Source organism: Xanthomonas cissicola, assembly GCF_008801575.1.
GTDB lineage: Bacteria > Pseudomonadota > Gammaproteobacteria > Xanthomonadales > Xanthomonadaceae > Xanthomonas > Xanthomonas cissicola.
The window spans coordinates 1-198,223 of the sequence record NZ_VZPL01000001.1 but is presented as its reverse complement, the minus strand read 5'-3'; the positions used below and the strand labels follow the sequence as shown (position 1 = coordinate 198,223).

The following is a 198,223-nucleotide window of genomic DNA, read 5'->3' as shown; positions in this document are numbered from 1 at the left end:
TTACTTGATGATCTTGGCAACCACGCCGGCGCCGACGGTACGACCGCCTTCACGGATGGCGAAGCGCAGACCTTCGTCCATCGCGACCGGGTTGATCAGGGTCACGACCATCTTCACGTTGTCGCCCGGCATCACCATTTCCACGCCTTCCGGCAACTGGCAAGCGCCAGTGATGTCGGTGGTGCGGAAGTAGAACTGCGGACGGTAGCCCTTGAAGAACGGGGTATGACGGCCACCCTCATCCTTGGACAGCACGTAGACTTCGGCTTCGAACTCGGTGTGCGGCTTGATCGAACCCGGCTTGCACAGCACCTGGCCGCGCTCGACGTCGTCACGCTTGGTGCCGCGCAGCAGCAGACCGGCGTTGTCGCCTGCCTGGCCCTGGTCCAGCAGCTTGCGGAACATTTCCACGCCGGTGACGGTGGTCTTCTGCGTATCGCGGATACCGACGATTTCGATTTCGTCGCCCACCTTGATGATGCCGCGCTCGATACGACCGGTCACCACGGTGCCGCGGCCGGAGATAGAGAACACGTCTTCGACCGGCATCAGGAACGGACGGTCGACGTCGCGGGTCGGCTCGGGAATGAACGAATCCAGCGCTTCGACCAGCTTCAGGATCGCCGGCACACCGATGTCGCTCTGATCGCCGTCCAGCGCCAGACGCGCCGAACCGTGGATGATCGGGGTGTCGTCGCCCGGGAAGTCGTACTTGCTCAGCAGCTCGCGCACTTCCATTTCGACCAGCTCGAGCAGCTCGGCGTCGTCGACCATGTCGGCCTTGTTCAGGAACACCACGATGTGCGGCACACCGACCTGACGCGAGAGCAGGATGTGCTCACGGGTCTGCGGCATCGGGCCGTCGGCGGCCGAGCACACCAGGATCGCGCCATCCATCTGCGCCGCACCGGTGATCATGTTCTTGACATAGTCGGCGTGGCCGGGGCAGTCGACGTGCGCGTAGTGGCGGGTCGGGGATTCGTATTCGACGTGTGCGGTCGAAATCGTGATGCCGCGCGCCTTCTCTTCCGGCGCCGCGTCGATCGCGTCGTACGCCTTGAACTCACCACCGAAACGCTCGGCACCGATCTTGGTCAGCGCAGCGGTCAACGTGGTCTTGCCATGGTCAACGTGACCGATGGTGCCGACGTTCACGTGCGGCTTGGTGCGCTCGAATTTAGCTTTTGCCATGACTAACTACCTCTAATTGAAAATTTGTGAGAAGCGGCTGAGCGAACTCAGCCCTTCTTGGTGACAGCGTCGGCGATGTTGGCCGGTGCCTCTTCGTAGTGGTCGAATTCCATCGAGAACGTCGCACGGCCCTGGCTCATCGAGCGCAGCGAAGTGGCGTAACCGAACATTTCACCCAGCGGTATCATCGCGTTGATGATCTTGCCCGACGGGCTGTCGTCCTGACCCTGCAACACGCCACGACGGCGGCTCACGTCGCCCATCACGTCACCCAGGTAATCCTCCGGGCTGACGATTTCGACTTTCATGATCGGCTCCAGCAACACCGGGCTGGCCTTCGCGAAGCCCTGCTTGAACGCCATCGATGCAGCCAGCTTGAACGCCATTTCCGAGGAGTCGACGTCATGGTACGAGCCGAACACCAGCTTGACCTTCACGCCCACCACCGGGAAGCCGGCGATCGGACCACTGGTGATCGTCTCGCGCAGACCCTTTTCGACCGAAGGGATGAACTCCTTCGGAATGATGCCGCCGGTGATGTCGTTGACGAACAAGAAATCGTCTTTGACGTTGTCGCTCTTGCGCTCTTCCTCGGTCATCGGCGACAGCTCGATCACCACGTGACCGTACTGACCCTTACCACCGGACTGCTTGGCGTGCTTGTAATCAGACTTGACGTCAGACTTGCGGATCGTTTCGCGGTAGGCCACCTGCGGCTTGCCGACGTTGGCCTCGACATTGAACTCGCGACGCATGCGGTCGACGATGATGTCCAGGTGCAACTCGCCCATACCCGAGATGATGGTCTGGCCGGATTCTTCGTCGGTCTTGACGCGGAACGAGGGATCTTCCTGCGCCAGACGACCCAGGGCCATGCCCATCTTTTCCTGGTCCGACTTGGTCTTCGGCTCCACCGCCATCGAGATCACCGGCTCCGGGAACACCATGCGCTCCAGGGTGATGATCTTGTCCTGCGCACACAGCGTGTCACCGGTGGTGACGTCCTTCAGACCCACGGCAGCGGCGATGTCGCCCGCGCGCACTTCCTTGATCTCTTCGCGATTGTTGGAGTGCATCTGCAGGATGCGGCCCACGCGCTCTTTCTTCGACTTGACCGGGTTGTAGACCTGGTCGCCGGAGTTCAGCGTGCCCGAGTAGACACGGAAGAACGTCAGCGAGCCCACGAACGGATCGGTCATGATCTTGAACGCCAGCGCCGAGAACGGCGCGGTATCGGTCGCGGCGCGTGTGTCTTCCTTCTCGTCTTCGTCGATACCCTGCACCGGCGGACGGTCCGCCGGCGACGGCAGCAAATGCACCACGCCGTCGAGCATGGCCTGCACGCCCTTGTTCTTGAAGGCCGAGCCGCAGAACACCGGCACGATCTCCACCTTCAAGGTGCGCTCGCGCAGACCCGACAGGATCTCCTGCTCGCTCAGGTCGCCCTCGTTGAGGTACTTGTCCATCAGGTCTTCACTAGCTTCTGCAGCCGCTTCGACCATGAACGAACGCGCCTCGGTCGCGACATCGACCAGGTCGGCCGGAATGTCGCGGTATTCGAAAGTGGTGCCCTGCGATGCGGTATCCCAATGGATCGCCTTCATCTTCAGCAGGTCGACCACGCCCTCAAAGCCGTCTTCGGCGCCGATCGGCACCTGCATCGGCACGGCGTAGGCACCCAGACGGGCCTTCAGCTGCTCAACGACCTTGTCGAAGTTGGCACCGGTACGGTCCATCTTGTTGACGAATGCCATGCGCGGCACGGAATACTTATTGGCCTGGCGCCACACGGTCTCGGACTGCGGCTGCACGCCACCCACGGCGCACAGCACGAACACCGCACCGTCGAGCACGCGCAAGGAGCGCTCCACTTCGATGGTGAAGTCGACGTGCCCGGGGGTGTCGATGATGTTGAAGCGGTGCTGCGGCATGGACTTGTCCATACCCGACCAGAACGCGGTGGTCGCAGCGGAGGTGATGGTGATACCACGCTCCTGCTCCTGCTCCATCCAGTCCATCACTGCAGCGCCGTCATGGACTTCGCCGATCTTGTGACTCACACCGGTGTAGAACAGGATGCGTTCGGACGTGGTGGTCTTGCCGGCATCGATGTGGGCCATGATGCCGAAGTTGCGGTAACGCTCGATAGGGGTGGTGCGGGCCACGGGGAGCCTCTCAATTTCTTGGATTTCGGATGGCCGAACGCCGCCTTTCGGCGGCCTTCGGATTGGATGCGACGCAAGATGCGTCGCAAACAGCACTCATATGGTGCTGAAGGGCCCCGTTACCAAGGCCCCCGAGGTCACCAGCGGTAATGTGCGAACGCCTTGTTCGCCTCCGCCATGCGGTGGGTCTCTTCGCGCTTCTTGATCGCGCCGCCGCGGCTTTCCGAGGCGTCCAACAGTTCTGCAGCCAGCTTACGCGGCATGGTGTTCTCGCCACGCTTGCGCGCGGAATCGATCAACCAGCGCATCGCCAGCGCCATGCGACGGGAGGATCGCACTTCGACGGGCACCTGATAGGTAGCACCACCGACGCGACGCGATTTAACTTCGACAGCCGGGGCCACGTTGTCCAGTGCTTTCTGCACCAGTTCGATGGCATTCGGATTCTTTTCGCCAATGACGTCCATTGCGCCATAGACAATTTTCTCAGCAACCGACTTCTTGCCACTCTGCATCACCATATTGATGAAGCGGGCAATGGTTTCGCTGCCATGCTTTGGATCTGGCAGGACGGTGCGCTGCGGAGTAGAACCTTTACGGGACATTTGAGTATTTCCTTAGCTCTTCGGGCGCTTGGCGCCGTACTTGGAACGGCCTTGACGACGCTTGGCGACGCCGGCGGCGTCCAGCGAACCACGGACGGTGTGATAACGCACACCGGGAAGATCCTTGACGCGGCCACCGCGGATCAGGACCACGGAGTGCTCCTGCAGGTTGTGGCCTTCACCACCGATGTAGCTGATGACCTCTTCCTGATTGGTCAGGCGCACCTTGGCGACTTTACGCAGGGCCGAGTTCGGCTTCTTCGGGGTAGTGGTATAGACGCGTGTGCAGACGCCACGGCGCTGCGGACACTTGTCCAGTGCCGGAGAGGCACTCTTGTAGGTGGTCGCTTGCCGAGGCTTGCGGACCAGCTGATTGATCGTCGTCATCAGTTGATTCTTCTGATTGATAGGCCGAGACGGCCTGCACGAAAACAAAGGCAGGCCGAAACCGGCCCACCGAGACAGAGAAGTATAGCTGGCAGGACGAAACTCCGTCAACTTCACGAAATCTGAACCTGCTGGCCCATCCAAGGCCGGAAAACGGAGGGCGTCCTGCCCTCCTTTTCGCTTGGCTTACGGCGACCTTGCGACCGCCGTCGGAGCGCTTACTCCTCGTCCGCGCCAGCGTCGGCCACTGCGGCGACCGGTTCGGCGACTGCCGGCTTGCCCGACAGCGTTTCCATTTCCGAGTCGGTCAGACCCGAGGCCTTGCGACGTCCGGCGTGGTACGCCAGACCCGTACCGGCCGGGATCAGGCGACCCACGATCACGTTTTCCTTCAGACCGCGCAGGTTGTCGCGGGTGCCGCGCACGGCTGCCTCGGTCAACACGCGGGTGGTCTCCTGGAACGATGCCGCCGAGATGAACGACTCGGTGGCCAGCGATGCCTTGGTGATACCCAGCAACACCGGATCGTACTTGGCCGGCAGTTCGTTGCGCTTGACCAGGCGGGCATTTTCCTCGATGACGCGCTGCCGCTCGACCTGCTCGCCGTTGAGGAACTTGCTGTTGCCCTGATCAACGATCTCGACCTTACGCAGCATCTGGCGAGTGATCACCTCGATGTGCTTGTCGTTGATCTTCACGCCCTGCAGGCGATACACGTCCTGGATTTCCTTGACCAGATAAGCGGCCAGCGGTTCGACACCCAGCAGACGCAGGATGTCCTGCGGGCTCGGCTCGCCGTCCACCACGGTCTCGCCCTTGGTCACGTGTTCGCCTTCGAACACGATGATCTGGCGGTACTTGGGAATCAGCTCTTCGTGTTCCGAACCATCGGTATCCTTGATGATCAGGCGCTGCTTGCCCTTGGTGTCCTTACCGAAGCTGATGATGCCCGAGCGTTCTGCCAGGATCGCCGGATCCTTCGGCTTGCGTGCTTCGAACAAGTCGGCAACGCGCGGCAGACCACCGGTGATGTCGCGGGTCTTGGACGCTTCCTGCGGGATCTTGGCAACCACGTCGCCCACGCCGACGGCAGCGCCGTCCTGCAAGTTGACGATGGAGCGCGGCGGCAGCAGGTACTGGGCCGGCAGATCCGTATTGGGAATCGTCAGGTCGTTACCCTTGGCATCGACGATGCGCACGATCGGACGCAGCTCCTTGGCCTGTGCACCGCGACGCTTCGGGTCGGTGATTTCGCGCGACGCCAGACCGGTCAGCTCGTCGGTCTTCTCGATGACGGTGACGCCGTCGACGAAGTCGATGAAGCGGATGAAACCGGCCACTTCCGACACGATCGGGTGGTTATGCGGATCCCAGTTGGCAACGCTCTGCCCGGCCTTGACCGCATCGCCGTCTTTGGCGGTGATGGTCGCGCCGTACGGCAGCTTGTAACGCTCGCGCTCGCGGCCATGGCCATCGAGCACGGACAGTTCGCCAGAACGCGAGACCGCAACCAGCGAACCGCTGGCATGCGCCACCGACTTGAGGTTGTTGAACTTCACCGAACCGGTGGTCTTGACGGTGATGTTGTCCACCGCAGCCGCACGCGACGCCGCACCACCGATGTGGAACGTACGCATGGTCAGCTGGGTGCCCGGCTCACCGATCGACTGCGCGGCGATGACGCCGACCGCTTCGCCGATGTTGACCTGGTGACCACGTGCGAGATCGCGGCCGTAGCAGCGTGCGCACACGCCGAACGAGGATTCGCAGCTGATGGTCGAACGCACCTTCACCGACTGCACGCTGGCGTCTTCGAGCTTGGCCACCCAGGCTTCGTCGAGCAGCGTGTTGCGGGTGACGATCGGCTCTTCGTCGTTGCCCGGCAGGTACACGTCCTCGGCCACCACGCGGCCCAGCACGCGCTCGCGCAACGGCTCGACCACGTCGCCGCCTTCCACGATCGGGGTCATGATCAACCCCTCGGTGGTGCCGCAATCGATTTCGGTGATCACCACGTCCTGCGCCACGTCGACCAGGCGGCGGGTCAGGTAACCGGAGTTCGCCGTCTTCAGCGCGGTATCGGCCAGACCCTTACGGGCGCCGTGGGTGGAGTTGAAGTACTCCTGCACGTTCAAGCCTTCGCGGAAGTTCGCCTTGATGGGCGTCTCGATGATCGAGCCGTCCGGACGCGCCATCAGGCCGCGCATACCGGCCAGCTGACGGATCTGCGCCTGGCTACCACGGGCACCGGAGTCGGCCATGATGTACAGCGAGTTCATCGACTTCTGGTCGATGGTCTCGCCCTTGGCGTTCTCGACCTTTTCGGTACCGATGGTGTCCATCATCGCCTTGGCGATGCGCTCGCTGGTCCGCGACCAGATGTCCACGACCTTGTTGTAGCGCTCGCCGGCGGTGACCAGGCCCGACTGGTACTGCTCCTGGATTTCCAGCACTTCGGCTTCGGCCTCGGTGAGGATGCCCTTCTTCTCGTCGGGGATCAGCATGTCGTCGATACCGATCGACACGCCGGCGCGGGTTGCGTAGGCATAGCCGGTGTACATCAGCTTGTCGGCGAACACGACGGTGTCCTTCAAGCCCAGCAGACGGTAGCTGGAGTTGATCAGGCGCGAGATGTTCTTCTTGGTCATCTCGGTGTTGGCCAGCTGGAACGGCAGGCCTTCAGGCAGGATCTCGCTCAGCAGCGCACGACCGACCGTGGTATCCACGATCGAGGTGCCGCTACTGCGCTTGCCGCCGGCTTCCACGTCCACCTGGGTGATGCGTACCTTGACCTTGGCGTGCAGTTCGACCACGCGGTTGTCGTAGGCGCGCTTCACTTCGCTGGTGTTGGCGAACACCATGCCTTCGCCCTTCTTGTTCTCCAGGGCGCGGCTCATGTAGTACAGACCCAACACCACATCCTGCGACGGCACGATGATCGGCTCGCCGTTGGCCGGCGACAGGATGTTGTTGGTGGACATCATCAACGCACGCGCTTCCAGCTGGGCTTCCAGCGAGAGCGGAACGTGGACAGCCATCTGGTCGCCGTCGAAGTCGGCGTTGAAGGCAGTACAGACCAGCGGATGCAGCTGGATGGCCTTGCCTTCGATCAACACCGGCTCGAACGCCTGGATGCCCAGGCGGTGCAGGGTCGGCGCGCGGTTCAACAGCACCGGATGCTCGCGAATCACTTCTTCCAGGATGTCCCAGACTTCGGCTTCTTCGCGCTCGACCAGCTTCTTGGCGGCCTTGATGGTGGTGGCCAGGCCACGACGCTGCAGCTTGGCGAACACGAACGGCTTGAACAGCTCGAGCGCCATCTTTTTCGGCAGGCCGCACTGGTGCAGCTTGAGGTACGGACCGACGGTGATGACCGAACGGCCGGAATAGTCCACGCGCTTGCCGAGCAGGTTCTGACGGAACCGGCCCTGCTTGCCCTTGATCATGTCGGCCAGCGACTTCAGCGGACGCTTGTTGGTGCCGGTGATGGCACGACCGCGACGGCCGTTGTCCAGCAGCGCATCGACCGATTCCTGCAGCATGCGCTTTTCGTTGCGCACGATGATGTCCGGAGCATTGAGCTCCAGCAGGCGACGCAGACGGTTGTTGCGGTTGATCACGCGGCGGTACAGATCGTTCAGATCCGAGGTCGCGAAGCGGCCGCCATCCAGCGGCACCAGCGGACGCAGATCCGGCGGCAGCACCGGCAGCACGGTCATGACCATCCACTCCGGACGGTTACCCGATTCCAGGAAGGCTTCGATCAGCTTGATGCGCTTGGTCAAACGCTTGAGCTTGGTTTCCGAACCGGTGCTGGCGATTTCCTCGCGCAGACGAGTCATTTCCGATTGCAGGTCGATCGTGCGCAGCAACTCATACACAGCCTCGGCGCCCATGGCGGCGTCGAAGTCGTCGTTGTACTCCTGACGCGCGGTCAGATACTGCTCTTCGGTCAGCAGCTGGCGGCGCTCGAGCGGGGTCAGGCCCGGCTCGGTGACGACATAGGCTTCGAAGTACAGCACGCGCTCGATGTCACGCAGGGTCATGTCCAGCATCAAGCCAATGCGCGACGGCAGCGACTTGAGGAACCAGATGTGCGCAACAGGCGAGGCCAGGTCGATGTGACCCATGCGCTCGCGGCGCACCTTGGCCAGGGTGACTTCGGTACCGCACTTTTCGCAGACCACGCCACGGTGCTTCATGCGCTTGTACTTGCCGCACAGGCATTCGTAGTCCTTGATCGGTCCGAAGATGGCGGCGCAGAACAGGCCGTCACGCTCGGGCTTGAAGGTCCGGTAGTTGATGGTTTCGGGCTTCTTCACTTCGCCGTAGGACCACGAACGGATCAGGTCCGGCGACGCCAGCGCGATCTTGATCGCATCGAAATCCAGCGTCTGGCGCTGCTGATTGAAGAGGTTGAGCAGGTCTTTCATTTGATATCTCCGGGTCGGAGGAATTTCGTATCTGAGATGAAACGCGAACAGCTTCAAACGGGACTGCGATCAGGACACCGTAGCCGGGAAGAGCGAACGCGCTGAGCGCTCGCCACTTCCGGATTGCAGGCCGCTGACCGGGCCCGGCTCTTACTCTTCCAGTTCCATGTTGATCGCCAGCGAGCGGATTTCCTTCACCAACACGTTGAAGGATTCCGGCATGCCCGCGACCATCTCGTGCTCACCATCGACGATGTTCTTGTACATCTGGTTGCGGCCCTGCACGTCGTCGGACTTCACCGTCAGCATTTCCTGCAGGGTGTAGGCCGCGCCGTAGGCTTCCAGCGCCCAGACTTCCATTTCGCCGAAGCGCTGACCACCAAACTGCGCCTTGCCGCCCAGCGGCTGCTGGGTCACCAGCGAGTACGGGCCAGTCGAGCGCGCATGCATCTTGTCGTCGACCAAGTGGTTCAACTTCAGGTAATGCATGTAGCCGACCGTGGTCTTGCGATCGAACGCTTCGCCAGTGCGACCGTCGTACAGCTGGGTCTGACCGCTCTGCGGCAGATCGGCCAGCTCCAGCATGCGCTTGATTTCCGCTTCGCTGGCGCCGTCGAACACCGGGGTCGCCATCGGCACGCCGTCGATCAGGTTCTTGCCCAGGTTGAGCAATTCCTCATCGCTGAACTGCGACAGGTCCACGCGCTGTGCATTGATCGCGTTGTCGTGGTTGTAGATGTCGTTGAGGAACTTGCGCAGTTCGCTGACGGCGGCCTGGGCTTCCAGCATGCGCTGGATCTTGCGACCCAGACCCTTGGCGGCCCAACCCAGATGCACTTCCAGAATCTGGCCGATGTTCATACGCGACGGCACGCCGAGCGGGTTCAACACGATGTCGACCGACTCGCCGGTGGCCATGTACGGCATGTCTTCCACGGGCACCACGTTGGAGACCACACCCTTGTTGCCGTGGCGGCCCGCCATCTTGTCGCCCGGCTGGATGCGGCGCTTCACGGCCAGGAACACCTTGACCATCTTCAGCACGCCCGGTGCGAGGTCGTCGCCCTGGGTGATCTTGCCGCGCTTGTCGGCAAAACGTGCTTCGAATTCCTTCTCGTGCGCCTGGATCTGCTTCTGCGCACGCTCGATGGCGTCGGCAGCGTCTTCATCCTTCATGCGCAGCTGGAACCAATCGGACTTCTTCAGCCCGTCCAGGTACGCGTCGGTGACGGTGTCGCCCTTCTTCAGGTTGGCGCCGCCGTTGGCGACCTTACCCACGATCTGCGAGCGCAGACGCGCGTAGATGGCCGCTTCCAGGATGCGGAACTGGTCGTCGAAGTCCTTCTTGACGCGCTTGATTTCAGACTCTTCGATCTGACGCGCACGCTTGTCCTTCTCGATGCCGTCACGGGTGAAGACCTGCACGTCGATGACGGTGCCGTCCATGCCCGGGGGCACGCGCAGCGAGCTGTCCTTCACGTCGGACGCCTTCTCGCCGAAGATCGCACGCAGCAGCTTTTCTTCCGGAGTCAGCTGGCTTTCGCCCTTCGGCGTGACCTTGCCGACCATGATGTCGCCGGCACGCACTTCCGCACCGATGTACACCACGCCGCTTTCATCCAGACGGTTCAAGGCCTGCTCGGACACGTTCGGGATGTCGGCGGAAATTTCCTCCGGCCCCAACTTGGTGTCGCGCGCAACGCAGGTCAGCTCTTCGATGTGGATCGTGGTGTAACGATCTTCTTCCACCACGCGCTCGGAGAGAAGGATGGAGTCTTCGAAGTTGTAGCCGTTCCACGGCATGAACGCGATCAGCATGTTCTGGCCCAGCGCCAGTTCGCCGATGTCGGTGGACGGGCCGTCTGCCAGCACGTCGCCGCGCGCGATCACGTCGCCCACATTCACCAGCGGACGCTGGTTGATGCAGGTGTTCTGGTTGGAGCGGGTGTACTTGATCAGGTTGTAGATATCCACGCCGGCATCGGTGTCGCCGCCGATTTCTGCCTCATTGACCTTGACCACGATGCGGGCTGCGTCGATCTGCTCGATCACGCCACCACGCAGCGCATTGACGGTCACGCCCGAGTCGCGCGCAACCGCACGCTCGATGCCGGTACCGACCAGCGGCTTCTGCGAACGCAGTGTCGGCACGGCCTGGCGCTGCATGTTAGCGCCCATCAGTGCGCGGTTGGCGTCGTCGTGCTCGAGGAACGGCACCAGCGCCGCTGCGACCGACACGGTCTGCATCGGCGAGACGTCCATGAAGTGCACTTCGGACGGCGGCTTCAACAGCGATTCGCCCTGGAACCGGCACGGCACGAACTGCTCGGTGAGCATGTTCTTGGCATCGGTCAGCGCGTTCGCCTGGGCGATCACGTACTCGTTTTCCTCGATCGCCGACAGGTATTCGACGTCGTCGGAGACCTTGCCGTCCAGCACCTTACGGTACGGCGTCTCGAGGAAGCCGTACTGGTTGGTGCGGGCGAACACGGCCAGCGAGTTGATCAGGCCGATGTTCGGGCCTTCCGGCGTTTCGATGGTGCAGACGCGGCCGTAATGGGTCGGGTGCACGTCGCGCACTTCGAAGCCGGCGCGTTCGCGGGTCAGACCGCCCGGACCCAGCGCGGAGACGCGACGCTTGTGCGTCACTTCCGACAGCGGGTTGTTCTGATCCATGAACTGCGACAGCTGCGAGGAGCCGAAGAATTCCTTGATCGCGGCAGCCACCGGCTTGGCGTTGATCAGCTCCTGCGGGGTCAGGCCTTCGGACTCGGCCATCGACAGACGCTCCTTGACCGCGCGCTCGACGCGGACCAGGCCCACGCGGAACACGTTCTCGGCCATTTCGCCGACCGAACGCACGCGACGGTTACCCAGGTGATCGATGTCATCGACCACGCCGCGACCGTTGCGGATTTCGGTGAGCACCTTGATCACTTCCAGGATGTCGGAGGTGTCGGCGTGCTCGGCAACCAAGCGCTTGGATTCTTCGTCGTTACGCTCGGCAAAGTACTTCTTGTCGTAAAGCACCGACTCGCCCAGCACGTCCTTGCGGCCGACGCGACGGTTGAACTTCATGCGGCCGACCGTGGACAGGTCGTAGCGCTCGAAGGTGAAGAACAGGTTGTGGAAGAGGTTCTGCGCCGTTTCCTTGGTCGGCGGCTCGCCCGGACGCATCATGCGGTAGATTTCGACCAGCGCTTCCAGCTGCGTCTTGGTCGGATCGATGCGCAAGGTGTTGGACAGGTACGGACCACGATCCAGATCGTTCACCCACAGGGTGCCGACCGCATCGACGCCCGCCTTGCGGAAGGCAGCCAGCTGGTCTTCGTTGATTTCGTCGTTGGCATTGGCCAGCAGTTCGCCGGTGGAGCCATCGACCACGTCGTGCGACAGGATACGACCGACCAGGTAGTCGTCCGGCACGGCCAGCGCGGCAACGCCGGCGGCTTCCAGTTGCTTGACGTGACGCGCAGTGATGCGCTTGCCCGCTTCCACGATGACCTTGTCGCCGTCGGCCAGGTCGAAGTTCAGCGTTTCACCACGCAGACGCTCCGGCACCAGCTCCAGCTGCACGCCTTCGTCCGGGTTGATGTGGAAGGTGTTGATCTCAAAGAACTCGGCCAGCATCTCTTCGTTGCTGTAGCCAAGCGCGCGCAGCAGGATCGACACCGGCAGCTTGCGGCGACGGTCGATACGGGTGAACAGCGCATCCTTCGGGTCGAACTCGAAGTCCAACCACGAGCCGCGGTACGGAATGATGCGGGCGCTGTAGAGCAGCTTGCCCGAGCTGTGGGTCTTGCCACGGTCGTGATCGAAGAACACGCCCGGCGAGCGGTGCAGCTGCGAGACGATCACGCGCTCGGTGCCGTTGACGATGAAGGTACCGTTGCCGGTCATCAACGGAATTTCGCCGAGATAGACCTCCTGCTCCTTCACGTACTTGATCGCCTTGGTCGACGACTCGCGGTCGTAGATCACCAGACGCACGGTCACGCGCAACGGCGCGCCATAGCTCATGCCGCGCTGACGGCATTCACGCTCGTCAAACACCGGCTCACCCAACTTGTAACCGACGTACTCCAGCGCAGCGTTGCCGCTGTAGCTGGAAATCGGGAACACCGACTTCAATGCCGCGTGCAGACCGAGGTCCTTACGCTTGTTCGGCTCCACGTCTTCCTGCAGGAATTCGCGATAGGAATCCACCTGGATGGCAAGCAGGAACGGCACTTCGAGGATCGAGCGCTGCTTACCGAAGTCCTTGCGGATACGCTTTTTTTCGGTGAACGAATAAGACGTCATGAGGTCTTCACCCTAGGCTGCGGGGGCCACATCGCGGCGGCCCTGAAATAACAAAATTGTCAGTTGGAAGTCGCTGGTATTGCCGGCACCAGCACGCCTTCTCCCGCTACTTCCAACTACCAACTCGGTGAGGCCGGGAATCGGGAATTGAGAATCGGATGATCGCGCCATGCTGCATGTACGATTCTCCAATCCCACTTCCCGTCCGAAACGGCCAAAGGCCGGGAGCTCTACGCTCCCAGCCTTCAGTGCATCACCATGAAACGCTGGCGATGCAAGGTATTGCTTACTTGATTTCGACAGTCGCGCCAGCTTCGGTCAGTTCCTTCTTGATCTTCTCGGCTTCGTCCTTCGAAGCGCCTTCCTTCAGCATGCCACCGGCTTCTGTCAGATCCTTGGCTTCCTTCAGACCCAGGCCGGTCACGGCGCGGACGGCCTTAATGACGCCGACCTTGTTGGTGCCACAGTTGGTCAGCACCACGTTGAACTCGGTCTGCTCTTCAACCACGGCGGCCGGGCCAGCTGCAGCAGCAGCGACCGGGGCAGCGGCGGAGACGCCGAACTTTTCTTCGATGGCCTTGACCAGCTCCATCACTTCCATCAGGGACTTCTCGGCGATGGCGTCGACGATCTGTTCGTTGGTAAGGGACATTGTGATTACCTTTAAATGATTTTCTGGATTGGGGTTCTAGCGAACGCTAGGACATCAAGCTTCGGCAGTCTCGGCGACCGGCGCGGCGGCTTCGTCGCCACCACCCTGCTTGTCGCCAACGGCCTTGACGGCACGGGCGAACATGGCAGCCGGTTCGGACAGCACGCGGGCCAGCATGGCAAGGGCCTGGTCACGGGTCGGCAGCGAGGCCAATACGTCGACGTGTCCAGCCGGGAACAGTTCCCCGCCGATGGACACGACCTTGGCCTGCAGCTTGTCGTTGCTCTTGGCAAATTCCTTGATCAGGCGACCGGCTGCGCCAGGCTCCTCCATCGAAAACGCATACAGCAAAGGACCGACCAGCTTGTCAGCAGCGACAGCGAAATCAGTACCTTCAACGGCACGCGCAGCCAGGGTGTTCTTGACAACTTTCAAGAACACGCCGGTTTCGCGGGCCTGCTTGCGCATCGCGGTCATCTGGGAGACCGTGGTGCCAGCGTATTCGGCAGCGACCAGGGAGTGGGCCTTGGCGGCGATGTCTGCCAGCTCGGCGACTACTTCTTGCTTCTGGGACAGATTGAGAGCCATTGCACTCCTCCGTTAAAGCCGGTATTCGGGATTGGTGATTCGGGATTCGCCAGAGCCGTGAAGCAGCCTGCAAATCCCCAATGCCGAATCCCTAATCCCCGCTTCAAACTACTCCGCTCGCGGCTCCTGCCGGTCGCGGTCCAGGGCAGCCTCCTTCCTGGAAGCCGGGAACATCGACCGATGTTCCTTTGGTGGCCGTTCTAGACCTGGAGTGGACTCGATCCGGGATGTCCCAGACGCGCGTAAACCAGAAAGCTCCAGAAGGGCGACACCATCTACGCCGGCCGGTTCGAAACGAACCAATTAAGCGATCCCGCTGCATCGACGGCGACTCCTTGCCAGTGCGAGCATCCCTGCCCGTCGTCGATCCGCGCTGACCGCGCCTGCGGTCTTTGACGGCTACCGCCGGACGTGCCGGCGATCGCCTTCAAAATGTCCGTTACCCCAAAGGAGGGAACGGACTCCCAGCACACGGTGACCCGGGCCGGAAAAACAATGCTGTACTGCCAAATACGTCAGGCGCATGACGCCGGACGCATTCGCTTACTTCAACGACAGGCTCGACTGGTCCACCGTCACGCCCGGACCCATGGTCGAACTGACCGACACCTTCTGCAGGTAGGTACCCTTGGAGGTGGCCGGCTTGGCCTTGACCAGATCCAGCAACAGCGCCTGCAGGTTCGACTTCAGCGCTTCGTCGTCGAAGCTGGCCTTGCCGATGGTGCAGTGGATGATGCCGGCCTTGTCGGTGCGGTAGCGCACCTGGCCCGACTTGGCATTCTTGACCGCTTCGCCCGGATTGGCCGACACGGTGCCGACCTTCGGGTTCGGCATCAAGCCGCGCGGACCCAGCAGGGTGCCCAGCTTACCGACGACGCGCATAGCGTCCGGGGTCGCGATGACCACGTCATAGTTCAGGTCGCCGGCCTGCATCTTCTCGGCCAGGTCGTCCATGCCCACCGCCTCGGCGCCAGCGGCCAGGGCTTCGTCAGCCTTGGCGCCTGCCGGTGCGAACACTGCAACGCGCACGCTCTTGCCGGTACCGGCCGGCAGCACGGTGGAACCGCGCACCTGCTGGTCGGACTTCTTGGCGTCCACGCCCAGGCGCACGGCAACGTCGATCGACTCGACGAACTTGGCCTTGGTGGCGGTCTTCAGGATCTTGATTGCGTCTTCGAAGGCATAGGTCTTGCCCGGAACGACAGCGGCCGTAATGGCCTTAACGCGCTTGCTCTGTGCCATGTCTTAGCCCTCCACCGTCAAACCCATGCTGCGGGCAGAACCCGCAATCGTGCGCACCGCCGCTTCCAGCTCGGCTGCCGTCAAATCGGCTTCCTTGACCTTGGCGATCTCTTCCAGCTGCTTGCGCGTCACCTTGCCCACCTTGTCGGTGTTGGGACGCTTCGAGCCGGAGCTCACGCCTGCGGCCTTCTTGAGCAGCACGCTGGCCGGAGTGCTCTTGGTGACGAACGTGAAGGTACGGTCGGAATACGCGGTGATGATCACCGGCGTCGGCAGACCCGGCTCCAGCTTCGACGTTGCCGCGTTGAATGCCTTGCAGAACTCCATGATGTTCAGACCGCGCTGACCCAGTGCAGGGCCAACCGGCGGCGCAGGGTTGGCCTGACCGGCCTTGACCTGCAACTTGATGAAAGCAGTAATCTTCTTAGCCATTTCAATACTCTCCGGGTGCTAGCGCCTGACCTGCAGGCTCCCCATCGGACCGGGATTCACGTGTCCCGGCTTCACGTTTGTTGACCACACGCAGATGGCCGCCATGCGGCAGCCATTGGTTCCAGGCGGTTCGCCAGGACAGCGAGCCGCGCACTATAGCAGCATTTGGGGCGAGCGCCTAGCCGGCGCCCACAGGGTCAGCCTTTCTCGACCTGACCGAATTCGAGCTCGACCGGCGTGGAGCGACCGAAGATGAGCACGGCAACACGCAGCCTGCTCTTTTCGTAATTGACTTCCTCGACGACGCCGTTGAAGTCGTTGAATGGACCCTCGGTGACGCGCACCATCTGGCCCGGCTCGAACAACACCTTCGGACGCGGCTTCTCGACGCCGTCTTGCACCCGCTGCAGAATCGCATCCGCCTCTTCGTCGCGAATCGGCAGAGGACGGTCGGCGGTGCCGCCAATGAAACCCATCACCTTGGAAGTTTCCTTCACCAGGTGCCAGCTTTCGTTGTCGATGCGCGGAATGCCGGCTTCTTCATGCGTTTCGATCTGCACCAGCACGTAGCCGGGGAAGAACTTGCGCTCCGACCGACGCTTCTGGCCGGCGCGCATTTCGATGACCTCTTCGGTCGGCACCAGCACGTCGCCGAAACGATCTTCCATCTCGGCACGCGCGATACGGTCGCGCAATGCCTGCGCAACGGATTTTTCGAAGCCTGAATAGGCGTGAACGACGTACCAACGCTTCACTGCTTGATTCTCCTCAACGAGCCAGGAACCACTGCGTGAGCTTCTGGATGACAAAGTCGAAGCCGCCCAACAGCAAACTCAGAATGATTACAACAACAATGACGACCCAGGTGGTGCGGATAGCTTCCTGGCGCGTCGGCCAGACAACCTTACGCAACTCGAACCTGGATTCGGACAGGAATTCGCGGGTCTCCCGGCCCTTGCCGGTACCCAAAAACACAAATGCACCCGCCACCAACCCGACGATGACAGCCAATGCACGCAGCTGCGGCGTCCACGCGCCCAGCTGGGTCGCGCGCTCGGGAGCGGAGAACCAGAACCACACAAAAAGCCCCGCAACCACCAGGGCAGCGGAGACAACGTACTTAACGACATCAGCGCTAGAGGACGCGCTCTTGGAAGGCTCGATTTTGCTATTCATCCGGCTCTAGTTACCGATCTGACCCGAGTCGCTGGGCCGGAAAGAGGAGTGGCACGCCAGGAGGGACTCGAACCCCCAACCTGCGGTTTTGGAGACCGCTGCTCTGCCAATTGAGCTACTGGCGTATGTACTCGTTTACCGCAAACCCCAAGACAACGAAGGCGGACCGCGGTTCAGCCGGCCCGCCATTCGTTTGAATCCAGCCGCCAACAGGCGGCTGGATACAGGCACTTACTTGATGATCTTGGCAACCACGCCGGCGCCGACGGTACGACCGCCTTCACGGATGGCGAAGCGCAGACCTTCGTCCATCGCGACCGGGTTGATCAGGGTCACGACCATCTTCACGTTGTCGCCCGGCATCACCATTTCCACGCCTTCCGGCAACTGGCAAGCGCCAGTGATGTCGGTGGTGCGGAAGTAGAACTGCGGACGGTAGCCCTTGAAGAACGGGGTATGACGGCCACCCTCATCCTTGGACAGCACGTAGACTTCGGCTTCGAACTCGGTGTGCGGCTTGATCGAACCCGGCTTGCACAGCACCTGGCCGCGCTCGACGTCGTCACGCTTGGTGCCGCGCAGCAGCAGACCGGCGTTGTCGCCTGCCTGGCCCTGGTCCAGCAGCTTGCGGAACATTTCCACGCCGGTGACGGTGGTCTTCTGCGTATCGCGGATACCGACGATTTCGATTTCGTCGCCCACCTTGATGATGCCGCGCTCGATACGACCGGTCACCACGGTGCCGCGGCCGGAGATCGAGAACACGTCTTCGACCGGCATCAGGAACGGACGGTCGACGTCGCGGGTCGGCTCGGGAATGAACGAATCCAGCGCTTCGACCAGCTTCAGGATCGCCGGCACACCGATGTCGCTCTGATCGCCGTCCAGCGCCAGACGCGCCGAACCGTGGATGATCGGGGTGTCGTCGCCCGGGAAGTCGTACTTGCTCAGCAGCTCGCGCACTTCCATTTCGACCAGCTCGAGCAGCTCGGCGTCGTCGACCATGTCGGCCTTGTTCAGGAACACCACGATGTGCGGCACACCGACCTGACGCGAGAGCAGGATGTGCTCACGGGTCTGCGGCATCGGGCCGTCGGCGGCCGAGCACACCAGGATCGCGCCATCCATCTGCGCCGCACCGGTGATCATGTTCTTGACATAGTCGGCGTGGCCGGGGCAGTCGACGTGCGCGTAGTGGCGGGTCGGGGATTCGTATTCGACGTGTGCGGTCGAAATCGTGATGCCGCGCGCCTTCTCTTCCGGCGCCGCGTCGATCGCGTCGTACGCCTTGAACTCACCACCGAAACGCTCGGCACCGATCTTGGTCAGCGCAGCGGTCAACGTGGTCTTGCCATGGTCAACGTGACCGATGGTGCCGACGTTCACGTGCGGCTTGGTGCGCTCGAATTTAGCTTTTGCCATGGGTGCGTGTCTCGGTAATCGTTTGGAGTTGAAGACGATTGAGTAATGGTGCTCACGAAAGGAATCGAACCTTCGACCTCCTCCTTACCAAGGAGGTGCTCTACCGACTGAGCTACGTGAGCGAGTTTTGCATTATGCCATGCATTTGCGTTCAATGGAGCGGGAGACGGGAATCGAACCCGCACCATCAGCTTGGAAGGCTGAGGTTCTACCGTTGAACTACTCCCGCGCCGGGAACTGCATGCCACAACGTGAAACTGGTGGAGGGAGGTGGATTCGAACCACCGAAGGCGTAAGCCAGCAGATTTACAGTCTGCCCCCGTTGGCCGCTTGGGTATCCCTCCAGCTTTTACTACCGGACCTGTGCGCCGCGAGGCGAATTCGGTTCGGGGTGAAGCAGCCCGTTATTTTGTTGTGGGACGCATGCAGTGTCAACAAAAATTTTGAGCAATCCTTCACTCTCAACGACACGCGGCGCCAGGCGCCACGCACAGCCGATCACACGTTGAAGCGGAAGTGCAGCACATCGCCTTCCTGGACACGGTATTCCTTGCCTTCCAGGCGCAGGCGCCCGGCATCGCGAGCACCGGTTTCGCCGCGGTATTTGATGAAGTCGTCGAAACCAATCGTTTCGGCGCGGATGAAGCCCTTCTCGAAATCGGTATGGATCACGGCAGCAGCCTGCGGCGCCGTCGAACCGGCCTTGACCGTCCAGGCGCGCACTTCCTTGACCCCTGCAGTGAAATACGTCTGCAGGCCCAACAGCGTGTAGGCCGCACGGATGACGCGATTCAAGCCCGGCTCTTCCAGGCCGAGATCGGCCAGGAAGCTGTCGCGATCGGTATCGTCCAGCTGCGACAGCTCTTCTTCGATGGCCGCCGAGACCGGCACCACTTCGGCACCTTCGGCAGCCGCATGCGCGCGCACCGCATCCAGGTGCGGATTGTTCTCGAAGCCGTCTTCCAGCACGTTGGCGATGTAAAGCACCGGCTTGAGCGTCAGCAGGAACAGATCGCGCACCAGCGCCTTTTCTTCCTCGTCCAGACCGGCGGCACGACCCGCCTTGCCATCCGCCAACGCGGCCTGCAGTTTGGCCAGCACCGGCTTGCGCGCCGCTGCATCCTTGTCGCCGCCCTTGGCGCTGCGTTCGGCACGGTTGAGGGCCTTTTCCACGCTATCCAGATCGGCCAGCGCCAGCTCGGTATCGATGGTTTCGATATCGGCGATCGGGTCGACCTTGTTGTTGACGTGGATGACGTCGTCGTTCTCGAAGCAACGCACCACGTGGGTGATCGCATCGACTTCGCGGATGTGCGCCAGGAACTTGTTGCCCAGGCCTTCGCCGCTCGCCGCGCCGGCCACCAGGCCGGCGATATCGACGAACTCGACCGCGGTAGGAATCAGCTTCTGCGGCTTGACGATGTCAGCCAGCTGATTGAGACGCGGATCCGGCACCGGCACGATGCCGACGTTCGGCTCGATGGTGCAGAACGGGAAGTTGGCCGCAGCGATGCCGGCCTTGGTCAGCGCATTGAACAGGGTCGACTTGCCGACATTGGGCAGGCCGACGATGCCGCATTTGATACCCATGGGTTTTCCAGTGAATGGAGAATCGGGAATGGAGAATGGCAGGAGCAGCGCCCTGTCCATTCCCTATTCCCCATTCTCTATTTTTTTTCGGTGTGCAGGCGTTTCATCGCCTCGTTGAAATTGCCTTCCATCGCCAGCGGCAGCACATCGATGGCGGCGTCCACCGCAGCGCCGATCGCCGCATCGTCCTCGCGCCCTGCCCGCCCCAGCACCCAGGGCACCACGCGGTCCTTATGGCCGGGATGACCGATGCCAACGCGTAGACGGTGAAATTTGCCGTGCCCGAGCAGGCGAATGGTGTCGCGCAAGCCGTTTTGCCCGCCGTGACCGCCGTCGAACTTGAGCCGCGCGGTACCGGGCGCCAGATCCAGTTCGTCGTGGGCGACCAGCAGGTGTTCGTGCTCGATCTTCCAGAACCGCAATGCGGCGGTGATCGACTTGCCGCTGAGATTCATGAAGGTAGCCGGCTTGAGCAGCCAGACCGGTTGTCCCGCGACCTCGACCTTGGCGGTCTCGCCGAACAACTTGCTGTCCAATGCCCAGCGGGCGCCACTGCGCTCGATGAGGGCATCGACGAAACGAAACCCGGCGTTATGCCGGGTTTGCGCGTGTTCCGGACCCGGATTGCCGAGCCCGACGATCAGGCGGAGTGCAGTCATGCCAGTGACCGCAGCCGATCCCGCGCGCAATGCAGGGGATCGGCCGACGGATTACTTGGTCTCGGCGCCTTCGCTGCCTTCTTCGCCGGCAGCGTCGTCTTCTTCGATCCGCACGTGCTTGGCAGCCACCACTGCCACGTCGTGCTCCTTGCCCAGCTTCAGCTCCGGAATTTCAACACCGGCCGGCAGCTTGATTTCGGACAGGTGGATCACGTTGCCCACTTCCAGTGCACCGAGGTCCACCTCGATGAACTCCGGCAGATCCTTCGGCAGGCAGACCACCTGGACTTCGTTGAGTTCGTGGGTGACGACCACCTCGCTCGACTTGCCGGCCGGCGAGGATGCTTCGTTGATGAAGTGCAGCGGCACGGCAGCACTGAGCTTCTCGTTGGCGCTGACGCGCTGGAAGTCGATGTGCATGATCAGCTGCTTGAACGGATGGCGCTGCATGTCGCGCAGCAGCACCTGCTGCACGTCGCCGTTGAGGTTCAGGTCCAGGATGGACGAGTAGAACCACTCGTTCTGCTGGGCGAGCCAGATCTGCTCGTGGTTGAGCTGGATGCTGACCGGCTCGAGTTCGCCACCGTACACGATGGCCGGAATGACGCCAGCGTGACGCAGGCGGCGGCTCGCACCCTTCCCCTCGTCAGCGCGGCGCTCGACCTTGATTTCATGAGTCTTTGCCATTGGATTTCACTACCTGGTTGGAACACCGCCTCGCGGCGATGAAGCGTCTCACCCGCGACCAGGTGAGACGTGTGGCGGCACCCGGGAATCCGGGCACCGAATGGGGCATCAGTCGACGTAAAGCGAGCTGACCGATTCGCCGAAGGCGATACGGCGGATGGTCTCGGCCAGCAGTTCGGCCACGCTCAGCTGACGAATCTTGGCGCAGGTGCGCGCCCCTTCGCTCAGCGGAATCGTGTCGGTGACCACCAGCTCGTCGAGCTGCGAATTGTTGATGTTGTCCACCGCCGGGCCCGAGAGTACCGGGTGGGTGATGTAGGCCACGACCTTGAGCGCGCCGCGCTGCTTCAGCGCTGCGGCAGCGGCGCACAAGGTACCGGCGGTGTCGACCAGGTCGTCGACCAGCACGCAGGTCTTGCCCTGCACGTCGCCGATGATGTTCATCACGGTGGCCACATTGGCGCGCGGACGGCGCTTGTCGATGATGGCCAGATCGGCGTCATCCAGGCGCTTGGCGACGGCGCGTGCGCGCACCACGCCACCCACGTCGGGCGACACCACGATCAGGTTGTCGGTGCCGTAGGCGCGCCAGATGTCGGCCAGCAACAGCGGCGAGGCATAGACGTTGTCGACCGGCACATCGAAGAAACCCTGGATCTGGTCGGCGTGCAGGTCGACCGTCAGCACGCGGTCCGCCTCCATGGCGCAGATCATCTTGGCAGCCACCTTGGCAGTGATCGGCACGCGCGAGGAGCGCATGCGACGGTCCTGGCGCGAATAACCGAAATACGGGATCACCGCGGTAACGGACTGGGCGCTGGCGCGCTTGAGCGCGTCGATCAGCACCAGCAGTTCCATCAGGTTTTCGGCGCTGGGCGCGCAGGTAGGCTGGATGACGAACACTTCCTGCCGACGCACGCTCTCTTCGATCTCCACCTGCACTTCGCCGTCGGAAAAGCGCGTGACCAACGCCTTGCCCATGCGAACGCCCAGTTCCTTGCAGATGCTCTGGGCAAGCGGCTTGTTGGCATTGCCGGAGAACACCAGCAGATTACGTTGGTCTTGCATGAGATCTCTCGGGCGGCGGCGAAGAGCGTGCGGATCGATGGTGGAGCAGGACAAAGCCGAACCAATGCCGGGCTTTCGTTCGAGTCCCGCGCAAGGATGCGCGAGGTGTTGCAGACGGATCTGCAGTGAAACCTGGTGCAGGCGGACCTGCCTTTCTCGACAAACTGGCAGGGGCGGTAGGATTCGAACCTACGAATGCCAGGATCAAAACCTGGTGCCTTGGGCCTCTTGGCGACGCCCCTGCATCAAACTTGTCTCGCGTCCCGTGCGTCGAGCAACGGCGAGTGCGATGCACCCTCCGCCACCCACGCCCGCAGGCCGCCCGGCAACTGCGCCAGCGCCTGCTCTGCAGCAGCGCGCGTGGCGAATTCGACGAAACAGCCACTTCCCGACCCGGTCAAACGCGGTGTACCGACCCTGGAAAGCGCCTGGAACACGGCCTCGACGGCGGGTTCGCGGCGCCGCAGGACCGGCTCGAACGCATTGTCGAGCAGGGAACCGGAAGCGAAGTCCGCTATTTTCGCGGGCGCAGCATCCCGCGTCAATTCCTGTGATCGAAATAACGCTGGTGTCGGCACGTGAACGCCGGGATCGACCAGCAGATAGGCCGCTTCCGGCAGGGAAATCGGGGTCAGTTGTTCGCCCACACCTTCGGCCCAGGCATTGTGGCCGCGCACGAAGACTGGCACGTCTGCGCCCAGCTGCAAGCCCAGCTCGGCCAGCGCATCGGCCGCCAGACCCAGGCCCCACAAGGCATTGAGCGCCACCAGCACGGTGGCCGCGTCCGAGGAACCGCCGCCGAAACCTCCCCCTGCCGGGATGCGTTTGTCGACCCGAATCTCCGCGCCCGCCTGGGCGCCGGTTGCCGACTGCAGCAGGCGCGCGGCGCGAATCACCAGATCATCGTCTTCGGCCACGCCGGGCAAACTCTCGCCCACGCGGCGGATCTGGCCGCCGCTGCGCACGCGAAGATGAACGGTGTCCCCCCAGTCCAGTAGCCGGAACACGGTCTGCAGCAGGTGGTAGCCGTCGGCCCGGCGCCCGGTGATTTGCAGAAACAAATTCAGCTTGGCCGGCGCAGGCCACGCCGACCAGTCCGTGCCCGGCGCGTGCATCAGGGCGATACGGTCCATTGGTCGACCAGCAGGCGCACCTTGGCCTCGCCGCTACGGGCTTCGATCCGCTGCGGCAGCTCCGGCTGCTCGGCGCTGGCTGGCGTCCAGGCCAGAAAGTCGATCGTCCAGCCGTCCTGCTGCACGGTGCGCGGGCGCCCGGCGGCATCCAGGTCGACGCGTGCGGCACCCGCACCGGCGATGCGCAGCGCGCGCACCCAGTCCGGCATCTGGTTGACCGGGATGGTCCAGCCGGTTGCTTCCAGCAGCACCTGCTCGGCATCGGGGCCACTGCGCGGACCGCCCTCCAGCCCTTCCAGCCGGCCGGCGCCACTGGTGGTGTCGCCGGTGAGCACCCAGCTTTGCCGGGTGACCGGCGCACTGAGTTGCACGCGGTAGCGCGGGCCGTCCTGCTGCCAGTCGATGCGGCCGCTGCCGCCGTTGCGGTCCTTGCTGATCGCCACCCGGCCCTGGAAGGACCAGTGGGGATGCGCCTGCAGCCAGGCCTGGCGAGCGGCTTCGGCCTGGCGCGCACTGTCGGAGACGTGATCGACCACCGCCGCACCGCTGCCCTGCCCGCGCGGCACGCTGACGCAGGCCGACAGCCCGGTCAGCACCAGCCCGCCCAGGGCCAGCGTTCGGACCGTCTTGCTCATAGCCCGAACTTCTCCACCGCACGCTGCAGCGCACGGTTGTCGGGGTCGAGACGGCGCGCTTCATCGAAGTAGCGACGTGCTTCGTCCTGCTTGCCGCTAACCCACAGCACTTCGCCGACGTGGGCCGCGATTTCCGGGTCCTTGACCAGCGCCCAGGCGCGGCGCAGCTGCACCAGCGCCTCCTTGGTACGGCCCATCCGGTAGAGCACCCAGCCATAACTATCGACGATGGCCGGGTTGTCCGGGTCGGCGGTGCGGGCGCGGTCGATCAGCGCCAACGCTTCCTTGTAGCGGGTGGTGCGGTCGGCCAGGGTGTAGCCCAGCGCGTTCAGGGCTGCGACGTTTTCCGGTTCGGTCACCAGGATCTTGCGCAGATCGGCCTCGGCACGCGGGACATCGTCGCGCCGCTCCCAGGCCAGGCCGCGGGCGTACAGCAACGCGCTATCGTCCGGGTAGGCGGCCAGGCCACGTTCGAACGCGTCCAGTTCGCCCGGTGCATCGTCGGCCCGCTGATGCAGCTCGGCTTCGAGCACGTAGGCGTCGCGGCGCGCGTCATCGTCGGCACTGGCGTCGCCCTGCAGGGCGCGGGCTTCGGCAAGCGCTTCGGGCTTGCGGCCCAGTTCGTACAAGGCGCTGGCGGCGCGCAGACGCGCCTCGCTGAGTTGCGGACCACCCGGCACGCCGCGATACCACTCCACCGCCTCGTCGTAGCGTTTGAGGAATTCGGCGATCTTGCCCAGCAGCAGACGGCGGTCCGGATCGGGCTTGGTGGCGTTGCTCTTGAGCTCGGCGTACAGCGCCTCCAGCGAGCTGCGGTCTTTTTCCTTGGCCAGCATCGAGGCACGCAAGCCATAGGTCTGCGTGTCCTGCGGCCCGGTCGAGAGCACGCGTGCAGCAGCTTCGGTCTGGCCCATGGCGTCGTAGGCGAACGCCAGCGCGCCGCGCAGCTCGGAGTCCTTGACCGCTTGCGGTTCGATGTTCTTCAGCAGCGCCAGCGCTTCGTCGTTCTTGCCTTCCTGCTGCAACTGGGTGGCGTGTAGCAAGGCCACGCGCGGCTCTTCGGGGAAGCGGCGCACCACCTCGTCGACGATGCGCTTGGCCAGCGCCGGGCGCTCCATGCGCAGCGCAAGCCGGCCGAATTCCTGCCAGGCTTCGATCTGATTCGGAATGGCGCCGGCCTTGACCAGGTCTTCGAGCACGTCGGCCGAGGCTTCCGGCTCGCGGCCGCCGTTGGCCAGGGCGATCAGCGCAAAGCGCCAGCCACGCGGGTCGGGCTCCTTGAGCAGGCCGAGCAGGTCGCGGCGTGCGGTGCGCAGGTCGTTGCGGCGCAGGGCCAGCGAGGCCTCGGTGCTGCGCATGGACATCGACGACGGTGCGCGGGCGCGCCACAACGCCAGCGCTTCGATCGCGCGCGGGTCGTCGTTGGCCAGCATGGAGATGCGGGCGGCGCGCTCGGCCAGCCCGGCATCGCCGGCTTCGGCCTTGGCGGCGTCCAGGTAGGCGCGCGCGGCATCGTCCAGTTGCCCGGCCTGCAGGGCGAATTCGCCGGCAAGCACGGGTTCCAGCGACGAGGCGCCGGCACTGCTTGGCGGCGAAGCGGGCGGTGCTTTCTTGGGTGCTGCGGTGGCACTGGCGGACATTGCGACCAGCAAAAGAACACTCAGGATGCGAATCGGTACAGGCATCGGGGGCAACCGGGCCGTAAAATGGGGCCCTGAATGGCCGCCAGCTTATCGCAAGCAACTGAACAATGACGTTGTGGGTGCTCGGACTGAATCACCAGACCGCACCTGTGGACCTGCGCGAACGCGCGGCGTTCGCAGGTGATGCGCTACCGCGCGCGCTCGAATCGCTGCGTGCGCTGCCCCAGGTGAGCGAGGCCGCGCTGCTGTCCACCTGCAACCGTACCGAGTTGTATGCGATGGCCGAGGAGGCGCACAGCCTGGTCAACTGGCTGGAAACCCACGCGCCCGGCCTGAGCGGTTATCTGTACCAGCACCAGGAAGCCGAGGCGGTGCGTCACCTGTTTCGTGTCGCCACCGGGCTGGATTCGATGGTGTTGGGAGAACCCCAGATTTTGGGCCAGGTGAAGGACGCCTGGGCAGTGGCGCGGGCGCACGGCGCGCTGGGCAGCGGGTTGGACCGGCTGTTCCAACAGACCTTTTCGGTGGCCAAGCGTGCGCGTACCGACACTCGTGTCGGCGCAAATCCAGTGTCGGTCGCATCCACGGCGGTGCGACTGGCACAGGACTCGTTTGCCCGGCTCAACGAATCCACGGTGCTGTTGATCGGTGCCGGCGAAACCATCGAACTGGCGGCCAAGCATCTGAGCGAAGGCCGCGTGCGCCGCCTGCTGATCGCCAACCGCACCCTGGCCCATGCACAGACACTGGCCAGCCAGCACGGCGGCTTCGCTTTGCCGCTGACCGATCTGGAACGCCACCTGGCCGAGGCCGACGTGGTGTTTTCGGCCACCGCTGCGCGTGAGCCGCTGGTGACCCGCGCACAGGTGGAACAGGCCTTACGCGCCCGCAAGCGCAAACCGATGCTGCTGTTCGACCTGGCGGTGCCGCGCGATATCGAGGCCTCGGTGGGCGAGTTGAGCGACGCCTACCTGTACACGGTGGACGACCTGGAACGTGCGGTCGAAGACAATCGCCGCGGGCGCCGCGAAGCGGCCGACCAGGCCGAAGCCATCATCGACCTGCAAGTGGCGCGCTATGTCGAAACGCTGCAGGCCACTGCGCATCAGGCACCACTCAAGCGGCTGCGCGCGTTTGGCGATAGCACCCGCGACGAACTGCTGGCCAAGGCACGCCAGCAGTTGCACAACGGAAAACCGGCCGACGAAGTGCTGGAACAGTTGGCGCATGCGCTGACCAACCGCTTGCTGCATCCGCCCACCGCCGCACTGCGCGATGCGGCGCTCAACAACGACCTGGAATTGACCGCTGCGGCCGACCGGCTGTTTCCGGAAAAGCCGGGTTACCAACATCCCCCCATAGCTACCCCGATCGTGAGGACCGATGACGCCGACCCTGCGCCGTAAGCTCCAAGCGCTGGCCGAGCGCCGCGAAGAACTGCAGCACCTGCTCTCCGACCCCGATGTGGTGGGCAACAACGACACGTTCCGTACGCTCTCGCGCGAACTGTCGCAACTGGAGCCGGTGGCGGTGGCGCTGGAAGAGGAGGCGCGCGCCAAGGCCGACCTGGCCACGGCCGAAGCCCTGCGCAACGACCCGGAGATGCGCGAGCTGGCCGAAGAGGAAATTGCCGCTGCACAGGCGCGCCTGGAACAACTCGATGCACAGCTGGCATCGCTGCTGGTACCGCGCGACCCGCGCGACGACGGCAACCTGTTTCTGGAAGTGCGCGCGGGCACTGGCGGTGACGAAGCGGCGATCTTTGCCGGCGACCTGTTCCGCATGTACGCACGCTACGCCGAGCGCCAGGGCTGGAAGGTGGAAATCGAATCCGACAGTCCCGGCGAGCACGGCGGCTACAAGGAAGTGGTGGCGCGGGTGGTCGGGCGCGGTGCGTATTCGCGGCTGAAATTCGAATCCGGCACCCATCGCGTGCAACGCGTGCCGGCAACCGAATCGCAAGGCCGTATCCACACCTCGGCCGCAACGGTGGCGATCATTCCCGAAGCCGACGACGTGGAAGAGATCGCGATCAATCCAGCCGATCTGAAGGTGGACACGTTTCGCTCGTCCGGTGCGGGCGGCCAGCACGTCAACAAGACCGAATCGGCGATCCGCATCACCCACGTGCCCAGCGGGGTGGTGGTGGAATGCCAGACCGAGCGCAGCCAGCATGCCAATCGCGACAAGGCGATGAAGCGGTTGAAGGCGCAGTTGCTGGACACCGAACGCAGCAAGGCGGCAGCGGCCGAAGCGCAGACGCGCAAGTTGCAGGTGGGCAGCGGCGACCGCAGCCAGCGCATTCGTACCTATAGCTTTCCGCAGGGTCGCATTACCGACCATCGCGTCGAAGGGCTGACCTTGTACGACCTGCCCAACATCATCGAAGGCGATCTGGATGCATTGATCGGGCGGCTGCTGCACGAACATCAAGCCGACGAACTGGCACGGTTGAGCGATAGCCCGTGAGTGCGCAAGTCCCGCGCGAGCTGCTGCAGCTGCGCGAGCAAGTGCGACGCCAGCCTGGCGATTTCGTCGCCTGGTTGATGCTGGCCGATGCCGAGCTGGGCATGGGCGTCACCGCTGCCGGCGAAACGGCCGTGCAGCGCGCGCTGGCGCTGCACCCGGGCCATCCGGAAGCGGTGGCGCGGCTGGGACAGGTACGCTGGGCGCAGCAGCGCCATGCAGAAGCGGCCACGCTGCTCCAACAGGCCTCGGACCTGGTACCCCAGCATCCGGGGATCGCCCTGTGGCTTGGGCACGCGCTCGAAGATGCAGGCCAACCGGAACAGGCCGCGGCCGCCTATACGCGCGCCCACAAGCTGCTGCCCGACGAGCCCTACATCACCGCACAACTGCTCAACTGGCGACGCCGCCTGTGCGATTGGTGCGAGCTGGACTCCCTGGCTGCACAGGTGCGCACCGCAGTAACGCAAGGCGAGGCGGCCGTGGAGCCTTTCGCGTTCCTGAGCGAGGACGCCAGCGCTGCAGAGCAGCTGGCGTGCGCCCGCACCCGCGCGCAGGCGATTGCCTCCTCCGTGCACCCACTGCCAGCGGCCACGCTGCGCAGCCGCGGCACGCTGCAACTCGGATTCGTGTCCAACGGCTTTGGCGCCCACCCGACGGGCTTACTCACGGTGGCCTTGTTCGAAGCATTGCAGCGACGCCAACCGGACCTGCAGGTGCAATTGTTTGCAACCAGCCCGGACGATGGCAGCGACATTCGCGCGCGCCTGGCGCAGGCAACGCGCATGCACGATGTCACTGCGCTGGGGCATCTGGCAACCGCGCAACATATCCGCGACCAGGGCATCGATCTGCTGTTCGACCTGCGCGGCTGGGGCGGTGGGGGACGACCGGAAGTCTTCGCATTGCGGCCGGCACCGGTGCAACTCAACTGGCTGGCGTATCCGGGCACCTCGGGCGCGCCGTGGATGGATTATGTGCTTGGCGACGCCATCGCATTGCCGACGTGGCTGGAGCCGTTCTACAGCGAACAGGTGCTGCGCCTGCCGCGCGCATTTCAACCATCGGACACCTCGCGCACGGTGGCCGAAGCGCCATCGCGCGCGCAGTGCGGGCTGCCGGATCACGCTGTGGTGCTGTGCTGCTTCAACAACAGTTACAAGCTCAATCCACGCAGCATGGCGCGCATGCTGGCGGTATTGCGCGCGGTGCCCGGCAGCGTGCTGTGGCTGCTGTCCGGCCCGGGTGAAGCGGATGCGCGATTGCGTGCAGCAGCGCAGGCACAGGGCGTGCACGCGCAGCGTTTGGTCTTCATGCCCAAACTGCCGCACCCGCACTATCTGGCGCGCTATCGACATGCGGACTTGTTTTTGGATACACATCCGTACAACGCGCACACCACCGCCTCCGATGCGTTATGGGCAGGCTGCCCGGTCTTAACCACACCTGGTCAGACATTTGCCGCGCGCGTGGCCGGCAGCCTGAATCATCATCTGGGGCTGGATGAAATGAATGTGGCCGATGACGCTACGTTCGTGGCCAAAGCGATTGAGCTTGCGAGCGATGCGGAGGCCTTGCGTGGCGTGCGTGCGCAGCTGGCGGAGCAACGCCTGCGCAGTGGCCTGTTCGATATGGATGGATTTGCGGATGACCTGGCCGCGCTGCTGCGTTGCATTGCTCAGCGCAGTGGATGGCGGGGGGTTTAGTCGTGGTGCCCGACTTGGCTCATTGGATGCTGTGAGCTGGCCTCGCTGCTGTGTTGGCCTGAGATGGCATGGCTGAAAACGCTGCCCAAAGCGGCGGATACGCATCGACGCTGCATTCCCTCCTTGCGTCGGGACATTGTTCCCCTTCGTGGAGGAAAGGTGGTGCGTAGCGCGGGATGAGGCGACGTCTGCGGCAATCACACTGGTCAACCGTACCCTCACCCCAGCCCCTCTCCCGCAGGAGAGGAGCTAACGGCAGTGCATCAGTCCGTGCCAGGTGCTCCGTGCAACTTCACACCGCGGCGCTGTACCCGGCCGTCCAGGCTCGCTAGGCTGCGCGCATGCCTTCCAATCTCGATTTCATTCCCTTGCGCCTGTGCGTACTGACCGTGTCCGACAGCCGCACCCTGGCCGACGACCGCTCCGGCGATTACCTGGCCAATGTCCTCACCCATGAAGGCCACGTCCTGCACGAACGTGCGCTGTGCCCGGACGACCGTTACCGGATGCGGGCGATCGTCTCCGGCTGGATCGCAGATGCGCAGGTGGATGGGATCCTGATCACCGGTGGCACCGGCTTTACGGGTCGCGACAGCACCCCGGAAGCGATCACCCCGTTGCTGGACAAGGTCATGCCTGGCTTCGGCGAGATGTTCCGCGCGATCAGCGTGGAAGAAATCGGCACCTCCTCGCTGCAGTCGCGCGCCTTTGCCGGGCTGGCCAATCACAGCTTCGTGTTCTGTCTGCCCGGCTCCACCTCGGCCTGCCGCACGGCCTGGGAAAAGATCGTGCGCGCGCAGCTGGATGCGCGCACCAAACCCTGCAATCTGGCGACATTGCGTCCACGCTTAGGCGAATAGTCTGCGCGCTTTCCACCGCTGCTGGAACGCGCATGTCGCACTTGAAACGCAAGGCTTATAAAAAGTTGCTGGCGCCAATGCAGTTGGAACTGGTGGACATGGCGCGCTGGTTGCGCCACACCAACCAGCGCGCCCTGGTCCTGGTGGAAGGCCGCGACACCGCCGGCAAGGGCGGCGTCATCCAGACCATCGCCAGCCACCTCAACCCACGGCAGTGTCGCGTGGTGGCGCTGCCCAAGCCCAACGACCGCGAAAGCACCCAGTGGTATTTCCAGCGCTATGTCACGCACCTGCCGGCGGCCGGCGAACTGGTGCTGATGGATCGCAGCTGGTACAACCGCGCCGGCGTCGAGAAGGTGATGGGCTATTGCACCGACGCGCAATACGACCTGTTCCTGGAGCAGGCGCCACGCTTCGAACAGATGCTGGTCGACGACGGCATCCTGCTGTTCAAGTACTGGTTGTGCGTGGACCAGGCCGAGCAGGAAAAGCGCTTTGCCGAACGCCGCGAAGACCCACTCAAGGGCTGGAAGCTGTCGCCGGTGGACCTGCAGTCACGCACCAAATACGACGACTACACCGCCGCGCGCGAACGCATGCTGGAGGCGACGCATACGCCCGATGCACCGTGGACGCTGGTGGATTTCAACGACCAGAAGCGTGGCCGCCTGAGCCTGATCCGCGATCTGCTGGACCGGCTACCGGACACCGCTGTGCCCGATGCGCTGGTGCAGCTGCCGCCATTGTCCGGCAAGCTGCACAAGGAACGCTATGGCGTGCTGGAACCGATCGACGATTACGCCGCCCAGTCCTGAGAGACTTCGTCGCTGGCGGCCGTGGCACGCGGCAGCGGGTGCAGGCCGGCCTGACGTTCGGCCTGCTCGGCCTGCAGCACCAGCTGGCTCAGACGCTGACTGAACAATTGCATGAAACCGCGATGCAGCGGGCGCATCGCTTCCATGTAGTCCACATCGTCGGCCTGCGCACCGAGTGGGCTGCAGGACGACAGCAGCACTTCGTCCAGGCGCAACGCGCTGTCGGGAAGGCGCACCAGTGCGGCGCGGCGGAGCCAGTCGCGCATGCCTTCGCGGTATTCGGCGGCCAGGATGTAGGCCACTTCGACCTGGTCCAGGTCCACATCCGGGTTCCATGCCAGCACCTGGATCACCTGCGAACGCTCGTCGAGCATGCGCCCTTCGGCGACCAGTGCCTGCAATTGCTGCAGCAGGCGCCATTGCACGCCGGCGGCCTCGCGTTGGGCGGTCGGCATGGTCTCGATGGCCAGTGCCAGACGCCGCGCAAACAACGCCGGCACCTCGGACAGCACGATCGGGCCGGCATCGGCGCCGATCAGAAAACGTTCGGTACGCAGGGCCGCGGTGTCGGGCAGGTAGCCGTCCTGCAGCGGGCGCATCACGCCGTGGTCTAGCAGCGACAGCACCACATCCAGCCAGTAGCGGCGTTCCTGCTGCAGCGTGCGGTTGGCGGCGGCGTTGTGCCAGGCCTGACGCACATCGTCCAGGCGCAGGATGCAGGACTGCGCATCCAGCCCGTCCCACGGTGCGCGGGTGGCGTCGTTGGGATCGAAGGTTTCCGCGCTGAGCATGCCGCCGCCGAAGCGGTGCCAGGCTGCGCCACGCTGGGCGCCGGCCGGGTCCGGCCGGGCCGCGGCCACCGGAGCTGCCGTGGCCGGGCGCAGGAGTGCGGCGTAGGCATCGGCCCACGAATCGGGCAAGCGCGCCGAGAGCGGGTAGCTTGCCGAGGGCTGACCCAGCCCCTGGCGTGCCAGACGCAGGCTCCACACCACCGCGCCGATCACGATGCCGCCAAAGATCCAGGCCAGCAGACAGCTGGTTGCCGCCTGTCCGGTTGATAGCACGCGGGTTGGCGGGTGCAGAAACAACAACCAGCCGCTGCCCAGCAGGACACCGAGATACAGCCACGGCGCCAGCTGCGCCATCTGGCGGTGGCGGCGATGCGCGGGCAGGTCGTGCCCGTCGTTGCGGTCTTGAGATGGAGCGGCCATTACATTCCCCGTGCACGCCTGATCGCGTTGACAAGGTTATCGGCGAGGCAACCCAACTCTGTTGCCCCGCTTCAGTGGCGCACGCTCACCCAGTTACAAAGTCTTCAGTCGGCGGAACCGCGCAGGCCGTGCGCGTGACCGCCGCGACCGTGGCGGCCGGCGGGCCCTGCCATAGCCATGTTTCCAAGGCGTCCAGCGCCGCCGCGCTACCGGCGGCGACCACGTCCACGCTGCCGTCGGCCTGGTTGCGAGCATGCCCGACCAGGCCGAGTGCCACTGCGCGTTGACGGGTGCACGCGCGGTAACACACGCCCTGCACCACCCCGCTCACCACAAAACGCGCCGCCTGCATCAACCCGCCTTGCCGGTGATGCCGACGGCCGCTTCGATATCGCGTGCGGTCACGGGACCAAGGAATTGTTTGGCGACCTTGCCGTCCGGGCCGATCAGGTAGGTCATCGGCAGGCCGCGCGGGGTGGCGAAGTCCTGTGGCGGTTGGTACGGGTCGAGGATGGCGATCGGGTAGGACACCGGGTGGTCCTTCAAGAATGCCTGCATGTCGGCGCTGGTGATGTCCTCGTAGGCCAGACCCACCACCTCGACGGTGTCGCGCATGGTGTGCAGCGCCGACAGTTCGGGCATTTCCTTCAGGCACGGCGCGCACCAGGTAGCCCAGAAATTCACCACCACCCATTTGCCGCGGTGCGCGGCCAGGTCGTAGGTCTCGCCGGTCACGGTCGGCAGCGAGAGCCTGGGCATCTGGGCGGTCTGCTGCACCACCGAGCTGTTGGGCGGTGCGGCCGGCGTGGCCGGCGTGGCTGGCGTGGCTGGCGCCTGGGGCGTGGCGGCAGGCGCAGCGCCGTTGCCGGCAGCGGGAGTGGCCTCGCTGGCGGGCTTGCAGGCGGTCAGCAACAGCAGTGGCAACAGCAGCGCGCAGGCGCTGCGGACAAGACGCACGGTCATGGAGGATCTCCGGGAAGGTGGGTGTAAAGGTCGCCGACCGGCTGCGCCAGCACGCTGCGCAAGGGTTGGCGCAGCTGTTCCAGCGCCGCGGCGGCGGCCTGGCCGAATGCATCGTCGCGGCACGGCAACGGGCGGTCTTCGATCGGCACGCGCAGCTGGCAGTTTTCGTAGAGTTCGGCCAGCGGCACCACATCCAGATCGCGCGCCAGCAGCCACTGCCCGCGCTCGTCGCGACGCAGCAGGCGAATACGCTTGAGCTCGCACAGCAGCTCCTGCATCAGCGTGTCGGTGAGCATCGGCTCCAGCGCCAGGATGCGGTCTTCGTCCAGGCCATCGCCGTGGACGCGCGCCTGGCTGAAGCGGCCGAGCAGACGCAGCAGGCCGTAGATCTCGAAGCCCGGCGGCAGCCGCATGGCCTCTGGCTGGTAGCGGAACGCGGACATCGACGAGGCCAGCGAGGCACCCAACAGCACCGACACCCAGCTCAGGTAGATCCACAACAATAGGATCGGCAATGCCGACAGCGCGCCATAGATGCGCTGATAGGTCTGGAAATTACCGAGGTAAAAGCCAAAGCCCCACTTGACGATCTCCATCAGGATCACCGCCAGCAGCGCGCCCGGCAGCGCATGCCGCAGCCGTACCACGTGCTGCGGCACCACGCGGTAGATCAGCACGATGCACACGAACTCCACCGCCATCGGCGCCAGCCGCCAGGCGAATTCGGCCAGCCACTGGCCTTCGGTGGTGCGGAACAGCGGCAGCGCGAACACGTAGGCCGCCATCGCCATCGAGGCGGCGGCCAGCATCGTGCCCAGCGTCAGCACTGTCCAGTAGATCAGAAAGCGCGTCACCTTGGGGCGCGCAGCGGCGACCCGCCAGATGCTGTTGAAGGTTTGTTCGATGCTGTGCAGGGTGATCAGCAGCGAGGCCACCAGCGCGACCATACCGGCCACGGTGAACTTACCCAGGTCTTCCAGCGAGCGGTTGAGATAGTTCTGCACCGAACGCGCCGCGCCAGGCACGAAATTGTTGAAGATGAAGTCGGTGAGCGCGTCCTTCCACTCGTTGAAGGCCGGAAATGCCGACAGCACGCCGAATACCACGATCGCCAGCGGCACCAGTGCGAACACGGTGGTGTATGCAAGCGAGGCGGCCGCCTGGAACAACCGGTCGTCCAGGAAGCGGCGCCACAGAAAGCGTCCGAAGCTCACCGTCCGCGCGCGGTCGCGCAGACGTTCTTTCCATTGGTGGAGTTTGTTCACACGCGACATCGCGCAAGGGTACCCGATGCGCCGTCATCGCGGCCTTGCCGCAGCTGCGGCGTGCAGCAACAGGCTGGCTTGGCCGATACTGCGGCAACTCACACAGGCGGCAACGACACGATGGCGGAGATTCTGGTGCTGTATTACAGCCGGGGCGGTTCGGTGGCGCGGCTGGCGCGGCAGATCGCACGCGGCATCGGCGAAGTGCCCGGCATGAGCGCGCGGCTGCGCACCGTCCCACCGGTGGCCGCGGTCACCCAGACCAGCGCCCCGCCGGTGCCGGACGAAGGCGCGCCCTATGTAGACCGCGCCGATCTGGCCGAATGCAGCGGCCTGCTGCTTGGCAGCCCCACCCGCTTCGGCAACATGGCCGCACCGATGAAGCATTTCCTCGACAGCCTGGGCGCCGAATGGGCCAGCGGCACCCTGGCCGGCAAGCCGGCCGGCGTGTTCACCTCCACCGCCTCGATGCATGGCGGCCAGGAATCCACCTTGCTGTCGATGCACCTGCCGCTGCTGCATCACGGTTGCCTGATCGTGGGGATTCCGTTTACCGAAGCCGCGCTCAGCCACACCACCAGCGGCGGCACGCCCTATGGCGCCAGCCATGTCTCCGGCGCTGGCGGCGATCCGCAACCGAGCGAGGACGAAGCGCTGCTGGCGCGTGCGCTGGGCCGCCGGGTGGCCGACATCGCGCGGCGGCTGGCAAGCCCGTGAGCGTGCGCGCCATGCAGTGGCTGCTGAGCGCCGCGCTGCTGGCGCTGGCGGCGTTGTTTGCGGTGTGGTTCCACGACGACCCGCGCCCACTGGCCGCGTTCATCGTGTTCGTGCTGCCGGCCGCGCTGACCGGCGTGCTGGCAGTGCGCAGTGCGCGTGCCCGCTTCTGGGCCGGCGTGTTCGCACTGGGCTGGTTCAGCCACGGCGTCATGGCCGCCTGGAGCCAGCCGCAGGCACGTGGAATGGCGTGGCTGGAACTGCTGCTCGCCCTGGCCGTGGTGGGCCTGGTCGGCGGCCCCGGCATGGCGGCGCGCTTGGGCAGGACGCGCCCGCCACGTTGATCGGCGAGTCGAACAAAGCGCATGCGCAACTGCGCGATGCAGCTGCGCATGCGTCCGGCCGAGGTGGTCAGCCGCGACCACCCCAACGCAGCCACTCAACCAAGTTCGATCATCGTCAGGCGGGCGCAGCCGGGGCTCAGGGTGGCGTGCACACGCCTCCACTCCGATCCCTGCGCGCCGTCCACGCCACCTGACGACGACTTGCGACGTTTCGTTCGGCGCTCAGTTTCCGACCAGCGTGGCCACGCTCTGCGGGTCGACATACAGCGAGGTCTTGCCGTTGACCACGCTGTAGTTGCCGCCGAACCCGACATTGAGCGTGCTCGAGGTGCTGTATTTGGCGAACTGCGTGGCAGTGCCGGACGGTAGCGTCAGGTCCAGCCGCTGGTGGCCGGTGCCGGTGTTGACCGCCACCACCACTAGCTTGTTGTCCGGCGTGCGGTAGGCCGTCACCGAGACATCGCTATACGGGTGCTCGGTGGCGCCGATGCGCACCGACCCTGGCCGCACGAAGCGCGCGAACTGCGACATCGCATAGCCGCGCTTGCTCACTGCGCCGTTTTCGCTGATCAGCCCGTAGCTGCGCCGGATGTACCACCAGATGTAGGCGTTGAAATTGGCCGCCATGCTCGCATGCAGTTCGCTGGCCACACCCAATGCCGACGGCCACGCGTTGCCATCGGTGTTGTCGGTGTAATGCTCGGTCATCCAGATCTGTTTGCCCTTACTGCGCGCCAAGGCATAGTCGCGCGGCACCGCGCCATACAGATGGCCGGCCACGATGGAGGTGGCCTGATTGGCAGTGGCGTTGTTGAGGACCGGGTCGGTGATGGAGAAGTTGAACCCCACCGACTCGCCGACGATGACCTTGAGGCTGCCGAACTTGCTGCCTTGGCTCACAAGATAGTTGACGAAGTCGCTGCCGCTCCAGTCGGCCGATTCGTAATCCGGGTGCCAATCCGGCTCGTTTTGCAGGGAAATCGCGTACAGCGGTGCGCCCTTGCCCGACATGTAATGGCGAAATCCAGCAGGTGCTGGGTGTAGGCGCCGTAATAGTTCGTCAGCAGCTTGCCGCCATTGACCAGGCTGTTGTTGGACTTCATGTAAGCCGGTGGCGTCCAGGGGGTTGCGAACACCAGCCCGCCCAGCGCATGCACGCGCGTTGCGGTCGGCACCTGGGTCGCCCAGCCTGAGCTGGAGGGGTCGATGCGCATGCGCAGGATCGACAACCCGATCTGCCCGTTGCCGCTGCCGTAAGCCAGATCCACCTGCGCGGGTGTCAGGTCGTTGATCCAGCCGGCGCCGTTCATGCCGCCGAACCCGCGCACCGTCTGGTAGGTCTGCGTGGGCGTGATCGTCACCGTCTGCGCGGCGGCTTGGCCCGCCACCAGCACGACCATCGCGCAGGTGAGAGAGCGCAACATCGACAAAGGCTTCTTCATGGGTTTCTCCGGAAAGGGATGGCGACGGCATCGCGGTACCGACGGCCCGCCGACTATCGACTGCGGAGATGGCAGTTCAATTTCTGTGGCGTCTCATTGTTGGTTTCGTGATGCAGGACACGCGCGTAGTGCGTTGGAGCTTTGCATGAATCACGCAGCGTTTTGCACTGCGGCATAGGCAGTGATGCGGAGGCAACTTTGAAGCAACGCCTCCGATTCGGACCTAACGCCGCATCCAGAGTCTGCGCGTGCGCTGCATGTGCGAAGGCTGCTCGCAGCGTGCGTCATGATCCCTACGCGTTGAACCGAGCGTCACGCTCCGCTGGTCGACGCATGCCTGCACCGGATCAACCCAAGCACATGTAGCACCGCCACATCCGGCACAGCGAGCGCAGATTCAGCGCACCCGTTGGTCAAGGCCGTTGTTCTACTGCCACTCTCCTGGCCGGGCGGTATCATGGCGGCCCGCGCGCGGCCTGCGCCGTGTTAGCCCTACAGGATCCGCAGCAATGGAAGACCTCCTGATCGTCACCACCGGTGGCACGATCGACAAGATCTACTTCGACGACAAATCGGACTACCAGATCGGCGACCCGCAGATCGGTCAGATTTTGAAAGAACTGGGCGTGACGTTTCGCTTTTCGGTGATTCCGATCATCCGCAAGGATTCGCTGCACATCACCGATGCCGACCGCGAACTGATCCGCGCCACCATCGCCGTCCAGCCCACCCGCCACGTGCTGATCACCCACGGCACCGATTCGATGGTGGAAACCGGCAAGGTGCTGCAGACCATCGCCGACAAGACCATCGTGATGACCGGCGCATTGAATCCGGCGCGCTTTCGCGGCTCTGATGCCGAATTCAATATCGGTTGCGCTGTCGGTGCGGTGCAATCGCTGCCGGCAGGCGTTTATATCGCCATGAACGGCCGCATCTGGAATCCGCAAAAGGTGCGCAAGAACGTGGCTGCCAACCGCTTCGAATCGGTCTGAGCGCATGAGCAAGGCCACACGCGCCACCAAGGCCCTGGACGCGGCCGGCGTAGGTTATGTGTTGCATCCTTACGACTACCGGGCCGATGCCGATGCGAAGGGACTGCAAGCCGCAGATGCGTTGGGCCTGCAGCCGCATACCGTGTTGAAGACGCTGATGGCATGGGTCGACGACAAGGCGGTGTGCGTGGTGATTCCATGCGACCGCCGGGTGTCGTTGAAGAAACTGGCCAGCGCCTACGGCGGCAAGTCGGCACGCATGATGGACGTGGCCGATGCCGAGCGGCGCACCGGTTACAAGGTCGGCGGTATCGGCCCGCTCGGCCAGCAACGGCAGGCGCCGGTGCTGGTCGAAGTCACGGCGTTGGACGTACCGGCGCTGTGGATCAACGCCGGCCAGCGGGGGCTGCTGCTGGAATTGCCCGGCACCCAGCTGGTGCATGCACTCGCCGCACGCGCTTGCGCGCTGTGCGAGTGAACGCGTAAACGCGATGCCGCGCGTATCGGCCGGTATGCGCGCTACGCGTTTGGGACCCGACTCACGCGATGCTCTCGGCGGATCACCTGCATTGATTTCGATCTTCCACCGATGTCTCCGCATTGCACGCATGCAGCACTGCCGCACTAGAGCAGGCAGCAGCGCCTCTGGGCACGGCAGCACCACCGCGCCGGAACCACTCAATACGCCGCAGTGACGCTGACTCCGGAAAAGCCCAGCGTCGCCTTCAAGCGCACGTAATAGACGCCCGCAGCCGGCGCGGCCAGCGTGCAGCTGTCGCCATTGCCCGGCAACATGCTGCGGCAGCTGTACGCGGCGTCGGTCGGTAACGCTCCGGCCCGTACCGAAAGGTCGGCGTTGCCGCTGCCACCGGCGAGCGTGACCTTGAGCGAACGGGTGCCGGCCGGCACATTGACCTGGTAATACAGCGAATCGGAAAGCGCTGCGCTCAGCCCGGTGCGTGCCACATTCCTGCTCAAGGTGGTCGACTCGATCACCGCCGCCACCGCGCCATCGGCATTCACCAGCCCGGCCCCGCACCCCTGCGTGCAGGCCACCGGCATGGGCCGCGCGCTGGCCTTGAGCAGGGCTTTCACTGTTGCCGGCGTCAGCGGATTCAGGGCCACCGACTGCATCAGCGCCACCACGCCAGCCACGTGCGGCGCAGCCATCGAGGTGCCGCTATACACCGCATATGCCGGATTGCCCGGTGCCGTGGTTCCGGTATTGAGCGTGGACACGATCGATTGCCCGGGCGCGGCGATATCCACGCCCTTGCCGAAGTTGGAGAAGCTGGCCTTGGCGCCGGCCGAGGTGGTGGCCGCCACGGCGATCACGTTGGCGCAATTGGCCGGCACGCTGGTGGAGACGTCCATATTGCTGTTGCCGGCGGCCACGACCACCGCGCTGCCGCGCGTGACGGCTGCGGTGATGGCGTTGTTCAACGTCGCCGAGCAGGTGCCCGCTCCGCCCAACGACAGATTGATCACCGTGGCCGGATTCGGGTTGGCCGGCACGCCGGTGACCTTGCCGCCGGACGCCCACACGATCGCATCGGCGATATCGGACATGTAGCCGCCGCAGCGGCCCAGCACCCGCAACGGCAGGATCTTGGCGTTGAACGCGGTACCGACTACGCCCACCGCGTTGTTGCCCACCGCCGCCACGATGCCGGCCACGTGCGTGCCATGCCAACTGGAATTGGACGCCGACGCTCCGGCCCCGCATTCGTTGGCCGCGGCCCAGTCGCCTTGGTCGGCCGCGTTCGCATCGCGCGCAGTGCCATCGCGCGCAGTGGCCGGATCAACGATGAAGTCGTAGCCGGGCAGCACATTGGCTGCCAGGTCCGGATGATTGGTGATGCCAGTGTCGATCACCGCCACCACGATGCCCTTGCCGGTGGAACGGTCCCAGGCCGGACGGATGTTGAGGCTGGCGGCGGTCGCGCCCATCGCCCACTGCTGCGGCACGCCCGGGTCGTTGGGAACCAGCAATGGCCGCATCAGGATGTCCACTTCCACGCGTTTGACCGCCGGGTCGGCGGCAAGGCGCCGCATCAGGCTTTCCGAATCCACGCGGTCCAGCTTGCGGTCTGCCACCAGCAACATCGGCCCGCCACTGAGCCGGCGCGTGGCCGACAGGCCCAGCGCCTTCCCGCGCGCTTGCGGCACGGCACGCGCGATGTCGCCCCATGGCGCAGACAACCCGGTCGCCCGGCTGCTGCCGACGCTGTTCTTGTAGCTGACGATGAAGCGCTGATGGGTGTTGCTGGAATTCAATCCTTGCAGATTGACCTCGCCAGCAGCGACATGAAACGTGCATGACAACGCACAGACGAATGCAACGCGGCGCAGTACGCCTACTGAGTGATACGGCATGACTCCATCCCTCCCCAAGGATCTGGCAACCCGGTTGGCAACGCGCTGACGCCAGTGCGCTGCGCCGTGCCCGATGCGCGTGCATGCAGATGTTGCATGCCTCACGTGGGGTGGCTATCGGCGTGCCGCCGATGCGCTGAAGCGGCCATGCCGTGCTGGCGCGCGTTTCATTCAGCCATCGCTGCCGGCCCTGGCTGGCGCAGCGGCAATTGCCGCTGCCCGAACGCACAGGGCCCCGCATAGAGCGGGGCAGTGCAGGTTTCAAACCACCGACACGGGCGTCGGGAAAGGCCCGACGCGATGCCGGCTGCGCGCCGGCATCGCGGTCGTCGGCGCAGGTTTACGGGGTCTGGCTGACCGCGCCGGCCGCGTTGACGATGCCCGCGCCGCAGCCGCCCGAGCAGGCGCCCGGCAGCGGACGTGCAGTGTTCTTCAGCAGCGTTTCCACCGCCGCAGGCGTCAGCGGACGGCTGGCGACCGACTGCACCAGCGCCACCACGCCGGCCACGTGCGGGGCCGCCATCGAGGTGCCGTTGTAGCTGGCGTAGCTGGCCGAACCCGGCGTGGTGGTGCCGCTGTTCAAGGTCGACAGGATCGCCGAACCCGGCGCGGAGATGTCGATGCCGGTGCCGTAGTTGGAGAAGCTCGAACGCGCCCCGGCCGAGGTGATCGACGCCACCGAAATCACGTTGGCGCAGCTGGCCGGGGTGAAGTTGGCAACGTTGGCATTGCTGTTGCCGGCCGCCACCACCACGGTGGTGCCGCGCGACACCGCGCTGTTGATCGCATTCTGGTAACTGCTCGAGCAGCTGCCGCTGCCGCCCAGCGACATGTTGATCACTTCGGCCGGGTTGGCATTGGCCGGCACGCCGGACACGGTGCCGCCGGAGGCCCACACGATCGCATCGACGATATCGGACGTGGCGCCGCCGCAGGCGCCCAGCGCACGGATCGGCACGATGCGCGCGTTGAACGCGGTACCGGCCACGCCGGTGCTGTTGTTGGTCACCGCCGCGATGGTGCCGGCCACATGCGTGCCGTGCCAGCTGGAATTGGCGGCCGAGGTGCCGCTGCCGCACTGGCCGGCCGTGGTCCAGTCGCCCTGGTCGGCCGGATTGCTGTCACGCCCGTTGTTGTCGCGTGCACGCGTGGCATCGCTGATGAAGTCGTAACCCGGCAGCACGTTGGCGTTGAGGTCAGGATGGCTGGTGATGCCGGTGTCGATCACCGCCACCACCACGCCGGTGCCGGTGGCGGTGTCCCAGGCCGGGCGCACGTTGATGCTGGAGGAGAGGTGCCGAAGCCCCACTGTTCGGACAGGCGCGTGTCGTTCGGGGTCAGCACCGGGTACATGATCTGGTCGACTTCCACATAGTCCACGCTGGGGTCGGCAGCAATGCGGCGCATCAGCGTTTCGGCGTCGGCGCGGTCCAGGCCACGGTCGGCCTTGAGCACTTCCGAACCCAGCGCCGTGCGGCGCACGTGGTTCAGGCCCAGCGCACGGCCGGCGCGTGCCGGCATCGCACCGGCGACGGAATTGAGCGATGCGCGCATCGAGGTCGGGCTGACCGCCGCACTGGAACCGTCTTTGTATTTGACGATGAAGCGGTCCAGGGTGGGCTGCGCATCCAACCCGGACAGATTGACCTGACCGGCGAATGCCGGCACGGCCAGCAGCGAGGTCAACGCGGAAACACCCAGGACTACCAGCGCGCGCGTGGGCGCACGACGTTGCGACACATTGGACATCGATCGTTCCTTATTGGAGAGGTGCCGCAGCTGCGGCGAGAGGGCCTGCCCTTTGCCGCAGGCTGCGGTTCGGGGCCGGAAACTGCACGGGCGCCAGGCCCGTCGGAGCGACTGACCGGCGTCCATTCCGGCCAAGTGGCAACACATCGCCTGCGCCTGCCGAAACGGCAGACCTGGGCGAGGTATCGCAATGGGGTTGAAGCGATGGTGGCAGCGTTCCAGCGTTTAGTAGCTGGCGGTCAGGGTCACGCCGGAGAACGTGCTGTAAGCCTTGATCCGCACGTAATAGGTTCCCGACGGCGAGGCGATGTTGCAGGTTTCGGCATTGCCATCCAGATACGGGCGGCAGGTGTAGACGCTGTCGGTCGGCGCGCTACCGGCCCGCACGTACAGGTCTGCATCGCCGCTGCCGCCGCTGGTGGAGACCGTCAGCGTGCCGCTGCCGGCCGGCACCGAGATGGTGTAGTTCAACTCCGCGCCCGTGGCCGCGCCGAGGCCGGTCACCGGCGTGCCGTTGGTCAAGGTGTTGCCGGTTCCGCCACCACCACCGCCACTGCTGCCGGCGATGGCCGCCGTCACTGCCGCATCGGCATCGACGATGCCCGCACTGCAACCGCCCGAACAGGCACCCGGCAAGGCGCGTGCGGTGTTCTTCAGCAGTGTTTCCACTGCGGCAGGCGTCAACGTGGTGGGCGCAACCGACTGCACGAGGGCAACAACGCCGGCCACATGCGGCGCCGCCATCGAGGTGCCGTTGTACGAAGCGTAGCTGGCGTTGCCCGGCGTGGTGGTCCCGCTGTTGAGCGTGGACAGGATCCCCGACCCTGGCGCGGAGACGTCGATCCCGCTGCCGTAGTTGGAATAGCTGGCCTTGGCACCGGCCGAGGTCGTGGCCGCCACTGCGATCACATTGGCGCAGTTGGCCGGCAACGAACCGGACACGTTGGCGGCACTGTTGCCGGCCGCCACCACCACCGTGGTACCGCGCGAGACTGCGCCGTTGATTGCGCTCTGCATCGTGGACGAACAGGTGCCACCGCCGCCCAGCGACATGTTGATGACTTCAGCCGCGTTGGGATTGGCCGGCACACCGCTCACGGTGCCGCCGGAGGCCCAAATGATGGCATCGGCAATGTCCGACAGCGAACCACCGCACCGGCCCAGCACGCGGACCGGCACCACCTTGGCGTTGAACGCAGTGCCGGCCACGCCGGTGGTGTTGTTGGTCAGCGCCGCCACCGTGCCGGCGACATGGGTCCCGTGCCAGCTGGAATTGGACGTGGCGCACCCGCTGGTCGAGTTCCAGTCGCCTTCGTCGGCAGGATTGTTGTCGCGCCCATTGCCGTCGCGCGCGGCGGTGGCATCGCTGATGAAGTCGTAGCCGGGCAGGATGTTGGCGTCCAGGTCGGGATGGCTGACGATGCCGGTGTCGATCACCGCAACCACGACGTTGGCACCGGTGGCCTTGTCCCAGGCCGGGCGGATGTTGAGCCCGGCGTTGGTGGTGCCGAAGGCCCACTGCTCGGACAGGCGGCTGTCGTTGGGGGTCAGCGTGGGGTACAGCATCTGGTCCACTTCCACGCTCTGCACGTTGGGGTCGGCGGCCAGCTGGCGCATCAGGGTTTCGGCTTCGGCGCGATCCAGCGCGCGGTCGGCCTGAACCAGCTCCGGTCCCACTGCCAGACGACGCACGCTGTTCAGGCCCAGCGACTTGCCGGCCTTGGCCGGCAACGCACGTGCAGCGGTGCGCAACGAGGTCGTCAACACGCTGGGGCTGCTCAGGGCGCTACTGCCGTCCTTGTAGGTCACGATGAACTTCTGGTGGGTCTGCGCGGTGGCCAGGCCACCCAGGTAGACATCGCCGGCAAACGCCGGCGTTGCCAGCAGCAGCGAGGTAAGGGCCGAAGCACCCAGGATGCCGAGCGCTCGGTGGCGCGGACGAAGCGACGCGTTTTACATCGAATTCCCTTCCAGTCAAGAGAACCGCCGAAGCGGTAGTTCCGAAACCGTCGCGATGGCGACTGCCCCAGTGCCCCGGACCGCCCCCGTTATCGATCCGTTCAGCGAACCTATCGCAAAGAAACCGGGCTGGACAATACGGAGTTGGTAATTTTCGAAACCAAAATGTAATTACGTAACTTAAGTCACGCCTTGCCCATGCTGAATTCGACTTGTTCTTGGTCGAAAAATGGTCTTTTTGCTGTTGCGCAAACAAAAAGGCCCCCGTGCTGACACACGGAGGCCCTTGTTTGGCGAAGTATGTCCGCTTACGACAAACGCACCAACCAACCGTGGCGGTCCGGCACGCGGCCGTACTGGATATCGGTCAGTTCCTGGCGCAGCGACATGGTCACCCGGCCCGCTGGCGCGGACAGATCGCCCACCGCGAACCCCTCGCCCTTCAGCTCGCCGATGGGGGTCACCACCGCCGCCGTACCGCAGGCGAACACCTCGGTGATCTCGCCGGAGGCCACGCCCTGCTTCCATTCGTCGATCGCGACCTTGCGCTCGATCACCTGCATGCCACGGTCGCGGGCCAGTTGCAGGATGCTGTCGCGGGTGATGCCTTCCAGGATGCTGCCGGACAGTTCCGGGGTCACCAACGTGCCGTCCTTGTAGACCAGGAACACGTTCATGCCGCCGAGTTCTTCGATGTACTTGCCTTCCACCGGGTCCAGGAACAACACCTGCGAGCAGCCCTGGGCATAGGCCTTCTGCTGCGGCAGCAGCGACGCGGCGTAATTGCCGCCGCATTTGGCCGCGCCGGTCCCGCCCTTGGCCGCACGTGCGTATTCGGTGGACAGCCAGATCGACACCGGCGCCACGCCCTTGGCGAAGTACGGGCCGGCCGGGCTGGCGATCACGTAATACGAGGCCTTGTGCGCCGCGCGCACGCCCAGGAAGGCCTCATCGGCAATCATGAACGGGCGGAAATACAGGCTGGTCTCCGGCGCTGACGGCACCCAGCCGCCATCCACGGCCACCAGCTGGCGCAGCGATTCCACGAACAGGTCCACCGGCAATTCCGGCAGCGCCAGACGGCGCGCCGACCGCTGCAGGCGCTCGCCGTTGGCTTGCGGACGGAAGGTCCAGATCGAGCCGTCGGCGTGCCGGTAGGCCTTGATGCCTTCGAAGATCTCCTGCCCGTAATGCAGCACCGACGCGGCCGGATCCAGCTGCAGCGGGCCGTACGCGCGCACTTGCGCGTCGTGCCAGCCCTGCTCGTTGTTCCAGGAGATGGCGACCATGTGGTCGGTGAAATGCAACCCGAAACCGGGCGCAGCCAGGATCACGGACAATTCGTCGGCGCTGCGCGGCGACGGAGAACGGGTGGAAGCGAAGGACACGGACACCGGGAGATTCCTGTATGGCGGGCGAAAGGACGCAGCGCCACATCGTGGACATGGCGCGTGACGATCAGAGCATGCCGGTCTCGAGACGGGCCGCTTCGGACATCATATGCCGGCCCCACGGCGGGTCGAACACCAGCTCGACGTCGGCCTCGGCGATGGTCGGGATCATTTCGACCTTGCTGCGCACATCGTCGACCAGGATTTCGCCCATGCCGCAACCGGGCGCGGTCAGCGTCATCTTGACGTCGACCCGGCGCTGATCGTCTTCTTCGCGATGGCTGACCACTGCCTCGTAGACCAGGCCCAGATCGACGATATTGAACGGAATTTCCGGATCGAAACAGGTGCGCAGCTGCTGCCACACCAGCGCTTCCACTTCTTCGTCGCTGGCATTGGCGGGCAATTCCAGCCCCGGCGGCGGCTCCTTGCCGATCGCATCGCCATCCTTGCCGGCAATGCGGAACAGATTGCCTTCGACGAAGACGGTATAGCTGCCACCCAGCGCCTGGGTGATATAGCCGTAACTGCCTGCGGGCAGGGTCACCGAATCGCCCTGCGGCACCATGACGGCATCGCAATCGCGTTCGAACTGGACGGGTTCGCTGCTACGGGAATACATGGGCTGGATATGGGGCCGCGCCGGACGCGCGCAAGTCGGCCATTCTAGCCGACCACGACGCTACCGCCGCCGGCCAGCGTGCCAGCCGGGGACGACGCTGCATTCCATCGGCCGCACTGCCGTGGCGTGGCGTGCGTCGCAGAGGCCGGCGCGCGTCTATCATGTGCGCACTGTCAGGAGCTCCAATGCCGCCCACCACCGCGTCCGCCAGAACTGCCCACTGGCTCTGGCCCCCGCTCCTGCTGCTGGGATGCGTCACCGCCCTCATCGCCTGGCTGCTCATCGCCCTGGCCCTGGGCAACCAGGCCGGCTGGATGGCCGTGGTCGTGGCGCTGGAGATCGTCTGGATGCTGCGCCTGGGCACCCTGCGCGCCGGCCGGCTGCGCATCGGCGTGGCCGTCGTGGCGACCGCGCTGATCATCGCAGGCGCCAACTGGGGCATCGCCTCGGCTCAACTGGGCGGACCGCTGGGCCTGGACTCGTGGACCTCGGCCCAGAAGATGGGCACCGGCCTGGCCTGGACGCTGCTGCAACTGGCCAACAACGGCTTCGACCTGCTGTGCTACGTCGCGGCACTGCTCGTGGCCTGGTGGGCGGCGCGCTGAGGCAGGCGCGATTGTTTCAGTAGCCAACGTCGGACGTCGTTGCAGCTGATGCGTTAGCTGCACAGATTCGGGCACCGCGGCTCGTCAAACGCCATCGCTCTCATCAGAGATACATGGAAAAGCGCTGCGCGTTTGCCGCAGGGCCCCTTTCCTGCCCACCATCGCCAGACACGCTGCAAGTACGTCCTTGTAAGCTCCGTGGCGGCATGGATACCGCCATCGAGACTCCAGGGACGGATTTACGGCGCGTCCCGCAAACCGTGAGGGCGCCGCGCCTTCGACTCACCCGGCTTTGATCCGCGCGTGTAAGCGCCTCCGGTAACGCAACAGGACACGACCGACCCTGCGTTGCCTCAAGCGTCTGAGCGCGCCTGGCGACACACCAACACTCAATGCCCGCCGCCATCCAGCGCTTTCAATTCACTCACCAGCGCACCAGCGGCTTCTGCCCCATCGCCGTACAACATGCGCGTGTTGTCGGCGTAGAACAGCGCATTCTCGATGCCGGCAAAGCCGGTTCCCTTGCCGCGCTTGATCACCACCGTGTTGCGCGAATTGACCACGTCCAGAATCGGCATGCCGTAGATCGGGCTGGCCGGATCGGTTTTGGCGACCGGATTGACCACGTCGTTGGCACCGATCACCAACGACACGTCGGTGCTGGCAAATTCCGGATTGATGTCGTCCATGTCGGCGATCAGATCGTAGGGCACACCGGCCTCGGCCAGCAGCACGTTCATGTGCCCCGGCATGCGCCCAGCGACCGGATGGATCGCGAACTTCACCTTGACACCGCGCGCCATCAAACGCTGCGCCAGCTCCCAAATCTTGTGCTGTGCCTGCGCCACTGCCATGCCATAGCCGGGCACGATCACCACCCGCTCGGCAAAGGCCATCATCGCCGCCACATCGCCGGCCTCGATCGGCTTCTGCACACCGCTGATTTCCTGCGCCTGCCCGCCACCGCCGAAGTTGGAAAACAGCACCCCGCTGATCGGACGATTCATCGCCTTGGCCATCAACCGCGTCAGCAAGATGCCGGCCGCGCCGACCATCATGCCGGCGATGATCAGTGCCTCGTTGCCGAGTACATACCCCTCGAACGCCACCGCCAACCCGGTAAACGCGTTGTAGAGCGAAATCACCACCGGCATGTCGGCACCGCCGATCGGTAGCGTCATCAGCACGCCCAGGGCCAACGCCACCACGAAGAACGCGATGATCGCCAACGGCTGCAGGCTGCCCGCCGCCCAGATGGCCAGGGCCAGCACCGCCACTGCCACCGCCAGATTGAAGGCTTGCTGCCCCGGGAAGGTCATCCGCCGGTCCAGCCGGCCATCGAGCTTGGCCCACGCGATGATCGACCCCGACAACGACACCGCCCCGATCGCCGAACCGATCACCGCCAGCACCACCATGGTGGTGTCCGGCTGCCGCGCCGCCAGCTCCGCAACCGCCTGGGCGCTCCAATGCGCCGTGTCGCGATTGGCGAAGAACGAAAACCGCAGCAGTTCCACCGCGCCGATCGCCGCCGCCGAGCCGCCGCCCATGCCGTTGTACAGCGCCACCATCTGCGGCATGTCGGTGATGGCGACCTTCTTGGCCGACCACCACGCCACGCCGGTGCCGATCGCCAACGCCGCCAGAATCAGCGGCACGTTGTGCAACTCGGGCAGGAAAAACGTGGCCACCGTGGCGATCAACATGCCCAGCCCGGCCCAACGGATGCCGCTGCGCGCGCTCAATGGAGACGCCATCCGCTGCAGACCGAGCAGGAACAAGGTGGCTGCAACCAGGTAACTGGACTTGACCACCCACGACAGCAACTCGGCAGTGGAGACGTTCATGACCTATCCCCGCCAGGCGACTTCTTGCTGGACTTGAACATCTCCAGCATTCGCTCGGTGACCACGTAGCCCCCCGCCGCGTTTCCCGCACCTAATGCCACTGCGACAAATCCCAGCGCTTTTTCCAACGTGGTGTCGGCATGTCCCAGCACCACCATCGCCCCGATCAGCACGATGCCGTGGATGAAGTTGGAACCGGACATCAGCGGCGTATGCAGGATCACCGGCACCCGCGAGATGATCACGTGGCCGGCAATGGCCGCCAGCATGAAGATGTACAGAGCTACGAATCCGTCGCTCATCGTCTCTGGCTCCACTGGTCGGTGCGGCCCGCCGATCATACCCACGCCACGCCCGTGCGGGCGCCTGTCAACCGAATCCGCGCTCGCCCGTTGATGTCGTATCGTCTCCGCGGAAGCTACGCTGTGCTGGTGGGAACTCCTTTCGATCCGCAAGCTACCGCACCGGCCGCCACCGCGCCGGTGTCGCTGGACGCCTTTCTGGCCGGCATCGGGCCGCGTGCGTTCCGTTTTGCCGAGGCCGGCCTGCGGCACCGCGAAGATGCGCTGGACGCCGTGCAAGACGCCATGGTGAAGCTGCTGGGCTATCGCGAACGGCCAGCCGAGGAATGGACGCCGCTGTTCTGGAGAATCCTGCGCAGCCGCATCATCGACCTGCAGCGGCGACGCAGCTTCCGCCTGAAGTTCTGGGCACCGGCCGAGCGCGCCGACGACGAAGGCCCGATCGACTGGGCCGACCCCGGCACCGGACCGGTCGACGAACAACAGCATCAACAGGCCTACCAACGGCTGGTCGATGCATTGCGCACACTGCCGGCGCGCCAGCGCGAAGCCTTCACCCTGCGCGTGCTCGAAGACCTGGACGTGGCCACCACCGCCAAGGCGATGGGCTGCTCCGAAGGCTCGGTCAAAACCCACCTGTCGCGCGCGCGCGACGCGTTGCAAAAACAGTTCGAGGATTTCCTGTGAACCGCTCCCACGACACCGCCCGGCTGGATGCGCAGCTGCGCCGGCTGCATGCCACCGCGCTGACCAGCCTGCCGCCGCAGACACTGGCGCGCCTGCGCCAGGCCCGCCACGCCCCGGCATCCACGCGCGGCCGGCGCGGCTACTGGTTGCTGGCCACCGCGTGCTCGGGCCTGCTGGCGATCGGCATCGGCCTGCAGCTGCACCCCAGCCAAAGCGTCTCATCTGGCGCCGCGCCGACCTCGTCGGTTGCCAGCGCCAGCACCAGCGCCACCACCGAGACAGACGACCTGCTGGCCCAGAACCCGGACCTGTATGTCTGGCTCGGCTCCGACACCGCCCTGGCCATGGAATAAGCACGATGACCCACACCACCCGCCTGCTGTTGACCCTGTTGCTGAGCGCCGGGCCATGCGCCTCCACGCTGGCTCAGGACGGCCCGCCCGGACCTCCTCCACCGGGTCCGCCCATGGACGCGCCTGGCCCACGCGGCCAGGGGCCGCGTGACGAGACGCCCATGCCCGAGTGGGACCAGCTGACCAAGCAGCAACGCCAGGTCCTGATCGATGCGCTGCGCGAGCGCTGGGACGACGTGCCCGAAGAACGCCCCAGGATGTACCGGCACGCCCGCCGCTGGCTGGACATGACGCCCGAGCAGCGCAAGCAGGCCAAGGCCGGCATGGACCGCTTCCGCAACATGAGTCCGGAGCAACGCCGCGAGGCCAAGGCCTTGTTCGACCGCATGCGCACGCTCAACCCGCAACAGCGCAACGAACTGCAGCAACGCTGGCAGAAGATGAGCCCGGCCGAGCGCAGCGCTTGGTTGCGCGAGCATCCGCCGGTCGAGGACTGATGTTTGGCAGGAATTGCGCCGCGGACGCGGCGGATGATGTCGCCTGTTCAAGCGCCGCGCAGGGTTGCGATGAGCGTGGCCATTGATCAGCCGTCGCGCCTGGCATCTTGCAGCGCGCGACGGCCACCCACTGCAGCGACGCGCACCCCGCGTACCCGCGCACGAGGTGGCGTAACGTTGGTAGCGCACGCAGCTGCAACACGTCGCAGCAACCGCCTCGCACGCCAACACCCGTGTTGCATCGATGGCTTCGCTACGTCGTCGGTTGCAACGACAACGACGAAATCACTGACCGCGCCACGCCTCAACCTGCCTGGCGCATCGCACGTCAGTGACGGGCTGACGACGGCTCGCGATGCGCTAGCGCGCTGTCCTTGTCGGATTGCGCGCACCGAACTTTCTGCGACGCCTAGGCGGTGGTTGCGGCCGGCGCCGACCGCCGCGTCTTCGCCAGCAACTCATCGTCCCAGTCGAGCATCAACGCACCGTCCTGGATCAACAGGGCGACGAAGGCGTACACGTTGCGCGCGAACATCTCGCTGGCATGCACTGCGCCCTGGCTGGCCAGATTGAGCGGGCCAGCGATGACCACGCCGTCGAGGTCATACGTCTCCCCCGGGCGGGTGGCCGCGCAATTGCCGCCGGTTTCCGCCGCCAGGTCCACGATCACGCTGCCGGCGCGCATGCCGCGTGCCATCTCGGTGGTCACGATCTTCGGTGCCGGCCGGCCCGGAACCGCTGCAGTGCACACCACCACATCCACACCGGTGAGGTGTTCGGCCAGACGGCGCTGCTGTTCGGCGCGTTCGTCGTCGCTGAGCTGACGCGCGTAGCCGCCTTCGCCGGCAGCGCTCACGCCCAGGTCCAGAAATCGCGCACCCAGCGAGGCGATCTGCTCACGCGTTTCCGGCCGCACATCGAAGCCTTCCACCTGCGCGCCCAGCCGCTTGGCGGTGGCGATCGCCTGCAGGCCGGCCACGCCCGCGCCGATCACCAACACCTTGCACGGGCGCATGGTGCCGGCCGCGGTGGTCAGCATCGGAAAAAAGCGCGGCGCCAGCTGCGCGGCAATCAGCACCGCCTTGTAGCCGGCCATGCCGGCCTGCGAGCTCAACACATCCATCGACTGCGCGCGCGTGGTGCGCGGCAGGCGCTCCAGTGGAAACGCAATCAATTGCCGCGCGGCAAATGCCTGCGCACGCGCAGGGTCTGCATCCGGCGCCAGCATGCCGATCACCACCGCGTGCGGCTTGCACCGGAGCAACGTGTCGGTAGAAGGCGCCTGCACGCACAGCACCATCTCGGCCTGCGCCACGGCGTCGGCGCCGGCAGGCTGCGCACCGGCCTGCAGATAGGCGTCATCGTCCATGCTGCTGGCCCGGCCGGCCCCCGGTTCGATCCACACGCCGGCACCGAGCGCGACCAGTTTCTTGACCGTTTCCGGCGTCGCGGCCACACGGCGTTCGCCGGCGGCCTGCTCTTTCAGTACCAGCACCTGCACAGCCATGGGTTGCTCCGGTCTTGCGCCCAGTCGCGGCGATGCTAGCAGAGCGCGGTGCGCGCGCAGGTAGCGAAGCTTGGATCATTCTCTCGGCGAGAGCGTCAGTGGCTGAGGGTGAGCTGCCGCTGACGCATCGGTCCAGCGCGCATTTGGCTTGGCGGCACCCGTGAGCTGGATGACGAGTTTCGGGGAGTTACCCGAGACAAATCGCAGAATCGTTCTGGACGACGGCGCTGCAGCTGTACTGCGCGATACGCGCCGGCACACCAGCAGGACGATACGCAAATCATGGATGTTGCCTGCGGCACAGCGCTGATTCCGGCGTCAACACGCACGCGTGATCGCCCTGCCCTGCAAATCAACGACCGCGTGGCCGCAGCTCTCGCTGGGAAACGGGGGCCGGCTGCCGCATACAAGAGCGCAATCGGCACGTATTCCGCGTCGAATGCGCATTCCGCTTCAAACACGTCATGCCGGCGTCAGATCGTATTCGAGACCCTTGCGGCTGTGCAGGTGCAGGCAATGCCGACGTTGAACGTATGCCTCATCGCGCTCCAGCCCATCTCCTAGCGCCTTGCAGTCCCGGCATGACCGTCGAGGCTCCGAAAATCGTCGAAGAGGGTGCACTAAGGCTCAAACAACCCTTTCAGCAGCGGCGCAAACACCAGCTCGGGGGCAACGCCCAGCAACGCCTCATGCTTCCCGTCGATGGCAAGAGAGGCGTAACCATGTACGGCGCTCCAAGCGAGCACGGTACGCTGCTCGAGCAACGCGGCGCCCGGGTCGCTAGCGTGCCTGGCAATCCATTGCGCACGCACCGTCTCGCGCAGGTACGCCATCGCCGCAGCGCTGGCTTCGGTCAAGCGTGGCCAGCGCAACGCACGCACATCCAGGCCCAGCATCAGCCGGAAATGCTGCGGAAACTCCAGCGCAAACCGGATATAGCCCAGCCCGCAGCCCATCAACGGGTCGTCCACCTCACGCTGCGTGGCGAGGATGCGCGCGAGCATGCGCTCGTAACCGTCAGCCGCCACGTCCGCCAAAAGCCCGTCCAGCGAGCCGAAGTGGTGCGCGGGGGCGGCGTGCGACACACCGGCGCGGCGCGCGCAGGCGCGCAAGGTGAGCCCGCGCAAACCGGACTCGCCCAGCAAGTCCCAGCCTGCCCGCCGCAGCGCGGCCGGCAGATCGCCGTGGTGGTAGGCAGCAGTGGCGGACGAGGGCGGCATGGGCAGCTTCGCTTATGGAAACAACAGTGGATCAAACCATCTTGACGTTGACAAGATACGCGCACCAGACTGATGGCACATCTTGTCATCGACTAGATGCCGCCTCTCCTTGCAGGACATGCCTCATGAGCTCATCCATCGCCACGCTGCGCACGCGCCTGTTACGCGGCTCCCTGGCCGGCGCCAGTCGGTTGGCTCCTGGACCCACCGGCCGCTATCTGGCACGTCGCTTCGTCACCCCGGCAGCGCTTGGGCGCCGGCAGGCGGCCACGATCGTGGCCACATTGACCGACATGCAGCGTCACACGCTGCGGATCGATGACATCGACATCGCCATGTACCAGTGGGGCGATCCGGCGCAGCAGCGGTATGTGCTGCTGTCGCATGGCTGGGCCAGTTATGCGCTGCGCTTTGCGGCCTGGGTGCCGCAGTTGCGCGCACTCGGCTATGCGGTCGTGGCGTTCGACCAGGCGGCGCACGGCTTGAGCGGCGGACGAATCAGCTACATGCCGCATTTCGTGAAAATGTTGCGTGTCATCGGCAGCCGCTTCGGCCGCCCGGCCGCATTTATCGGCCACTCGCTCGGCGCGGCCTCGGTGGTATTTGCCGACGACCCGGTGTGGCGCCCTGCGCGCTATGTGCTGATCGCACCGTTGCTGGCGCCGGCCGCCAGTGCGCAGCGCCAGTTTCGCGCATTCGGCATTGCGCCTGCCGCGTTCGCACCATTCGAAAACTGGCTGGCAGACCTGACGGGCAAGCGCTTTTCCGATTTCGATGCGACGCCGCGCTTGCCGCAGTTCGATCGCCCGGCGCTGATCATCCACGACCGTCGCGACCGCGAAACGCCGTGGGACGAAGGCGCGCGTTTCGCCAGCCTGTGGCCGGGCGCGCAGCTGTTCACCACCGAAGGGCTAGGCCATAACCGCATGGTCGACCACACCTCGGTGATCGAGCGGGCGATGCAATTTATCGGGCCGGCATGATCTGAAGAAATACGAGAAACTCTGCCATTGTGGCCGCAGCCCGAGGCAGCAGTCATCGCAGCGCGCATCGATGAGGTCTTGGGCAAACAAGCGACGCAGCTCATTTATTTAATTGCAGTGTCTGTCCTGCGCGTGAGCTGCCTCCGAGCGCAGCACCTCAGCAGCATGGACTCAGTGGCAAGGCCTCGCACCGCAGAACGCGCTTTCCCTATTCCACCGCGCCGCTCGGCAAATGCACACACGCCGGATCGCTCAAGGCACTGCATCGCCAAGTAATCGGGCCGGCAGGTCGGTCACAGCCTGCATCGCGCTGTGGGAAGCGAGCAGCCTGGCGGCCGCACACGCGCTTTGAATCGCTCAACGCACCGCACCGCGGTTGTGCAATGGGTCCAGCCACTTGCGCCCTGCACCGCAGCGTCGAAAGCGCACGGCCGTTAATCACATACTCACGTGGGACCGCTCAGTGCACCGTGCTGTTGTTCTGCAACGGATCCAGTCGATCGATCACACCCTGCATCGCGCTGTCGAAGGCGCCGTCGTTGATGTGCTCACGCAGGCGGCCCAGGCGCACCATCACCGCCAGTTCTTCTGGCGAGGCGACGCAGAAACGCACGCCGCGTCGATTGACGAATAGCAGACGCTGCGAAATCGGGCTCACCCACGACAGCTTGCCGGCCTGCACCTTGCCGTCCTTGTCGACAAAATCCAGCCACGTGCCGATATCCATCGCGCGGAAACGTTCGGCATCGGCGCTGTCGATGCTCTGCGCGACCGCTTCGGCACCCAGCACCACGCTGACGCTTTCGGTAGCCGGTGGGGGAAGATTGACCTGCGGCAGTTCCGGCAGGGCTTTTTCCAGTTCCGGGCGCGCTTCGGCGATCGCCTGCAAGGTGTCGTGCAAGGCGGTGATCGCCACCACCACCGCATCCCCGTGCAGGCCTACGCTTGCGAACACGCGGTGCAACGCCGGCTGCCAGACCTGCAGCCATGGCTTGCCGACGATATGACGGCGCGCTTCGGCCAGTTCTTCCAGTACGCCGTCGGCCACCGCCAGGGCCTCGATGGTGCCGGGACCTTCCTCGCCGTCGCGCAGGATCGCCATGGTCAGGTGATGCAGCCACGGCTGGCGCAGAAAGTCGTCCACCGCCTTGGGCAAGCCCGCGCCTTCGGGCGCACGCTGCTCCAGTTCCGACAGCGCGCGGCTGCGCGCCAGTTCGAGCTTTTCCTGCCCGCGCTGGGTTTCGGTGGCACGACGCTCGGCAATTTCCACCCGGCGCCGGTGCTGCGACAGGAAGTCGCGGAATTCTTCTTCCAGGGTGAGGAAGATCGCCAGACTTTCGTTGAATTCGGCCACCAGGCGGTCGACGATTTCTTCGACCTTGCCCATCAGCACGCGCTCGGCAGCGCTGTCGCCGTTGTTGCCTTCGCAGGCCTCGGCCAGCGAGTTGAGCAGGCGCCGCGCGGGGTGGGTCTTCTGCACGAACATCTTGCGGTCCAGCAGTGCGACCTTGACGAACGGCACCACCAGGCGGCCGATCATTTCGCGCGAACGATTTTCCAGATCGCGCTCGTCCAGCATTACATCGAACAGCATGCCGACCAGGTCGATGGCATCTTCGTCCATCGGGTCGAGTTTTGCGGTGGCCGGGTCCACGCCCAGTCGCGTGGCGCTGGAAAGCACCTCGTTCTTCAACCGCTGCGCAAGCGATTCGGTGTCGTCGCCGATGGCCGCCTGCAGCGTCGCGCTGGGCGTGGCCTGCAGCAGCGACAGTACCGACATCATTTCGCGCTGGCTCAACGGGCGTTGCTGCCCTACCGCGACGGTGGCGGCAGACGCGGCGGTGTCGCGCACGCTGCGGGTCTGTTGCAGCAATTCGTGCAGCGCCTCAAGCAGCATGCCCTGGCTGCCGCCGGGATGGTCGGCCTCGCCGTCCATGCCGCCATCCCCGCCGCCATCGGCATGGCCGCGTTGCGTCGCGGCCTGCATGCGGCCGCGGCTATGTGCCCAGCGGTCAAGAAAACGGTTGGCCCAGGCCGGTGCGTACTGATCACCCTGGTTGTCGCCGCCCATCTCGGCGTGACCGCCCTGCGGCTCGGCCTGGACGCGCTCTTCCGGCATCTCGCCACGCGACTGCATGCGCGGCGGTGCGCGCTTGGCCTGCGAAATTTCCGGCATCACCCCGGCCTTGGCCAGGGTTTCGTCCAGGCGTGCGTACAACTTGCCGATCGGCTCGGCCAGATCGCGCTCGCACAGCTTGATCAACACCAGTCGCACTTCCGGCGCCAGGTCGCAGGTGGCGAAAGCTTCGTGGATCGCCACGCCCAGATGTTCGGGGCCAATCGGGTTGGTGTCGGCCATCAACTCCAGCCCGCCGGCGATCCAGCCCAGGCGGCGGTCCACCCGTGCCAGCACCTGTTTGAAATCGCGCAACAGCACCGTGGCCAGATTGCGCACTGCCAGCCGCGATTCGAGCACGTGCTCGGGCACCAGACTCAGCGGGCCGGTGCCCATGTCGCCGGCCAGCACCACTTCGGCCGACAACGGCGTGCCGAGCACCAACGCCTGCCAGCCATCTTCCAGCTGTTGGCGGAACTGGCGGGCGACGTCTTCGCGCTTGCGGCGCAATTCGCGCATGCCATCGAGAAACAGCAACTGCGAGGCGCCAGCGGATTCGGCACGGTCGAACAGCACATCGTCGAAATGCGCAACTGCAGCAGCAAAAACCTGCGCGAGCGCCGGCACGAAAACGTCGTGCGCCTGCTCGAGCAAGCGTTGGTCACGGCCCGGATGTCCCGACGGACTGGGCTGAAAAGTCATGCGCAAAGGCTCCCCGCCTCTGCAGGCGTGAAAATTTTCGAACGAGAAAAAACAGACGCGGCCCCAAATTCCGCCTGTGCATGGTAGGCGGTTCGCGCATCCGTTAAGTGTGACATCTTACTCACTTTACTCGTGACCGCCCAGGGTTTGCGTGTCAAGCGGCCATCCTAGCTCGCAACATCGCGGTGGAGCTTGCCGATCATCATTCTGCGCCTGCGGGTGTTAAGCCTTCAGCTTCGGGGGCGCTTCCAGCCCGTCCACCACGTCCTGCATCGCGCTATAGAAGGCGTCGTCGTCGCGGTGCAGGCGCAGGCGGTCCAGCCACACCATCATCGCGAGCTCTTCCGGCGATGAAACGCACAGCCGCCCACCGCGCCGGTTGACGAACATCAGGCGCCCGGAAATCGGACTGATCCACGACAGTTTGCCAGGCTGCACGCGGCCCTCGCGGTCGATGAAGTCCAGGCTGGTGCCGATTGCCATGACGCGGAAGAAATCTGCAGTGATGCGGTCGAATTCCACCTGTGCGGTGGCATCCAGCATCGGCGTCAGCGGCTCTGCCACCGGGTCGGCTGGGCTGGGCGCGAGCGTCAGCGCGGTCAGGGTCGGCGCGAGTGCTTCCGGAGCGGGCGCAGGTTGGGTCGGCAGCAGCGCGCGCTGCAGTTCCTGCAGGGCCTGTTCGGCCTCGCGCTGCCCCAGCCCGGCCAGGGTGAAGGCCTGCAGCAGCTGGGGACGATGCGCTTCCAGTGCGGCATCGCCGTGCACGCGGCCAAGTTGCAGCAGCACCGCGTCGCCGAGCGCTAGCGCGGCGTCCAGGGCCGGGCCGGCGCCGTCGGAGCGCAACGCGGCCTGTTGCACGCACGGGTGCCACACACGGCTCAAAAAGTGTTCCACCACCGGCGGCAACGGCCCGCGCGCCAAGCGCTCGGCCAGCGCCTGCGCGGCGATGCTGCGCGCACGCTCGCGGCGTTCTTCGGCACGCTGCAATTCGTTGGCGCGCCGCTCGGCGATTTCGACCCGGCGCCGGTACTGCTCGTAATGCGCACCGAATTCGGCTTCCAGCGCCAGGAACACCGATGGATGCTCGTCGAAGTCGCGCACCACGGTGTCCACCGCTGCCGCAACCTGGGCGAGCAGGGCCTGTTCGGCAGTGGTTTCGCCGCCATTGCCGTCGCAGGCGTCCACCAGCAGGTTGAGCAGGCGCCGGGCCGGATGCCCATCGCGCACGAACAGGTGGCCGTCGAGCATCGCCATCTTGGCCACCGGCACCAGCAACTGGCCGAGCATGTCGCGTTGCTGCCGCGACAGATGGCTCTGCAGCAGGATTGCCTCGAACAGCAGCGCAATCAGATCCAGTGCATCTTCGTCGCTGGGGTTGAGCTGGGTGGTGGCCGGATCCACGCCGAGCGAGGCGGCAGCGCGCATCAACTGCTGGCGCAAACCGCGCGCCAGGCCCAGATGGGTGCCGTCGATGACCTCGAAACTGGCGCCGGGCATGGTCTGCAGCAGCGACAGCGCCGACACCACCTCACGCGGCGACAGCAGCCGCTGCTGCCCCGGCGCCAACGTGGCGGCATCCGGCTCGCGCTGGCGGCGTGCGTGCTGCAGCAACTGGTGCAGGCCCGCCGGCAGCACCTCGCGGTCGCTGCGCAGATGCACATCGATCACCTGTGCGCCGACCAGTGCGCCCTGCCCGCCCGACCAGTCTGCAAAGAAGCGTGCGATCCAGTCCGGCGCCTCGGTGCTCTCGTCGCTGGCGGCGGCGTCCTGGCGCGGAATACCGCGTTGACGCTGGCGTGCCTGCGGCAGCTCGCGCAGCCGCGCGACCTGGGCCAGCGCCTGTTCCAGCTCGCCATAGCGCTGGCCGACGCGCGCCATCAGCTGCTGCTCGCAGATTTTGATCACCGCCAGATGCACCTTGGGGGCCAGGGTCACGCCCTGGAACGCCTCGTACAGCGCAACGCCCAGATGCTCCGGCCCGAACGGATTGCTGTCGCCATCGATGCGCAGCCCACCGGCGATGAAACCCAGATACCGATTGAGCCGCATCAACTCCGGCCGCCACTGGTGCTGCAGCGCGCCGGCAAGGTTGCGTACCGCCAGGCGCACGTCTAGGTCCTGCTCCGGCAGCAGGGTCAGGCCGGCGGCGCCCCGTGCGAGGGTGCGCTCGGCCGACAGCGGACGTCCGGATTCCAACCCCTGCCACGCCTTGGCCAGATGGCCGCGAAAGCGTGCGGTGATCGGTTCGCGTTGCTGGCGCAGGGCCTGGATTGCTTCCATGAAATCGTTCTGCGCCGCGCCCGCGTCGGCCGCCAGCCGGAACAACGCCTCGGCCAGCGCGTCCTGCACATTCACAAACGCGTCGGCCAACGGCACCAGCACCACCTCGCGGACCTGATCGAGCAGGTCCGGATTGCGGCTGGGCAGCGGTTCGGTAGCAACAAACTGGGTCATTGGACAACGCACTGGATGGGCACGGGAGGTTGAATCGCAGAGGGGCCACTGGCCCCCGCCGACATGATGCGGCGGGCGTTGGGAAGAGGCCGTCTATAATTCAATGCCTCGTTGCCCCGACCCGGATTTATGCACGCACCGTATTCGCTCCAGGCGCTGGACGCGCGCCGTTCGGTTCCCTCCAAACAACTCGGCGCCCCCGGGCCGGATGAAGACAGCTTGCTGCGCATGCTCACCTCGGCGGTGCGCGTGCCCGATCACGGCAAGCTGGTGCCGTTCCGCTTTCTGCGCATCAGCGGCGAGGCGCGGGCTGCGCTGGGGGATTTTCTTGCCGAGCGCACCCTGGCCGCCGACCCGCTGGCATCGCCGGCCACCCTTGCCAAGGAACGCGGACGCTTCAGCGACGCGCCGGTGGTGATCGTGGTGATCGCCTCGCTGCGCCCGGAGCACAAGGTGCCCGTGCAGGAGCAATTGCTCACCGCCGGCTGTGTCTGTTTTGCATTGCTGCAGGCCGCCCAGGCGCACGGCTTCGGTGCGCAGTGGTTGAGCGCGTGGATGGCCTACGACCCGGCGGTGACGGGCTACCTGGGCCTGGAAGACAACGAACGCATCGCCGGCTTCATCCACATCGGCACGCCGCGCATGCAGGTGCCCGAACGCGAGCGCCCGGACCCGCGTGCGCTGCTGCGCGACTGGACCCCGTGACCACGCCGACCAACCCGCTCGACGCTGCGCCACTGGCAATCCAGCGCCCGACCCCGCTGTATCTGGTGGATGCCAGCCTGTACGTGTTCCGTGCCTGGCACTCCATCCCGGACGAATTTCAGGATGCGCAGGGCTGGCCGACCAATGCGGTGCACGGCTTTGCGCGGTTTCTGCTGGACCTGCTCGAACGCGAGGATCCGCAGCACATCACCATTGCCTTTGACGAAGCCCTGGACAGCTGCTTCCGGCATGCGATCTACCCGGCCTACAAAGGCAACCGCACGCCTGCGCCGGATGCGCTGCGCCGCCAGTTCGCGCATTGCAAGGCGCTGTGCGCAGCGCTCGGGCTGAGCGTGCTGGCCCACCGCGATTACGAGGCCGACGACCTGATCGGTAGCGCGCTGCACAGCGTGCGGGCGCACGGCTTGCGCGGGGTGATCGTGTCGGCCGACAAGGACCTGTCGCAGTTATTGCTCGAGCATGACGAGCAGTGGGACTACGCGCGCAACCAGCGCTGGGGCATGGACGGGGTCAAGGCGCGCCATGGCGTGCATGCGCACCAGATCGCCGACTATCTGGCGTTATGCGGCGATGCCATCGACAACATTCCCGGCGTGACCGGCATCGGCGCCAAATCGGCAGCAGTGCTGCTGGCGCACTTCGGCAGCCTGGATGCGCTGCTGGAGCGCATCGACGAAATCCCCTTCCTGCGCCTGCGCGGCGCGGCGCAAATGGCGGTGCGGCTGCGCGAACAGCGCGAACACGCATTGCTGTGGCGGCAGCTCACCACCATCGCGCTCGACGCGCCGCTGGCGCTCACCCAGACCGGCTTCACGCGTGCGCACGCCGATGCGGACATGCTGACCGGGTTGTGCGAGAGCCTGCGCTTCGGCCCGCTCACCCGGCGCCGTCTGCTGGCCGCCAGCACCGGCGTCCCCGCACCGTTTCCTCCCGTTTCCCTGGCACAAGGTCCCCGCCCATGAACCGACACGACACCCCGCCCACCGTGGTCTACGAAGGCAAGTACCAGCGCATGGTCGTGCGTGGCACCTGGGAATACTCCGAACGTGTGCATGCCGGCGGCCTGGCGGCGATCATCGTGGCGGTGACGCCGGACGATGCGATGTTGTTCGTCGAGCAGTTCCGCGTGCCGCTGCAGGCGCGCACCATCGAAATGCCGGCCGGGCTGGTGGGCGACGTGCATGCCGATGAATCGATCGAACTGTCGGCCATTCGCGAACTGGAAGAAGAAACCGGCTGGACCGCCGAGCATGCCGAAGTGCTGATGATCGGCCCCACCTCGGCCGGTGCCAGCAGCGAGAAGATCGCCTTCGTGCGTGCCACCGGTCTGCGCAAGGTTGGCGATGGCGGCGGCGATGCCAGCGAAGACATCACCGTGCATGCAATCCCGCGCGCGCAGGTCGGCGCCTGGCTGGTGCAGAAGATGGCCGAGGGCTATCAGATGGACCCCAAGCTGTGGGCCGGCCTGTATCTGGTCGATCATGCATTGGATGGCACCCCGCGTGGCTGACGCAGCCATCGAACCATTGCTCAGTACCGACGATCCGGCGCCGTTCGCCGTGCACAACGCGCAGGCCGCATCGCCGTGGCTGTTGATCGCCGACCACGCCGGCCAGCGCGTGCCGGCCCGGCTGGCCGACCTGGGCCTGCCGCAATACGAACTGGACCGTCATATCGGCTGGGATATCGGCATTGCGCAGGTCACGCGGCTGCTGGCCGAGGCGCTGGATGCGTTCGCCATCGCGCAGACGTATTCGCGCCTGGTGATCGACTGCAACCGTCCGCACGACGCACCTAGCCTGATGCCTGCGGTCAGCGACGGCACCTTGGTTCCGGGCAACCAGCACCTGACCGACAGCGACCGGCAGCAGCGCATCGATGCGATCTTCGCGCCGTATCACGCACGTATCGCGGCCGAACTGGAGGCGCGTGCACAGCGCAATCAGCCGACAGTATTGGTGTCGATGCACAGCTTTACCCCGGTCATGGCCGGCAACGCGCGGCCCTGGCATGCCGGCGTGCTCTACCACCGCGATACGCGGCTGGCGCATCGCCTGTTGCAGGCGCTGCGTGAGGAACCGGACCTGGTGGTGGGCGACAACCAGCCGTATGCGGTCAGCGACGCCACCGATTACGCCATCCCGGTGTATGGCGAAGGCCGCGGCCTGCTGCATGTGGAACTGGAAATCCGCCAGGACCTGATTGCCGACGCGGCCGGGCAACAGGCCTGGGCAGCGCGCCTGGCGCGCATTCTGCCGCCGCTGGCGGATGCCTTGCTGGTGCGTTGAGCAGCAGCAGCGTTTGGCGGCTGCATCGCAGCCGCGTTGAACATCTGCAATCAGTAGGAGCGCGCTTGCGCGCGATGGAGCGTTACCGGTAACGCCGCGTCGCGCGCAAGCGCGCTCCGACACGTCATGCGTATGTCATCGCACCTCAGCGCGTCCGGCAGAGTGATCATGCCGATCGACCAAAGCGAACTCTGAGCCATGCGCATGCACTCGCTTACGCAAACCCGTCGGTGGCACGCACCAAGGCATCGACGTTTTCCGGTTCGAACGCTGAGTGCCCCGATGCCGGGCTGATCTGCAACTGCGCCTTCGGCCACGCCTTGTGCAGGTCCCACGCGCTTTGCAGCGGGCACACCACATCGTAGCGGCCGTGCACGATCACGCCGGGAATGTCGGCAATGCGATGCGCGTCGCGCAGCAACTGGTCTTCGACCTCGAAGAAACCGCCGTTGACGAAGTAATGGTTTTCGATGCGTGCGAACGCCAGGGCAAAGTGCGCGTCTTCATGCCCGGTGACGAAGTCCTCGTCGACATGCAGGAAGCTGGTGGCGCCTTCCCACACGCTCCAGGCTTTGGCCGCAGCCAGACGCGTGGCCTCGTCATCGCTGGTGAGACGGCGATGGAATGCAGACATCAAGTCGGCGCGTTCCACCGGCGGAATCGCGTTGAGGTAATGCTCCCACGCATCCGGGAACAGGCGACTGGCACCTTCCTGGTAGAACCATTCGAATTCGAAGCGACGCAGCAGGAAAATACCGCGCAGCACCAGCTCGGTGACCTGCTGCGGGTGGGTCTGCGCGTAGGCCAGCGCCAGCGTGGATCCCCAGCTGCCCCCGAACACCTGCCAGCGATCGACCCCCAGATGCGTGCGCAGCCGTTCGATATCGGCCACCAGATCCCAGGTGGTGTTGTCCACCAGATCGGCATGCGGCGTAGAGCGGCCGGAACCGCGCTGATCGAACAGCACGATGCGGTACTTGGCCGGGTCGTGGAAGCGCCGCATCTTGTCGTTGCATCCGCCGCCGGGGCCGCCATGCAACATCACCACCGGCTTGCCGTGCGGATTGCCGCACTGCTCGAAGTACAGCGTATGGCGATCGTCGACCTTCAGGCTGCCCTGCTGGTAGGGCTTGATCTCGGGATAGAGCGTGCGCATGCGTCGGTCCTGCGGGAAACCGCTAGTGTATCGGCAGCTGCGCACGCACACGGGCAACGCCATGCGATTCGAAGAGAAGAGTTCGCCGTGATGGGCCAAGCCCTGAAGAGCGCACCCAACCTTCTGCGCTTACCGGCGGGCGAGCGCACTCGATGCGCGCAACAGCTCTATCGAACGCACGTACTCCGCTTCGGAACGCGCGGCCCTCGTCTCCCGACAATAGCGCGCCGGCAGTTGCTCAGCCGCCCTGGCCCGCAGCTGGCAACCAGCGCCCCAAGGTCACCCGATCGCGCTGCTCCAGATCCTGATGCGTGGCCACCGCAGCGAAACCGCGCGCAACCAGCAGTTCGGCCACCGCCGCCCCCTGGTCCCAGCCATGTTCGAGCAGCAACCAGCCGCCCGGCAGCAGATGCGCAGGCGCATCGGCCACGATCAGGCGGATATCGTCCAGCCCGTCGCTGCCGGAGGCCAGCGCACTGGCCGGTTCGTAGCGAAGATCGCCCTGCTGCAGGTGCGAGTCGTGCGCGGCGATATACGGCGGGTTGCTGGCGATCAGGTCAAAGGTCTCGCCAGCCAAGGGCGCGAACCAGCTGCCCAGGCGGCACTCGACATTGCGCAAGCTGTGGCTGTCGGCGTTGCGTTGGGCCATGGCCAACGCCGCAGCGCTTGCGTCGGTGGCGATCATCTGCGCCTGCGGACGTTCGCTGGCGATGGCCAGCGCAATCGCGCCACTGCCGGTCCCCAGATCGGCGACACGACGGCCTGGCAGGGTGTCCAGGCGCTCCAGCGCAAGCTCGACCAGCGCTTCGGTATCGGCGCGCGGGATCAGCGTGGCCGGCGAGACCGCCAGGTCCAGCGTCCAGAATCCGCGTGAGCCGGTCAGATAGGCCACCGGCTCGCCGGCCTCACGGCGCTGCACCAAGGCATCGAAGGCCTGCGCGATCGATAGAGGCACCGCATCGCGCCCGTGCATGAACAACCAGGCGCGATCGCGGCCCAGCGCGTGCAGCAGCAGTGCCTCGGCATCGCAGCGTTCGATCCGCCCGCCGGCGCGGCGAAGCAGCTGATCGGCGGGAATGGCGGCGAGATCGTCGGACATACGGGCTGTTCACCTACACGCAACATCGGCTGACCATTATCGACGATGGCGTGCACCGCGATTGCGCCAGATGCCATCTGACGAGTCGATAGCCAAAGACTATCTATGTAATTCCATCAATCGATTTGAGGAATCTATCGATCCTGCCTACCATGGCGCCTGTTCCATCCCCCGCCCCCTTTTACCGCACGAGGAAACTCAATGTCTCTCATCAACACCCAGGTCCAGCCGTTCAAGGCGAATGCGTACCACAATGGCAACTTCATCGAAGTCACCGAGGCCAGCCTGAAGGGCAAGTGGTCGGTGCTGATCTTCATGCCGGCCGCATTCACCTTCAACTGCCCGACCGAAGTGGAAGACGCCGCCGACAACTATGCCGCCTTCCAGAAGGCTGGCGCCGAGGTCTATATCGTCACCACCGACACGCATTTCTCGCACAAGGTGTGGCACGAAACCTCGCCGGCCGTGGGCAAGGCGCAGTTCCCGTTGATCGGCGACCCGACCCACAAGCTGACCCGCGCGTTCGGCGTGCATATTGAAGAAGAAGGCCTGGCCCTGCGTGGCACCTTCATCATCAATCCGGAAGGCGTGATCAAGACGCTGGAAATCCACGACAACTCCATCGCCCGCGACGTCACCGAGACGCTGCGCAAGCTGACCGCTGCACAGTTCGTGGCCAACAATCCTGGCCAGGTCTGCCCGGCCAAGTGGAAGGAAGGCGCCAAGACCCTGGCTCCGTCGCTGGACCTGGTCGGCAAGATCTAAGCCGGCTGTCATCTCCGGCCCAGTCGGGCCGGGGGTGAACCGGAGCCGGTGCCGGGCTACCCGCCAGCTGCCGCCAGCACGCACCCCGACCTCGCGCCGGCTGCGGTTCACTCCCTTCCTCCCCGGCGACCTGCCTCAGCGCAGCGACGCCATGCCCTCCCCTTGCCCATTCCCAGGAGTTCTCCATGTTGGATGCCAATCTCAAGACCCAGCTGACCGCCTACCTGGAACGGGTGACGCGGCCGATTCAAATCAACGCCTCGATCGACGACAGTGCCGGCTCGCGCGAAATGCTCGACCTGCTGGAAGAGTTGGTGCTGTTGTCGGACAAGATCAGCCTGGACATCCACCGCGACGACAACCAGCGCAAGCCCTCGTTCGCGCTGACCACGCCCGGCCAGGACATCTCGCTGCGCTTTGCCGGGCTGCCGATGGGCCATGAGTTCACCTCACTGGTGCTGGCGCTGCTGCAGGTGGGCGGCCACCCGTCCAAGGCCGCCGCCGAGCTGATCGAGCAGGTGCAGCACCTGGATGGCGATTACCAGTTCGAAACCTATTTCTCGCTGTCGTGCCAGAACTGCCCGGACGTGGTGCAGGCGCTGAACCTGGCGGCCGTGCTCAACCCGCGCATCAAGCACGTGGCCATCGACGGTGCCTGGTTCCAGGACGAAGTAGAGGCCCGCCAGATCATGTCGGTGCCCACCGTGTACTTGAACGGCGAGCTGTTCGACCAGGGCCGCATGACGCTGGAGCAGATCGTCGCCAAGCTGGATACCAATGCCGCCAAGCGCGACGCTGCGAAAATCGCTGCAAAAGAAGCGTTCGACGTGCTGGTGGTCGGCGGTGGCCCGGCCGGTTCGGCAGCAGCGGTGTATGCCGCACGCAAGGGCATCCGCACCGGCGTGGCCGCCGAGCGTTTTGGTGGGCAGGTGCTGGACACCATGTCGATCGAGAACTTCATTTCCGTGCCGGAGACCGAAGGCCCGAAGATGGCCGCCGCGCTCGAGCAACACGTGCGCCAGTACGACGTGGACATCATGAATCTGCAGCGTGCCGAGCAGCTGATCCCGGCCGGTGCCGATGGCCTGATCGAAATCAAGCTGGCCAATGGCGCCTCGCTCAAGAGCAAGACCGTGATCCTGTCCACCGGTGCGCGCTGGAGGCAGATGAACGTGCCTGGCGAAGATCAGTACAAGAACAAGGGCGTGGCGTATTGCCCGCACTGCGACGGCCCGCTGTTCAAGGGCAAGCGCGTGGCGGTGATCGGCGGCGGCAACTCGGGCGTGGAAGCGGCGATCGATCTGGCCGGCATCGTGGCGCATGTCACGCTGGTGGAATTCGACGACAAGCTGCGCGCCGACGAAGTGCTCCAACGCAAGCTGCGCAGCCTGCACAACGTACGCATCATCACCAGCGCGCAGACCACTGAAGTACTCGGCGACGGACAGAAGGTCACCGGTCTGGTCTACAAGGACCGCACCGGCGGCGATATCCAGCACATCGAGCTGGAAGGCGTGTTCGTGCAGATCGGCCTGCTCCCCAACACCGAGTTCCTGCGCGGCACGGTGGCGCTGTCGCCGCGCGGCGAAGTCATCGTCGACGACCGTGGCCAGACCGATGTACCCGGCGTGTTCGCCGCTGGCGACGCCACCACGGTGCCGTACAAGCAGATCGTGATCGCAATGGGCGAAGGTTCCAAGGCGGCGCTGAGTGCATTCGACCATCTGATCCGCACCAGCGCACCGGCCACTGCCGACAGTGTGGCCCAGGCCGCATAAGCAAGCGCCCGCTTAGCGCCCGGCCAACCCGGGCGCTAAGCTTGCAACACGCGCCAGTGGTTCCCCGTCACCGCAATGAAGGCTGCTGTATATGAATCTGCGTGACCTGAAATATCTGGTAGCCCTGGCCGACCACAAGCATTTCGGCCGCGCGGCGTCCGCCTGCTTTGTCAGCCAGCCAACGCTGTCCACCCAGATCAAGAAACTCGAAGACGAGCTCGGCGTGTCGCTGGTGGAACGTGCACCGCGCAAGGTCATGCTGACCCCGGCCGGCCGCGAAGCCGCCGTGCGTGCACGCAGCATCGTGGCCGAGGTGGAACAGATGAAGGAAGCCGCACGCCGCAGCCAGGACCTGGAAGCGGGCACGGTGCGTCTGGGCATCTTTCCCACCCTGGCCCCGTATTTGTTGCCGCATGTGGTACCGCGCATCCGCGAGCGTTTTCCGCGTCTGGAACTGCTGCTGATCGAAGAGAAGAGCGATCAGCTGATGCACCAGTTGCGCGAAGGTCGCCTGGATGCCGCCTTGCTTGCATTGCCATTGCAGGACGACCAGCTGCATGCCGAATTCCTGTTCGAAGAGCCCTTCGTGCTGGCAGTGCCGGAAAGCCACCCGCTGTCGCGCCACGACAGCATGACCCTGGACGACTTGTCCGAGCAGCGCCTGTTGCTGCTGGAAGATGGCCACTGCCTGCGCGACCAGGCGCTGGATGTCTGCCATCTGGCCGGCGCGCTGGAAAAATCCGAATTTCAGGCCACAAGTCTGGAAACCCTGCGTCAGATGGTCGCGGCCAATGTCGGGGTGACCTTGCTGCCGCTGCTGGCGGTCAAGCCTCCTGTTGCGCGCTCGGAAAACATCCGCCTGATCCGCTTCCGTGAAGACAAGCAGCCTAGCCGCCGCATTGCGATGGCGTGGCGGCGCAGTTCGGCAATGACCGCGTTTTTGGAGCAGCTGTCGCAGCTGTTCAAGGAATTGCCCGAGAGCCTGTTCACGCTGGATCAGCCTGCGCCAGGACCGAAGGCGGTGGCGGCTTAGCGAATCGGGAATCGGGAATCGGGAATCGGAAAAGCGCATCGCGGTTGCGGTCGCTTCGAGTGCCGGTTGGAGGTTTGGAATTGGGCGGCGCGCGAGCGTCGCTTTTTGTTTGTTTGTGCGCAACGCTCTTGCCCGCAGGTTTGCTGCGCATCAATCTGCCGCTGTGTGTTGGACGCGGCTGGCGGCAGCACGCTGCCCACGCGACCATGCGATTTGCGAGCAGCGTTTTGGTTCGCTTGCTCGAGACTGATAGTGCGATGTTTGCGGCATGCGGTGGAAGCGGGCTCGTTTGCAGCGGCCGTGATGCCCTCACCCTCCGATTGCCTCAACCGCAGCGCTTGCTCGCTGCACCAGGCCTGCAGCGCCTGCGTGGCAGCCCTTGCCAGTGCCTTGGGTCCGCAACATCCATGCATTGCGATCAGCCGCCGGCGCCCTCACCTTGTCAGAGACGCTTGCCATGTCGGCAAGCCGTATTCGTCAGGAGACTGCCATGACTTCGCAACACCACAGCGGCTTGCCGCCATCCATTCTGGTATCCAGCCGCGACCTTGCCCGGCTTGAGGCATTGCTCGATTCGCCAAGCTTCAACAAGCATCCCGCCGCCACTGCGCTGAGCGACGAACTGGGCCGCGCCCGTGTGCTGCCGCCCGACCAAATTCCCGGCGATGTCGTCACCATGCACTCACGCATCGAATGCGAAGACCAGCTGCATGGCGAACGGCATACGCTCACCCTCGTGTATCCGCATGAAGCCGATGTGCAGCACGGACGCATCTCGGTGCTTGCGCCGGTCGGCAGCGCGCTGCTCGGCCTGTCGGTTGGCCAGCGCATCGATTGGCGCACGCCCGACGGACGCGACCTGCGCCTGCGCGTGACTGCCGTGCACGAGCAACCCGCAGCGGCGGGCGACTTCCGGCGCGCAGCGCGCTAACGTAGCGCGCTGCGTCCTATCCCCGACCCGTTCCACGATTCGAGAGAACCCGCATGACTGCATCCCCCTCAAAGCTTGCCCAACTGCGTGAGCTGTCCGTCGTTGTCGCCGACACCGGCGATTACGACGCCATCAAGCGCCTGAAGCCGGTCGATTGCACCACCAACCCCACCCTGGTCAAGAAGGCGTTGGACCTGCCGGTCTATGCCGACCTGATCGAACGCGAGCTGGCCTGGGGCCGCGAGCACGGCGGCGACGATCGCACCGCCACCGTCAACGAAGTCGCCGACCGCCTGACCATCGGCGTGGGCGTCAAGCTGGCCGAACTAGTGCCGGGGCGCGTATCCACCGAAGTCGACGCCGATCTGGCGCACGACACCCAGGCCACCATCGCCAAGGCGCGCAAGTTCATTGCGATGTACGCCGAGCGCGGCGTGTCCAAGGACAAGATCCTGATCAAGATCGCCGCGACCTGGGAAGGCATCGAAGCCGCCCGGCAGCTGCAGAAAGAAGGCATCGACTGCAACCTGACGCTGATCTTCAACCGCTCGCAGGCGCTGGCCTGTGCCGAAGCCGGCGTGTTCCTGATTTCGCCGTTCGTGGGCCGGATCCTGGACTACTACGTGGCGCAGGGGCAGACCCCGGCCAGCATAGATGAAGATCCGGGCGTGGTGTTCGTGCGCACCGTCTACAACGAGTTCAAGCAGCGCGGCTCGTCCACGGTGGTCATGGGCGCCTCGTTCCGCTCGACCGCGCAGATCGAAGCGTTGGCCGGTTGCGACCGCCTGACCATTTCGCCGGACCTGCTGGAAAAGCTCGACGCCGAGCACGGCGAGCTGCCGCGCAAGCTCTCCCCGGCCCAGGCAGACAATGCTCAGTTCACCCCGATCGACAGCGATAGCTTCGCTTCGGGCCTGGCCGCCGACCCGATGGCCACCGAGAAGCTGGCCAGCGGCATCGACACGTTCGCCAAGGACTTGCACGCACTGCGCAAGACCATTGCCGACAAACTCGCTGGCTGATCACGCAGCGAGCCTGTTCTGCACATAACACCTGCAGCTGCTCGGCTGCGGGCGTTGTTGTTTTTGGAGCTTGGTTTAGATGGGGATGTGCGGCCAAGCGGGTCTGCGTCGCGATAACGGGTACGGATGCGGGCAGCTCGTGAATGGGGGATTGTCGCTTCCGCAGCCGGCTGTACCGGGATCAACGGCAGCCGCATATCAGCGCGTCTGTACGACAGACAGAAGACCGCGGCCCAGCAAAGCCACACCTGCGCCGTGTGCCGCTTGGACCAAACGCCCTGCTCTCCACATATAGCTTACACCCGCGGCGCGCGCACTGCCTAGAATCCGGATTCCCTCAACTGGCGTAACGGACAATGGCAAACATTGCAGTGGTGATGGTCGACGGCGTGGCCGATTGGGAAATCGGCGTGGTGCTGCCGGCAGCACGCGAATGGTTCGGCGACCAGGTCGCCATTGCCAGTATCGACGGGCAACCGCTGCAGTCCATCGGTGGCCTGCGCATCACGCCGGAATTCGCCCTCTCCGATCTGGCGCCACTCGAAGCTGATCTATGGCTCCTGCCCGGCAGCGAACGCTGGCAGGCCGGCGAAATTCCCGGGCTGAGCGGTTTGCTTGTCGAGCGCGTGCAGCAGCAGCGCCCGGTCGCGGCGATTTGCGGCGCCACCCTCGCCTTCGCCTATGCCGGCCTGCTCGATGAGCGCGCGCACACCAGCAACGCGCTGGCCTTCTTGCAGGAGCACGTGGTGCCGTACGCAGGCGCTGCGCACTATCGCCACGAAAAGGTCGTCAGCGCCGACGGCGTCATCACCGCACCCGGCACCAGCCCGGTGGGGTTCGCATTGGCGTGCATGCGGCAATTGCATCCGGAGCGCACCGACACGCTTGCCCAGTTGCGCGGCATGTTTGCCGGAGAATTCGTTTGATCCAACCGATTCAAGCCGGTACAGCTGATGCCCTGTCCTGGCTCACCGTGCTGATTGCTTGTATCGAGTCTCCATACCGTTCGCGGCGAATCATCAGGAGTAATTGCCCGCGCTGAGCAGCCTCCGATGATTTGCTGCCCCGGTCTTCTGCGGCGCTCGCCGCAACAACTCACACCACTGATTCGCTGTACAGCGTCGCCGAGCCGATTCACCTTACAAAAACGTATCGCCCCATCACCAGCGTGTGTTGCGACCTCCGCTCAAAAAAGATGGCCGCGCCGTCTCCGACGCAGCCATTCAAGTTGCCTAGCACGCACTCCCATGCGGTGCCTGATCGTGATAACGCTGCCGGTCACTGTCGGCCATCGGCACGCTGCCACGATCTTGTGGATGACAGCGTTTCAATCCGGCCCGCCTTTCCGTCAGGCATCCAGCCCGATCGGGCAGCTCACTCCTGTGCCGCCAAGCCCGCAATACCCGTTGGGGTGCTTGGCGAGATATTGCTGGTGATCGTCTTCGGCGTAGTAGAACGTGGGCGCCGGGAAACGGATCTCCGTGGTGATTTCGCCATAACCGGCTGCGGTCAGTTGTTGCTGATACGCATCGCGGCTGGCAAGCGCGGCGTCGTACTGCGCCTGCGTGGTGCAGTAAATCGCCGAACGGTATTGCGTCCCCATATCGTTACCTTGCTGCATGCCCTGGGTGGGGTCGTGGCTTTCCCAGAACGTACGCAGCAATTGTGCGAACGACACCGCATGGTCGTCGAACACCACCAGCACCGCTTCGGTGTGGCCGGTCTGCCCGGAACACACTTCCGAATAGGTCGCGTTCGGCGTCTGCCCGCCGGCGTAACCCACTGCTGTGGTGTAGACCCCTGGCACGTTCCAGAACTTGCGTTCCGCGCCCCAGAAACAGCCGAGCCCGAATTGCACCTGGGCCAGACCAGTGAATTCCCCGCGCAACGGATGGCCGTTGACCAGGTGCGTGTTATGCAGCGGCAGCGCTTGCTCGCGCCCGGGTAGTGCTTCGCCCGGGCGTGGCAGACGTTGTTTGAAGGCGCCGATTCCCAGCATGGTGCAGCTCCGCAATCGTCAGGATTGCCTGCTGGATGGCGCCGGCCAGAGCCACTTTCAAGCCTGCCCGGCCAGCGCCTGTCGTCCGCGCCGCATTACTTGGCCTTGGCAACCGCCGCGCGCGTGTCCACTTCCGGCATCGCCGAGCTGTGGTGGTTGATGATCAGCCACTTGCCGTCGCGCTTTTCGTACACGAAGGTGTAGCGGGCCTGCACGTTGCTCTTGTTGCCGGCCTTGTCGGTCAGCGTGAAGGTATACACGCCGGCATCCACGGCGCTGTCGTCATCGAGCACGCGCACGGTGCGGTAATTGACCACGCCCTGCGGCTTCTTGGTCAGGAACATCTCGAAGTAGTTTTCGATCTGTTCGCGCGAGGCGCGCACTTCGTTGGAGACCGTCGGCAGCAACACGCCGTCCGGTGCGTACAGGTCGGCCACCTTGTGCGGGTTGCCGGTGGCCAGCGCCGCGTTCCAGGTGTCGAACAGCGCAGCGACTTCGCGCTCTTCGCCGCCGGCCGGCAGCTTGGCCTTGTCGGTGTAATGCATCACGCCGCCAGCCAGCGCCGGGGTGGCAGCCAGAGCCAGAACCAGAGAGAAGAGTGTGCGACGCATGGGGAATCTCCGTGTGATAGATGGGGGTGCCTCATCGGGCAAGCTCAGTATCGAAATCAAGCAGCCCCAACAATTCTGCCGAGTGGCATATACTCAAATATGCTGATCGGCCTAGAGCGAAACTATGGAGACCCCCACCAATGCTGGCGATTGGCGCCTGACCTTGCGCCGCGAGGCCTCCGATAGCGCGCGTTGGCAGGCGCTTTGGGAAGCTGCCGTTGCACTGCGCCAGGTGCAGAGTCCCGAGCAGGCCTGCGATGCGGTCCTCGGGCGGGTGCTGCTGCTACTGGGCCTGGAACACGGCGCAGTTCTGGCGCAGCGCGGCCCGCGCGCGCAAGTGTTGGCCAGCCGCGGCCGTACATTGCCGCCCGGGGCCAGCGCCGCCGGCGACGGCCATGAGGCGGCCTGGTTGATGCCACCGCGCCCGTCCGATATCCGCGAAGCCAGGGTGCCGATCCACGCGCTGGGCACCACGCACGGCATGCTTTGCGTGGCCTGGAGCGAAGGCCGCCCGGCCCCCGGCAATGACGACGTGCAGGCGCTGCAGGCGTTCGCGCTGCTGCTGCCGGCGATGGTGGCGGAACCGGCCAAACCGGTTGCCACACGGCGGCGCAAACCGCTGCAGGACGACCGTCTGGGCGCGCTGAGCAAGCGCGAAAAACAGGTGTTGTCGTTGCTCCCGCGCGGACTCACTAACGCGACCCTCGCAGCTGAACTGGGGATTTCTCCCGGCACGGTCAAAGTGCACGTGGAGCGAATCCTGCAGAAACTTGAGGTAAAAGATCGCACCCAGGCCGCGGTGTACGCGGTCCAATCCGGACTTGCGCTATGAATGCATTGGCGGTGCGTTGGAACGATTGGCCGATTACCCGCAAAAGCCTGGCGGTCGTCACCCTGCCATTGCTGTTGCTGGCCGTTGCATTGATGGCGATCTACAGCGTGGAACGGCAGAACATCGCCGCCGAAAACGACGTGCGGCAGACCCTGGAAGTGCTCAGCGATCTGTACGAAGCGCACGCACTCTTAGCCGAAACCGCGGCCGGCGTGCGCGGCTATCGGTTGGTGCGGCGCGATGAATTTCTGACCCCGTATCGCGATGCCGAGCCGCGGCTGCAGCGCGTAGCCGACCGTCTTTCGCAACGTATTACCGACCCCAGCCAAGCGCAGCGCTTTGCGCGCATCAAGCCACTTTTTGCGGAAAAAATGCAGGGTTGGCGCCGATTGCTGGCCCCGGATCTGAGCCGCGAAGAAGAGATTCGGCAACTGTGGGATGGCAAGTACAAACTCGACATCCTGCGTGCGGAGCTGCGCGAATTGCGCAATTACGAAACCGCGCAGTTGCAGGTGCGTACCGCCAAGGCGCAGGGGCTGCGCCAGCGCAACCTCATCATCACCTTGAGCGCGGCGATGCTGGGCGGGCTGGGCGCGGTATTTGCCGTGGCATGGTTCGCCTCGGCATTGTCCGGGCGCCTGCGCACCCTGGCCGCCAACGCCGACCGGCTGGGCGAGGGCCTGCCGCTGGCACCGCAACCGCGTGCCGGCGACGAACTGGGCCAGGTCGGGCAGCGCCTGGCGCAAGCCAGCGAACTGTTGGCCGCACGCGCAGCCGAAGCGCAGCTGGCGCGGCGCGAGGCCGAAACCGCCAACCGCGCAAAAACCGAATTTCTCTCGCGCAGCAGCCATGAACTGCGGACTCCGCTCAATGCGATCCTGGGCTATGCGCAGGTGCTGGAAATGGATCTGCCCGAGCCGGGTCATCGACGGCATCTGCGGCACATTCTGGGTGCCGGCAGGCACTTGCTCGGGTTGATCACCGAGCTGCTGGACATCGCGCGTATCGAAGCCGATCAACTTGATCTGAGCCCGGAGCCGATCTCGGTGCGCGCGGCCGTGCATGAAGCCTTGGGACTGATCGCACCGGATGCCGACAAGCATGGCATTGCGCTGCAACCGGCATCCATCGACGGACCGTGGACGGTGCGCGCCGATGCGCAGCGGCTGCGCCAGGTGCTGCTCAATCTGCTGTCGAACGCGGTCAAGTTCAATCGTACTGGCGGGCAGGTCCAGGTGAGCGCGCAGGCCGATGGCGAGCAGGTGCGTATCACCGTGGCCGACCAGGGCGCGGGGCTGACCCCGGCCCAGATCGAACGCCTGTTTACCCCGTTCGAGCGGTTGGGCGCCGAGCGCTCTGCGGTGGAAGGCACCGGGTTGGGGTTGGCGCTGAGCAAGCGTTTGATCGAGGCGATGGGTGGACAGATCGGCGTGGACAGCAGCAGCGATGGCGCGCGGTTCTGGATTTCGCTGCCGCAGGGCGAGCATCAGCACAGCGAACCGGCGCGGCCGCTGGTGCCGCCGAGCAGTGCCGGCAGCAGCGTGTGCCGGCTGTTGAGCATCGAAGACAATCCATCCAATCAGGCGTTGATCCGCACGCTCACAGAGCGTCGCCCGCAGTGGCAGCTGCTCGAAGCGGCCAGCCTGGCGCAGGCGCGTGCGCTATTGCAGCACGGCGCGCCGGATCTGATTCTGCTGGACCTGCACCTGACCGATGGCAACGGCGAAGAGCTGTTGCGCGAATTGCAGGCGCAGCCGGCCCTGGCGGCCATCCCGGTGGTGGTGATCAGTGCCGACGCCACCACCGCCACACTGGCGCGCGTAGGCAATCAAGGCGTGCGCGCGTATCTGACCAAGCCGCTCGATGTGGCGGAATTCTTCACCGTGATCGACGGGTTGCTGGCATGACACGCGACGAAATCCTCGGTTCCCGCATCCTCATCGTCGACGACGAGCCGGCCAACGTGCGATTGCTCGAAGACCTGCTGCAACGCGAAGGCTTCCAGCAAGTGATCGCCACCACTGATCCGTTGCGGGTCATGGGCCTGGTCTCGGCATTCGCGCCGGACCTGATCCTGCTGGATCTGAAGATGCCCGAGTTGGACGGCTACGCGCTGCTGGAACAGCTGGCGCGGCTGTCAGACCCGGGCCAGTTCCTGCCCGTGATCGTGCTGACCGCCGACCCCAGCCGCAGCGCGCGCCACCGCGCCCTGGGCCTGGGCGCCAAGGACTTTTTGACCAAGCCGCTGGATACTTTCGAAGTCGCACTGCGGGTCTGGAACGTGGCCGAAACCACGGTGTTGTTCAAGCGCCTGCGCGCATTGGCCGCGCCGGATGCAGCGCCGCCGGGGTGGCGTCAGCAGGAATGACGCGCATACATCGTAGGAGCGCACCTGGGTGCGACGTGGCGTTTATCGGCAGAGCCTCGTCGCGCCCGGGTGCGCTCCTACGATTGGCGCTGCGTTACAGCGCGCGGGTGACCTGCCCGCACAAGCCGATCTCTGCCAGCACCGCCTGGGCCTGGCTGAGATGCACGTCGGCCACGCAGACCTGCAGCACGCCGAAGGCGGGCAGCTCGCCGGCACCGCCCAGCAGCGATTCACCGAAGACGAACGCGGTGATGCCGGCATCTTCCAGCGCGTGCTTGGCCAGATGCGCATCGATGAGGTGACTGGCGCGGTAGGCGATCTGCATCTCAGCCGCGCGCTGCGCGTTCGCGCTGCGCGCCGTTGCGCCAGTCGCGTAGCGCCGGCAACGCGTCCAGCGCCGCCAGATAATCGCCGGCCGCTTCGAACAGCGGCACACCGTAGCTGAAAAAGCGCAGCGCCACCGGCGCGAACATCGTATCGACGATGCCGAAGTCGCCACACAGGAATTGCCCGGCGTGACCGTGTTCGGCACGCAGGCTGGCCCACAGCGCCTGGACGCGGGCGATGTCGCGCTCGGCGGCCGCGTCCCATTGCGCCGGGCCTGGCGTGCGGGCCAGATTCATCGGCAGTTGGCTGCGCAGGGCTGCAAAACCGGAATGCATTTCCGCCGCGGCAGCGCGTGCCTGCGCGCGTACGGCCAGGTCGGCCGGCCAGCCGCGGCCGGCCAGCCAACGCTCGTTGATGTACTCGCAGATCGCCAGCGAATCCCACACATGCAAGGCGTCATCCCAGAGCACCGGCACCTGGCGGGTCGGCGAATACCCGGCTATGCGCGCCTGGAATTCGGGCGTCGCAAGCGGCAGCGCGACTTCCTCGAACGGCACCTTGAAGTGTCGCAACAGCAGCCACGGCCGCAACGACCAGGAAGACAAGGTCTTGTCGCCGATCACCAGACGGGGCAGTGGCATCGCAGGAGCGCTCCAACGGGGTCGGCGCAGCGTACGCGTCGCGGCCGATGCCCGCCAGCCATGCCCGGCCGCAAGGCACGCCTTGTCCTGCAGCGCGCGCGCAAGGCAGCGCTTGCGGACCAAGCGCGTGAATGAGGCCAAGCCTGACCTGAAAGAGGGCCTTGTACCGTGGTTGCTGCGCACTGGGCGCCGACCGCCTGCTCGCCAGGCCCGCCTGCGCCGCCTGGCGCGCCCGGGTTGCATCGTGACGGCTGGCAGCGACCGAACCATGCATCGCCGGCGCAGCCTGCAGAGGCTATCCGGCACCCAGGCCACGCCGAAACCACTGCCCCCACGCCGCCCCTCCGCACCCCGCGCCTACCCCTAACCGGTGCCACCGCCTAAACTTGCGGTTTACCTATTGCTGATGCGCGCATGTCCGAGACCCTAGCCACCGACGCCACCGCCCCGGCGGAGAAGAAAGACTTCATCCGCCAGATCGTCCGCGAGGATCTGGCCAGCGGCAAGCACACGGTCATCCGCACCCGCTTCCCGCCCGAACCCAACGGCTACCTGCATATTGGCCATGCCAAGGCGATCTGCCTGGACTTCGGCCTGGCCGCCGAGTTCGGCGGGCTGTGCAACCTGCGCCTGGACGATACCAACCCGGCCAAGGAAGACCCCGAGTTCGTGGTGGCCATCCAGGACGACGTGCGCTGGCTGGGCTATGACTGGGCGCAGCTGCGCCACGCCTCGGATTATTTCCAGGTGTATTACCTGGCCGCGCAGAAGCTGATCCGCGATGGTCATGCCTTCGTGTGCGATCTCTCCGCAGAACAGGTGCGCCAATACCGTGGCACGCTGACCGAGCCCGGCCGCAATTCGCCGTTCCGCGAACGCAGCGTCGAAGAAAACCTGGACCTGTTCGCGCGCATGCGTGCCGGCGAATTCCCCGACGGCGCGCGTACGCTGCGCGCCAAGATCGACATGGCCAGCGGCAATATCAACCTGCGCGACCCGGCGCTGTACCGCATCAAGCATGTGGAGCATCAGAACACCGGCAACGCCTGGCCGATCTACCCGATGTACGACTTCGCGCATTCGCTCGGCGATGCGGTGGAAGGCATCACCCACTCGCTGTGCACGCTGGAATTTGAAGACCATCGCCCGCTGTACGACTGGTGCGTGGACAAGGTGGACCTGGTCGGCCATCCGGAACTGCTGCAGCCGCTGCTGGACAAGGGCTTGCCGCGCGAAGCCGCCAAGCCGCGTCAGATCGAGTTTTCGCGCCTCAACATCAACTACACGGTGATGAGCAAGCGCAAGCTCACCGCGCTGGTGGAAGAGCAGCTGGTGGACGGTTGGGACGACCCGCGCATGTACACGCTGCAGGGCCTGCGCCGGCGTGGCTATACGCCGGCGGCGATGCGCCTGTTCGTGGACCGCGTGGGCATCAGCAAGCAGAACTCGCTGATCGATTTCTCGGTGCTGGAAGGTTGCCTGCGCGAGGATCTGGACGCAGCGGCGCCGCGCCGTATGGCCGTGATCGACCCGCTCAAGCTGGTGCTGACCAACCTGCCGGAAGGCCACACCGAAACGCTGCAGTTTTCCAACCACCCCAAGGACGACAGCTTCGGCACACGCGAGGTGCCGTTTGCGCGCGAGCTGTGGATCGAGCGCGAGGATTTTGCCGAGGTTCCGCCAAAGGGCTGGAAGCGCCTGGTGCCGGGCGGCGAAATCCGCTTGCGCGGTGCAGGCATTGCGCGCGTGGACGAGGTGATCAAGAACGCTGACGGCGAGATCGTCGAACTGCGCGGCTGGCTGGATCCGGAATCGCGCCCGGGCATGGAAGGCGCCAACCGCAAGGTCAAGGGCACCATCCACTGGGTCAGCGCGGCACACGCGGTGGAAGCGGAAATCCGCCTGTACGACCGCCTGTTTTCGGTGGAGAAGCCTGACGACGAGTCCGAGGGCAAGACCTACCGCGATTACCTGAACCCCGAGTCCAAGCGCAACGTGCGCGGGTACGTAGAGCCGAGCGCTGCGATGGCAGCGCCCGAGCAGGCGTTCCAGTTCGAACGCACCGGTTACTTCGTTGCCGACCGTCGCGACCATAGCGCAGCCACACCGGTTTTCAATCGCAGCGTGACCTTGCGCGACACCTGGGCCAAGTAACCGCGCAGGACAGCGGCGCCCTTGCAAGGCGGGCGTCGCTGCTACCGAGATCGGGCGGCGGGTGCGCGGCTGCAGAGGCGGCATCTGCGTCATCACGCCCCTACTCCGCCGCAGCGCCGATGCGTCGCACACTGCCAGCCACGCCGTGGATCGCTCCAGACCATCACGGTTTTGGCGGTCGTGCACGCACTGCGAAGACATCCCACTGCATTGCACCGTGCCATCGTTTCCACGCGGCGCTGTGCGCGTGGCCGACGACATCACAGCCGCTGGAACAGCGCACCGCTGCGGCGTGCCGGTGTTGCATACATCTGCAGCGCTCGTCTTGATCAACTCCCTGCCGCACGGCACGCTGCAATGCACGCCCTGAGGAACAGCACGATGCGTGAACGCTTGATGGTGGGTGTCGCCTGCGGAATCGGTGCGGGTGCGCTGTGGGGGCTGGTGTTTCTGGCACCGCAATTGCTGGGCGCTTTTACGCCGCTGCAATTGGCGGTGGCACGGTATCTCTCGTATGGCGTGGTGGCGGCCTTGCTGCTGGCGCCACGCGCGCGGCAGACCGCTGGCCGGCTGGGCGCTGCCGAATGGTGGGCACTGGTGCGTTTGAGCCTGATGGGGAATCTGGTTTATTACGTGCTGCTTGGCAGCGCCGTGCAGTGGGCGGGCAGCGCGGCAACTGCGTTGATCATCGGGCTGTTGCCGGTGGTGGTCACCGTGATCGGGACGCGTGCCGCCGGTGCGGTGCAATTGCGACGTCTGGCCGCGCCCTGCGTGCTGTGCGTGATCGGCGTGACATTGGTGGCACTGGACACCGTGCAGGACGACTCCGGCCAGCAGGCGAACGATCGCCTGACGCGGATCGCCGGCCTGCTGTGCGCGGCGGGTGCGCTGGTGTCGTGGTCGGCCTATTCGATTGCCAACGCACGCTGGTTGCGGCGGCGCCCGGATCTGTCCGGGGGCGACTGGTCGCTGCTGACCGGCGTGGTGACCGGCGCACTGGCGTTGTTGCTGGCGCCGGCGGCCCTCATCGGCAGTGCAGCGCATGCACCGCTCGAGTGGGCCAGTTTCTGGGGCGTGTCGCTGTTGCTGGGCATCCTGGCCTCGATCATCGGCAACGCGCTGTGGAATCGTGCCAGCCGCGTGCTGCCGCTGACCCTGGTCGGACAGATGATCGTGTTCGAGACGGTGTTTGCGCTGCTGTACGGCTTCGCCTGGGAAATGCGCCTGCCTACGCCACTGGAGCTGGCCGCCATCGCCTGCCTGCTGGTCGGCGTGCTGTGGTGCGCAGCACTGCATGCGGAAGCGAAATGACCTCGGCACCTGATGCGCGCATCGGCCTAGATTGCAGGCTGTGTCAGCCAGCGATGCCGCCATGTGCCTCCCACCGCCATGCTTACGCCCACCTGCAAACACATGGCGCAGCGCGGTGTTTTCGCTGTCGATCGGCCTGACGGCCTGCTCGCCGCAGCTGCCCGTCTCGAACGCGGCGACCCCGGCCGAGGTGTTCTGTACGCTTCTTCCGGGTCGGCCAGATGACGATCTGCCCAGCGATCGCCGCGACGAAAGCATGCAGCAACTGGATGTTGCCACGCGCTGCCACCGGGCACTGCGCAGACGGCGTTGACTACACCAAGAGCGGCTAACAAAACCTCGCGAGCAGCCGTCAGCTGGGCGTGGACGGCGCGGAGCAACCGGAGTGTACGGGTGGCGCATGCCGACCCGAGCAGCGGACGCGCCCGCCTGGCGGCTGCACAGTAGTCTTGTTAGCTGCTCCAAGGCTGCAGGTGTTTCGGCCACACGCCACGCCGTCGCTAGCGTCATCAGCCGCAACGCGCGCAAGACCTGGATCGCGTGATGGTCGTAACTGATCCAGCGCGCGCCACATCCGCGCATCCGGGGCTTACCATGGCCGCTCACCTATTCTGATCGGAGCGGCCGCATGTCGCGTCTTTTGTCCCGGTGTCTGAACATGCTATTGCTGCTGGCCTGTCTTGGGTCGACTGGCTGCGTGGCCGCACCACCGGCCGATACCGCCGCGCCGCCTCCGGCAACCGGCTCGACAAGCGGCCCGGCAGCCGGCAAAGCGGTCATCGTCACCACCACCTGCCGCACCGATGCCGATTGCACGGTGAAGAACGTCGGCAACTGTTGCGGTGCGTTTCCAGCCTGCGTCAACGTCAACAGCGCCACCGACCCCAAAGGCGTACTGGCGCAATGCCAGGCTGGCGGCATGATGAGCGTGTGCGGCTTCCGCGAGATCAGCGCCTGCCAGTGCGTCGCCGGCCAATGTGCCGCAAAGGACGCGCAGGCCGATACACTGCGCCCCGCCACTCCCCCTACAGAAACGGTCCACTGATGCTTCACGCGCACGTCCACCTCACCCTGCCCGACTGGATCCACGCGCATGTCGACGACAGCCGCGCCTATCCCGGCGATGAGGACAAGGTGGCCCTGGCGATCGAGCTGTCACGGATGAATGTGCGCGAAAGCAGCGGCGGCCCGTTCGGCGCGGTGGTGTTCGGCCCAGACCACCGCATCATTGCCGCCGCAGTGAACCGTGTGGTGCCGCAGACCACCTCGCTGGCGCATGCCGAAAACATGGCTTACATGCTCGCGCAACAGCGCCTGCAGACACCGCGTTTGAACGATGTGCTGTCGCCGGTGACGCTGGCTACCTCCGCGCAGCCGTGCTGCCAGTGCTACGGCGCCACCGTGTGGGCCGGCATCGACCGCCTGCTGATCGGCGCGCGCGCCGACGACGTGATGGCGCTGACGCAATTCGACGAAGGCCCATTGCCGGCCGACTGGGTGGGTGAACTGAGCCGCCGCGGCATCGAGGTGGTGCGCGACGTACTGCGCGACCAGGCGTGTGCAGTGCTGCGCAACTACGGCGAGGGCGGCGGTGACCATTACTGATGTCGCGGGCGCAGCGGGCGCCCTGCAGGTGCAGCGATGAGCGGCCTGCTGTGTTACTGCCGGCAGGGTTTCGAACCTGAGCTGGCCGCAGAACTGAATGTGCGCGCCGCATTCGTCGGCATTGCCGGCTATGCGCGCGCCCAACGCAACGACGGCTATGTATTGTTCGTCTGCGACGAAGCCGCGCAACTTGCAGCAAAACTGCAGTGGCGCGAGTTGATCTTCGCCCGGCAGAAGCTGGTGGTGATTGCCGAGCTGAAAGGTATCGACCCCAAGGACCGCATCACGCCGATCCTGGCCGCGTTGGACGGGCAGCAGCGCTTTGGCGATCTGTGGGTGGAACACCCGGATTCGGACGCGGGCAAGCCGCTGGCGGGCCTGGCGCGCAGCTTCGGCAATGCGCTGCGCCCGGCTCTGCGCAAGGCCGGCCTGCTCACCGACAAGCCGCAGTCGCGCCCGCCGCGGTTGCACGTCTGTTTTCTCGACGGCGACCACGCCTTGCTTGCGGTGGCCGACAGCGCCGACAGCGCCCCGTGGCCACTGGGCATTCCACGGCTGAAATTGCTGCCGGAAGCGCCCTCGCGCTCTGCCCTCAAGCTCGACGAAGCCTTGCTGACGCTGCTCACGCCCGAAGAACGCGATGCACTGGTCAAGCCGGGCATGCGTGCGGCCGATCTGGGCGCTGCGCCCGGCGGCTGGACCTGGGTACTGACGCGGCAGCACGTGCACGTCACCAGCGTGGACAACGGCCCGCTGCGCGAGCATGTGCTGGAGACCGGGCTGGTGGAACACCTGCGTGCCGACGGCTTTCACTGGAAGCCCGCGCAACCGCTGGACTGGATGGTCTGCGACATGGTCGAGCAACCGCGCCGCGTGGCCGAACGCATGGCGACCTGGGTGCGCGAAGGTTGGTGCCGCAACACCATCTTCAACCTCAAGCTACCGATGAAAAAGCGCTGGGACGAGACCCGTCTGTGCCTGGACCTGTTCGAGCAACAGGCCGAGAGATCATTGAGCGTGCGCGCCAAGCAGCTGTATCACGATCGCGAGGAGATCACGGTGCTGGCGATGCGGGATTGAGCTGAATCGGGAATCGGGAATCGGAAAAGCGTGGGGCTGGGACGGAGAGTCATCAAGAGTGCTTCGATCATGCGATCGATCGGCGATGCAGTCCGCCGTGCGCTGGGCACCTGTTCTCGAATAAGAGCGGCTAACGAAACGTAGCGAGCAGCTGTCAGGTGGGCGCGGACGGCGCGCTCAGAACCGGAGTGTACGGGTGGTACATGCCGATTCCGAGCACCGGCCGCGCCCGCCTGGCGGCTGCGCGGTCGTTTTGTTAGCCGCTCTAAGCCTGACTGAAGCATTTCACTCGCATAGCCAGCGCTCGTGGTCAGCCACGAGCGCGCAGCAGCGCTCACCAAGCAATACAACGCGTCCGCACTGCATCGTGCAGCCTACGCTGAGCCAGCCCACTGCTCAGCGCATGCAGCGCCCGCACTCCGCCAATCGGCGGAGCCGGCCACCCTTACAGCACGATGCGCTTGCTGCCCTCGCGCGCCGAGCGATAGATCGCATCGACGATACGGATGTCGCGCAGGCCTTCTTCGCCCGGCGCACGTAATGGTGTGCCGTTCATGATCGCCAGCGCGTCTTCGTCCATCTGCAGCGCCTGCTGATGCGGCACCTTGGCGTCGAACACGCGTCCATCGCTGGCCTTGCCGGTCACGCCCTGATAGCTCTGGAACGGCGACAATTCGTACCAACCGCGCTCGCATTCGGCACGCAGCACATTCATGTTCTTGCCGAAGCTGGTCTTGCACTCGGCCCGGACCGCATTGGGAAACTCCAGGGTGAAGTCCATGTGCTCGTCGACTTCATCGAACAGATCGGGTCGGTCGGTCCAGCGTTTGGCGGTCACCGCCAGCGGCTCGGCACCCACGGTGTAGCGCGCGGCATTGAGCGGATACACGCCCATGTCGTACATCGCGCCACCACCGAACTGCGAACGCAACCGCCATGGGCGGTCGGCCTTGGCAGTGCCTTGATAACCGTTGTACCCGGCCTCGGCACGCACGCGTTGCATCGCACCGAACGGTTTTTCGCTGGCCATCGCAATCACGCGCCGCGTGTTTGGCTCATGCTGCATGCGGTAGCCGATCGTCAGCGCCACCTTGTTGCGTTTGCAGGCAGCAATCATCGCCTCGCATTCACCGGCATGCATCGCCATCGGCTTTTCGCACCACACGTGCTTGCCTGCGGCAGCCGCACGCAGGGTCAGTGGCGCATGCAGATGCGTGGGCGTGACGATGTACACCACATCGATGTCGTCGTTGTCGGCGATGCGATCGAAGTTCTCGTAGCTGTAGACATTGCGGTCGGCGATGCCGTACTTGGACTGCCACTGCGGAATCTTCGACGGCGTGCCGGTGACGATACCGGCGAGCTTGCAATGCTTGGTCAGCGCCAGACCGGGCGCGAGCTGTTCGCTGGCATAACTACCCAACCCGACCAACGCGACATTGAGCGGTTTTCCGGGCTTTTTCTTCGGCACTGCCCACGTCGGTGCAGCGAGCAGGATGCCTGCACCGCCAAAGGCGGCAAGCAAGCGGCGACGTGTGATCGATTCCACGGACATGCAAACCTCCTTCGCGAGTGTGGGCATACTGCTCGCGCACCTTACTTGATCGGGTGTGATCACCGCCATGGTGGCGCTGCACGTTCTGGCACACTGCTGGCGATCACTCAGGAGCATTGCGCATGACCGTCGTTGCCCATCTTGGCCGTTTGCCGCTGGCGCTGCTGTTGTCCAGTTCGCTCGCCATCGCTGCCGACAAACCGTTCGTTGCGCGCGATCTGATCGGCGATGGCGCATTCACGCACAATGCCGAAGGCCCGGCGACTGGTCCGGATGGCGCGCTGTACGCGGTGAACCTGGGCAAGGACGGCACCATCGCGCGCATTGCGCTGCAGGCGGACGGCAGCGCACGTGCCGAGGTGTTCGTCACCTTGCCCGAGGGAAGCACCGGCAATGGCATCCGCTTTCGCGACGGCACCATGTATGTCGCCGATTACACCGGCCACAAGATCCTGCAGGTCAACATGCAGACGCGCGCGGTGAGTACGTTCGCGGCGTTGCCCGAGGCAGATGGCCCCAACGATCTGGCGCTGGCGCCCGATGGCAGCTTCTACGCCAGCGATCCGAACTGGAAGGACAATAGCGGGCGCTTGTGGCACATCGGTCGCAACGGCGAGGTGCGGCTGCTGGAAGCAGGGATGACCACACCCAACGGCCTGGACGTCAGCCCCGACGGCAAACAGCTGTATGTCAACGAAAGTATGTCGCGCAAGGTGTGGGTCTACGACCGCGGCAGCGACGGCGGCCTGCGCAACAAACGGCTGCTGATCAGCTTTCCCGATTTCGGCATGGACGGCATGCGCTGCGATGCCGACGGCAATCTGTACATCGCCCGTTACGATGCCGGGAAAATTGCAGTGGTGTCGCCGCAGGGCAAGCTGCTGCGCACGGTTGCATTGAAGGGGCGCAAGGCCAGCAACGTGGCCTTCGGCGGCGCAGACGGAAAGCAGGTGTTCGTCACCTTGCAGGACCGTGGCGCAGTTGAAACGTTCAGGTCCGATCGTCGCGGGCGCGAAACCGGACACTGAAACTGGCGTGTGCGTCGCATTGGTTCTCAGGCCGCGCAACAGCGTGATGGCATCCTGCAGGTCACCTGTGGAGGACTCCCCATGCAACCGATCGAATTGAAGGACGCGGCCGCCTTCGGCAGCGAATTTCTGCGCCTAACCCTGTTGCAGGGGTTTCAGTCGCTGACCAAGCGTGACCTGGAATTGCTGATCTTCGTGCTGCTCGAACGCGATGGCGCCATCTCGCGCAACAGCTCCAACGCAGCGGTCGCTTTGCAGTTGCGGGTGACTTCGGCCAAGGTCAAGGCATTGCGGCGCGATGGCTATGCGCGTTGGCGCTCGCTGGTGCCCGAAGAGGGCGACGCCGCGATGCAGCGGATCGTTGCCAACGTGCTCACCGAAGACAATCTGCGCTCCGGCGCAAAACACGTCAGCGAACGCAGCCGCAAGGAAGGCTTTTTGGCGGTGCGCATCGAACATCCCGACGACGCGCAACAGTTCGAACAAGCCATTCTCGATGTCGGTGCGCTGCCGGTGTACGAACGCAATCGCGAAGTGGTCGCGGTGCGCTTCGACACGCTGCTGAAAATCGCCGAGCGCTGGGGCTACCTGCAACCGGATCCGCAAGCCACCGTGCGCGCATTGCAGAAGCTCACGCCCACCGCAGAAGAGGTGTCGGATCTGCTCAAGAAGGACATCGCGCAGCTGCGCTGGGACGACGTGCGTCGCGCACTCAACAGCCTGGGTGCCAAGGCGGTGACGAGCACGGCGGAGGGCGGCCTGAAGGGGCTGCTGAAGATCGTGTTCCCCTTCATCCCCGGCTGAGTGGCGCTCACCAGAGCACTGCGCGATGCGCTGCGCAGTGCTCGCTCAGGGCCACGACGCAACATCGCGACAAGGCATGTTCGCCCGCTGTGACCTTCGAAAAACGCATCCCGTCGCCAAGCGCCGCGCCATCGTCACGCACAGCGCGAGGCCGCCAGGCTCTATGCTTGTGGACTGTTCCGCATCAGGGGGATCTGATGACCACTCGCCGTATTGCCACACTCGTCTCCACGCTGTCGCTATTGCTCTGCACTGCCGCACAGGCGCAACAGGCGCCCACGCCTGCCAGCAGCATGCCGCTGATCGACGTGCCCAGTGCCATCCGCACCCAGCCGCTCTCCAGTGGCGAGGTCACCCATCAAACCGAACTGGAGCGCCCGCGCGGCCAATCCAGCGTGATCGTGCGTTCGATCCAGCCCAGCAGCGTAGTCGGCAGCTATCGCATCGATTTTGAGGCCATGGATACCGATGGCGATGGGCGCATCAGCCGTGCAGAGGCGCAGGCCAACCCTGCCCTGGCCGATGAATTCGACGCGCTCGACACCCGTCACAGCGGTTACCTGACCCGCGAACAGCTCGCCGGCTGGCTGATTCGCTGATCGTCGTATGGCAGGCGCGGCTGCACTACGCAACCGCGCACTGCGCTTCGCGTCATGCCATCGCCCCCTCTTGCAGGGCCCGCTTGGGTCGGCTAGATTGTATTTAACGGATACAATCTGGACGGACCGATGACTGCTCGCCTTTCACTTGCCGCCGAGACTGCTCGCCTTTCACTTGCCGCCGACCTTGGCTACCAGCTGCAACTGGCCGCCCTGGCCTCCAGCCACGCCGCGCGCCAGGAATTGGCCGAGCTACAGCTCACCCCGGCGCGTGTGACCGCGTTGATCCACATCCGCGACCAACCCGGCTGCGACCAGACCGAGCTAGGCAACCGTCTGCTGGTCAACCGCGCCGCCGGCATGAAGATCGCCAATGCGCTAGCCGAGCAAGGCCTGATCGAACGCCTGGCCGGCCGCGACCGTCGCAGCAAGGGCCTGTACCTGACCGACTCGGGCGAGCGCACGCTGCTGGTTGCACAGGGCTGCCTGGCGCGCGCAGGCGAACGCACCTGCACCGGCCTGCAGGCCAGCGAACAACAGACCCTGCTGCGCCTGCTCTGCAAGTTGAACGCCAGCGCTGCACTGGAGCGCGCCGCCGCGCCAGATAGCGCGTTGGCCGAAGCTTTCTGAGCCCATCGACACATCAGCACTCTCACGACTCGAAGGAGACGCCGCTTGAACGAGCATGACGTGGTATCGGTTCGCATCGAAAACCGCATCGCCTGGGTGAAGTTCGCTCGCCCCGACAAGCGCAATGCGATGAGCCCGGCGCTCAACCGCCGCATGATGGACGTGCTGGACGAACTGGAATTCGACGACAACGTCGGCGTGCTGGTGCTCGGCGGCGAAGGCACCGCCTGGTCGGCGGGCATGGACCTGAAGGAATATTTCCGCGAAACCGAAGCGCAGGGCCTGCGCGGCGTGCGGCGCTCGCAGCGTGAATCGTATGGCTGGTTCCGTCGTCTGCGCTGGTATCAGAAGCCGACCATCGCCATGGTCAACGGGTGGTGCTTCGGTGGCGGCTTCGGCCCGCTGTTTGCCTGCGACCTGGCGATTGCCGCCGATGAGGCGCAGTTCGGCCTGTCGGAAATCAACTGGGGCATCCTGCCCGGTGGTGGCGTCACCAAGGTCGCGGTGGAACTGCTGTCGATGCGCGATGCGATGTGGATGACGCTGACCGGCGAAATGGTGGATGGCAAGAAGGCGGCCGAGTGGCGCCTGGTCAACGAAAGCGTGCCCCTGGAACGCCTGGAAGCCCGCACCCGCGAGGTGGCCGAACTGCTGCTGCGCAAGAACCCGGTCGCGCTCAAGTACGCCAAGGATGCGGTGCGCCGCGTCGGCACCATGACTTACGACGAAGCCGAAGATTACCTGGTACGCATGCAGGAAGCGGCCAACTCGTTCGACAACAACGCCCGCAAGGAAGGCATTCGTCAGTTCATCGACGAGAAGAGCTACAAGCCCGGCCTGGGCGAGTACGACCTCAGCAAACACAGCGCGTAAGCGCGTCCTACGGCGTCCGAAGCGGTGCGCGTGTGCGTGCATCGCTGGCGCTGCCAGTGGTTTTCTGCACCGAGGAGGGAGTATGGAAGCCTTGTCCGAAACGCTGCGCGGGATCGCCGCAAGGGGTCCACTGGGCCTGTTTATCGATGGGCAATGGCGCGCAAGCACCGGCGATCGCACCGTCGATGTGATCGCGCCGCACACCGAAGAACGGCTGCTGCGCTACACCGAACCCTCGCCCTCAGATACCGAAGCGGCCATCGCCGCTGCACGCAGCGCATTCGACAACGGCCCCTGGCCGCAGCTCTCCCCGCAAGAGCGTAGCGTAGTGCTCAAGCGGGTGGCCGACCACTTGCGCGCACGCATGCCGGAGTTGGCCGAAGCATGGACGGGCCAGGTGGGCGCCACCCTCGGCTTCAGCAAGCGCGCGTCGCAGCAGGCGCCGGATCTATTCGATTACTACGCCGATCTGATTGCCACCCATGCATTCGTCCAACCGCGTGTGCGCCCCAGCGGTGGCCGCGTGCATGTGGTGCAGGAGCCGGTTGGCGTGGTCGCCGCAATCACGCCCTGGAACGCGCCACTGGTATTGCTGTGCTACAAGGTCGCCGCCGCACTGGCTGCCGGTTGCACGGTGGTGGCCAAGCCCTCGCCGGAGACACCGATCGATGCCCATATCCTGGCCGAGTGCATCAGCGCCGCAGGCGTGCCCGATGGCGTGTTCAACCTGCTCCCCGCCGGCCGCGAGGTGGGCGAGCAATTGATCCGCCACCCGCACGTCGACAAGGTCAGCTTCACCGGCTCCACCCAGGCCGGCCGCTCGATCGGGATCGCCTGCGCCGAGCGCCTGGCACGGGTTGGCCTGGAGCTGGGCGGCAAATCGGCCGCAATCGTGCTTGAAGATGCCGACCTCGCCAAGATGCTGCCCACCTTGGTGCCCTACTCCATGCCGATCGCCGGACAGGTGTGCTTCTCGTTGACGCGCGTCCTGGTGCCGACGCAGCGCCGCGAAGAAATCCTGCAGGCGTATTGCACGGCACTGAGCGCAGTGAAACTGGGCGACCCGTTTGCGGCAGACACCGGCATGGGCCCGTTGGCCTTGGGCCGCCAGCTCGAACGTGTGCAGTCCTACATCGCCAAAGGCAAGGCCGAGGGCGCACGCCTGGTCATGGGTGGTAGCCGCCCGGCACACCTGTCGCGCTGCTTCTTTGTCGAACCGACGGTGTTTGCCGAGGTGACGCCCGACATGGCCATTGCGCGCGAGGAAATCTTCGGACCGGTGGTGAGCTTCATCGACTACCACGACGAAGCCGACCTCATCGCCAAGGCCAATGCCAGCGACTACGGTTTGCACGGCACCATCTACAGCGAAGACGCCGAACGCGCCTATCGCATCGCGCGCCGCGTGCGCAGCGGCAGTCATGCGATCAACGGCATGTGGGTAGATATCAGCATGCCATTCGGTGGCTTCAAGCACTCGGGCATCGGCCGCGAAGGCGGTATCGCAGGCCTGCATGCCTTCCTCGAAACCAGAACCCTCTACCTGAGCTAGCGCACAGCCGATAGAACGCGCCCATGCCTGCGTGCTGGCATGCACATCGCCACCCGAGTGCGCACTGCATGCCTGCTGTTCGCCAGCGTACGTGTGGCTGCACCCTGCATTCGCGCACCACGTTCTCCGGGAGGTCTAAACCTTTCGCACCCAGCCGCCGCACTCACACCCAGTCACTTCCCCCTCTCCCAGAAGACCGTGCCATGGCCATGCCGACCGACTCGATCGCTTTCCACGCCCGTCTCTCGCCGCAACAGTTTGCCGCACGCGACCTAGTGCTGAGCCTCGAATGGACCTACGCCGAACTGGACGCGTTGGTGGGCCGCCTGGCGGCCTTGTTGCGCCGGCGTGGCTGCGTCGATGGAGAGCGGCTCGCGGTGCTGGCGCGCAATTCGGTGTGGCAGGTGGCCCTGCACTTTGCCTGCGGGCGGGTCGGCGCGATCTATGTCCCGCTCAACTGGCGCTTGAGCGCCAGCGAGCTCGATGCGCTGCTGCAACGCGCCGAGCCGCGTGTGTTGCTGGGCGACGATGTCGCGGCCGCTCGCACGGACATGGACGCCCTGGCGGACTTTATCGCCAGTGCCGATGCACTGGAGCCTGCCGACACGCCATCGATTCCGCCGGATCGTGTGAGCCTGATCCTGTTTACCTCCGGCACCTCAGGTCAGCCCAAGGGCGTGATGCTGAGCGAGCAAAATCTGCAGCACGCCGCGCATAACTTCGGCGTCACCACGCGCGTGGACGCACGCAGCAGCTTTCTGTGCGAAGCGCCGATGTTTCACATCATCGGGCTGGTCACCAATGTGCGCTCGGCGCTGGCGGTGGGCGGCTCGATCCAGGTGTCCAATGGCTTCGAGCCCAAACGCTCGTTGGGCTGGCTTGCCGATCCATCGCTGGGAATCACGCATTACGTCGGCGTGCCGCAGATGATGCAGGCATTTCGCAATCAGCCCGGCTTCGATGCGGCAGCGCTGCGCCATCTCACCGCATTGGTCAGCGGCGGTGCGCCGCACGCCAGCGACGATCTGCTTGGCTGGCTGGACGATGGCATCCCGATGGTCTGCGGCTTCGGCATGAGCGAAGCAGGCACGGTGTTCGGCATGTCGGTGAACTGCGATGTGATCCGCAACAAGCTGGGCGCGGCCGGCATCGCAACGCCCTCGGTGCAGACGCGCGTGGTCGATGACAAGGGCAACGACTGCCCGGCGGGCGTTCCCGGTGAACTGCTCTTGCGCGGCCCCAACCTCAGCCCCGGTTACTGGCGCGACCCGCAGGCAAGCGCCGAGGTGCTCGATGGGCAGGGCTGGTTCCGTACCGGCGATATCGTGCAGCGCGATGCCGACGGCTTCTTCTGGGTCGTCGACCGCAAGAAGGACATGTTCATTTCCGGCGGCGAGAACGTGTATCCGGCAGAGATCGAAGCCTTGCTCGCAGACCATCCGGACATCCGCGAATGCGCAGTGGTCGGCCTGGCCGACCCGCAGTGGGGCGAGGTGGGCTACCTGGCGATCGTGCCGGCCGCTGCGGCACCGGACCTGGAGGAGATCCGCAATTATCTGACCACCCGGCTGGCCAAGTACAAGGTGCCCAAGCATCTGCGGTTGGTGGACGCACTGCCGCGCACGGCAACCGGCAAATTGCAGAAAGCGCGCTTGAGGGACACCTTGGCCAGTGACACCTGATGTGCCCTTGGCGGCGCGAATGCTCACCGCCGAGGGCACAACGGGCAGCCTGGGCTGCCCGTTGCTCTGGCGCGGCGCACGATCCACTGTCTGCAGCCGCGCTCGACATCCGTTGAGCGTTGAGGCAGCTCAGCAGGAATCGCGAAGCGCCGCGCGTTGCGCCGGCCTTACGCGATCACGCCGACGCATCCAGCAACACATCGTCTTCGCCAACGCGGTCGTCCACCCACACCGCGCCTTGTTCGGCCATGAGGGCGAGCTGGTGCTCCAGCTCGCGCATCAGCAAGCGCACGCCGGGCTTGTGCATTGCGCTCCCATCGCGATAGATCACTCCGCCTGCGCGCGCCTGCGAGGGTTGCTGCAACTGGAAGGCACGCAACTCGCCGCGTGCGATGTCGCCGGCCACCATCATGCTCGGCATCACCGCAATGCTGTCGGTACCGAGCAGGATTTCGCGCGTGAAGCTGGCCGAGCTGGAACGCAACTGGTCGCGCGTTGCAAGTCCGTGTTCGCGCATGACCTGCGCCACGTCGCGTTCGACATGCTGGCTCAAGGTCGGCAGCACCTGCCGGTAGGCCACCGCCTCGGCAATGCGCACCGGCCCATTCGCGAACAGCGGGTGGTCGCTGCGCGCCACCAGCGCAATCGGGTCCTGGTACAACACCTTGCGAATCAATGCGTCGTAGCGGGCAAGCGGATACAACCGCCCGACCACCAGATCGATCTCGTTACCGGCCAGCTTGGGCAACAGCTCATCGGTGCGGCCGTGCAGCAAGCGCACCCGCAGCGTGGGTTCGGTGCGATACAACGCCGCCAGCACCGCCGGCAGCAAACCGCTGGCCGCCACCGGCAAGGCGCCCACGGTGATCGTGAGCGCATCGTCCTGCAGCAGACCTTCGAAGGTGTCCTGCGCACGTCGCAGCTGCCCCAGCACCACATGCGCAGTCTGCACCAGCACCTCGCCCATCGCGTTGGGGCGCACGCCGCGCGAATGCCGCTCGAACAGCGGCGCACCGACGATCTCTTCGATCTCCTGCAAGGCGCGCGTGAGCGCGGGCTGGGTGACATTCAGGACGCGTGAGGCGCGCAACAGGCTTTTCTGTCGGTCCAGCGCTTCGATAACACGCAGGTGCCGCACCTTGATGCGATGTTCAAAGAACACGGAAGACATGGTCATGGGGGTGGGCCTTACGTTGGGAAGTCGGATGATGCGGCGATGCGGCGCACAGCCAGTACGCATAGCTCAGCGCGCATGGGGCACACGCCGCGTCTGCATGAAGTCTTCGAACGATTCGCCGCGCATGATTGCGTAGACCTGCAGATTGGTCATGCGCACCACGCGCGCGAATTTTTCGATGACGAAGAAGTTGGCGCCGTACTGCACCAGGCCAAGCCAGTCGCGCGCACGGATCAGCGCCTTCTCCTGCTCGGTGAGGTCGGCTTCCTGCATCAATACTTCTGCATCCTGCAAGAAACGATCGCGCCACGGGGCGCGGATCATGTGCCAGAAAAAGCGGTTCAGGCGCAGCGCGCGATTGCTGGTGCGCAGATCGAACAGGTACGTGCCGCCGATCTGCTCCATGCCATGGGTTTGCGGATTCATCAGCACCTCCTCAGGCCGCGGCGGCAGTGCGCGCAAGCAGTTCGGCCGAACGCGGCGCGCCGGCTGCTTCTTCGCCCGGCTCGTACAGCACCACGGTCATCGCAGTGGTGGTCATCAGGTAGTAGTTCTGATGCAGCTTGCGGATCGGCCCATCCAGCGCGCCGCGCATCGCCAGCCACATGATCTGCTCCACGCTCTCCGCACCGCCCAGGCGCACGTAATCGGTGTGGGTGAGATGCGTGAGGGTCTCGGGCGCATGCTGGAAACGGTCCAGAAATTCCATGTCCCATTCGGTGTTGTTGAACCCGGTGCGTTCGCCATGGATCTGGTGCGATAACCCACCGGTGCCTACCACCACCACCCGAAGATCTTCCGGATACGATTCGATCGCGCGGCGCACCGCCTGGCCCAGGCGATAGCAGCGCCGCGCGGTCGGCAGCGGATACTGCAGCACGTTGATGGCGATCGGCACCACCGTGCCCGGCCAGTCCGGCACATGCAGCCATAGCAGCGGCAGCGGCGCCGCGCAGCCATGGTCGATCGGCTTGTCCTGGAACACGGTCAGGTCGAATTCGTCATTGACCAGGCATTCGGCGATATGCGCCTGCAACTGCACGTCGCCGCGGATCGGCGGCAGGTTGCGCAGGCCCGCGCCCTCGTCGGCAACCGGAAAGCGCTCGCCCACGCCCAGCGCGAAGGTGGGATACAGATCGAAGAAGAACGTCGTGCAGTGGTCGTTGTAGAAGAACACCAGCACGTCGGCCTGTTGCGCGGCCAGCCACGCGGCCACTGGCGTATAGCCGTCGAACAACGGCTTCCACACCGGGTCCTGCTGCTTGCCCTTGTCGTAGGCCACCCCGATGGTGGGAACGTGCGAGGTCCCGATACCGCCGATGATGCTTGCCATGTTGCGCTCCTGCGACGCGGACCGGGCCCCGATCAGGGCAGGCGCGCGTCAGTGGGTGATTCGGGATCTGCAACGCAATGGATCCCAACAAAGCGCGACCAACGACGCCGGATCGCCAAAACGGTATCCTTGGGATCCAAATTGCCATAAAGCGATCTCATCCGCAAGGTCTTTATACCTGTAAGTGAGAGTTTTCCCTGTCGAAGGAACGTGCGCTGCGGTATGGCGCGAGAGAATGGAGCCAATGGCGAACAACCACCGATTGCAAGCGATTCAGCAGCTACGCGAATTGATCCTGTGCGGCACCTTCGCGCCCGGCGAGCGCGTCACCGAGGCGGCACTGGCCGAGCGCCTGGCGATTTCGCGCACGCCGATCCGTCAGGCCCTGCCGGCGTTATGCCAGGAAGGCCTGCTGGTGCAGGCGGGCAGCCGTGGTTACGCCGTGCGGCGCTTCAGCCAGCAGGAAAGCCTGGATGCCCTGGCGGTGCGCGCAATGATGGAAGGCATGGCCGCACGCACCGTCGCCGAACAGGGCGCCCCCGCCGAGCTGCTCGCCACGTTGCATGCCTGTCTGGGCGAAGGCGACCGCATCCTGGCCAGCCGCAACCTCTGCGCCGACGATGAGCAGGCGTATGGCGCAATGAACGACCGTTTCCACCGCGCCATCGTGGAGGCGGCCAACAAGCCGATCCTGACCGAAACCGTGGAACGCTGCACATTGGTGCCGTTCGTCAGCCCGGTCAACGTCGTGTTCGGCCAACGCACTGCCGCGCTTGCCTACGACGATCTGTTTTACGGACACAGGCAACACGGCGCGATCGTTTCGGCCATCGAACAACGCGATGGCGCACGCGCGGAATTACTGTTCCGCGAACACGCCAACACGCAACGGCACAGCATGGGAATCTGAAACGCACGTGTTGCGGCGGTTGACCCATTGCACGCGCTGTGCCGCATATTGATGGATGACGTGGAGTGCACAGCGCAAACAGCGCAAGCCGATCCACTCGGCACATTGCACCAGCTCCAACCCAAACGCCGGCATGCGCCGGCAATGTGGGACGCGTGACCGGCGCGCGTTACAGCGAGTGCACAATCATCAGGTTATAGCTATTGCCTGCCACCGAGTTCTCGACCTCGATAGGGAGGTAAACATTGAAGTTGAGAAGGTTCTTTTCGTCGAACCGCCAGGACAACCCAGGGCCAACATAGAACTGCCTGCGCTTGCTGTCGGGGATGCTCTGGTCGTTGGTGCGGTTGTTCTTCAACTGCTGCAGGTAATACCCATTGATGCCCAGACGCAATTGTTCGGTAACCTCGACCGAGCTGGCGAAGTTTGCCCAGAGCACATCGCCGGCCTGGCCATTGCGAAAACGGAACCCGGGAATCGGCGGCACGCCACCGGCGCGGCTGGTGCGGAAGTTGTAGAGATAATTCAGCCGCCCGCTGATTTCCCAATTGTCGCTGGGTTGCACGGTGAAGGCCCAATGCGGTGCGACCGACCAGAAACCGGTACTCTGGTTGATGGCGATATCGCGATCGAACTTGCCCACGGGCGGGAAGGCGTCGATGGCAAACCGCTGGAAGAAGAACACCCGCCCATCGCGCATCACTGGTGGCATCTGCAGCGCCGGCCCGAACGAGATATCGCCCATACCCAAGCCATTGCTGCTCAAGCGCACCGGGCTATCGGCAGCGACGGAGGTGTCGTAATTGACCAGCGGCACGATCGCATTGAAGCTCAACGAACCGCCGTTCCAGGTGTATGGCGTGACGTAGATGAGCTGAGTCAACGCGACGCTGACCCCAACCTTGGGGTCGCGGAACGCCGGCGAATTGTCGCCGCTGGCATTTTTGATCGCATCGAAATCGTAGTACCGCAGATACTCGATGGCCGTCCATCCAGGCTTCATGGAGCCGAAGCCATCTAAGAAGCTGGTGCCCCCCAAATTGATGCCTTGCGGTGGCGCCGCGGTTTCCGGCACAGCCTGCGCCCACGCTGCTGGCGACGCTGCGGCCAGCAAGGCAGCGATGATCAATGCAGGTTGACGAGGCGACAGCGCACGCGACAACACCGAACCACAACGAGCAGACGAATGGACGCGTTCCACTAGGCGAATCTCCGATGCAAAGGGAATGGAGGACTGCGATGCGACGCGACGTGGAGGGGGAGAAAACGGGACCGCAAGAGGGCGACGCGCGGCGTGCGCCATCAGGACCGCGATGGGTAAGGGTGTCGTCTGCAGCCCGGATGCGCTGACTCAGCCGGTGCCGATCCGCAGCAGCAGCGACCCGAGCCGTTGCTGGAACAACCAGCGCCCCTGCTCGAGCACCAGCACATCCTCGAAGCTGCCCAGCAATGCCGGCGATTGCGCCGTCCACGGCGGCGCTGCGGCGGTATCACCAGCGGTGTAAAGCAGTACGTGGCTGTGCGCGTGCGCCAGCGTGTGCGACTGGACGCTGACCAAGGTATCGAGCATCAGGTGGCACGTTGTGCGCGGCGCACGCTCGCGAAACGACTGCAAGATGGCCTCGCGCCCATGCACGGGCGCATCCGGTGCACTGGGGCGCGCGAACACACCATCGTCGGTGAACAACGCGGCGAGGCCGGCATGATCATGGCGATCGTTGTACAGCGCGAACCGGCGGATCGCTTGCTCGCAGGCGATGATGATCGAGGCGTCTTCGTGCATGCAGCGCTCCTCAAGACGTGACCAACGCAATCTCGATACCCGACGAACGACGTGTTTGGGCAGCAGTCGCCACGTCGTGCCACGCGTTCGGCCGACGCGCCATCACGCGGCCTGCAACCAGTCGCGCAGCGCGTCGCTGACGGCGGCAGGTGCTTCGACCGGCGCCATGTGCCCGCAGTGCTCGAAGATCGCCAGCCGCGCCTGCGGAATGTGTCGTGCCATGTCCTGATGCCGCGCCAACGGGCTCCACGCGTCTTGTCGCCCGACTCCCAACAACGTAGGACACGTGATGTGCGCGAGCACCGGCCCCGCATCGGGGCGTTCCAGCAAGGCGTTGGTCTGCCCAGCAAAACTCTGCGCACTGTGCCGCTGCACCATGGCCATCAAGCCATCCATCAACTCGCTGTCGGCGCTGTGATCGGGGTGCAGCATCGGCGGCAGCCAGCGCTGCGCCAGCGCCTGCATCCCCTGGGCGTGCGCCAGTCGCACCAACGCAAGTCGTTCTTCGCGTTCGCCGGCGCGGCGCGGCGCGATGCCTGTATCCAGCAGGGCCAGCCGCAGCACGCGCGCGGGCGCCTGGCGCATGATGTCCAGCGCGACCCGTCCGCCCATCGAATGTCCCGCCAGCGCAAAGTGCGGCGGCGCGACGGCCAATACATGCGCGGCCATCTGCGTGATGCTGTCGAAGCCGGCGAAATCCATCACCTGCACGTCGGCCAGATCGCGCAGCGCGACGCGCTGCGGTTGCCAGATGGCGGCGTCGCACAGCAGGCCGCACAACAGCAGCACTGCCGGCTTGGACGAAGGAGGCGCAGACGAGGTCATGGCGCGACTGTAGCCACGGCAGCCACGCACGTCGTATGGAACCTGCTGCCTTCGCTATAGCATCAAAGGCATATCAAGGCATGACAGGCAGCCGCCGACGCCGATTGCGGCGGCTGGCGCGATTGGCTCACGCGCCGCCGGAGGCGCGCTTCCACAGCACATCGACCAACGGCGGCAACTTGCCGGCCAGGCCCAATACCGATCCGCGCAACAACGTCAGGTGCATTTCGTCGTTGGAAAACACCGTATTGATCGCATCGAAGCCGTAGGCGGCAACGGTGTTCTCGCTGCGCCGGGTACGTGCCCAGCGTTGCAGGCGATGCGGCGCGGCCCAATCGGCACGTTTGGCCATCGCCTCGCGCACGCGCTGCCGAAACGCCGCCACATCGCGCAGGCCCAGGTTGACGCCCTGGCCGGCCAGCGGATGCACCACATGCGCGGCATCGCCCAGGGTCAGCACGCGGCCGCTGACGTACTGCTGCACCAATTGCCATTGCAGCGGGAAGGCGGTGCGTGCCGACACCACGCGTACCTCGCCCAGGCGCGCCGCGAAGGCCTGGGTCAACTCCCGCGAGAAATCGGCATCGTCCAGCGCCAGCACGCGCTCGGCGTCGGCATCCGGCAAGGTCCACACAATCGAACTGCGGCCATCGGCGAACGGCAGGAAGGCCAGCGGCCCGGTCGTCAGGAAGCGCTGCCAGGCGGTGGCCTGATGCGGGTGTTCGGTTTCCACGAAGGCGACCACGCCGCGCTGTGCGTAGGCATGCCGGGAGACCGGCAGCCCGGCGAGTTCGCGCAGGGTGGATGCTGCACCATCGGCGGCAATGGCCATTGCCGCTTCCAGCCGGCTGCCATCGTCCAGGCGCAGGCGCACGCTGGCGGCGTCCTGCTCCAGCTCGACCACGCGTGCCGGGCAATGCACTTGGATGCCGGCCGCATGCACGGCGGCCCACAAGCGGTCCACCAGTACGTCGTTTTCGATGATCCAGCCCAGTTGCTCGCGTCCCAGCGTGTCGGCGTCGAAGCCCAGCTCTCCGCCTCCGCCAGCATCCCAGACCCGCATGCGCCGGTAAGGTTGCACGCGGGCGGCACGCACCGCATTCCACACGCCCAGGCTGTCGAGCAACGCGGCGTTGTCGGCGGCGAAGGCATAGACGCGCAGATCGGGTTGATCGGCATGCCAACGTGCAGGCTCGCGCCCTTCGACCAGGGCAACGCTCAGCCCGGCATCGTTCAACGCCAGCGCGCAGGCCGCGCCGACAACGCCACCGCCGACGATCACGGCCTCGCGCGTGCTCCGCCGGCTCATGCGCTGCTCCGGCACAGTTGCGGCACATCGCCACGGAAGCCCATGGCACCGCCCACCAGCATCGATTGCAGCGGGGCCGCCTGCGAGGTCGCAAACAAGCCCAGGCTACGCAACGGCCGCAGCAACGGCGCCGGGTTGCCGGTGAGCCGCGCCAGACCGCTGGAAAACCCGATGGTGTGCTCGCGGTCCACCCGCCGCCGCGCCAGATACTCGGCCAGCAACGCACCGGCACCGGCATCGCTGCGATCGTGCTCGATCAATTCGGCCAGCGTCAGCGCATCGCGCAACCCCAGGTTGAAACCCTGTGCGCCGATCGGATGCAGCGTCTGCGCCGCATTGCCCAGCAGCACCACGCGTTCGGCGATGAGGCTGTTGGCCAGCACCTGCACCAGCGGATAGGCACTGCGCTCGCCGCTGGCGACCAAGCGCCCGGCACGCCAGCCGGCTGCTCGCTGCAGGCGGGCCAGCCAGCCGGCGTCGTCGAGCGCAGCCACGGCTTCGGCCTCGGCGCGCGCCACGCAATGGATCGCGCCGTAATGGCGGTCGCCGCGCGGCAACAGCGCGGTTGGCCCATGCTCGCCAAAACGCTCCCAGGCCGTGCCATCGGGCGGTCGTGACGCACGCACGCGCGCCACGAACAGGGTCTGCAGGAAATCATGGGCATCGGTACCGATATGCAGCAGCTCGCGCACCGCGCTATGGCTGCCGTCGGCGCCGACCACCAGTTTGGCCTGCACACGTTGCTCGCCCGCATCGGTGGCCAGGCGCACCGCGCGCAGATCGTCCTGCACCGGCTCTATGCCGATGCACCGCGCAGGCCGGTAACGGCGCAGATGGGTCAGTTCGTCCAGACGCGTTTGCAAGGCATCGCCGAAGTCGCGTGCCACCACCACCTGGCCGAAGGCGTCGCGGCAATAATCGGCCGCGTCCAGTTGCACGCGGCCGAAGTCCCCGGCGCGGCTGACATGGATGCGCCGGATCGGCCTGGGCGGGCTGCGCAGCTTGGCCATCACCCCGAGCGCACCCAGCGCGTTCACGGTGGCCGCGGCGAAACTGAGGTTGCGTTGATCAAACACTGCCGGCGGCGCACCGGCCGGAGTGGCCTCCACCAGCCCGACATCCAGGCCGAGGCGGTCCAGCGCAATCGCGAGGCTGGAGCCGACCAGGCCGCCGCCAACGATCAGAACGTCATGGGGATGTGTCATTCCCACATGATAAGCCTTCGCCCCCTGCGCGTTGCCGCCTGAGGGCGGGACATCTTGCCGCGCCCGCTGCCGCCTGCACCTTGCATGGCTTGCGCGCACTGCAGGGCTTCACGCCTTCCCCGAACGCATGCAGCCGCTGGCAAGACCTGGCGAGCAGTCGCCAGGCGGGCGTTGACGGCGCACCCAGAAACGGCGATGCAGGCGTGGTGCAGGCCGATTCCGGGCGCCGGCCACGCCCGCTTGGCACTGCGCAGTCGTTCTGCAGCTGCCGTGACCCAAGCCGCGGGCAGCACCACTTCCACGCTACACTCCAGGGCCTGTAATCCGGCCCGCTTCGCGCATGACTTCTCGTTCGCACGACAACCTGATTCTGAGTCTGCTCGCCGTGTTGATGGCGGCCACGCGGATCAATCACTTCGCGCCGGTTCCGGATGCGTCCTGGGCGGTGTTCTTCATCGGCGGATTTCATCTGGCTGCGCGCACCAAGCTGGCATTTCCGCTGCTGATGCTGCTGGCCGTGGCGGTGGACTGGCTGGTGATCACCGGCCAGGGCCTGAGCTTCTGGCAGCACTACTGCGTGTCGCCGGCGTACTGGTGCCTGATCCCGGCGTACTTCGCGCTGTGGGCCGGCGGCGTATGGCTGCGCCGGCACTACCATGGCGCACAATGGAGCGCGCTGGCGCGGCTGGTGCCGGCCCTGCTGATCGCCGTGGCGCTGTGCCAGCTGATCGCCCAGGGCAGCTTCTACTGGATCAGCGCCAGCGTGGCCGACCCGACCGTGGCCGGCTGGTTCAAGAATTACACCGACTGGCTGGGGCCATATCTGCGCAGTGCCGCGCTGTACGTGGCGGCAGCCGCGGTGATCCAGGTGGCTGCCGAGCGTCTGTCCGCACCGCGTCGCCAGCGCTACGCCGGCTAAGCCATGGGCAACCGTCTCTCTCGTATCTATACGCGGACCGGCGACGACGGCAGCACCGGCCTGGGCGACGGCAGCCGGACCGGCAAGGATGCGTTGCGCGTCAACGCCTACGGCACCGTGGACGAAGCCAATTCGGCGATCGGCGTGCTGCTGGCCGCACCCGGCGTGCCGGAGCCGATCGCCGCACTGCTGACCACCGTGCAGCATCAGTTGTTCGACTTGGGCGGCGAGCTCTGCATCCCCGGCCACGCGGCCATCGACGCGACCGACATCCAGGCGCTGGAGACGCAGCTGGACGCCTTCAACCAGACGCTGCCCGCACTGCAGGAATTCATCCTGCCGGCCGGTGGCGAGGCAGCCGCGCGCTGTCATCTGGCCCGCACCATCGTGCGCCGGGCCGAGCGCGAGACCGTTGCGCTGTCGCGCCAGGAAGCGGTGCGCAGCGAGGCGATCGGCTACCTCAACCGCTTGTCCGACCTGCTGTTCGTGCTGGCGCGCGTGCTGGCGCGTGCCGATGGTCGGCAGGAAGTCCTGTGGCGGCACGACCGCCGACGCGGTTGAGCATGCGCCCGGGTCGGCGCAGAGGCTAGAGTTGCCCCATGTTGGTCTTTACCCATCCCGCCTGCCTCGGTCACGACGCCGGCCCTGAGCACCCGGAAAGCCCCGCCCGCCTGGAAGCGGTGGTCCAGGCCCTGCGCGGCGCATTCCCGGATCTGGACTGGCGCGAAGCGCCGTTGGCCAAGCTGGGCGACCTGTGCCGCGTGCACGAGCGCGAGCAGGTGGATGCGGTACTGGAAACCGCCTTCGACGGCTATCGTCAGCTGGACGTGGATACGCGCATGGTGCCGGCGTCGCGCGCGGCCGCCTTGCGCGCCGCCGGCGCCGGTATCGCCGCCGTCGATGCGGTGATGCAGGACCAGACCCGCACCGCCTTCTGCGCCGTGCGTCCGCCCGGTCACCACGCCACCGCACAGGTGTCGATGGGATTTTGCCTGTTCAACAACATCGCTGTGGCCGCCGCCCATGCGCGCGACCGGCATGGGCTGGAGCGCATCACCATCGTGGATTTCGACGTCCATCACGGTAACGGCACCCAGGCGATCTTCGAACGCGACCCCGCCGTGCAGTACCTGAGCACCCACCAGTCCGGGCTGTATCCGCATTCGGGCAGCGTCTACGAGCGCGGCGTCGGCAATATCCACAACCTGCTGCTACCACCGGGCAGCGATGGACTGCGCTTCCGCAATGTCTGGGAAGACGAGATGCTGCCGCTCGTCGATGCCTTCCGCCCGCAGTTGATCCTGATCTCCGCCGGCTTCGATGCGCATCTGCGCGACCCACTGGCCGACCTGATGCTGGACGACGACGATTTCGGCTGGCTCACCGGCGCGCTGCGCACCCTGGCCGACCGCCATGCACGCGGCCGCGTGGTCTCGATGCTGGAAGGCGGCTACGACCTGCAGGCGCTGCGCGAAAGCAGCGTGGCGCACGTGGCAGCGCTGCGCTGAACCCCGGCCGGGGCGCCGGTCGCGCCATCGGTGGCGATGAACCTCGCCCACCCGGCGCCGGCGCTCTTCATTGCCCCTATGCGGGGTATGCGGCAAGCTAGTCGCCATTTTATTGGTTGAACCCACGCGTGCGCCGAGCTCTCCGCCTGCTGCCCCTGCCTTTGAGCATCGCCATCTGCCTCCCGGCCATGGCTGCCGACAAGCCGTTGAACTGGGGACTGTGCCCGGCCGTAGACCCGCTACCCGGCTTCGACGGCGCCCCTGCCGCCGACCCCAAGGCGGCCGAGATGCGCCAGCAGTTGCCGACCGACATCGAAGGCGACCAGCTCTCCGGCACCAGCACCACCCCGCAATACCAAGGCAATGTTGCGTTGAAGCGCGGCGACCAGTTCCTGGGTGCCGACAACCTGCGCATGGACACCGAAACCGGCAACTACATCGCCGAAGGCAATGTCCGCTACCAGGACACCTCTTTCCGCATGGTCGCCGACCGTGCCGAAGGCAATCAGGATACCGACACCCACAAGGTCACCAACATCCAGTACCAGTTGGTGGAACGCCGCGGCAATGGCGACGCCGAATCGGTGGACCTGCAGGGCCAGGTCGGGCAGATGCATCGATCCACGTACACCACCTGCGACCCCTCGCAGCCGATCTGGCGCGTTCGCGCGCCCGAGATCGACGTCGACAACGAAGAAGGTTTCGGCACCGCGCGTAACGCGGTGCTGCAGATCGGCAAGGTGCCGGTGCTGTACTTCCCGTGGTTCAAGTTCCCGATCGACGACCGCCGCCAGACCGGCCTGCTGTTTCCGCAATTCGGTTTGTCCGGCCGTAACGGCTTCGATTACCTGCAGCCGATCTATCTGAACCTGGCGCCGAACTACGACGCCACGTTGCTGCCGCGCTACATGAGCAAGCGCGGTTTCATGTTCGGCACCGAATTCCGTTACCTGTACGAGGGCGGTCGCGGCGAAGTCACCGGCAATTACCTGCCCAACGACAAGTTGCGCGACAAGGACCGCGGCAGCGTGTTCTACAGCGGCTACCACAACGTCAACACCCACTGGCAAGCGCGCAGCAGCATCTCCTGGGTCAGCGACACGCGCTATGTCGAAGATTTCACCAGCCGTCTGAACGGCATGGGCTCGGCTTCCAGTCTGCAGAGCACCGTGGGCATCTACGGCACCGGGGAAACCTGGACCGCAGGCCTGATGGCCGACCGTTGGCAGCTCACCGACTACACGCTGGACGAGCAGGCCCTGCCCTATAACCGGCAGCCGCGCGCGTATTTCACCTGGGAAAAGCCGCTGGGCATTTTCGAGGCGGGTATCTATGCCGAGGCGGTGCGCTTCACCCACGACGATTCGTACCAGGTGAATTACATCCCGAACGCCAACAACGACAATGGCGACGAGTACGTCCGTACCAATATCCGCAACAAGGAATATGGCAGCGGCGCGCGCCTGGACGTCAAGCCGTATATCTCGATGCCGCTGTCGGGCGCAGCGTGGTTCCTGACGCCCACCGTCGCATGGCGCTACACCGCGTACCAACTGGATTCCACGCTTGCCAACACCGCACCGCTGACCGGCAATCGCACCCCGTCGCGCAGCCTGCCGATCGCCTCGCTGGACGCCGGCCTGTATTTCGATCGCGAAACCTCGCTGTTCGGCACCAACTATCTCAATACGTTGGAGCCGCGCATGTACTACCTGTACGTGCCATATCGCGACCAGGACGATCTGCCGGTGTTCGACACCCGTCCGTTCACCTTCAGCTACGGCCAGCTGTTCCGCGACACCCGCTACACCGGTGCCGACCGCCAGAACGATGCCAACCAGCTGACCCTGGCGGTGACCTCGCGTTGGCTGCGCCAGGACGATGGCCGCGGAAAGCTCTCGCTGAGCGCGGGCCAAATCCTGTACTTCAGCGACTCGCTGGTGACCATCAACAACAGCAACAACTCGGCAGCCGGCAGCGAGCAGACCGTCGAGCAGGGCAAGTCGGCCTGGGTGGCCGACGCCAACTACATGATCAACGACCGCTGGTCGATGGGCGCCACCTACCAGTGGAACCCGAACTCGCGCAAGGAAGATCTGGCCAGCCTGCGCACGCGCTATCTGCTCAACAACGACGGCATCATCAACCTGGCGTATCGCTACCGTCGCAACCTCACCGACAACAGCGACCAGCTCAAACAGGCCGATTTCTCCTTCCTCTACCCGATCAACCCCAGCTGGAGCGCGGTCGGTCGGTATTACTACTCGCTGCTGGACCGCAAGCCGCTGGAAATCATCGGTGGCGTGCAATGGGACAGCTGCTGCCTGGCGGTACGCGGACTGGTGCGCCGATTCGTGCGCAATCGCGATGGCGAGATGGACAACTCGATCCAGATAGAGTTCGTGCTGAAGGGCTTGAGCTCGTTCGGGCAGAACACGGACCGCACTTTGCGCCGTGCTATTCTCGGCTATTACCGCGACGACCTCTACCTGGTCCCGCCCAGCAACACCACGACCAATCCGGACGATTACGATCCGAACCTGATTCCATGACCAAGCCTTTCTCTGTTGTTCTTGCCTCGCTGCTGGCCATCACCAGCACGGTTTCGCCGTTGGCCTCGGCACAGCAATCCCAGCCGCTGGATCGCATCGCTGCCATCGTCGACGAAGACGTGGTGCTGCAGAGCGAGCTCGATCGCGCCGTACGCAACGTCAAGTCGCAGTACGCCGGTCGCGAAAACCAGCTGCCGCCAGACGATGTGCTGCAGCGCCAGGTCCTTGAGCGCTTGGTGCTGGTCAAGTTGCAGGTCAGCCGCGCCGATGGCAACGGTATCCGTGTCAGCGACGAGGAGCTCAACCGCGCCATCGCCAGCATCGCCCAGCAGAACGGCACGACCGTGGATGGCTTGCGCCAGAAGCTGGCGGCCGACGGCATGGGCTACGCCGATTTCCGCGCATCGGTGCGCGACGAGATCATCGTGCAGCGCCTGCGCCAGAGCTTCGCGCAGAGCCGCATCAGCGTGAGCGAAGGCGAGGTGGATACCGCGCTGGCCCAACAGGCCGCCACCGGTAGCCAGTACCACCTGGCGCACATCCTGATCGGCTTGCCGGAAGGCGCAAATGCCGAGCAGATCGCCACCGGCCAGAAGAAGGTCGATGGCGTCAAAGCCTTGATCGACAAGGGCGAGCTGGATTTTTCGGCCGCTGCGGTGCGTTATTCCGATAGCCCCAATGCGCTGGAAGGTGGCGATCTGGGCTGGCGCAGCCTGGATGAAATTCCCAATGCATTCGCGCAGCTGATCCGCGACATGCAGCCTGGCCAGGTGGCCGGACCGCTGCGCGGCCCGAGCGGCTTCCAGCTGCTCAAGCTGGTGGAAATGCGCGACGCCAATGCCGGCGGCGAAAAGAAGATGGTCACCGAGTACCACGCACGCCACATCCTGGTGCGGATCGGCGACAACCAGACCGAGGCGCAGGCCAAGGCCAAGATCGATACGATTCGCGCACGCATCGTCGGTGGCGCCGATTTCCAGGCGACGGCCAAGGAGTCCTCAGAGGACACCAACAGCCGCGGCCAGGGTGGCGATCTGGGCTGGTTCCCAGCCGACGCGTTCGGCCCGGACTTCGGTAAGCAGGTCGAAAGCTTGACCGACGGCGCGGTCTCCGAGCCGTTCCGTACCCAGGCGGGCTGGCACATCGTGCAGCGCGTCGGCAGCCGCCAGACCGACGTCAGCGCCGAGAATCAGCGCGCGCAGGTGCGCGAAACCATCGGTCGCCGCAAGCTGGAAGAAGAGTACAACCGCTATCTGCAGGAACTGCGTGGCGAAGCGTATGTGAGCTACCGCACCGGCGACCGCGCCGATGACAACGCCACTGCCGCTCCAGCCAAATCGCCAGACCCTGCAGCGCCCTCGACGCCGCCGGCAAAGCCGACGCGCTGAGGGCGGGCGCCCGGATCGCATGATGGTCCCGTCGCTCGCGCTGGTGCCAGGCGAGCCGGCCGGAATCGGGCCGGAACTCTGCGTCCGGCTTGCCCAGCAGCCGCGCTCGGACGCGCATCTGATTGCCTACGCCGACCCGGATACCCTGCACAGCGCCGCAACGGCGCTGTCGTTGCCCGTGCGGCTGCTCGAGCCCGACCAGCCCGCACGCGCACCCGGCGACCTGCCGCTGCATCCCATTCGCCAAGCCGTGGCCACGCGCTTCGGCGCCCCTGACCCAGCCAATGCCGCAGCGGTGATCGCCAGCCTGCGCAGCGCCGCGGCCGACTGCCTCGCCGGCCGCCTGCAGGGAATCGTCACTGGCCCGGTGCACAAGGCAGCGATCAACGCCGGCGGTATTGCCTACACCGGCACCACCGAACTGCTGGCCGAACAAGCCGGTTGCCCGGTGGTGATGATGCTGGCCAACAGCATCGTGCGCGTCGCGCTGGTGACGACCCATCTGCCGCTGCGTGCGGTGGCCGATGCGATCACCGCCGATGCCCTGCTGCAGTGTCTGCGCATCACCCATGCAGCGATGCAGCGCGACTTCGGCCTGGAGCACCCGCGCATCGCCGTGCTCGGCCTCAACCCGCATGCCGGCGAAGATGGTCACCTGGGCCGCGAGGAACTGGATATCGTCATTCCGGCGCTGGAGCAACTGCGCGGCGAGGGCATGCAGCTGATCGGCCCGCTGCCGGCGGATACCGCCTTCTTGCCGCAGAAACTGCGTGGTTTCGACGCGGTGGTGGCGATGTATCACGACCAGGGCCTGCCGGTGCTCAAGTACAGCGGCTTCGAGCAGGCGGTGAATATCACCCTGGGCCTGCCCTACCCGCGCGTGGCGGTGGATCACGGGACTGCGCTGGAACTGGCCGGCCGCGGAATCGCGGACCCCTCCAGCCTGATGGCGGCCACTGCGTTGTGCGCGCGATTGGCGGCGCGCCGCTAAAACCACGCGTGCCTGCTCGCTGCGGGCATGCCGCATGATGCACGCCGCCTATCCGCCAAGCGCGGTGCGCGCGCAAACGACACCGCGTGCAGGCGCGGCCTCCGTTAAACTGCGCAGATGAATTCTTCTTTCAGCGCACCGGCCAAGAAGTCGCTTGGCCAGCACTTTCTTGCCGACCGGTATTACATCGACCGCATCGTGCAGGCGGTAGACCCGCGCGCCGGCCAGCATCTGGTCGAGATCGGCCCGGGCCAGGGTGCCATCACCTTTCCGTTGCTGCGCAAGCATGGCGCGCTGACCGTCATCGAATTCGATCGCGACCTGATCGCGCCGTTGACCGAAGCCGCGGCACCGATCGGCGCACTGCGCATCATCCACCGCGATGTGCTCAGCGTGGATTTCACTGCACTGGCCGATGGCACGCCGATCCGCCTGGTCGGCAACCTGCCCTACAACATTTCCTCGCCGATCCTGTTCCATGCGCTGGACCATGCCGCTGCCGTGGCCGACATGCACTTCATGCTGCAAAAGGAAGTGGTCGACCGCATGGCCGCCGGCCCCGGCAGCAAGGTGTACGGACGGTTGAGCGTGATGCTGCAGGCGTATTGCGAGGTGACTGCGCTGTTCGTAGTGCCGCCGGGCGCATTCCGGCCGCCGCCGAAGGTGGACTCGGCAGTGGTGCGGCTGGTGCCGCGCGATCCGGCCACGGTGCTGATCAACGACCGCCGCCGCTTCGCCGATGTGGTGCGCGCCGGGTTCGGGCAGCGCCGCAAGACCCTGCGCAATGCCTTGTCCGCCATTTGCGAACCGGCCCACTTCGACGCTGCGCAGGTGCGCCCGGATGCACGCGCCGAACAACTTGAGGTCGCCGATTTCATCCGGCTGGCCAATGTCGAGCTGGCTTGAGCGCCGTTCCCACACCGTTTTATTTAGACTTTCGCCATGCAAGATGATCCGCGCTACCGGGTCGAGGTCGAGGTATCGCCCCGCTTCCTCGCCCATCAATCCACCCCGGACGAAGGCCGCTATGCCTTTGCCTACAGCATCCGCATCCAGAATGCGGGCGCGGTGCCTGCGCGCCTGGTCGCGCGCCATTGGCAGATCACCGATGGCAACGGACGCACCGAGCAGGTGGATGGCGAAGGGGTGGTCGGCGAACAGCCGTGGCTGCGCCCGGGCGAAGCGTTCCATTACACCTCTGGCGTACTGCTGGAGACCGAGCAGGGACAGATGCAAGGCCACTACGACATGGTGGCCGACGATGGCACCGAATTTATCGCCCCGATCGCCGCCTTCGTGCTGAGCGTGCCCAGGACGCTGCACTGATGGATGCTGGAGTGAGGGAGCGCGCGCAATGAGTGTCTGGGCCATCGGCGATCTGCAAGGTTGCTACGACATCACCCAGCGGTTGCTGGAGAAGATCAATTTCGACCCCGCCCAGGACACGCTGTGGTTCTGCGGCGATCTGGTCAACCGCGGCGGGCAGTCGCTGGAAACCCTGCGCCTGGTGCATTCCTTGCGCGCGCACAGCGTGGTGGTGCTGGGCAATCACGACCTGTCGCTGCTGGCGATCGGCGCGCGCTCGGAAGAAGAGCAACGCAAGGTCAACCCGGATCTGCTGCGCATCGTGATGGCCGAAGATCGCGATGCGCTGCTGGACTGGCTACGCATGCAGAAGCTGGCGCACGTGGACCGCGAACTGGGCTGGATGATGATCCACGCCGGGCTGGCGCCGAAGTGGACCACGCAGATGGCCGAAAAGCATGCACGCGAGGTCGAGCAGCAACTGCAGGGCGGCGGCTATCGCAAGCTGCTGCGCAATATGTACGGCGATCAGCCCGGCTGGTCGCCGGGCCTGAGCGGCTATGACCGTAGCCGCGCCATCATCAATCTGTTCACCCGCATGCGCTATTGCACTCCGCGTGGGCGCATCGCCACCGACGACAAGGGCACGCCGGGCACGCAGGCGCAGGGCCTGTATCCATGGTTCGAAGTGCCGGGACGGGTCGAGCGCGACCTGAAGATCGTCTGCGGGCATTGGTCCGCGCTGGGCCTGACGATCACCCAGGGCGTCCATGCGATCGATACCGGTGCGGTCTGGGGCGGCAAGCTGACCGCGTTGCAGCTGGATACCGACGAACTACGGGTGGTGCAGGTGCCGGGAAATCCGATCACGCATCCGCCGAAAACCGCGCAGCGCCCGCGGCAACCGCGTCGCCGGCAGCGGCAGCGTGGTGGCGACCAAGCGCAGACCGGGCCCGCTCCGACACCGGCATCGACCGGTCCAGCCGGCGGCTGATCCGGCGCTCTTGCGAGCGCTATGCCGTCGCGCCGCCTTCCCGGCACGGGAGTGCTGGGCGGCTTGCAGGCGATACCGCCTATCGGCCGGGTGCGGCCGCAGCTGCCGCGTTGTGCGTTGCATGTTGCAACGGCGCCGGTCGCCCGGGCCGCTCCGGACGCAATGCCGGCCGCCTGTCAGGCCTGCCGCAATGCGTCGACCGGCGCTGGCAGACGCGGCATCGCCGCCAGCAACGCACGCGTATAGGCCGCACGCGGCTGTGCGAACACCTGCTCGGCCGGTCCCGCCTCCTGGACCTGTCCGCGCCGCATCACCAGGATGTCGTGACTGACCTGACGGATCACGCCGAGGTCGTGCGAGATGAAGAGGTAGGCCAGCCCCAGGTGTGCCTGCAGATCGGCCAGCAGGTCGAGCACCTGCGCCTGGACCGATACGTCGAGTGCCGACACCGCTTCATCCAGCACGATCAGGCGCGGCTCGGTGGCGATGGCGCGCGCGATCGCCACGCGCTGGCGCTGGCCACCGGAGAGCTGCAGCGGGAAGCGGTCGGCCAGCGCGGTACCGAGCCGTACCAGTTCGAGCAGCTCGGCGATCCGGGCGCGCTGTGCAGCACGCAGCAGGCCGACCGCATCCAGCGCGTCGCCGAGAATGCGGGCCACCGTCCAGCGGGGGTCGAACGAACTCAGCGGATCCTGGTAGACCGCACTGATCGCACGCCGCCACGGCCGACGTTGCGCTTCGGACACGCGTGCGGCGGCGCTGCCGATCCAGGGCCGGCCGTTCAGCCGTACCTCGCCTGCATCCGCCTCGGTCAGCCCCAGAATCAGCCGTGCCAGGCTGCTTTTGCCGGAACCGGATTCGCCGACCACCCCCAGCGTGCGCCCGGCCTGCAACACCAGATCGACCCCATCGACAGCCAGACGCGCCTCGCCATCCGGACCGCGATAGGCCTTGCGCAAGCCGCGCACCTCCAGCAACGGCGGTGTCGGTGCGTTGGCGGGCTCTGCACTGGCCAGGGCAGTCGCAACGCGCGGCCCGCGGCCGCCGGGAATTGCCGCGAGCAGCGCACGCGTATAGGCATGAGCCGGCCGCTGCAGCACCTGCGCGATCGGCCCCTGCTCGACCACCTCGCCGTGGCGCAGTACCACCACCTCGTCGGCCAGTTGCGCCACCAGCGCCAGATCATGGCTGATGACCAGCAATGCGCCACCGCGTCGCTTGATCGCCTGCAAGGCCGCCAGCACCTGCACCTGCACGGTGGCGTCCAGTGCGGTGGTCGGCTCGTCGGCGATCAGAATGCCGGGTGCGTTGGCCAGCGCCGAGGCGATCAACGCGCGTTGGCGCAATCCGCCGGATAGCTGGTCCGGGCGTTGGCGTGCGCGCAAGGCCGGTTCCGGCACACCAGCTTGTTGCAGCAGCTCCAGCACCCGTTCGCGACGGCGTGCGCGATCGCCCCAGCCGTGTGCGGCCAATGCTTCCTCGATCTCGCGGCCGACCGGGCGCAACGGGTCCAGCGATACCAGTGCGTCCTGCAGAACGAAGCCGATGTCCTTGCCGCGTAACTCCTGCCATTGCCGCTCGCTGTAGCCGCGCAGATCGCGGCCGGCATGCGCCAGCACGCGTGCGCTGACCTGCGCGTGCGCACCGGCCAGGCCGACCAGGCTGCGCGCACTGACGCTCTTGCCCGAGCCGGATTCGCCGACCAAGGCCACCGCACGCCCCGGCGCCAGGCTGAAGGACAGTTCGCGCACCACCGTGAGCGCAGGCTGGCCGGGCCGTGCGAACGTGACGGTGAGGCCATCCACGCGCAGCAGCGGCGTGCTCATGGGCTGCGTCCTTCCAGACGCCGCTGCAACCAGCGTCCGAGCACGCTGGTGGACAGCGTGGTGAGCACGATGAACACGCCGGGGAAGAAGCTCATCCACCAGGCCAGGGCGACGAAGTCGCGCCCCACCGACAGCAGGGTGCCCCACTCCGCCGCCGGTGGCGGCTTGCCCAGCCCGAGAAAACTCAGTGCCGACGCCCACACGATGATCTGGCCCACGCCCAGGGTGACCGTGACCAGCAGCGGCCGCATCGCATTGGGCAGGATGTGCCGCAGCACGATCCGCCACGGCCCATGGCCAAGCACGCGCGCCGCTTCCACGTAGCCGGAACCGCGCACCGTCAGCACCTGCGCACGCACCATGCGTGCATAGCCGGGCGCACAGCCCACACCGGTGGCCACGATCACCGGCCCCAGCCCGGCCCCGAACACCGCGACCAGCAGCAAGGCCAATACCAGCGACGGAAACGCGAACAGCACGTTCAAGGCAGCGCCGATGCAGCGATCGAGCAACCGCCCGCCGAGCCCGGCGGCCAGCCCCAAGACGATGGCCACACTCATCGCCAGGGCGGTGGCGGCCACGCCGATCGCCAGCGATTCACGCGCGCCGTAGACCACGCGTGCCCACAGATCGCGGCCGGAGGCATCGGTGCCGAACCAGTGCGCCCAGCTCGGCGCCTGGAACGCCTGCCGCGGCGCCACCGCCAGCGGGTCGGCGCCGGCGAACAGGGCTGGCGCCAGCACCAGCGCGAGCAGCAAGCTGAAAAAGGCAGCCGCCAACGCGGGCCCGGGAGGCAGCGCGATCAGCCAGCGCAGTGCGCCACGGACACGCGCGCACAGCGCGCAGGGAGGGAGCGCACGAGACAGCGTTGCGGTATTCATCGGGACTCTCCGGACAGACGCGGATCGACCAATCGCTGCAGGGCGTCGATCGACAGGTTGGCGATCACATAAACCGCCGCGATGAACAACACGATGCCCATCGCCAGCGGCAGATCCTGCGCCTGCACCGCGTAGAACAGCTGCCGGCCAACGCCTTTGCGCGAGAAGATCACCTCGGTGACCACCGCACCGCTGATGGTGGCGCCGATTGCCCAGCCGGACAGACTCAGCCCCGGCAGCAAGGCGTGCCGCAGGGCGTGACGCAGGCGGACGGCCCCCTCGCCCAGGCCGCGGGTCCGCGCCGACAACACGAACGGCTGTTCCAGCGCCAGCGCCATCGACTCGCGGGTGACCTGCGCCAGGAAGCCGGCCAGCGGCAACGCCAGCGTCAGTGCCGGCAGGATCAGGCTGCGCAGACCATCGCTGCCGGCCGGCGGCAGCACCCGCAGGCCGAACGCGAACACGGCCAGTAACACCAGTCCGAGCCAGAACTGCGGCAATGCGGCCGACACCGTTTCGAGCGTGGAAAACAGCCGGTCGCGCCAGCCGCGGCGCACGCTCGGCAGCACCGACGCCAACGCCAGCAGCCAGGCCAGCAGCAAGGCTGCGCCAGTCAGCTGCAGGGTCGCCCCGGCCTGCTCGCGCAGCACCTGCACCACCGGCAGGTGCTGGGAATAGGAGGTGCCCAGGTCGCCTTGCACCAGCCGGCCCAGGTGCGCCACGTACTGCCGGAGCAATGGCTGGTCGAGCCCGTACTCGCGGCGTACCGCGGCCAGCGTCTCGGCGGTTGGATTCGCGCTGGAGCCGCCCAGGATCGCCAGCGCCGGATCGCCCGGCATCAACCGCAACACCAGGAACAACAACGTGGCCGCAGCCCACAGCACCAGCGCCGCACCGAGCAGATGCGTTGCCAGCGCGCGCAGCTGGCGCGCCCATGGGGCATGGCGGAGTCTTCCGATCGCGATCGCATTCATTTGCTCACCCAGGCGTCGTACAGCGTGGTGACCTGCAGCGCTGGCTCCAGCGCCACGCCGTGCGCGGTCTTGTAGATGCCCAGCCGCGTGCTCTGCGGATAGGTGGTGAGTTGCAGGAACTGGCCGGACGCGATGCGCTGGGCCTGGTGGTAGAGCTGCGCACGCTGCTGCGGGTCCTGGGTGGCCAGCGCCTGCGCCACCACCGCATCGAACTGCGCATCCGCAAAGCCTGCGCCATTCTGGTGGAAGCCGCCCTTGCCGCCGACCGGGGCCAGGAATTGCGAGCCGAAGATGATCCGCAGCACGTCGGCGGTATTGGTGTTCCAGTAGCCCACGCGCACGTCGTAGTCCCAGGCTGCCTGGCGCTGCTGCAAGAGCGCGTCGCTGAGCAGGTGCAGCCGTACCTCGAAACCGGTGCCGCGCGCGGTGGCCTGCACCTGCTCCCACAGCGTCTGTTCGGCCGGCCAGGTCTGGCTGCGCATCAGCACATCCACGCTCAGGCGGCGGCCGTTCTTGCTGCGGTAACCGGCGCCATCGCGCCGGGTCCAGCCGGCCTGATCGAGCAGGCGGTTGGCGCGTGCCGGGTCGTAGTCGGCGGCGTGTTCGAAGTCGGCGCTGTAGAACGGCGTGCCGGGACTGAGCGGGCCGCCGGCGCGCGCGAATTCGCCGAAGAACACGCTCTGCAAGGCGCCCTCGACATCGGCCGAGCGCAGGAAGGCCTCACGCACGCGGATATCGTCGAACGGCGCGCGGGTCAGGTTGAGCGTGCCGTTGGTGGGGTTGCCGGGCCGATTGGCGACCAATAGCGAGAGCTCGGGATTGATGCGCGCCAGCGCGTGCGCTTCGGGCGGCAGGGTGTCGATGACATCGACCTCGCCAGCCTGCAACGAGGCGAAGCGCACCGACGGTTCGGCGATGAATTTCCACACCACCCGATCCAGATAGGCCGGGCCGTTGTGGCGGGCGGTCGGCGGCGCCCAGGCATACTCCGGATTGCGCACCAGCACCAGCTGGTTCTGGCGGTCCCAGCGCTCCACCTTGAACGGCCCGGAGCCGACCGGCTGCTGACAGTTCTGCTCGCGCGAACGGGCCAGCGCGGCCGGCGACTGCAAGCCGAGAAACCCCTGCGCCATGACTTCCAGAAATGCCGCGTACGCACTGTCGAGATGCACGATTGCGGTATGCGTATCGACGATCTCGGTGCGGCGGTACTGGCGGATGTAGCCGCCGGCGGTGCTGGACTGGGTATGCGGATTGGCAATGTGGTCCAGGTTGGCCTTGAGCGCTTCGGCGGTGAACGGCGCGCCGTCGCTGAAGCGCACGTCCTCGCGCAGGTGGAAGGTGTAGGCGGTCCCGTCGGCGGAGACCTCCCAACTGCGCGCCAGCCATGGCCCGATCCGGCCCCGCGCATCCATCGATACCAGCGAATCGAGGTATTGGCGGGCCACGAACACCTGCGGCATGTCTCCCTGCACATGCGGGTCCAGGCAGGTGGGCTCGCGGTCGGTGGCGTAGATCAGCGTGCCGCCCTGGCGCGGAGCGGTGCCGGCAGCCGCCGACGCCGCGGGTTGCTGGCGACAGCCGGCCAGTGCCAGCACCGCCAACGCCACGCCGAGCGCCGCCTTCATCCGCCGCTCCCGGCTGCCGCCAACGGCGCCGGAAACCGCAGCGGCGGCGGTGGCACCTTGAGATTGGCGGGGTCGCGATAACGCGCACCGAAATGATCGTCCGGCAAGCGAGCCTGGCCTGCGCCGAACAGCCGTTCGCGCAGCGTCTCGCCATCGCGATACGTCTGGCGGAAGCGACCGCGCCGGCGCAGTTCCGGCACCACCAGTTCGATGAAATCGCGTGCGGTCTCGAACGACAGATACTGGCGCAGGTTGATGCCGTCGATGTCGTCTTCGTCGAGCCAGCGCTCGATGGTGTCGGCCACGCCGGTCGGCGTGCCGGCAACGAAATACCGCTCGCGGTCGAACGCCTCCAGCCGCGTCAGCACCTGTCCGACCGTCCACTGCGGGTCGAAGCCGGCCAGTACGCCACGGCCGATCCCGCTGGCGCTGCCCTTGCCGCGCCCGCCGACGATTTCGCCGATTACCAGATCGCGAGGATAGGCAAGCAGATCGATGTCCGACTGCGCGTGCACCAGGCCGCCGCGCACGCTCATCAGCGCGCGGTAGCTGTCGAGTTTGGCCGCGACCTCTGCATCGGTCCGGCCGACGATCACCCCGGCCTGCACCACGAACCGGATCGCGCGCGGATCGCGCCCCTGCGCTTCCACGCGCGCGCGGGTCTTGGCGATATTGGCGCGCACGTCGGCGGCGGTCAGCCCGCCGGTGAACACCACTTCGGCATGCCGCGCGGCGAATTCCAACCCGGCCGCCGAGCCGGAAGCCTGGAACAGCAGCGGCGTGCGCTGTGGCGAGGGCTGGCTCAGATGCGGGCCGGCGACCTTGAAGTAGGCGCCGTGGTGATCGATCTGGCGCACCTTGGACGGATCGGTGTAGATGCGCCGCTCACGGTCCTGGATCACCGCATCGTCGTCCCACGAGCCTTCCCACAGCTTGTACAGCACGTCCAGATATTCATCGGCGATCTCGTAGCGTTGATCGTGCGGCACCTCGCCTTCCAGGCCGAAGTTGCGTGCCGCATTGGGCAGGTAGGAGGTCACGATGTTCCAGCCGACCCGGCCGCGGGTCAGGTGATCGAGGGTGCTCATGCGCCGTGCGAACGCGAACGGCGGCTCGTAGGTGGTGGAGAAGGTCGCGCCGAAGCCCAGATGCCTGGTCACCTGCGCCATCGCCGGGATCAACAGCAGCGGATCGTTGCTGGGAATCTGCACCGCCTCTTCCAGCGCGGCCTTCGCACCGTGCCCGAAGCTGTCGTAGGCGCCGATCACATCGGCCAGAAAGATGCCGTCGAAGGTGCCGTATTCCAGCAGCTGTGCCAGTTCGGTCCAGTACTCCAGATCGTTGAACCGGTGCCGGTTGTTGTCCGGATGCGCCCACATGCCGTGCACGATGTGACTGACGCAGTTCATTTCGAACAGGTTGACGTGCAATTGTTTGGGGTCGGCATTGCCGCTCATGCAGTCGCTCCCGTCGACACGCTCGCATCTGCGCCGGCCGCACTCTGGGATGTGGTGCCGGCGAACCACGCCTCGCGTGGACGACGACCGTTCAATCGCCAGTCGCCAAGCGCACGTTCGCGCAGGATCGCCGGGTTATGCGAGGCGATGGTGCGCGCGTTGCGCCAATGCCGGTCCAGCGCACGCTCACGCGCGGTCGCCGAGGCGCCACCGACCTCGAAGACCAGCGTGCTGGCCTCCAGCACCAGTGGCAACACCACCTGCTGGCCGTGATAGGCGGCCAGATCGGCGGCGATGTAATCGGCCTCTGACGCGGTGCCGGCATGATGCGCGAGGTGGGCCTGCTGCAACGAGACGCCGACCTGCTCCACCACCGCGTCTGCAGCGAAGGCCAGGCTCGACAAGCGGCCGACCACCCGCTGCACCAGTGGATCGTCGGCCGGCCGCGTCTGCCCGGGCACGCCGAATACGCGGGTGCGGGCGCGCACGAATTCCACGCCATCGCGCAGCACCGCACGCGCGATCCCGGTCAAGGTCGCCAGGTGCACGCTCTGGTAGAACGCGGTGAGATAGTTGTCCGGCCGCGCCTGCCCGGCGGGATGCCGGTGCAGCACATGCTCGTCCTGCAGCCGCACCGCCCTGAAATGGGTGCTGCCGCTGCCGGTCAGGCGCTGGCCGAAGCCGTCCCAATCGTCGATCCGCGTCACCCCCTGAGCATCGGCAGGCACCGCGAGCGCGAGCTGGTCGCCACCGTCCACGGCGGCCGCCAGGATCCAGTCGGCGTAGAGCGTGCCGGTGGAATAGAACTTCTCGCCATCCAGCTGCCAATGCGCCCCGTCGCGACGCAGCGTCAGCGTGTTCTCGGTGGCCGGGCCGCGCTCGGCCATGGCCGCCCCGAAGAGCGCGCCGGCGGCCACGCGCGGAAACCAGCGCGCGCGTAACGCCGCATCGTCTGCAGTACTGCCGTACAGGCCTTCCACGAAGCCGAAATGCGCACGCAGGATCTGCGGCAGATTGGAATCGGCTTCGCCGAGCCGGGCCAATAGTCGCAACAGCTGCGGCAGGCTCGCACCGAGGCCGCCGTGGGCCTGCGGCACGCGCACGGCGCCGAAGCCGGCCGCCCGCAGCCAGGCAACCGGCTCATGGGCCAGGATGCGCTCGCGCTCGCGCGCCAGTGCGCCCTCGGCGATGCGCGCAAACACCGGATCGAAGCGCTGCGCCAGCGCCGCATCGGTCGGCGCGCCGAGCTGCGGCGACGTATCGGAGGGAAAGACAGCTTGAGCATTCATGGGGAGCTCCAAAGGTAGGGAATAGCGATCCAGGGGCTGCCGGGATGCGTGCGGCCCCAGGCGTAACGCGTGGCCGGCGGCATGGCCGCACGCCGATGCCGCAGGGCCTGCTGCTGCGTCGCGCTGCCGGCGTCGTCGAACGCGGTCTCGCGCTGGCGCGGACACGGCCGTGTCTGCGGATCCGCACCGAGCTGCGCGCAGAGCGTGGCCGAAACGCGACGATTGCCCAAACCGCGCATGTTGCTCTTCAACCCGTCGGCGCCAGCTGCGGCCAACGCAACGACGCCGGGCTGATACGCCAGCACATCCTGTCTGGTCGCGACGCGTCGCCGCCGCTGCTGCAGATCGATCGGGATCGCGCCACCCGCTACAGCGTGCAGAGCGGCGTGCGCAGCGTCCTTCGCCGCCACGCCGTCAGCATCGACCTGCATCGCGGCCAGCACGCCAACGTGCGTAGCGACCGCATCGCCGGCCACCGCAGGGCATGCATCGCCCATGCATGCCACTGCCAGCCGACCGCCGCACTGCGAAGGAAAGGTCGTACGGTGATGCAAGTGGGCTTGTCGACCTCTTGCGGTTTCCAGCAATGCCATTCGTATCGCTCCAGGTGTTGGATCTCGCTGCGCGCCGGTGGTATGCGTGGCCTCATCGCAGTCCGCACGCCCATTGCAGGCCCATTGCCTGCCCATCGCATGCCCACGCCAGCAGGACGGAACTGCAGCAATTGCCGCGTCGACGCAGCAATCTCCGTAATCAATTTCGATCATGACCTGCCATCAGCCGCTGATCCAGCGTCCACACAGCAGCAAAATCCATTTACTGATAATCCCCGGAAATCACCTGATGGCATGCACATTTGCAACGACCTCGGAAACGCGACGAACACATGCGCTCATCGGCGACGGCAAGCAGCGGCCGCACTCAAAAGCGAAGCGATGCGCCGGCAAAAACGCTGAAACCGTCGCCGACATAGAACACATTGGAATCGCGCCCTTGCAGGTCGTAGGCGGTGCTGGTGGCAGTGGCGTAATGTTTGTTCGCCAGGTTGCGTAAATCGACCCAGGCGCTCCAGCGCCCGCTCGGCAAGCCGTAACCGAGCTTGGCGCCCAGCAAGCCGTAACCGGGCGCCCTGAGCGTATTGGCGAAATCGACGTAATAGCTGGACGCTGCGCGCACATTGAGATGCGCATAAAAGCCGCTGCCATGCGCGTATTGCAACTCGGCCTGATAGACCTGCCGCGGCAAGCCGGGCAACGCATTCTGCGCGAACGCGGCATCGCGGCGGTAATGAAAGTCGTTGAGGGTATAGGCCTGGCGCAGACTCAACCCGCTGCCATCGTCGCCGTCCCATACGCGCGTACTCAGCGCGGCCTCGATGCCCTGATGCACGGTCGGCCCGGCGTTGGCGTTGGCCACCACCGCATCGGTACTGGCAGTGGCCTGCTGGGTCACCACGGTCAGCAGTTCGTCGTTGATCCAGGAGCGGTAGATGGTGAGGCTGCCATCGAAGATGCCGTGGCTACCGCGGACGCCCGCTTCGGCGGTGGTGGCTTTTTGCGGCACCAACGGCCGCGCGAACGGTGTGGCCACCCCGCCGCCGCTGATCTGCCAGGTGACCGGCGGATCGATCGAGCGGCTCACATTGGCAAATGCCTGCAGATCCGGCGTCAGCCGATAGCGCAGCCCCAGGCGTGGGGCTGCGTACCATGTATCCAATGCATAACGCTGCGGATACACGCTGGTGTTGGCGGTGGTCGACTGCACCACGCGCACGTCCCGATCGATATTGATCAGCGACACGCCTGCCGACAGCCATGAGGACGCATCCAGTTGCAACTCGCCACCGAGCGCCAGCACGGTGTCGCGCGACCCGGTATAGCGCACCTCCTTGAGCAGGCGCCAGCTGTCGCGGTCGTGGGTGCGCGCATCGCCGAACGCCAGCCGCGTATCGCTCCAGGTCACGCTGGTGTCCAGGTTGCGGCCGAACAAGATGTCGCCGCTGCGCAAGTAACGCACGCTGGTATTGATGTCGGTCGATCGCCACAGGTTCGGCGTGGTGGAATAACGCCAGCTGTTGTAGAGCGGATAGTTGTTGAGGTCCACCCCCAACTCCAGGCGCGCGTCATCGTCGAAGACATAGGTGGTTTTGCTACCCACCAGCGTGGTGCCGCCTTTCTTGCGGCCATAGGGGGCCGGGTTGGCACGCGAGCCGCTGTTGATCTGCGCCAGGGTCAGCGTGCCACCGTTGATCAACTCTTCTTCGCGGTAACGCAGCAGCAGGCGCGTATCCAGGCGCGGGCCGAAGCGATACCCAAGATTGGCGACCAGCTCGCGGCCGTTGGTGTCGGTAAGGTCCTGGTAGCCGTCGCGGCTGTTGTGCAGCAGCGACATGTACCAATCGAAATTCCCTGCCACACCGCCGTTGCTGATCTGCTGCTTGCGAAAGCCGTAGCTCCCCGCCTCTACCCGCAGATATGTTCCCGGCGAGGTCTGCCCGGTGTGGGTGACGAAGTTGATCGCGCCGCCAAGACTGGTGGCCGCATATTGAAAAGCGTTGGCGCCGTACAGCACTTCGGTGTAATTCACTCCGGCGATGCTGAGCAGATCTTCCTGAGTTCCCCCGGGACCGGTGATCGGCAGACCGTCGAACAGAAACTTGGTGCCCAGCACGTAGCCGCCATAAAAGGTATTCAGGCCGGAGCCGCGAATGGAGATCTTGGCGGCCGCGTTGCCGCTGGTGGACTGCGCGAATACGCCCGGCTGGAAAGCCAGCACGTCTTCGGCGCTGGCAGCGCGCCCACGTTCCACCTGCTCGTTGTCCACCAGCGCCGTGTTGCCGGCAACCGTCTGCAAGGCTTGCTCGGCTTGCGCCTGTTCCGGCTTGCGCTCGGCCTTGATCGTCACCGCCTGCAACGTGTGCACCTGTGCATCGGTCTCGGCATCGGTCGGCTGCGCTTGCGCCGGCAGCTGCGCCGAAGCGGCCATCACCCAGGCAATCGCCGAGTACAGCACTGCGCGTCTGTTCGTGGACATCGTGTTCTCCGCTTGATCGTCTGCGCATCGTGGCGCGGCTGGATGCTGCACACGCACATCGCGTGCCAGCGACGCGCCAAGGCCGTCGCACATGGAATCACGCGCAAAAATGCCGTCGATAACGCTCAGCATCGTGCCTGCAGGGCGGCGAAATGCTGATTCGGTGTTTCTCCACCAACATTTTTCGCGCGGTCATTTCCGCGCGCACTATCGTCATGCCACAAACGCCATGAGCAACGCCCGGCGCAAGCCGAAAAACCCGAGATTTCAGGGTTTTTTCATCAGGTCATTCTCAAATCTGATAAGCGATCGACGCATTTGAGCGCCCTGTGCCATTGCCATGTCCTCCGCCGTGCAGTCAGATGGAATGCCTCGCTGTCGGCACACGAACAGCCTGCAGCTGCCAGCGTGTGTTTGTGCAGCAACACCATCGGTGTGCGGGCGCCACGCAGGGTCGCGTGACCGCCCGCCATCGTCATCGTCATCGTCATCGTCATCGTCATCACAGGATTCTTCGCATGCGCAGTCCGTTGAATGTCGTCGCCGTTTCCGGCAGCACCTCGCGCCCATCGCGCAGCCTGGCATTAGCCGAGGCGACCCTGGCCGAACTCGGGCAGCGCGTGGCAATCAGGCCCAGCATCATCCAGCTGGGCGATATCGCCCGGCCGCTGGGTGCCGCCCTGTGGCGCAGCGAGTTGGACGAGGCCGCGGAGCAGGCGCTGCGCCAGATCGAATCGGCCGACCTGTTGCTGGTGGTCGCACCGGTGTATCGCGGCTCGTATCCGGGCTTGCTCAAGCATCTGTTCGATCTGATCGATATCAATGCGTTGATCGATACACCGATCCTGCTCGCGGCAACCGGCGGCAGCGAGCGGCATGCGCTGGTGATCGATCACCAACTGCGCCCGCTGTTTTCGTTCTTCCAGGCGGTGACCCTGCCGATCGGCATCTACGCCACCGAGACGGATTTCCACGAGTATCGCGTGGTCAACCCTGCCGTGCGACAGCGCATCGAGCTGGCCGCAGAGCGCGCCGCCGGCGTGCTTGGCGCGCGCACCGATGCGTTGTTGCGCATTGCCTGACTGCACGCTGCAGATGCAGATGCAGATGCACGTACAGGATGCGGACTTTTTCGAACCACGGGGGCCAGCCAATCGCCGCAGCTGCCGGTGCCCCAGAAGACAGCCGCCTGGTCGAAACCGAACACGCTTGCAACGAACTCCCCATTCAATCCCTGCACATGATGTGCGGGCTGCTGCGAGGGACGCGCATGACCGAGACCCACCATGGACATGTTCTGGTTCATCCCCACCCACGGCGATAGCCGCTACCTGGGCACCAGCGATGGCGCACGCCAGGTCAGCGCCGAATACGTCACCCAGGTGGCGGTGGCCGCCGATACGCTGGGCTATGAGGGTGTACTGATTCCGACCGGCCGTTCCTGTGAGGATCCGTGGGTCATCGCATCGAGCCTGATCAATGCGACGCGCCGGCTGAAGTTTCTGGTCGCGCTGCGTCCCGGCCTGATGGCGCCCGCGCTGGCCGCGCGCACGGCGGCCAGCTTCGACCGCCTCTCCGGCGGGCGCCTGCTGGTGAACCTGGTCACCGGCGGCGACCGCGGCGAACTGGAAGGCGATGGCGTCTTTCTGGACCACGCAGAACGCTATGAAGCATCAGCAGAATTCATCCGCATCTGGCGCGAGATCATCGCCCACAGCCACAGCGGCGAGAGCTACGACTTCGACGGCAAACATCTGCAAGTGAAGGCGGCCAAGCTGTTGTATCCCACCGTGCAGAGGCCGTATCCGCCGGTGTGGTTCGGTGGCTCTTCCGACGCTGCGCACGATCTGGCCGCCGAGCAGGTCGATACCTATCTGACCTGGGGCGAACCACCGGATGCGGTTGCGGAAAAGATCGCCTCGGTCCGCAGCAAGGCCGCGGCGCTCGGGCGCACGCTTACCTTCGGCATCCGCCTGCACGTGATCGTGCGCGAGACCGAGGCAGAAGCGTGGGCGGCGGCCGAGTCGCTGATCAGTCATCTCGACGACGAAACCGTGGAACGCGCGCAAAGTGCATTTGCGCGCATGGATTCGGTCGGCCAGCGACGCATGGCCGCACTGCACAGCCGCGGTCAGCGCCGTACCCGCGCCGATCTGGAAGTCAGCCCCAACCTGTGGGCTGGCGTCGGCCTGGTGCGTGGTGGTGCCGGCACCGCGCTGGTGGGCGATCCGCAGACCGTGGCCAAGCGGATCGAAGAATATGCCGCGCTCGGCATCGATACCTTCATCTTCTCGGGCTACCCGCATCTGGAAGAAGCCTACCGTTTCGCCGAGCTGGTGTTCCCGCTGCTGCCGCGCACGGTCAAGCAAAAACTTCCTGGCCAGGCACTGAGCGGACCCTTCGGCGAAGTCATCGCCAACACCATCGTGCCGCGCGCTTCGGCGCGCTGACGGGAGCACTCATGAAGCGTCGCAACCTGCTCAAATTCGGAACCCTCGCCGGCGTCGCGCTCGGTGCCCCGCCGCTGTTGTCCGGCACCGCCTTCGCGCAAACCAAGGGTGCAGTGCCCAAACAACTGCGCATGGACTACGCGTATTACTCGCCGACTTCGCTGGTGCTCAAACACTTCGGCTGGCTGGAGGAAACGCTCAAGGCGCAGGGCACCCAGGTCAAATGGGTGCTGTCGGCCGGCAGCAATCGCGCGCTGGAATATCTGGGCGGCAACAGCATCGACTTCGGCAGCACCGCTGGCCTGGCCTCGCTGCTGGCGCGCGCCAACGGCAATCCGATCAAGGCCGTGTATATCTACTCGCGCCCGGAATGGATCGCGCTGGCGGTCGGCAAGAATTCGCCGATCCGGCAGCTGACCGAACTCAAAGGCAAACGCATCGCCGCCACCAAGGGCACCGACGCCTACCTGTTCCTGTTGCGCGCGTTGCGGCAGGCCGGGTTGAGCAAGAGCGCGGTGGATATCGTGCATCTGCAGCATCCCGACGGGCGCACTGCACTGGAACGCGGCGATGTGGACGCGTGGTCCGGCCTGGACCCGCACCTGGCCGCGAGCCAGATCGAGGCCGGCTCGCGCTTGATCTACCGCAACACCGCCTTCAATTCGCGCGGCTTCTTGAATGTCAGCGAGACGTTCGCCTCCGCGTACCCCGAGCAGATTCCGCTGGTGATCCAGGCCTACGAAAAAGCACGCACGTGGGCGATCGCGCACCCGGGCGAACTGGCCGCGCTGATCGCCGCAGAGGCCCGGCTGTCGCCCCAGGTCGCCACGCTGCAGCTGCAGCGCACCGACCTGCGCAATCCGGTCATTGGTCCGGAAGAGAGGGCAGCGCTGCAGAGCGCCGCGCCGATCCTGCTCGAAGAGGGCCTGGTCCGTCCCGGCACCGATCTGGGCAAGGTGCTGGCTGGGCTGATCGATCCCAGCTACGCCAAGCGCGCAGGCGTGGCGCAGGCCTGAGCACGGCGATGAACGACACCTCCTTGCGCGTTTCCGCCTCCGTGGCCGGCACCCCGCCGCGACCGCGCCTCAGGCTGCCCGCCAGCAGCCTGGGCTGGCTACTGCCGCTGGTCTTCTTCGCCGGGCTCGAACTTGCCTCGGCGCTGGGCTGGACACCGAGTTACCTGCTGCCGCCGCCCAGCCAGATCCTGCGCACGCTTGCCGACGAGGCGAGCCGCGGACTGGCCAGTCATGTTGGCGCCAGTGTGTTGCGGGTGCTGGCGGGCTTCTCCATCGGCGCCGGGCTCGGCCTGCTGGTCGGTGTGGCGGTGGGCCTGAGCCGCTGGCTGGAACGCCTGCTCGATCCCAGCTTCCAGGCGCTGCGCGCAGTGCCCAGCCTGGCCTGGGTGCCGTTGCTGCTGCTGTGGATGGGCATCGACGAGGCGCCCAAGATCACCCTGATCGCCATCGGCGCGTTCTTCCCCGTGTATCTGGGCGTGGTCAGCGGCCTGCGCCAGGTCGACCGCACGCTGGTGGAGCTGGGCGAAAGCTACGGGCTGTCCAAACCACGCCTGGTGCGGCGCATCCTGCTGCCGGCGGCGCTGCCGTCCATCTTCACCGGGCTGCGCACCAGCCTGAGTCTGGCCTGGATGTTCCTGGTCGCCGCCGAGCTGATCGCTGCCACCCGCGGGCTGGGTTATCTGCTGAGCGACGGGCGCGAAACCTCGCGACCGGACATCGTGATCGGCGCCATCGTATTGCTCGCACTGCTCGGCAAACTCAGCGATGGCCTACTCAAGAGCATCGAATCGCGCACCTTGCGCTGGCGCGACAACCTGCAGAATCGTAGCGCGCCCGGCCACCCTGGGAGCCCTAGGTGAGCAGCTCCGGCCTGCAGCTGCACATCGCCGGCAAACGTTTCGGCACGCGCCAGGTGCTGCGCGATATCGACCTGCAGCTGGCACCCGGCGAGATCGTCAGCTTGATCGGCGCCAGCGGCTGCGGCAAAAGCACCCTGCTGCGTATCCTGGCCGGCCTGGAGCGCGACTACGCCGGCGAGGTGGCGCTGGATGGCGCCCGTGTGCGTGGCGTGGACCGGCAGATCGGCTTCATCTTCCAGGAGCCGCGGCTACTGCCGTGGCTGGATGTGGCCGCCAATGTCGCTTTCGCCGACGAGGCCGATCTATCGCCGGCGGCCGCGCGGCAATCTGCGCGCGTGCAGCAGTTGCTGGCCCAGGTCGGCCTGCTGGATTACGCAACCGCGCTGCCCAAACAGCTGTCCGGCGGCCAGGCGCAGCGCGTGGCGCTGGCACGCGGGCTGTACCGGCAACCGCGCGTGCTGCTGCTCGACGAACCCTTCAGCGCGGTGGATGCCTTCACCCGCATCAAGCTGCAGGACCTGCTGCTGCGCCTGGCCGGCGAACATGGCTTCAGCGTGCTGCTGGTCACCCACGACATCGACGAAGCGGTCTACCTGAGCGACCGCGTCATCGTCATCGGTGGCCAGCCCGGAACGATCGCGCATGCCCAGCGGCTGGAGCTGCCGCGTCCGCGCGATCGCCAGGCGCATGAGGCGGCGCTGCGGCAGGCCCGCCAGGACCTGCTTGCGGCCTTGCACAGCCTCCATGTGTTCTGAGCGCTGGCCGGCGCTGGAATGCCCTCCCGGATGCGACATGCCCAGCTGGCGATCTTCTGCACTACGTGCCGACCATTGTCCGGTCAGCGCCCCACTCCTTCGCATCTGCACAAGGCCACCGCACATGACCAGCCGCCAACCGCAACCGACCCTGCTCAATCCGCTGCAGACCGCCCAGCGCCTGGCTGCCGGGTTCGCCGACACCGCGATCGAGCGCGATGCACGCGGCGGCACTCCCAAGGCCGAGCGCGATGCATTGCGCGCCAGCGGCCTGCTCGCGCTCAGCATTCCGGTGCAGTACGGCGGCCTCGGCGCCAGCTGGAGCGAGGTGCTGCAGGTCGTGCGCACCTTCGCCAAGGTCGACAGCTCCATCGCGCATGTGTTCGGCTTCCATCATCTGATGCTCGCCACCGTGCGGCTGTTTGGCCAGCCCGCGCAGTGGCAGCCGTGGCTGGAGCAGACCGCGCGCAAGCAGTGGTTCTGGGGCAATGCGCTCAACCCCCTGGATACCCGCACCGTCGCCGTGCAATGCGAAGGCTGGCGCGAATTTTCCGGCAGAAAGAGTTTCTGTTCCGGCGCCATCGATTCGCAAATGCTGATCGCCTCGGCCCTGGACGAGCGCAGCGGCAAATTGTTGATCGGTGCGATTCCCACCGCGCGCAGCGGCATCACGCTCGGCCACGATTGGGACAACATCGGCCAGCGCCAGACCGACAGCGGCAGCACCACCTTCGAGCGCGTCCGCGTGGAAGAAAGCGAGCTATTGCTGGATCCCGGCCCGTTGAGCACTCCGTTCGCCTGTCTGCGCCCCTTGATCGCGCAGTTGCTGTTCGCGCATCTGTTCCTGGGGATTGCCGAGGGCGCATTCGAGGAAGCGCGCAGCTACACCCTGGGCGAAGCCCGCCCCTGGCACCGCTCCGGGGTCGAACAAGCCAGCGAAGACCCCTACATCCTGGCCCATTACGGCGAATTCTGGCTGGGCCTGGAAAGCGCCCGGCTGCTGACCGACCGCGCTGCCGGATTGCTCGACGCCGCCTGGCGCAAGGAGCATGCGCTCGGCCGCGACGAGCGCGCGCAAGTCGCCTTGGCGGTGGCCGCCGCCAAGGTCGCCACCACACGCGTCGGGCTGGAGGTGTGCAGCAAACTCTTCGAGGTCACCGGCGCGCGTGCCACGCATGCAGCGCTGCGGCTGGACCGCTACTGGCGCAACCTGCGCACCCAGACGCTGCACGATCCGGTCGATTACAAGCTGCGCGAACTCGGCGAATGGGCACTGCGACACCAGCCACCCACTCCCAGTTTCTATTCCTGAGCCCGACGATGCGTCACCTGCATTTCCGACTCGGACCTCGCGTCCCGCCGTGTTGAACCGACGCCGCCTCGCGCCCTTCCTCCCCCACGCACGAGCCCGTCCCATGTCCGATGTCCGCTTGCTCACCCTGCCTGCAGCGCAGCAACACGTGCTCACCGGCAACGCCGTGCGCGCCACCGCGCACGTGTTCGAAGACCCGTCTTCCCAGGCATTGCTGACGCACCTCGAACGGGTTGCGCCAAGCGAAGCCAGCGTGCTGATCGTCGGCGAATCCGGCACCGGCAAAGAGCTGGTCGCACGTCACATCCATCATCGCAGCGCGCGGGCCCGCCACCCGTTCGTGGCGGTCAACTGCGGCGCCTTCAGCGAGTCGCTGGTCGATGCCGAACTGTTCGGGCATGAGAAAGGTGCGTTCACCGGCGCCCTGAGCGCCAAGGCCGGCTGGTTCGAGGAGGCCAACGGCGGCACCTTGTTTCTGGATGAAATCGGCGACCTGCCGATGCCGATCCAGGTCAAGCTGCTGCGCGTACTGCAGGAGCGCGAAGTGGTACGACTGGGCTCGCGCCGCAGCGTGCCGATCGATGTGCGCGTACTGGCCGCCACCAACGTGCCGCTGGACCACGCCATCCAACATGGGTATTTCCGCCAGGACCTGTTCTATCGCCTCAACGTGGTGGGCGTGGAGCTCAAGCCGCTGCGCGAACGTCCCGGCGACATTCCGCCGCTGATCCGCCACTTCGTCGATATCTACAGCCAGCGCCTGGGACACGGCCGCGTGACCATCAGCGCGGATGCCGAGCACCTGTTGGTCGAGTACCCGTGGCCAGGCAATATCCGCGAGCTGGAGAACGTCATCCACCACACCTTGCTGATCCACCGCGACGGCGTGGTGCGCGCCGAAGACATCCGTCTGTCGCAACTGCGCTTGCCAGGCCAGGCCGGCGGCGACCCCCACGAAGACGGCCAGGCCCTGCTCGAACGCGCCTTCGACAGCCTGTTCGAAAGCGCCGGTGGCGCGCTGCATGCGACAGTGGAAGATCAACTGTTCCGTGCCGCGTATCGGCACTGCCACCACAACCAGGTCAAGACTGCCGCGCTACTGGGACTGAGCCGCAACATCGTGCGTGCGCGGCTGATCGAACTGGGCGAGCTGGTGGTGAACAAACGCCTGGGGTAGTCACGCCTGGCTGCTTGCGAGACCACGCTGCGCATAGCCGGCTCACACGGCGCGCTGCGAGGGTGCGGTCACCGCAAACGCAGCGCGCTTGGATCGTTCACGCAAAGGCGTCAACGCCGCCGATAGTCCACATAGTCGAATGCGAACGCATGCCGGGCATCGGCCGCGTGCGATTCGCGCTGCACGGCCTCCCACAGCGCAGGGTCGATCGGCGGGAAATGCGTATCGGCGTCATCCACTACCGTGTCTACTTCGGTCACCGCCAGCAGATCGGCACGTTGCATGGTCAGCCGATACACCTCGCCGCCGCCGATCACGCACAGCTCCTGCGCGCCATCCTGCGCAGCGCGCTCGATCGCCTGTTCCACCGATGCCACCGCATGCATGCCCTCGAACGGCACCTGCCCCGAACGCGTCAGCACCAGGTTCAATCGCTCCGGCAACGCACGCCCCAGCGATTGCGCCGTCTTGCGCCCCATCAGGATCGGCTTGCCCAGCGTCAGCGCCTTGAAGCGTTTGAGATCGTCCGGCAATTTCCACGGCAGGTCGTTGTCGCGACCGATGGCGTTGTTGCGGTCGAAGGCGACGATCAGGGTCAGTTTCATCGGTCCGGATACAGCGTGTCGTAGATTTTCATCGCCGCGTGCCGGCCCATCATTCCAAGGCAGAAAGCCGCAAGGTACAACACGCCAATCACCGCCAGCGCCGCCGAAGACTGGCCGCCGAAGACGTTCGTCAGCTGCAGGGATTCACCCTTGTACAAGGCAATACCGAAAAAGCCGATCGGTGCGATGAGCAGGATGCTCGTGAGATTCACCAACAGGCTGGCCTGCATTGCCATCAGCGAATCAGCCAGTTTTTCCCGTGCCTTGATCGAATGCTTGGCCATCACAGTGCTGCCGTCTCAAGTGGATACCAGCGGACCATGCCGCAACTCGCTCGTCACACCGCCACCGGCGCCTTGATCGCCGGATGCGGGTCGTAGCCTTCGATGGCGATGTCTTCGAAGCGGAACGCGAACAGGTCGGTGACCTCGGGATTCAGACGCAAGCTGGGCAGCGCACGCGGTGTGCGCGTCAGCTGCTCGCGTGCCTGCTCGAAGTGATTGGAATACAGGTGCGCATCGCCCAGCGTGTGCACGAAATCGCCAACGCCCAGGCCGGTGGCCTGGGCCACCATGTGCGTCAGCAGCGCATAGCTGGCGATATTGAACGGCACGCCCAGAAAGATATCGCCGCTGCGCTGATAGAGCTGGCAACTGAGCTTGCCGTTCACCACGTAGAACTGGAAAAGGCTGTGGCAAGGCATCAGCGCCATCTGCGGCAGCTCGCCGACATTCCAGGCGCTGATCACCAGACGACGCGAATCCGGATTGCGCTTGATCTCATCCACCAGCCACTGCATCTGGTCGATCTCGACACCGTCCGGGCCGGTCCAGCGCCGCCACTGCTTGCCGTACACCGGACCGAGATCGCCGTTGTCGTCGGCCCATTCGTCCCAGATGCGCACCTGATGGTCGCTGAGGTAGCCGATATTGGTGTCGCCCTTCAGGAACCACAGCAACTCATGGATGATCGAGCGCAGGTGCAGCTTCTTGGTGGTCACCAACGGAAAGCCGTCGTTGAGATCGAAGCGCATCTGCCAGCCGAACACGCTGCGCGTGCCGGTACCGGTGCGATCGGACTTCTCTGCGCCGTGGTCCAGCACGTGCTGCAACAACTCCAGGTACGGCTTCACTTGGCAGCCTCCACGCCCGCGGGCACCGGCAGCACCGGCTGCAACACCGGCGCGCGGCGCGACATCGCCAGCAGCACCAGGCCAACCGCAACCAACGGCAGGCTCAGAATCTGGCCCATCGTCAGCCAATTGAAGGCCAGGTAGCCGATCGGTGCGTCGGGTACGCGCACGAATTCGACGATGAAACGGAACACGCCATACAGCAATGCGAACAGGCCGGAGACCGCATACCGTGCGCGCGGCTTCATCGAGAACGTCCACAACACCACGAACATCACGACCCCTTCCAGCGCAGCTTCATAGAGCTGCGAGGGGTGGCGTGCGAACTGGTTCAACGCGCCGGCGGCGTACTGCGCCTGGATCTGCGCGGGCAACCGGTCGGCCAGTTCCGGCGCATGCGGAAAGATCACGCCCCAGCCGGCCTGGGTGAATTTTCCCCACAATTCGCCGCCGACGAAATTGCCGAGCCTCCCGAAACCAAGACCCAGCGGCACCAGCGGGGCGACAAAGTCCATCACATCGAAGAAGTGCAACCGGTGCTTGCGCGCCCACAACCAACAAGCGATCAACACGCCAAGCAGGCCGCCGTGGAAGCTCATGCCGCCTTCCCAGACCTTGAACAGGATCAGCGGATTGGCCAGGAAGGTCTCGAACGCATAGAACAGCATGTAGCCGATGCGCCCACCCAACACCACGCCGAGCATGCCGTAGAACAGCAGGTCGGAAAAACCATCCATGTCTACCCCGGGCAAGCGACCGCGCAGGATGCGCGAACGGCCCAGGGCCCAGGCCGAGAAAAACGCCGCCAAGTACATCAAGCCGTACCAGTGCACCTGCACCGGGCCGAGCGAGAAGGCGATGGGGTCGATGGCGTGCAGATAGATCATGCGGACCGCGTATCACGTAGAGCGAGGCCGCTATTCTGACACCTCGCACGCGCTCAGCCTAAAATCCGCGGCCGGTCAGGTAGCTCGTCTTCATGCTGCGCGCCGTCGGTGGCCGGGAAATGTTCGGCCAACAGCTCGGTCGCCGCCTCGATGCCGGCCAGGACAGCCGCTTCGTGCTGGCCTTCGCGCAGGAACTGCTGCATGCGCCGGCACACTTCTGCCCAACGCGCTTCCGGCACCCGGCTGCGCAGGCCGCGATCCGCCACCACCTCGATGGCGTGGTCGGCCAGCAGCAGGTAAATCAGCACCCCGTTGTTGGCTTCGGTATCCCAGGTCCGCAGCTGGGCGAAGGCCTGCTCGGCGCGCTGGCGCGCGCTGTGCCCGCGCCACAACGCCTCCAGTGGCAGGTCGGCCTCGACCGCGACCATGATCTGGCCGGTGTGCGAGCGCTCGCTGGCCGTCACCGCCGCTGCAATGGCGTCCATGCATGCGGCTGGAAATGTGCGCTGCGCCGAGGGCGCGAAGAGATGCCTGAGCCACCGCATTACCAGCTCCCCGAGGCGCCACCGCCTCCTGATGACCCGCCGCCACCGCCCCAGCCACCACCGCCGCCGAAACCGCCACGGCCGCCGCCGCCAAATCCACCGAAGCCGCCACCGCCCCAGCCGCCGCCGACAAAGCGGCCCGGTGAGCCGGAGGATAGGCCCGCCAGCAAGCCGATCACCGCCGCACCCGCGCTGGCGAACAGCAACGACGTCAATAGCAATGCGGCACCGCCGGCGGCAACGCCGGTCAGCACGGCGCGCAGCGGGCGCGGTAGCGCGCCCAGGATGCCGCGCGCCACCATGGCCACCACCAAGCCGATGAACAGCGCCATGATCCAGCCACCGCCGCCCGTGCCGTTGCCGCCCTCGGCATGCCCGCTGACCGGCGCCGGCAGGGCCTCGCCTTCGATCAGGCCGGCCAGGGTTGCGGTCGCCGCCGCGATGCCGCCAGCGTAATCGCCCTCACGGAAGCGCGGCGCCAGATACTCCTGGATGATGCGGTTGGCGGTGATGTCCGGAATGGCGCCTTCCAGGCCGTAACCCGGCTGGATGCGGACGCGACGGTCGTCCTTGGCCACCAGCAGCAGCACGCCGTCGTCCACGCCCTTGCGGCCGATCTTCCATTGGTCGAACACGCGCTGGGTGTATTGCTCGATCGCTTCCGGCTGCGTGGTCGGCACGATCAAGATCTGCAGCTGCGCGCCCTTGCGCTGCTGCAAGGCCAGCGCCTGTTGCTCGAGTTGCTGGATCTGCCCCGCATCCAGAGTGCCGGTGACGTCGACCACCGGCGAACGCAGCGGCGGGATGGCAGCCAACTCCTGCGCCAGCAACGACGCCGGCAGCAGCAGCAACGCCATCATCCACAGCACTCGCAAAGCCATTCGCCGCATTGCCAACTCCTAGGTGATGCGCGCCGATCGTCGATCAACGCTGGGTTTTGCCAAGCCCTCTCCCTGCGTGACAGTGCCTCTTACAGAGAGGGGGTCCGTCCGAAGCGAAGCCACGGGTAGTCGGGACGATTGCGAGGACTGGCACCGTCCCCTCACCCAACCTCTCCCCCCGATGGCAGAGCGGCTAGCTCTCGCCTCAAACGTTCTGTTGGTTTGGTCCGCAGATTCGTGCTGATGTGCCGCTTGGCATGCGTTGCCTTGATGCGTGCCTGTGCGTACTTCGACAGCGCGTGCTGCGCTTGCTAGCGGCGACTGCACAGGCACGCACAGCCGCTGATTACTGCGCAGGCTGCGGCGCGGGCTGTTGCTGCGGCGTCTGCTGTGGCGCCTGCTGCGTGCCGAAATCCACCTGCGGAGCGCGCGAGATCTGCGCTTCGTTTTCCACGCTGAAATTGGGCTTGGGCTGGTATCCGAAGATCTTGGCCGTGATCACCTGCGGAAACGAGCGGATGTAGGTGTTGTAGTCCTGCACGGTCTGGATATAGCGGCCACGCGCCACGGTGATACGGTTTTCGGTGCCTTCCAGCTGCACCTGCAGATCGCGGAACGACTGGTCCGACTTGAGCTGCGGATAGTTTTCGCTGACCACCAACAACCGCGACAGCGCGCTACCCAGCTCGCCTTGCGCCTGCTGGAACTGCTTCAACGATGCTTCGTCATCGGCGTTGACCTGGATCTGGCCGACGCGCGCGCGCGCATTGGTTACTTCGGTCAGGACCTGACGTTCCTGCTGGGCATAGCCCTGCACGGTGCGTACCAGGTTGGGAATCAGATCGGCGCGACGCTGATACTGATTGAGCACCTCCGACCAACCGGCCTTGACGCCCTCTTCCTTCTGCTGGATCGCGTTATAGCCGCAACCGGACAGCGACGCGGTCAGGATCAGCAACACCAGGGCGCGAATCAGGACAGGCATGCAGGCGATTCCGTTGGAAGAGAGACCGAGCATGCCACGTGCCAAGTCAAGCCCGCATGCACACGCCCCTGAGCGGTTCGCCCTGCCCATCGTGCGTCACCACAGCCGCGGCAGCAGGATCAATCCCCAGCAGAGCAGCACATTGATCAGCAACACGAATACCGCAGCCGAGCCCATGTCCTTGGCACGCCCGGCCAATACGTGGTGTTCCGGGCCGTAGCGTTCGATCACGGCCTCAATGGCCGAGTTCAGCAGTTCGGCAGCCAGCACGATCAACAGCGGTGCAATCAGCGCGATGCGCTCGAGTCCCGACTGCCCGAGCCACAGACCGAGCGGTACCAGCACCGCCGCCAGACAGACCTCCAGGCGGAACGAAGATTCGTGCAGCCACGCCGCGCGCAATCCCTGCCATGACCAGATCGCCGCCTTGAGCATGCGACGCGGGCCGCGCGGGACGTGCCCCAATTGATCGGCCATGCGTCAGCGCGTCCTGCCGCATGGGCGAAGAAGGGAACAAGTCGAACGCATGGCATGGTCGCTGCTGGGGAAAGTGCGAATCTTGCACCGTGGCGACCCGCCCCGCCAGCTGCGCGCAGGTTTGCCCTCAGCTTCCAGCCTGGCGCACCATGGCAGCCCGCTTCACTTTGAAGGTTCCTGCATGACCATCCATCGCCTGCGCAGCATGCTGTGCGCCCTCGCCCTCCTGTCCGGCCATGTGTACGCCGACGCCCTGCACACCGCTCCGGCGGTGCCGGCGCAGGTCTCCAATGCCGCTTGGGAAGAAGACATGCAACGCTTCGCCGAAAGCGACGCGCGTCAGCCGCCGCCCAAGCACGGCATCGTGTTCGTCGGCAGCTCATCGATCCGGTTCTGGGAGACATTGGCACAGGATTTCCCGGGCAAGCCGGTGATCAATCGCGGTTTCGGCGGCTCGGAAGTGCGCGACAGCACCTGGTACGCGGACCGCATCGTGATTCCATACGCGCCACGCCAGGTGGTGCTGTACGCCGGCGACAACGACCTCAACAGCGGCCGCACGCCCGAACAGGTGCGCGATGACGTGCTGGCATTCGTGGCACGTGTACGCCGCGACCTGCCCGAGGCACGCATCAGCTATCTGTCGATCAAGCCCAGCCCGTCGCGCGCGCAACTGCTGCCGGCCGTGATCAAGGCCAACCGCCTGATCAAGGACGCGCTAGCCCCGCTGCCGCGCGTGGACTTCGTGGACATCTACACCCCGATGCTCGATGCCAGCGGCAAGCCGCGCGCGGAACTGTTCCGCGCCGACAGGCTGCATATGACGGCCGATGGGTACGCGATCTGGCGCAAGGTCGTGGCACCGGTATTGGAACAACGCTAGAACGCAACCGAGCCAATCCGGCGCGCCTGTCGCCGGATCGCCGGTCTGCAGGCGAGACGTTGGCTGCCGCTCCAGGGCAGCACGCTGCATCGTGGCGGCAAACTGCCGGTCCTGTTCTCACACACAACTGACGTAGGCGTCTGCGATGTCGGCCCGCGGCGAACGCGTTGGCGGTGTGCGCGAACGATGCCAGCCATGCCAGGCCTCTGCAACGTCGCTAAACACGCCGCAAGCGCGTACGCGTCGCGCGCTGCACTGTCGACACCACGTTGCGCGTTCCGGCTGCCGAGCAAGCAACATAGTGGTCCAAGCGGTGATCCAATACCGCGTGCGGCAGGCCTTCGTCGTTATCTGCCATCGCTGCCTGACGACTTGGCCGGCAGCAAGGCATCATCAGCACGCGCCAGGACCACCGAATGCCGCCTCAGGCGACGACCACCGCCACGGACGTACCGATGCCGGCTTCGCTCTGCAGTTCGATACGCCAGCCGAAGCGATCGCACAGCCGACGGACGATCGACAGGCCAAGCCCAGCGCCTTGCGGGCGAGTGGGGTCGGCGCGGAAGAACGGTTCGAACGCGCGTGCCCGCGCTTCTTCGCTCATGCCAATGCCGGTATCGCGGACCACGATACGGTCGTGGGTCACCTCGACCTCGATGCTGCCGGTATCGGTGTAAGCGCAGGCGTTACGCAACAGATTGCTGAGCACCACCCGCATCACCCTGGGCGGGGCGAACATCTGCAGGCTGCGGTCGCCGACCATGCGCAACGACACCGGTTTGTCGCCAAGCAGTTCACGCGCGCTTTGCAGTTCTTCGCTGGCAAGCTCGGCCACATCGAAGTTTTCGCTCTGCGGGTCGATCTCGGCTTCGCGTGCCAGGATCAGGAACGCATCGATCACCGCCTCCATATCGTGGCCGGCGCGCTGGATGCGGCGCAGGCTGCGCTGCGTACGCGCGGACAATTCGTCGTCGGCCAAGGCCATGTCGCTGGCCACGCGAATCACCGTGAGCGGAGTGCGCAATTCATGGCTGGCATCGCGGGTGAAGTTGCGTTCGCGCGCGACATGCTCGCTGACGCGCAACCCCAGCGCATGCAGCGCGGCGGCCAGCTGGCGCGTTTCGCCCTGCAGTTCGGCAGGCAGCCGCTCCGGAGCCAGTTCGTCCACATCCGGGTTGCGCGGGTCCCAATGCGACACGCGCCGGGCCAGCCAGCTGATCGGCGAGACCAGCCGCTTGGAGACCCGGTAGGTGAACCACGACACGCCATAGATCGCGAGCAACACCACAATCGCCGGCACCACACCGAACCACCAGGTCAGATGCGCCGCGCGCGAGCGCGGAAACACCAGATACAGCCGCCCCTCCGGACGTTGATCGACATACACCAGCGCATCGGCGGCAGCCACTTCGCTGAAACCCGGAGACAGGTGGCGCAGCGCGGCCGGAGCCGCCTCGGCGGCGGTACCGGCGGGCGAAAAATAGCCCTGGATGTTGCGCGTATTCGGCGGCCGGTTGTCCGGCACGCTCTTTTGCATCTGCCAGAAATGCACGGCCTCGTCGGCGAGCACGGTGCGCACCAGGCTGTATTTGATGACGAACGACACCAGATACCCGGCCAGCACAAGCGCCAGGCTCGCCAGCACGACCTGCAGCAGGAAGGCCAGACGTATTTTTCTCGGGAGCCCGTGTGGCATTGCTGCATCCAGGAAAGAGCGCCCGAGTATAGGCAGCACTTCCCGTGAGTCCTTCGTGCAACCAGCCGGCAGCACAGGAGATCGATCGGCGCGTGAGCGCCTGCACAGCGGCCGGCCGCCAGAACGGCGGCCGGCGCGCAGGACATCACGCCATCGGTTGGGCGATGTCGGCGATGCGATAGCCGGCGCTCTGCACGGTGTGCAACAGCGGACGGTCGAACGGCTTGTCGATGATCTTGCGCAGGTTGTACAGATGGCTGCGCAGGGTGTCCGAATCGGGCAAGCCGTTGCCCCAGATTTCGCGCTCGATTTCCTGGCGGGTGACCACACGCGGCGATTCGCGCATCAGGATGGTCAAAAGGCGCAGGCCGATCGGCGAAAGCTGCAGCTCGGTGCCGGCACGGGTGGCGCGCATGCTCACCGGGTCAAGCACCAGGTCGGCGACCTTGAGCACTTCCGAGCCCACCTGGCGACGCTCGCGGCGGATCAGGGCACGCAGGCGCGCTTCCAGTTCCTGGATCGCGAACGGCTTGGTCAGGTAATCGTCGGCGCCAAAGCCCAGGCCGGTGAGCTTGTCGTCCAGCGTGTCGCGGGCCGTCAGCATCAACACCGGGGTGGACTTGCGTGCGTCGTTGCGCAGGCGGCGACACACTTCGATGCCGTCCAGGCGTGGCAGCATGAGATCCAGCACGACCACGTCGTAGCTGTTCTCCGCGGCAAGACGATAGCCGTCCAGGCCGTCCTGCGCGTAGTCGACCTCGAAGCCACGGCCTTCCAGGTACTCGCCGATCATTTCGGAGATATTGCGGTTGTCTTCGACGACCAGCACGAGGCCGGACGTTTCCTTGGTCTGACGCATGGACTTTCCTCGGTCTTCAGCTTTGTGAAACATGCCGGATCGACGGTGGAAAGGGCGTGAAGACTGGATAACGTGTTGCGTTGTCCGGCATTTAGCGGCCGAGCAGCGGGCGCAACGCCGGCCACACCGTCTCCAGCACCTTCGGTTGCGCAGCGGCGGTGGGGTGCAGACCGTCCGCCTGCATCAGACCGGGCTGCAGCGCGACCTTTTCCAGAAAGAACGGCACCAGCGCGGTCTTGTACTGTTTGGAAAGGTCCGCATAGGTCGCCTTGAGCCGCTCGCGATAGGCTGGGCCGTAATTGGGCGGCACGTCGATCCCGAGCAGCAGTACCTTGGCGCCGGCTTGCTGGCTGAGCTGGATCATCTTTTCCAGATTGCCCTTGAGCTGGGCCGGAGTCAGCCCCCGCAGCGCATCGTTGCCGCCGAGTTCGATGACCACCACGCCGGGGCGGTGCTTTTCCAGCAGGCCCGGCAGCCGGGTCAGCGCGCCGGATGTGGTTTCGCCGCTGATGCTGGCATTGACGACTGCCGGTGGCGTCGCCATGTCACGCTTCAGGCGTTGGTCCAATAAAGTCACCCAACCGGACTGCACCGGGATGTTGTGCGCAGCGCTCAGGCTGTCGCCGACGACCAGGATCGGCGCGGTGGCGACCGGACTTTTGGCAGAGGCGATCCCCGACGCAAGCAGGGAGAGTGTCAGCAGCCACAGGACCAGCACGCCATATCGCAGTGTTCTTTCACGCATTCGGAGATTCCTCATCGACAGTCTGGCCCCCCGCTCCAGCACCCGCACCGCCATCGACGTTCGCGAGGTCGGCAAGTCCGTCAGTGGCCCGGAGGGAACGCTCCACATCCTCGACAACGTGAGCTTGACGGTCAGTGAAGGCGATAGCATCGCCATCGTCGGTGCGTCCGGTTCGGGCAAGACCACCCTGCTCGGCTTGCTGGCCGGGCTGGATCTGCCCAGCCGCGGCAGCATCGTGCTGGCGGGCCAGGACCTGGGCCAGCTCGACGAAGAGGCGCGCGCCGCGCTGCGCGCCCGCGACGTCGGCTTCGTGTTCCAGAGCTTTCACCTGCTGCCGGCGCTGACTGCCGAAGAAAACATCGCACTGCCGCTGGAACTGGCCGGGCGCGAGGATCCGGCGCGGGTGCGCGAAGTGCTGGAGGCCGTGGGCCTGAGCGCACGTGCGCGGCATTATCCGCGCCAGCTGTCCGGCGGCGAGCAGCAGCGCGTGGCGTTGGCGCGCGCATTCGTGGCGCGCCCGCGCATCCTGTTCGCCGATGAGCCCACCGGCAGTCTCGACCAGGCCACAGGCGCGCAGATCAGCGACCTGTTGTTCGCGCTCAATGCCACCAGCGACACCACGCTGGTCCTGGTCACGCATGACATGACGCTGGCGCAGCGTTGTCGCCACATCTACCGCATCGACAGCGGCCGCCTGCACGCACAGACCGGTCCGGCCGCATGAACGTCGTGCGACAAGCCGCGCGCGCAGTACGCCGCGAATTCCTGGCCGGGGACCTGCTGACCGTATTCGCCGCGCTGGTGCTGGGCGTGGCGGTGATGACCGCGGTGGGCACCCTGGTCGACCGGGTGACGCTCGCGCTGACCTCCAGCGCGGCCGAAGTGCTCGGCGGCGATCTGGGCGTGACCGGGCGGCAGGAAATCCCGGCCGACTTCGCCGAAGAAGCCAGACGACGCGGCCTGCAGAGTACGCGCATGGTCAGCTTCCCCAGCGTGTTGTTCCATGGCGATGCCAGCCAGATGGCCAATATCCGCGGCGTCGGCGCCGGCTACCCGCTGCGTGGGCAGTTGCTGGTGTCCAAGAACGGCACCGGGACGGAAGGCAGCGTCGCCAGCGCACCGCCGCCGGGCCAGGCCTATGCCGATCCGCGCCTGCTCGAAGCGCTGGGCCTGCACATAGGCGAGCAACTGGAATTCGGCGCCGGCCATCTGACCATCACCGGCGTGTTGCGCGCCGAACCCGATGCCTCCGGTGAGCTGATGCAACTCTCGCCGCCGCTGCTGGTCAATCGCGCCGATATTGAAGGCGCCGGCCTGCTCGGCCCCGGCAGCCGCGCCTCCTATCGGTTGATGTTCGCCGGCGCACCGGATGCCATCGCCGATTTGCGCGCTTGGTTGAAACCACGCGCCAGCGAGTATCGCCTGGTCGGCATCGAAGACACCCAGCGCGGCATGCGTGCAGCGTTTGATCGCGCCGGCCGCTTCCTGGCCTTGTCGGCGTTGCTGGCGGTGCTGTTGTCCGGTGTGGCCACGGCCCTGGCAGCGAACCGGTTTGCGATGCGACGCATCGACACCGTGGCGGTCCTGCGCTGCCTGGGTGCCCGCCAGCGCGACATCCTGGCGATGCTGTCGCTGCAATTGTTGCTGACGGCGATACCGGCCTGCCTGGTCGGTATCGGGCTTGGCATGCTCGCGCAGGAAGGCCTGGTGCAGGCGCTGGGCAGTCTGATCCCGAACCGGTTGCCGCTGCCACAGGCCACCCCTGCCCTGGCCGGTGCAGGCATCGGCCTGGTGCTGTTGCTGGGCTTCGGCCTGCCGCCGCTGCTGCGGCTGCGCAACGTGCCGCCGATGCGCGTGCTCAACCGCAGCTTTGCTGCAGTGCCGCCCAACTCGCTGCTGGTGTATGGCGCAGCCCTGGCCGCCACGCTGGCGCTCACCGTCTATGCCACCGGCAATCTGGTGTTGGCCGGTTGGGTGCTGGGCGGCCTGGCCGCGCTGGCACTGGTGGCGATGTTGCTGGGGCTGGGCCTGCTCGCGTTGCTGCGACCGATCCAGCACCGCCTGCGCGGTGCCTGGAAACTTGGCCTGGCCTCGCTGACCCGGCGCCGCGGCTTGAGCGTGGTGCAGCTGGTCGGGCTGTCGCTGTCGTTGTGCGCGCTGTTGCTGCTAGCGGTGGTCGGCCCGGGCCTGCTCGGTCAATGGCGCGACCGCCTGCCGGCGGACACGCCCAACTACTTCCTGATGAACATCCAGCCCGAACAAACCCAGCCGGTGCTGCAGACGCTGCGCGGTCTGGGGGTGAACGATGCGGCCGTGGAGCCGTTTTCCACCGGGCGCCTGGTCGCCATCAACGACAAACCGCCGGTGCGCGGCGAGCGTGACCCGGCCGACGATGGCGACGGCGACAACCGGCCAGTGAATTTTTCCTGGCGCCATGCGTTCCCGCCCGCAAATACGCTGCTGCAGGGCAAGTTCTGGGCGGCCGACAGCACCGCGGCGGAAGCCTCGGTGGAAGAAGGCTGGGCGCAACGCTACCAGCTCAAACTGGGCGATCGCATCACCTTGCTGCTGGGCGAACAGCAACGCACGTTCACCGTGACCAGCATCCGCAAGGCCGATTGGGATTCGTTCCGGGTCAACTTCTTCCTGCTGCTCAATCAAGGGTCGGTCGGCGATGCGCCGTACAACCTGATTTCCGCCTTCCACCTGCCGCCGGGCAATGCGTCCAAGCTGGCGGCGCTGAGCCGCGCCTATCCGAACATTTCGTTGCTGGATATCGACGCAATCCTTGGGCGCGTGCGCGAGGTCATCGACCAGGTGGCACAGGCGGTGCAATTGGTGATGGGCTTCAGCCTGCTGGCCGGCGTGCTGGTGTTGCTGGCCGCGTTGCAGGCCACCGCGGGCGAACGCCGTTACGACAGCGCGGTATTGCGCACCCTGGGCGCACGCCGTGGCCAGCTACGCGGTGCGGTGCTGGTGGAATTCGGCGCGCTTGGCTTGCTGGCGGCGACGCTGGCAGTGTCCGCTGCGGCCGTGATCGGCGCGGTCGTGGGGAAGCAGGCGTTCGAGATTGCGTTGACGCCGGATTGGCCGCGACTGCTGCTCGGCGGCGCATTCGGGCTGGCGTTGAGTCTGTTGGCGGGTTGGTCGGGCACCCGGCGCATCTTGTCCACGCCGCCGGCGTTGGCATTGCGGAGCGAGTGAGCGCGGGTAACACGCGTCGCATGCGGGCAACGGCGTGCGACACGCGGCCTGGTGGCTGTGCTGCATACCAGGCGACGGACGCCGTGGCGCGTCGCATGAGACGCCTCGCCGTCGGTGAGTGCTGCATATGTCTGCAGCGCATAAGCACCTTGCAAATCGTACGTTCGCAGCGGTGGCACGACGGCCTAGAGTGGTGTGTCCGGCCGCCGGCCCAGGCGGCCTTTCGTTGCCGTCGAGGTGCCACGCCATGGCCAGCATCACTTCCGCAGCGCGTGTGCACACGCCGCGCGATGCGTCTTCCCCCGTGCAGACCTCCGGTGTCCGGATCGTGCCCTTCGACGCTCCGCTGGGTGCCGAGGTGATCGGCCTGGACCTTGCGCAACCGCTGGATGCCGCCACCTTCGCGCGTATCCATCGCGCGCATCTGGACCATCACGTGCTGGTGTTTCGCGATCAACGCATCACACCGGCGCAGCAGGTGGAATTCAGCCGTCGCTTCGGGCCGCTGCAGATCCATGTGCTGCGCAACTTTCAACTGCGCGAGCAACCGGAAGTGCTGGTGGTATCCAACATCAAGGAGAACGGCGAGCCGATCGGCCTGGGCGACGCCGGGCATTACTGGCACTCGGATCTGTCGTACAAGCAAACCCCGAGCCTGGGGTCGCTGCTGCATGCGCAGGAGCTGCCCAGCGAAGGCGGCGACACGCTGTTTGCCAACCAGCACCTGGCATGGCAGACGCTGCCCGAATCGCTCAAGCGCACGGTGCAGGATCTGCGTGCCGAACACAGTTATCTGGCCAAGTACGAAGAGCTGCGCGCCCGCAATCCGTGGCGCCCGGCACTGACGCCGGAGCAGATTGCCGAAGTGACACCGGTGCAGCACCCGGTGGTGCGCACGCATCCGGAAACCGGCCGCAAGGCGCTGTTCGTCAGCGAGCATTTCACTACTCGCATCGTCGGCCTGCCCGAGGACGAAAGCCGCGCGCTGTTGCAGACGCTGTTCGAACACTCCACGCAGGCTGCGCTGGTGTATCGGCATCGCTGGCAGCCGCACGACATGGTGTTTTGGGACAACCGCTCGGTGATGCATCTGGCTGCGGGCACGCCGGATCATCTGCGCCGTCGGCTCAACCGCACCACCATCGAAGGCGATGCGCCGTTCTGAGCATCACCTGTTCCCTTCCCCTTCTCGACTGGAGCGCCGCATGCGTTTGACCGTCTTTTCCCACGCTCCTTTGCCGCACCGGCGTTTTTCGCGGCGCATCGCGCTGCTGGTGTTGGCCGCGTTGCCGCTGTTGCATAGCGCGCATGCGCAAGCCGAAGGCAAGCTGCGGATCGCCAAGCAATTCGGCATCGTTTACTTGCTGCTGGACGTGGCGCAGGACCAGAAGTTGATCGAACAGCGGGGCAAGGCCGCCGGCGTGGACATCGACGTGCAGTTCCTGCAGCTCTCCGGCGGGGCGGCGGTCAACGACGCGTTGTTGACCGGTTCGATCGATATCGCCGGTGCCGGCGTCGGTCCGCTGTTCACCATCTGGGACCGCACGCGCGGCCGCCAGAATGTCCGCGGCGTCGCCTCGCTGGGCAATTTCCCGTACTACCTGATCAGCAACAATCCGCGCATCAAATCCATCGGCGATTTCACGCCAAAGGACCGCATTGCGGTACCGGCGACAGGTGTCTCGGTGCAGTCGCGGTTTCTGCAGCATGCCTAGCAACAACGCTGGGGCGACAAGGGAACCCATCAGCTCGATGCGCTGCAGGTCGCGTTGCCGCATCCGGATGCCGCCGCGGCGATCATCCGTGGGCGCAGCGAAATCACCGCGCATTTTGCCAGCCCGCCGTTTCAGGAGCAGGAACTGGCGCGTAACCCGGCCGCGCATATCGTCACCAGTTCGTACGAGATCGAAGGCGGCCCGTCGTCGGCAACGGTGTTGTACGCCACGGAAAAATTCCGCCAGGACAACCCCAAGACCTATCGCGCATTTGTCGCCGCCCTGGACCAGGCAGCAAAGTTCGTCACTGCCCATCCGGAGCAGGCGGCCGATATCTTCCTGCGCCGTAATGGCTCGGGCATCGATCGCGCGTTGGTGCTGCAGATCCTCAAGGACCCCAAGGTGCAGTTCACCGTGGCACCGCAGAACACGCTGGGGCTGGGCAAGTTCATGCAGCACAGCGGGGCGATCAAGCAGGCGCCGGGCAAGGTGGGCGATTACTTTTTCGACGACCCGCTGATTGCGGGCGGGAGCTGAGCGATGTCGACGCCCCTGCTGCAGGTCGATCATGTCAGCCTGGAATATGCCTCCGCCCAGCGCGTGGTGCGCGCGACCCATCGCGTGCGCTTCGATGTGCACGAAGCCGACCGCTTCGTGCTGCTCGGGCCATCGGGCTGCGGTAAATCCACATTGCTCAAGGCGGTTGCCGGCTTCGTTGCGCCGCGCGAAGGGCAGATCCGTCTGGAGGGGCATGCGGTCACCGGCCCCGGGCCGGACCGGGTGGTGGTATTCCAGGAATTCGACCAGTTGGCGCCTTGGAAAAGCGTGCGCGAGAACGTGGTGTTCGGGCTGCGCGCGGCGCGCAAGCTCGGCCGCGCCGAAGCGCGCGAGCGGGCAGACGAAAGTCTGGCCCAGGTCGGGCTGAGCGGATTTGCAGATGCCTACCCGCACACCTTGTCCGGCGGCATGAAGCAGCGCGTGGCCATCGCACGCGCACTGGCGATGCGCCCGCGTGTCCTGCTGATGGACGAACCGTTCGCGGCACTGGATGCGCTGACGCGTTCGCGCATGCAGGAGCAGGTGCTGGAATTGTGGGAACAATTGCGCTTCACGCTGCTGTTCGTCACCCATTCCATCGAAGAAGCGTTGGTGGTCGGCAACCGGGTCTTGCTGTTGTCGCCGCACCCGGGCCAGGTGCGCGCCGAACTCAACGCGCATGCCTTCGGCCCGCACAGTGCCGGCAGCGTGGCGTTCCAGCAGACCGCGCAACGCATTCACCGGTTGCTGTTCGATCTGCCCGATGAAACGCTGGATGACGACAAGGTGGCACCGCTGCGTCGCCCGTCCCTGCGCCAACGCGAGGCGCTGACATGAGCCGCAGCACTGCAAGCGCATTGCCGCCGATTCCACCGGTGCGGCCCGAGTACGAAGTGGCGCTGACGCCGCTGGACCCTGCCCTGGTTGCCGCGACCACGCCCACGCGTTGGCAGGCACCGCCGTGGCTGCGCAAGGCATTGGTACTGGCGGTCTTGGTCGCGGCATGGGAAATCGCCGCGCGGCTGGTCGGCGACGATCTGATGCTGCCCGGCGCAGGGCAGACCGCGCGCGCGTTCTACGACGGGCTGCTGTCCGGCGAACTGCTGCGCCGGGTCGGTGCCTCATTGCGGGTGCTGGCGCAAGGTTATGCGCTGGGCGTGCTGCTGGCGTTCGTGCTGACCGCACTGGCCGCGTCCACACGCTGGGGCCGGATGTGCTCGGCACGCTGACCGCCATGTTCAACCCGCTGCCGGCCATTGCGCTGTTGCCGCTGGCCTTGCTGTGGTTCGGACTGGGCACCGGCAGCCTGGTGTTCGTGCTGGTGCACTCGGTGCTGTGGCCGCTGGCGCTGACCACCTACGCCGGCTTCCAGGCAGTGCCGGACACGCTGCGCATGGCCGGGCGCAACTATGGCCTGCGCGGCCCGCGCTACGTGGCGCAACTGCTGATTCCGGCGGCGCTGCCGGCGATCCTGTCCGGGCTGAAGATTGGCTGGGCGTTCGCCTGGCGCACCCTGATCGCCGCCGAACTGGTCTTCGGCGCCACCTCCGGCCAGGGCGGCCTGGGCTGGTACATCTTCCAGAACCGCAACGAGCTTTATACCGACAAGGTGTTCGCGGGGCTGGCGATGGTGATCGTGCTGGGGCTGCTGGTGGAGGGCGTGGTGTTCCAGGCGGTCGAGCGGCTGACGGTGCGCCGCTGGGGCATGCAGCGCTAGAGCGGCCTCGGCGGTGCGGTCGCGTGCGCTTAACGAGGTTGGCTTATGCTTCGGCCCCCATTCTCTGCCGCTCGCCGCCATGCCCACCGCCCCCTTCACCGCCTACCTGTACCCGGTCCTGCTGCTGATCGCCAGCAACGTGTTCATGACCTTCGCTTGGTACGGACACCTGAAGTACAAGACCACGCCGCTGATGATCGCCATCCTGGTCAGCTGGGGCATCGCGTTCTTCGAATACTGCCTGCAGGTGCCTGGCAACCGTCTGGGCAGCGCGGTGTATTCGGCGCCGCAGCTCAAGGGCATGCAGGAAGTGATCACGCTGCTGGTCTTTGCCGGTTTCTCCACCTTCTACCTGGGGCAGTCGCTGAAGTGGAACCATTGGGCTGCGTTCGGCCTGATCCTGGTGGCGGCGTTTTTGATGTTCAAGGAATAAAGGCAAAGCGCCGTCTCGCTCGTAGGAGCGCAGCCGGGCGCGACCTCGCAAAGCCTCCCGCGGCGCGATGGGCCTTATCGGGAATGCCATGTCGCGCCCGGGTGCGCTCCTACGGCATCCGGGTGCCTAGTTCGTCGGTTCGACCCACTGCGCGAACACCGCATCGATTTGCGCGTCCTTGACCCGCTTGCCCTTCTGCACTGACTCGGCCTGCTCGAACATCGGCACGATCATCGCCATGCCATCCGGCTTGGTTTTCAGATGCAGGCCCGGTGGTGCATGCAGGAATGAGGCCCAGCGCGTGCGCACCCGGGCCCAATAGGCTTGGGTGCCCTTCCAGTACGCATAGGCCGGGGCGAAATCCACCTCGGTGGTCTTGCGGTAATCGTTGAAGCCGAACTCGCGCGCAATCGCTTCCTGGGTGCCGTCGGGCTTGCGCAACACCTTGGTATTGAATTGTTCGTGGGTCCAGCCGTTCGGCGTCAGCGTATGCCGGTTGATCACCGATAGCGCGTTGTAGTCGCTGCGCTTGGTGTACTCGCGCCGCGGCAACGGGCGCCAGCTTGGATCGCTGGTCCAGGTGGGGTGGCCATCGGCGTAGTCCCAGCGGCCGGTCCCGCAATAACGTGGCGCGTCGCTGACTTCATATACGCATTGGGTCCAGGCACCGGCGCTGACGGCCGGCGGCAGCGCGTGCACCGTCCAGGTCTGCTCGGCGGTGAATTCAAACCGTTGCGGTGCCTCGAAGGTCCAGTCCTGCCGCCAGTGCTTGGTCACATGCCCGGTCTTCTCGTCGACCAGCAGATGCTGCAGCACCAGCTTGCGCGGCGAATCCTCCACCACGATCACCACTTCGCTGGCACCGCTGCGCATCGCCGAGGCGCGCTCGTAGCCGGGCTTGAGCAACACCGTCTCGTCGAAGGCAAAGTCCACCGCGTATTCGCCCTGCATCGCCAGGATGCTTTGCCGATCGCGCTGGGCGTCGGCGGCGGTAATCAACGGCAACAGGCTCAGCGTCAGTGCGATACAACGGGGAAACGTTCGGCTCATCGGAACTCTCGGGAGTGGTTGGAGACGTCAGCGGCGCAGGCGCACCAGCGACGTCGTCATGTCGGATGGGTTGTTGTTGCTGGATGTGGTGGAGGCCGTGCGCAAGGCGGCAGCGCGCGCGCAGCAGCAATCGTCCACCGCCACGCGGCCGTCGATGCCCTCTTCACGCGCCAGGCGTGCGGCAACTTCCGCGCCCAGCGCCGACACGGTCGCCAGGCTGGCGACAAACGGCTGCTCGCGGGTGGCGGCGGCCTGCAGGCGCAGCGCGCTCAATCGCCACGCCTCCCCACGCATGCGCCCGGCCAGACGACGCCACAGCCGCTCGCCGACGCCCAGCTCATGGGTTTCCATCGGCAACGGTGGCAGCCGCGCGACCAGGCGATCCCAGATCAGGAAATCGCTGTCAGGCAGCAGGCAGATCCGCCAGCAGCACTGCCCCTCGGCATCGAAGAACCAGATGCTCTCACGCACGCCATCGCTGTCGACCTGCCGGCACGCCGCCGCATCCACCGCGTGCTGCCAGCCATCCAGCTCGTTGCCCAATGCGGGCCGGTACAGGCACAGCACCGTGCCCAACGCCGCCAATTGCTGCGGACGCGGCAGTGCGGCGCGGGTGGCACGTGCATGCGACAACGACGGCAGCGGGCGGGCGATGGGCATGGCCGCTACCAGCTCACCGCCAGGCTGACCGAGGCAGTGCGCCCGGCGCCGGTGAAGCGATCGAGCACCGTGCTGCTGGCCAGCGTGCCATTGGGCAGCGCATTCCAGTCCACGTAGCGGCGGTCGGCCAGATTGAAGATGCCGGCAGTGACCTTGGCGCCAGGCGCGAATTCCCAGTGGCCCATCAGATCCAGCGTGGCGTAGCCGGCCGGGGTGTAATAGCTGTCCAGCTGCGGGCGACGCTTGCGCGCGACGAAGGTGCCGATCAGCTCCGCGCCCCAGGCATCGCTGTCGAAGGCCACGCCGAGCGTTCCGCGCAGCGGGTCGACCGAGTTGAGCGGGGTGTCGTCGGTGAGATTGTCGCCTTCCGCATACGCCAGGGCGCTGTTGAGCGACCAACCCTGCCAACCGGCCAGGGCGCCCAGATCGATTCCGCCGCGCGCTTCGGCCCCCTTGATCACCACATCGTCCACGTTGTGCGACTGGAACAGCATCAGCCCTTCGGCATTGAAGCCGGCCGGCGCATACGATTCGATGAAGTTGCGGTAGTCGGTGTAGTATACGCTGACGCCCAGATAGCCGACTGCATCGTTGAAACGCAGGCCCAGTTCGCCACCGCGGCTGGTCTCCGATTTCAGATCCGGATTGGCGATGGCGGTATAGCGCGCCTGCAGATTGGTGAAGCCGATATTGACGTCGTTGTACGGCGGCGCGCGAAAGCCATGCGCATAGTTGGCGTACGCCGACCATGCATCGGAGAACCGCCACACCACGCCGAACTTGGGCGAGACCTGGGTTTGATCGATGGTCTCGGCAGCCACGCCCGGATTGTCTTCGCGGAAGATGTCGTCCACCTGCGGCGACAGCCGGAAGTAATCCACGCGCACCCCGGGCGTCAGCGACAGCTGGCCATCGAACAGGCGGATCTCGTCCTGCGCATACAGCCCGAGCTTGGTGGTCTCGCTCTTGGGAAAATCGCGCACCGGGAACACGTCCTGACCGACGCGATTGGTGATCGCGCCATTGGTCAGATTGACCGAGTAACCATCGCGCTTGGCGCGGGTGTCGGTCCAGGTGCCGTCCAGGCCATAGGTGATGTCGTGGCTGAGCGTGCCGGTGTCGATGGCCCTGTGCGCGTTGACCAGCACGCCGTACACGCGCTGATCGAAGGTGTGTTCGTTATGACGGCGGGTGTTGTTGCCGCGCAGCTCGTCGGTACGCTGTAGGCTCTCGCTGTCCTGGCGATACAGCTGCCACTGCAGATCGTCGGCAAACGCCCAATCGAGCGCATCCAGTTCGTGGCGTAGCGAAACGCGCGCGCGGGTCTGATGGTCGCGTCCGTCCTGCGACAGGATGCGCAGCGATGGCGTGGTCACACGCGGGTCGATGCCGGTCAACGCCTCGATGCTGCCGTAGTCTTCGTTGCCTTCCACGGTGAGCTTGAAGCGCTGCTGCGCGCTTGGCGCGTACACCAGTTTGGCGAGCACACTGCGGCCATCGATGCGCTGCGGATTGGCCACGGTGCGGGCGAAATCGCGGCTGCGGTGATCACCTTGGTTTTGCGTTTCCTGGCCCTGCCGATGACTCACCGCCACCATGCCGCTCCAGCGTTCGCCACCGAACGCGCCGGTGGCACCGGCGAACAGACCGTTCCAGTCGCCTTCGTAGCCGAACTTCAGGCCGACGTAGCTGTGCTTGTCGGCGCTCAGATAATCCGAAGGATCCTTGGTGACGAAGGCGACCACGCCGCCCAATGCATCCGAGCCATACAACGAGCTGGCCGGCCCGCGTACCACTTCCACGCGCTTGAGCGTTTCCAGATCGACGAAGTTACGGTTGGCATTGAGATAGCTGCCGAAACTGAAGGTGTCCGACACCGGCACGTTATCCACCAGGATCGCCACGCGGTCGCCATCCAGCCCGCGGATGCGGATGCCGTTGGCACCGGTGAAGCGGCCGCTGGTGCTGGTGACCGACACGCCCGGCGTGTAGCGGAACAGATCCTTGAGCTCGCGCACCAGTTGGTTGTCGAGCTGTTCGCGATCGATCACATCCACCGTGCCGGGCACATCCACCAGTGCGCGTTGGGTGCGTGTGGCGGTGACCTGTAGTCGGTCGAAGTCGTGCACCTCACGCGCACCCTCCGCTCCGGCATCGCGTTCGGCAGCATGGGCACACAAGGAAATAGCAGGCAGCGACAGCGACAGCGCGACCACCAGCGGATGCAGGCGGATCATCAGGAACCCTTGAGCGTCCCCCGGCAGCGCGCATTGCGGCATAAGCCGCGCGCGGCAGGGAAGATAGAGTTGAGTGACGGGCGGCGGCGGCAGCGCCCGCTGCGATCTTTCCGCACACGCGTTGAGCGAGTGCGGCGAATGGATGCGGTGGCGATCGAGCGTTGCGCGGAGAAAGATCGCGTCATCGGCACTGACGGCGCACGGCGATCGTTGCGGCAGCGGCTGCGCACAGTGGCTGTGCGCAGCCGCTGCTCGTGGCTGGAATTACTTGGTCAGGATCAGCTTGTCGTTGCTGGTGTGGCGCAGGCGATAGACGCGGTCGCCGTGCTGGATCAGCACTTCACGCCGGCCCTTGAGCAGCGCCTCGCTGCTGATGAGGTCTTCGGCGGGCACGGCGCGCGGCGTGGCGCGGTCGCGCAGATTGACCGGTTCGGAGCGAAGCAGCACGGGGTGAGCGGTCATGATCTGGTTCTCCAGTCGGTTGGCCAGACAAATAATAACCATTCTCATTTAATGATCAAGAGCCATTCTCATTTGAATGACCTGATGTTTAAATCGAACTCTGAATTTCGATTCATCACGCCAATCGAATCGATACAGTTTCGCTGTTCTCGCTGCGGTGACCGCACAAGACGTCCACCGCAGCACCCGTCCGACTCAATGACTCAGCGCGTGCTCGACTCCACCCGCGCCCAGCCGGCGTCATCGACCTGATCCAGGGTGTTCAAGGCACCAAGGTTTTCTTCCAACTGTGTGACCCGGCTCGCGCCCAGGATCACGCTGGATACATGTGGATTGCGCAGGCACCAGGCGATGGCCAACTGCGCGGGCGACTGGCCAAGCTCGGCCGCTACCGCGCAGAACGCGCGGGCGCGCTCCAGCCGGCGCGCTTCCGGCGCGCCCAGCACTTCGTCCTGCAACCATTGGTTGCCCGGCTGGCCCAGACGGCTGTCGGCCTCCACGCCCGCGTTGTACTTACCGGTCAGCAGGCCCGAGGCCAGCGGCGACCAGATCGTGGTGCCCAGCCCGTCCTCGCACAGCGACGCGTACTCGCGCTCCAGCCGCTCGCGGTGCAGCAGGTTGTATTGCGGCTGTTCCATCGCCGGCGCATGCAGATGTTCGCGTTCGGCAATGGCGATGGCTTCGCGCAACTGCGCGGCGCTCCATTCGGACGTGCCCCAGTACAGCACCTTGCCCTGGCGGATCAGCGCATCCATGGCGCGTACGGTTTCCTGGATCGGGGTGTCCGGATCGGGCCGATGGCAGTAATAGAGATCCAGGTACTCCACGCGCAGGCGCTTGAGCGCGGCGTGGCAGGCATCGGTGACATGCTTGCGCGAGAGTCCGCGCTGGGTCGGCCGCGGGCTGTCCACCGCACCGAAGAACACCTTGCTCGACACGCAAAAACCATCGCGCGGCAAACGCAGATCGGCGATCACATCGCCCATCACTTGCTCGGCGCGGCCGCGCGCGTAGACCTCGGCGTTATCGAAAAAGTTGATGCCGTTGTCCCAGGCGGCGGCGATCAGATTGCGGGCTTCGCTGCGCCCGATCTGCTTGCCGAAGGTGACCCAGGCCCCGAACGACAAGGCCGATAGCTGCAGCCCGGTGGAACCCAGACGACGGTAAAGCATGGCGAACTCCCGCAACCTCCAAGACACCTGCCCCGGACCGGCGTGCGCAGTGTAGGCCGTGGCGTCGGGCGCCGCACAGCGCGTGGCATGTGCGGCGCCTTGCATTGACCTCTCCTCGGCGCGACTGTCTGTTCGCAGCACCGCCTGCACTGCGCATGCATCGTGATCGGCGCTTTCGTCGGTATCGGTCTGCGGTTGGTTGTGATCTGCGTGGAATGCTTCGGCTTGCATGGGCGTTTGCATGCATACCGGCGCGGGACACGCCACACGTGCATCCACGAAGTTTCTGACGCGCCTCCATGCCCCCTCAGATCCCACGCTGATGCGCGTGTCATCACCACCGTTCGTTGTCGGCGGCCAGGGGAAAGCGGCATCCAGGTGGATCATCGTCGTTCTGGATCTGCTTCCCGGTGGCCGTCGCTGGTGAGCATGCGCGATGCGTCACCACCAATCCACAAGCAACAGACGCGCCGCCTTGCTGCAGCGACCGCTTGCCGATCAGCAAGCAAAATCGCTGGCGTGCGGAGCCGCATCCGGGATGAAGCCATTGGTGGCATGAAGGCCTCCAGCGAGCTTGCTTGGACGGATTCACGCCGTGCCCGGACGCCGGATGCGGCACCGTGCCTCGATAGACCAGCGGATGGCGCCGGCGGACGCATGCGTCAATCACCAGCACTCGAAGACACAAACGACAACCGTCAAAGCCATCTACGCCGGAAACCCACATCCCAATGAAGCTGATGCAGCAACGACAGCCGTAGCAGTCGCAGCCGCAGATCGGCGCCACGCGCTCCAGCCACGCCTGGCTGCCCGGCACGTCCCCTCAACGCTGACGCATGACGGTGAACACGTCATCCGGGGACGGCACGACCGCCACCCGCCGCGCCGCCACGATGCGAAACGCCGTCCACCTCGCCCATGCGAACTCCCGACTTTGCGCAAGCGCGGTCCCACAGCGCGCCGGCGCGGGCCTGCCCGTGCCCGCCACCTCTCGTCTGTGGGCCAACCGGGAGCATCTGAATGCCGCTCGCCTTGCCCCCTGTCACCCCCTGCTCTAGGCTTCCCGTTTTGCCGTCAGCAGCCCGGGGATTGGAATGGTCGAAGGTTTGGGAAGGATCGGTTTCGGCCTGTTCGGTCTGGCGGTGCTCATCGGCATCACCTGGCTGTTTTCGAGCAACCGCCGCGCGATCGACTGGAAGCTGGTCGCCACCGGTCTGGCCCTGCAGATCTCGTTCGCCGCACTGGTGTTGCTGGTGCCGGGCGGGCGCGACGTCTTCGACGCGCTGGGCAAGGGCTTTGTCAAGGTGCTGAGTTTCGTCAATGAAGGGTCCACCTTCATCTTCGGCAACCTGATGAACATCGACAGCTACGGCTTCATCTTTGCGTTCCAGGTGCTGCCCGCCATCATCTTCTTCTCGGCGCTGATGGGCGTGCTTTACCACCTGGGCGTGATGCAGATGGTGGTGCGTGCGATGGCGTGGGCGATCACCAAGGTGATGCGCGTTTCCGGTGCGGAAACCACCAGCGTGTGCGCCAGCGTCTTCATCGGCCAGACCGAAGCGCCGCTGACGGTGCGCCCGTACATCCCCAAGATGACCCAGTCCGAGCTGCTGACGATGATGATCGGCGGCATGGCGCATATCGCCGGCGGCGTGCTGGCTGCATACGTCGGCATGCTCGGCGGCAGCGATCCGGCGCAACAGGCGTTTTATGCCAAGCATCTGTTGGCCGCCAGCATCATGGCCGCGCCCGCCACGCTGGTGGTCGCCAAGCTGCTGGTGCCGGAAACCGGCACCCCGCTGACCCGCGGCACGGTCAAGATGGAAGTGGAAAAAACCACCAGCAATGTCATCGATGCGGCTGCGGCCGGTGCCGGCGACGGCTTGCGCCTGGCGCTGAACATCGGCGCGATGCTGCTGGCCTTCATCGCGCTGATTGCGCTGATCAACGCACCGCTGACCTGGCTGGGCGAGGTCACCGGCGCCACCGCGCTGCTGGGCCGCCCGACCAACCTGTCGACGATCTTCGGCTACGTGCTGGCGCCGATCGCCTGGGTGATCGGCACCCCGTGGGTGGATGCGACAACGGTCGGTTCGTTGATCGGCCAGAAGGTGGTGATCAACGAGTTCGTCGCCTACAGCGAGTTGTCGCGCATCGTCAAGGGCGAAGTGCCGGGCGTGGGCCTGAGCGCAGAAGGCCGCCTGATCGCCACCTACGCGCTGTGCGGCTTCGCCAATTTCAGCTCGATCGCGATCCAGATCGGTGGGATCGGCGGGCTGGCGCCGGAACGTCGTCACGATCTGGCCAAGTTCGGCCTGCGTGCGGTGCTCGGCGGTTCGATCGCCACCTTCATGACCGCTACCATTGCCGGCGTGCTGTCGCATTTCGGTTGAGGTGGTGCGGGTTCATCGGCGTGACGGTCTAATCACTGCACGCCGCGTTTCATCCAGTCTTTCAAGTCAGTCATTCAAGGCAAGGTATTTATGAGTTCGGTCGTCGTTGTCGGGTCCTTCAATGTCGATCACGTGTGGCGCTGCGATGCCTTGCCGGTGCCGGGTGCGACCATCGCCGGGCGCTACAGCACCGGCCCGGGCGGCAAGGGCTTCAATCAGGCGGTTGCGGCCGCACGTGCTGGCGCCAGGACGCATTTCTTGTGCGCGCTGGGCGACGATGCCGGTGGTGCGTTGGCGCGCTCGCTGGCCGCGCACGATGGCTTTGCGCTGATCGCCGAGCCCAGCAATGAACCGACCGGCACTGGCGGCATCTACGTCGACGGGCATGGCCGCAACACCATCGTGATCGGCGCAGGCGCCAACGCCGTGTTGAGCCCGGCCTTCATCGAGAACCAGCGCCCGCTGGTGGCTGCAGCAAAAGTGCTGCTGGCGCAGCTGGAATCTCCGGCCGAGACGGTCGAGTCTGCACTGGCGCTGGCGCACGAATGCGGCGTGCTGACGGTACTCAATGCCGCCCCGGCCAATGCGCCGACATCGATCGGCCTGCTCAAGCTCTCGGATGTGCTGACGCCCAACGAAACCGAATTCGCCGCGCTGCTCGGTCGCCATGTCGGCGAGCGCATCAATGCCGACGACGTCGCCGCGCTGGACGGCAATACGCTGCATTCGCTGTGCCGCAAGCTGCTGCCGGGCGGTACCGTGGTGGTGACGCTGGGCGCGGTGGGCGCCTTCATTTCGCACGCCGAAGAACAACTGCGCGGCGATACCCAGGCGCATTACCGCGTGGGCGCGGAAAGCGCGCAGACCATCGATACCACCGGTGCCGGCGACGCCTTCAACGGTGCGCTGGTTGCCTCGCTGGCGCAGCTGCCGGCTGCCAGCTTCGCAACCCACGTGCGCTTCGCCACCCGTTACGCGGCGCGCTCCACCGGGGTGGAAGGTGCGGCGGTGTCGATGCCACGGCTGCGCGCGGACGACTGAGGCCACGGTTCGCTGCGATCGGCGTGCGCCACACGCGCATGCCCTGGATGCCGCACCCTGATTGGCGTGCCCAGGTTTTTGCAGGAATGCGCGCGCATGTCTCGCGCTCCATGACGCTTGCGACAGGCGGCTAGTCGCGTCGCACCGCGTCGCAGCGCACCGCGCCGGGCGATGTGACGCTGCAACGAGCGCATGTGTGTGCTCGCCGCGCTGCACACACTCTGCTGCTAACGTCACGCCACCGGCTGCGCCATCGCGACGCCATGTGACCCAGCGCTGCTGTGGGTGCTCGAAAAACGAAAGCGCATCGCATAAAGCGTGCTGATCGGCTGCACGCGCTAGCGCGTTATCTGCGCTTGCCTACTATCGCCGCACCACCGGGCGCACCACGACCATTGCCTGTTGTCATGCGAGGACGCTCTGGCGGCGCGGCTTGCCGACATGCGCCTGCATCGTCGACTGGCGCACTGCCGCGTCACGCAATGGCAGTCACGCGTGTGCCTGGCCTTGCCTCCCCAAGCTCAACGGAACAACCGATGATCCTGCGTCGATCGCGCACGCCTCTCCTGCTGCCCTGCGTCTTACTTTCCTGCCTGCTCAGCTCCTGTGGCGGCGAGGATGCCGCCGATGCCGGCACCGCTGCGACCCTATCGCAGGCGGCGACGGTCACCGTGAGTGCCCCCCGCGCCATGGCGCCAACCGCGACGCAGGCGTCCACGGCAACGGCGAGCGCCAGTACCGATCCAGCATTTCGGCGCAGCCTCGCGCCCGATAAGCCGATGTTCGTGATCCATGCCGACACCTGGAACGCCGCCGATCCGCAGAAGATCATCGACCTGATTCCTGCAGACCTGCGCCCCTATACGGTACTGCTGATCTCGCTCTCGATCAGCCACAAAGGCGCCACCAACAATCAGTGCAACTGGAACCAGGTGGCGAACGGGATCGAGACGGCACGCTCGTGGATCAAGACAGCAGCGGCCAACGGTGTCTGGGCGATGGTCCAACCGTCCAGCGGCGGCTTCAGCCACTTCCCCGACTATCCCAACGGCACCGATCTCGAATCGACGGTCTACGGTGAGTTCTTCCGCGACTACCCTAACTTCCTCGGTTTCAACTATGCCGAGCAGTTCTGGGGATTCGACGAAGCCTGCTCGGTCTCGGCAGCGCAGCGCTGGGACCATTGGGCCAACCTGCTCAAGCTGACCAACAAGTACGGCGGCTATCTGGCGGTGAGCTTCACCGGCGGCTTCTGGGGCGCGAACATCAACCCGCTGGCGATGGTCAAGCGCAATGAGGCCTTGCGCACCGCCCTCGGCAGCTATGCCAAGAATTTCATCATCCAAGAAAAGTTCACGATGAACTACGGCTACCACGACATCGAAAGCGTCAGCCTGGGCATGTTCCTGTCGGGATTTACGGGCCATTACGGCATCCGTCCTGACAGCAGCGGCTGGTACGCCGCCGATGGCAGCGCCTATCCTCTGGCGGCGGGCGCGCCGCATCTGATCGAACACCTGACGCTGACCGGCGAAACCTACTTCGACGGCCCGGAACTGATCTGGACCGATACCGTCCAAAGCCTGCCAAACGCGACCACCGCCGACGGCTACACCACGCGGCGCTGGCAGTTCTTCCCACAGTTCAAGAACATCCACATGGATGTCTACCGCAAGATCCTCGACGGCACCTTGCACATCCTCGATCGCCAGCAGGTGATCGACCGGACCAAGCTGGTGGTGGTCGACGACACCACCAGCGGCAACGATCAAAGCCTGTATTCATCGCCGGAAACGCTGTTTTCCGGCCTGTATCTGATGGACGACGACGGCACCTATCTGAACCAGCACAGCTGGTACAAGAAGACCGGGCGCTACCCCGCCATCCCGACCGTGTGGCAGTTGACCGACGACCTTGCCAAGTCCTTCCCCGTACAGGTCAAGCGCAGCGAGTACACCACCCGCTGGCCGTCCATCGCCGCCAAGACCCAGGAACTGAATGCCTTGTTCCCGCAGGAATCCACCGGCGATCTCTATGTGGCACGTCAGGACAACACCTGGGTCACCTACAACCCCTACAAGACCAACAAGACCGCCAGCGGCGCGTTCAACCTCAAGTACAACAGTTGCGCCACGCTCAACATGACTTACGGCCCCTACACGACGGGCGTGGTCAAGGAGTTCGCCGACGCGCTGTCGATCTACCTGACCAATTTCGATTCCGAAACCGGCCCGCTCAAGACCGACACCATCACCATCAGCGGCGCCAGCAGCACACCGACCTATAGCTTCGCCGATCGCGGCGAGCACCAGGCCAGTACCGTGACCGCCACGCCCAGCGGCGACGGCCTGACCTTGAACGTCGCCCACAACGGGCCCCTGGACATCACCATCCAGTGCTCAGGCTCGGCCACCGGACGCGCAAGCGCCGCGGCGGTCACGGCACTGCAGGCACCGGCCGCGCCGCCCGCCTATACCGGTGTGCGGCAATACGAAGCGGAGAACTTCGATTTCCAGCGCATCGGCAGTCTTGTCGCCAATGGCGTCTCCGGCGCGGTGCACAACTACCAGGGGCTGGGCTATGTCGACTTCGGCGGCAACCCCGGCGCGCGCCTTAGGACCACCATCAACGTGCCGCAGGCAGGGACCTACACGCTGGCCACGCGCTATTCCGCACCGGGCGCAAGCGTCGGTACCGTAGACTTGTACGTCAACGGCGTGCGTGCAGGCACCCCGGCCTTCGCCCAGACCAGCTCGGCCAGCGACTGGGCCAGCAGTCTGCTGACGGCGACCTTGAGTGCCGGCGATAACGTGGTCGAGTACCGCGCCAGTGCAGGCACCCAGGCCAAGCTGTACCTGGATAACCTAACCGTTTCGCAGTAAGCGATACCACACGGCGGTGCCGGCCCGGCCGCCGCAGGGTTGGCAGCACCAAGTGCTGTCATCGCTGAAGTTACACTAGCGGCATGCAGATCGGCCCCTACTCCATCGCTCCCAAGGTGATCCTCGCGCCCATGGCGGGCGTCACCGACAAGCCGTTCCGGCTGCTGTGCAAGCGGCTGGGCGCGGGCCTGGCGGTGTCGGAAATGACCATTTCCGACCCGCGCTTCTGGGGCACGCGCAAATCGCTGCACCGCATGGATCATGCCGGCGAGCCGGACCCGATCAGCGTGCAGATCGCCGGCACCGAGCCGCAGCAATTGGCCGAGGCGGCGCGCTACAACGTCGACCACGGTGCGCAGTTGATCGACATCAACATGGGCTGCCCGGCCAAGAAAGTGTGCAATGCCTGGGCCGGCTCGGCACTGATGCGCGATGAAGACCTGGTGGCACGCATCCTGACCGCGGTGGTGCAGGCAGTGAACGTGCCGGTGACGTTGAAGATCCGCACCGGTTGGGATTGCGACCACCGCAACGGCCCGACGATCGCGCGGATCGCGCAGGACTGCGGTATCGCCGCGCTCGCCGTACACGGGCGCACCCGCGACCAGCACTACACCGGCAGCGCCGAGTACGCGACGATTGCGCAGATCAAGGCCGCGCTGCAGATCCCGGTGGTTGCCAATGGCGATATCGACTCGCCGCAGAAAGCCGCCCAGGTGCTGCGCGAAACCGGCGCCGATGCCGTGATGATCGGCCGCGCCGCGCAAGGCCGCCCGTGGATCTTCGGCGAGGTGGCGCATTTTTTGGCCACCGGCGAGGTATTGCCGCCGCCGTCGCTGGCGTTCGTGCGCGACACCTTGCTCGGCCACCTGGAGGCGCTGCACGCGTTTTATGGCCAACCGCAAGGCGTGCGCATCGCACGCAAGCATCTGGGTTGGTACGCCAAGGACCACCCGCAAAGCGCCGACTTCCGGGCGGTGGTCAATCGCGCCGAAACGCCGGAAGCCCAGTTGGCCCTGACGCGCGATTACTTCGATGCATTGATCGCCGGCGTGCCGCCCGCACTATCGGACGCTGCCTGAGGTTTTCTGTCCTGCTGGAGCTGATGCATGAGCGCACCGAGCGACACCCCGACCTATCTGCACGGCTTTTCCGCCACCGAACAGGCGCGTCTGCTCAAACAGGCGCGCTTGCTGGAAACCACACTGTTCAATCAGATCGACTACAGCGGCGCGCGGCGCCTGCTGGAAGTGGGCAGCGGCGTCGGCGCGCAGACTGAAATCCTGCTGCGCCGTTTTCCCGAGCTGCATGTCACCGGCGTGGACTTGAGCGAGACGCAACTGGATGCGGCGCGCGCAAATCTTGAACGGCTGGCATGGTGCCGCGCGCGTTACACCCTGCAACAGGCCGATGCGAGCGACCTGCCGTTCGAGGCGCGCCAGTTCGACGCGGCATTCCTGTGCTGGGTGCTCGAACACGTGCCCTCGCCTGCGCGTGTGCTCAACGAAGTGCGGCGCGTGCTGCTGCCCGGCTCGCCGGTCTACGTGACCGAGGTGATGAATGCCTCGTTCCTGCTGCATCCGTATTCGCCCAGCCTGTGGCGCTACTGGATGGCATTCAACGATTTCCAGCACGACCAGGGCGGCGACCCGTTCGTCGGTGCCAAGCTGGGCAACCTGTTGCTGGCTGGGGGCTTTCGCGATGTGCACACGCAGATCAAGACGCTGCATCTGGACAACCGCGAACCGGGCCGGCGCAAGACCATGATCGGGTTCTGGGAAGAAGTGCTGCTATCGGCGGCCGACCAATTGCTGCAGGCCGGCGCGGTCGAGGCCGCCACCGTGGATGGCATGCGCCGTGAGCTGGCGCAGGTCCAAAGCGACCCGGACGCAGTGTTTTTCTATTCGTTCGTGCAGGCGCGCGCCACGGTCTATTGAGTTGCCGGTGGGGGCGCGACGACCGGAGCGCCGACAGGCTCCAGGTCGCCGGTCAGCACGGTGCTGCGGGGCTCGTGCCAGATGCGATGCCACATCTGGCCCAGCACCGCGCCGATCTGATCGCGGGCCACCGGCGCACGGTACGCCGCCTGCACCTGCCGCGGCACGATCGGCTGCCACGTCCCGTTGTCGCGATGGGCCACCACGAAGTTGAAGTTGTAGTCCGGCTCCAGGCCCATGCGCAGGTCGCTGAGCATCAGGTCATCGTCGACCAGACGCGCGCGCATGAAGCCGCGATTGAACCAGGTCAGCCGACGCACCGAATCGAACCTGGCCACTTCGCCCAATGCCTGGGTGTTGCTGGAAAACCCGCGGAAGTGCATCGGGCCGGTGTCGGCCACCAGCGAACGCTCGCCGATGACATAGCCGTTGGGCGTCATCGCCACCACGCGCCATAACAAGGTGTTGAGCGGCATCGGTACCGAGAACCGCGGCGCATCGGCCAGGCCCATCGCCGCCAGCGTACGATCGGCCTGGCGGTCGACCAGTTGCTTGGCAATCAACGACCAGCCCAGATACGACGTGCTCGCCACCAACCCGATCACCAGCGCGTGCTGCGCAAACGGGCGCGCGCGCGCAAACCAGGCCACCGCGCAGGCCAGCAACAGCCACAGCGTGTACGCCGGGTCGATGATGAACACGCTCGACCACATCGTCGGATGCGGCTGCAACGGCCACCACAGCTGGGTGCCGTAGACGGTGAACGCGTCCAGCAGCGGATGGGTGATCAAGGCCAGCTGGATCGCCCAGAACCAGCGCGTGGGTGCGCTGGCCACGCGTCCATTGCCGTAGCGGCAACAGCCACCAGATCAACCAGCCCACCAGCGGCAGCACGAACAACGAATGGCTGACGCTGCGGTGCACGGTCATCAGGGTGACCGGGTCGTCGGTCAGCGGCAGCAATGCCAGCGAGTCGAGGTCGGGCAAGGTGCCCAGTGCCGCGCCGGCCAACAAGGCGGCACGCCGCTGTCCGGGCGGCGCGATGGCGGCAGCGATGGCGCCGCCAAGAACGATCTGGGTCAATGAATCCATCGGCCGATGCTAGCAGGCCGGACATGCACGGATCGGCATGTTCGACGCGGCGTACGGCCGGCCGGTACCGCTGCGTCACCGGGCAGTTAATCGTCACCGCAACGCACAGGCCCGTGCTTCCGGCCGGGGGACCGACGTCGGCTTAACCCCAAAGCGATCCATTCAGGCGCACAATGCAACCGACACACGGGGCGTGTATCATCCGCACCCATCTTTTCATCCGAATTAAGGGATATAAGCCTGATGTCCAGCTACCTGTTCACCTCCGAATCGGTCTCCGAAGGCCATCCGGACAAGATCGCCGACCAGATCTCCGACGCAGTGCTGGACGCCATCCTGGCCCAGGACAAGCGCGCCCGCGTGGCCTGCGAGACGATGGTCAAGACCGGCGTTGCGATCGTGGCCGGCGAAGTGACCACCAGTGCCTGGATCGATCTGGAAGCGCTGACCCGCAAGGTCATTCTGGACATCGGCTACAACAGCTCCGACGTCGGCTTCGACGGCGAGACCTGTGGCGTGCTCAACCTGATCGGCAAGCAGTCGCCGGACATCAACCAGGGCGTGGATCGCAAGAACCCCGAGCAGCAGGGTGCGGGCGACCAGGGCCTGATGTTTGGCTATGCCACCAACGAAACCGACAGCTTCATGCCGGCGGCGATCCACCTCTCGCACCGCCTGGTCGAGCAGCAGGCCAAGATCCGCAAGAAGAAGAACTCGGCGCTGTCCTGGCTGCGTCCGGACGCCAAGTCGCAGGTCACCCTGCGCTATGAAGACGGCGTGGCGACGGCGATCGATGCAGTGGTGCTGTCGACCCAGCACGACCCGGGCGTGAAGCAGAAGGACCTGATCGAAGCGGTGCGCGAGGAAATCCTCAAGCCGGTGCTGCCGGCCAAGTGGCTGCACAAGGGCACCAAGTTCCACATCAACCCGACCGGCAAGTTCGTGATCGGCGGCCCGGTGGGCGATTGCGGCCTGACCGGTCGCAAGATCATCGTCGACACCTACGGCGGCTGGGCGCGTCACGGTGGTGGCGCGTTCTCCGGCAAGGATCCGTCCAAGGTCGACCGTTCGGCTGCCTATGCCGCGCGCTACGTGGCCAAGAACGTGGTGGCCGCCGGCCTGGCCGACCGTTGCGAAGTGCAGGTCTCCTACGCCATCGGCGTGGCCGAGCCGACCTCGATTTCGGTCACCACCTTCGGCACCGGCAAGATCGCCGACGAGCAGATCGAAAAGCTGATCCGCAAGCATTTCGATTTGCGTCCGTTCGGCATCATCCAGATGCTCGACCTGATCCACCCGATGTATCAGCAGACCGCGTCTTACGGCCACTTCGGCCGCAAGCCGAAGGACTTCACCTACACCGACGGCACCGGCGCGCAGCACAGCGCGACCTCGTTCTCGTGGGAAAAGACCGACCGCGCCGACGCACTGCGTGCCGCCGCCAAGCTGAAGTAAGCCAACTGCTCCTGCGGGAGTGAAACTGGCAAGAAGTGAGATGGGCCGCACATGCGGCCCATCTGCGTTTCGGCGGAATGCGTACAGTCGTCGAGGCTAGCGTGGGAAGTATCGCCTGCTTATTAGCAGTGGCAATGTTGGAAGCACGGCGCCGCGTCCGGGGGCGGGACCGTGTGGCGGCATGGACGCCGCCACCGAGCCCCCAGGGACGGATTCACGGCGTGTCCCGACACCGGATGCGGCGCCGCGCCGTCGACCAACTCCGTACTCCGATCGATCTTGCGCACGACATCTGGCACTTTCATGCGATTGCTTCGGTTTGCTGCGGGCGCTTGCACGCGTACCAGCGTGGGACACGCCGCAAGTACGTCCGTGTAGGCTCTGGCGCGGCATCCATGCCGCTCAAGGTCCCACACCGGTGCGCGCGCAAGCACCACCGATCATTGTCGGCAACTGGAAGAAAAGCGGCCTTCGGTTAACTGGTCGTGGCCTGCATCTTGTTCCATCGGTTCCATGCGGATGCTTCGATGAGCTGAAGGCGCCTGCACATCGCAGCCCCAGCATTACGTTCAAGGCTCGCGTTGCAACTGTTTCTCCAACGCCTGGGCGAACGCCTTCAACGGGCACGCCATGCGTTGCTCTGCCGTGCAAACGCCAAGCGCCAACTTCTGCTGCAACGGAGGATGCTCCAAATTTAGCGGCGCCAGCGTCCGCAGTTGATCCAGCGATTGCGCAAGATACTGCGCACGCACCACTTGCTGCCCATTCGGTTCGCGCCATAGCTCCAGCAGCAACGCGCCGCCCGGCGGTGGATCGTCGGCGCCGTAGCCGGGGAGATGAAAGTGCACGCCCAGCAAACTGCTCAACGCGGCGATATGGGTGTCACTGCCAACGAACACCGAGATTTTCGGCGCCTGCGCGTCGCCGAAACGTTGCAAGACCTCGCGCGCCAGCGGTGCGCCCGAACGCGAGGCCATGTAGTGCGGCCGTGCGTAAATGTCGAACAGCAATGCGTGCAAGCGTGAGACCTGGGCCAGGCGCTCGGGCGTCGCACGTCCCCAACCGACCTGCGCAAGCGGCAGGCCCTCTGCGTATTGCAGCAGCAACACCTCGCCGGTGCCGGAGGTCAGGTCGATGGGCCCGCCTAACTTAAGCCCACGTCCGTTGGCCGACGGCGCCAGCGTGGAAGGCATCTGCGCGAAATCGCAGGGCGTCCGCGTGCAGCCCAGAATCTGCTGCAGTGCCTGCAGCCCGGCGGCATGGCCTTGCAGCAAGGCGGCAGGGCCTCCGGTCTGTTGCTGGATCGATGCGACCGCTGCCGCCGCATCGAACGGCAACGTGCCGGCTTCGATCGGTCGAAACAGCGGGTCGTTGCTGCCAGCCTCCCGATGCCCGGCGACGATGCCGCAGCCAGGTGCGAGCGCGTCGGCCAGCAGGGCGCCACTCTCGATGGTGCGTTGATCGGTATTGGCCCACACCGACACGCTGCCAAGTGCGGGGCAACCGTTGCGCGGCAACAACGCCTGCTGCACCAGCCACTGGCGCAGGTACTCGCCACTCAAGCGCACGCCTTGGCGACCATGCGGAGTGAGCAGGCTGGCAGGCGTGGACCACTGCGGCCAGGGTTGGTCGGCATAGTGCGCGGCGGCGGCCTCGCCTTGCAGCGGTGCGCGCACGCCATGCCGGAACACCACCACGACGCGCTCCAGTTGCGCGCTCTGCGCGGACGCTGGCGCTCCGGTGCCCACCTGTTTGCCGGCGGTGACGGTCGATTGATCGCCACTGCGTGTGGTGGATGCGCGCGCTGTGGACACGCTCGGGATCGACGTGGTGCAGCCTCCCAACGCCAACGCAGCCGCCAATACCAGGCACAGCACGCTGCCGGTTGCCACCGGCGTGCCACGGGGCGCGCCAGACCTCGGTGCGATGCCGACGCACTGCCTGCGTCTTGCCTGCCGCGTAGGTGCCGCGATCCCCATCGCGGCACCTACGCTCGCGACAACGCGGGCGGCCCATCGCGGCTCCCCACCGCTGGCCAGCAACGCGCGTTGCAATGCCCACTGCCCCGTTCCACCGCAGGCGCGTGCACGGCCTGCGCTATGCCGCGCGTCCGTCATGACATCTGCATCTTGCTGCGCGCCTGGCAGGTCGTCGCATGCGAATCGTGCGGGATCAGAACACATACTTGGCGGTCAACAGGCTGGTCATGCCGGAATCGACGATGTCGGAAATCGCATCGGTCTCGTGGCCGACGTGCGCCCAGTAGCTGTGCTGCTTGGTGAGGTTGGCCACCGACAGATCCACGCGCAGGTGATCGTTCGGTGCATAGCCCAGATGCAGGTCCACGCGGGTGATCGGCTTGATCCACAGGTTGTCCCAGTTTGCGCCCTGGTTGAGATAGTCGTACACCGACACGTATTCGCCGGAGTAGTGATAGCTCAGGTTGACCGACCACGGTCCCTTTTCGTAGAACAGCTCCGCATTGGCGAGCAGGTTCGGCGCGTTCTGGATACGTTCGTGTGCGAAGCCTTCTTCTCCCAGGTCCACGCGCGTGGTCTGGCGGGTGATGTTGGCACCGATGCCGAAGCCATCCAGCGGTGCGGGCAGGCCCTGGAAGGTTTGCCGCACGGCCGCTTCGATACCCAGCACGCGGCCGTCGCCGCCGTTTTGCGGACGCACGAAACGGATATTGCCGCTTTCGCTTTCGCCGGCATTGGCGGCGTTGGAACCGCTTTCGTAGATGTAATCGGTGAGGCGCTTGTAATAGCCTGCCAGCATGGCATGGCCGCCGCTGTCGTTCTGCCATTCGCCCGACAGGTCCACGTTGAGCGACTTGATCGGTTTCAGATCCGGGTTGCCTTCGGTGATGGTGGTCTGGCCATCGCTGGAGATGTCGGTGGAGCGGCCGCCGCCCAGCTGCACGAAGGCCGGGCGCGTGTAGCTGGTCCACACCGAGCCGCGATACACCGCGCCATCGCCATCGGGCCGGTAATTGACGAACACGCTGGGCAAGGCGACGTTGTAGCGCGTGCGGTTGTTGGCGAATGCGCCGACCTGCTCGGCACCGTTGATGGCGGCCGGCTGCGCCCAGAACGTGTTGGTGATGGCGGTATGTTCGAAGCGCACACCGGGCAGGATTTCCCAGTTGCCGCTGCGCAAGGTGGCCATTGCATAGGCAGCGCTCACCGCTTCGGTTGCGCGCATGGTGTTGCAGTTGAGATTGTTGATCGCCAACTGGCCGCAACTGTCGAAACTGGCGGGGGTGAGCGTGCGTGCGATCAGGTCGTTGAGCGCTGCATTGCTCAGGCGTACGGTGGGAAACGCGTATTGGCCTGGATAGACCGCATCGTAGCGCTGCGCGATCAGGCCGGTATCGCGCAACAAGGTACCGTCGGTGTACTTGGCATTGGTCCAATCGCGATCGGTAAAGCTGCGCGAGCTGTCGACATACTTCACGCCAAAGGCAATGCGGTTGAGCAGCCCCGCATCGAGGTCATATGCCACGTCGAACTTGCCGCCGCCCTTGTCCTGGCCGCTGTATTGCTTGGAAATCTGCCCGGTGCGTCGCGCATACAGGCTACCCACGTCCGAGGCCTGCGCCTGCATGGCCGGGGTGAGCAATGGAATCGGGAAACCGTCGCCGTTGTAGCTGATGAAACGGTTGGCGCCGTAGGCGAAGTTGGTCGAACTGTACTGGTCGTTGCGCGCGGAGATTTCCACGTGATCCGGGCGGTCGTTATTACCGGTGCCGTAGAAGATGTTGGGCGCGAATGTCCAATGGCCGAGCTGCTTTTCTGCGCCGAACTGCACGGTGGCGAGGTCGGCCTCTTCGGGGTTGGTTTCGTACCAATAACGCACTGCGACGCGATTGATCTGCGGCTGATACGCGCCGCTGCTGCCGATTTGCGTGAAGCTGACATTGGCCGGCACGAACTGCGTGTAGCCGGTGTTCTGCTCGGTCTTGGCGAAGGCGTAGGTCATGCGTGCGTACAGATGCAAGCTGGGATCCACGCGCCAATCGAAGGCCGCGTTGCCGCCATAGCGGCGTGTATCGCCCTGCGAGTAACCGATATTGACGCCGGTGCTCTGCAGGACCTCTTGCGGGTCGGCGCCAGCGGCCAGATTGCCGCTGGCATCGGCACGTGCGAATTTCCATGCGCCATCGTTGCGTGCAGCCGAGGCAGAGGCCACTTCGCTGTTCACGAAATGGCGCTCGTCGTAATACGCACTGACCGACACGCCGAACTGCCCGGCATCGCCAAAACGCGCATGCCAATCGCCGGCTGCGCCACTGCCCAGCCCGGAATCGCCGTAGTCGCGTGCACGGCTTTCCAGGCGTCCACTCAAGGTCACGCTGCCGCCCTGGCGATCGGGCGAATCGAATGCGCTGGGCGTGCGGTAATCGATGGTGCCGCCGATCGCATCGCCGTCCATGTCGGCGGTGGAGGTCTTGTTCAACACGATGGTCTGCAGGCCCGAGGGCGGCAGCAGGCTCAATTGCACGCCGCGGCTGTACGGCATGCCTTGCGCGACGTTGATGCCGTTGATCAGGTTGACGTTGTATTCGGCATTGAGGCCGCGCACCGATGAGAACATGCCCTCGCCGCGCGCGGCGCCATCGATGCCGCCGAAATACGACTGCCCGGTATTGATCACGTTGACGCCCGGCATCAGGCCCAGCGCTTCGGCGACGTTGTGCACGGCGGTGGTCTTGAGATCGTCGGCCGACAGCACGTTGACCGTATTGGTGGCGGCCATCTGCATGTCGGTCGCGTTGTAGCGCGTGGCAGCGACCGTGACCTTGTCCAGCGTTGCCATCTCGCCCTGTGTGGGCGTGGTGGCCTGCGTCTCTTGGGCCGCAGCATGGCCGCACAGGGCGCACAACAACAAACACAGCGCCTGCGACAACCGCGAAGGACGCAACAGCGAACAACGAACGATCATGATCCAATCCGATGAATGCAGCAGCGCGCCATGGACATGCACCAAGGCTGCGCCGCCGCGAATGTGAGGAAGCGACGCAGCCAGCGGAGGCGGAACTGCATCACGCCTGTAAGCAGGCGCCGCGCATGGTGGTGATGCGGCATGTCAGTTTGGTGACCGTAATTGCGAACATGACAAATGCGCGCAACGCATGCGCAAGTCGGCACAGTCGTTGCCGTATGGAGGCGAAAATTGTCGACGGAGTGCGCTGTCTGCCTGGCGCAAACATCCACCGACAGCAGGGCATGCGCGCTGGCGACGCGATGCACGGGCTCTGGTTGTGGCGCAGACGCATCTCAATCATGTGATGGTTGCGCACGCGGACGGCGGGTGTAGCCGGCAGCCTTCGGCCACCAGCCAGCCTGCGACCGACGCGCGTCACGGTGAATCGGCACCAACGCGGTCAAGGGCTCTCCCCCGCCCGCCACGCCTGCGTCAGGTACGCAGGAAGATCTCCACCCGTCGATTGAGCTGCCGCCCACCCGGATTGTCTTGGCCGTTGACGGTATTGGGCGCCACCGGCTGCGATTCGCCATGGCCTTTTGCGTTGGCCGACTGCGCGGCACCACGGGCGCGCAACGCCGCCAGCACGGCATTGGCGCGGCGCCCGGACAGCGCCCAGTTGTCATCATCGCTGCCCTTGGCATTGGAGCATGCGGAATCGGAACCGCCCGACCGGCAGCCTAGCGGCCCGGCGCGTGCGAGGCCTGTTGCTCCGCCTGCAACTGCACATGCAGGATGCGACGAATCTCCAGAATGGCCTGCGGCGTTTCCTGCACGCTGTGCCAGGAGGTCACCACCAGTTCCGAAGCAGCGCCATCCAGATGCGCGCTGCGATACGGCACCAGGCCGTCGTCGGAATCGGCCAACGGTACCTGCGGCTTCTCGCGCCCGATGATGGTGTGGTACTGCACGTTTGGAGAGATCGGCAGGTCCATCGTGGCGCGCACGAACGGATCGGTGTCGCGCAGGTTGTCGATGCTGGTGGGCACCAACGCGCGGCCTTTGCGGCGGGGAGCGCCGCCCGGATCGTCGCGTTCGCTGTTGGCCAGGTCCTGCATCACATCGCCGAAGCGATCCAGCAACGCGCCCGGCAGGCGTATCAATTTACCGACAAACCGCCCCAGCCCGCCCTCGGCCAATGGCGTACCGCGATGCGGCGCGGCGATGAAGATGGCGCGGTCCACTTGCGGCATCGGCGAGAAGTGCAGCAATGGCCACAACTTGGCGCGGATCCGCGCGCCGCGTTCGCCGTCCAGCCGGTAGTTCTGCAGCAGGGAATCCCACAATTGCTCACCAGAGGGCGACACCAGCAGCCGCCCGATCACCTCGCCCATGCTGTGCCCGACCAACACCATGTCGTGCGACGCGATCGCACGGCCGGACGGATCGAAGTGCTGCAGGCTACGTTCCACCAGCGACTGGATTTCCGCACGATTGATCGCCATCGGCGCGTTGGTCGGGTAATACACCTGCCAGATCTGGTAACGCTGGCGCAGCGTTTCATCGCCCATCACTTCGTTGGCCACATTGACCCAGGCCTCCGGGCTGCTGGCCAGACCGTGCAGCATCAGCAGCACGCGTCGGTCGGGATCGTAGGGCTGCATCAGATACAGGTGCGGACGATCGATACCGCGTGCGCTGCCCAGCATCGACCGCAGCGACTGCTCCGCAAATCCGGACTTGGCCAGCCACAATCCATACGCGGCAGTGAAGTTGCCCGCCAGCGGCACGCGTTGGCCATGCAGCACCACGTCGTTCTGGCGATACGGGTCGTACGGCACCACGGTGACCAGGTGGCTGCGCAACACCTCAGCGAGCGTCTCGCCCTCGAAACGCAGCAATATCGTTGCCGGCGCGTACGGCATTTCGCTGAACGTCGGTAGCGGGCGATCGCGCGCCGCGGCCGCGGCGACGGCTTGCTGCAACGCCAGCCCAGCGGGGTCGCCAACCACTTGCGGGTCCACTTCCGCGACCAGCTCGGCGCCGAATCCATCGCGCCGGTAGGTGCTGCGCAGGCCATTGAAGCGCAGCGCCGAGGCGGCGAAGATCGCACGTGGTGTATTGCCGTCACCCGGCAGCCGATAGGCGGACAAATCGACGTCGAGCTGCCAGCGCCCGACCGTGGTGGATGCCGGAGTGGTTTCGCCGGCTTGCTGCGACCGTGCGAACAGGCGCTCCACCACCTGCTGCACGGCGTAACTGTAGTAATCACGCACCTGCGACTGGCGGTTCTCGAACGCCCGCGCGCTGGGCGCACGCGCGGTGAAAAACAGGTATGCATACGCATGCCGCGCTGCTTCCAACCAGGCCTCCACCGCGGCATCGCTCATCGTGGTGGGGTTGCGCCCGCTCAGCGCGATGGCACGCGCGGTCCATAATTCTGCCTGCGTGGCCAAACGCCGCTCATCGCCGATACCGGCCTCACTGGTGAGCTGCTGCAGGCACGGCAGCGGTGCGGTGCGGCATGCCTTGGGCTGCAGGCCGGCAACCTGCAGGGTCTCGCTGCCGGACTGACTCAATTCACCGGTGCTCAGCACATCGCCACGCGTTTGCGCGATGTAGTCGCCGCTGTTGCGCGACTGCACCGTCACCATGGCGCAGCCGCTCAACCACACACTTGCCAGCACGCCCGCCAGGAATGCGGCGGCACGGGAACGGGGCATGCGCGGCCTCATCGCGGCGTGGTCGCTGTTACGCCTGGCGCCGGCGCCAGCGGCATGCCGGCACGGATGCGCGCCGAAAAATCCGTGGCCTTGTCGGCGGCGATCGCACGCGCGGTGAAGTGCCCGCGCTGCTTCAAGGTGGCGAAGGGATAACCGGGCATCAGGCCGTGATGGTCGTAGGCGTATCGGTCGACATAGCCGGACAGCAGCAGGCGGTGATCCAGCGGCAATGTGGGCTGCAATTGCCGCACCAGCGCAAACACGATCGTGGTGCAGTTGCTGGTGAGCGTGTTGTAGAACGCCGGCTTGCGATCGAGTTCGTTGGCCAGCTCCACGTACCCCATGAACATGCGGCGCAATCCGGCCTTGGGAATCGCCAGGCGATACAGGTACATGTCTTCGCCACGCACGTTGGTGCGGACGCGCAGGATGTCGCGTTCGTCGGCGGCGACCAGGGTTTCTTCGAAACTGCGGAAGAATCCGCCCAACGCGGAAAACGATTCGTCACGTTCCTTGCGGATTTCCAGCGAAAACACCACGTGCGAACCGTCATCGAAGCCGAACGACACCAGCGTGTGCGCAATCGCCGGTCCCATCCAGTACGAGAGCGCAAGATCTGCGCTGACCAGGCGGTTCAGATCGTATTGCCGCGTCTCCCAATGCGGCACATAGTCGGTCTCGCTGCGCCAATCGAAATTGCGCACGTTGTGCAGGGTGACGATGCTTCCCTGCACCTGCGGCTGCAGACGCTGGGCGACATCGTCGGCCCAGTCGCGGTCCTGGCTGGGCTGCATCATCCACCACGACACCGCCAGCACCACGAATGCGGCACTGAAGATGCCCACCAGGGCCCAATTCTCGCGGCCACGACGCAGCCCCCATAACGCTGCCACCGCCATCGCGCACCACGAGGCCACCCACCCGGCGCGTACGAAGGCGTTGCCGGTCAGTGCGTAATAAATCGCCAGGCCACCCCATCCGGCGGCCAGCACCAGCGCAACGCGCAGTGCCCAGCGACCGATGCGGGCACGGGTGGCCGGTGTCATCGCGTGCCGCCTACCGGCACCTGCATGCCCAGCGCATGCATCAGCAGATCGGCCGAGCGATGCGCAAGCCGTTTGCGTTCTGCCTCATCGTTGCCGCGCAGACAGCTCCCCAGCATGTCGATCACCAACAGCACTTGCTCCTCGTCGACATCGGCCCGGCACAGCCCGGCGTCGCGGGCGCGATGGACGAATGGCAGAAAGATGCCGACCGCACGCCGATCTGCCGCCTCCACCGCCGGGTGCGCGCGTTCGATCGAGCGCCAGAAATCCACCAGCGGCGACGACTGGGCGATGTGCTCGGCGACATCGTGCAGCAGCACCGCCAGGCCATCCGGACGGTCGGCGAGGTCGGCGGCAAGGCGCTCCAGCCCATCCAGGCCACGCGCCATCAATGCCGTCATCAGCGCCAGCCGATCGGGGAAATTGCGATAGAGCGTGGCGCGCCCCAATCCGGCGCGCTCCACCACCAGCTCCAGCGGGGCATTGACGCCATGTTCGCTGAACACTTCGTCGGCGGCATCGAGAATCTGCCGGCGGCGCAGCGCGGCATCGGGGCGGGCAGTCATCATGCCGGCATTATCGGACAGATTTGTCCGTTTACACCAGAGTCCGCTTGCCGTTTGCGCGCGCTCTCCGACCAACGGCGTGGTTGCCGTTGGCTTGCGGTGGATTTGTCCCCTGCCCGTCACTGCAGCCGGCCATGCGATCAGCCGGTGTTCTGCACGCCTTGCGAGACGCCATTGACGCAGGCCACCAGCGCACGCAGCAGCGCTTCGTCTTCGCCATCGGTGGCGCGCCAGCGTTGCAGCAGATCCACCTGCAGCACGCTGATCGGGTCGATGTAGGGATTGCGCAGACGGATCGACAACGCCAGCCGCGGGTCGTGCTGCAACAGCGACTGTTGTTGCAGCAGCGCCTTCACCCAGCCCTTGGTCAATGCCAGTTCGTCGCGAATCAGCGGGAAAAACCGCGTGTGCAGGTCGCCGGACAAGCGCGAGAACAACTCGGCGATGTTCAGATCGCCCTTGGACAACACCATGGCGATGTCGTCCAGAAAGGTGCGGAAGAACGGCCAGTCCTGCGCCATTTCGCGCAAGGTCTCTTCATGCCCGGCATCCACCGCCGCCTGCAGGCCGCTGCCCACGCCGTACCAGCCGGGAATCACCGCACGCGCCTGGCTCCACGCAAACACCCACGGTATCGCACGCAGGTTGGACAGCGCCGCGTCCTGGCCCAGCCGCCGCGACGGGCGCGAACCCAGCGTCATGCGTTCGATCACATCGATCGGCGTGGCCAGGCGGAAGTACTGCATGAACTCCGGCGCGCCGACGAAGGCGCGATACGCGACCGTGCTGCGTTCGGCCACCAGATCCATCACCGGGCGCCAACGCGCCTCGCGCGGCTCGGGCGCACGCGGGCGCAGGCTCGAGAGCAGCACCGCGCCGGTCATCTGCTCCAGCGAGCGCAACGCCAATGCGCGGATGCCATATTTGCGGTGGATCACCTCGCCCTGCTCGGTAACGCGCAGGCGCCCATCCACGCTGCCGCGCGGTGCGGCATCCAGCGCGCGGCTGGTCTTGCCGCCGCCGCGCGCGATCGAGCCGCCTCGGCCGTGGAAGAAGGTCAGCCGCACGCCCAACTCGGCGGCCGCTTCCAGCAGCTCGACCTGCGCGCGTTGCAGGCCCCAGCGCGAGGCGGCGATGCCGCCGTCCTTGCCGCTGTCCGAATAGCCCAGCATCACCATCTGGGTATCGCCGCGTGCGGCCAGATGCTGGCGATAGACCGGGTCGGCCAGCAGGTCCTGCACGGTGCCGGTACCGCCGCGCAGATCGTCCACGGTTTCGAACAGCGGCACGATATCCAGCGGCACAGCGCCGGCGTCGTCGACCAGGCCGCCACGCCGCGCCAGTGCCAGCACAGTCAACACGTCGGCGCGGTTATGCGCCATCGAGATGATGTAGCTGCCCAATGCATCGGCGCCGTGGCGGGTACGTGCATCGGCAAGCGCGGCGAATACCGCATCCAACCGTGCATTGCCTTCATCGTCCACGCGCGGCAAGGGGTCTTGCCCTGCGGCATACGGGCCGAGCACGGCGGCGCGCTGGGTGGCGTCCTGTGCGTCCCAGTCGGTCTGGCCCAGGGCATCGGCCACTGCGCGCGCATGCACGCTCGATTCCTGGCGCACGTCCAGCCGCGCCAGATGGAAACCGAAGCTGCGCACGCGCCACAACAGGCGCCGTACCGCGAACCAACCGGCATGCAGGCCCTTGTTGGCCTGCAGGCTGTCCAGGATCAGCTGCAGATCGTGTTCGAGCTCCGATGGAGCGGCATAGGCGCCATCGGCATCGTCCAGGGTGGCCTGCAGGCGCGCGCGCATCAGGTCGTTGAGCAGGCGGTACGGCATGTCGCCATGGCGCGGGCGCGAACGCGCGGCGGCGTCGGGGAGCAGCACGCGGTAGCGTTCCAGCTGCGCGGTGAGTTCGCCGCTCACCTGTACCAGCGTGGTCGATTGGCTGAGCAGGCTGGCCAACTGCCAGAGTTCTTTTTGATAACGGTCCAGCACCGCGCGCCGCTGCGCGTCCAGCGTCCCGGCGATGGTCTTGGCATCCACGTTGGGATTGCCGTCCATGTCGCCGCCCACCCAGGTGCCGAAGCGCAGCAGACGCGGCAATGCCGGCACGCTGCCGTAGGTTTCTTCGATGGCGTGTTCGAGCGTTTCGTACATCACCGGGATGACGCGGTAGAGCACCTGGGTGAGGTAGAAGCCCACATGCTCGCGCTCGTCGTCCACGGTGGGGCGCACCGGCGAGGAATCGGCGGTCTGCCACGACGCGGTCAAGGCCATGCGGAAGCGCGCGGCATCGCTGGCACGCTCGTTGGGCGTGCGCATGCCGTCCAGGTTGTCGACCAGGCTGGCGACCATCAGCTGCTCTTTTTCCAGCAGCGCGCGCCGTACCGCCTCGGTGGGATGCGCGGTGAACACCGGCTCCACGTCGATGCGCGGCAACCATTGGCTGAGTTCGTCCAGGGTCACGCCCTGCGCCTTGAGCCGGCGCAATGCGTCATGCAGGCCATCGGGCTGCGGCGTGTCGGTGCCGCTGCGCTGATATTCGCGACGGCGGCGGATGCGGTGCACGCGCTCGGCGATATTGACCACCTGGAAATAGGTACTGAATGCCCGGACCAGCGCTTCGGCGTCACGCGGCTGCCGACCGGCGAGTTGTTCGCTCAGCGTGGACGGTGGGGCATCGCTTTCGCGCCGCGAGATGGCGGTGGTGCGCACGCGTTCGATTTCATCGAGGAATTCCGCAGAGACCTGCTCGGCGAGCAGATCACCCACCAGCGCGCCGAGCCGACGCACATCGTCGCGCAAGGGAAGATCGGGGGTCGCGAACACAAGACTGCTGCGGTACTCGTTCATCGGAAACGCACACCCTCTTCAAGCGCAAAGTCGTCGAAGACTAACCCAAAAGGATTAGATGATCGCGACGCGCAGGACGGTTTCAGACCGAACCATCCTGCACCAAGTGCCGCCCACGTTCGTGCGCGCCACTGGAATCCGTCACCCGGCACCGGCAGGCAATGCGTAGGAGCGCACCCGGGCGCGACCAGGCTTTACCGGTAAAGCCACATCGCGCCCGGGTGCGCTCCTACGTGCGGTGCGACGATCCGCGTTGCGTTCGCACCGCATTGCGTGCGACGACGATCAACGCTTGGACGGCACTTCCGCCTGCGCGGGATCGCCGACATTGGTCTTCAACCACTGCTCGCTTTCGGCCAGCATCTGCATGATTGATTGCCGCGCGCGGTACGCATGCGATTCGTTGGGCAACAGGACCAGGCGCGCAGTGCCACCCAGTCCCTTGATCGCAGCGAACATGCGCTCGCTCTGGATCGGGAAGGTGCCGGTATTGTTGTCGTCCTGGCCGTGGATCAGCAGCAGCGGGTCCTTGATCTTGTCGGCGTAATTGAATGGCGACATCGCCTGGTACACCGATTGCGCCTGCCAGTAATTGCGCTCTTCGGCCTGGAAACCGAACGGGGTGAGCGTGCGGTTGTAGGCGCCGCTGCGTGCGATGCCGGCTTTGAACAGGCGCGTGTGCGCGAGCAGGTTGGCGGTCATGAAGGCACCGTAGGAATGCCCGCCGATGGCGATGTGCTCGCGGTCGGTGACGCCGCGCCGCACCACTTCGTCCACGGCCGCCTGCGCATCGGCGATCAGCTGCGGCAAATAGGTGTCGTTGGGTTCTGCATCGCCTTCGCCCACGATCGGCATGCTCGGGTTGTTGAGCACCACATAGCCGATCGCCAGAAACGCCTGCGGCCCCCAGTAACTGATCGCGTTGAAACGGTACGGCGAGTCGGTGACCTGGCTGGCGGTGTCGGCGCTTTTGAATTCGCCCGGGTAGGCCCACATCAGCAACGGCCGTGGTCCATTGCGCTTGGGGTCGTAACCAGGTGGCAGCAAGAGTGTGGCGGTGAGCTCCACGCCGTCGGCACGCTTGTAGCGGATCTGCTCCTTCTGCACGCCGCGCAATTGCGGCAGCGGGTGTGCGAAGTGCGTCAACGCGCGCGCGGCGGCGGCGCCATCGCCCAGCGATTGCACGACATAGTTGGCCGGTTCCTCCGGCGATTCGCGGCTGAGCAGCAGTTGCGTGGCCTGCGCGTCCAACAAGGCCAGCGGTGCCGAATAGGTCGGCGCCTGCGAGTGGAACAGCCGCGTGGCCTGCTTGCTGCGCAGATCGAATCGATCCACGAACGGGCGGTCGCCTTCCGGCGAAGCGCCCTTGCCAAACAGGAACAGGCTGTTGCCATCGCTGCTGGTCTGCAGCAGCGGGCGGCCGTTGCCGTCGGCCACCGTCGCCGGCGTGCCCGGGTCCTTGTAGCGGTCCTGCGAGGAGCGGTCCCACAGCAGTTCGGGCGCGCGTTGCGGTTGATCCGGTGCGATGCGCCATTGCTTGGTGCGGCGGGTCTTCCACCAGCTTTCGCTCAAGATCGCCAGATCGCCGCGGCCCCATTGGATGCCTTCGAACCGGCTGCCCAACTGCGCCAGCGTCACCGGTGCGCGGTTGAACGGCGCGGCCTGCATCCGCACCGCATCGCGGACCTTGCTCTCGCGTGCCGGGTCGCCACCGTCCTGCGCTTCGGCCCACACCAGCGTGGCCGGCGCATCGTGCCGCCAGGCGATGTCGCGCACCCCGGTCGGCACCGCGTCGTTACCGGTCGGCAAGCCTTCCACCAACGGCAGCTGCGCGATCTGGCGCACCAGTTTGCCCTGCAGGTCCAGCACCTCGATGCGGCGCGCGAAGTTGTCTACCGGCACCAGATACGAGAACGGCCGCTCGCTGCGTTCGCTCAGGATGTAACGGCCATCCGGCGACACCGACAGGTTGAGATAGATGCCCGGCGTGGCGATCGGACGTACCTGCCCGGCCACGGTGACGATGATCGGCTGGCCGGTGGCGTAATACTCGAACACGCGCGCATCGGCCTCGTTGCGCAGCAGGTCCTGGTAGGTGGGCAGCGAGCGCACCCCGGCGGCCGCACTGGTCTGCTGGGTAGCCGGCCCGGTCGGCGTCGCATCGCGGGTCGGTGGCGCGCCCTGCCCGGCGACTTGCTGCTGCAGCAGCAAACCGCTGCCATCGGGCAACCAACGCAAGTCGTCGTTGACGCTGGTGTTCAAGCCGGCCACCAGACGCCGCGCCTGCCCGGTCGCCACGTCTACCAGCCACAGTTCGTTGGCGCCGCTGGCGGCGTCTTCGCGGCGGAACGCCAGATGGCGTTGGTCGGGCGACCAGCTCAAATCGGCCAGCGACAACGGCGAGGGCAACCCGGCGATCTGCCGCTCGCTGCCGTCGGCCACCGACAGCAGCCACAGCTTGCTGGCGAACGAAAAGCGGCTGGCCGCGAAGGTCTTCGGATGGATGCGCAGGCCGGCCAGCTTCAGCTCCGGCTGGGCCACCTCGGCGATGTCCGGCAGTGCCGGCAGTTGCAGCATCGCGGCCAGATCGCGCCTGGGCGAGAGCTGCAGCAGCGGCGCGCGCGGGGCGTCCACCACCGCCTGCAGCGCCTTGGAGGGAAGTTGATAACCGCTGCCTGGCGCAGGGCCTGGTTGCACGACTGCCACCTTGGTCGCTGCCGGGCTAGCCGCCCCGGCCATCATCGGTGCGCTCAATGCCAGCGCCCCTGCCAACGCCCATGTGTGCTGCCGCCAGCCTTGCGCATGCCGTTTCGCCCGCATTGTCCGTCCCCGCTGATGATCGACTCCGGACCATAGCAGCCGCCTGTCGGCCGCTCCCCTGCCGTTGGTAGGGGTCGGCTGCAATTCATGCCGCACGGGGGTGGTGCCGATATAATCGGGCCCTCTCGTCGAGGGGCGCTGCGACCGGTAGGGCGGACTGATCCGCTCACTGCACCACAGGTGCAGGTACACGGCCAGGCTCGACCAGCAGTTACCGTTCAACGGCGCCCGGCATTGCAGACATTCGTTTGCCTACCGGAGCCATTGCATGAACGCTGTCACAAAGATCACCCCGCACACCGACTACAAGATTGCCGACATCTCCCTGGCCGATTGGGGCCGCAAGGAGCTGGACATCGCCGAGCACGAAATGCCGGGCCTGATGTCGATCCGCCGCAAGCACGCGCAGACCAAGCCGCTGAAGGACGTGCGCATCACCGGCTCGCTGCACATGACCATCCAGACCGCCGTGCTGATCGAAACGCTCAAGGACATCGGCGCCGATGTGCGCTGGGCCTCGTGCAACATCTTCTCCACCCAGGACCACGCCGCCGCGGCGATCGCCGCGACCGGCACCCCCGTGTTCGCCTGGAAGGGCGAGACGCTGGAAGAGTATTGGGACTGCACCCTGGACGCGCTGACCTTCACCCTGCCCGACGGCACCCTCACCGGCCCGGAGCTGGTGGTGGACGACGGCGGCGACGTCACCCTGCTGATCCACAAGGGCTACGAGCTCGAAAACGGCAGCACCTGGGTGGACGAGCCAGCCTCCTCGCACGAAGAGGGCGTCATCAAGGCGTTGCTCAAGCGTGTCGCCGTCGAGCGCCCGGGCTACTGGGGTCGCGTGGTCAAGGACTGGAAGGGCGTCTCCGAAGAGACCACCACCGGCGTGCACCGCCTGTATCAGATCGCCGAAGCCGGCAAGCTGCTGATCCCGGCCATCAACGTCAACGACTCGGTCACCAAGAGCAAGTTCGACAACCTCTACGGCTGCCGCGAGTCGCTGGCCGATGGCCTCAAGCGCGCAATGGACGTGATGCTGGCCGGCAAGGTCGCCGTGGTCTGCGGCTACGGCGATGTCGGCAAGGGCAGCGCTGCCTCGCTGCGCGCCTATGGCGCCCGCGTGATCGTCACTGAAATCGACCCGATCTGCGCATTGCAGGCGTCGATGGAAGGTTTCGAAGTCAACACCATCGAATCCACCCTGGGCCGTGCCGACATCTACGTCACCACCACCGGCAACAAGGACATCATCACCGTCGAGCACCTGCAGGCGATGAAGGACCAGGCCATCGTCTGCAACATCGGCCACTTCGACAACGAGATCCAGGTCGATGCGCTCAAGGCGCTGAAGGACATGCAGAAGATCAACATCAAGCCGCAGGTGGACAAGTACGTGTTCCCCAACGGCAACGCGATCTTCCTGCTGGCCGACGGCCGCCTGGTGAACCTGGGCTGCGCCACCGGCCACCCGAGCTTCGTGATGTCCAACTCGTTCGCCAACCAGACCCTGGCCCAGATCGACCTCTGGGAAAAGCGCGACACCTACGAGAAGAAGGTCTACATCCTGCCCAAGCACCTTGATGAAGAAGTTGCGCGTCTGCACCTGGAAAAGATCGGCGTGAAGCTGACCACCCTCACCAAGGACCAGGCCGACTACCTCGGCGTGGACGTGGCTGGCCCGTACAAGCCGGATCATTACCGCTATTGATCCATCGGCAAACCATCGCCATGCAAACAAAAACGGGCGCCGCAAGGCGCCCGTTTTTGTTTGCGATCAGCGGGAACTCCGCCTGACCACGATGCTGTCCCACATCTGCGCAACGTTGGCCTCCACCTCACTACCGGGAGCCAGCATAACCATCCGCCTGCCGGACCAGCCGCCGTGCACCCCACCCACCTTGAAACCGCACCAGGGCCTCACTCCATGACGGTATCAGCCAGCACGTACACCGAGATCTGGATGCGGCTGCGCGCGTCATACGGCTCGCGGCCCCAACCGCCCCATCGCGCGTGCAGTCGCAAACCGGCGATCTGCGCCATGAGGTCCAGTTCCGACGGCCAAACGTAACGTCGACGCTCGGAAAAGATGCGCGTGCCGTCCTCGCTCAGAACGACCACCCGTTGATCGATTCGCTGTTTCACCGGATCGGGTTGCGAGCACACCAACATGACGGCGGCGCCCTCGCTCTGCGTCTCCGGCATGTCGAGCACCTGGCTTATCTTTCCGCTGCCGTCGAACACTTCGGCACCGGGCACCGCGGTCTGGATCACCAGCATGCCATTGGGCGCCAGGCACTGCGCGGCATTGATGACGCAGCGCAACTGCTCGGCCTGAGTGAGCAGGTAGCCAAACGCATTCACCGCGTAGATCAGACCAAACGGCCCGCTCAACGGCAGGTCGGCAAAATCAGCGCAGATCAGTTGAAGCTGATCGCTACCGGGTTTGGCGCGCAATGCATCGAGCATTGCGCGCGCATTATCGATGCCGGTCACTGGCACGCCGCATTGGGCCAACGGCAGTGCAATGCGCCCGCTGCCAATGCCCAACTCCAGCGATGCACGGCCACCGGCGAAGTCGGCCAGGGTTTGCACGCAGCGCTGCAGTGCCTGTGTCGGCCAACGATCATGGAAGCTGTCGTAGAACGCAGCCATCCGATCGTATTGAGAATTGCCGGACATACTGCGCGCTCGTGTTCAAAACGGTTTGGCCATAGTACGCGGCGACGAAGCTGGAATGTTCGCGGTGGAGACAATGACTCGAAGTACTACGTATGCCGCTACAGGTTTGCGTAACCGGGTTTGCTCAATACAGGTCATACCTGGTCTATTGAGGTGTGTTTAGACAACCTTCGTCCTCGAACACATTCTTCACAAATCAGCATGCCGATGACCTCGGCCTTTAAGGAGATCGTTATGACACGTCTTTTTCATGCTCTGCGGCGTTGGATCCAGACCATCGTTGGCCGCAAGCTCGGTTACATCTACACCTATTAACCCTTCACGCTGTCACGGGAGGCGAGACCTCCTTCCGTGACAGCTTGGCATCGCCGGTCCGCTCCGCCTCCATAATGCACCGCCTGCGTCTTCGTCGGCCACACCCAAATGCGCATGAATTCAGGTTGCAGGCAAGCTATCCCCCCTGGCCCGGTTGGACACTGGGCATTCGGCAACCGGCGGCAGTTCTCTGAAAATCCCTTGGCATTCCTGCAATCGTGCGTGCGCATGCACGGCGATGTGGTCAGGGTCGCAAAACGCACGTATCTGCTCGCCGCACCGGCCATGATCGCTACGGTGCTGGGTGATGACGGAACACTCTACGGCAAGACCGATACTGACCCGAGCGCGCGGCGCGCGGCGTTTCCCGCTTCGTTGATGAATAGCACTGGCGCAGCCTGGCGGCACAAGCGGCAGACGCTGCAGCCTGCGTTTCGTGCAGCCCTGGTGCGCGACTCCGCAGCACAGGCAGCGGCTGTCACCCTGTCGCTTCTACGCGAACAGGGCGAGTCCATCGCTGAACAGGACATGCGCACGCTGATGACTGCACTATGCGCGCAATTGGCCGCCGGCTTTCTGCTCGGGAATCTGGCCCATGCACTGGACCTGCTGCGCATGCTGCCGATGGTCGATGCGATCTTGCAGCAGACGCGCCATCAATCCCTTGCGCCGACGTGGTGGCCATCGGCGCACCGGTATCGCCTGCGCCGCGCACGCGCGGATCTCAACATGGCGCTGGAACGCATTTTGGCGCGCAGTACGCAGCAGCCCTCGCATGCAGCATCGGTCCTAGCGCTCCTAATGGCCGACGCTACGCGAGGCGGCAGCGACTGGTGCTGCGACGAAGCGGCAGCGATGCTGATGTCCGCACTGGAACCAATGGCGGCAGCACTGACCTGGACCTTGCTGCTGCTGGCGCAGCATCCGCACGTGGCGCAGCGAGTGGCGCAGGAAGCAGCCGGACTGGACGATGCTGACGCCGCAGCCGGCACCGGGTTGCTCGACCGCTTGCCGCACGCACGGGCCTGCGTGAAAGAGGCGATGCGCCTGTATCCGCCGGCCTGGATGACCGCGCGGATCGCGCAACGCGACACCACCTTGAACGGCTTCCATGTCCCCCGCGGCACCCAACTGCTGATCAGCCCATGGGTCGTGCACCGCGACGAACGGCATTTTCCCGAGCCCGAGGCTTTCCTGCCCGCACGCTGGCTGGACGAGACCGCCACCCACACGCTGACGCGCTACAGCTACTTCCCATTCGGTGGCGGCCCACGCAGTTGCATCGGCAGCATGCTGGCCCTCACCCAGATGACCGCGGTCATCGCCACCGTGTTGCGTGAGCGCAGCTTGCATCTGGCTGCCGACGCTCGCCCCACGCCGTTCCCCGCGCTCGTGCTGAGGCCACTGGATGTGCGCATCGCACTGCGCCCACGATCCGACATCGCATCTCGCTTGGGCACCATCACATGAATCATCCGCACGTTCGCGAAAAAATCAGGGAATATCCAAACCGATTCTTCGACTCCAGCGTGTGGAACGATCTGGCCCTGCGCGAAGGAGATATCGTGATCGCCAGTTACGCCAAGGCCGGCACGACCTGGCTGCAGCAGATCGTGGCGCAACTGCTCTTCCGCGGCGAAGCGGAGATCGACGTCTCGGCCATTTCTCCTTGGGTCGACGGCGTCTATCCGGATAAGGCCACCAAGCTCGCGCTGCTGGACGCGCAGAGCCATCGACGCTTCATGAAGACACACTTGCCAGCCGATGCACTGGTCACCAGCGCACTCGTCAAGTATCTGTACATTGGCCGCGATGGACGCGACATTGCACTGAGCCTGTATGACCATCAATGCGCGTTGCGCCAGGATGCGCAGATAGGTCTGGACGCTGGCACTGCCGAACCCGGCAAGCTGCGCGTGCTGCCACCGCCGCGCCTGACGCGCGATGCCTATGTGGCGCAGTGGCTGGAACAGGACGGGGCGCCCTTCTGGCCGTTATGGGAAGGCGTCCGTTCGTGGTGGGAACGGCGCGCGGATGCGAACGTGCTGCAACTTCACTACAACGACTTGCTCGACGACCTGCCCGGCCAAATCCACCGCATCGCCGCCTTTCTCCACATCCCGATTCCGCCCGGCAAATGGGACACGATCGTGGCGCACTGCCGCTTCGACTACATGCGACAGCATGCAACGCGCTACGTGCCGCAGGGGTCCGGACTATGGCGCGAAGGCGGCAAAGCATTCTTCAACCAGGGCCGCAGTGGCCGCTGGCGCACTGCCCTGCCGGATGCACTCAATCATGCATATGTGCAACGCGCACATGCGGAACTTGGCGTAGACGCAGCACAGTGGATGGCCCACGGCCAGGCGCGACCGGCATGAGTCTCCAACTCATTGGCGCCGGTCTGGGCCGCACTGGCACCCTGTCCCTGAAGTTGGCGCTTGAGCGGCTCGGTGTGGGCCGCTGCTACCACGCGATGGAATTGGCAGCGAATCTGCGTCACGACTTGCCACGCTGGGAGGCGGCGATCGACGGGCACCCGGATTGGGACGCACTGTTCGCTGGCTATGCGGCGACGACCGACTACCCCGGCTGCCGTTTCTGGGAGGAATTGTCCGCGCACTTCCCGCACGCCAAGGTGATCCTGACCGTGCGCGATCCGGACGCGTGGTTCGATTCCGTCAGCGCGACGATCTTCTCCGGCGACAGCAGCGTGCCGTCGCTGTTTGGTGCTCAGGGTCAACGCGTGAGCCGCTTCTTGCGTCGCGATCTGGAGGGAAATGTCGGTGATCGCGCTTTCATGACCGACTACTTCCGCCGCTGGAACCAATCCGTGATCGCGCGTGTACCGGCGCCGCGCCTCTTGGTGCTCGATGCCGACGCCGAATCGCACTGGGCACGTCTGTGCGCATTCCTGGAGCTGCCAGTGCCGGCGCTCCCCTATCCGCGCGTCCATGCGCGTGGTGTGGGCGGCGCACCGGCGCGTCGGCTGCCGACGGAACCGGCACTGATCGAACACTGCATGCGCGACTACCTGGAACGGCTCACCGAAGAGGCCTTCCTGCCCCCGACAGGCACATAACCGCTTTGGGGTGCGTGGATCATGCAACGCCGAACGCCGCGTCCACGCCGCAAACAGCGAGCGGACGATACGCATCACGTCTCCGGAAAATGCGCTGGAGGCATGCGACTGGTCGTGAATCACACGGGTGGCCTGTGGCGATCTGCCATTGCAGCGTCGCCAAACGCGTCACGGCCGCCAGTTCGCATTCGCTTCCCAGAACGCCACGCTACGCCGATAGGCATCGCGGTCCAGCGGCGTGCCCGAGCCACCCTCTTCCACACCCAAGGCATTGCGCAACATGGTGATCGGTGCCATCGGAATTTCGTCCGGCTCTGCGGTGTAGAGACAACCGACCACACCCCAGTCAGCCTCGATGGGCGTGCCTTCCTTGGCCAACTGCTCGCGGCTGTAGAGGATGGGCAGCAGATAGGCGGCCACCGTTGGCTCGACACCTTCGAACCAACGCACCAGCACGGCCAATTCCTGCGTGCTGCGCGCCTCGTAGCCGGAACGCAGCAGGTGCCGGTTGTCATCGGTGATGGGAATAGTGAGGCAGCGGGTCGAAGTCCAGTTGCGGTGCACATGCAATTGGCAAAACGGCGCATAGCCCTCGATCACGCGTAGCGGCGCAGCGTCGTTGAGCCGCTGGATGAACTGCTCCGGCGTGCAGTCCTGGATGGCATTGCGACGCCCATCGCGCGGAAACAGGCGGGTGCGGGCGAACGGGGTCAAGACGATCGACATGAGCAGACTGTGCGGCGACAAAGAGCGCCAGGGTAGCGCGCAGGCGTCCGCACGACTACGTTGAATCACCATCAGCCGACCGCGCGGCGATCGGACTGGCGCGCGCACCTACTCAGCCTGGTTTCGGGCAGTCACCAAACACCCACCGACACCATGCAGGTACGCATCACGCAGCGGTGTGGCGCACGCGGTGGAGCTGGATCCGTCTGGCAACCACCCAATGCGGGGGTTCGCCAGCGCTACCAGATCAAATCGTCCGGCACCTTGAACTGGCTGTAGTAGTCGTCATCGCTATCGGGCGCGGCCGGCGCGCTGTTGCGTCCGTGGTCCAGCACCACGGCATCGGCATCGCGGCTGTAAACCTTGTCGGCGGCCGCGCGCGGAATCAGCTCAAAACCATCACCGTAGCGCACGATCACCAGCGCGCCGTTGGCCAACTGGCTGCGCAGCACCGTGTTCACCAGCACGCTGCGGATCACGCTGCCGTCGTTGAAGCGGTAGTCGATCTCGCCTTCGCGCTTGACCTTGTTGGTCTCCACGATCTGCCGCACCTGCGCGAGCACTTCCTGCCGGCGCACCTGCACGTTGCGCTCTTCGGCCAGCGCACGATCGCGCTCGGCACGCTCGGCCTGCAGGCGCGCCGCATCGACCTTGTCCGACGCCGCCGGCTGCACCGCCGCGCCCTTGGCATGGCGCTGTTTGACCTGTTCGCGCGCAACCTTGTCCACCTGGGCTTTTTTCACCAGGCCGGCCTTGAGCAGCTGTTCTTGCAATGGATTGCGCATCGGGAGGCTGGGCAGTGGACTGGCGCCTAGTTTAACGCGGCCAGCGCCACCCCATCGTCGTAGCCGGGCCGGGCCGTTGGCAATGCCGGTGGTCCGGATTGCGGCCGTGCCGCTGCCAGACGCAGCCATCCGCGCGTTCGGGCATATCGCCGCTGCGGCAAGCTATTGCTGCTCGGCGCGATGCGGATGCAGCGTGCAAGCCGCGCATCGGCACCTTGGCTTTGCCGCACGAGGGCAGCGCGGCATGCGAAGGTGACGTGCACGGTGCCGGCAGTAAACAACACGAAGCAGCTGATCTATGTCAACAGAGACGTTCTGGCCAGATGCGCCGGCCACGTTGCATGCGCCGCATGCTAACGATGAGCTTTGCCTATCGCCAAGCCTTGATTCAACAAGGCAGGTGCAGGCGAGATTGCAACGGCCGCCTGGCTCACTGATTTTTGCGACCAATCGCGCCGTTGGCGCCGAACCCCGCGCCCAGTTTGCCAGCCATCTGCAGTGAATACGTATGCACAACACCCATGCTGCGCCGCGATGCACGCTTAGCATCACTGCGCGCTGCACACCGTGCGCGCGCTTTCCGGAACAGGGGCCGGAAGCCTTGATGCGGGCATCGTGCACTGCGCGTCGGCCTGCGCTTACCACTGGAGATCGATCCGATGCGCAACACGCCTGCTCATGCTCCACCCTCACTGATACAACGCGGTGTCCGTCTCTTGCTGACTGCATTGGTCCTGCTGGTGACCACCGCCAACGCGCAGGCCGATGTCATCCTGCACGCCTTCAACTGGCCGTATGCCACCGTGGAAGCGCGCGCCAAGCAGATTGCCGATGCCGGCTATCGCAAGGTATTGGTCGCCCCCGCGTACCGCTCCGAAGGAAGTGCCTGGTGGGTGCGCTATCAACCCCAGGACATCCGCCTGATCGACAATCCGCTCGGCGACACCGTTGCATTCAAGAAGATGGTCCAGGCGCTGGCCAGCAACGGTGTGGAAACCTATGCCGACATCGTGTTCAACCACATGGCCAACGAAGCGGCCACACGCTCGGACCTCAATTACCCAGGCGGCGCGGTCCTGTCGCAGTACGCGGCAAACCCCGGCCGTTACGATTCGCTGCGCTTGTTCGGCACGCTGCAGTCAAACTTCCTCAGCGCCAGCGATTTCGGCCCGGCGCAGTGCATCAGCAACTACAACGACGCTTACCAGGTGCGCAATTACCGTATCTGCGGCGGCGGCAGCGATCCAGGCCTGCCGGATTTGCTGGGCAACGACTGGGTGGTACAGCAGCAGCGCGCCTATCTGCAGGCGCTCAAGAGCATGGGCGTGACCGGCTTCCGGGTGGATGCGGCCAAGCACATGACGTTCGACCATCTCAATCGCGTCTTCGATGCCGGCATCCGATCGGGTGTGTATGTCTTCGGCGAAGTGATCACCGGCGGCGGTACGGGCAATGGCGATTACGACCAGTTCCTGGCGCCGTACCTGCAATCCACGCCGCATGCAGCCTACGACTTTCCGCTGTTCAATGCGGTGCGCAACGCGTTCGCCATTGGCGCCAGCATGCAGCAGCTGGTGGATCCCGCCGCGTCCGGACAGGCATTGCCGGGCAATCGCGCCGTGACCTTTGCAGTGACCCACGACATTCCCAACAACGCCGGATTCCGCTATGCGATTCTCGACCCGGTGGATGAAACGCTGGCCTACGCGTACCTGATCGGTCGCAACGGCGGCATGCCGATGCTTTATACCGACAACAACGAAAGCGGCGACAATCGCTGGGTCAACGCTTATCTACGCGACGATCTGCGCCGCATGATCGGCTTCCATAATGGCGTGCAGGGCACCGACATGCAGGTCTTGTCGTCCAGCTCCTGCCACATCCTGTTCCGTCGCGGCAGCCTGGGCATCGTGGGCATCAACAAGTGCGGCAACCCGGTCACCACCACGGTGGGAATGAACAACAGCGTATTGTACTGGAATGCCGATTACGTGGATGCCTTGGGCTCGGGCAACGTAGTGCGCATTTCCAGTAGTTCCTACACCTTTACGCTGCCGGCGCGCGGGGCGCGCATGTGGCGCCGCTGAGCGGCCACCACAATATGGCGATGACACTACGTTGCAGTGTTATCGTCGCTTGAAACGGCGACTGCGGCGTGCCTTGCGACTTCGCACGACGACGCTGCACCACGATCAAGGCCAGGCCCCGACGCGAACCGGCGTCGGGGCCTGGTTGTTTCTACGGGCTCGCGCCGATCGACTGCGCCAGGATGCCGTTGGGTGCAGCGCACATGCGCATTCGCATCGATGGACCGCTCCACGCGTTGCAGCCGGCGCGTTTTGTGCGGCACCGCGCACTGCGGTGGGCGAACGACGCTGGCAGCGGCGCACGACTGGTGCGCGCCGAACCCAACTTCTGCAGATAGCGTACGGCCGCAGGACTGCCGGCGTTGACCAGCGGCGTTCACCGTTGGCCAAGCGGATTGACCGACCTACCAGGCGAACGGTGCGGTGACCTGGCGTGCGCCGAGCATGAACGCATCTGCCACGTGCACGAACGGTGCAATATCCACTTCCGATTGGCCCGCGCGCACCAGCTGCACGAAGCGCCCGTACAAGCCGTCGTATTCGCTGGACGCTGGCAGCGCCTGCAGTTGCCCCTCGATGCGCAACTTGGCTCCGCCTTCGCTGAGCATCAGCATGCCCGCGGTGGTTTCCACTTCGATATCCCAGCGCTGGTGCCCGGTCTGCAGGAAATCGAATTCGGCCGTTACCGGGAGTCCTGCGGTGTCGACGAACGCGAGCCTGGCATACAGCGGCGCCTGACGGTTCTCCGGAGTGTGCAGTTCGGCATCGCGCAGCGCCAAGCTGCGCGGCAGCAGATGGGTCGCGATAGAGAGCGCATTGATGCCGGGGTCGAACACACCCATGCCGCCGGGTTCCAGAATCCAGTCCTGGCCCGGATGCCAATGGCGAATGTCTTCCTTCCAGGTGATATGCGCACGCACGAGTTGCTTGTCGGCCAGCCATGCACGGGCAGGCTCGACACCGGCGGCGCAGCGCGAATGCCAGCTGGTGAACAGGGTGCGTTGTGCACGCTGCGCCACGTCTTGCAGGTCATGAATTTCGGCGAGCGTGGCGGCCGGCGGCTTTTCCAGAAACACGTGGCGGCCAGCTGCCAACGCGGCCTGCGCCAATGCGTGCCGTCCGACCGGTGGCGTGCACAAGGCCACCGCCTCGATCTGCGGCTGCGCGGCAAAGGCGTCTTCCAGGGTGTGATAGGCGGGCACGCCGTCGACCGTGCCATGCCGGCTTACGGTGGCCACCAGCTGCACATCGTCGCGCGCCGCGATGGTCGGCACGTGCTGGTCGCGGGCGATCTTGCCGATCCCGACAAGGGCAATACGCAATGCGTCTGGATGCTTCATCGAAACCTTCGTGCTGGTAGGAGGCGGCAAGCGGCGCAAGCACCTGCTCACGCACACAGCTTGGGCAACGCTGCAGGGGCACGATGCGGGGAGCCCGCGACGGCGCAGTGTAAGGTCAGGGCGCGACCCACCGCGAGACATCGCTCCTGCTTGTTTTGCTATACCTGCGCGCTGGTCGTGGCGTACGGGCCGGCCTGCTTGCACCACGAATGGGCGTGGAGGGCCGCAGGCGCACTGGGCACGGCAGCGACACGTAGCGACGCTTGACCACCACGCCACCGACACGCGATTGACGCCGGCCCGCATACAGACCGGCGTCGCCACCGACACGCCGATGTGCCGTCGCCCTTGCAGGCTGCACCGATGTTGCATCACGTTTCGCTGGGCGTTCGTGCGATCGACGCCTCCGCCACCTTTTACGACGCGGCGCTGGGCGCGCTTGGCGATGTGCGGGTGTGGTCGGATCTGGAGCCGGGCACGCGCGACCAGGCGGTCGGCTACGGCAGGCCCGGCGGCGAAGACTGCCTGGCGTTAGAGCGTGTCATGTCCGTTGAGGTGAGTGCGAAGCGTCCTGTGGCGCGTCGAGACAAGGCGTGCGCCTTGCCCATGCTGGCCGCCTGGGCAAGGCGCGCAACGCGGTCTCGGCGCGCCACAGGGCACTTCCCGGAGGGTTGGCCGTCAGCGGCACGGAGCACGCGCCACGCGGCTTGCCTTGGCGCCAGCCACGCCGGCGCCACGCAGCACCCGCTCCGCACCGCTGACGGCCAACGCATCTCATCTCAACGGACATAACACGCTCTACAGCAACGTCAGGCCGCACGCTGCGCTCCGGGGGCCGGCTGTCACCTGGCATTTGCAGCCACCGATGCGTCAGCGGTGGACGCCTTCCATCGCGCTGCGCTACAGCACGGCGGCTGTTGCAATGGCGAACCAGGCTTGCGACCGGACGATGGCGACGATTAGTACGCCGCGTTCGTCATCGACCCCGACAGGCACCACATCGAAGCGGTGGTCGCCCGCAAGCCGCCACGCTAAGCGTCAGCATCGTGACCCAAGACCGGCATGGCGGTGGTTGGAGGCCCGCACGCGCGGCACGCTCACCGCGCAATGAAGGTCATGGCGATGCCTGCGTCAGGAAACGGTCGAAGTCGCCGATGTTCATGCTGCCCCAGCCCGACGCGAAGTCCCAACCGTAGCTCGCATTGTATCCATCGCGATACAGGCCATTGCTGCCGACCACGACGTCATGGGCGCGCTGCGCATCGTGGCGCTGGCTCGCGTACTGATAGATCTGCGGCGCGACGAAGCCCAGATTGGGATGCGACTGCAACAGCCGAGCGATATAGCCGGCGAAGGTCGGGGTGGCGGCACTGGTCCCCCACACATACCAGGCAGCCTCGTTACCCTGCGCATCGGTGCCGCGGATCTGCGCACTGCTGTAGAACGAGCCATTGAAGCTGACATCGGGTACAGCGCGGTAGCCGGAGGCCGTCTGCCCCGGCAGCAGGGTGCGCTGCCACTGCGGCGCATAGGCAATCTTGCTCACGCCGCCCTGGCTGAGTTGGCGGCCGACACCGGCATTCCAGACGCGCTCGGAGGCGTAGCTGCCGGGGTTGCCGCCCTGGGTCAGCAACTCGGTGGCGCCCACCGCGATCGCGTAGCGGTGCGAGGCCGGCCAACCGACCTGGCGCAGGTCCGGGCGCCCCGCCAGCGTGTCGTAATAAGGCGCGTTGGCGCGTGCGCTCAGCGGCAGGTAGACGCCATCGTCGCCGCTGCAGATCACGAAGTTCTGCCCCTGGCGCACCGCCTTGGTCAGGCTGGCGTCCATGGCCTGGAAGACCGCGTCGTCGACCTGGATTTCCTGCCCATAGATCGACATGCTGACCACGCGGGCCAGGTTGTCGTCGGCCGCGCGCGCCATGCCATCGATCATGCTGTTCCAGGAAAAATCCGGGATGTTGTAGATGATCAGGCGCTTCAACCCGCCGGCGCTGCCGACCAGCAACTGGGTATCCATGTCCCACTCGACTTCGGAATCCTTGCTGGCAGTGTTGGACTGATAGCCCGGTGCACCGGGTTCGCCCACCGTCACCACCGTGACCGGGGTGTGCAGGCCGTGCAGGGCCTGGAAGCTCTGCAGACGCACGAGGGTATGTTCCAGATTGCCGGCGGCAATGACCGCGCCGACGATATCGCTGGCCGGCGCCAGCGTATCGGCGCCGTAGGCGCTATTGAGCTCTTCGATGCTGTGGCGCACGACTTCTGCGCCGCCGCTATTGGCGGCCACCACGGCGCTACTGTTCGATAACGATGTGCGCGCGGCGCTCAGCGGCGCCCCGTGCGGCGCGACTTTTGCGCCGGCGGTACCGTCCAGGCCAACCACGCCTTGCACCACTGCCTGCAAGCCTGCCGGCACTGCGACCGCGCCCTGCGCGGCGGCAATGCCGACGCGGCCATCGGCACTCACTACACGCAGCGGGGTGCCAAGGGCGGCCTGCAATGCCGCCGCTGTCGCACGGACTTGCAGCAAGCGTCCATCGGTGGCCGGGCGCACATCGGTGATGCCATACCGGCTCAGATAGGCCTTGACCTGTGCGATCTGGCTGGTGGAAGCAGCCGATGCGCGGGCCAGTTGACCGCGCAACAGCGGATCGCCGCCATCGCGCATCAACCACTGCTCCACCGCCGCATGTTGCTGGCGCATGGCCACCTGTGGCTTGAGCACCAATCCCACCTGCAGGATGCGTTGCGGCGCCAGCGCGCCACCGCCGGCCAGTTGCGCAGGTGCCTGTTCGGCTGCCGGCGCGATACCGATCATACCCAGCGCAACGGCGCAAGCCAGGACAGCGTGAGAGAAAGAGCGCGTCACCATTCGTTTGCCGCCATTGATCGTGAGTTAACGGGCTGCGGATTCTCACGAGGCGGCAGTGGTTTCAGACGCGACAGTGCGAACTCTGTGTGCGTAAAACGATGCGGCCGCGAACTGACAGGCGAACCTCGTGCCGAGGTAGCTATGCGGTTGGGCGGTGGTGCGCCCGGCACTTGTCGATCGCCGGGCGCACGGCCCCTGCAGCCGCTGGCGCCGATCTTGGTGATGCGGCGAGTGGCTCGTTCTACATCTCCAGCACCACCTTGCCCAGGTGACTGCCCTGCTCCAGGTAACGATGTGCCGCAGCCGCTTCGCACAGCGGGAAGCGCTTGTCGAGCAGCACGCGCAGCTTGCCCTGCTCGATCCAGGGCCACACCACGCGTTCCACTTCCGCGGCCAGCCGGGCTTTTTCGTCTGCACTGCGTGGGCGTAGCGTCGAGCCGGTGATGACCGCCTGCTTGCGCATCAGCACCGGGATCGGCACCTTGATGGTGGCGCCGGCCTGCGAGGCGATGTAGACGATGCGTCCGTGCGGGTTGAGCGCTTCCAGGGTGTCGGCGAATACCGCAGCGCCCACCATGTCGAGCGCAACGTCCACACCGCCATGCGCCTTGGCCACCTCGACAAACGACGCAGTGGTGGAATCGATCGCCACATCGGCGCCCAACTCGCGTGCCTGTGCCGCCTTGCTGGCCGAGCGCGCGGTGGCCAGCACGTGCGCGCCCGCTGCCTTGGCCATCTGGATCGCCGTGACGCCGATGCCCGAGGTCGCACCATGCAACAGCAGCCATTGGCCCGCCGCGAGCCGACCGTGTTCGAACAGATTGGCGTAGGCAGTGAAGATGGTTTCCGGCAACGCCGCCGCGTGCACCAGATCCATGCCGGCAGGGATCGGCAGGACGTGACGCGCATCGACGGCGGCGTATTGCGCGTAACCGCCGCCACCCAGCAGTGCGCACACGCGGTCGCCCACCTGCCAGCGACCGGCCGGCTCGACGATTTCGCCGGCGATTTCCAGCCCCAGTGTTTCCGGCGCGCCAGGCGGCGGCGGATAGTGCCCGGCGCGTTGCAGCAGATCGGGGCGATTGATGCCGGCAGCATGCACGCGGATCAGCACCTGCCCCGGCGCAGGACGCGGGCGCGGTTGCTCGGTGGCGTACAGCGCGTCGGCGTCGCCCTTGCCGTCGCGGATGGCGATGGCGGTCATCGTGGTATCGCTCATGAAGGCGCTCCATGGAAAGTGCGCCCAGTGTAGGCGTGCAGACGTCAACGCCTGGCGCAGATGCACCCCACGGTTTCAAGCAGGCATTGCCGCAGCAGCAGCAAGCCAGCGATGGTGGGTCGTCGACAACGTCGTGGTGCTCCGTCGTGTTCAGAGACCGTGCGCACTGGACAAGCGGTCATCGTCGACAGCATCGCAAGGATCAACGCGCACAATCGGGCGGCTGCAGTCAGGCCATGCACTCGCAATGCAGATGCCGTCCACCCTGTCTTCGTCGAATCGACAGCCGCCAACACCACATCGCACGCAGTGGTTGGCCGGGTTCGACGACAGGCCTGAGACGGGGTAACCGCCATGCGGCAACATCGCTCAGCAGCGTGGCGCCATCCACCCTGGATTGCTCGGCCAATGCAGGCACACGGTCGTCGACGCTGTGCGCCAACGCGCCCCCGAGCCGGCGCCAAGCCCACCGCCTCTTGTTGCATGTCGCATTGCGACTAAATGAAGCGAAATGCTTGCGCTCGCCGAATGCGCCGCAGGTTCAAGCACGCAAGCGCGCGATGGCAGCACAGAAACCCCCAGAACCGGATGCGATTGCCCGCAAGCAACCCCAACCAGGCAGATGCTGCGCGGCCGCCCGCACTTCGGTGTCCAAGCCTATGCTGGTGTCTTGTTAACCACCAGGAGTCGCCATGCAACTGCCATGGAACGCGCGCGTCATCGCCCTCTGCGTGCTTGCACTGTCCGCGAGCACGCAGGTAAGCGCGGCGCAGGTGCGCATTGCGCAGGAAGCAGACGGCTACCGCTTATTGGTGGATGGCGCTCCCTTCGTGATCAAGGGTGCCGGCCTGGGCAATGGCAGCACGGAAACGCTGGCCGCACGCGGCGGCAATGCATTGCGCACCTGGCGCGTGGATCCAGACCCGCAACGCCAGCGCGCCCTGCTCGATCGCGCACAACGCAACGGCCTGAAAGTGGCGGTCGGCATCGAGCTCGGCAACCAGCGACATGGCTTCGATTACGACGATGCAGCGGCCGTAAAACAGCAACTGCAGCGCGTCCTCGCGCAGGTACGGCAATCGGCGGCGCATCCGGCGGTGCTGATGTGGGTGGTCGGTAACGAACTCAATCTGGATTACACCAATCCCAAGGTCTGGAACGCGGTCGGCGAGATCGCCGAGGCGATCCATGCCATCGACCCGGATCATCCGGTCACCACCACGCTGGCCGGTTTCGACAAGCAGCTGATCGACCAACTCAAGACGCGCGCGCCGGCACTGGACCTGATCGCCGTGCAGCTTTACGGCGATATCGCAGCGCTGCCGCAGAAGCTGCACGAGAGCGGGTGGCGCGGTCCTTACGTGGTCACCGAGTGGGGCCCCACCGGGCATTGGGAATCGCCGACCACTCGCTGGGGCGCACCGATCGAAGACGACAGCACGCGCAAGGCGCTCTTGCTGGAACAGCGCTACCGCAGCTACATCGCCAGCGATACCCGACAGGGGCTGGGCTCGTTCGTGTTCCTGTGGGGCGACAAGCAGGAGCGCACGCCCACCTGGTATGGCTTGTTCCTGCCTTCGGGTGAAGCCACGCCCAGCGTGGACACATTGCAACTGCTGTGGACCGGCCAGTGGCCGGCCAGCCGTGCGCCGGCGGTGTCGGCACTCACGCTGGCTGGCCAACGCGCCACCGACAGCGTGCGCCTTCGCCCGGGCCAGACCGTGACCGCACGCATTCGTGCCAGCGGCGCATCCGTACTGCGCTACGACTGGCATGTGCGCACCGAAAGCACCGCGCGCAGCATCGGTGGCGATCCCGAGACGCTGCCACCGCTGGTCGATGCCGCCATTGCGCCGAACCGCGTGGCCGGCGACCGCAGCGGCGCACGCGGTTCGGGCGAGGAGGTGCGTTTGATCGCGCCACCGCCGGGCAACTACCGTTTGTTTGTGGAAGTCCGCGATGACGCCGGCCGCGCCGGCTATGCCAACCTGCCTTTCCGCGTGCTGCCGCCCTCGCCCGCCCCGCGACAAGGCGCGCCGGAACCGTCGCAGCACGATATGCATTCATCGCGATGAAGCGATATTATCTCCAGACGATCCGCCGGAACCGCCGCGATGACGCATCTCAGTTTCGAGTTCTATCCGCCCAAGACCGATGATCAGCGCGCGCAACTGGACCGCACTGCAGCCAGGTTGAAGGGCTACGCGCCGGAGTACGTGTCGTGCACCTTCGGCGCCGGCGGCTCCACGCTCAGCTACACCTCCGAAACGGTGCGCCACCTCAAGCAGAAGCATGGCTTCGAAGCGGCGCCGCATCTGTCCTGCGTCGGCGGCAGCCGGCAGGAGATCCGCGAGCTGCTCAAGCTGTATCGCGCCATCGGCTGCACCCGCATCGTCGCGCTGCGTGGCGACCTGCCCTCGGGCATGGGCCATCCGGGCGACCTGCGTTACGCCTCGGACCTGATCGCCTTCATCCGCGCCGAACACGGCGACGCATTCCGGATCGAGGTCGGCGCCTATCCGGAAACCCATCCGCAGGCGGCCGACGCGCTCAGCGACCTGCGCTATTTCAAGGCCAAGGTCGATGCCGGCGCCGATGCGGCCATCACCCAGTATTTCTACAACGCCGATGCCTACTTTCATTTCCGCGACGCAGTGCAGCGGATGGGCGTGGAGATACCGATCATTCCCGGCATCATGCCGATCTCCAATTTCTCGCAGCTGCGGCGGTTTTCCGAGCAGTGCGGCGCAGAGATTCCACGCTGGATCGGCAAGAAGATGCAGTCCTACGGCGACGACGCCGACGCGGTGCGCGCCTTCGGCGCAGAGGTCGTGGCGGCCTTGTGCGAGCGCCTGATCGCAGGCGGCGCGCCGGCATTGCACTTCTACACCCTCAATCTGGCCAAGCCGACCACGCAGGTGTTGCAGCTGCTCGGACGCTGAGCACCTGCTTCGCATTCCAGTCCTCGCTCTTGCACACCCGGGCGCATGTATGTCGCCAGCTCACACGCGCCCGGCTACGCTGCGCCGATGCATCGCCTTCTGCCCCTGTTGTTCTTGCTCTGCGCCTGTCCCGCCGCGCGCGCGCAGGCGCAGGAAATCCATCGCTGCGTCGCGCCGGACGGGCAAACCCTGTTCACCGACCGGCGCTGCGAAGACGTCGGCGCGGCCAGCCGCGCACCGCCTGCCATCCGCCCGCAGGGCAATACCGGCCTGTATCGCTACGGTTGCCCGCGGCGGCTGAGCGAACTGGTGTCGTTGCTGCAACTGGCGGTCGACAGCCGCGACGTCAACCGCCTGTCCAGCCTGTATCTGTGGAGCGGGCAATCCGATGCCGCCGCCAATCAGGTGCTGAGCCGCCTGGAAGCCATCGTGCAGCGCCCGTTGCTGGACATCGTGCCGATGTATCCGCAAAGCGACACCCCGACCTGGGACGCCGACACCACCACGCCCACACCGTCGCTGGATGGCAGCGCCATCGATGCGCCGCTCCCTACTCCGCCCAGCCGCCCGCGCCCCTGGGGACTGCGGCTGGAACAGAACCTCGCCAGTGGCACGCCGGCGCGCAGCGTGCTGCGACTACGCCGGCAATACAACTGCTTCTGGGTGACGTTCTAGCGGCGTATGCGTGGCATCGGGGCTGCGCGGGATCACCGCTGGATCGCTGCACGCCGCGGCAGGTATCGCGGGCATTGTGCGGGCGGTTCGGCCGTCAGACGCTGCGGTGCGCTCATTGCGGCCAGAGCGCGCGGATCGCCGCGATGCCCTGCGCGCCATGCGAGCGCGCCTGACGCACATCTTCGACCTGCATGCCGCCGAGCGCGTAGATCGGCAGCGAGACCTGTTCGCGCAAGGTCTCGAAACCGTCCCAGCCGATGGGTGTGGCGCCCGGATGCGAAGCGGTCGCCTGCACCGGGCCCAGCACCGCGAAGTCGCAGCCGATCCGTTGGGCGTTGCGCAAGTCGTCCAGGCCATGGCACGACGCGGCCACGAGTTGCTCTGCGGGCAGCGGGCGTTCCTGCAAACCGGCCAGCTGCTCCGATCCCAGATGCACGCCGATACCAAGGTCCGCAGCCAGTGCGATATCGCGATTGAGCAACAGTTGCGCACGCGCGCGGCCACGCAGGCGCATCACCTGCTGCAACAGCGCCTGCCAACGCGCAGGCGCCAGCTGCCGCGCACGCAGCTGGATCCGCGTGATCCCGTTCTGCAATGCAAGCTCCAGGCTCTCCAGCCAGCGCGTGTCGTCCTCCGGGTCGGGCGTGATCAGGTAACGGTCGGGCTGCCGTAGCGCACCCACCACCGGCACGTCGGCCGGCGGCATCGAATAACGCGCCAGCTTGTCTGCCGCCACCCAGGTCATGGCCTGTCCTTCGCGGCCGCGCGGGCTGCCTTTCCAGCTCGTGATATGACGCACCTCCAGGCGCAGCCGCTTGTCCGGATAGAGCTGTGGCACATCCATCACCCAATCGCCCACCTGCGCCTCGATGCCGAGCTCTTCATTGAGCTCGCGCACCAGCGCTTGTTCGGAGGTCTCGCCAGGCTCGCGCTTGCCGCCCGGAAATTCCCACAGGCCAGGCATGTCACGGGTTTCGGTGCGGCGGGTCAGCAGGATGCGCCCGCGGGGGTCGGTGATCACGCCGGCAACGACGTGAATGGATCGAAGAGAATCAGGCATGGCTGCAAGAGTGCCGCGAGTGAGCGGTGCAGCGCAATCAGGCCGGGATGCGGGATTCGGGATTTGCTAAGGAAGCTCTGAACAACGCACCACAGATACGCGACACTACCCGCCTCATCATGTAGAGGATCATCTATGCAGCTGACGTTCGGTGACGCTGAGGGCCTGGGCAAGCGCAAGCAGACCCGGCGCGAGATCTTCCTGGCCGAGATGGAGCAGGTGGTTCCGTGGCAGCAACTGCTCGGGCTGATCGCGCCGCGCTATCCGGTGTCGGGGCGGCCAGGGCGGCAGCCGTACGCCCTGGCGACGATGTTGCGGATTCATCTGCTGCAGCAGTGGTATGCGTTGAGCGA

Annotated in this window: 167 protein-coding genes, 5 tRNA genes, 3 other RNA genes, 9 pseudogenes and 1 riboswitch; of the genes and pseudogenes, 85 read left to right on the top strand and 99 right to left on the bottom strand. The window is 65.5% G+C overall.

Features of this window, described 5'->3' with window-relative positions; translation table 11 throughout:
- From tuf (F7R02_RS00950) to F7R02_RS00830, 25 genes are all read right to left on the bottom strand, one after another.
- Window positions 1–1,191 carry an elongation factor Tu gene (tuf, locus tag F7R02_RS00950; RefSeq protein WP_003486726.1) on the bottom strand — a complete coding sequence of 397 codons (1,191 nt, stop codon included), beginning with the start codon at window positions 1,189–1,191 and terminating at the stop codon, window positions 1–3.
- 47 nt (window positions 1,192–1,238) lie between these two features.
- Window positions 1,239–3,356, bottom strand: a complete 2,118-nt coding sequence (gene fusA / locus F7R02_RS00945) for an elongation factor G (RefSeq protein WP_005917595.1) — start codon at window positions 3,354–3,356, stop codon at window positions 1,239–1,241.
- Between the two features lie 137 nt (window positions 3,357–3,493).
- Window positions 3,494–3,961 (bottom strand): 30S ribosomal protein S7, encoded by a 468-nt coding sequence (gene rpsG / locus F7R02_RS00940; RefSeq protein ID WP_005917592.1) that lies wholly within the window; start codon window positions 3,959–3,961, stop codon window positions 3,494–3,496.
- A 12-nt stretch (window positions 3,962–3,973) separates the two neighbouring features.
- Window positions 3,974–4,348 carry a 30S ribosomal protein S12 gene (gene rpsL / locus F7R02_RS00935; RefSeq protein WP_002811712.1) on the bottom strand — a complete coding sequence of 125 codons (375 nt, stop codon included), beginning with the start codon at window positions 4,346–4,348 and terminating at the stop codon, window positions 3,974–3,976.
- 218 nt (window positions 4,349–4,566) lie between these two features.
- Window positions 4,567–8,781 (bottom strand): DNA-directed RNA polymerase subunit beta', encoded by a 4,215-nt coding sequence (rpoC, locus tag F7R02_RS00930; protein ID WP_003486736.1) that lies wholly within the window; start codon window positions 8,779–8,781, stop codon window positions 4,567–4,569.
- Between the two features lie 150 nt (window positions 8,782–8,931).
- Window positions 8,932–13,083 (bottom strand): DNA-directed RNA polymerase subunit beta, encoded by a 4,152-nt coding sequence (gene rpoB / locus F7R02_RS00925; RefSeq protein WP_078590743.1) that lies wholly within the window; start codon window positions 13,081–13,083, stop codon window positions 8,932–8,934.
- Between the two features lie 286 nt (window positions 13,084–13,369).
- On the bottom strand, window positions 13,370–13,735 hold the full coding sequence (gene rplL / locus F7R02_RS00920; protein WP_003486742.1) for a 50S ribosomal protein L7/L12: 366 nt from the start codon (window positions 13,733–13,735) through the stop codon (window positions 13,370–13,372).
- A 54-nt stretch (window positions 13,736–13,789) separates the two neighbouring features.
- Window positions 13,790–14,323, bottom strand: a complete 534-nt coding sequence (gene rplJ, locus F7R02_RS00915) for a 50S ribosomal protein L10 (RefSeq protein WP_003486745.1) — start codon at window positions 14,321–14,323, stop codon at window positions 13,790–13,792.
- A 543-nt stretch (window positions 14,324–14,866) separates the two neighbouring features.
- Complete coding sequence (gene rplA / locus F7R02_RS00910; protein WP_003486747.1) at window positions 14,867–15,565, bottom strand: 50S ribosomal protein L1; 699 nt, start codon at window positions 15,563–15,565, stop codon at window positions 14,867–14,869.
- A gap of 3 nt (window positions 15,566–15,568) precedes the next feature.
- Complete coding sequence (gene rplK, locus F7R02_RS00905; RefSeq protein WP_003486749.1) at window positions 15,569–15,997, bottom strand: 50S ribosomal protein L11; 429 nt, start codon at window positions 15,995–15,997, stop codon at window positions 15,569–15,571.
- A gap of 197 nt (window positions 15,998–16,194) precedes the next feature.
- Window positions 16,195–16,752: a transcription termination/antitermination protein NusG gene (gene nusG / locus F7R02_RS00900; protein WP_005917584.1), complete on the bottom strand. Its 558-nt coding sequence runs from the start codon at window positions 16,750–16,752 to the stop codon at window positions 16,195–16,197.
- Window positions 16,753–16,765: 13 nt separating this feature from the next.
- Window positions 16,766–17,173, bottom strand: coding sequence for a preprotein translocase subunit SecE (gene secE / locus F7R02_RS00895; RefSeq protein WP_005917581.1), 408 nt, complete (start codon window positions 17,171–17,173; stop codon window positions 16,766–16,768).
- Between the two features lie 49 nt (window positions 17,174–17,222).
- Window positions 17,223–17,298 (bottom strand) — tRNA-Trp (locus F7R02_RS00890).
- Between the two features lie 106 nt (window positions 17,299–17,404).
- The gene (gene tuf, locus F7R02_RS00885) at window positions 17,405–18,595 is read right to left on the bottom strand and encodes an elongation factor Tu (RefSeq protein ID WP_003486726.1); all 1,191 of its coding nucleotides are present in this window, start codon (window positions 18,593–18,595) and stop codon (window positions 17,405–17,407) included.
- A 46-nt stretch (window positions 18,596–18,641) separates the two neighbouring features.
- Window positions 18,642–18,717 (bottom strand) — tRNA-Thr (locus tag F7R02_RS00880).
- Between the two features lie 33 nt (window positions 18,718–18,750).
- A tRNA-Gly gene (locus F7R02_RS00875) sits at window positions 18,751–18,824 on the bottom strand.
- Between the two features lie 29 nt (window positions 18,825–18,853).
- Window positions 18,854–18,939: transfer RNA gene (locus F7R02_RS00870), tRNA-Tyr, on the bottom strand.
- Window positions 18,940–19,093: 154 nt separating this feature from the next.
- Complete coding sequence (gene ychF / locus F7R02_RS00865; protein ID WP_003486755.1) at window positions 19,094–20,185, bottom strand: redox-regulated ATPase YchF; 1,092 nt, start codon at window positions 20,183–20,185, stop codon at window positions 19,094–19,096.
- 77 nt (window positions 20,186–20,262) lie between these two features.
- On the bottom strand, window positions 20,263–20,844 hold the full coding sequence (gene pth / locus F7R02_RS00860; protein ID WP_078590029.1) for an aminoacyl-tRNA hydrolase: 582 nt from the start codon (window positions 20,842–20,844) through the stop codon (window positions 20,263–20,265).
- Window positions 20,845–20,895: 51 nt separating this feature from the next.
- Window positions 20,896–21,531: a 50S ribosomal protein L25/general stress protein Ctc gene (locus F7R02_RS00855; protein ID WP_003486759.1), complete on the bottom strand. Its 636-nt coding sequence runs from the start codon at window positions 21,529–21,531 to the stop codon at window positions 20,896–20,898.
- 108 nt (window positions 21,532–21,639) lie between these two features.
- Window positions 21,640–22,599, bottom strand: a complete 960-nt coding sequence (locus tag F7R02_RS00850) for a ribose-phosphate diphosphokinase (protein WP_033483734.1) — start codon at window positions 22,597–22,599, stop codon at window positions 21,640–21,642.
- 165 nt (window positions 22,600–22,764) lie between these two features.
- A tRNA-Gln gene (locus tag F7R02_RS00845) sits at window positions 22,765–22,841 on the bottom strand.
- Window positions 22,842–22,844: 3 nt separating this feature from the next.
- Window positions 22,845–23,732: a 4-(cytidine 5'-diphospho)-2-C-methyl-D-erythritol kinase gene (gene ispE / locus F7R02_RS00840; protein ID WP_033483735.1), complete on the bottom strand. Its 888-nt coding sequence runs from the start codon at window positions 23,730–23,732 to the stop codon at window positions 22,845–22,847.
- A complete protein-coding gene (gene lolB / locus F7R02_RS00835; RefSeq protein WP_033483736.1) occupies window positions 23,714–24,367 on the bottom strand; it encodes a lipoprotein insertase outer membrane protein LolB in 654 nt (217 codons plus the stop codon). The genes ispE and lolB overlap by 19 nt, the downstream gene beginning before the upstream one ends.
- Window positions 24,364–26,052: a tetratricopeptide repeat protein gene (locus F7R02_RS00830; RefSeq protein ID WP_029996037.1), complete on the bottom strand. Its 1,689-nt coding sequence runs from the start codon at window positions 26,050–26,052 to the stop codon at window positions 24,364–24,366. The genes lolB and F7R02_RS00830 overlap by 4 nt, the downstream gene beginning before the upstream one ends.
- Window positions 26,053–26,117: 65 nt before the next feature.
- On the opposite strand from F7R02_RS00830, the gene hemA reads away from it, so the two are divergent.
- The 5 genes from hemA to ppk2 all read left to right on the top strand — a co-directional run bounded on the left by hemA (window position 26,118) and on the right by ppk2 (window position 31,857).
- A complete protein-coding gene (gene hemA / locus F7R02_RS00825; protein WP_003486770.1) occupies window positions 26,118–27,416 on the top strand; it encodes a glutamyl-tRNA reductase in 1,299 nt (432 codons plus the stop codon).
- Window positions 27,394–28,479 carry a peptide chain release factor 1 gene (prfA, locus tag F7R02_RS00820; protein ID WP_078590028.1) on the top strand — a complete coding sequence of 362 codons (1,086 nt, stop codon included), beginning with the start codon at window positions 27,394–27,396 and terminating at the stop codon, window positions 28,477–28,479. Before hemA ends, prfA begins: the two co-directional genes overlap by 23 nt.
- The gene (locus F7R02_RS00815; protein WP_078590027.1) at window positions 28,476–30,182 is read left to right on the top strand and encodes an O-linked N-acetylglucosamine transferase, SPINDLY family protein; all 1,707 of its coding nucleotides are present in this window, start codon (window positions 28,476–28,478) and stop codon (window positions 30,180–30,182) included. Before prfA ends, F7R02_RS00815 begins: the two co-directional genes overlap by 4 nt.
- Before the next feature lie 341 nt (window positions 30,183–30,523).
- On the top strand, window positions 30,524–31,042 hold the full coding sequence (gene moaB, locus F7R02_RS00810; protein WP_078587181.1) for a molybdenum cofactor biosynthesis protein B: 519 nt from the start codon (window positions 30,524–30,526) through the stop codon (window positions 31,040–31,042).
- Window positions 31,043–31,074: 32 nt separating this feature from the next.
- The gene (ppk2, locus tag F7R02_RS00805; RefSeq protein WP_005925996.1) at window positions 31,075–31,857 is read left to right on the top strand and encodes a polyphosphate kinase 2; all 783 of its coding nucleotides are present in this window, start codon (window positions 31,075–31,077) and stop codon (window positions 31,855–31,857) included.
- On the opposite strand, the gene F7R02_RS00800 is transcribed toward ppk2, so the two are convergent.
- The 4 genes from F7R02_RS00800 to F7R02_RS00785 form a co-directional block, all read right to left on the bottom strand.
- Window positions 31,839–33,068 (bottom strand): hypothetical protein, encoded by a 1,230-nt coding sequence (locus tag F7R02_RS00800; RefSeq protein WP_078590026.1) that lies wholly within the window; start codon window positions 33,066–33,068, stop codon window positions 31,839–31,841. The two genes, ppk2 and F7R02_RS00800, sit on opposite strands and share 19 nt — an antisense overlap.
- 85 nt (window positions 33,069–33,153) lie before the next feature.
- On the bottom strand, window positions 33,154–33,420 hold the full coding sequence (locus F7R02_RS00795; protein ID WP_005925990.1) for an acylphosphatase: 267 nt from the start codon (window positions 33,418–33,420) through the stop codon (window positions 33,154–33,156).
- The gene (locus F7R02_RS00790; RefSeq protein ID WP_078590025.1) at window positions 33,420–34,031 is read right to left on the bottom strand and encodes a TlpA family protein disulfide reductase; all 612 of its coding nucleotides are present in this window, start codon (window positions 34,029–34,031) and stop codon (window positions 33,420–33,422) included. The genes F7R02_RS00795 and F7R02_RS00790 overlap by 1 nt, the downstream gene beginning before the upstream one ends.
- Window positions 34,028–35,305, bottom strand: a complete 1,278-nt coding sequence (locus F7R02_RS00785; protein ID WP_005915572.1) for a YihY family inner membrane protein — start codon at window positions 35,303–35,305, stop codon at window positions 34,028–34,030. Before F7R02_RS00785 ends, F7R02_RS00790 begins: the two co-directional genes overlap by 4 nt.
- 111 nt (window positions 35,306–35,416) lie before the next feature.
- Here F7R02_RS00785 and wrbA point away from each other — a divergent pair, with 111 nt between their 5' ends.
- Together wrbA and F7R02_RS00775 are read left to right on the top strand one after the other, a co-directional pair.
- Window positions 35,417–36,013, top strand: a complete 597-nt coding sequence (gene wrbA / locus F7R02_RS00780; protein ID WP_005925984.1) for an NAD(P)H:quinone oxidoreductase — start codon at window positions 35,417–35,419, stop codon at window positions 36,011–36,013.
- Complete coding sequence (locus F7R02_RS00775; RefSeq protein ID WP_003486792.1) at window positions 36,010–36,354, top strand: DUF2069 domain-containing protein; 345 nt, start codon at window positions 36,010–36,012, stop codon at window positions 36,352–36,354. Before wrbA ends, F7R02_RS00775 begins: the two co-directional genes overlap by 4 nt.
- Before the next feature lie 222 nt (window positions 36,355–36,576).
- Here the strand turns inward: F7R02_RS00775 and F7R02_RS00770 are convergent.
- A pseudogene (locus F7R02_RS00770) lies at window positions 36,577–37,796 on the bottom strand (glycoside hydrolase family 30 beta sandwich domain-containing protein).
- A 509-nt stretch (window positions 37,797–38,305) separates the two neighbouring features.
- On the opposite strand from F7R02_RS00770, the gene F7R02_RS00765 reads away from it, so the two are divergent.
- Complete coding sequence (locus F7R02_RS00765) at window positions 38,306–38,791, top strand: asparaginase domain-containing protein (protein ID WP_078590024.1); 486 nt, start codon at window positions 38,306–38,308, stop codon at window positions 38,789–38,791.
- Window positions 38,792–38,795: 4 nt separating this feature from the next.
- On the top strand, window positions 38,796–39,269 hold the full coding sequence (gene ybaK / locus F7R02_RS00760) for a Cys-tRNA(Pro) deacylase (RefSeq protein WP_078590023.1): 474 nt from the start codon (window positions 38,796–38,798) through the stop codon (window positions 39,267–39,269).
- 200 nt (window positions 39,270–39,469) lie between these two features.
- On the opposite strand, the gene F7R02_RS00755 is transcribed toward ybaK, so the two are convergent.
- From F7R02_RS00755 to sufT, 5 genes and pseudogenes are all read right to left on the bottom strand, one after another.
- A complete protein-coding gene (locus F7R02_RS00755; RefSeq protein WP_078590022.1) occupies window positions 39,470–41,167 on the bottom strand; it encodes a S8 family peptidase in 1,698 nt (565 codons plus the stop codon).
- Between the two features lie 352 nt (window positions 41,168–41,519).
- Window positions 41,520–42,916: pseudogene (locus F7R02_RS00750) on the bottom strand (S8 family peptidase); the annotation flags it as partial.
- Between the two features lie 225 nt (window positions 42,917–43,141).
- The gene (locus F7R02_RS00745; protein ID WP_167520943.1) at window positions 43,142–44,833 is read right to left on the bottom strand and encodes a S8 family peptidase; all 1,692 of its coding nucleotides are present in this window, start codon (window positions 44,831–44,833) and stop codon (window positions 43,142–43,144) included.
- 350 nt (window positions 44,834–45,183) lie between these two features.
- Window positions 45,184–46,269 (bottom strand): branched-chain amino acid aminotransferase, encoded by a 1,086-nt coding sequence (locus F7R02_RS00735; RefSeq protein WP_078590020.1) that lies wholly within the window; start codon window positions 46,267–46,269, stop codon window positions 45,184–45,186.
- 64 nt (window positions 46,270–46,333) lie between these two features.
- Entirely contained in the window at window positions 46,334–46,888 is a 555-nt protein-coding gene (gene sufT, locus F7R02_RS00730) for a putative Fe-S cluster assembly protein SufT (protein ID WP_003488784.1), read from the bottom strand.
- 185 nt (window positions 46,889–47,073) lie between these two features.
- Between sufT and F7R02_RS00725 the strand changes: the two genes are divergently transcribed.
- Window positions 47,074–47,493 carry a hypothetical protein gene (locus F7R02_RS00725; RefSeq protein WP_078590019.1) on the top strand — a complete coding sequence of 140 codons (420 nt, stop codon included), beginning with the start codon at window positions 47,074–47,076 and terminating at the stop codon, window positions 47,491–47,493.
- A gap of 389 nt (window positions 47,494–47,882) precedes the next feature.
- On the opposite strand, the gene F7R02_RS00720 is transcribed toward F7R02_RS00725, so the two are convergent.
- Together F7R02_RS00720 and F7R02_RS00715 are read right to left on the bottom strand one after the other, a co-directional pair.
- The gene (locus tag F7R02_RS00720) at window positions 47,883–49,340 is read right to left on the bottom strand and encodes an NAD(P)(+) transhydrogenase (Re/Si-specific) subunit beta (RefSeq protein WP_078590018.1); all 1,458 of its coding nucleotides are present in this window, start codon (window positions 49,338–49,340) and stop codon (window positions 47,883–47,885) included.
- Window positions 49,337–49,642: an NAD(P) transhydrogenase subunit alpha part 2 gene (locus tag F7R02_RS00715; RefSeq protein WP_003488789.1), complete on the bottom strand. Its 306-nt coding sequence runs from the start codon at window positions 49,640–49,642 to the stop codon at window positions 49,337–49,339. Before F7R02_RS00715 ends, F7R02_RS00720 begins: the two co-directional genes overlap by 4 nt.
- A gap of 123 nt (window positions 49,643–49,765) precedes the next feature.
- Here F7R02_RS00715 and F7R02_RS00710 point away from each other — a divergent pair, with 123 nt between their 5' ends.
- The 3 genes from F7R02_RS00710 to F7R02_RS00700 are packed head-to-tail and all read left to right on the top strand — an operon-like array spanning window position 49,766 to window position 51,179.
- Window positions 49,766–50,329, top strand: coding sequence for an RNA polymerase sigma factor (locus F7R02_RS00710; protein WP_078590034.1), 564 nt, complete (start codon window positions 49,766–49,768; stop codon window positions 50,327–50,329).
- Window positions 50,326–50,682 carry a hypothetical protein gene (locus F7R02_RS00705; protein ID WP_003488794.1) on the top strand — a complete coding sequence of 119 codons (357 nt, stop codon included), beginning with the start codon at window positions 50,326–50,328 and terminating at the stop codon, window positions 50,680–50,682. The genes F7R02_RS00710 and F7R02_RS00705 overlap by 4 nt, the downstream gene beginning before the upstream one ends.
- 5 nt (window positions 50,683–50,687) lie before the next feature.
- Entirely contained in the window at window positions 50,688–51,179 is a 492-nt protein-coding gene (locus F7R02_RS00700; RefSeq protein ID WP_078567247.1) for a DUF3106 domain-containing protein, read from the top strand.
- Window positions 51,180–51,588: 409 nt separating this feature from the next.
- Here F7R02_RS00700 and F7R02_RS00695 read toward each other — a convergent pair whose 3' ends face one another.
- Both F7R02_RS00695 and F7R02_RS00690 read right to left on the bottom strand, forming a co-directional pair.
- Entirely contained in the window at window positions 51,589–52,686 is a 1,098-nt protein-coding gene (locus F7R02_RS00695) for an NAD(P) transhydrogenase subunit alpha (protein WP_078590017.1), read from the bottom strand.
- Between the two features lie 620 nt (window positions 52,687–53,306).
- On the bottom strand, window positions 53,307–53,906 hold the full coding sequence (locus F7R02_RS00690; protein WP_078567251.1) for a TetR/AcrR family transcriptional regulator: 600 nt from the start codon (window positions 53,904–53,906) through the stop codon (window positions 53,307–53,309).
- Between the two features lie 125 nt (window positions 53,907–54,031).
- Between F7R02_RS00690 and F7R02_RS00685 the strand changes: the two genes are divergently transcribed.
- Window positions 54,032–54,889 carry an alpha/beta hydrolase gene (locus F7R02_RS00685; RefSeq protein WP_078590016.1) on the top strand — a complete coding sequence of 286 codons (858 nt, stop codon included), beginning with the start codon at window positions 54,032–54,034 and terminating at the stop codon, window positions 54,887–54,889.
- 460 nt (window positions 54,890–55,349) lie between these two features.
- Here F7R02_RS00685 and pacR read toward each other — a convergent pair whose 3' ends face one another.
- On the bottom strand, window positions 55,350–57,707 hold the full coding sequence (gene pacR / locus F7R02_RS00680) for a PacR family protein (RefSeq protein WP_078590015.1): 2,358 nt from the start codon (window positions 57,705–57,707) through the stop codon (window positions 55,350–55,352).
- 222 nt (window positions 57,708–57,929) lie between these two features.
- Window positions 57,930–60,161 carry a DUF1631 domain-containing protein gene (locus F7R02_RS00675; protein WP_078590014.1) on the bottom strand — a complete coding sequence of 744 codons (2,232 nt, stop codon included), beginning with the start codon at window positions 60,159–60,161 and terminating at the stop codon, window positions 57,930–57,932.
- A 129-nt stretch (window positions 60,162–60,290) separates the two neighbouring features.
- On the opposite strand from F7R02_RS00675, the gene F7R02_RS00670 reads away from it, so the two are divergent.
- Genes F7R02_RS00670 through F7R02_RS00655 form a run of 4 tightly spaced genes read left to right on the top strand, consistent with a single transcriptional unit; the run spans window position 60,291 to window position 63,175 of the window.
- Window positions 60,291–60,866 (top strand): nitroreductase family protein, encoded by a 576-nt coding sequence (locus F7R02_RS00670; RefSeq protein ID WP_005915539.1) that lies wholly within the window; start codon window positions 60,291–60,293, stop codon window positions 60,864–60,866.
- Entirely contained in the window at window positions 60,863–61,849 is a 987-nt protein-coding gene (locus tag F7R02_RS00665; protein WP_005925929.1) for a 5'-3' exonuclease, read from the top strand. The genes F7R02_RS00670 and F7R02_RS00665 overlap by 4 nt, the downstream gene beginning before the upstream one ends.
- The gene (locus F7R02_RS00660; protein WP_003488815.1) at window positions 61,846–62,397 is read left to right on the top strand and encodes an NUDIX hydrolase; all 552 of its coding nucleotides are present in this window, start codon (window positions 61,846–61,848) and stop codon (window positions 62,395–62,397) included. The genes F7R02_RS00665 and F7R02_RS00660 overlap by 4 nt, the downstream gene beginning before the upstream one ends.
- Window positions 62,390–63,175, top strand: a complete 786-nt coding sequence (locus F7R02_RS00655; RefSeq protein ID WP_172397236.1) for an N-formylglutamate amidohydrolase — start codon at window positions 62,390–62,392, stop codon at window positions 63,173–63,175. Before F7R02_RS00660 ends, F7R02_RS00655 begins: the two co-directional genes overlap by 8 nt.
- A gap of 214 nt (window positions 63,176–63,389) precedes the next feature.
- Here the strand turns inward: F7R02_RS00655 and pip are convergent, their stop codons facing one another.
- The gene (gene pip / locus F7R02_RS00650; protein WP_078590012.1) at window positions 63,390–64,331 is read right to left on the bottom strand and encodes a prolyl aminopeptidase; all 942 of its coding nucleotides are present in this window, start codon (window positions 64,329–64,331) and stop codon (window positions 63,390–63,392) included.
- 238 nt (window positions 64,332–64,569) lie between these two features.
- The gene (gene prmC, locus F7R02_RS00645) at window positions 64,570–65,430 is read right to left on the bottom strand and encodes a peptide chain release factor N(5)-glutamine methyltransferase (protein ID WP_078590011.1); all 861 of its coding nucleotides are present in this window, start codon (window positions 65,428–65,430) and stop codon (window positions 64,570–64,572) included.
- Between the two features lie 201 nt (window positions 65,431–65,631).
- Between prmC and ahpC the strand changes: the two genes are divergently transcribed.
- The 6 genes from ahpC (at window position 65,632) to F7R02_RS00610 (ending at window position 71,885) form a co-directional block, all read left to right on the top strand.
- On the top strand, window positions 65,632–66,195 hold the full coding sequence (gene ahpC / locus F7R02_RS00640; RefSeq protein WP_003488826.1) for an alkyl hydroperoxide reductase subunit C: 564 nt from the start codon (window positions 65,632–65,634) through the stop codon (window positions 66,193–66,195).
- Window positions 66,196–66,380: 185 nt separating this feature from the next.
- Complete coding sequence (ahpF, locus tag F7R02_RS00635) at window positions 66,381–67,973, top strand: alkyl hydroperoxide reductase subunit F (protein ID WP_005923252.1); 1,593 nt, start codon at window positions 66,381–66,383, stop codon at window positions 67,971–67,973.
- A gap of 91 nt (window positions 67,974–68,064) precedes the next feature.
- Entirely contained in the window at window positions 68,065–69,006 is a 942-nt protein-coding gene (locus F7R02_RS00630; RefSeq protein WP_078590010.1) for a LysR substrate-binding domain-containing protein, read from the top strand.
- 490 nt (window positions 69,007–69,496) lie between these two features.
- Window positions 69,497–69,937, top strand: coding sequence for a nucleoside diphosphate kinase regulator (gene rnk / locus F7R02_RS00620; RefSeq protein WP_011050607.1), 441 nt, complete (start codon window positions 69,497–69,499; stop codon window positions 69,935–69,937).
- Between the two features lie 53 nt (window positions 69,938–69,990).
- Window positions 69,991–70,959 carry a transaldolase gene (gene tal / locus F7R02_RS00615; RefSeq protein WP_078590008.1) on the top strand — a complete coding sequence of 323 codons (969 nt, stop codon included), beginning with the start codon at window positions 69,991–69,993 and terminating at the stop codon, window positions 70,957–70,959.
- A gap of 356 nt (window positions 70,960–71,315) precedes the next feature.
- On the top strand, window positions 71,316–71,885 hold the full coding sequence (locus F7R02_RS00610) for a type 1 glutamine amidotransferase family protein (protein WP_078590007.1): 570 nt from the start codon (window positions 71,316–71,318) through the stop codon (window positions 71,883–71,885).
- Between the two features lie 422 nt (window positions 71,886–72,307).
- On the opposite strand, the gene msrA is transcribed toward F7R02_RS00610, so the two are convergent.
- Window positions 72,308–72,958, bottom strand: a complete 651-nt coding sequence (gene msrA / locus F7R02_RS00605) for a peptide-methionine (S)-S-oxide reductase MsrA (protein WP_011050605.1) — start codon at window positions 72,956–72,958, stop codon at window positions 72,308–72,310.
- Window positions 72,959–73,053: 95 nt separating this feature from the next.
- On the bottom strand, window positions 73,054–73,569 hold the full coding sequence (locus tag F7R02_RS00600; RefSeq protein WP_011050604.1) for an SgcJ/EcaC family oxidoreductase: 516 nt from the start codon (window positions 73,567–73,569) through the stop codon (window positions 73,054–73,056).
- 124 nt (window positions 73,570–73,693) lie between these two features.
- Here F7R02_RS00600 and F7R02_RS00595 point away from each other — a divergent pair, with 124 nt between their 5' ends.
- The 3 genes from F7R02_RS00595 to F7R02_RS00585 are packed head-to-tail and all read left to right on the top strand — an operon-like array spanning window position 73,694 to window position 76,769.
- Window positions 73,694–74,401 carry a helix-turn-helix transcriptional regulator gene (locus F7R02_RS00595; protein ID WP_078590006.1) on the top strand — a complete coding sequence of 236 codons (708 nt, stop codon included), beginning with the start codon at window positions 73,694–73,696 and terminating at the stop codon, window positions 74,399–74,401.
- Window positions 74,398–76,308 (top strand): ATP-binding protein, encoded by a 1,911-nt coding sequence (locus F7R02_RS00590; protein ID WP_005917240.1) that lies wholly within the window; start codon window positions 74,398–74,400, stop codon window positions 76,306–76,308. The genes F7R02_RS00595 and F7R02_RS00590 overlap by 4 nt, the downstream gene beginning before the upstream one ends.
- Window positions 76,305–76,769, top strand: coding sequence for a response regulator (locus tag F7R02_RS00585; protein ID WP_003487509.1), 465 nt, complete (start codon window positions 76,305–76,307; stop codon window positions 76,767–76,769). The genes F7R02_RS00590 and F7R02_RS00585 overlap by 4 nt, the downstream gene beginning before the upstream one ends.
- A 94-nt stretch (window positions 76,770–76,863) precedes the next feature.
- Here F7R02_RS00585 and F7R02_RS00580 read toward each other — a convergent pair whose 3' ends face one another.
- Both F7R02_RS00580 and F7R02_RS00575 read right to left on the bottom strand, forming a co-directional pair.
- Complete coding sequence (locus F7R02_RS00580; RefSeq protein ID WP_005917243.1) at window positions 76,864–77,094, bottom strand: putative signal transducing protein; 231 nt, start codon at window positions 77,092–77,094, stop codon at window positions 76,864–76,866.
- 1 nt (window position 77,095) lies between these two features.
- A complete protein-coding gene (locus tag F7R02_RS00575) occupies window positions 77,096–77,737 on the bottom strand; it encodes a glutathione S-transferase family protein (protein ID WP_078590005.1) in 642 nt (213 codons plus the stop codon).
- A gap of 414 nt (window positions 77,738–78,151) precedes the next feature.
- Between F7R02_RS00575 and F7R02_RS00570 the strand changes: the two genes are divergently transcribed.
- The 4 genes and pseudogenes from F7R02_RS00570 to F7R02_RS26280 all read left to right on the top strand — a co-directional run bounded on the left by F7R02_RS00570 (window position 78,152) and on the right by F7R02_RS26280 (window position 81,515).
- Complete coding sequence (locus tag F7R02_RS00570; protein ID WP_005917248.1) at window positions 78,152–79,891, top strand: glutamine--tRNA ligase/YqeY domain fusion protein; 1,740 nt, start codon at window positions 78,152–78,154, stop codon at window positions 79,889–79,891.
- A gap of 162 nt (window positions 79,892–80,053) precedes the next feature.
- Window positions 80,054–80,261: pseudogene (locus F7R02_RS26810) on the top strand (hypothetical protein).
- Window positions 80,262–80,272: 11 nt separating this feature from the next.
- Window positions 80,273–81,202 (top strand): DMT family transporter, encoded by a 930-nt coding sequence (locus F7R02_RS00560; RefSeq protein ID WP_005917251.1) that lies wholly within the window; start codon window positions 80,273–80,275, stop codon window positions 81,200–81,202.
- Window positions 81,203–81,317: 115 nt separating this feature from the next.
- Window positions 81,318–81,515 (top strand): hypothetical protein, encoded by a 198-nt coding sequence (locus F7R02_RS26280; RefSeq protein ID WP_003487503.1) that lies wholly within the window; start codon window positions 81,318–81,320, stop codon window positions 81,513–81,515.
- A 13-nt stretch (window positions 81,516–81,528) separates the two neighbouring features.
- On the opposite strand, the gene F7R02_RS00555 is transcribed toward F7R02_RS26280, so the two are convergent.
- A non-coding RNA gene (locus tag F7R02_RS00555) (sX9 sRNA) lies at window positions 81,529–81,604 on the bottom strand.
- 262 nt (window positions 81,605–81,866) lie between these two features.
- Here F7R02_RS00555 and F7R02_RS00550 point away from each other — a divergent pair.
- Genes F7R02_RS00550 through rlmM form a run of 3 tightly spaced genes read left to right on the top strand, consistent with a single transcriptional unit; the run spans window position 81,867 to window position 83,887 of the window.
- Window positions 81,867–82,247: a hypothetical protein gene (locus F7R02_RS00550; RefSeq protein WP_029828133.1), complete on the top strand. Its 381-nt coding sequence runs from the start codon at window positions 81,867–81,869 to the stop codon at window positions 82,245–82,247.
- Window positions 82,247–82,807, top strand: a complete 561-nt coding sequence (locus F7R02_RS00545) for a nucleoside deaminase (RefSeq protein WP_003487499.1) — start codon at window positions 82,247–82,249, stop codon at window positions 82,805–82,807. Before F7R02_RS00550 ends, F7R02_RS00545 begins: the two co-directional genes overlap by 1 nt.
- Window positions 82,808–82,843: 36 nt before the next feature.
- Window positions 82,844–83,887, top strand: coding sequence for a 23S rRNA (cytidine(2498)-2'-O)-methyltransferase RlmM (gene rlmM / locus F7R02_RS00540; protein ID WP_033483765.1), 1,044 nt, complete (start codon window positions 82,844–82,846; stop codon window positions 83,885–83,887).
- A gap of 128 nt (window positions 83,888–84,015) precedes the next feature.
- On the opposite strand, the gene F7R02_RS00535 is transcribed toward rlmM, so the two are convergent.
- Together F7R02_RS00535 and F7R02_RS00530 are read right to left on the bottom strand one after the other, a co-directional pair.
- A non-coding RNA gene (locus F7R02_RS00535) (sX9 sRNA) lies at window positions 84,016–84,092 on the bottom strand.
- A 240-nt stretch (window positions 84,093–84,332) separates the two neighbouring features.
- Entirely contained in the window at window positions 84,333–85,442 is a 1,110-nt protein-coding gene (locus F7R02_RS00530; protein ID WP_005917260.1) for a Gfo/Idh/MocA family protein, read from the bottom strand.
- A 122-nt stretch (window positions 85,443–85,564) separates the two neighbouring features.
- Between F7R02_RS00530 and F7R02_RS00525 the strand changes: the two genes are divergently transcribed.
- From F7R02_RS00525 to F7R02_RS00495, 7 genes are all read left to right on the top strand, one after another.
- Window positions 85,565–86,470, top strand: a complete 906-nt coding sequence (locus F7R02_RS00525) for an SMP-30/gluconolactonase/LRE family protein (protein WP_039579028.1) — start codon at window positions 85,565–85,567, stop codon at window positions 86,468–86,470.
- 81 nt (window positions 86,471–86,551) lie between these two features.
- Entirely contained in the window at window positions 86,552–87,274 is a 723-nt protein-coding gene (locus F7R02_RS00520; protein WP_003487491.1) for a hypothetical protein, read from the top strand.
- Between the two features lie 197 nt (window positions 87,275–87,471).
- A complete protein-coding gene (locus F7R02_RS00515; protein WP_015472545.1) occupies window positions 87,472–87,873 on the top strand; it encodes an EF-hand domain-containing protein in 402 nt (133 codons plus the stop codon).
- Between the two features lie 129 nt (window positions 87,874–88,002).
- Window positions 88,003–88,503: a MarR family winged helix-turn-helix transcriptional regulator gene (locus F7R02_RS00510; protein ID WP_078587083.1), complete on the top strand. Its 501-nt coding sequence runs from the start codon at window positions 88,003–88,005 to the stop codon at window positions 88,501–88,503.
- A gap of 45 nt (window positions 88,504–88,548) precedes the next feature.
- Window positions 88,549–89,376 (top strand): p-hydroxycinnamoyl CoA hydratase/lyase, encoded by an 828-nt coding sequence (locus tag F7R02_RS00505; protein WP_005925862.1) that lies wholly within the window; start codon window positions 88,549–88,551, stop codon window positions 89,374–89,376.
- A gap of 82 nt (window positions 89,377–89,458) precedes the next feature.
- The gene (locus tag F7R02_RS00500) at window positions 89,459–90,928 is read left to right on the top strand and encodes an aldehyde dehydrogenase (protein ID WP_139370963.1); all 1,470 of its coding nucleotides are present in this window, start codon (window positions 89,459–89,461) and stop codon (window positions 90,926–90,928) included.
- A 203-nt stretch (window positions 90,929–91,131) separates the two neighbouring features.
- Entirely contained in the window at window positions 91,132–92,610 is a 1,479-nt protein-coding gene (locus tag F7R02_RS00495) for an AMP-binding protein (RefSeq protein ID WP_078538192.1), read from the top strand.
- A gap of 175 nt (window positions 92,611–92,785) precedes the next feature.
- On the opposite strand, the gene F7R02_RS00490 is transcribed toward F7R02_RS00495, so the two are convergent.
- From F7R02_RS00490 to F7R02_RS00480, 3 genes are all read right to left on the bottom strand, one after another.
- A complete protein-coding gene (locus tag F7R02_RS00490) occupies window positions 92,786–93,787 on the bottom strand; it encodes a LysR substrate-binding domain-containing protein (RefSeq protein ID WP_005925852.1) in 1,002 nt (333 codons plus the stop codon).
- A gap of 66 nt (window positions 93,788–93,853) precedes the next feature.
- A complete protein-coding gene (locus tag F7R02_RS00485; RefSeq protein WP_003487477.1) occupies window positions 93,854–94,213 on the bottom strand; it encodes a protocatechuate 3,4-dioxygenase subunit alpha in 360 nt (119 codons plus the stop codon).
- Window positions 94,214–94,223: 10 nt separating this feature from the next.
- Entirely contained in the window at window positions 94,224–95,120 is an 897-nt protein-coding gene (locus F7R02_RS00480) for a gallate dioxygenase (RefSeq protein ID WP_078590004.1), read from the bottom strand.
- Between the two features lie 235 nt (window positions 95,121–95,355).
- On the opposite strand from F7R02_RS00480, the gene F7R02_RS00475 reads away from it, so the two are divergent.
- Window positions 95,356–96,030, top strand: coding sequence for a GntR family transcriptional regulator (locus F7R02_RS00475; protein WP_078590003.1), 675 nt, complete (start codon window positions 95,356–95,358; stop codon window positions 96,028–96,030).
- A 169-nt stretch (window positions 96,031–96,199) separates the two neighbouring features.
- On the opposite strand, the gene F7R02_RS00470 is transcribed toward F7R02_RS00475, so the two are convergent.
- The 6 genes from F7R02_RS00470 to F7R02_RS00445 all read right to left on the bottom strand — a co-directional run bounded on the left by F7R02_RS00470 (window position 96,200) and on the right by F7R02_RS00445 (window position 101,364).
- Entirely contained in the window at window positions 96,200–97,231 is a 1,032-nt protein-coding gene (locus F7R02_RS00470) for a SphA family protein (protein ID WP_167520942.1), read from the bottom strand.
- Between the two features lie 150 nt (window positions 97,232–97,381).
- On the bottom strand, window positions 97,382–97,813 hold the full coding sequence (locus F7R02_RS00465; RefSeq protein ID WP_003487468.1) for a nuclear transport factor 2 family protein: 432 nt from the start codon (window positions 97,811–97,813) through the stop codon (window positions 97,382–97,384).
- A 102-nt stretch (window positions 97,814–97,915) separates the two neighbouring features.
- Window positions 97,916–98,638: an alpha/beta fold hydrolase gene (locus tag F7R02_RS00460; RefSeq protein ID WP_003487465.1), complete on the bottom strand. Its 723-nt coding sequence runs from the start codon at window positions 98,636–98,638 to the stop codon at window positions 97,916–97,918.
- Window positions 98,639–98,765: 127 nt separating this feature from the next.
- Window positions 98,766–99,947 carry a UbiH/UbiF family hydroxylase gene (locus tag F7R02_RS00455; protein WP_078590031.1) on the bottom strand — a complete coding sequence of 394 codons (1,182 nt, stop codon included), beginning with the start codon at window positions 99,945–99,947 and terminating at the stop codon, window positions 98,766–98,768.
- Entirely contained in the window at window positions 99,944–101,152 is a 1,209-nt protein-coding gene (ubiH, locus tag F7R02_RS00450; RefSeq protein ID WP_078590002.1) for a 2-octaprenyl-6-methoxyphenyl hydroxylase, read from the bottom strand. The genes F7R02_RS00455 and ubiH overlap by 4 nt, the downstream gene beginning before the upstream one ends.
- Window positions 101,153–101,286: 134 nt before the next feature.
- A non-coding RNA gene (locus F7R02_RS00445) (sX9 sRNA) lies at window positions 101,287–101,364 on the bottom strand.
- A gap of 128 nt (window positions 101,365–101,492) precedes the next feature.
- Between F7R02_RS00445 and F7R02_RS00440 the strand changes: the two genes are divergently transcribed.
- The 9 genes from F7R02_RS00440 (at window position 101,493) to F7R02_RS00400 (ending at window position 110,809) form a co-directional block, all read left to right on the top strand.
- Window positions 101,493–102,071, top strand: coding sequence for a hypothetical protein (locus F7R02_RS00440; RefSeq protein WP_078590001.1), 579 nt, complete (start codon window positions 101,493–101,495; stop codon window positions 102,069–102,071).
- A 3-nt stretch (window positions 102,072–102,074) separates the two neighbouring features.
- Window positions 102,075–102,632, top strand: coding sequence for a cob(I)yrinic acid a,c-diamide adenosyltransferase (locus tag F7R02_RS00435; protein WP_005921106.1), 558 nt, complete (start codon window positions 102,075–102,077; stop codon window positions 102,630–102,632).
- A 38-nt stretch (window positions 102,633–102,670) separates the two neighbouring features.
- Window positions 102,671–103,579, top strand: a complete 909-nt coding sequence (locus F7R02_RS00430) for a histone deacetylase family protein (protein ID WP_005921104.1) — start codon at window positions 102,671–102,673, stop codon at window positions 103,577–103,579.
- A gap of 128 nt (window positions 103,580–103,707) precedes the next feature.
- The gene (gene lptD / locus F7R02_RS00425) at window positions 103,708–106,131 is read left to right on the top strand and encodes an LPS-assembly protein LptD (RefSeq protein WP_078590030.1); all 2,424 of its coding nucleotides are present in this window, start codon (window positions 103,708–103,710) and stop codon (window positions 106,129–106,131) included.
- The gene (locus F7R02_RS00420; protein WP_078515113.1) at window positions 106,128–107,519 is read left to right on the top strand and encodes a peptidylprolyl isomerase; all 1,392 of its coding nucleotides are present in this window, start codon (window positions 106,128–106,130) and stop codon (window positions 107,517–107,519) included. Before lptD ends, F7R02_RS00420 begins: the two co-directional genes overlap by 4 nt.
- 19 nt (window positions 107,520–107,538) lie before the next feature.
- The gene (gene pdxA, locus F7R02_RS00415; protein ID WP_167520941.1) at window positions 107,539–108,510 is read left to right on the top strand and encodes a 4-hydroxythreonine-4-phosphate dehydrogenase PdxA; all 972 of its coding nucleotides are present in this window, start codon (window positions 107,539–107,541) and stop codon (window positions 108,508–108,510) included.
- A gap of 117 nt (window positions 108,511–108,627) precedes the next feature.
- Window positions 108,628–109,416 (top strand): 16S rRNA (adenine(1518)-N(6)/adenine(1519)-N(6))-dimethyltransferase RsmA, encoded by a 789-nt coding sequence (gene rsmA, locus F7R02_RS00410; RefSeq protein ID WP_003487450.1) that lies wholly within the window; start codon window positions 108,628–108,630, stop codon window positions 109,414–109,416.
- Between the two features lie 36 nt (window positions 109,417–109,452).
- A complete protein-coding gene (apaG, locus tag F7R02_RS00405; protein WP_003487449.1) occupies window positions 109,453–109,836 on the top strand; it encodes a Co2+/Mg2+ efflux facilitator ApaG/CorD in 384 nt (127 codons plus the stop codon).
- A gap of 28 nt (window positions 109,837–109,864) precedes the next feature.
- A complete protein-coding gene (locus tag F7R02_RS00400; protein ID WP_003487447.1) occupies window positions 109,865–110,809 on the top strand; it encodes a symmetrical bis(5'-nucleosyl)-tetraphosphatase in 945 nt (314 codons plus the stop codon).
- 176 nt (window positions 110,810–110,985) lie between these two features.
- On the opposite strand, the gene F7R02_RS00395 is transcribed toward F7R02_RS00400, so the two are convergent.
- Genes F7R02_RS00395 through F7R02_RS00370 form a run of 6 tightly spaced genes read right to left on the bottom strand, consistent with a single transcriptional unit; the run spans window position 110,986 to window position 118,864 of the window.
- The gene (locus tag F7R02_RS00395; RefSeq protein WP_078590000.1) at window positions 110,986–112,635 is read right to left on the bottom strand and encodes a dipeptide ABC transporter ATP-binding protein; all 1,650 of its coding nucleotides are present in this window, start codon (window positions 112,633–112,635) and stop codon (window positions 110,986–110,988) included.
- On the bottom strand, window positions 112,632–113,516 hold the full coding sequence (locus F7R02_RS00390; protein WP_078589999.1) for an ABC transporter permease: 885 nt from the start codon (window positions 113,514–113,516) through the stop codon (window positions 112,632–112,634). Before F7R02_RS00390 ends, F7R02_RS00395 begins: the two co-directional genes overlap by 4 nt.
- Entirely contained in the window at window positions 113,513–114,490 is a 978-nt protein-coding gene (locus F7R02_RS00385; protein WP_005910674.1) for an ABC transporter permease, read from the bottom strand. The genes F7R02_RS00390 and F7R02_RS00385 overlap by 4 nt, the downstream gene beginning before the upstream one ends.
- On the bottom strand, window positions 114,487–116,118 hold the full coding sequence (locus F7R02_RS00380) for an ABC transporter substrate-binding protein (protein WP_078589998.1): 1,632 nt from the start codon (window positions 116,116–116,118) through the stop codon (window positions 114,487–114,489). The genes F7R02_RS00385 and F7R02_RS00380 overlap by 4 nt, the downstream gene beginning before the upstream one ends.
- Complete coding sequence (locus F7R02_RS00375) at window positions 116,115–117,575, bottom strand: LLM class flavin-dependent oxidoreductase (protein ID WP_003487435.1); 1,461 nt, start codon at window positions 117,573–117,575, stop codon at window positions 116,115–116,117. Before F7R02_RS00375 ends, F7R02_RS00380 begins: the two co-directional genes overlap by 4 nt.
- Window positions 117,572–118,864, bottom strand: coding sequence for an acyl-CoA dehydrogenase family protein (locus tag F7R02_RS00370; RefSeq protein WP_003487433.1), 1,293 nt, complete (start codon window positions 118,862–118,864; stop codon window positions 117,572–117,574). Before F7R02_RS00370 ends, F7R02_RS00375 begins: the two co-directional genes overlap by 4 nt.
- Before the next feature lie 95 nt (window positions 118,865–118,959).
- On the opposite strand from F7R02_RS00370, the gene F7R02_RS26275 reads away from it, so the two are divergent.
- Window positions 118,960–119,820: a hypothetical protein gene (locus F7R02_RS26275; protein WP_167520940.1), complete on the top strand. Its 861-nt coding sequence runs from the start codon at window positions 118,960–118,962 to the stop codon at window positions 119,818–119,820.
- Here F7R02_RS26275 and F7R02_RS00360 read toward each other — a convergent pair.
- On the bottom strand, window positions 119,786–121,897 hold the full coding sequence (locus F7R02_RS00360) for a TonB-dependent receptor family protein (protein WP_235857331.1): 2,112 nt from the start codon (window positions 121,895–121,897) through the stop codon (window positions 119,786–119,788). The genes F7R02_RS26275 and F7R02_RS00360 overlap by 35 nt on opposite strands.
- A gap of 281 nt (window positions 121,898–122,178) precedes the next feature.
- Window positions 122,179–122,400, bottom strand: coding sequence for a hypothetical protein (locus tag F7R02_RS00355; protein WP_029996029.1), 222 nt, complete (start codon window positions 122,398–122,400; stop codon window positions 122,179–122,181).
- Between the two features lie 15 nt (window positions 122,401–122,415).
- Between F7R02_RS00355 and msuE the strand changes: the two genes are divergently transcribed.
- From msuE to F7R02_RS00320, 7 genes are all read left to right on the top strand, one after another.
- Window positions 122,416–122,979: an FMN reductase gene (msuE, locus tag F7R02_RS00350; RefSeq protein WP_005921085.1), complete on the top strand. Its 564-nt coding sequence runs from the start codon at window positions 122,416–122,418 to the stop codon at window positions 122,977–122,979.
- Window positions 122,980–123,183: 204 nt separating this feature from the next.
- The gene (gene ssuD, locus F7R02_RS00345; protein ID WP_005910687.1) at window positions 123,184–124,347 is read left to right on the top strand and encodes an FMNH2-dependent alkanesulfonate monooxygenase; all 1,164 of its coding nucleotides are present in this window, start codon (window positions 123,184–123,186) and stop codon (window positions 124,345–124,347) included.
- 11 nt (window positions 124,348–124,358) lie between these two features.
- Entirely contained in the window at window positions 124,359–125,363 is a 1,005-nt protein-coding gene (locus F7R02_RS00340; RefSeq protein WP_005910689.1) for an aliphatic sulfonate ABC transporter substrate-binding protein, read from the top strand.
- Between the two features lie 8 nt (window positions 125,364–125,371).
- The gene (locus F7R02_RS00335; RefSeq protein WP_011050574.1) at window positions 125,372–126,223 is read left to right on the top strand and encodes an ABC transporter permease; all 852 of its coding nucleotides are present in this window, start codon (window positions 125,372–125,374) and stop codon (window positions 126,221–126,223) included.
- Window positions 126,220–126,978 (top strand): ABC transporter ATP-binding protein, encoded by a 759-nt coding sequence (locus F7R02_RS00330; protein ID WP_003487417.1) that lies wholly within the window; start codon window positions 126,220–126,222, stop codon window positions 126,976–126,978. The genes F7R02_RS00335 and F7R02_RS00330 overlap by 4 nt, the downstream gene beginning before the upstream one ends.
- A gap of 124 nt (window positions 126,979–127,102) precedes the next feature.
- Entirely contained in the window at window positions 127,103–128,290 is a 1,188-nt protein-coding gene (locus F7R02_RS00325) for an acyl-CoA dehydrogenase family protein (protein WP_078589995.1), read from the top strand.
- 103 nt (window positions 128,291–128,393) lie between these two features.
- Window positions 128,394–129,467, top strand: a complete 1,074-nt coding sequence (locus F7R02_RS00320) for a sigma-54 interaction domain-containing protein (RefSeq protein ID WP_005910696.1) — start codon at window positions 128,394–128,396, stop codon at window positions 129,465–129,467.
- 110 nt (window positions 129,468–129,577) lie between these two features.
- Here F7R02_RS00320 and F7R02_RS00315 read toward each other — a convergent pair whose 3' ends face one another.
- The 8 genes from F7R02_RS00315 to F7R02_RS00280 all read right to left on the bottom strand — a co-directional run bounded on the left by F7R02_RS00315 (window position 129,578) and on the right by F7R02_RS00280 (window position 134,979).
- Complete coding sequence (locus F7R02_RS00315) at window positions 129,578–130,072, bottom strand: dihydrofolate reductase (RefSeq protein WP_078589994.1); 495 nt, start codon at window positions 130,070–130,072, stop codon at window positions 129,578–129,580.
- Complete coding sequence (locus tag F7R02_RS00310) at window positions 130,069–130,356, bottom strand: hypothetical protein (protein WP_078517139.1); 288 nt, start codon at window positions 130,354–130,356, stop codon at window positions 130,069–130,071. Before F7R02_RS00310 ends, F7R02_RS00315 begins: the two co-directional genes overlap by 4 nt.
- Window positions 130,357–130,409: 53 nt before the next feature.
- Complete coding sequence (locus F7R02_RS00305; RefSeq protein ID WP_005910703.1) at window positions 130,410–131,204, bottom strand: thymidylate synthase; 795 nt, start codon at window positions 131,202–131,204, stop codon at window positions 130,410–130,412.
- Window positions 131,201–132,091: a prolipoprotein diacylglyceryl transferase gene (lgt, locus tag F7R02_RS00300; RefSeq protein WP_011050571.1), complete on the bottom strand. Its 891-nt coding sequence runs from the start codon at window positions 132,089–132,091 to the stop codon at window positions 131,201–131,203. The genes F7R02_RS00305 and lgt overlap by 4 nt, the downstream gene beginning before the upstream one ends.
- A gap of 53 nt (window positions 132,092–132,144) precedes the next feature.
- Entirely contained in the window at window positions 132,145–132,636 is a 492-nt protein-coding gene (locus F7R02_RS00295; protein WP_011050570.1) for a TPM domain-containing protein, read from the bottom strand.
- On the bottom strand, window positions 132,636–133,526 hold the full coding sequence (locus F7R02_RS00290) for a TPM domain-containing protein (protein WP_151210033.1): 891 nt from the start codon (window positions 133,524–133,526) through the stop codon (window positions 132,636–132,638). The genes F7R02_RS00295 and F7R02_RS00290 overlap by 1 nt, the downstream gene beginning before the upstream one ends.
- Before the next feature lie 337 nt (window positions 133,527–133,863).
- Window positions 133,864–134,502 (bottom strand): LemA family protein, encoded by a 639-nt coding sequence (locus F7R02_RS00285; RefSeq protein ID WP_005910712.1) that lies wholly within the window; start codon window positions 134,500–134,502, stop codon window positions 133,864–133,866.
- A 96-nt stretch (window positions 134,503–134,598) separates the two neighbouring features.
- On the bottom strand, window positions 134,599–134,979 hold the full coding sequence (locus F7R02_RS00280) for a diacylglycerol kinase (RefSeq protein WP_005910722.1): 381 nt from the start codon (window positions 134,977–134,979) through the stop codon (window positions 134,599–134,601).
- A gap of 181 nt (window positions 134,980–135,160) precedes the next feature.
- On the opposite strand from F7R02_RS00280, the gene F7R02_RS00275 reads away from it, so the two are divergent.
- Window positions 135,161–135,862 carry an SGNH/GDSL hydrolase family protein gene (locus tag F7R02_RS00275; protein WP_033483993.1) on the top strand — a complete coding sequence of 234 codons (702 nt, stop codon included), beginning with the start codon at window positions 135,161–135,163 and terminating at the stop codon, window positions 135,860–135,862.
- Window positions 135,863–136,286: 424 nt separating this feature from the next.
- Here F7R02_RS00275 and F7R02_RS00265 read toward each other — a convergent pair whose 3' ends face one another.
- From F7R02_RS00265 to F7R02_RS00255, 3 genes are all read right to left on the bottom strand, one after another.
- Window positions 136,287–137,558 (bottom strand): sensor histidine kinase, encoded by a 1,272-nt coding sequence (locus tag F7R02_RS00265; RefSeq protein WP_078589625.1) that lies wholly within the window; start codon window positions 137,556–137,558, stop codon window positions 136,287–136,289.
- A gap of 145 nt (window positions 137,559–137,703) precedes the next feature.
- The gene (locus tag F7R02_RS00260) at window positions 137,704–138,417 is read right to left on the bottom strand and encodes a response regulator transcription factor (RefSeq protein ID WP_002811889.1); all 714 of its coding nucleotides are present in this window, start codon (window positions 138,415–138,417) and stop codon (window positions 137,704–137,706) included.
- A gap of 91 nt (window positions 138,418–138,508) precedes the next feature.
- The gene (locus F7R02_RS00255; RefSeq protein ID WP_172397210.1) at window positions 138,509–139,177 is read right to left on the bottom strand and encodes an arylesterase; all 669 of its coding nucleotides are present in this window, start codon (window positions 139,175–139,177) and stop codon (window positions 138,509–138,511) included.
- A gap of 103 nt (window positions 139,178–139,280) precedes the next feature.
- On the opposite strand from F7R02_RS00255, the gene F7R02_RS00250 reads away from it, so the two are divergent.
- The 7 genes and pseudogenes from F7R02_RS00250 (at window position 139,281) to F7R02_RS00220 (ending at window position 146,768) form a co-directional block, all read left to right on the top strand.
- On the top strand, window positions 139,281–139,886 hold the full coding sequence (locus tag F7R02_RS00250; protein ID WP_011050565.1) for an ABC transporter ATP-binding protein: 606 nt from the start codon (window positions 139,281–139,283) through the stop codon (window positions 139,884–139,886).
- Window positions 139,883–142,366, top strand: a complete 2,484-nt coding sequence (locus F7R02_RS00245; protein WP_078589626.1) for an ABC transporter permease — start codon at window positions 139,883–139,885, stop codon at window positions 142,364–142,366. Before F7R02_RS00250 ends, F7R02_RS00245 begins: the two co-directional genes overlap by 4 nt.
- Window positions 142,367–142,613: 247 nt before the next feature.
- The gene (locus F7R02_RS00240; RefSeq protein WP_003485161.1) at window positions 142,614–143,531 is read left to right on the top strand and encodes a TauD/TfdA dioxygenase family protein; all 918 of its coding nucleotides are present in this window, start codon (window positions 142,614–142,616) and stop codon (window positions 143,529–143,531) included.
- A gap of 40 nt (window positions 143,532–143,571) precedes the next feature.
- Window positions 143,572–144,618, top strand: a pseudogene (locus F7R02_RS00235) (ABC transporter substrate-binding protein).
- A gap of 3 nt (window positions 144,619–144,621) precedes the next feature.
- On the top strand, window positions 144,622–145,455 hold the full coding sequence (locus tag F7R02_RS00230; RefSeq protein ID WP_003485166.1) for an ABC transporter ATP-binding protein: 834 nt from the start codon (window positions 144,622–144,624) through the stop codon (window positions 145,453–145,455).
- A pseudogene (locus F7R02_RS00225) lies at window positions 145,452–146,335 on the top strand (ABC transporter permease). Before F7R02_RS00230 ends, F7R02_RS00225 begins: the two are co-directional and overlap by 4 nt.
- Window positions 146,336–146,414: 79 nt before the next feature.
- Window positions 146,415–146,768, top strand: coding sequence for a DMT family protein (locus F7R02_RS00220; RefSeq protein ID WP_005910790.1), 354 nt, complete (start codon window positions 146,415–146,417; stop codon window positions 146,766–146,768).
- Between the two features lie 126 nt (window positions 146,769–146,894).
- Here F7R02_RS00220 and F7R02_RS00215 read toward each other — a convergent pair whose 3' ends face one another.
- The 5 genes from F7R02_RS00215 to F7R02_RS00195 all read right to left on the bottom strand — a co-directional run bounded on the left by F7R02_RS00215 (window position 146,895) and on the right by F7R02_RS00195 (window position 152,349).
- Entirely contained in the window at window positions 146,895–147,818 is a 924-nt protein-coding gene (locus tag F7R02_RS00215; RefSeq protein ID WP_078590069.1) for a DUF6607 family protein, read from the bottom strand.
- 27 nt (window positions 147,819–147,845) lie between these two features.
- On the bottom strand, window positions 147,846–148,478 hold the full coding sequence (locus F7R02_RS00210; RefSeq protein ID WP_005930913.1) for a ChuX/HutX family heme-like substrate-binding protein: 633 nt from the start codon (window positions 148,476–148,478) through the stop codon (window positions 147,846–147,848).
- 5 nt (window positions 148,479–148,483) lie between these two features.
- Window positions 148,484–150,715 carry a TonB-dependent hemoglobin/transferrin/lactoferrin family receptor gene (locus tag F7R02_RS00205; RefSeq protein ID WP_078590070.1) on the bottom strand — a complete coding sequence of 744 codons (2,232 nt, stop codon included), beginning with the start codon at window positions 150,713–150,715 and terminating at the stop codon, window positions 148,484–148,486.
- Window positions 150,716–150,979: 264 nt separating this feature from the next.
- Complete coding sequence (hemP, locus tag F7R02_RS00200; RefSeq protein ID WP_003485179.1) at window positions 150,980–151,219, bottom strand: hemin uptake protein HemP; 240 nt, start codon at window positions 151,217–151,219, stop codon at window positions 150,980–150,982.
- A gap of 161 nt (window positions 151,220–151,380) precedes the next feature.
- A complete protein-coding gene (locus tag F7R02_RS00195; protein ID WP_005910801.1) occupies window positions 151,381–152,349 on the bottom strand; it encodes a potassium channel beta subunit family protein in 969 nt (322 codons plus the stop codon).
- A 1,094-nt stretch (window positions 152,350–153,443) separates the two neighbouring features.
- Between F7R02_RS00195 and F7R02_RS00180 the strand changes: the two genes are divergently transcribed.
- The 5 genes from F7R02_RS00180 to F7R02_RS00160 all read left to right on the top strand — a co-directional run bounded on the left by F7R02_RS00180 (window position 153,444) and on the right by F7R02_RS00160 (window position 160,602).
- Window positions 153,444–154,742, top strand: coding sequence for a NupC/NupG family nucleoside CNT transporter (locus tag F7R02_RS00180; protein ID WP_078590071.1), 1,299 nt, complete (start codon window positions 153,444–153,446; stop codon window positions 154,740–154,742).
- A gap of 90 nt (window positions 154,743–154,832) precedes the next feature.
- Complete coding sequence (locus F7R02_RS00175; RefSeq protein WP_078590072.1) at window positions 154,833–155,783, top strand: ribokinase; 951 nt, start codon at window positions 154,833–154,835, stop codon at window positions 155,781–155,783.
- A gap of 536 nt (window positions 155,784–156,319) precedes the next feature.
- Entirely contained in the window at window positions 156,320–158,665 is a 2,346-nt protein-coding gene (locus F7R02_RS00170) for a glycoside hydrolase family 98 domain-containing protein (RefSeq protein WP_078590073.1), read from the top strand.
- A gap of 83 nt (window positions 158,666–158,748) precedes the next feature.
- Window positions 158,749–159,747 (top strand): tRNA dihydrouridine synthase DusB, encoded by a 999-nt coding sequence (dusB, locus tag F7R02_RS00165; protein ID WP_014089415.1) that lies wholly within the window; start codon window positions 158,749–158,751, stop codon window positions 159,745–159,747.
- 27 nt (window positions 159,748–159,774) lie between these two features.
- Window positions 159,775–160,602 carry a class I SAM-dependent methyltransferase gene (locus tag F7R02_RS00160; protein ID WP_016849655.1) on the top strand — a complete coding sequence of 276 codons (828 nt, stop codon included), beginning with the start codon at window positions 159,775–159,777 and terminating at the stop codon, window positions 160,600–160,602.
- Here F7R02_RS00160 and F7R02_RS00155 read toward each other — a convergent pair.
- A pseudogene (locus F7R02_RS00155) lies at window positions 160,596–161,694 on the bottom strand (metal-dependent hydrolase). The gene F7R02_RS00160 and the pseudogene F7R02_RS00155 overlap by 7 nt on opposite strands.
- 243 nt (window positions 161,695–161,937) lie before the next feature.
- Between F7R02_RS00155 and metK the strand changes: the two are divergent.
- On the top strand, window positions 161,938–163,149 hold the full coding sequence (gene metK, locus F7R02_RS00150) for a methionine adenosyltransferase (protein WP_005910819.1): 1,212 nt from the start codon (window positions 161,938–161,940) through the stop codon (window positions 163,147–163,149).
- Window positions 163,150–163,718: 569 nt separating this feature from the next.
- Here metK and F7R02_RS00145 read toward each other — a convergent pair.
- Window positions 163,719–165,332 (bottom strand): histidine-type phosphatase, encoded by a 1,614-nt coding sequence (locus F7R02_RS00145; RefSeq protein WP_078590075.1) that lies wholly within the window; start codon window positions 165,330–165,332, stop codon window positions 163,719–163,721.
- The gene (locus F7R02_RS00140) at window positions 165,322–168,093 is read right to left on the bottom strand and encodes a TonB-dependent receptor (RefSeq protein WP_078590076.1); all 2,772 of its coding nucleotides are present in this window, start codon (window positions 168,091–168,093) and stop codon (window positions 165,322–165,324) included. Before F7R02_RS00140 ends, F7R02_RS00145 begins: the two co-directional genes overlap by 11 nt.
- On the opposite strand from F7R02_RS00140, the pseudogene F7R02_RS00135 reads away from it, so the two are divergent.
- Window positions 168,092–168,430: pseudogene (locus F7R02_RS00135) on the top strand (hypothetical protein); the annotation flags it as partial. The gene F7R02_RS00140 and the pseudogene F7R02_RS00135 overlap by 2 nt on opposite strands.
- A 137-nt stretch (window positions 168,431–168,567) precedes the next feature.
- Here the strand turns inward: F7R02_RS00135 and F7R02_RS00130 are convergent.
- From F7R02_RS00130 to F7R02_RS00105, 6 genes and pseudogenes are all read right to left on the bottom strand, one after another.
- Window positions 168,568–168,783 (bottom strand): annotated as a pseudogene (locus F7R02_RS00130) (OmpA family protein); the annotation flags it as partial.
- Between the two features lie 32 nt (window positions 168,784–168,815).
- Complete coding sequence (locus F7R02_RS00125) at window positions 168,816–170,810, bottom strand: esterase/lipase family protein (RefSeq protein WP_139370982.1); 1,995 nt, start codon at window positions 170,808–170,810, stop codon at window positions 168,816–168,818.
- Window positions 170,807–171,844: a DUF4105 domain-containing protein gene (locus tag F7R02_RS00120; protein ID WP_078590078.1), complete on the bottom strand. Its 1,038-nt coding sequence runs from the start codon at window positions 171,842–171,844 to the stop codon at window positions 170,807–170,809. Before F7R02_RS00120 ends, F7R02_RS00125 begins: the two co-directional genes overlap by 4 nt.
- Window positions 171,841–172,413 carry a TetR/AcrR family transcriptional regulator gene (locus F7R02_RS00115; RefSeq protein WP_167520939.1) on the bottom strand — a complete coding sequence of 191 codons (573 nt, stop codon included), beginning with the start codon at window positions 172,411–172,413 and terminating at the stop codon, window positions 171,841–171,843. The genes F7R02_RS00120 and F7R02_RS00115 overlap by 4 nt, the downstream gene beginning before the upstream one ends.
- 137 nt (window positions 172,414–172,550) lie before the next feature.
- Window positions 172,551–175,265 carry a phosphoenolpyruvate carboxylase gene (ppc, locus tag F7R02_RS00110; protein ID WP_078516931.1) on the bottom strand — a complete coding sequence of 905 codons (2,715 nt, stop codon included), beginning with the start codon at window positions 175,263–175,265 and terminating at the stop codon, window positions 172,551–172,553.
- A gap of 285 nt (window positions 175,266–175,550) precedes the next feature.
- A complete protein-coding gene (locus F7R02_RS00105) occupies window positions 175,551–178,037 on the bottom strand; it encodes a S9 family peptidase (protein WP_172397238.1) in 2,487 nt (828 codons plus the stop codon).
- Window positions 178,038–178,209: 172 nt separating this feature from the next.
- A riboswitch (S-adenosyl-L-homocysteine riboswitch) is annotated at window positions 178,210–178,322 on the top strand.
- A gap of 31 nt (window positions 178,323–178,353) precedes the next feature.
- Here F7R02_RS00105 and ahcY point away from each other — a divergent pair.
- Complete coding sequence (gene ahcY, locus F7R02_RS00100; RefSeq protein ID WP_078586149.1) at window positions 178,354–179,796, top strand: adenosylhomocysteinase; 1,443 nt, start codon at window positions 178,354–178,356, stop codon at window positions 179,794–179,796.
- A gap of 209 nt (window positions 179,797–180,005) precedes the next feature.
- On the opposite strand, the gene F7R02_RS00095 is transcribed toward ahcY, so the two are convergent.
- Complete coding sequence (locus F7R02_RS00095; RefSeq protein ID WP_005927547.1) at window positions 180,006–180,767, bottom strand: class I SAM-dependent DNA methyltransferase; 762 nt, start codon at window positions 180,765–180,767, stop codon at window positions 180,006–180,008.
- A 429-nt stretch (window positions 180,768–181,196) separates the two neighbouring features.
- Here F7R02_RS00095 and F7R02_RS00090 point away from each other — a divergent pair, with 429 nt between their 5' ends.
- From F7R02_RS00090 to F7R02_RS00080, 3 genes are read left to right on the top strand one after another with little or no spacing between them, the layout of a single operon-like run.
- Window positions 181,197–182,552 carry a cytochrome P450 gene (locus F7R02_RS00090; RefSeq protein ID WP_078590089.1) on the top strand — a complete coding sequence of 452 codons (1,356 nt, stop codon included), beginning with the start codon at window positions 181,197–181,199 and terminating at the stop codon, window positions 182,550–182,552.
- The gene (locus tag F7R02_RS00085) at window positions 182,549–183,463 is read left to right on the top strand and encodes a sulfotransferase domain-containing protein (protein ID WP_078590080.1); all 915 of its coding nucleotides are present in this window, start codon (window positions 182,549–182,551) and stop codon (window positions 183,461–183,463) included. Before F7R02_RS00090 ends, F7R02_RS00085 begins: the two co-directional genes overlap by 4 nt.
- On the top strand, window positions 183,460–184,164 hold the full coding sequence (locus tag F7R02_RS00080) for a sulfotransferase family protein (protein WP_078516935.1): 705 nt from the start codon (window positions 183,460–183,462) through the stop codon (window positions 184,162–184,164). The genes F7R02_RS00085 and F7R02_RS00080 overlap by 4 nt, the downstream gene beginning before the upstream one ends.
- A gap of 168 nt (window positions 184,165–184,332) precedes the next feature.
- Here F7R02_RS00080 and F7R02_RS00075 read toward each other — a convergent pair whose 3' ends face one another.
- Together F7R02_RS00075 and F7R02_RS00070 are read right to left on the bottom strand one after the other, a co-directional pair.
- On the bottom strand, window positions 184,333–184,890 hold the full coding sequence (locus F7R02_RS00075) for a DUF3228 family protein (RefSeq protein WP_033483996.1): 558 nt from the start codon (window positions 184,888–184,890) through the stop codon (window positions 184,333–184,335).
- A gap of 239 nt (window positions 184,891–185,129) precedes the next feature.
- Window positions 185,130–185,675, bottom strand: a complete 546-nt coding sequence (locus F7R02_RS00070) for a DUF2058 domain-containing protein (protein WP_033483798.1) — start codon at window positions 185,673–185,675, stop codon at window positions 185,130–185,132.
- 716 nt (window positions 185,676–186,391) lie between these two features.
- Here F7R02_RS00070 and F7R02_RS00065 point away from each other — a divergent pair.
- Window positions 186,392–187,762: an alpha-amylase family protein gene (locus F7R02_RS00065; RefSeq protein ID WP_167520938.1), complete on the top strand. Its 1,371-nt coding sequence runs from the start codon at window positions 186,392–186,394 to the stop codon at window positions 187,760–187,762.
- A 404-nt stretch (window positions 187,763–188,166) separates the two neighbouring features.
- Here the strand turns inward: F7R02_RS00065 and F7R02_RS00060 are convergent, their stop codons facing one another.
- Window positions 188,167–189,102, bottom strand: a complete 936-nt coding sequence (locus tag F7R02_RS00060) for a Gfo/Idh/MocA family protein (RefSeq protein WP_005910858.1) — start codon at window positions 189,100–189,102, stop codon at window positions 188,167–188,169.
- Window positions 189,103–189,465: 363 nt separating this feature from the next.
- Between F7R02_RS00060 and F7R02_RS26805 the strand changes: the two genes are divergently transcribed.
- Both F7R02_RS26805 and F7R02_RS26800 read left to right on the top strand, forming a co-directional pair.
- Complete coding sequence (locus F7R02_RS26805; RefSeq protein WP_078590082.1) at window positions 189,466–189,894, top strand: VOC family protein; 429 nt, start codon at window positions 189,466–189,468, stop codon at window positions 189,892–189,894.
- A 3-nt stretch (window positions 189,895–189,897) separates the two neighbouring features.
- Window positions 189,898–190,137: pseudogene (locus F7R02_RS26800) on the top strand (VOC family protein); the annotation flags it as partial.
- A gap of 79 nt (window positions 190,138–190,216) precedes the next feature.
- On the opposite strand, the gene F7R02_RS00040 reads toward F7R02_RS26800, so the two are convergent.
- Window positions 190,217–191,974: a S53 family peptidase gene (locus tag F7R02_RS00040; protein WP_078590083.1), complete on the bottom strand. Its 1,758-nt coding sequence runs from the start codon at window positions 191,972–191,974 to the stop codon at window positions 190,217–190,219.
- A 241-nt stretch (window positions 191,975–192,215) separates the two neighbouring features.
- Window positions 192,216–193,193 carry an NAD(P)H-quinone oxidoreductase gene (locus F7R02_RS00035; protein ID WP_078590084.1) on the bottom strand — a complete coding sequence of 326 codons (978 nt, stop codon included), beginning with the start codon at window positions 193,191–193,193 and terminating at the stop codon, window positions 192,216–192,218.
- Between the two features lie 692 nt (window positions 193,194–193,885).
- On the opposite strand from F7R02_RS00035, the gene F7R02_RS00025 reads away from it, so the two are divergent.
- From F7R02_RS00025 to F7R02_RS00015, 3 genes are read left to right on the top strand one after another with little or no spacing between them, the layout of a single operon-like run.
- Window positions 193,886–195,268, top strand: coding sequence for a glycoside hydrolase family 2 TIM barrel-domain containing protein (locus F7R02_RS00025; protein ID WP_078590085.1), 1,383 nt, complete (start codon window positions 193,886–193,888; stop codon window positions 195,266–195,268).
- Window positions 195,269–195,307: 39 nt separating this feature from the next.
- Window positions 195,308–196,135, top strand: coding sequence for a methylenetetrahydrofolate reductase [NAD(P)H] (metF, locus tag F7R02_RS00020; protein WP_005910875.1), 828 nt, complete (start codon window positions 195,308–195,310; stop codon window positions 196,133–196,135).
- A 45-nt stretch (window positions 196,136–196,180) separates the two neighbouring features.
- Entirely contained in the window at window positions 196,181–196,810 is a 630-nt protein-coding gene (locus F7R02_RS00015) for a hypothetical protein (protein ID WP_078590086.1), read from the top strand.
- A gap of 112 nt (window positions 196,811–196,922) precedes the next feature.
- Here the strand turns inward: F7R02_RS00015 and F7R02_RS00010 are convergent, their stop codons facing one another.
- The gene (locus F7R02_RS00010) at window positions 196,923–197,870 is read right to left on the bottom strand and encodes a Nudix family hydrolase (RefSeq protein WP_078590087.1); all 948 of its coding nucleotides are present in this window, start codon (window positions 197,868–197,870) and stop codon (window positions 196,923–196,925) included.
- Window positions 197,871–198,005: 135 nt separating this feature from the next.
- Between F7R02_RS00010 and F7R02_RS00005 the strand changes: the two genes are divergently transcribed.
- Window positions 198,006–198,223, top strand: a 218-nt coding sequence (locus F7R02_RS00005; RefSeq protein ID WP_151210031.1) for a transposase, incomplete at its 3' end; no start/stop codon positions are given.

Bases quoted from the DNA above. Each gene is read 5' to 3' on its own strand.
- tuf (WP_003486726.1), bottom strand. From the start codon at position 1,191: ATGGCAAAAGCTAAATTCGAGCGCACCAAGCCGCACGTGAACGTCGGC.
- rpsG (WP_005917592.1), bottom strand. From the start codon at position 3,961: ATGTCCCGTAAAGGTTCTACTCCGCAGCGCACCGTCCTGCCAGATCCA.
- rpsL (WP_002811712.1), bottom strand. From the start codon at position 4,348: ATGACGACGATCAATCAGCTGGTCCGCAAGCCTCGGCAAGCGACCACC.
- rpoC (WP_003486736.1), bottom strand. From the start codon at position 8,781: ATGAAAGACCTGCTCAACCTCTTCAATCAGCAGCGCCAGACGCTGGAT.
- rpoB (WP_078590743.1), bottom strand. From the start codon at position 13,083: ATGACGTCTTATTCGTTCACCGAAAAAAAGCGTATCCGCAAGGACTTC.
- rplL (WP_003486742.1), bottom strand. From the start codon at position 13,735: ATGTCCCTTACCAACGAACAGATCGTCGACGCCATCGCCGAGAAGTCC.
- rplJ (WP_003486745.1), bottom strand. From the start codon at position 14,323: ATGGCTCTCAATCTGTCCCAGAAGCAAGAAGTAGTCGCCGAGCTGGCA.
- rplA (WP_003486747.1), bottom strand. From the start codon at position 15,565: ATGGCACAGAGCAAGCGCGTTAAGGCCATTACGGCCGCTGTCGTTCCG.
- rplK (WP_003486749.1), bottom strand. From the start codon at position 15,997: ATGGCTAAGAAGATTACTGCTTTCATCAAGTTGCAGGTCAAGGCCGGT.
- secE (WP_005917581.1), bottom strand. From the start codon at position 17,173: ATGAATAGCAAAATCGAGCCTTCCAAGAGCGCGTCCTCTAGCGCTGAT.
- tuf (WP_003486726.1), bottom strand. From the start codon at position 18,595: ATGGCAAAAGCTAAATTCGAGCGCACCAAGCCGCACGTGAACGTCGGC.
- ychF (WP_003486755.1), bottom strand. From the start codon at position 20,185: ATGGGTATCAAATGCGGCATCGTCGGCCTGCCCAATGTCGGCAAGTCG.
- pth (WP_078590029.1), bottom strand. From the start codon at position 20,844: ATGACTGCACTCCGCCTGATCGTCGGGCTCGGCAATCCGGGTCCGGAA.
- F7R02_RS00855 (WP_003486759.1), bottom strand. From the start codon at position 21,531: ATGGCAAAGACTCATGAAATCAAGGTCGAGCGCCGCGCTGACGAGGGG.
- F7R02_RS00850 (WP_033483734.1), bottom strand. From the start codon at position 22,599: ATGCAAGACCAACGTAATCTGCTGGTGTTCTCCGGCAATGCCAACAAG.
- ispE (WP_033483735.1), bottom strand. From the start codon at position 23,732: ATGGACCGTATCGCCCTGATGCACGCGCCGGGCACGGACTGGTCGGCG.
- lolB (WP_033483736.1), bottom strand. From the start codon at position 24,367: ATGAGCAAGACGGTCCGAACGCTGGCCCTGGGCGGGCTGGTGCTGACC.
- F7R02_RS00830 (WP_029996037.1), bottom strand. From the start codon at position 26,052: ATGCCTGTACCGATTCGCATCCTGAGTGTTCTTTTGCTGGTCGCAATG.
- hemA (WP_003486770.1), top strand. From the start codon at position 26,118: ATGACGTTGTGGGTGCTCGGACTGAATCACCAGACCGCACCTGTGGAC.
- prfA (WP_078590028.1), top strand. From the start codon at position 27,394: ATGACGCCGACCCTGCGCCGTAAGCTCCAAGCGCTGGCCGAGCGCCGC.
- moaB (WP_078587181.1), top strand. From the start codon at position 30,524: ATGCCTTCCAATCTCGATTTCATTCCCTTGCGCCTGTGCGTACTGACC.
- ppk2 (WP_005925996.1), top strand. From the start codon at position 31,075: ATGTCGCACTTGAAACGCAAGGCTTATAAAAAGTTGCTGGCGCCAATG.
- F7R02_RS00800 (WP_078590026.1), bottom strand. From the start codon at position 33,068: ATGGCCGCTCCATCTCAAGACCGCAACGACGGGCACGACCTGCCCGCG.
- F7R02_RS00795 (WP_005925990.1), bottom strand. From the start codon at position 33,420: ATGCAGGCGGCGCGTTTTGTGGTGAGCGGGGTGGTGCAGGGCGTGTGT.
- F7R02_RS00790 (WP_078590025.1), bottom strand. From the start codon at position 34,031: ATGACCGTGCGTCTTGTCCGCAGCGCCTGCGCGCTGCTGTTGCCACTG.
- F7R02_RS00785 (WP_005915572.1), bottom strand. From the start codon at position 35,305: ATGTCGCGTGTGAACAAACTCCACCAATGGAAAGAACGTCTGCGCGAC.
- wrbA (WP_005925984.1), top strand. From the start codon at position 35,417: ATGGCGGAGATTCTGGTGCTGTATTACAGCCGGGGCGGTTCGGTGGCG.
- F7R02_RS00765 (WP_078590024.1), top strand. From the start codon at position 38,306: ATGGAAGACCTCCTGATCGTCACCACCGGTGGCACGATCGACAAGATC.
- ybaK (WP_078590023.1), top strand. From the start codon at position 38,796: ATGAGCAAGGCCACACGCGCCACCAAGGCCCTGGACGCGGCCGGCGTA.
- F7R02_RS00755 (WP_078590022.1), bottom strand. From the start codon at position 41,167: ATGCCGTATCACTCAGTAGGCGTACTGCGCCGCGTTGCATTCGTCTGT.
- sufT (WP_003488784.1), bottom strand. From the start codon at position 46,888: ATGTATTCCCGTAGCAGCGAACCCGTCCAGTTCGAACGCGATTGCGAT.
- F7R02_RS00725 (WP_078590019.1), top strand. From the start codon at position 47,074: ATGCCGCCCACCACCGCGTCCGCCAGAACTGCCCACTGGCTCTGGCCC.
- F7R02_RS00720 (WP_078590018.1), bottom strand. From the start codon at position 49,340: ATGAACGTCTCCACTGCCGAGTTGCTGTCGTGGGTGGTCAAGTCCAGT.
- F7R02_RS00715 (WP_003488789.1), bottom strand. From the start codon at position 49,642: ATGAGCGACGGATTCGTAGCTCTGTACATCTTCATGCTGGCGGCCATT.
- F7R02_RS00700 (WP_078567247.1), top strand. From the start codon at position 50,688: ATGACCCACACCACCCGCCTGCTGTTGACCCTGTTGCTGAGCGCCGGG.
- F7R02_RS00695 (WP_078590017.1), bottom strand. From the start codon at position 52,686: ATGGCTGTGCAGGTGCTGGTACTGAAAGAGCAGGCCGCCGGCGAACGC.
- F7R02_RS00690 (WP_078567251.1), bottom strand. From the start codon at position 53,906: ATGCCGCCCTCGTCCGCCACTGCTGCCTACCACCACGGCGATCTGCCG.
- F7R02_RS00685 (WP_078590016.1), top strand. From the start codon at position 54,032: ATGAGCTCATCCATCGCCACGCTGCGCACGCGCCTGTTACGCGGCTCC.
- pacR (WP_078590015.1), bottom strand. From the start codon at position 57,707: ATGACTTTTCAGCCCAGTCCGTCGGGACATCCGGGCCGTGACCAACGC.
- F7R02_RS00675 (WP_078590014.1), bottom strand. From the start codon at position 60,161: ATGACCCAGTTTGTTGCTACCGAACCGCTGCCCAGCCGCAATCCGGAC.
- F7R02_RS00670 (WP_005915539.1), top strand. From the start codon at position 60,291: ATGCACGCACCGTATTCGCTCCAGGCGCTGGACGCGCGCCGTTCGGTT.
- F7R02_RS00660 (WP_003488815.1), top strand. From the start codon at position 61,846: ATGAACCGACACGACACCCCGCCCACCGTGGTCTACGAAGGCAAGTAC.
- pip (WP_078590012.1), bottom strand. From the start codon at position 64,331: ATGCGCACGCTCTATCCCGAGATCAAGCCCTACCAGCAGGGCAGCCTG.
- prmC (WP_078590011.1), bottom strand. From the start codon at position 65,430: ATGTCCGACGATCTCGCCGCCATTCCCGCCGATCAGCTGCTTCGCCGC.
- ahpC (WP_003488826.1), top strand. From the start codon at position 65,632: ATGTCTCTCATCAACACCCAGGTCCAGCCGTTCAAGGCGAATGCGTAC.
- ahpF (WP_005923252.1), top strand. From the start codon at position 66,381: ATGTTGGATGCCAATCTCAAGACCCAGCTGACCGCCTACCTGGAACGG.
- F7R02_RS00630 (WP_078590010.1), top strand. From the start codon at position 68,065: ATGAATCTGCGTGACCTGAAATATCTGGTAGCCCTGGCCGACCACAAG.
- rnk (WP_011050607.1), top strand. From the start codon at position 69,497: ATGACTTCGCAACACCACAGCGGCTTGCCGCCATCCATTCTGGTATCC.
- tal (WP_078590008.1), top strand. From the start codon at position 69,991: ATGACTGCATCCCCCTCAAAGCTTGCCCAACTGCGTGAGCTGTCCGTC.
- F7R02_RS00610 (WP_078590007.1), top strand. From the start codon at position 71,316: ATGGCAAACATTGCAGTGGTGATGGTCGACGGCGTGGCCGATTGGGAA.
- msrA (WP_011050605.1), bottom strand. From the start codon at position 72,958: ATGCTGGGAATCGGCGCCTTCAAACAACGTCTGCCACGCCCGGGCGAA.
- F7R02_RS00600 (WP_011050604.1), bottom strand. From the start codon at position 73,569: ATGCGTCGCACACTCTTCTCTCTGGTTCTGGCTCTGGCTGCCACCCCG.
- F7R02_RS00595 (WP_078590006.1), top strand. From the start codon at position 73,694: ATGGAGACCCCCACCAATGCTGGCGATTGGCGCCTGACCTTGCGCCGC.
- F7R02_RS00590 (WP_005917240.1), top strand. From the start codon at position 74,398: ATGAATGCATTGGCGGTGCGTTGGAACGATTGGCCGATTACCCGCAAA.
- F7R02_RS00585 (WP_003487509.1), top strand. From the start codon at position 76,305: ATGACACGCGACGAAATCCTCGGTTCCCGCATCCTCATCGTCGACGAC.
- F7R02_RS00580 (WP_005917243.1), bottom strand. From the start codon at position 77,094: ATGCAGATCGCCTACCGCGCCAGTCACCTCATCGATGCGCATCTGGCC.
- F7R02_RS00575 (WP_078590005.1), bottom strand. From the start codon at position 77,737: ATGCCACTGCCCCGTCTGGTGATCGGCGACAAGACCTTGTCTTCCTGG.
- F7R02_RS00570 (WP_005917248.1), top strand. From the start codon at position 78,152: ATGTCCGAGACCCTAGCCACCGACGCCACCGCCCCGGCGGAGAAGAAA.
- F7R02_RS00560 (WP_005917251.1), top strand. From the start codon at position 80,273: ATGCGTGAACGCTTGATGGTGGGTGTCGCCTGCGGAATCGGTGCGGGT.
- F7R02_RS00545 (WP_003487499.1), top strand. From the start codon at position 82,247: ATGCTTCACGCGCACGTCCACCTCACCCTGCCCGACTGGATCCACGCG.
- rlmM (WP_033483765.1), top strand. From the start codon at position 82,844: ATGAGCGGCCTGCTGTGTTACTGCCGGCAGGGTTTCGAACCTGAGCTG.
- F7R02_RS00530 (WP_005917260.1), bottom strand. From the start codon at position 85,442: ATGTCCGTGGAATCGATCACACGTCGCCGCTTGCTTGCCGCCTTTGGC.
- F7R02_RS00525 (WP_039579028.1), top strand. From the start codon at position 85,565: ATGACCGTCGTTGCCCATCTTGGCCGTTTGCCGCTGGCGCTGCTGTTG.
- F7R02_RS00520 (WP_003487491.1), top strand. From the start codon at position 86,552: ATGCAACCGATCGAATTGAAGGACGCGGCCGCCTTCGGCAGCGAATTT.
- F7R02_RS00515 (WP_015472545.1), top strand. From the start codon at position 87,472: ATGACCACTCGCCGTATTGCCACACTCGTCTCCACGCTGTCGCTATTG.
- F7R02_RS00510 (WP_078587083.1), top strand. From the start codon at position 88,003: ATGACTGCTCGCCTTTCACTTGCCGCCGAGACTGCTCGCCTTTCACTT.
- F7R02_RS00500 (WP_139370963.1), top strand. From the start codon at position 89,459: ATGGAAGCCTTGTCCGAAACGCTGCGCGGGATCGCCGCAAGGGGTCCA.
- F7R02_RS00495 (WP_078538192.1), top strand. From the start codon at position 91,132: ATGGCCATGCCGACCGACTCGATCGCTTTCCACGCCCGTCTCTCGCCG.
- F7R02_RS00490 (WP_005925852.1), bottom strand. From the start codon at position 93,787: ATGACCATGTCTTCCGTGTTCTTTGAACATCGCATCAAGGTGCGGCAC.
- F7R02_RS00485 (WP_003487477.1), bottom strand. From the start codon at position 94,213: ATGAATCCGCAAACCCATGGCATGGAGCAGATCGGCGGCACGTACCTG.
- F7R02_RS00480 (WP_078590004.1), bottom strand. From the start codon at position 95,120: ATGGCAAGCATCATCGGCGGTATCGGGACCTCGCACGTTCCCACCATC.
- F7R02_RS00475 (WP_078590003.1), top strand. From the start codon at position 95,356: ATGGAGCCAATGGCGAACAACCACCGATTGCAAGCGATTCAGCAGCTA.
- F7R02_RS00465 (WP_003487468.1), bottom strand. From the start codon at position 97,813: ATGCACGAAGACGCCTCGATCATCATCGCCTGCGAGCAAGCGATCCGC.
- F7R02_RS00460 (WP_003487465.1), bottom strand. From the start codon at position 98,638: ATGACCTCGTCTGCGCCTCCTTCGTCCAAGCCGGCAGTGCTGCTGTTG.
- F7R02_RS00455 (WP_078590031.1), bottom strand. From the start codon at position 99,947: ATGAGCCGGCGGAGCACGCGCGAGGCCGTGATCGTCGGCGGTGGCGTT.
- ubiH (WP_078590002.1), bottom strand. From the start codon at position 101,152: ATGACACATCCCCATGACGTTCTGATCGTTGGCGGCGGCCTGGTCGGC.
- F7R02_RS00440 (WP_078590001.1), top strand. From the start codon at position 101,493: ATGACTTCTCGTTCGCACGACAACCTGATTCTGAGTCTGCTCGCCGTG.
- F7R02_RS00435 (WP_005921106.1), top strand. From the start codon at position 102,075: ATGGGCAACCGTCTCTCTCGTATCTATACGCGGACCGGCGACGACGGC.
- F7R02_RS00430 (WP_005921104.1), top strand. From the start codon at position 102,671: ATGTTGGTCTTTACCCATCCCGCCTGCCTCGGTCACGACGCCGGCCCT.
- F7R02_RS00420 (WP_078515113.1), top strand. From the start codon at position 106,128: ATGACCAAGCCTTTCTCTGTTGTTCTTGCCTCGCTGCTGGCCATCACC.
- pdxA (WP_167520941.1), top strand. From the start codon at position 107,539: ATGATGGTCCCGTCGCTCGCGCTGGTGCCAGGCGAGCCGGCCGGAATC.
- rsmA (WP_003487450.1), top strand. From the start codon at position 108,628: ATGAATTCTTCTTTCAGCGCACCGGCCAAGAAGTCGCTTGGCCAGCAC.
- apaG (WP_003487449.1), top strand. From the start codon at position 109,453: ATGCAAGATGATCCGCGCTACCGGGTCGAGGTCGAGGTATCGCCCCGC.
- F7R02_RS00400 (WP_003487447.1), top strand. From the start codon at position 109,865: ATGAGTGTCTGGGCCATCGGCGATCTGCAAGGTTGCTACGACATCACC.
- F7R02_RS00395 (WP_078590000.1), bottom strand. From the start codon at position 112,635: ATGAGCACGCCGCTGCTGCGCGTGGATGGCCTCACCGTCACGTTCGCA.
- F7R02_RS00390 (WP_078589999.1), bottom strand. From the start codon at position 113,516: ATGAATACCGCAACGCTGTCTCGTGCGCTCCCTCCCTGCGCGCTGTGC.
- F7R02_RS00385 (WP_005910674.1), bottom strand. From the start codon at position 114,490: ATGAATGCGATCGCGATCGGAAGACTCCGCCATGCCCCATGGGCGCGC.
- F7R02_RS00380 (WP_078589998.1), bottom strand. From the start codon at position 116,118: ATGAAGGCGGCGCTCGGCGTGGCGTTGGCGGTGCTGGCACTGGCCGGC.
- F7R02_RS00375 (WP_003487435.1), bottom strand. From the start codon at position 117,575: ATGAGCGGCAATGCCGACCCCAAACAATTGCACGTCAACCTGTTCGAA.
- F7R02_RS00370 (WP_003487433.1), bottom strand. From the start codon at position 118,864: ATGAATGCTCAAGCTGTCTTTCCCTCCGATACGTCGCCGCAGCTCGGC.
- F7R02_RS26275 (WP_167520940.1), top strand. From the start codon at position 118,960: ATGCCGCAGGGCCTGCTGCTGCGTCGCGCTGCCGGCGTCGTCGAACGC.
- F7R02_RS00360 (WP_235857331.1), bottom strand. From the start codon at position 121,897: ATGTCCACGAACAGACGCGCAGTGCTGTACTCGGCGATTGCCTGGGTG.
- F7R02_RS00355 (WP_029996029.1), bottom strand. From the start codon at position 122,400: ATGACGATGACGATGACGATGACGATGACGATGGCGGGCGGTCACGCG.
- msuE (WP_005921085.1), top strand. From the start codon at position 122,416: ATGCGCAGTCCGTTGAATGTCGTCGCCGTTTCCGGCAGCACCTCGCGC.
- ssuD (WP_005910687.1), top strand. From the start codon at position 123,184: ATGGACATGTTCTGGTTCATCCCCACCCACGGCGATAGCCGCTACCTG.
- F7R02_RS00340 (WP_005910689.1), top strand. From the start codon at position 124,359: ATGAAGCGTCGCAACCTGCTCAAATTCGGAACCCTCGCCGGCGTCGCG.
- F7R02_RS00335 (WP_011050574.1), top strand. From the start codon at position 125,372: ATGAACGACACCTCCTTGCGCGTTTCCGCCTCCGTGGCCGGCACCCCG.
- F7R02_RS00325 (WP_078589995.1), top strand. From the start codon at position 127,103: ATGACCAGCCGCCAACCGCAACCGACCCTGCTCAATCCGCTGCAGACC.
- F7R02_RS00320 (WP_005910696.1), top strand. From the start codon at position 128,394: ATGTCCGATGTCCGCTTGCTCACCCTGCCTGCAGCGCAGCAACACGTG.
- F7R02_RS00315 (WP_078589994.1), bottom strand. From the start codon at position 130,072: ATGAAACTGACCCTGATCGTCGCCTTCGACCGCAACAACGCCATCGGT.
- F7R02_RS00310 (WP_078517139.1), bottom strand. From the start codon at position 130,356: ATGGCCAAGCATTCGATCAAGGCACGGGAAAAACTGGCTGATTCGCTG.
- lgt (WP_011050571.1), bottom strand. From the start codon at position 132,091: ATGATCTATCTGCACGCCATCGACCCCATCGCCTTCTCGCTCGGCCCG.
- F7R02_RS00295 (WP_011050570.1), bottom strand. From the start codon at position 132,636: ATGCGGTGGCTCAGGCATCTCTTCGCGCCCTCGGCGCAGCGCACATTT.
- F7R02_RS00290 (WP_151210033.1), bottom strand. From the start codon at position 133,526: ATGCGGCGAATGGCTTTGCGAGTGCTGTGGATGATGGCGTTGCTGCTG.
- F7R02_RS00285 (WP_005910712.1), bottom strand. From the start codon at position 134,502: ATGCCTGTCCTGATTCGCGCCCTGGTGTTGCTGATCCTGACCGCGTCG.
- F7R02_RS00280 (WP_005910722.1), bottom strand. From the start codon at position 134,979: ATGGCCGATCAATTGGGGCACGTCCCGCGCGGCCCGCGTCGCATGCTC.
- F7R02_RS00275 (WP_033483993.1), top strand. From the start codon at position 135,161: ATGACCATCCATCGCCTGCGCAGCATGCTGTGCGCCCTCGCCCTCCTG.
- F7R02_RS00265 (WP_078589625.1), bottom strand. From the start codon at position 137,558: ATGCCACACGGGCTCCCGAGAAAAATACGTCTGGCCTTCCTGCTGCAG.
- F7R02_RS00260 (WP_002811889.1), bottom strand. From the start codon at position 138,417: ATGCGTCAGACCAAGGAAACGTCCGGCCTCGTGCTGGTCGTCGAAGAC.
- F7R02_RS00255 (WP_172397210.1), bottom strand. From the start codon at position 139,177: ATGAGGAATCTCCGAATGCGTGAAAGAACACTGCGATATGGCGTGCTG.
- F7R02_RS00245 (WP_078589626.1), top strand. From the start codon at position 139,883: ATGAACGTCGTGCGACAAGCCGCGCGCGCAGTACGCCGCGAATTCCTG.
- F7R02_RS00240 (WP_003485161.1), top strand. From the start codon at position 142,614: ATGGCCAGCATCACTTCCGCAGCGCGTGTGCACACGCCGCGCGATGCG.
- F7R02_RS00230 (WP_003485166.1), top strand. From the start codon at position 144,622: ATGTCGACGCCCCTGCTGCAGGTCGATCATGTCAGCCTGGAATATGCC.
- F7R02_RS00220 (WP_005910790.1), top strand. From the start codon at position 146,415: ATGCCCACCGCCCCCTTCACCGCCTACCTGTACCCGGTCCTGCTGCTG.
- F7R02_RS00215 (WP_078590069.1), bottom strand. From the start codon at position 147,818: ATGAGCCGAACGTTTCCCCGTTGTATCGCACTGACGCTGAGCCTGTTG.
- F7R02_RS00210 (WP_005930913.1), bottom strand. From the start codon at position 148,478: ATGCCCATCGCCCGCCCGCTGCCGTCGTTGTCGCATGCACGTGCCACC.
- F7R02_RS00205 (WP_078590070.1), bottom strand. From the start codon at position 150,715: ATGATCCGCCTGCATCCGCTGGTGGTCGCGCTGTCGCTGTCGCTGCCT.
- hemP (WP_003485179.1), bottom strand. From the start codon at position 151,219: ATGGTTATTATTTGTCTGGCCAACCGACTGGAGAACCAGATCATGACC.
- F7R02_RS00195 (WP_005910801.1), bottom strand. From the start codon at position 152,349: ATGCTTTACCGTCGTCTGGGTTCCACCGGGCTGCAGCTATCGGCCTTG.
- F7R02_RS00180 (WP_078590071.1), top strand. From the start codon at position 153,444: ATGGTCGAAGGTTTGGGAAGGATCGGTTTCGGCCTGTTCGGTCTGGCG.
- F7R02_RS00175 (WP_078590072.1), top strand. From the start codon at position 154,833: ATGAGTTCGGTCGTCGTTGTCGGGTCCTTCAATGTCGATCACGTGTGG.
- F7R02_RS00170 (WP_078590073.1), top strand. From the start codon at position 156,320: ATGATCCTGCGTCGATCGCGCACGCCTCTCCTGCTGCCCTGCGTCTTA.
- dusB (WP_014089415.1), top strand. From the start codon at position 158,749: ATGCAGATCGGCCCCTACTCCATCGCTCCCAAGGTGATCCTCGCGCCC.
- F7R02_RS00160 (WP_016849655.1), top strand. From the start codon at position 159,775: ATGAGCGCACCGAGCGACACCCCGACCTATCTGCACGGCTTTTCCGCC.
- metK (WP_005910819.1), top strand. From the start codon at position 161,938: ATGTCCAGCTACCTGTTCACCTCCGAATCGGTCTCCGAAGGCCATCCG.
- F7R02_RS00145 (WP_078590075.1), bottom strand. From the start codon at position 165,332: ATGTGTTCTGATCCCGCACGATTCGCATGCGACGACCTGCCAGGCGCG.
- F7R02_RS00140 (WP_078590076.1), bottom strand. From the start codon at position 168,093: ATGATCGTTCGTTGTTCGCTGTTGCGTCCTTCGCGGTTGTCGCAGGCG.
- F7R02_RS00125 (WP_139370982.1), bottom strand. From the start codon at position 170,810: ATGAGGCCGCGCATGCCCCGTTCCCGTGCCGCCGCATTCCTGGCGGGC.
- F7R02_RS00120 (WP_078590078.1), bottom strand. From the start codon at position 171,844: ATGACACCGGCCACCCGTGCCCGCATCGGTCGCTGGGCACTGCGCGTT.
- F7R02_RS00115 (WP_167520939.1), bottom strand. From the start codon at position 172,413: ATGATGACTGCCCGCCCCGATGCCGCGCTGCGCCGCCGGCAGATTCTC.
- ppc (WP_078516931.1), bottom strand. From the start codon at position 175,265: ATGAACGAGTACCGCAGCAGTCTTGTGTTCGCGACCCCCGATCTTCCC.
- ahcY (WP_078586149.1), top strand. From the start codon at position 178,354: ATGAACGCTGTCACAAAGATCACCCCGCACACCGACTACAAGATTGCC.
- F7R02_RS00095 (WP_005927547.1), bottom strand. From the start codon at position 180,767: ATGTCCGGCAATTCTCAATACGATCGGATGGCTGCGTTCTACGACAGC.
- F7R02_RS00090 (WP_078590089.1), top strand. From the start codon at position 181,197: ATGAATTCAGGTTGCAGGCAAGCTATCCCCCCTGGCCCGGTTGGACAC.
- F7R02_RS00085 (WP_078590080.1), top strand. From the start codon at position 182,549: ATGAATCATCCGCACGTTCGCGAAAAAATCAGGGAATATCCAAACCGA.
- F7R02_RS00080 (WP_078516935.1), top strand. From the start codon at position 183,460: ATGAGTCTCCAACTCATTGGCGCCGGTCTGGGCCGCACTGGCACCCTG.
- F7R02_RS00075 (WP_033483996.1), bottom strand. From the start codon at position 184,890: ATGTCGATCGTCTTGACCCCGTTCGCCCGCACCCGCCTGTTTCCGCGC.
- F7R02_RS00070 (WP_033483798.1), bottom strand. From the start codon at position 185,675: ATGCGCAATCCATTGCAAGAACAGCTGCTCAAGGCCGGCCTGGTGAAA.
- F7R02_RS00060 (WP_005910858.1), bottom strand. From the start codon at position 189,102: ATGAAGCATCCAGACGCATTGCGTATTGCCCTTGTCGGGATCGGCAAG.
- F7R02_RS26805 (WP_078590082.1), top strand. From the start codon at position 189,466: ATGTTGCATCACGTTTCGCTGGGCGTTCGTGCGATCGACGCCTCCGCC.
- F7R02_RS00040 (WP_078590083.1), bottom strand. From the start codon at position 191,974: ATGGTGACGCGCTCTTTCTCTCACGCTGTCCTGGCTTGCGCCGTTGCG.
- F7R02_RS00035 (WP_078590084.1), bottom strand. From the start codon at position 193,193: ATGAGCGATACCACGATGACCGCCATCGCCATCCGCGACGGCAAGGGC.
- F7R02_RS00025 (WP_078590085.1), top strand. From the start codon at position 193,886: ATGCAACTGCCATGGAACGCGCGCGTCATCGCCCTCTGCGTGCTTGCA.
- metF (WP_005910875.1), top strand. From the start codon at position 195,308: ATGACGCATCTCAGTTTCGAGTTCTATCCGCCCAAGACCGATGATCAG.
- F7R02_RS00015 (WP_078590086.1), top strand. From the start codon at position 196,181: ATGTATGTCGCCAGCTCACACGCGCCCGGCTACGCTGCGCCGATGCAT.
- F7R02_RS00010 (WP_078590087.1), bottom strand. From the start codon at position 197,870: ATGCCTGATTCTCTTCGATCCATTCACGTCGTTGCCGGCGTGATCACC.